Here is a 228073-nt window from a genome sequence, read left to right as displayed (position 1 = left end):
CGAGCTGCGCTTTCATTTTTGTCAGGTTTTTGCTGATTGATCCGGATGTCTTTCCGAGTGAATCTGCCACCAATCGGACGCTACGTAACTCATACATCCGTTTTAGTACCAATACGTTTTGAATGTCCAGATTAATGCTCATACATCGTCTCATTTATCTTCTGCCGAGAAATCATATCTCTGAATTTCTGAATAAAAGACAACGTTCGGTCAATTTAAGCATGCTGTCGTATCTTATGGTTTATTGAAGGCGACGGTGGACAGCAAATAGGCTTGGTCATATCAATTTAGTGGTTTGGATTTCCATTTGGTAAATGATGACTTTCCTCGTATGAACATGTTTCTGTTGTTACAGTTTTTTCATCGAAAGAAAGTAAGAACAAAAACAGAGGTGACGTATGAAAAAATTAATCGCACTTGGTTTGATGGTTTGCTCAACAAACATAGCATTAGCTGGCGATGGGTCATACACGGGCACGATTGATATGACGATGGCTACGAAAAATCAGGTCGACGTCGAGCGCGCAGATTCTCAACTGACGCTGAAAGGTCGAAATGAAACGGCTTATGGCGGGGTAATCATCCAAACGGATGCTACTACACAAAAAATTGAACTTCGTGGTCGACGTGATTAATCGAACATGTTGTTGTTAAGAAAATGCCGCGAATATCGCGGCATTTTTTATATTTTGAGATAGGTAAATCATCAAACTCAGCTTTGAACTTCAACCCCAGCTTCGATCTCGACTGGTTGCGCTTGAGTATCGCTTTCTTTCGCCGCATCAAGCATCTTGCGAATAATGAGTGACGCTGCCATTGCGATAGCGACCATCACGACAGCAAGGACAGTGAGTAATTGGAAATAATCACCATATACGTTTTGTACAATGTCTTGTGTGATGGTCTGTCCTTTCTCTAACGCGATAGAGGTTGAGAATGCAGCACCAATAATACCGCTCAATGCGATTGCCACAGAAAATAGGCTAACAGAGAAGTTTTCGATGTGCTTCGGCGCGACGGAAAGAATAAACGCTACGACCATCGAACCCACGATGACTTCTGCAATCGCCTGGAAGAAGTGAATAGCGAGAAAGATTTCTGGCATGATCACGACATCTTCACCCACGGTAGTCACGGCAAACGTCAAGATACCAAACGCTATCGCGGTCAGTACAAATGCCAAGGCGATTTTTGTCGCGGTAGAGAGGTAGATATCGCGCTTTTCCAGCAACCCAAAAAAGCCAGCTACGATAGGACCACCAACCATACACCAAAGCGGGTTCATTGCCATTGCTGCTTCTGGTTCGAGCGGAATAAAACCAAATAGAGAGCCTTTTAATGTGTTGATAGCAACCATGTTCATCGAGGTCATCATTTGTCCGTAGTAAACAAAGAAACAGGTTGTCAGCAAGGTCACAATTAAGATGGTCCCCATCTTCAAAGACTCAGCTTTGCTTGCTTTAAGCATCAGAGATATGAAGTATGCGATCGCCGCCCCTCCGATGGCGTATACGATATTTTGGCCAATATCCATGTTTGAAAACATGAAAAATACCAACGCGATCATTGCCAATGAAATCAATGCAAAAAGTACCCAGTTTTTTAAACTTACGGTTTTTTGATCAAGCTCAGAGGCTATGCCAACAAGATCTTTACGGAATACCAATAGCATGATCAATGCCGCTGCTGCCATAACAGCAGAGATGGTAAAACCGCCATTAAAGCCGATCACAAGGACAATCATTGGGAACAAATATTGACCTAAAAAGGCGCCAACATTATTCACTGAATAATTGATTGGGTATCCTTTTTCAAAATCTTCTTGTGATTTGAACGTTCGTTTATAGAGGCTAGGGTAAGAGGGTGACATCAGGCCGCGGCCATAACTGGCGAGCGCAATACCACACATTGAAAGTGGAACGTTAGAAGCAGAAGCCCCCAACACGAGTAATACGTAACCGGATGCAAAAGCGAAATATGCGATAGAAAGTGAGCGATAAGCGCCTAAAAACTTATCTGCAATAAAGCCGCCCGCGATCGCGAAAAGTGGCCCGATCGCCGAAAAAGCACCAACGATCATCATCGTATCGGCTTCGTTGTAATTTAGATCCTCTAGAAAAAATCGAGTTAGACTTACTAATACACCGTAAAATGATAAGCCAAACATCATTTGGCAGAACATCATGGATTTATTGAGTTTATTCCACATAATTTTGTACTCACATTAGCGGAGAAAGGTAGGTATTGTTATTTCTATTAAATAGTAATGAAACGAAAGATTGAGTATTGAAATAATTGTCGCATAACGTGGAAATGCTGCACTATATTTTCTAATGCTTATATGGCTAAATGCTAATGTGTTGTTCTAGATCAATTTGAATAAAGCAGTGCTTAATCCTGTTTTTGTTTAATTTTGTTGTATTTGTTACTAATTGGGACTGAAGGGGTTTTATAGGATTACGGCAAATAAAAAGAGGTCTTTCGAGAAAGGAAATTGCTGACGAAGTGCATCGCCAGCAATGATATAGCGGGCTTATTTGACTATTCGCATGGCGGTGCCATATGAATGACGGCCAAGCCACCTAAGGAAGTTTCACGGTATTTTTTGTTCATATCTTTACCAGTTTGATACATGGTTTCGATAACTTTATCTAATGAAATAAGGCATTTGCTCGTGCGCTTTAATGCCATACGAGAGGCATTAATGGCTTTCATTGCGCCCATGGCATTTCTTTCAATGCAAGGCACTTGAACCAAGCCGCCGATCGGGTCACAAGTCATTCCTAATGAATGCTCCATCGCAATTTCCGCAGCAATACAAATCTGCTCGTTACTGCCGCCTCTGAGCGCCGTTAAACCAGCGGCTGCCATGGATGAAGAAACCCCGACCTCTCCCTGACAACCCACTTCGGCGCCGGAAATTGACGCGTTAGTTTTGTATAAGATGCCGATAGCGCCAGCGACTGCAAGAAAGTCTTTCAGCTGTTTAATATCAAGCTCTTTGATGAAGCGATGGTAGTACATCAATACCGCCGGAATAACCCCTGCGGCGCCATTAGTTGGAGAAGTAACGACTTGTCCTCCAGCTGCATTTTCTTCGCTAACCGCAAAGGCAAAGAGGTTAATCCAATCCATGATCTCCATTGGATCATTCTCAACTGCAGCGTTAGCTTCGAGCTTCTTCAAAAGATTTGGTGCACGACGAGTGACATTGAGACCACCTTCTAAAATCCCTTCCGTATCGAAACCACGTTGCATGCAGAGCGACATCACTTTCCAAATTTGTTCTGCTCTTTGGCTAATTTCTTCATCTGAGCGGAATGCCAGTTCGTTTTGTAGAATCATACCTCCCAAACTAAAACCGTTAGTCTCGGCTTTTTCCAGCATCTCATCCGCTGATGTGAAAGGAAATGGTACCGCGACTTCATCTTGTTGCGTGCCGTTTTCTAGTTCGTCAGCGGTGGCGATGAATCCGCCTCCGATGGAATAATAAATTTCAAACGCCACTTGGTCTCCCGCAGCGTCTAGTGCAGTAATCGTCATTCCGTTTTCATGCAGGGGAAGGTTGTCACTATGAAAGACGATGTCATGGTCGTAGCTAAACTCAATCTGGTGCGTACCAGCGAGCAGCAGCGTGTTGTTGTCTATAGTATTTTGTAGCGCACTTTTAGCGCTACTCATTTTAATGGTATCGGGTTTATTTCCCATCAAACCAAGGACAGTGGCTCGGTCTGTGTGGTGCCCTCTCCCAGTGAGCGATAATGAGCCATAAAGGTCCACTTGCACCCGATGCACTTTCGCCATAGAGTCGCTAACTAGTTGAGTGAAATGGAATCCGGCAAGCATAGGACCATTAGTGTGGGAGCTAGAAGGCCCGACACCAATCTTAAATATATCGAAAATCGACAGCATAATTGACTTCCTTTAGCAGTGAACCTTTATAAAGGTCTCTAGAACAGTGTTGTTAACTAGATGTTAAAGCCTGTAGGCCGGGAGTGAAAGAAGATTTTTGTAACACTGCCAACTAAGCGCGAGATTTTGAAATGAAGTTAGACAATGTGGTCATCGTTTTAGGTAAACGCCTCGTCAATAGCAGATTGACCGTTGAGGGGGTAACAAGAGTCGAAGCCTTATCTAATGCGATTGCGTCATTGCCGACAGAGCGAACGGCGATTATTTTTTGTGGTGGATTAACGCAAGGCCAATGCATTTCTGAAGCAGATGCAATGTACAGTTATTTTAAATCTCTAAATGCGGCCGCTGTGCATCCGTTCCCTGAACATCAAATACTTTTAGAAAATCGATCTTTGAATACGTTCCAGAACATGCGTTACGCTTCTCGCGTTTTGTGTGATAGTGGTTTGTTCCAGTTATGGTCAGCGCGTTCGGTTGAGGTCACCTTGTTGTCGAATGACTACCACCTTGAGCGAATCATAGAAATCCAAACCTTGATGGATGAGCAGGGATTATTACGAGTACTAAAATCTGAGTGCGCATCCATGGGCGTTACTCTCAACTTACCATTGGATATCAACAAACATATCAGCGTACCATACCCACATAAAGGGCCTATGGCAGCGGCATTTTTATTACTGGATGAACTCACGACTTACCGAGTTTATTTAGAAGGGGTCAAGCAGGGAGCATTTTTACGAGACTTATCGGTTGTCCGAAAGAAGCCGCTTATGATCGCGAGACATGCCATTCAGCAATTGCTCGCTTTACCACTCGATAAAGATAGTTTGCAACAGATTGAAGATATGAAAAAGGCCATCGAAATGACGGCCTTGGATGAATCTTTAGGAGCTGCGGAACAAGCGTTAAGGATCGTTCATCCGATATTAACTGCATTGAACCGCCGCTTGGATCCTGAGTCTATTCATTAAGTTCGCGTTTTGTGCGGACTGCGCTCAATGCGATCAAACAGTAGCAAAGGAGTTCCATGCCTTCTTCTGAAATATTTTTAACATCACGGATGTAGTTCTCGTCCATCACTTGTTGCCAAAAACTGCCCATGCCATACAAGCGAGAGAAGACCAACAATAGCATCACGGCACCAATTAACAGTTTCATGTGGGGAACCGTTAAGATGGTCGCCATTTCGTTCATGGTACCTTTACCACCTTGGTAAGCTTTGGCGCAAGCCAGTGCGGTGACAGCGAGCGCAGGGAAAACCCAAGAACCATGACGAATCATGTCTGTCCAATAGTCTGTTTCACGAATAATGAGCACCGCGAAAAAGCCGGCAATCAAAATGGCCGCATGCTTTAGCTGAGGCTGTTGTTTAGATAGGCTAAAAAATGACCACGATGCAATCGCGAGCATCACAAGCTGGAGTGTTTCTGTTATGGAAAGCTCACCAAGGCTTGAACCCAACACGACATAATCAAGGCGAAGACTGAGGTTAACGAGAATACTGATAGCGACAATCATCAATGCGCTTAAACTCGATTTATAAATGATGCGCTTTGACTCTTCAGTAACAACGTTGCTTGGGGCTGACTCGGCTTCTTTTACTATTTGTGTTTTCATCTTGCTCACCTGTTCCAGAAAATGTGGAAGAAATGTGAATTAGTGTGATCTGTGTTTGGGATTTTATTGTCCAAGTGGAAAGTTATGTCAGAGGAATGTCAAGAATAGAACACTGTTCGATATAGTGTCGATATGCGGTAAAGTCAGAGGTATGTAAAAATGAAGTGAGAAAGTTTTGATAAATCAAATAAAAAAGGAGCCTAAAGGCTCCTAAGTGATAGAGGGAATCTGGCGTGTCGACAAAAAATTTTAGTAGTCGCCACTCTCACTTTCTTTATGATTGTCGCGATAGTATTCCCATTGCTCGACACGATTATCGTCAGACAGCACGCAGTAAGTCACACGTTCGCCATTTTCCGAAACGGTATCCAACTCACCACCTTGCTGAACACAGTAAACGGCTGCAGGATTTGCGACGGAGGTATACTCAGTCGAGCGAGTGGCACCTTCGTAAGTTGAACAACCAGCCAGTACCAACGTTGCAGCCATAGCCATCATTAAATTTGTCTTTTTCATTCTTTATCTCCGCATGGGGTGGGCGAGTATTGTCTTGATTATAGGCAACTTTCAGAGATTATTGTCTTATCGATGTTAAAAGTAAGAGGGACGTATAAGAATTTAGATATTCTCATCTTTTACTGGTTATCACGTCACACTTCTATTTGTTGCGGATTGTTACGAAGGTTAGAACCGTTGCGTTCAAACCAATGTCTTGAACGCATTTGGACCGACAACGATGATTTAAAGCGTGAAGTTCGGTAATATGCGCGCAAAACATGACAGTGGTATTTTCGATGAGACACTTAAAATCGACCGTTCATCCGGACATTGAGCACTTGGACGACAAAATTATTTTTCAGCGCAATGCGGCACGCGCCATCGTACTAGATGGTGAAGATGTGTTGTTGCTCTATACAGAGCGTTACCATGACTACACTTTGCCAGGTGGTGGTATTGATGATGGTGAAGATGTGATTGCTGGACTAGTTCGTGAACTAGAAGAGGAAACCGGCGCGCAGAATATCCATGGTATTAAGCCTTTCGGAATCTTTGAGGAGTTTCGTCCTTGGTACAAAGACGACGCTGACGTAATGCACATGGTGTCGTATTGCTATACATGTAAAATCGATCGTGAGTTAGGCGAAACGGCTTATGAAGACTATGAAGTTAAAAATGGAATGCGTCCAGTATGGATGAACATCCACGAAGCGATAGCGCACAATGAAAAGACCATGGCAGAAAGCCCAAAAAAAGGTATGAGCATCGAGCGCGAAACGTTTTTGCTTCAGTTGATTTCTAAAGAATTACTATAAATAACTTAGCTCGCCTCATAGTGACTTACCCACTCGTTGCTCTGTTGATAGGTCAGCTTTTAAATCGATAAAAAAAGTCCGGACTCCCCCCCGGAACCCGGACTTATTCCAGACGCGCAAGCGAAGCGTCATCTTGATATTTTAAATTTGTTTCGAACTATGAAAACAATAGCTGTTTTACATTTAGTGTGTAAATAATTATTAGGTCCAACCATTGGTTTTCATGTTTTTTGCAAACGCAATGTGACGCATATCTACCCAATTGGCAAGCGCAATTTGGGTACCTTTTAATAAACCACTACTCTTTCTTATCTTTGAGATACCTTACCTCAACTTTTTTGCACACGTTTGCATAGAGATCACGAGTTTTCAAATTGGCCGAACATGATCTTGTAATTTTACGTTTTTCTGACATTGGATTTTGTCGTGATTTTTATCACAAATTGACCAACGGAGGTAGTGGACTAAAGTCGATCAGCGGTTGCGAAACCATCGGAGCATCTGAAGCAAATAAGAGTAAAGGTTGAAATGATGAGGATTGTAACTGACCGATATCTATCAACTTTTCCAGCGCGAAGAATCGACTAACGTATTGGCGAGTCTCTTTAGGTAGTGTGAGCTTCTGAAAGTCGTTACTGCCTGCTCGCTGAATAGCGCGTGCGACACGCCCTTCGCCTGCATTGTAGGCCGCTAATGTCAGCGCCATGTTTTGATCGAATTTGTTGTATAAAAACGTCAGATACTTGAGTGCTGCAGCTGTGCTTGCTTCTGTATCAAAGCGATCGTCTTGTTTTGTATCTACAGTCAACCCGAATCGTTGAGCTGTTGCTGGTATCAGTTGCCAAAGTCCGGCGGCGTTGGCATGAGAAACGGCTTTGGGGTTGTAAGAGGATTCCAACATTGGCACTAAGGCTAGACTCTTTGGTAAAGAGTGGCTTTGCAGTTGTTTGAAAATGTGATGAATCACCGGGCTGGATGAATCGAGACGCTTGGCAATTTGTGGCTTGTATGGGGCTAAAACTTGATATTGCGTTTGAATATCAGCTGGGCTTGGTTTCGCCTGACTGGTGATTGAAAGGCAGGATAGTAAGGCGATAAAAATAAAAAGGCCTACAGTACTCAGCCGAGATGGCGACTGAATCTGTAGGCAAGACGAACATCGTTTAGAACGATTTATCTTCATAAGTGTGTTGCACAGGTTGTTTGAGTTGACTGACCAACTCATGGAACGCCGCAGAGCTGTGGCCATTGCTCTGATTGTATTGTTGGCACTGACTTACCAACGTTTCCAATAGCGCCCATTGTTTTCTAGCTTGCATACCTATTTGGGCAGGCAAAGCATTGAAAATTCGTTTTACGCTGGCGTCATTACACGCTAACCCCAGCTCTCGCATACACTGGCTTCTATCACTGGCTGAGCGACTAAGTTTATTGAGTATTGGCATTTGTTTCTGAACATTGTTGCTCAGTGCCTCACCATCAAACTTTAAGTACAACGTTTTTTGCTGTTGAAGCAAAGGGATAAGTTGTTGATAGAGCTTGATATCCTCAGGTATTGAGCGAATAAATTGTTGAATTCGCTGCGATACTGCGCTTGCCATGATCTCTTCCTAGTGTGTTATTACTCGTGACCTGTATGGAATTGCATGATCGCCTTTGATAGTGCTTTTGTATCTAGGCTAAGTTCGCCACGCGCTAATGCGTTACGTACTTGTTCTACTTTTTCCATATCAACATCAGGTAGTGATGCCATTTCAGCTTGAGCGCGATCTATCGCTACGGTATTCGCTTGAAATGCAGGCTCGTGTACCTTGCTCTGTTCGACGACGTCGACAGGCTGTTTGCTTGCTTGCTGTAATTTTGTTTGTGGGACATGACCGCCCGCGACTTTGTCGATTTTCATGCTGTGGTCCTCATCATCATGTTCTAAATTAAGTAGGCGGTTAGGATGTGATAAACATTAAATATTTTTTTTGTACTCGAAGTTCAGCGTTACTGACGAGAGCCAAAATTAAAAAATGTTACTCTGAGTCCAAAATCAAAATTGAGTATGAACTTGGTTTAACCCGGTTACGACAGCTCTAATGACCTTGCCAGAACTTAGGTTTTCTACTTCAATTTGTTGCCCTTTCGCACCATCTTCTAAGGCGACTCCTTTCGTGCTGGCGCTAAACCCATTTTTGCTCGCAATCACTATGACTTCATTGCCTTTTTCGATTAAAGGTGGAGCCGATAAATTGGATGGGTTGACCACTTGCCCTGCACGTAAACGGCGAGAGGTTTCTAAGCCTATTGCTTGTCCTGGGCGAGTATAAAAATCGTCTTGTCGCGAGATGGTGCGCGTTTCCAGTTTAACGTGCTTGGCAGTCACAACTTCATTTCGACCGACCGTGGTTGTGGCAACCAAGACAGGCAGTGTCAGAGAAGATTTTATCGTGACGTTAATTCGCCAGGGTGAAGCGATGTCATCGCAACTTACTGAGCGCTTAAGGTTTCCAACTGGCAACGCTTGATTGTCGCGACCAGTGATGACCAGAGGCGATTCACACTCAGGTAGGTGATTCGCCGAGCCTGGCACCCACATGTCGAAATCCAGTTGGTATTCTCCCCACTGGTTAGAGTGAGCATTTTGGGCCACTTCTTGTTTGAAATGCTCTGCTACAACAGATTTTATCTCCTCAACGCTTAGGGTTCTGCCAGAGGTGTTGGCGAAAGTTTGTCCTGGTATTAGAGCAAGCAGAGTTAGCATTAATGTTGAGGAAGTAAGCACTTTCCCCTTGCTTTTAATGCTTTCCGTGAGCCGGAAGTTTGGCTTCCATCCTTGTTTGTAAATCATTGATATATATAACTATTTTTTATGGCACGCATCTTGTTTGTATGTTGGCGTATTCGAGCCAACTGTAAGGAAGATGCATGGCGATCACATTTGAAAATGCTTTAGGTGTACATCCAGAGGCACTTAATTTTCGCGTTCAGCGTACCAAAGTCCTTGCCAGTAACCTAGCAAATGTTGACACCCCTGGGTATTTGGCGAAAGACCTAAGTTTCACCACCGTAATGAACCAGGTGGCTGCAGGCGGTGTGAACAAACCAGTGCCTAAGTTTCAGGTTCAGGCCCAATACTCGGTGCCTTACCAGAACAGCAAAGATGGCAACACTGTAGAACTGGGGGTTGAACAAGCGAAATTCACGCAAAACAACATGGACTTTCAAACTAGCCTGACGTTTCTCAACATGAAATTTAATGGCTTAACGAAAGCGATTGAGGGACGTTAATTATGTCATTCACTGATATTTACTCGATCACTGGATCCGCGATGACGGCACAAACTGTGCGTCTTAACACGGTCGCCAGTAACTTAGCTAACGCGGACGCGGTGTCTGCAAATCCAGATGACGCTTATAAAGCGCTGAAGCCCGTATTCGCGACTGTGTACCAAAAAGCGCAGCTGACAACGGAAAACGGGGTTTATCCCAATGCTGAAGTTCGCATTGTTGACGTTGTGAAAAATGCGGGAGAAGCCGAGAAACGCTTTGAGCCAAACAACCCGTTGGCCAATGGTGAAGGTTATGTGTATTACCCAGATATCGATGTCGTGGCTGAAATGGCAGACATGATGTCAGCGACACGTAGCTTCGAAACCAATGTTGAAGTGTTATCAAATGTGAAAAGTATGCAGCAAGGTCTGCTTAGATTAGGGCAGGGCAGTTAATGAGTCTCGCACAATATACACCTTTATCGTCTGATGCTCCGGTGAGCACTAAAGCAAAAGAGAACAATGGCATTGCACCAAATCCTAAAGATATGAACAGTGCTTCTTCATTAGAGAACGAATTCATTTCTTTGATGGTGGCGCAGATCCAAAACCAAGATCCACTTAACCCACTTGATGGCACGGAATACGTTGGTCAGTTGGCTCAATTCTCTCAAGTTCAAAGTACCGAGAATATGTCCAAGACAATGCAACAGAGCATGATTCTCCTAGACAACATGCAAGTGCTATCGACAGCGGGGCTCGTCGGACAAACTGTTTACGTCAACTCCAAAGAATTTGAGCTTGGTGAAGGCGTACAGAACGGAAAAATCGAACTCGCTCATAGCTCAAACCAAGTGACGTTAGTTGTGAAAGATGAGTTTGGTCAATCTACTAAAGTGCCATTAGGTGCTCACGGCAAAGGTGACGTCGACTTTTCAATTAATCCTGAAGAACTTGGTCTTAAACCAGGCAAATACTCAGTGGCAGTAGAAGTGCAAGAAGGGCAAGCAAGTCCAAATGTGCTCATGGCTGGCACTGTTGAGCAAGTGCGTATTCCAAATACTGGCGGCGCAGCATTAGTCAATGTCCATGGCGTTGGCAACGTTCCTTTCTATCAAATCACTCAGTTTGGTGCTTAACCAAATAGGGAAATCAGAGGTCTTTTTATGAGTTTTAACATCGCACTAAGTGGTCTGGACGCGACCAACACAGAGCTAAACACAATCAGTCACAACATTGCCAACGCATCAACGTATGGTTTTAAAGGTGGCCGCACAGAATTCTCCGCAGTATACAACGGCATGCAACCTGGTGGTGTAGAAGTCGCGTCAATTTCACAGAACTTCGACAAAGACGGCAGTATCTCAGGAACTGGCCGTGCGATGGACTTGGCGATCAACGGTGGTGGCTTCTTTGTCACTAAAGACAACATGGGTCAAACGCTATACACGCGTTCAGGTGTATTCGCGACAGATAAAGATAACTTTGTTACAGCTAACAGTGGCGCAAAACTGCAAGGTTACAGTGTGGATAGCAACAACAACCTGATGACAGGCTCTGTGGGCAATATCCAAGTATCTACGTCATCACTGAATGCAAAAGCGACAGACGGTCTTGATTTTGTTGCAAACTTTGATGCAAGTGCGTCTGCCATTGATAAAACGGTAACGCCGTTTAATCCGGACGATCCAAACTCATTCAATTCGTCTTACACCACAAAAGTCTATGACTCGCTGGGTAACTCGCACACGGTAACTCAGTACTTCACTAAGACCGCTTCTAACTCTTGGGAAGTGAATGTTCAAGTGGATGGTGGTGCAACACCAGTGACAACGGTGCCAGTAACGTTTGACAAAGACGGTTCGCTTTCTTCACCGACGGCTCCGTTTAATGTTTCATTCCCTGCGGCAGGCGCAAACGCGATGAGTGTCGACATTAACTTGAAGGGCAGCACGCAGTTCGGTGCGAAATTCGGCGTAAGTACTAACAGCCCGAACGGCTATACATCCGGTGAGCTTGCAGGTGTACGCGTTGAAGGTAATGGCATGGTTTACGCGACCTACACTAACGGCCAATCACAGCTGCAAGGTCAAGTTGTACTTGCAGACTTCGCCAACACACAAGGTTTAGCAAAAGTGAGTGGTACGGCATGGACTCAAAGCTTCAGCTCTGGTGCGCCAATCACGGGTGTCCCTGGTTCAGGTACGTTGGGTGATTTAACTCCAGGTGCGCTAGAAGGTTCTAACGTTGACCTAACCAGTGAGCTTGTGGCGCTTATGACCGCACAGCGTAACTACCAAGCAAACGCGAAAACCATCTCTACCAGCGACAAGCTAACTCAAGCTTTGTTTAACGCGGTGTAATGGGAGTTTTGCATGGATAGCTTGTTATTTACTGCAACGTCAGGTGCGAGTCGAGTTCTTAAGGCTCAGCACGTGCGTTCAAACAACTTATCAAACGCTGATACTGCTGGCTTTCGAGCGGATATGGAGCGCGTGCGCAGTGTAGAAATGCAAGGCCCAGGTTTTGATGGTCGCACTATGGTTGTGACCAACTCTGCCTCAACGCGCTTTGATTCTGGCGACATTATGAAAACGGGACGCCCGTTGGATGTCGCCATCATGGGTGAGGGTTATCTTGCTGTTGAAACTCCTGCGGGTAACGAAGCGTACACGCGAGCGGGCAATATCCAAGTCGACACTTTTGGTGCCATGACCATCAATGGTTTCCCTGTTCTTGGTGAAAATGGGCCTTTGGTTGTGCCTGATTATCAAAAGATTGAAATCAGCGAGCGTGGTCAAGTATCCGTGATTCCGCCAGGTGGTGGCGCAGAAATCGTCGCGGGAACGTTGAAGTTGGTTAAACCAGAAATGAACCAACTTCAAAAAGAGAGTGACAGCCTACTGCACAGTGTAGATGGCGTGCCATTCGCTGCCGATGAAACCGTGCAACTTTCTCCTGAGCACATCGAGGGCAGTAACGTATCTGCCATTGATGAGTTGATTAGCGTGATGTCGTTAACGCGTAACTTCGAGATGCAAGTTCGCATGATGAAAACGGCCGAGACGTTGGCACAAGCTGGTAATAAATTAATGGCGGCGAGATAAGTCTCGCCCCGCAAGGAGTAATAAAAAATGCATTCAGCATTATGGGTAAGTAAAACAGGCATGGCAGCGCAGGACACGAAGATGACTGCCATTTCTAACAACCTAGCGAACGTAAATACAGTTGGCTTTAAGCGTGACCGAGTTGTATTCGAAGACCTTTTCTACAGCATTCAGCGTCAACCTGGTGCTCAAGTAGATCAAGTTAACGAATTGCCAAGTGGTATTCAGCTAGGTAGCGGTGTTCGCGTAGTCGGCACGCAAAAAGTGTTTACGCAAGGTAACACTCAAAATACAACACAAGAGTTGGACCTTGCCGTTATGGGACAGGGTTTCTTTCAAATCGAAAACTCGGATGGACAGATCATGTACACACGTAATGGTCAGTTCCATGTCAACTCTGAAGGCTTGATGGTTAATAGCCAAGGCTTGCCGTTAGAGCCACAAATTCAGATCCCAGATAATGCCTCTTCATTCTCTGTTGGTGTTGATGGCACGGTAACAACAACGACGGCGGACGATCCAACGCCACAGCAGCTTGGTCAAATCACACTTGCAAAATTCATTAACCCAGCAGGCTTAGAGGCCGTGGGTGGTAACTTGTTCCGTGAAACGGAAGCCAGCGGCCCGGCAGATGAACTGATTGCTGGTGAAGATGGCGCAGGCCTCATCAAGCAAGGTGCATTGGAAGGTTCAAACGTACAAGTAGTGGAAGAGATGGTCGACATGATCACGACTCAACGTGCGTATGAGATGAATGCGAAAGTGGTCTCTGCTGCAGATGACATGCTGAAGTTTGTTTCGCAATCAATGTAAGTATGAAATTGGTGATGATGAAGGAAAAAGCAATGAAATGGCTTTCTAAGAGTTGGGCAGTAGCCGCCGTGTTGCTGGTGGGATGTGCCGGCCGTCAGGAATTTATTCCGCCTGAGCCAAATGCCGAGGAATACGCACCACCAACGCTCGATTACACGTTGCCGGAAACTCAGTCTGGTAGCCTTTATCGTCACCAATACACGATGACCCTGTTTCAGGATCGTCGTGCTTACCGAGTTGGCGATGTGTTAACGGTTCAACTATCAGAAGAAACCTCATCGAGCAAAAAAGCGGGTACTAAGTTTGGCAAAAGCTCAGCGGTTAACTTCGCGGCGCCGACCATAGGAACGAAAACGTTCGATGAGCTAGGGGTTAGTGTCGATGGCAGCCGCAACTTTGATGGCAGCGCTTCAAGCTCACAGGGCAACAAGCTGCAAGGTGCTATCACCGTAACGGTACACGAGGTGTTACCTAATGGTGTATTGCGTATCAGTGGCGAAAAATGGCTGCGCCTTAACCAGGGAGATGAGTTTATTCGTCTCACTGGCATTGTTCGTGTGGATGATATTAATCGCAGCAACCAAGTTTCTTCTCAACGAATTGCTGATGCACGAATTACTTACGCAGGTCGCGGAGCTCTGGCTGACAGCAACGCAGCAGGATGGCTAACTCAATTCTTCAACAGCCCATGGGTACCTTTCTAATGAAGACAATGCAATCTTTCTTTACGTCTTTCCTATTGGTGTTGACCTTGGGATTACCAACCACTTCACATGCTGAAGTGGAAATTCCGATCATGGACTTGGTCGATGTACGCGGCATTCGAGAAAACCAATTGGTCGGTTATGGTTTGGTGGTTGGCTTAGCTGGCCAGGGTGACCGAAACCAAGTGAAATTTACTTCTCAATCTATCACCAACATGCTCCGTCAGTTTGGGGTTCAAATTGATGACAGTATGAACCCTAAGCTACGAAATGTGGCTTCTGTGAGCGTGACAGCAACCGTTGATCCAATGGCAGGTCCTGGACAAACTTTGGACGTGGTCGTGTCTTCTATTGGTGACGCGAAAAGCCTCCGTGGCGGTACGCTATTGTTGACGCCTTTACGCGGTATTGATGGTGAAGTGTATGCCATTGCACAAGGAAACGTCGTGGTGGGCGGTTTATCTGCAGAAGGGCGAAGTGGCTCCAAAGTCGAAGTTAACACGCCAACGGCAGGTCGCGTCCCGAATGGCGCGACGTTAGAGAGAGAAATCAAAACTGATTTCAACCAGCGTGATGAAGTCACCTTAAACCTGCGTAAACCAAGTTTCACAACGGCAAAAAATATCGCGCGTGAAATCAACAACACTTTTGGGCCTAACGTTGCTGTCGCGATCAATAAAGCGCGCATTGATATGCGTGCGCCAAAAGATACCCAACAGCGCGTAGTGATGATGTCGATGCTTGAAGAAATGAGCGTCGTGGAAGGCCGCAAGCCGGCTCGAATTGTCTTTAACTCTCGCACGGGTACGGTCGTGATCGGTAAGAGTGTCAAAGTAAGTGAGGCAGCAGTGAGCCATGGCAACTTAACCGTGCGAATTTCTGAATCACAACAAGTCAGTCAGCCAAATGCGTTTGCAAATGGCGATACGAAAGTCGTTAACCAAACGGATCTTGATGTGAACGAAGATTTAGCTCAAATGGTGATTTGGCCTCCAGGCACGGAGCTCAACACTATTGTGACTGCGGTAAACAGCTTAGGTGCCACACCTACTGACTTAATGTCTATCCTGCAAGCACTGAGCGAAGCGGGTGCATTGAACGCTGAATTGGTCGTGATTTAAGGAGTTAAGGATGAAACTAGACAGTACCAATGAACAAACTCAACTGAATTCGATGCTGTATCACGACAACAGCGCACTTGCCAACATCAAGCAGAGTCGAGATCAGGAAGGCGCGCTTGAAGTAGTGGCGGGTCAATTTGAGGCGATGTTTTTACAAATGGTGCTGCGTCAAATGCGCAGCAGCAGCGATGTTCTAGCGGATAAAGACAGCCCGTTTGCGAGCCAACAGCAAGGTGTTTTCCGCGATATGTACGATGGGCAACTGGCAATGGAACTGGCAAAAAAGCAGAGCTCTGGCATTGCCAATATGCTCATCCAGCAACTTAGCCCCTCTATGCGCGAAGTCGCCTTTGATGCTGCGCGTAACATCTCATCTGCAAACGATGGTAAAGGTGCGAATTCTGAATCTATCTCACAGCTTGATGCTAACGAGATTGAGGGGAACTCAAGCTTATTTAATACCGCCTCTCAAGCCGTCGCCTCTGTAAAACAGGTGCTCGGTGAGGCCGGTATGACTACCGCGTTTTCTCAGCCGTTGATCAGGAAAATGGAGCTGTAAATGAACCTAGTTAATATTGCCCTTTCAGGTTTAGGCGCGAACCGCGTGGCCTTAGACGTAACGGCACAAAACGTGGCGAACGTGAATACTGTGGGCTACAGCCGTCAACAAGCGTTGATGGCATCAGTCGATGACGGAAAAGCTAACCGCTTAAGCCCTGGTTTAGGGGTAGAGGTCACCAGCATTCGCCGCGTTACAGACCAATTTCTGATTAAGCAAACGTGGTCCACTAACAGTATGGCGGCGTACGCTTCTGGCTACACCAGCAACATGAGCCAATTGGAAAATACGCTAGGGGCCGATGGCTTCAGTATTTCTGCTGGTTTGGACTCTCTAAACGCTGCGCTTAACGATGCTACGGTTAAGCCTGAGTCGATCCCTTACCGTCAACAAATCATCAACGAATCTGAAGCGTTGGCGCGCCGCTTTAATACGTTGACCGAGTCTTTGCACAACCAACATAAAGATATGAGCGACCAGCGTAATGCGGCACTCAACCACGCGAATAGCCTCATGGAAAACATCGCGAAGGTAAACAAGCAGCTGGTTGAAATGCAAGGAACAGGCGGCAACCCATCGCAACTTATGGATGAACGAGATAAATTGATCGGCGAGTTATCTCAAACCATCGAAATCAGAACAACAGAACAGCCTGACGGCAGTGTTCAGGTAACGTTGACCTCTGGTCAGCCACTTGTGATGGGCACGGACCATGGCAAACTCGCAGCCGTTCCAGATCCTAGTGACCCTTACGTAGCAGACTTACACGTAACATTCTCAAGCCAAAGTTTTGCGATTGGTGACTCTCTTGGTGGCAAATTAGGTGCGATTAACGATTATCAAACCGATGTATTAAAACCAAACCAATTGGCTTTGAATGACATGGCGAAAGCATTAGCGGATGAATACAACGCTGTGCTCGCTACTGGACAAGATTTAAATGGTAACCCAGGTAAACCATTGTTCAGCTACGACCCTGCCAACCCAGCGGCAAGTTTGGATATCACTGAGTTGACTCCAGGTGAGCTTGCGTTTTCAAGTGATGGTACGCCAGGTAATGCGGATGTATTGCAGTCGTTGATTAATTTAAGCAACAAGCCTGTTTCTGTGACTGGCTATGGCTCAGTGAGTTTGAATGACGCATTCAGTTCTATGGTGGGTCAAACCGCGATTAAAGCACGCCAAGCAGACGCCGATTACCAAGCTAAGTTAGCCATGAACAAGCAAGCACATGCGGCTCGTGACAATGTGAGTGCCGTTAACAGTGATGAAGAAGCGGCTAACTTAATGACGTTTGCTAATGCACACAATGCCAACATGAAAGTGATCAGCACAGCGAATCAGCTGTTCGATTCTGTATTGCAGTTATTCTAAAGGAAACCCAGATGCGAATCAGTGACAATCAATTTAGCCAAATGATGCTGCAAAGCCTGCAAGGTAACAATGCAGGTCTGGGGCACGTGCTACAACAAATGACGACAGGTGAGCGTCTAACTAAACTATCTGACGATCCAATGGCATCGATTAAGCTGCTTAATTTGGATCGTGAAAACAGTGCCATCGCCCAATATCAAAACAATATCGCAAACGTCAAAACCACGCTTTCGAGTCAAGAAACACATTTAGACTCAGTGAAAGAGAGCCTAATGAGCATGCGTGATATTGCATTATGGGGCGCGAATGGCTCACTGACTGATCAAGACCGTACCGGTATGATCACGGAGCTAAAGAGCTATCGTGATTCAATTGAGTCGTCTTTCAATGCTCAGGATGAAGAAGGGCACTACCTATTTTCAGGCACCAAAACTGACACCCCTGCTATAAATAGCGCAAGCGGTAGTTATGTCATCGAAGGCAACAGCGATAAACGTGTCGTGACGATTGCGAAAGGCGTAACGATGGATTCCAACATGACGGCAAAGGACATTTTGGACCTTGGTGGCGGCAAAAACGTACTGGATCAAATTAATAATCTAATTACAGAATTTGAGAACCCGAGTCCGAATTTCCAAGCTGAAGTGGACGCAAGCCTGAGTGCCATTGATGATACGTTGGCAAGCGTACTTGGCACGATGACGGAGATTGGTGGTCGACACAATAACCTAGATTTGGTTGGCGGTGCTCATGGTGAGAATAAACTGTTCGTCGATAAAGTATCAGGTGACCTCTCAGCTCTGGATTACGGTGAAGCATCGGTACGCTTGAGCAATTACATGGCGGCTTTGCAAGCAACGCAAGCGAGCTATGTAAAGATCAATGATCTATCGTTGTTTGACCGTCTATAAGGTTAGGAAGTTCTTTTATGGTAATGAGTACAGTAGAGGTTAGACCCCATAGCATACGCTTGGGTGGGCAAGAACAAGCCTCTATCATGCCGACCCGTTCTGCAGACTCAAGTACTGCAATTAAACCGCGCCCGGCGCAAGTTCAGGCTGACACTGCGTCAGCCTACTCTGTCTCTGGGATTCAACTGACCCAGGGTCAGCAGCAAGCGACGGCAGTGCAGATCGCATCGAAATCGTTGCAGGTGATTGGCAAAGAGCTGACTCAAATTAAACGTGGTTTGACGCAAGCGGTGAATCAAGGCGTGCAAAATGTACCTGGCTTGCAGGATACATTGGTTCGTTCTAAAGCCACCATTCAGAACGTTGTGGAGCATGCTCGTTTCGACGGCCAGAAAGTGCTCAACAACGAACTGCATTTAAAGCTAGATAAAGCAGACATTCGTCGCTTTTCTATTCCTGGCTTGAACGTGCATCGCTTAAGTGACAAAGCTGAGCAAATTCGTTTGGATTTCCCTCAGGGTCAAGCGGTAATGATTCAGTTCGATGGACAAGCCGATGGTGCTCGAACTGTCAAAATGCTTGATCGAAGCTTGATTGCTTTAGGGATGCGTGCCTCATTAGCTGACGATGGCAGTATTTTATTTGAAGCCAGAGACAACGCTTATCAGCAAATGCAGCAGAAAGTGATGGTCACGGGCGAAGGGCACCGTTTTCCTGCGGGCCAGCCGAACGTTCTAAATCTAAAGTCAGAGCCAGATGGTATTGCAGAACTTGGGTTTGATTTGGCGTCACGCGATGGCATGAAACAGACGATTGCCAAAGTGAACCAGCACCTAAGACAAGTGCAAACGAGCTTGCAGGAAGCGAAAGCATTTCATGGAGAGTTGAATACTCAAATGCGCTCAATTCAAAATAAAACCGCGCAGCTTTCTGTGGATGATGTGAATGCAAAACTGGATGGTTTTGTGCAGAAGTCTGGTGAGTTTACCTCGACTTTTCAAGCGTTGAATGCACAAGCAAACGTGCGTCGTCATACGGTTGTTGCGTTGCTAAAATAACGAACACTCCAATGATTCCCGGCTTTGCATCGCTATCGCCCCCCAATAACGAGAACGGTGCATTGTCGGGAATCTCTCTTTAATTCGTTTATGGTTCGAGTGCTTTTGCCACCGAGCGATTCAATTTCTGGAATAACCACCCAAGCGCGATTAAAGATGCTCCTAAACCTAAGAAGCTGATTGCTCTCCAGAACCCATCCAGAGAACTAACATCCCATAAGAATACTTTTAGTGCGACAAAAGCTAAAACCACTAGACCCACGCGCTGCATCATCAACCCTCTGTGTGTCACACCGCGCCAAGTAAGCAATCCACCTACGAGCAAACCTGCTACTGAATAACTGAACAGTTCTGCCATGCTAGTCGGTTGGTACAGCATCATGGATGTGGTTTGCCAGAATTGACGGATAGACATACCTAACCAAATAGCAGCAAGTGCAAAGCCTAGGCTAGCAACCGCAAATCGATGAACCTGTAACGTATTCCAGCCTCTAAATGTTGCGATAAGTAGGATACAAGCTGGCAGCAACCAGCCGACGCTTAGCATATTAATAACGGGAAGAGCTTGGGCTGAGACGTTGTCAGTCACCAATGGCGACTCTGCCGTATTAAGCAAAATTATCAGCAATGCGAAGGCACACCAAAGCAGGTAGCTGTAGGCTTCATAGATGCGGCTTAAGCGTTGTGCAAATTGGCTACGGTAGCTGTACACCATACCCATAACCAACGCTTGGTTAGCAAAAACGATGGCGCTTGTGAAATCAAGGTGTCCCAAATAGCCGTACTGCCCAGTTAACCAGTAGTTGGTTTGGGTGAATAGCGCCATTAAGAATACATGCAAAAATGCGCCTTCAAACCAGTTGGTCAGTTCGAGGTCCACTTGCTTTAGCGTTGCTCGAGCATAGAGCAGGATGATGAGAGACGGTAGGTAACTCACAATAACCCAAGCCCAATGTCCTGCTTCTACGGGTTGCCATTCAGGGATGAAGGGTAAAAGTGTGAGGCGGATGACCAGTATCCCCATCGCCACTTTAATCGCCCAACTTGCGGGGCGAAATAACCCTGATTGCGTCTGCAACGCCATTACCGCAACTTGTATCGAGATTGCTGTCGTCAACCAGGTATCGCTTAACCAAACAAAGGCGATGCCTACGATTAAAGCGTGCATGACGGCAGAACATTCCAATGCTAGCGAATGTAAGCGCTGACCAAGTACAACGTAATAAACGGTCACCAATGCGCAGAATGCAGTCCAGTGCCACAGGTAGCCTTGCATAAATTCGTCGACATAAAACAACGTAATCAAACTCATTGCTGGAGCCAGTACCAACAGAAGTACGCCGCTAAGTTGCGATCGGTCACTGAGTGACTGGCAATAAGTTCGACAGCAGATCAGTGCAATACTGGTGGCCAATGCGAGTAAGATACTGGCACCATGTTCTGGCATATACAAAGCGTCAAACGCGACAGTGAGGACAACAAGTGCGGTCGCAGAGACCAATATGGAAGGCAAAAATACGCGCAATGACCAACCTGTGCGAACCGCTGGGAGCCATACTGTCGCAACGAGCAGCGCATAACAGTACACCATTTGCAGTGTGTCCAATTCTGGCATTCTAGTGACAGCCGAAAAGGTCAATAACGCAATCGCGAGAGAGGTAGCGGTCGGCGGATTTGTCCACTTATTCTGGCAGTGATGAGAGCGAGGATTGAGTGTCCAACCCAGTCTTGGAACGGCGAAAATAAGATAGAGCGTAATTGAGAGATAAATAGCCAGCCAAGAAAAAAGCGTCTCAAGCGGCATGCTTTCAATGAGCAACAGCATCCAAACAACATGTGGAAGCGCGATGCTTGGAGAAATCCATGCACTACGCACTTTTTGCATTAGCAATGTTGCCGCGACCGAGATCGCGCTGATATACCCAGCTAATAAGAAGTAATTAGGCTCGCTTCCACCAATCCATAACGGTGCGGTATATCCACCAATCAGACCAAGCACCGCCATCAACGGCCCTTGCTGTAAAGATAGAGCCAAGCTACAAAATGCAGCAGCGGCTAAGATGATAAGCGAGACACTAGGCGTCAGCATTTGATAAACAACAAACGCAAAGATAACCGTGCAGTAAATACCAGTTAGCCCGGTTCCGGTAACGGCGGCAGGCACATAAGTAAAGCCTTGGGCTCGTGTTGCTCGTTGAGGATTTTGTTGTTCTTTGCGGTGGAACCATTCTCCAACAAGCACCATAAGTAACGAGAGTACAAACGCAAAGGACACACGCATAAATGGCGAAAACTCAATGTGACTACCAATAACCTGTACGAGATACCCCCCACCAATTAGCATTGCCAGCGCGCCCACCCAAACCAACCAGTTTTCTTGAATGTTGCTAAACAGGCTCTGCACTCTACTTGGCAATATAGACTCTTGTTCTTGACTAAAAACGTCCAGTTGAACTTCGCTTGCCTGGTATTGAGCTTGATGTGTCGTGTTTGGATAAGATGCTCGGTCGGTAATCGGGTCATGCTCCTTAGAGGATGAGGAGTTTGCCTCTTTTGTTACCTCTTCAACGCTGGATTGTTGACGCGTTGGTTGGTTCGAGTCCTTATTTAGACTGACTCGCAGTGATGTTACCTCTTCACGAAGTTTGGTTAGCTCTTTTTCTAAAAGTGCTGCTCGGTTGGCGGCTTTCACTCCGATGAGGATGGCGAGCAACGCCATGAACAGTGCTAGTATTACGTACAATCCATTTCTCCTTGCGTACGTCGCGTGACACACGATTCTTAACTTTGAGCACGTACGCTAAAGCTTAGTCCAAGCGCTTTGCCTTAGCTTCATATAGTGCTAGGTTCCGCGCTTTCTTTAAGAATCATTCTACATAATGAAACTCAATGCGTAATGATGAATTCGACGAAGCGACATACTTGTGTGTCACTTTAAGATCTGATGAACAGAAATGAGTCGTTAAGTCATTGGGGTTCAACTATATTCATAATTCTGATGCGATACCCAAGTGACCTCAAAAATGTGCATTTCAGAGGCGTGCTGTCGAAGAGTCGAAGGTAAGCCGTTTAGTCTGCATGCCAAGTCATGCTTATTGAACCGCACGCCCGAGGTTATTTGGGTATAGCGCATTCACGCGAAAAAAGACAAAACAGGTAAATGATTAATGCAAGTGGGTAATGAAGCGCTGGTTCTATCAGCGGTTGGGGTCATTGGTTTAGGTTGTCAGTGGTTGGCATGGCGATTGCGCTTACCAGCGATTTTATTTTTGCTGCTAGCTGGGTTGATTGTCGGGCCATTTATGCAGTGGTTAAATCCAGATGAGATTTTAGGGAATTTGCTCTTTCCGTTGGTTTCATTGGCGGTTGCGGTGATTCTTTTCGAAGGCAGCTTGACCCTAAACTTCAAAGAAATTCGCGGTGTGAGTGGCTCAGTCTGGAGTATCGTTTCCATCGGGGCCATCATTTCGTGGGCAGTAACCAGTATTGCGACGCACTATTTCCTCGGTTTTACTTGGGAGCTCGCCATGTTGTTCGGCAGTTTAACCGTGGTAACAGGTCCGACGGTGATCGTGCCACTTCTTCGGACGGTAAGGCCTAACAGTACGCTTGCTAATATTTTGCGTTGGGAGGGGATCTTGATTGATCCACTCGGTGCGCTTTTTGTTGTGATGGTTTATGAGTTCATCGTATCGCACAGCGCGATAAATAGCGTCGAAGTGTTCGGGACGCTCATTGCCGTGGGCGTCATTCTTGGTGCGGCCTCCGGCGCAGCAGTCGCAACGATTATGCGCCGTGCGTGGCTACCGGAATACTTGCAGCCATTTGCGGTTTTGATGATCGTGCTCGGCGTATTTTCCGTCTCCAACCATATTGAGTCTGAAGCCGGATTACTCACGGTTACTGTAATGGGTATGTGGCTTGCCAACGCAAAGGGCATCAATATTCAACAAATTCTGCACTTTAAAGAGCACTTGACCATATTGCTGATCACCGGCCTATTTATTTTCCTTGCTGCACGCATCAGCTTGGATGATTTTGCTGCGCTGGGTAGTGGCGCGTTATTGCTGTTTGTATTTATGCAGTTGGTGTCGCGTCCGTTGTCGATTTTCCTCTCAACCATCCGCAGTAACTTGAGACTTAAAGATAAACTGTTCCTGTCTTGGGTTGCACCGCGCGGTATTGTCGCTGCCTCTATTTCGTCTCTTTTCGCGATCAAATTGACCGAATACGGTATTGATGAAGCGATTTTACTGGTTCCTATGACCTTCATGGTGATCATCGGAACGGTTGTTTTACAAAGTGCAACGGCACGTCCTGTCGCATTGATGCTGGGCGTCGCGGAGCCAGCGCCACGCGGCTTCTTGTTGATTGGTGCTAACCGAGTAGCCAGAGAAATTGGTCAAGCGTTGGCACGCTATGACCGCCGCATATTGATGACCGATTCTAACTGGGAGTACATCAGTCAAGTTCGAATGTTGGGGCTGGATTACTACTACGGGAACCCGATTTCTAGTCACGCAGATGACAATTTGAACCTGATAGGGGTGGGACAAGTCGTTGCATTAACGCCTGACCAGCATTTCAACATTATGGCTTGCATGCAATTTGTCGACGAGTTTGGTGAAGATAAAGTTCACTGCTTGCAAAAAGTGAAAACCAACGGCAATGGTAGCGAGAAGCACTCCGTGGCTCAGGAGTACCACGGTAAATTGCTGATGGGCGGTAACGTAAGCTATACCCAGCTGGCCAGTTTATTGAGCCGCGGTGCAGAGATAAAACACACGAAATTGAGCGACAACTTTACGTATCAAGACTATTTAGCGCACCACAAAGGGAACTCGGTAGTGCCGTTGTTCCATGTTGAAGAAAAAGGGAAAATTCAATTCTGTGATGACCCTGAGCAGTTTGCTCCAACCACTACAAGCACCGTTGTGTCTCTGATTCTGTCAGAAAGCGCAAAGTAAATTAGAGAAGTATGCGGCCCATTTTTATCGTGGTGTCTCGCACGCTGATTACTTCAACTTGGTGAAACACTCGCCTGCTTGTTTAAAACAGAAGGCGAGTTTCTCTTCCTATAATGTCAGAGTAAGTCGTGATTCATTACTGGTTTCGGAAAAGTAATCTCGTGAATTCAGAAAATTCGCATTGACGTTACTGATAAGGATCGCAATACTGCGCGACTGTTTTACTTTAGGGTGACATTATGGCTCCGCAAACTAACCGAAAAGATTTACATCTAGACGCTGTTTTACATCATGACATGAGCATGAAGCATAAAACGGCGGGCTTTGAGTCTGTCGAGTTTGAACACTGCGCGCTGCCAGAATGTGACTTTCAGGCGATCGACCTATCGACAGAGTTTCTTGGCCACCGATTGGCGCTTCCGTTTTTGATTAGCTCGATGACAGGTGGAGCAAAAGACGCAGAAGTGATCAATTGTCGTTTGGCTGAAGCTGCCAGTGAATTAGGCATTGCTATGGGCGTGGGGTCGCAGCGTATTAGCATAGAAGAGCGCCAACACGCAGGTCTAGGCAAAACCATTCGTGATTTAGCCAAAGATGTGCCGCTTTATTCCAACCTTGGAGCCGCTCAATTGCGCGACAAAGGTAAACTTGATAATGCGCAGCGTGCGGTTGAATCCATTCAAGCGGATGCGTTGTTTGTACACGTAAACCCAATGCAGGAAGCGTTTCAGAAAAATGGCGACCATAATTGGATTGGCGTCTTACACGCTATCGAGCAGCTTAAATCTCGCGTGAATGTTCCGATCATTATCAAAGAAGTCGGTTTTGGTATAAGTGGTCACGTTGCGCAGCGATTGGTTGACGCCGGTGTGGATGCCATTGACGTAGCGGGCGCGGGTGGCACAAGTTGGAGCGCGGTTGAAGGCTATTGCCAAGATAATCCGAAAATGCAGCGTGCAGCCGAACTTTTCCGCGATTGGGGCATCCCAACGGCAAAATGTTTGACTCAAATACGAGCACAGCATCCTACATTACCTTTGATCGCCTCAGGTGGTGTGCATAACGGACTTGAAGCGGCGAAAGCCATACATTTGGGCGCCAATCTCGTTGGGCAAGCGGGCGCAGTCTTGAAAGCGGCTACTATAAGCACTCAAGCGGTGGTCGAGCACTTTGAGCAAATGGCGTTAGAGTTACGTTTATCATGTTTTGGCACGGGGTCTTCTAAGATCAGCGCATTAACGCAAGCGCGCAGCCTATAGGTGTTTATGGTGTCATTTACGCAGCTTGGCTCAATAATTTTTCGGTGTCTTAACACGTAGACTGATAATTTCGTTATAGTTGATATAAAAGTCACTTCAACAAGTGACTGCTTAGTTCAGACCGTTGAATGGGCATTTGTTGGAGCGATTGAGTTTTATTTTAATATTGTTTGCAACTGGAACCTTAAATTTATGAAAAAACTAGTCATGCTGATGTTGGCGGCTTCTGCTTTAACCGCTTGTAGTGATGAAGTGGGCACTGAAGGCTGGTGTAACGACATGCGCGATAAGCCAAAAACAGAATGGACAGCAGACAACGCAGTAGACTTTGCGAAGCACTGTGTTCTTCAAGATGGTGTGGGCAGCGAGCAATGGTGTGAGAACTTGAAAGATAAGCCAAAAGGTGACTGGAGTGCAAACGAAGCTACCAGCTTTACTAAGCACTGCATTTTCTAAGCACTACACTTTCTCAACACGGCGTCTCTCATTAAGAGCGATGACTGTGTTAGACAAAATATTAAGAAAACACCAAGCGTCTTGCTTGGTGTTTTTGTATCGACAATAGCTTGAGCTCTCATGTGCTGAGCACACCTATCTTTCCTCTGAATAGAGTGTTTTACATTTTCGTTTCATTTTTGAAAACCTGTATTACCTGCCTTTAATTTTTCGCATTGCAGTGGCAAGGTGTCGGTGTATTCGTCTAATTCAATTAGATTCATAACAAAAAGGGACTCAAATGGAAGTACTCAAAGGCTCATGTCTGTGTGGTAAGGTGAAATTGGAAGTGGCAGATGAATTCAAGTACATGGGAAATTGCCATTGCTCGGAATGTCGAAAATTTACTGGCTCTGACTATTCATCGGCGGGCGGTATTACTCTAGATAAGTTGCTCATTATCCAAGGAAAAGAGGATATTCAAACTTATCAGAAAAGCGAAAATACCATGTTATGTTTTTGTCGCCATTGTGGATCGAGCCTGTATTCGAAAAAGAACAATGGGATTGTCAATATTCGCCTAGGTGTCTTGGATGATGCTCCATCCCACAAGCCAAATTTCCATATTTTTGTCGCGTCCAAAGCGCCGTGGCTTGAGATATCGGATAACCTGATTCAGTTTGAGGCCGGGCCCAAATAGAGTAGTAGCGGAAGAGAATTATTTAGTAACAGAGGGCGTTGCAACAAGTCTGCAATGCCCTCTGCGCTTTTATTTTTGAAATTAGAACAGAGATGATTATTTGGCGTCTTGCAGTTCTTCTAAGCCACCTGCATTGTGTAGATTCGTGAACCCTTGTGATTGCAAATGTTGATACGCTTTACCAGAGCGGTTACCACTGCGGCAGTACAATACGATCGCTTGATCTTTATCGACGTCTTGGAAATGTTTATCAAGCTCAGATAGAGGGAAATTGACCGCATTGTCTACATGCCCCTCAGAGAACTCTTGCGGCGTGCGTACATCGACAATCATTGCGCCTTTCTCAATCAGTTGCCACCCTTGCTCAGCACGCTCAGAAGCCGCAACGCTGAAAGAAAGCAAGCCAACGCACAATGTTGCAAGAAACAGAGATACGACCTTTTTCATTGTTTGATTATCCTTTTTAAGAGTATGTAACCACTCTAGATTTGATTGAACACATTTTCCATCATAAAGAGGTTTTAAGTGGTCGTGAATGTCAAAAGTTTCGATAGAAGATTTTATTCAATTCAATAAAAAATTTTTATGAAATCCACCTCTTGAACTCCAATTTTTCGACCTTATTATTCTCATCGAAAGCGAGCGGTCGACTCGCAAATCCATCTTGATGTTTATTCTGTCTTTTATTTTTGGTTCCAAGTAGGAGGCGCTTAAAAATGAAAATTCGTCCTTTAAATGACAAGCTAATTGTTGAAAGACAAGAGGTGGAAAATAAATCTGAAGGGGGAATCGTTTTAACTTCTCAGTCGGTGAAAAAATCAAACCGCGGGAAAGTCATTGCTGTTGGTTTAGGTAAACGCCTTGAAAATGGCGAACGCGCTGCGATGGAAGTCAAAGTGGGCGACCAAATCATTTTCAATGACGGTTACGGCGTGAAAACCGAGAAAATTGACGGCGCAGAATACTTGATTCTGTCCGAATCTGATGTGTTAGCAATCGTTGAGTAATTATTTTTGTAGTAGTTTTTTGAGGAGATAATTATGGCTGCAAAAGACGTATTATTTGCTAATGACGCACGTCAAAAAATGCTGAAAGGTGTGAACTTACTGGCGGATGCAGTAAAAGTGACACTAGGCCCGAAAGGCCGGAACGTTGTGCTTGATAAATCTTACGGCGCGCCAACCATTACCAAAGATGGTGTGTCTGTAGCGAAAGAAATCGAACTGAAAGACAAGTTCGAAAACATGGGCGCGCAAATGGTGAAACAAGTGGCGTCCAAAGCGAATGATGAAGCGGGTGACGGTACAACGACGGCTACTGTACTGGCGCAATCTTTCATCAACGAAGGTCTTAAAGCGGTAGCTTCTGGCATGAACCCAATGGACCTAAAACGTGGTATCGACAAAGCCACTGAAGCGGCGGTTGAGAAACTACGTGAAATGTCTAAGCCATGCAGCGACAAAGAATCCATTACCCAAGTGGGTAGCATTTCTGCAAACAGCGATCGCGCGATCGGTGAAATCATTGCAGAAGCGATGGAAAAAGTGGGTCGCAATGGCGTGATTACGGTGGAAGAAGGCCAAGGTCTAGACAACGAATTGTCTGTGGTTGAAGGTATGCAATTCGACCGCGGTTACTTGTCGCCATACTTCATTACTAACCAAGAAAATGGCAGCGTAGAGCTAGACAACCCTTACATCCTATTGGTGGACAAAAAAGTCAGCAGCATCCGCGAGCTATTGCCAGTGCTAGAAGAAGTGGCGAAATCTTCTCGCTCGCTATTGATCATTGCTGAAGACATCGAAGGTGAAGCGCTAGCGACATTGGTTGTGAACAACATGCGCGGCATCGTGCGTGCGACTGCGGTGAAAGCACCTGGTTTTGGTGACAACCGTAAAGCGATGATGGAAGACATTGCGGTACTAACCGCAGGTACGGTCATCTCTGAAGAAATCGGCCTAGAGCTTGAAAAAGCAACGCTAGAGCAACTAGGTAGTGCGAAGAAAGTGACCATCACCAAAGACACAACAACCATCGTGGGTGGCGCAGCAGAAGCAAGCGCGATTGCTGATCGTGTGGCTTCGATTGAAAAACAAATCGAAACAACCACTTCTCAATACGACAAAGACAAGCTTCAACAACGTGTTGCGAAGCTTTCTGGCGGCGTAGCGGTGATCAAGATCGGCGCTGCAACCGAAGTTGAGATGAAAGAGAAGAAAGACCGCGTGGACGATGCGCTACACGCTACTCGCGCAGCGGTTGAAGAAGGTATTGTTGCTGGTGGTGGTGTTGCCCTAACTAAGATCGCGAAAGAATTGGCGGATCTAAAAGGTGACAACGATGACCAAAACGTGGGTATCCGAGTTGCGCTACGTGCGATGGAAGAGCCTCTCCGTCAAATCGCAACCAACGCAGGTGACGAAGCTTCAGTTGTGGCGAATGCTGTCAAAGCGGGTGATGCCGATTACGGTTACAACGCTGCAACAGGTGAATACGGCAGCATGATCGAAATGGGTATCTTGGACCCTGCGAAAGTAACACGCTCAGCGCTTCAATTCGCAGCGTCTGTTGCTGGCTTGATGATCACCACTGAAGCGATGATCACCAACCACGTTGAAGACAAAGAACTTGATATCTAACGTTACCAATCGTTAGTGATTAAGTAAGTGTTAAAACAACAATAACATTGCAAAACCTAAGCGGGCTCGCTTGAGCCCGCGAATCAGTCATTTGAGGTAAGTGTTATGACCCGTTTACCTGCGTTTTCTTTCTCAATATCTGAGCCGAGCGGTAATGAAGCTTCGTCAACGTGGCCGACGGCTATTCACTTCCCCCTCGTTCCAGCTGGGCCAGAGTTTTCGATCGAAAATGCTCTGCCTAAACGTCCGACAGTGACAATATTCACTATCGATTTGTCTCAGTTATTTAAAGGGGACGCACGGGTCATTCATTAACTGCATCGAAACAGCCAGCGTAAGTTGGCTGTTTTTTTTCATTTCTGGGTGTAGGTCAAATTATTGATAATGTGAATCGTTTTCGTTTGATTGTCGCTACTTGTTCAATGTGTTAGCTTAAATTGGGACTGTTCCCAAGTAAGGTAATAAAATAATGAATAAGAAAATACTGCTTCCCTTAATGTTAGGGATTTCCGCTACTGCCGCTGCTTCTGATAACAAGGTTGTAGAAAGTGTCTTGATTGATGACATCGCGCTAGAAGGTTACGTGAAGAAAAGCTATGAGGTCGTGATGCAAAGCGAGCCTGAGCTTTTCCCGTACGCGTTTCGTGGTAGCCGTGTGCAAATGAAGTTACTGGTTGAGTTATTCCATAATTCAAAGAACGACAAAAAAGCGGCTCGCGTGATCACTCTAGGGAATGGTTATGTACCAGGTAATCCGGGTGTAAAACACACTTACGATGCTGCGATTGTGGACCGTTTTACTCAAAACTACCCAGTCGCGTTCGACTACAGTATCTATCAAGCTGGTGGCACGCCGGTATTTAGTGAGGATTACTCACCGCAAAACGAAGCCAATGATGTTTCCGTATCGACAACCACGGTTGCTCCGTCTATCGGCTTAACCGCGACTGCAACACCGGGCTCGGCACCAAGTTTTTCTGGCTCGTTGACGACCGACCTGGGTGTGGCTTATACGTCTCGCTACTCAAGTAAGGATTACGTCACCGCAGCCAAACCAAAGGCTTCCATGGAACGCGGTATGGGTGTTAAGTGGACCACCTCTCTTAGCCAAATTTACACCAACGATTACCAGTACTACGGTAAATGGGCGGGTGTTTACCACTACACAGGTTGTTCAAATGAGAACCTATTACCAGAAGAGAACTTGCCGCGTTTGATCTACGGTTTCAAACCGAAATTCCAGTACGTATTCACACCAGAATTTGAGCGCGGAGAAGAGCCAAAAACGGAGATGATCGCACGAGCTGGCATGAAAGAAGTTGAAGAAGGTTTCTCTCGCAATGCGTGTAACTGGTACGATCAAGGCACAACGAGCCACTACACTGAGGCACAAATTCGCTTCACGATTGATTGGGATAAGCTCACCGTTATCACTCAATAAACGTTTCACTTATCAGACCTAAGGTTTGTGGATTGTAATGCGGCTCTAGTAGCCGCATTTTTTATGGTCGAAACCTGATCGCAAGCGCATTAAGTCTTTAAGCCCAGCATCGCGCCGAAAATGACCAATCCCGCCCCACATAATTGGGCGGATTGGCAGCAATCAACACGTTGTGAAACCTTCAACGGCAACACTCAGCAATCATTTGCGCATTTTTATTTTTGCATACAAGCCTCGGTGGATGGCTTAGGCGCGGCGATGGGATCGTATCCTTTTGTTATAGAAGATATTAAGCGCGGTAATTTGGTCACGCCATTTGTTTTTGTGCTATCAGGTTGCAATTATGTTTTATTGAGCCAAGATAAAAAGCGTACAGAACTCGAACATAAATTCATCACGTGGTTACAAACGCAAATGGTAGAGTGTGTACCACTACCATCGCAGCAAAATACGCAAGGCGAATAGAAGGCGTAGAGCGTGATTACGTCAGTCAGTTTGATGGATAAGGGCTTAGGAAATTGGAAATGGAAAACCTCAATATTGTTGAAATCAAATCATTTGTTCCAGCGAAAGATTACGCGCTCTCAAAACGTTTTTATGAGGCGATAGGCTTTGATATGGCATCAGACTTCGGTGATGTGGCGTACTTCTCTCAAGGCAGTTGCGCGTTTCTTTTACAGAATTTTTATGAGCCAGAACACGGCAACAACTTCATGATGCACTTGCTCGTAGAAGACGCAGAAAGCTGGCATCAGCACTTGTCCAAAGTGGGTCATGAAGAATTTGGTTCGCGTTTAACTGAGCTGGTCGAGCAACCTTGGGGTATGCGCGAATGTTGTTTGTTTGACCCTAGTGGCGTTTTATGGCGAATCGGTCAGAATATGAATACTGATTAACGCCAGTCCTCTTTTCACCACATCTATATCGCGCAGGTATTGAGATCTCGATACCTGCGCGTTTTGTTTTTTGCTTAACCTTGCCAACGTTTCTCGCGCACTCACGCCTTTTTCGAGGTGGTGTGTGATGGACTGACCCCAAAAAGCTCCTCAAGCAACATGGCTTTGAGTTCTGCTCTGACTTCTGCCCCACCGATTAACGCCAAAAGTGCGAGTCCACCTGGTATGAGAATCACCATCAATATTGGTCTTAAAATATAAGAAAAGCAGAATATGGTCGGCAAGAAAATCAATCCTTGGCCTAGTTTGTTTAATACGTACATGAGCGATTCCTTTTGTTTTTATATAAAAATTGAGCGTGCTCATTTTTTATAATTGAGCGCGCTCAATTTGTCAATGTCAGCCGCTCAAGGTATGATCCTTTCAGGCTCATTAAGCAGATACATCAATGACGAAGCGACAACAAACCAGAGATAAAATCCTAAAAGCCGCGTGGGCATCTTTTGCTCAAAATGGCTATGACATGACGACCACAAGGCAGATTGCGAGAGAAGCAGGAGTCGCCGACGGTACGGTGTTCAGCCACTTCCCGACTAAACTGTCGATTTTGCGCGAAGGGATGCTGGCGCAACTGCAACAGATCAGCCAAGAAACGCTAGTCAGTGTGGAAGGTAAGACAGATATCGACATTGGTTTGGCGCTGACGGAGAAATACTATCGCTACTATTTTGCGAACGTCGAGCTGAGCCGAGCCTTGTTGAAAGAGGTGATTTGGGATTTGGATTATTACCAGTCGTTTAACCAAGCTTTGTTTGAATCTTCAAGCGGAAGCTCTGTTCTTGAAGACAAGATGCCGTTGATTTTTGACTGCTACTTCATGACGCTAATCGCACATTTGAGCCGTGCAGAACCGGATGTTGAAGCGGCACTTGAAGACCTTCATGCTAAGTTTCAGAAAATCATTGCGACTACATAAAATAGCCCCAACGCAGAATCCGAAAGAATATACTGCCTGTCATTTTATTTGCTGGACTCCCATTTTCTCGTTTCAGTTGGCGTCTCACCAAATAGCCGCTTGTAGCTTTGACTGAACTGCCCGAGATGAAAAAAACCAAAGTCAAAAGCGATTTCTGCAATTGTTCGATTATCTTCAGGGCTTTGTAGCACTCTACGTACTTGATTCAGCCGCATTCGGTGTATGAATTGCTTTGGCGAAGTATTACAGCAATGTTCAAAGGTGTACTGCAGTGTGCGGCGACTGACGTGCACAGCGTCACACAGTTCACTGACGGTGATCGGAGTTCTGTAATCTAAGTCGTGTAGCTGTTGCTTTATGCGGCGCATCACATGCTGACGATGAGAGATTGATATCGGGTGGCTTGCGCTTGGTGAACTGATTGAGAACAGTTCGAGAACGATGTCTTTTAAAACCACCTGATGTGTGCTGTCAGACCATCGCGATTCAGTGGGACCGAGTAAAGTACCCAAGTAGAATTTAAGTTGTTGAATGTGCTTTTCTGTTAGTCCCGCTAAGTGCGGTGTGTTGCAGCCGATACCGTCTAACTCGAGCTGTTTTTCTATGATTTGAACCAGTTTTCTGTCGAGTACTATCCCATAGATAGAAAACTGTTCAGGTGTCATTAACTCAAAATCTGCACCACCTTGTCTAAGCAAAAGCTGGCTTGCATTAAACTTGCTGTGATTTAGGTGTAGCGGTTTATTTTCCGCACTCAAACCCAACCAAATACCTCCCTGTTCAACCCTGCATTGCTGTCTTAGTGAGCGGTTACTGTCTTCTCGAAATACATGGAAATTGGGAAATCGTCGTTCTCGAATTTGACCTAAAAATCGGCCATCGCTGAGTTGATCGTATTCCTGTTGCCAGTTTATTAGGCTTGCAGCTTGTTGGTTTGCATCCTTTGTGTGATGGATGCACAGCATTGGTGCAGTTTGGGGTGTTTGGTCACTCATCCTTGTGATGCTCATTCCTTTTTTGTGAGTTATGTTGGAGCAGCTTTTATGTAACTCATTGTTTATTTTTGGTTTATGAATGTTGCCAGTTTTTGATAACGCTACGGAACACATTTGGCAATACTTTCTTAAAGCTTATTGATAGTTCAGCAAAAAGCGAACCAAATAGTGAAGAGGAAGAGCAATGACGGCAACTTATCGTCGGCAACAAGGCAGTAAAGTCTATACCTTTAAGTCATTGGCTGACTTGATGGCGAAAGCGACACCGGAGCGCTCAGGCGATGCGTTAGCCGGGGTTTGTGCTCAGTCAGCGGCAGAACGTGTAGTCGCACAAATGGCGCTGTCTGAGTTACCACTTAAAACGTTTCTTAACGAGGCGGTTATTCCATACGAAAGCGACGATATCACTCGCCTAATTATCGATACGCATGACCTTGAAGCCTTTAAACCGATTGAGCACTTGACGGTCGGGGATTTTCGAAATTGGCTGCTGAGTGAAGAAGCCGATGGTGAAACGTTGGCTAAAATTCGTCAAGGTTTAACACCAGAAATGGTGGCCGCAGTCAGTAAGATTATGCGCAACCAGGATTTGATTCTCGTTGCTAAAAAATGCCAAGTTGTCACGGCTTTTCGGAATACGATTGGTTTGCCGAGTCGCTTGTCTACTCGCTTACAGCCGAATCATCCCACTGATTCTCTCAACGGTATCGCAGCGACCATTTTTGATGGTCTGATGTACGGAAATGGCGATGCGGTTATCGGTATCAATCCGGCAACAGATAATGTGCCTCAAGCTATTAAGTTAATGAACTTAATGGATGAGGTGATTCAACACTATCAAATACCGACTCAGTCTTGTGTGTTAACTCATGTCACTAACACGATCGAAGCCATTGAAATGGGTGCACCAGTCGATCTCGTTTTTCAGTCGATAGGCGGCACGCAAGGGACGAATGATACCTTCGGAATCGACTTATCGATTTTGAAAGAGGCCCATGAAGCGGCATTGTCTTTGAATCGAGGTAGCGTAGGAAACAATGTGATGTATTTTGAAACCGGACAAGGTACAGCGTTGTCTGCGAATGCATTTCATGGGGTCGATCAACAGACTTGCGAAGCTCGTGCTTATGCTGTCGCGAAACAGTTCGATCCTTTGTTGGTTAATACAGTCGTTGGGTTCATTGGCCCAGAGTACCTGTTTGATGGCAAACAGATCATTCGTGCTGGGCTTGAAGATCATTTCTGTGGGAAGTTGCTTGGTTTACCTATGGGTTGCGATATCTGTTACACCAATCATGCCTATGCCGATCAGAATGACATGGATAACTTGCTGACACTATTAGGTGTGGCCGAGTGCTCGTTCATCATGGGTATTCCAGGGTCTGATGACATCATGCTCAACTATCAAACTACCTCATTTCACGATGCCCTTTACGCAAGAAAAGTACTCGGTCTGAAGCCAGCTCCAGAGTTTGAACAATGGTTAATGGAGATGCAGATTTTCGAGAGCGTGCAAGACGTTCGGTTAAGTGAGCAAGTCTCTCGCTCGTTTTCGGGAGCAATTAACCAACTGAATAAGGGGTATTCTCATGGGTAAAGTGATCACCATTGCTCAGTCCACACAAGATGAGTCTGAAGTTGTCACACACAACCCTTGGGGCAAGTTACGCGACTTCACCTCTGCTCGGATCGCTCTGGGTCGCAGCGGGAACAGTGTACCAACCAACGAGTTACTCTCATTTCAGCTGGATCACGCCCAAGCTATGGATGCAGTGCATTGCAGTTTGAATGTTGACTCTCTTGTTGCTGGTTTATCTGACTCTTACTCGATTCTTGAAAATACCTTAGAACCTCCTGTCGTAGTGAGCAGTCAAGTGAGTGATCGGCTTATGTACTTGCAAAGGCCCGATTTAGGACGGCAGCTCGATGAATCTTCTTGGCAAACGCTCAACTCGATAGCAAATGAGCATAACACTGACATTGATCTTGCGATTGTTATTGCTGATGGACTTTCTTCCGTCGCAATTCAAAACCATGCCGTGCCTGTTGTTACTCGATTGATTTCTCTTTTAAGCGCTGATGATGAACATCAATGGAAATTCGCACCTATCACAATCGTAAAGCAAGGAAGAGTAGCTGTAGGGGATGATGTTGGTGAATGTTTTAACGCTAAGGCCGTGCTGGTTTTAATTGGAGAGAGGCCAGGTCTAACTTCTCCGGATAGCATGGGTATGTATCTCACTTGGGGGGCTAAACGAGGCTCTAAAGATTCCCAAAGAAACTGCATTTCCAATGTGCGCCCTCAGGGGCTCAATTATGACGATGCCTGTGAACGCGCATTTTACTTGCTCAAGGAGGCTCGAAAATTACAACTGTCAGGAGTGAACCTGAAAGATCGCTCCGACATCAATGAGCCAGGTGGCGCAAGCGTTGAAGATAAACACAGCGACAACTTTTTAATTTCATCAAAGTAGAAGGATTTACTATGTCTAAACATCAGGAGTACTTGGCCAAAAGGCAGCTAAAAAGAGGCACCGCAGGTTGGATTTTACTTGCTGGCTTAGGTGTCTCGTATGTTATATCAGGTGACTTTGCCGGTTGGAACTTTGGCATCGCTCAAGCAGGATGGGGAGGCTTTCTTATTGCTGCTATCGCGATGGCAGTAATGTATTTCACGCTAGTATTGTCTTTAGCTGAAATGTCTGCGGCTATTCCTGCTGCGGGTGGTGGTTACAGCTTCGCAAGACAGGCGATGGGGCCGACAGGTGGCTTTTTCACGGGCTTATCAGTTTTGATTGAATATGCGCTCGCACCTGCTGCGATAGTAATTTTTATTGGCTCAGCAGTGAATGAATTGGTTGGTATCGATGGCCCTGTTGTTTACGCACTTTTCTACGCCGTCTTTATCGCTATTCATATGGCAGGGGTTGGCGAAGCTCTCAAAGTAATGATGGTCATCAGCGGTTTGGCTGTGCTAGCTATTCTAATCACTGCTGCTGTGCTTATTGGTCACTTTGATGTTAATAACTTATTCGATATTGCTCCGGCGACGGCTCAGGCAACAGAAATCTTGCCGTTTGGGTGGTATGGCGTATGGGCTGCGTTGCCATTTGCAATGTGGTTGTTTCTTGCGGTTGAAGGTGTGCCTTTAGCGGCAGAGGAGGCAAAAAATCCGGCGAAAGATGTTCCAAAAGGCATCATTGGTGCGATGTTGTTTTTATTACTAACCGCAACTCTGGTGGTCGTTCTTTTGGCTGGTGCGGTTGGTTCAAAGGTCATAGGCGATAGCGCTGTGCCATTAGTTGACGCGCTGAAGCTTACAGGCAACTCAACGATAGCAATGGCCGTGAACTTACTCGGGTTAGCTGGTCTTATCGCTTCTTTCTTCTCTATCATTTATGGTTACAGTCGCTTGGTGTTTGCGCTTTCCCGCGCGGGTTATTTGCCGCAAACTTTGTCATTAACCAGCGACAAAAAAGTGCCTTCTCGTGCGCTTTTGGTTCCGGGCGTTTTTGGGTTCTTGGTTTCTCTTACGGGGGAGGGGGACTTAATCTTGGCGATGGCTGTTGTCGGCGCGACGGTATCGTACGCATTAATGTCCTTGAGCCATATTTTATTGCGAATTAAACAGCCGGAGTTAGCTCGCCCATATAAAACGCCTGGAGGGATAATTACGTCGAGTATTTCTCTGGTGCTTTCTTTGATCGCAATGACAGGTGTTTATGCTTTTGATCCCTCAGCCTTTTTCATGACAATGGGATTGTTTCTTATCGGTGGTGTTTATTATGGGTTGTACAGCCGCAACAAATTGGTTGCAGCAACCGCCGAGGAAGAGTTTGCCATGCTTTCTGTTGCAGAATTAGAGCTTGAATCAGATGTAGCACGATAGCCATTCAATTCTTGTTCGCCACTACATCAAGGGAGCCATAGGCTCCCTTTGTCATTTCTATCAAAAGTGCATAGCGCACAAATGCATCACTTTAACTTTATAAGTGGTTAATCATGTGAAAGTCTAGTCTGGATAACTATGGCGCAGAGCCATCACAGGTAAAGGTTAAGTTTTCAAGGAAAGATCATGATAAACAAGGTATTTAATACACTTTTGGGGACAGAGTTACCGATTATTCAAGCCCCAATGGCTGGCGTGCAAGATAGCCAAATGGCCATTGCGGTGAGTAATGTTGGCGGGCTTGGCTCGTTACCTTGTGGAATGCTGAATAAAGAAGCCATCGTTAAAGAACTCCAACTTATTAAACAGGCGACCAATCGACCATTCAACCTCAACTTCTTTTGCCATGAAATGCCGGAATACGACGCTAACAAGCACGAAGAGTGGCAAAAAACGTTGCAACCGTATTTTGCTGAAGTTGGTGCAACCGTACAGGCTCAGCCAAACGCTCCGACAAGGATGCCTTTCAATCATGATATTGCTGACGCGATTGAACCATTTGCACCGCCAGTGATCAGTTTCCACTTTGGTTTGCCTGCCGATGACTTGTTAGCGCGAATTAGAGGCTGGGGAGGGAAGATCCTTTCGACAGCGACCACAGTGGATGAAGCACTGTGGCTGGAAGCAAAAGGCGTTGACGGCATTATCGCTCAAGGCTTGGAGGCTGGTGGACACCGAGGCATGTTTTTATCGGATGATTTATCTACTCAATTAGGCTTGATCGCGTTGTTACCGCAAATCGTCAAGCGTGTGAATTTACCTGTTATTGCAGCGGGAGGAGTTGCCGATAGAAACGGTGTTGAAGCCGCACTGAAGTTAGGAGCAAGTGCCGTGCAGGTTGGCAGCGCCTATTTGTTGTGTGATGAGGCAAAAACCTCATCTTTACATCGATATGCGATTGCCAGTGAGCGCGCGCAGCATACGGCGGTGACCAATGTTTTCTCGGGCCGACCAGCACGAGGCATTGTGAATCGCGCGATGTCAGAGCTAGGTTACATCTGTGAGTCTGCGCCGAAATTCCCATATGCTTCCATTGAAATGACTCAGTTAAGAGCGCTTATGGAGAAGCAAAACCGAGATGAATTTACGCCGTTGTGGTGCGGACAAAATTCGTCGGGTTGCAAAGAAGTTTCAGCGGCAGAAATGACACTATCATTAGTGGAAGGGATTGATTGGAATTGACTTATTCGTAATAAATAGAGCCCTTTGAGGGAAAGGGCTCTTAGGGGGAGGAGCTTAAGGTTTAAGCTTTCACAAGAGTCGCTGCATTACGCATCGCTTCTTTCGTTGAACACTCAACAACGTTTGCTTTTGCAAAGCGGTGAGCGTCTTTTACTTGGATATCGTGAGCTAGAATAACCAGCTTCGCGTTTGCTACATCTAGGTCTGTGATGCGGTTCTGGATACCGTTTTGACCTTGAGTTTCTACTTTGATTTTCAGACCCGCTGCCGCACCTGCTTTCTCTAGTGCTTTCGCTGCCATGAATGTGTGTGCTACGCCAGATGGGCAACAGGTTACTGCTACGATGTCGTACTCGCCTTCGCCTGCTGCTGGAGCCGCTTGAGCTTGTGCAGGTGCTGCTTCTACGATTTCGTCTTCTGCTTCTTCTTCAGCAACTGGTTTCCAGAAGCCAACGATAACTGCTGTTGTTAGTGAGCCTAGTGCGATACCCACAACGTACATTGGGATGTTGCTTGATACAGGTGCCGTGATTAGACCGCCCCATGGTGCGTGTAGCAGTACGTCTGTTAGGAAGCCGAACACACAGCCAACGATACCACCAGCAACGATTGAAGGAAGAACGCGTACAGGGTCGTTTGCTGCGAATGGGATAGCACCTTCAGAGATACCGATAGAACCCATGATTGCTGCTGCTTTACCTGCTTCTTGCTCTTGCTTAGTGAACTTCTTCTTGAATAGGAATGTTGCTAGTGCCATACCTAGAGGAGGCGTACAGATAGCGATACCAACACCGCCCATTAGCCATGGTTGAGTGTCAACTTGAGTTTGAGCGAATAGCGTTGCTACTTTATTGATTGGACCGCCCATATCGAATGCAGTCATACCACCAAGAATCGTACCTAGAACCACTTTAGAAGCGCCAGCCATAGAAGCTAGGAATTCGTTCATAGACGCCATGAAGATCTTGATTGGTTCACCGATACCCCAAAGAACGATACCTGCAGAGATAAGCGTACCAACAAGTGGATAGATGAAGTAAGCGCCCAACGCAGTCATGTTAGCAGAAAGAGGGATCTTCTTAAGTTGTAGAACTACACCACCAGCGATAAAACCAGCGACGATACAACCTAGGAAGCCGCCGCCCATGTCAGCCATGATGCCAGAAGAGATCATCGCTGGAGCAAGTGCCGGTTTGTCTGCAATTGAGTAACCAATGAAGCCACCAAGAATAATTGGGAACAGCACCAGACCTTTAATACCGATATTAGAAATATCCGCCAATAAACCGTCCGCAGGAACCGCACCTTTACCTGATGCCATTACCGCCAGCGCCAGTAGTACACCACCCGCAACGATAAATGGAAGCATGTGAGAAGTACCGAATAAAAGGTGACCTTTCATGGTACTTAGGAGTTTTTTGAAATCGCTATTATTGCTAGCTTGAGCTGTGATTGTACTCATAATTTCACGCCTTATGAATTAATTAAAATATTTAGTATTTGGTTTTCGTCTTTTGCGTTATGAATATCTTCAATAAACTCTTCGCTAAATTTTCCGAATAATTCTTGAAGAACATAAATATGGTGGTCGGCACCGTTATCAGGTGAAGCAATCATGAAGAATACGGTTGGTTTGACTCCCTCTTCGTCGCCATACTCGATGCCTTCGCGCTTTACGCCAACAGCGATTGCAGGCTCTGTCACCGCTTTGCTTTTTGCGTGTGGGTATGCGATGCCGTCCATTGAAGTCACGCTTAATGCTTCACGTGCTTCGATGTCGGTTAAAAAAGCCTCTTTGCTGCTTATTCGATTATTTTCGAATAGCATTTGCGCTAGCTCTTCAAAGACTTCTTTTTTATTATTTGCTTGAAGGTTGCCTTTAATTAAATTGACGTTTGTTAGTTCTGTAATCATTTTGTGACTCATTGGTACTGAAGTAATGAGTCAAATTTAATTAATGAAGTGGTTTTCGGAAATAGTAAAAAAAAACCAATAACTATACTTTTGTATCACCCAAGCTTAAGTGTGATAGCCGTCATTAATAACGAGGAATATTATAAAATTTATTATGTGATTTATATTCCAGTTATTTTGAAATTAATAATGAAGCTTAAAAATAAACGAGAAGGGAATCAAATATGGTTCAATTTTGCTATAAAAAAGAGGCTTTGTGCTAAATCTCCTCCAATAACCCTTTTAATAGCTCTATTTTCTATCTCTTTGAGAAAAGACATAAAGCGAGCAGCACTCTTGTTTTGAGCGCTTGTCGGGTTCAATGGTACAGGTTGCCCGTTGGCAATAGATTTATCACCACGCTCCTTCGTCGCGGAGCGGAGTGATGGCTTAGGAGAACTGCTAGTGAACTTAGCTAGTCCCTCCCCTTGAGACACATTGGCGAATGTCAGCTCCGAATCTGAAGCCAAGGGGAGGTTAGGAGGGGTTAGTACGCTGGATTTGGCTTATCCATTAAGACGGATTTTTGTACTTATGCAGCAAATCTAACGGGATATGGCAGTAGTCGTTTGGAAAGCGCGTGAGTCGGTCTTGGTGCTCATCATCACTTGGCACGTAGTTTGTGAGTGGCAGCACTTCTACGGCGATTTTATCGGCATCCGGTCTTGCTGCGATAAACGCTTTAGCAATCGTTAGGTGTTGCTCGTTTTGGCTATAAACACCGGTACGGTACTTTTCACCTACGTCTTCACCTTGCTTGTTAACACTGTGCGGGTCGATGATCTCAAACAGATACCCCATTAAAGTTTCAACCGAAACTTGTTCAGGGTCGAATTGGGTTTTCACGCATTCTGCGTAACCATCGTATTCGGATTGAGTGTTATCCGTCGTGCCATTTGCTCGTCCTGCTTCGGTGCTAATTACGCCGGGAAGGTGACGCATAAATTCTTGAACGCCCCAAAGGCAGCCGCCTGCGAAGTAAATCTCTTCCATCATTTTATCCTGTAAAACTTTGCGCCATTATGGACATCACTTTCGCTCAAACACAACTCCAACCATAGATTTAATGACTCATCGATGAGCAGTTCGGACATAAAACAGGAACAACTCGGTGGTGATTTGCTCTCTTTTTTGTGCTGCTTTTCCTCGTTAGATTGAGCGCAGTTAAGAGCTAAGGTGAATCCCAATGAAAATTGAACATATCGCGATTTGGACAGAACGTTTGGAAGAGTTAAAAGCCTTCTATGAGAAATATTTTAACGTGATGTCTAACGATAAATACCACAACCCAACTAAGCAGTTTTCATCTTACTTTCTTTCGTTTGAAAGTGGTGCACGATTGGAGTTAATGTCGATGGAAGGCGTGACCGCTTGTGAAAAATCTCATGCGATGCAGATAACAGGATTAGCACACTTTGCCTTCGCTTTAGGATCAGAGCAGGCGGTGGATCAATTAACCAAAACCTTAGTAGATGATGGTTACCAATGGATCGACGGTCCGAGACAAACGGGTGATGGTTACTACGAAAGCTGCGTATTAGATCCGGATGGCAACCGTCTAGAGCTTACGGTGTAACGCAGCTTCGCTTATTTCTATCGTTCACAGGCTGCTTTCATATGAAAGTATTCGGGCGTATACTGCAAGCTCATTAATAAGGAGTGAGCCTGTGAACCCAAGACAAAATGAAATCCTGCAATTAGTGAATGATCGTAAACGCGTTCAAGTCACGGAGCTTTCTGACATTATCGGCGTGTCGGGCGTGACCATCAGGCAGGATTTGAATTTTCTGGAGCAACAGGGCTATCTAAAGCGCGTACACGGCGCAGCTACCGCATTGCAAAGTGATGATATTGATACCCGATTAGAAGTCCGTTTTGATATTAAACAATCACTTGCAAATAAAGCGGCAGACTTGGTCGCGCCAAGTGAGACAGTGCTGATTGAAGGTGGGAGTGCAAACGCATTACTGGCTCGCACTTTAGCTGAACGCGGCGATGTGACCATCATTACCCCATCGGCGTACATTGCCCATCTCATCCGTAACACCTCAGCCAACATTATCTTGCTTGGTGGTGTGTATCAGCATCAAGGCGAGAGCTTGGTTGGCCCGCTCACCAAACTCTGTATTGAGAACATTCACTTCAGCACGGCTTTCTTGGGTATCGACGGATTTCACCAAGACACTGGTTTTACTAGCCGAGACATGATGCGTGCCGACATCGCAGAGGCCATTCTGGCAAAGAATAGACGTAACATCGTACTGACGGACTCCAGTAAATTTGGACAGATTTATCCTTCTTCAATTGGCAATACCAACGAAATATCGGTGTTGTTAACCGACAAAGCCGCTCCGAAAAGCGACATTGAGCAAATCAAAAAGCTAGGTGTGGAAGTGGTGTTGGGGTAAGTACTAATGGCTCTCCGACCATACTGCGAATTCATTTCCACTTGGTTCGGTGAAGTGGAATCGGCAGCCGCCGGGAAATTCGAAAATAGGGCGGATAATTTTTCCACCACATTGTTCTACTTTTGCCTGCGTGGCCTGAATATCTGAGCTATAAAACACTAAAAGTGCGCCACCATTTGTGGTTTGGTTTACAAACTCAGATTTGAAGAATCCGCCATCTAACCCTTGTCCTGAAAATGCAGAGTATTCAGGACCATAATCGATAAAGGTCCAGTCAAAGGTACGCTCAAAAAATTGTTTTGTAGCGTTAATATTGGTGGAACCAAATTCAACGTAGTTTAACTTCTCGTGTTGATGCATGGTGAAATCCCTATCCATTTGTTTCTTGCCTCTAGGCGAATTTTTCTACGATGATGTCATCCGCTTTTTCGACAAATAATGCGCCTTGATCCTTGAGCTCTGTCAGCACATTTTCAATATTATCAGGCAGCACTGCGCGAGTTGAAGCAAGGTTGACCACCACATTGTAGCCAAGATCCAGTGCTTGCATGACGGATTTCTTCACACAAAAATCTAGCGCGAGACCACCGATCACTAGAGTATCAATCCCGTTGAATTTTAGAAATTCATGTGCGCCTGTCGTTTTAGTATCGGCAATATCATGGAAAAAAATACCGTAAGGGTGCGCGTCAGGATCCATGCCTTTATTAACTTGAAAATCGTAGTCCAACACGGGTGGTAAACCGTCTAGCAGTTCAGAACCTGTTGTGCCAAGCACACAATGGCGGTTCCATTTTATATCCACATTGGGTAGACCGACGGGTTCAAGCATGTTGGCTGGTGTTTCTGCATCCCATTTTGCTTTCGGTGGGTGCAAGTCACGGCTCACCAGTTTTAATCGGCCTTTGGCATGATTACTCAGAAGCTCCGGTACGATTTCCAACGCACCTGCAACGGGTAGTTCATTTGGACATAACTCACTAAAGCCTTTCTCTGGATCAACGTCGATCACTGCTGTAGTTTGATAGTTTACTCGAACAGTCATGGCAGACTCCTTGTCTGTCTGATTGCCTGCGTTTATCCACGCAAACAGTTTTGAAAAAAGGTTACTTCGTCGCTGGTCAGCGTATATACCATTGCGGGTTTTCCACCTTTGCCTTTGTTGGTAGAAGCGACTTTATTGGTGGGTTTTAGTACGCCTGAATCTATCAAGCGGCGCTTAATCGTCATTCGGCTAATATCAATACCAAACTCTTGATAAGCAGAAATGATGTCGGCAACCAAAAACTCTTTGTCTAATGCAAACAAAAGAACCGATGTGTATTCAATGGATGCACGAAGCTTCTGCCACGCTTTTTCAATGGTTTTTTGATGGTCAAACGCGAGAGTCTCTTCTCCATTGAGTATAGCCTGTAGCGAAAACCATTTAAGTTGGCACTCTGGTACACCTGCATTGTTGATTTGCTCTACATTGTTACGATCGACCAAGGCGTAGTGCGTAATGTTTAAGCTCCAGTCTTCTGGATCACGCTTGGGATCGCCGTCGATAAACGCTTCACTAAAGTGACGAGGGTAAGTATGGATTTTCTCGCGGCAAATTCGGCGACGCGCCGCCTCAAAGTTTTCATCGGCCGGGCGTCCTCCTTCACTGGTTAAGTCTTTATCAAAGACAAATCCGCCCGGTAGTGCCCAGACTCCATGGTATGGCCGATTTGGATTTGAACGTTTAATCAACAACACTTCCAATCCCTTATCGGCACAGCCTGATAGCCTGAATGGAATAATGTCGACAGATACGATCATGGTTGGGTCCTAATATTGATTTGTAAGTAATCTAGCGCATAACAAGTGGTCAATCAATGGGTAAGTAACGAGTTGTGCGAAACGTTTTCGGTAGTGCTTCATAGTACGCCTTGAGTATAAATCTACGAATAAATCTGACTTATTCACAATCTGTGTGCGAATTCTAGACAGAAAAACCTTATAAAAATGAGTGGTTAGTAACAAAAGTTGACAAACTATAGATGGGTGTTTATTGTTTACGCAAATTAGTTAGTAACAAAAAGTTATATACCCAGGAAGGGCGTGTAGAAGGGCACCTAATGACCACCAAACTATTTTCTTCCCGCATCATTCAAAGCGCTTTGGATTTTGATGTCTACAAAGTCAATATGATGAGCGCAGTAACAGCGCTTTACCCTGATGCGATGGTGTCATACAAATTTATTGTGCGTAGCGAGGAAGATCTCTCTGAACTGCTACCAGAGGTAAAAGCAGAAGTTCTTAAACTGCAAGACATTCAATTTACGCAAGAAGAAATCGAATATATTAAGCGTGTCGCTCCTTACCTGAATCCTGACTTTGTTGATGCACTGCGCCATTTCCGTTTCAACCCACAAAGCGATGTCTCTTTCCATAATAAAGCCATGGCTGATGGCTCAAGCCAGTTACGCATTACTATCAATGGTTTGTGGCGAGATACTATTTTGTACGAAACGATCATCATGAGTATCGTGTCTGAAGTTCGTAGCCGTCAGCGTTGGTCAGATATCCCTGTAGCGCAATTTACCACCGTTTTAGAAGAGAAAGTTCGGTACCTAAAATCCGAACTAAAACGTCGTAACATCACTAACTTTAAGTTTTCTGATATGTCGACGCGTCGACGTTTTTCCTTTCAAGCTCAGCGCACCATGCTGGAGTTCTTGTGCCAGGAAGTGCCGGAATGTTTGACAGGAACAAGCAACTACCACTTAGCAAAAGAACTGAATTTGACGCCTATCGGTACCGTTGCTCATGAATGGTTTATGGGCCATCAAGCTCTGGTGAATGTGCGAGATTCGCAAAAAGTGGCTTTGCAACGTTGGCAAAAAATGTTTAACGGTGCACTAGGTATTGCACTGACCGACACGATTGGTATTGATGCCTTCCTTAAAGACTTTGATGAAGAGCTAAGTAACGCGTATTTCGGTGTGCGTCACGATAGTGGTTGTCCTTATAGCTGGGGTGAAAAAATGATTGCACACTACCAGTCGCTTAATATAGACCCATTAACAAAAACACTGGTGTTTACCGACGGACTTAACTTCGAACAAGCGTTAGATATTTGCGAGTATTTCCAAGGACGTATTCAGGTGAGTTTTGGTATCGGTACTTTTCTTGCGAACGATATGGGTGATTATGTCAATAAAGAGGGTGAAGCCTACCAGCCACTTTCTATCGTGATCAAAATGGTCACGTGCAATGGTTCACCAGTCGCAAAAATCAGTGACGAACCTGAGAAAGCCATGTGTGAAGATATCTTCTTTTTGATGAACCTCAAGCGCCGCTTCGAGCAACCTCTTGATTTAAATGAGTGTCGTAAACTGATTGATCGTCTAGAAACTGAAGGTCAAAACTATCTCATCGACGCGTAGGCGTTATCCCCCTTCTTGATAAGCACCCTCTATCGTTACGACAAATTTATATAGACAAACGTAGAGGGTGATTTCGTTATAGTAATACGCAGAAGTAACCAGATACAGCGTAGGAAAGCACTCGAAAATGAGGTTGTTTTTTTGATGTGCTATGTGCCTATGATTGGTGTAAATCGATACGTTACAGCATCGTGGAAGGTGTATTTTCATCGGACACTAAACTCAGTCTAATCACGTAGTTTATTCCCATGTACCATGAGGTCACTCGGGTATAGACGTCTATCTGCTTTTATGACTTTGGGCTTCGCGTAATTGCTTGAATCAGGAGTCAAAATGAACCTAGTAGTACATTTGCAAAAGAAAGCGATCCGAAAATATGGCTATGAGATGGCAACTCGGCAGGCATGGAAATGTGGCATCAAGGCAAATCTTGTTAAGCGCGTGATTGGCCTTTTTAAAGGACAAATTGTTTGTGTGGTTGAAGGTTGCCGAGCAGAGTTTTCTTCTCCTCTTAATAACCCCCTTCACGAAGATGACAAGCAAGGGCGATATGTGTTTGTTGGCGGTGTATGCTGGGAACCAAACAACATTATTGCTCCTGGTTTTCCTGACTTTATGTTTATGCACGTGCGTAACCTGAGTCACCGTCATAAGTATTTAACGGATGACGAACTATTTTTAAGCTTGGCTTAAAAATAAGCCTCATAGGTTAATCAAGCCTAATCATAATCAGTAATGATACGGTTTTAGCTTAGTTGACATTCTGTTGAGTGTTTCTTGACGTACCTTTTATAAAACAGTGTTTCTTTACTCGTTAATGACAGAGGGTTTGTTTTCGCCTGATGTGATTTCCTAATTGCGATTTACTATACCGCTCATCAAAGCAAACCATACTGGGATGTAAATCATGAATATGAAATCTATCGCAATTGCAACGGCAGTTGTTGCTGTACTAGCAGGCTGTAAAGACAAAACGCCACCAGCTCCAGCCCAAGCAAACATTACTTTGGTTGAAGCGGTGACTGAAACTGTGAAAAATCCACACCAAGTATGTAAAGACGTGGTAGTAACGGAGCAAGTTGCTCCTACGGATGATAATAAAATAATTGGTACGGTCGGCGGCGCAGCAGCTGGCGCGGCATTGGGTAACCAAATCGGTGGTGGCTCAGGTAAAGTGATTGCAACTGCTGCTGGTACGATCGCTGGTGCATTAACGGGTCGTAAGATTCAGGAGAACGTGCAACAAGGCGATGTAGTGACAACGACGAAAAAGCAGTGCCATACAGAATACACAACATCTGAAAAAGTAGTGGGTTACGATGTCACTTATGAAGTTTCAGGTGCGCCAACGACGGTTCGCTTAGCGAGCAAGCCAGCGACAAAAACGTTCCCAATTCAAGATGGCAAAGTTGTTCTTCCGCAATAACTAGCTCCTCAACCGAAGTAATTAACAAGCCCTTTTATCTTTGAGACGAAAGGGCTTTTTCACATAAGCGGTGTTTTCATCTATTTTCCCGCGGGAATGTGCAGCCAGAATTACCAGTTAATTTCAGCGTTCGATACAATCACTTTTCTAAAAGTACGAACGGAAAAAACATGGAAGATTTTTACCTGACCGATCGCGGTTTAGCTGGTTATTTCGAAGCGCAATGGTTCGACAAGTTCATCGAAGATAAGCAGATTGAGACGATAACCAGTCGCTCAAAACAAGTCCCACTCTCTTTTTTGTCATCACCACATTGTTCCCAAGTCGCTGACTTTATTGCGCAGACGGCACTCGAGAGCGGCGTTCAGCAGTGTTCCCTACTTGAGGTTGGGGCGGCGCTGGGAAGAAACTATTATGAGTTAGTGCAACGCTTATCTAGCCTTAAAGAAGCGGCGCTGGTTGAGCCTTCAAATAGGTTAATAGATGGCTTTAAGCAGCTTTTAATAGAAGAACAACGGGTCGAGTTAACTTATCTGCACGATGTGAACACCATAAACACGTTAGAAGTAGAGAATAGAGATATCGTGCAAAAATGTGCTCATGTTGATTTGACGCTGATTAACCAACCTTTTGAGCACGATACTCTCCAGTCTAGCTTTGATTTAGTCGTATGTTTGAACGTGGTTGATCAATGTGAGTCGCTACTTAGCGTGATCAACGCTCTAAAAGAAGCCACCAAGGTTGGCGGGCTGATGGTTGTCTCTTGCACTTATCAGTGGAACGCGAAACACATCAAAAATGAAGACGAAGCGGTCGATGATATCAAAGAGTACTTTGCTGAAGGTTGGCGTTTAGTATCGGAAGCCGATCATGAATATCGCATCCGGTTTAATGATCGTTTTGCAAGGCAGTTTTTATCTCATGTGGTCGCTTACATCAGAATGGATTAGAGCTACATAAAAAAACCGAGCACTTACGACTCGGTTTTTTAGTCTTTGAGATAGAGCGCGATTTTAAGTAACGTGTGCCTCTTTTTGTTCTCGCTCTTGCTGAGCTTGCAGCTTTTTCTTGCGACGTTCTCGTTTAGAAAGCCAAACCAGCGGCACAACAATCATTATTGTTCCTATCGCCATGAATATGTCTGGCACTTCTCCAAACCAGATTAATCCCACAAACACGGCACCAATTAAGCCACTGTATTCAGCGCTGGCAATTTTGTTGCTATCAATCGAGCGGTAAGCGATCACACATGTTGCCGCATAAATCATGATGAACAAACTTGAGCCAGCAGCGACAGGGAAAGCACTCCAGTCCCAAGGTTCCGCTTCGATCAGAACAAGTAAGAAAGCCACGGGAATACCTGCCAAGTTTGTCATTAATAGCGTTTGCATCACAGACTGATTTTTTGGCAGTTTTCGAATGAGCAAGTTATTGATTGCTAAAGTAATTGCAACAACTAAAGCTGAAATCGCTGCCCAATCGATTTGGTCTGGACGAATGATGACCAATACACCGGCAAAGCCCATTATCGCAGCGGCGACCGATTGCTTAGATAACTGTTCTCCAAAAAATATCGCGGCAAGCGGCAGCATGATTAATGGCGCGGCGTAGAAGATTGCGTTCGCAGTTGCGAGCGGTAAAGATGAAATCGCCAAAACCATAAATATAGCACCAAGCAACCACACGTGAGCGCGGACAGCATGCCATTTAAATCCTTCAAGAAAATGAGTCTTTTTTGTCAGCAAGCAGACAGGCAGTAGGAAAAGCACTGCGGAAATTTGTCGGAAAAAGACAAACTGAAAAATAGGCACTTCATTTCCGACACTTTTAATTAAAGAGTCCGAAAGCACCGCAATGAGATTCCCAACAATTAATAGCAGCATAGCTGCGCCGACCGATGTAACTTTCACTTATTTCCTCTCCTCTTTCTTTGCCAAAGAGTAGGTGATGTCATAGGATGAAGTGAAGTGATATTTATTAGTTTAAGTATGAGATTTTTAGATAATGAAATTGCCACCACTCAGAGCGGTTCACTGTTTTGAATCTGTCGCTCGAAACTCTAGCTTTTCGCTTGCGGCTGAAGAGCTCAATGTGACGCAAAGTGCCGTTAGTCATCAGATACGATTATTGGAAGATTATTTGGGCGAGTCATTATTTATTCGTCAAGGAAGAAAGCTCTCTTTATCGGATACTGGTGCTCGTTATTTAGAGGATATTAGCCCGGCAATTAGCTCTATTGCGATGGCCAGCCAAAAGGTGAGAGAAGGGGACAAAGGCAGCATACGTTTAGCGATTTATAGCTCGCTTGCCGTAAAGTGGCTTATTCCGCGTTTGTCTGATTTTAAGCGGTTACATCCGGAAATCGATCTGACACTCAATATGGTTGTTGGTGATCCTGAGCAGACAGATAGCGTTGGTGATTGTTTTATCACGGTAGAGAAGCCAAAGCGCAACTATATGTCGGTGAAGTTATACGCGGAAACGCTGTATCCGGTATGCAGCCATAAAATTTGGAAAGAGTTACAAGATCAACCCATTCCAGAAGCGCTTTGGCGATATCCTATTTTGTCGACAGACTCTATTTATCGTGAGAGAGGAAAAGACTGGGCAGAGTGGTGCAGAGCAGGTGGTTACACTTTGCCAAAAGATGTCGATGTTCAACATTTTAGTCATATGTTGTTGGCAATTGAGGCTGCACGTTATGACCAAGGCATCGCATTTGCGAATGATTTTATGCTCAATGAAAGAGATAAAGCGCATGATTTGGTGTATATCCCTTCTCATGGATTAGAGACGGGGGACAGCTTTTATTTTATTCATAAAAAGAGCCGAGCCAAGCAGGCGGAAATTATCAAACTCACTAATTGGTTGAAGCAACAGTGCTTATGAAATGACTAAATTGTCATGATTAAGAAAGAAAGTGCAAGGTTGTGTTTTAAATATTTCATGTTTTATTGAGTTTTTATTCATTAACATCAACTTGGTTTTGAAACCGAGTGAAATGGATAGCATGACGTGCTTAAGGATGGGCAAAAACACAACCTCAATAATTAACAGGCAGTGAAATACAATGTTTAAAAAAAACATGGCTAATGACAGCCCTTCTAGCAACATGTTCTGTTGCAAACGCAGCTCCTTACGTTGGTGCATCGGTAGGTCAAGCATCGTTTGGTGATGTTAATGGCTCTATCAATGGTGGTGGTACCAACGCTAGCACTAAGCTTAAACTTGAAGATGACTCAAGCCTTTCAGGTAAAGTATTTGGTGGTTACAAGTTCAACGAATACATTTCTCTCGAAGCAGCCATTGGTGGCTACGACGCTTTAGACGGCAAAGTTGTTACTGTTGGTGATATGAAGTATTTATCGATTCAACCAAAAGCGACTCTACCTATTGGTGATCGTTTCAACCTTTTTGCTAAAGCTGGTCTTTCTTACTTCAATGCTGAATTCAAAATTAGCAACTCTGTGATTGACGGTAGCGCAGGCCATACCACCATTTCTGACAGCACTGTGACAGGCATGTACGGTTTAGGCGCAGAGTTCGCTATTACAGAAAACTTTGCTCTACAAGTTGAATGGGAATACATGATGCCTGAGCTAGACATTGCGAAATTTGGTAATGAAAAAGTAACGGTTGATGCTGACATCAACGTGTTCTCTGTAGGTATGAGTTACCGTTTCTAAGAATACTTATTCAAGTTACCTCTTGGCTTAGTACACGTTTTTGACTTCTGTTGGTCGAGCTGAGTCCAAGCTTTGAATATGTTTAGATATAGCACAGGAAGTTTAGTTGCTAAGCGTCCTGTGCTATTTTTGCTTTGGAATAACTCTTAGGAATCTTTGTGAACGATGTCAATCTTAGGTATCTGGATCTACTGTTAAAGCACTTTGAACCTCATCAATATCACTTCGTTACGCTGTCTGAGCTTGAAGTGGTAATTTGTACGTCAAGGCGCAATGTTTCTATTGTGATGAAAAAGCTTGCCTCTTACGGTTGGGTAGATTGGAAACCTGCAATTGGCAGAAGTAACGCCAGTCGTCTGAATATTACTATTTCCCTTCAACAAGCGATGACCGAATTTTTGGTTGAGGAGCTTGGTCGGGGAAGAATGAACTCGATAACAAAACTTATCGATTGGTTCGGCCAAAGTGCTGTCAGGGCGCTGACGATTGCCTCTGAAAAAGTGAACCAGTTGAATGAGTCAAATAACGCTATTTTGATCTCCTCTTATCCTTGGGTGTCTAAGGTCGATCCTGCGAACACTTATCGTCATACTGAACTGCATGTGGCGAAAAGTGTTTATGATGTTTTGCTGACTCAAAATTCCAATGGTGGCATTGAGCCTTCGCTAGCACATGAGTGGAAAATGGAAGGCAATGTGATGACGTTATGGTTGAGGCCTGGAATATATCGTCACGATGGCGAACTTCTCAGCATACAAGATGTTGTTTGGAGCATCGAAAGACTTAAGGAAATAAAAGGACCAGTACACGAGCTCTGGCAGTGTATTGACAGTGTGATTGCCGAAACATCGAGCTGCTTAAAAATCACATTGAAACATCCGAACATGTTTTTTCCATACATGCTAGCCACTCCTCACGCTTCTATTCTTTGTCGAGATGTTGTTTCTTTCGGTTCTGGTTATTCTTACCACATAGGCACCGGACCATTTAAAATCAGTGGTTGGAACCAAGAGAGTATGCTTCTTCAAGCACACAAAGAATATTTTTCAGCACGCGCGTTGTTGGACCAAATCACGCTGTCTCATGGTAATGTTAAGACCTTGAATATGTTGAGTTTTAACCAAACCTCTGATCACGTTGAAGTGAAAAAAAAATCAGCGCATTTTCATATTTGACCTATCGGCAGCGCGCGGACTCTAATCTCGCAAAAGAAGATTGGTATCAACTCGCCGATTACATCAATGCGCAAAAGAGAATCTATGAGGCGCAAAGTGCCGTTGACAGCATTCAGTTAGTGACTCAAGGGCAAGATTTACTAATAGCAGAGGCTATTGTGACGCCTAAGCTACAAGGTAAAGTAGCGCTAGCTGAGCCAGTCTGGACGATACCAAGTTTAATTCGTCACTCTGAGTGGTTGCACCGAGTGATTCGGGCGACGGGACTAGAGCTAGAGATCGTCATTATTGATGACATTAGTTTTCCTGAAGTCGTATCACATCGAGCGGACTTACTCCTAATTGAAGAAGTCATGGAAGCGCCGTTTGAGTATGGCGTATTTGAATGGCTATCGATAGCAACAGGTTTGCGTTTTAGTTTTGATCAAAGCCAGATGTTGATCCATCGAGAAAACCTTCGCGAAGCCATGACAAATGCTCAATCTTTACAATCTCTTTTAGGTGTAGAAAAAGCGTTACGAGAGCAGTATCTTTATTTGCCTTTATTTGTTGGCTATGAAGAGGTGACAAAAACACAGCAAGTGCGCGGTGTTCAGGTGAAAAATACGGGTTATAGCGATTTGCATCGTCTCTGGAACGCTCACTCTAACTAGCATATTTCGATACGGTGAGCATAGAGTATGAATACATAAAGCCATCGCAATGATGGCTTTATGTGGAATGTAGAGTTAGAAGTTGTACGACACACTCGCACCAACAACCCATTGATTTGCACTATCAACAATCGAGGAATCGCTGATACCGCTGCCTAGGCGAGTGTATTGTGTCATTTGGCTCACTTGCCAGTTATCGTTGATTGGCATGACTAGCTTGTAGCCTAAACCATAGCTTACTGTTGAATCACCTTTGTACGCTTTGCGGTTTGCATTTGCTTCGCGTTGTTTTACGCCAAAGTAGTAATCTACGTAGTCTTCACTTTGATAAGTTAGGTTAGCAAAAGGAACAAAATCAACACTACCGAAGTTCATAATGTGGAAGTAAGTCGCACCCGCTAAGTAACCTTTGTAAGCACCACTGATATCATGTTGAAGGTATGTTGAAATCACATTGTGTTGATCTAACGTAAAGTCAGTGTTCAAACCTAAATCGACAGCAAAGCGACGTTTATCCGTGCCTTTCAGGCTCTTTGCAATATCACCGTCACGCATGACACCACTGCCAACAAGGTAAGCACTCATGTTGATTAATTCATTGGTGTTACCGAAGAAGCGGTAGTTAATGCCACTTAGATCGGCGTTAAAGTCGTCACCATGGTAACCGCCATTTAGAATTGGAGCTGTATTGTATTTTTGATCTTTGAAAAGATCGCTGCCATGAGCCACTCCGACTTCCGCGTTCCAGCCACCTTCATTGTTGTAGATGTTACCGTTACGAATATAAGTATCACCAGCAACCGCTGAACCAGCAGCAGTCAGAGTTAGTAGTGCAATTAATGTCTTTTTCATCATTTTTCCGAGTTGTTCTGATTTGTTTTGAACACTGTACAAAATGAAGTTGTAAGCCTCTATCAGCAAAGCGTATGGAAATGTAATGAACCATCAGGATAAGAAGCGGAATGTAAGATCGGAGAAGAAAGATAAGAAAGACAACTGCCGTCGATGGAAAGAAAAAATCCGAGCTGGGGTAGCTCGGATTTAGATTATTTATCAGGTATCGATACGAACTTATTGTTGTTTCGTTAAGTTGTATAACGGTGCTAGGTCACCTGTTACTTTTTCGCCATTCATGTCTAGCTTCATAAGTACATTTTCACCAACAAAGTATTGGTTTGGTGCATCTTCGTTTGTCAACGTTACGATGCTGCCGTTTGCATCCCAAGTGAATTGGCCTTCAGACTTTGACTGACCGTCTTCTTTGTCTTGGTAGCTTTCTTCAAGTACGTAAGTGCCATCTTGATTTAGTGTGATGGTCATGTCGATACCTGAACAATCCGCACATGGAAGCGTACCTTTATATGTGCCGTTCCAGTCCAGGGCATTTTGTGCGTTATGCTCAGAGTCTACAAATGTTTCTTCAGTGATGACTTGTTCTTCTGCTACTGGCAGCGTGTCAATTGTCTCTGTAGTAACTTCTGCGCTAGTAGTGACTTCAGTTTCCGTCGCTTGAGGTACTTCAACTGCGCTTGTTTCGGCAGGTTTCTCATCTTGACAGCCTGCAAGAATGATTACCGCGCCTGTTAGTGCCAACATTGTTTTTTTCATTTTATCCCTCTTTAAATCAAGATTTTGTATGAGAGTAATAGTAGACATTTATCAGGTATTTGCGTCATCAAAAAGCAATAGAATGATCTATCTATGTCAATAAAACCGAATATGAGCGTGAAATTGTCAGGAAAATCAGAACAATGTAAATGTTGATTGGGATATCAAGCTTGAGTCTACAAATAAATATCTAGAGGGGCAGAGATAATGAAAACAGCCCACATTGCTGTGAGCTGTTTTATTAAATCAGTTAAGAGGCCTTATCGATGTTTGAACGTGAGGTGCTTCGTTTTGTGCTGTCTTCATCAGCGAATAAACCAGCAACAGTACGACGCTCTAATTCACCTTTCAAATGGCCATGCTCATCGACAACGGGCAGTGAGTATTCGCACGACATGGTTTCAGTCAATATTTGCTCAATGGCTGAATGGGGAGAGATGATAGGCACTTCTTCATAGATATCATCATCCCAGCTTGGGGTTTGAGTTAACTTCGTCGCGTCTAGTAACCCTTGTTGCGTTACCACGCCTTGATAGCCTGCATCGGTCACATGATAAGCATAATCACGTTTAACACGTTTCATCTCACTGAGCGCTTCTTCAATGGTTTTAGCGGCAATGCGATATGAAGGTGGCTGCATCACAGTCTCAACCGTCAATGCTCGCGCTCTATTGACGTCTTTTACAAAGGCTTCAACGTACTCATCGGCAGGATGCAGCAATATTTCGTCTGGTGAACCTTGTTGGACAAGCTCACCGTCTTTAAGGATCGCAATGCGATCGCCAAGGCGCAGTGCTTCATCTAAGTCGTGAGTAATAAAAACAATCGTTTTGTGTAACTGCTGTTGCAGTTCTATTAACTGATCCTGCATTTCGCTCCGAATCAGTGGGTCCAGCGCTGAAAATGCCTCGTCCATTAACAGTATTTCGGCATTGGTTGCCAACGCTCGTGCGAGGCCTACGCGTTGCTGCTGACCACCTGATAGCTGAGCGGGGTATTGGTTCTCATAACCCGTTAATCCAACGGTATCCAACCATTCGTTTGCTTTTGATAAGCGCGCTTCTTTACTTATTCCTTGAATTTCCAAACCGTAAGCGATGTTGTTGATAACAGTGCGATGAGGCAGTAAGCCAAAACGTTGAAACACCATCGACATCTTATGACGACGAAACTGCTCTAACTCTTTGTTAGAAAGTTGCATGACATCTACCCCTTCCACCAAAATCTGTCCCATGGTTGGATCGATTAGGCGATTGAAGTGGCGAATCATGGTGGACTTTCCTGAACCGGATAAACCCATGATGACGAAAATCTCGCCCTTTTTAATTTGGAGGTTGATGTCTTTTAGCCCGACCGTGTGGCCCGTTTCCGCTAACACGTGTTCTTTACTATGTCCCAACTTGACGCGCTCAATCACGCTGTCGGGTTTGGGTCCGAAGATTTTATACAGACCGCTGATTTCGATAAGTGGGCTAGTCATGCTTTAAATCTCCTAGATGGGCTTGAGTGCGTTTCGCATACGCTTGTGAAGCGCGGTCGAAAAGAATCGCTAGAGCGACAATGGCTAGACCATTTAAAAGACCAAGAGTGAAATATTGATTGGTAATCGACTTAAGAACGGGCTGGCCCAAACCTTTTACCCCAATCATCGATGCGATGACGACCATCGACAGTGCCATCATGATCGTTTGGTTGATTCCTGCCATGATGGTTGGCATTGCGAGCGGAAGTTGGACCCCCAAAAGTCGCTGTTTACTGCTGGCTCCAAATGCAGTTGCGGCTTCCAACACTTCTTTATCCACCAAACGAATACCCAAATTAGTTAAACGAATAACAGGTGGAATCGCGTAGATCACTACTGCGATGAGGCCAGGAATTTTCCCAATCCCGAGTAACATCACAACTGGAATGAGATACACAAATGCCGGCATGGTCTGCATGACGTCGAGTAATGGCGTCACAACTGACTGAATACGATTAGAGCGCGCCATAGCGATGCCGATAGGGATCCCGAGTGTGATTGCCAGCGTGGTACACACCGTGATAATACTGAGCGTGCGCATTGTGTCTTCCCACATGCCGAAGTAGCCAATCAGGATAAGTGAGCCAAAACATGCGATAGCCAGTTTCCAAGAGCGACTAGCGGCATAAACGAGGGCGGTGCAGACGCCTAAAACAACGACCCAAGGTGTTGAAATAAGCAGTTTTTCAAACCAGACAAGAAATGAAAGGAGCGGATCAAAGAGAGACTCGATAAGTTCACCATATTCACGAGAGAAATCTCGGTAGGCGCCATCGAGTGTTTTGCGAATTGCTCTAAGATCAGAGCGATCCATTTCTGGGAATTCGCTGAGCCAATTCGAGTCAGACATATTTACTTCCTTTTCTGATATATCTAGGTGCCCTCAAGAGACGTGATTCAGCAAGAATGACTGGGATCGTAGACCAAGTAATGATTGGTGGTTCGATAGGTCCTCCATCTATTGTTTTACCCTTTAGGCTCATTTCAATGCAGTCGACCTGCACTTTATAGTTACTTAGGGAGACACTCTTTTAATAAAATAATCATTAGTGTTCAAATGAATGATTTGATCGGATTATAGTTTTTCTTCTCCAATAAAATGAATACATTAGCGCGTATTTGTATGAAAAGTCTGCGCAAACTAACGTTTTTATTATCTAGATAATTAGAATTGATCTTTTTGCTCGTTTGTCACCAAATTGTAAATTTTTAGATGTCTAATTAATCCTGATGTCTTACGTATTTATCGTGTCGATTTTTGCAAACTTAGTTTATTGGCATATGCTAAAAATGTTATTGGCATATGCCAGTTTAAGGCGTAATTTGACCCTGTGTTTTCGAGGGATAATGATGGCAAGACCAAAGATAGAAAGACGAATATGCGGACGTGCTGCACACCATTGTTTCAAACCTAATGGCGTGCCATTTCATCAGTTGGAGCAAGTCGCCATATTACCAGAAGAGCTAGAAGCACTGCGTTTGGCCGATTTAGAGGGTCTTAGCCAGCAGCAAGCTGCTGAACAGATGGGCGTCTCTAGACAAACTTTTGGTAACACAGTAAAAAGTGCAAGATTGAAAGTCGCAAAAAGTTTAGTTGAAGGTCATGCATTAGTTTTTCCGGATGAGGAGTCAAACTTATGATTTATGCTATTCCTAATGATGGTGAGCGGGTGGCAAACCACTTTGTTAAAGCACCATATATTGCTATTTATTCTGATACTGACGGTATGCTAAAAAACTTAGCGAACATTGCTTCGATGCCACAAGCAGGTTGCAATGCGAAGTCTCAGTTAATTCAGTCTCTGCAAGAGTACAATGTGGATGCTGTACTTGTACGAAATATCGGTGAACGCGCACTAGCCAAATTACTTCGTAGTGGCACGCAAGTATTCAGGCTTTCTACCCGTAGCTCATTGGAAGATGTACTTGCGGTTCCAAGAGAGCCTCTCATTGAGCCGTCTCAAGGTCGTCCCTCAAACAATCATAAGAAAAATGCTCACAAGCCAAAAGGCGGTTGCGGTTCCTGTGGTTGTGGTGGCAAAAAATCCAAACCCTCCTTGCTGGCAAGACCGAAAGCCCCAACAGGGCTACTTAAAGTGACATCTCGCCCTGCTATACTTAAGCTAAAGACGATGGCTAATAAGGCAGGTTAATATGGTTTGGTTATTTACCTTTCTTGGTTTTCTCGCAATCATTTTGTTGATGTCGCTTGGCGTCATTTTCCACTACAAGCGTATTCAAGGGAGTTGTGGCGGATTGAATAATGTCGGTGTTGATAAGGTGTGCAATTGTGAAACCTCTTGTGCAGAGCCTGAAAGACGTTTGTATCAAATATCCGAACCTAATTCGTCATCTGAGCGCTAAGATCTTTTGCCCATTTCGGTAAGGTTTGTTTAAACCAGTCAATGTATTTACTGGTCTGCGGGTTCTGTCTCGAGACCAGTATATTCACCACTTCTACCGCCATCCACGTTTTAGCTATTGCAATCGTTCTTGCTAAATTACTCGCATCGCCTTGCTTTGCCGTCTTGGTATAGGTATGCGCCACACCAAGATAATCTTCGAATGTGCCCATGCCTTTGACTAGTGGCGCTAAATCTATCGCGATATGCCCTGTCGAAAAACGTTCCCAGTCGAACAGCACCAAATCGCCATTATCTCGTCGCCCCCAGTTCCCGGCATTGGTGTCTCCAGAGATCAAATTTTTGGCGTTGAAAAGCGGGCCGGATTGCTCTTGTAGCTGATAAAAGAACCGCTCTGTTTTTGCGTCTAGTTTGAGCGTGTTTAAAGCTTGGGAAGTGGCTGGTTGTGTCCACTGATGAGGATGATAAACACCGTCTGATGTCGGAGATAGTCTATGTATTTTAGCTAGTTGTTCTATCACGCGCGGCTCTTCAAGCAGGAATTCTTGATTGACAGAGTGCGGGATATACTCGATTCGTAACGTATTTTGTTGGTGATCGTAATCAATGAGCTCAGGTACAAGAATGCCAAGTTCATTGAATGGTTTAGCCTGGTGTTGATAAAAAGCGACCTCAACCTGTTCTACCTGCTGCTTTTCAATGAATGAAATGCCTTGTTTTTCTACCAGATAAACTTTGGCACTGCCCATCTGGTTAAGCTCTTGCTTTGACATAAGACATCCTGTCTTTTGATGGTGGAATCTTCACTTACCTTAAACGCGAAAGGTGTGTGTGCGCCAAGAATACTTAAAGAGAACATTGAAACAAAATAATGCAATGGTTTGAGTATGAAATTGTCGCTGGTGTCTAAATTTTGCACAGTGGCTTTTACGCATCGTTAACCACGTTCTACGCTTAATATTCGATTTAAACAAGGAGAACCAATATGGCTGTAATAAAGCAGGATATTCCAAATCGTGTAACGGTTTATCATGACAATGTCGATCAAGAACAAGAGCTGAAAAATGCGATGCTGCCAGAGAAACCGCGCTACTTTAACGGTGCTCCGACTTACAAAGCGAACAGCATCGAAGAGTTTGAAAATAAAATCAGTCAGATCGGTTTGTCTCTCGATAAATAAATTTTAATTTACCTAAAAGCGCCCTCATTTTGAGGGCGCTTTTTTATTTGATTGATTTGAATCGTAGGGAATTAACCTTGTTGAGCACTGCCTTGGCAGACTTGTTTTTGCACTGCTGGTGGCGCGGGCTCGTAATGGCTTAAAGTCATACTAAAACTGCCTTCACCACCCGTGATAGATCGCAATCGACGAGCGTAATCTTGCAACTCGTTTACTGGCGATTTGGCTTTCAACAACGTGAATTGGCTATCAATCGGTTCGGTGCCTTCTATTAATCCTCGATTACCTGACAAATCCCCAGACACGTCACCGACGTTTGTGGTTGGGACGTGTAACTCCATTTGGACAATTGGCTCCAGCACAATAGGATCAGCGTTGTTGATCGCATCTAAAAAGGCTTTCTTACCTGCGATGACAAACGCAATTTCTTTCGAATCGACGGAGTGATATTTACCGTCATAAACGGTGACTTCCACATCCTTAATTGGGTTGCCAGAAATCGCCCCTTCTTCGAGTACTTGTAAAATACCTTTTTCGACCGCGGGAATAAGCGCGGTTGGAATGGCGCCACCCACCACTTTGTTGATGAACTTAAATCCAGCGCCACGTTCGAGTGGACGAACCTTCAATTGCACTTCACCAAACTGGCCTGCACCGCCACTTTGTTTTTTGTGTCGATAATGCCCTTCGGCAGGCTTGGTGATGGTTTCAAAGTATTCTACGCTTGGTTGGCAGGTTTCGACGTCCAGTTTGTAAACGTTAGCCATCTTTTCTAATGCGACTTTGAGATGAAACTCCCCTTGGCCGCTGATGATGGTTTCGTTGGTGCGAGCGCGATGTTCGATGCGCAGCGAAGGATCTTCACTGGCGATTTTATTCAGTACATCGCCTAATTTTTGCTCATCTCCACGCTTAAGAGGCTTCAAGCACAAAGAATACATGGAGTCAGGAAGGTCCAACGTTTTGAGTTGAACACCATCTTCTTCGTGAGAGTCATGAACGATCGAATCGAATTCGAGATCATCCACTTTGGCTAAAACGCAGAAGTCGCCCGCAAGCGCACGAGGGATCTCGGTTCTATCTTTGCCCTGCAGTTGATATAAGTGCCCAACTTTAAATGCCTTATTGCTTTCGCCAATATAAAGCTGGCTGCCCGCATTGATTTCACCCTGATACACACGTAAGTAGGCAAGTTTTCCCATATATGGGTCGACGCTGACTTTGTACACGTGTGCGACGGTGTGCTCTAAAGTTTCGCAATTTACTTTGATTTTTTTGCCGTTCTTTTCCAATAGAGGAGGGTTACCTTCGTTTGGCATGGGCATGATCTCCGCCAAGGTACGAAGCAGAAGCTCGACGCCCGCGCCGGTTTGTGCTGAGACAAAACAGACCGGAATCACATGTCCAGTTCTCAGTGCTTCTTCAAATGGATCATGCAGTTGCTCTGCGGTGAGTTCGGAACCTTGTTCCAGATACAGTTCCATCAGTTCTTCATCGACTTCGATAACTTGGTCAATCAAGGTCTCATGAGCTTCATCTACCGTCGCAAGTAAGGTTTCTCGTCCCAATTCTGGTTCGAAATAGCAGTCAACTACAGATTCCCCGTCAGCCGAAGGTAAGTTGATCGGCAAGCAGTGGTCCCCAAAATGCTCAACGATGTTCTCCATCAATCTTTCTAACTGACTACCGTGGTTATCGAGCTTATTGATGATGATCATCTGACATTTTTGCTGCTCTTTAGCAAAGGTGAATAAGCGATCGGAAGTTTGGTTTAGTGGGGTTTGAGGGTCGATGACAAGGGCGGATGTTTCAACGGCAGGAAAGACGCTGATCGTACGGCCAAGTAACTCGTTTTGTCCCGGAGTGTCGATGATATTGAGCCGGTGTTTATTCCAGCGCAGTGCGACTGGCGTTGCTTCAATACTGTGTTGATATTGGATGGATTGAGGGTCGAAGTCGGTAACGGTATCGCCTTTTTCTACGCTGCCTAAATGGTGAGTGGCATCGCAGGTGAAGAGCAGTTTTTCTATCAGCGTGGTTTTACCGGTCCCGGTTTGGCCGACGAAAGCGATATTGCGTATTTTGTTTATAGGCATAGAGCCTCCTTGCAAGATGGCGTGAAAAACCTACGAATTGCTAGGAAGTGGGCTGCTATAGAAACCCACGCACTGCATTGGAGTAGGGCGGGATTACCGCCTATTCGTCTTCCATGTCATTTTCCGGATGACTCGATGCATAAGACCACCTTCTTGGACTACTGTAATCTTAGCATGCCGTAATAACCGTATAATTTATGTGATTTATTTCATGATGGGACTGATTGTTTTTTAATCGAGATCATAAACTCAGAGGTTCTGACTTTTGGATCAAAACCTCTGGATTGTTTAGGCTATTTGGAAAGAACGATTTCGCCGTCGCGATAAACCAAGCTCGGCGTTACATCTTGTCCGAGCAACACCGGGCCATCAAGATCGACAACGCTCGCCTGAGCAGCAATGGGTAACGCAGCACGCATCGCCAGCGACGTCCCCAACATACAACCGGACATGAGGCTAAAACCGAGTTTTTTTGCATCGTCGGCCAGCAATAATGCTTCACTGAGCCCGCCCGTTTTATCTAGCTTAATGTTCACCATTTCATATTTGCCAACCAACTGAGGTAATTGCTCTCTGGTGTGGCAACTTTCATCGGCGCAAAGTGGAATGGGGTGCGGAATGCTGGCGAGTACGTCATCACGGTCTTGTGGCAACGGTTGCTCGATCATGGTGATATTAAACGGTTCGAGTTGATCAAATACCGTCGCGAGGTCGAAGTTTTGCCACGCTTCATTCGCATCTAAGACAATTTGCGCGTGCGGAGCGCCATCGCGTACTGCTGCAACGCGCTCAATCACGTTTTCACCATCCAGTTTTACCTTAAGCAGTTTTGCGCCTTGGCTAAGGTAAGCTTGCGCCTGTTTTGCCATCGCTTGCGGCGTGTCGATAGAAACCGTCATCGCCGTCACAATCGCCTCAGGTAACGTAAAGAGGTCGTGAACCTGCTGCTTTTGGCTCAAAAGCGCGTGAAGATGCCAAAGCGCGCAATCCAATGCATTTCTTGCCGCTCCTGCGGGCAATAACGATTGAAGCTGGCTTTTGAGAGCCATGACATCAGCTTCGCCTTTGGCATACAAACTTTGCAGTTCATGCGCGGCGTGAGAAATCGCCTTAATTACCGATTCAACTGATTCACCATAACGAGGGTATGGCGTGCATTCTCCTTGGGCGATCATGCCTCGATGTTCAATTGTCACGCGGACTACGTGGCACTCTGTCCGACTGCCGCGAGAGATGCGAAATGGTGTCGCCATAGCAATCGTGACGGGTTCTACATGAATTTTCATCTCACTAGTTTTCCCTAAACCGCAGTTATTTTCTAAACCGTAAATGTTTCCTAAATCGTAAGGATCTTATCTGCAACCGCATCAACGCCAAAACGCACAGGGTCGGTGACGGGCACCCGATATTTTTCGCTCCAATCCTGGCATAGCTGGGCTGCATCTTCTTCGCTGATCGCCGAAGTGTTTAAGCAAATACCCACTAATTGAGCTTTTGCATTTGTGAGGCGAGCAGCGGCCAGATTCGCTTCTATCGTTTGTTCAATGGTTGGCAAACTCGCATGTGGCAAGTTGCGGATGTGCGGGCGACCAATCTCATGGCACAGTACCAGAGCGTCCGCTTGTGCGCCGTGAAGTAAGCCCAAACTTACGCCAGCAAACGAAGGGTTAAATAACGAACCTTGCCCTTCGATGATGTCCCAATCGTGATCGGTGAACTCAGGGCTGATCGCTTCTACTGCGCCGGAGATAAAATCGGCAACTACGGCATCAATTGAAATGCCACTTCCTGCGATGAGAATTCCGGTTTGACCCGTTGCTTTGAACTCTGCACGACAGTTTTTACGCTTCAATGCATGCTCAATGGCAAGGGCAGAGTACATTTTGCCAACGGAGCAATCTGTTCCTACAGTAAGTACTCGCTTGCCTGCGCGAGCTTTGCCATTGCCGACCTTGAGCGGGGCATCATAATGGCGAACATCATACAGTTTGGTTAATCCGCGTTGTTCTAGATCGGCAAGAGGAGAAAGTTCCGCCAAACGTTGGTGCATGCCCGATGCAATTTCAAATCCCATCTCTGCCGCTTCAAGTAAGGTTGCTTGCCAAGCTTCGGGAATGACGCCTCCTGGATTTGCCGTGCCGAGCACCAGCGTTTTTGCTCCTTGCTGCTGCGCTTGTTGTAGTGTCATGTCGGTTAAACCAAGCGATACGGTTTCTGGCGTCAGGCGGATTTGGCCAAGACAAATCTCAGGTCGCCATTGGTATATGCCACGCGCGGTTTTTGCTGCGAGTGGATCGGTTACATCGCCAAGAAAGAGTAGGTAAGGTTGAGCAATTTGCATGATGGTTCCCTTCGTCATCGTTATTGCTCATTAATGTAGCCAGACTGATTTAGGAAACCGAATGCTTATTTGTTAGGCAGGTATAACTTCAGGTTATACCTTTAAACCATCTGTTGTTTTAGGGCGGTGATAAATTGCTTTGTCGCAATGGATTGAGGCGTGTGCTCTGCGAATAAAATAGAGACAGAGAAGGACATATTTGGCTCCAAAGCATGCACGGAAACGGCATCATCTTGGCGATATTGTTTTGCAGTCCATGGGTCTACAATGGCGAACCCTGCTTGGTGTTTCACCAGTTCAGCCGCCGCGGAGTAGCTGCGTACGGTGATGGCATGTTGATAATGCTCGTCACGCGCCGACAAGGTTTGATGCAGCAATAAGCCCAGAGGGTCTCGGCTATCTAAACCGATAATGGGTAAATCGTGACTGATGAGTTCTTCTAAAATAACGACTTTTTCTGCGGGTATCGCTGCGCTTTTAGGAGCGATCAGTGCTAAGTTTTCTTTCAATAACACGTGCCCCATGATCGCTGGTGGTGTTTCTTCACCGAACGCGATGGCGACATCCAATTCATGTTTCAGCAACCCGGAGCACAGCTCATCGCGATTGGCCGTTAAGAGCTCAAAGGAGATGCCGTGCTCTTTCGACAACAACGCGACAGTCGGCGCTAACAAGTGCGCAGCCAAAACAGGCGGGGCACCGACTCGTAAATGTTGAGTTCCCTGTTTGACTTTGTTGGTCAGAGAGCGAAATTGTCCGAGTTGTTGATAGACCTTTTCTGCCTCTGGCAATAAGGCTTTGGCTTCTTGAGTGGGAACGAGACGTCCCTTTACACGCTCAAATAAAGCGAAGCTCAGTTGTTGTTCTGTATGGGCGAGAACTCGAGTGACATTAGGTTGGGAAACGTGCAGTAAGCGAGCAGCACCAGACACCGTTCCTGCTTGCATAATGGCGTAAAAGACTTCCAATTGTCTTAAGTTCACTGCGAATTCCTTCTGCTCATGTTGGTCGCCTCAGAATACCCAACCTTGCTGATGAGCGATAGAGGCAAAAGTGCTGGCGTAAAAAATAGTAAGACGATGTTGGTTGCCTTCCTATCTCGCTTTTTCAATTTCTCAACTTCTCAATTTCTATGTTTCACTTTGCTGCTGCATGAAGGGGCAGATCGTTAAACGGCTCAATGTCTCGGCTGAGTAATCCCATCAATACCACTGCTAATACCATGACAACAGCTGCGATTGCAAAACCGTATTGTGTTAGCTCGTAATGACTCAACATCGCGATTAATACATAACTGAGAGATTGAATGGTGGTGGAAAACATGCTGATGCCGCCATCAACACGACCACGTTGATGAACCGCTACGGTGTGATGCATCCAGTTGACTCTCGCAATGCGATTTAGCGCGTTAAACACACCAAACAGAGCTGTAAACAATAAGATGGTCAGCGGGCTTATCGCAAAACTCATTCCGATAAACGCCAGAGATACCATGACCATCGAAGCAAACATAATGTGGCTATGGGAGGCACGGCTTAGCACTTTGGTGACAATAAAGCCGGTTAGCAACGAGCCGAGGCCAAAACTGATGTTGAACCCTGCAAACCAATCGCCAGAGATGCCTTGTTCAGAAAACCAAATCGGCACCAGTTTGCTCAAATACGTCAATGCAGGATAAGAGAGGCAAGAGAGCAGAATAAAGCCATAAAATCGGGGTTCGAGACGGAATATTTGTTTGCTCTCTTTGAGTTGCGTGATGAAAGCAACGGATTTTGATGCCCTTAATTGTTGAGTATAAGGCGTCAGAATATAGAACATCGCTGCTAACGCAGAGGCGCTGGCCGCAAACAAAGCAAACTCTTTCATACCCCACATTTCAAGCAAAACAATACCCAACGCGCCAGCTCCGAGGGTCGTGGATTGCATTACAATTTCTTGCTGACCCGAAATTTTCGCATACTCATGGTGCTGATAATTTTCTTGGGTGAAGGCATTGTTGGTCGTCCATGCAAAATTACTCGAAACCCAATACACCAATTGCGCAAAAGCCAGCAACCAGTGTGACTCAAACCCTAACCAATAAGCAATGAACACCACCAAAGCCATACCCGATTGAATCCATTGATTGAGCACGAGTAGTACTTTGCGTGAATGTCGGTCAATTAAAGTGGAAAAGAAAGGCGTTGCTAGAAAAGAAATCGCGGTGCAGCTCAGAGAAACTAAAGCGACGAATGTACCCATGTTAGGTTCGGAAAGCATGACCCATGGCAGTGCCATCATGAACAAGCCAGAGGAAATGCTGTCGAATAAGCGGCCAGCTAAGTACGGCTGAGTTTTATTTTTCATTATGTTTGCCTCTAACTCCCGATGGATTTCAAAAGGTTGATGTCCAACTGTTCTGTGTTTGACAACCAAGTCGTTCGCGCTAAACACATTATCTTGAGATCGCCGGGGTTTAGCGTTAATTAAGATGGTGCAACTTTAAAACCTCAAGTAAACTTGAGGTAAAGTATTTTTTTAACAAAATTGATACACAGGGAGTCAAGGATGGAAATCAGCGTAGGAGAAGTGGCAAAACGTTCTGGAGTGAAAGTATCTGCCCTACATTTTTACGAGCAAAAAGGACTAATTTCGAGCTGGAGAAATCAAGGGAATCAGCGTCGCTATCATCGAAGTGTGTTGCGCCGTGTTGCGGTGATTAAAGCGGCACAGCAAGTGGGGTTGTCGTTAGAAGAAATCAAACATGCGCTAGATGAGCTGCCGAAACATCAAGCGCCAAACAAACAGCAATGGGAAGTCATGGCGAGCCATTGGCATGAACAGTTGGAGCAAAAAATTCAAAAGCTCAAAGCCCTGCAAAACGATTTGGGTGGATGCATTGGCTGCGGGTGTTTGTCGTTAGAAACCTGCGCGCTGCGAAACCCAGAAGATGTGTTAGGCAAAGACCACTCGGGTTCTAACTTAACGTTAGAAGAGTAGGTGTTATTCCTATTCTTTGTCGAAACTGTCCACCACGATCGCGCCCATTGACGCCGGCATTGTGATGACGATGACCCGTTTTATCGCAACCAAAGGCTCATTCATTAGTGGCAGCTTATCAAGACAGAAAAGAACTAACGCCACCACAACGGCCGCAATGAGGTACGCGATAACCACACGAAAAATAAAAATGGATACGCGATTTTTGATGTGGCTTTGGAACACGCTTTGATAGGCGAAAAAACTGAGGAAAATGACAGAAAGGCTTAACAGCATGAGCAGGTTTGCCATTGGCAAGCTTTCACCCAGTCGCCACGCCTCTTCAGAAAAAGAGATGGGTACGGCGAGGGCAAAAGCGCCAACCAACACTTGGCTGGCGTCTTCTAAGTTAAAGTGACTACTCATGCTGCTCATTCCATTATTCGTTTGCTAGGTGTAAGAGCTTTTCAAAGCGCTCGTTACCATGCAGCAATTCGAGGTCTCGCTCTTCGGCAAGCAAGTCACGAATAGATGGGCTGTATTCAATAGCGCGTTCCAAGTCTTCAATGGCTTGCTCTTCAATGCCAAGACGAGAGTATGCACAAGCGCGTTGATACAGTGCAGGACCATTGGTGTAATCGACTTCAAGTACGCGGTTACAGATGCTCAGTGCCCAGTGGTATTCGTTGATTTCCATCGCGGCGTCTGCTTTGTAAGTCAACGCTTCTAAATCACCTGGGCGAATCAGCAAGATCTCATCATAGATTTCAATACGTTGCTCTGGTGTTTGTGAGCTTTGTGCACGCAACCATAAGTTATGGATCTCGTTGATTTTCTCAATTTCTTTATTGTTTTCACTGATAATTCGAGTTTTGCGTTTTAAATCTCGCTCCAGTGCTACAAATTTCTTCTCGTATTCTTGGGCGATCTTTTCTAATCGTTTATCCGCCATCTCTTTGGTGTTGTGTTTAAACTCACGCAGAGATTGCCAGCCTACAAAGGCGATCAGCGATGCGACACCTGCGATGATGTAGAAGAAGTAGGTTACGGTCACGTTGGCATAGTTCAACGATTTATCCGCAACCGTCAGCTCGCGATCGGTGATCTCTGTGATCATTCGTTTTTCTAGGCTCTGATAGTCCTGACGCAGTGCTTTTAGCTCATCTAAAATATAGCGTTCCATTAATGGTCTATCTAACAGATCCGATTCTGAATACTTTTCGTCCGATGCCATTGTCGGCAAGGCAAGTATCAGCGAGAAAAAAATACTAATAAATAAGCGCATAAAACGTCCTTTCACGAGAAGAGTACAGATAGACCATGCAACAATAGCAAATAGCACAAACGTTTAGCAAAGTTATTACAAAAGAAATAATTGTCGTCTACGTAAAAGTCATATTCTTGTTGTTTTTCAGTTTGTTCCTTGTGGTTATTTGTCGAGATATCTTTTATTCTCCTTGCGAATTTATGATTAATGGAGTGAGCATGGACGCGCGAGCTAAGGATTACTTAGAGCAGTATCTAAAAGTATTATCACCAGAACAAAGAGCAGCCGTACCATCAGTTAGTGCTGACTATTATTGTGCCGATGAATACAACGCCAACGTATGCGCCGATTTGGTTCGAATTGGACAGAAAACCGCCTCTTGCAGTATGGAGCTTTGGTATCGAGAGCATGGCGAAAGCATGCCACAAGTGGGTCATTTACAAGTCGTCATGAATTGGAACGGGGCCCCCGTTTGTGTAATACGAATTACTGATGTCAGCACATGCAAATATGAGGATGTAACCGCAGAGTTTGCCTACGCAGAAGGCGAAGGTGATAGAACCTTAAACTGGTGGCGTGACGCGCATACTGCATTTTTTAAAGCTGAATGCGATGAGTTGAACATAGATTGGCATGAGAAACGTACGCTAGTTTTGGAACGTTTTGAAGTGGTGTATCCAGTCAATTAATCGCTGATAGCAGCACTGATTTGAAGTGCTGCTTTCTTGAGAGACCGCTTTTAGCGCTTGCGAGCGGTCACACTAAACATGTGCCAGTGTTTTGGGCTTCCGACTACTGTGGTTCCGTCTTCATCTCTTTCATTCAATGAAATGAGTTCGTAATCCGCGAATAAACTTTCCACTTCCTTTTTCGTTAATGCGGTAATGTTCGGATGCATTTCTGATGCAACCCAGGAGTCTTTTACTCCTAAGAAATCACCGCAAAAGATACCGCCAGGTTGTAAGGCACTGTCTATTTTGGTCCAAACTTGCTCAAAGCCTTCGTCCGGGCAAAAGAACAAACTGGCATTCGCGATAACCAGGCTGCATTGAGGGTAGTCAAACTCAGTAAAACAGCACTGTGAAATTGAGAAACGCTTCTGGCCTTCAAAGCGTGTTAAACAAGTTTTTACTGCATCTCCATGGCTATCAAATGCGTGAACGTTAAACCCCTGTTCGAGGAGGAAATGACTGTCTCGACCTATTCCGCAGCCAATATCAAGAGCGACTTTGCTCTCGAGTTTCAGTAGGTTTACGGCATTTTCTACGTTTGGGCGGTGAGGTTGGTTTAAAATTTTCTGATAGTACTCGTTCCATTGTGCTGACATTGAACTTCCTTGTATTTATTGTGTTTCCCCAAATCTAGTGTCCATTCTTGTATTGCTTTATCGGGGAGGTTTTGAAACATTGGCAATTGTTATAGCTGATCTTCAATTGGCAATATGCCGGAGAACCAAGCGCCCATTTTTCGCCATACTCCGGCCTCTGGTTCAGAATCATATTCTTTGCCTGTTTTTATGTCAGTCCAGACAATGTCTCCGTCGCGCAGAGTTAAGGCATAGGCGTTATTCGACAATTGATTCGGCAGTTGTTCTAGAAACATTTGCACATATTCTGGCTGTTCGATAACAACGGCCATTTCGGTATTCAAAGCGGCTGAACGTGGATCCCAGTTCATCGAGCCAACAAACAGCGTTTTGTCATCAATCGTCATTGCTTTTGCGTGTAAACTTGCTCTGCTGCTCCCCGTGAGGCTCCACTTGCTTTTGAGTTTCGCGCTCGCTTTTACTTCCCATAGCTTGACCCCAGCTTCGAGTAGGTCTGTTCGATATTTTGCGTACCAACCATGCACGGCAAACACGTCGTTAGAGGCGAGACTATTGGTCACTATCGTGATATCAACACCTCGCTTGGCCGCGTTACTCAATGCTTGAGTGCCGACTTCGGTTGGGACGAAATAGGGGGAGATAAGAACAAATGAATGTTCAACACTTTTAACCAGCTCTGTTAAATTATCAATAAGTTGGCTCTCTCGGGTCGCAACTTTATCGGGTAAGTCAAACCATACTTTTGCTTCTCCCCAGTAGAGCTTGAGATTGCCTTGTTTGAGAGCTTGGTACATATCCAGTTTAGTGAAGTCATAACGGCCGGTTGAGAACTTTTCCTCTAGCTGGAGTTTGTCGACCTGCTTTTGAATCGCCAGGTCGGTAATTTGCTGTGAGTCCGGTGTTATCCATTCCATTGGTATCGCATAGGCGCTATTCCAATAGAGGTCGAACTGATCTGCAGTTTGTTGTACCGCCTCACCATAGAGCAGTAGATCAAAATCACCAAATTCGACTTGTGATTCAAAAGAAAAGTACTCATTGCCGATATTCCTACCCCCGACAATGGCAGAAACACTGTCTGCAATCAGAGATTTATTGTGCATACGGCGATTAAGACGTTCAAAGTCACTGGCAAGTGCGAACCAGCGGGAGTCGCGATACTGATGCGGATTGAATAAGCGGATTTCGATATTAGGATGTGCATTGAGGGCTGCCATCACGTCATCGTTTCGCTTTTGCATATCGTCAAGCAACAGCCTTACTCGGACTCCACGCTTTGCCGCTTCATACAAGCGCCACGTTATTAGCTGACTCGTTTCGTCACCACGGTAAATATAGTATTGAAGATCAAGGCTTTTTTGTGCGGACTCGATTAAAGAGGTGCGAGCAAGAAGGGCATCGTGTCCTTGATTTAACGGGGAAAAGCCAGTTATTGACTTTGGGTCTTTCCCGTAAGCTTCAAAGTACTGTGCAAGCACGGAGTCACCTTGATACCCAAGTTGGAAGCTAGTGGATTTTTCACTGGGATCGTTCAATGACACGGATGAACATGCCGACAAAATTGTGAATAAAGAAGGGAAGAGTAGCTTAGCGAGTGTATGTAACAAAGTACATTTCCTTGTCTTACAGAGTGTTACTTATCGGAAATTATAGACCTAAGTTGCCGCAGCGTGCATCCAACAAGGTTGGATAACGGGCTATTAATCAATGAATTGTCATGTTCTCGGGATTAAGTTCACCTTTTTGAACGCAGATAATTATTTATTTTAATTATGATTGTGTCTGAATTGGTCATAATCACTAATATCTGGTGATTATGACCAATAGCACACTGGTTAAAATAGTTGAGTAATAATAACTACTTGAATTTTAATAAATAAATGCCTGGCACGTCCCTTGCTATTTAAAAGAAGAGTTAAGTCAGGGCAACTTGCGAAGCTAGTTAATTTTTTGTTAAATTTATTAACTTTGAATTGGCAATAACTCTGTAGTTAGCAACCGAAAAAGCAAGGTACGCGCTGCTTTGACGTCTATTCAAATGTAATTCCCTCACCATCATGCTTACAGGGAGTCAAAGATTTAATAAAAGCATGGTGATGAAAACAACAATAAAAAAGGATTTTCGATGTTAGCAAAACCCGTATTACGTTGGCTTTTACCTTTCGTTGTCGTTGGTGGATCTTATGCAGGATATGCTGCAATCGCCGCGACAGCTCCGGAAAAAGAGTCAACCAAAGATGCCATTACAGAGCCTACCGTTCAGGCCTCTTCTCTTTTTCCTACCGATCATAAAGTGGTGATAACCAGCCATGGTGAGTTAGTCCCTTTTGAAAAAACACACCTTTCCGCGCAAGTCAGTGGTGAAGTGATAAGTTGGCACCCTAATTTTGTAACGGGTGGGATCGTGAAACGAGGAGAAGTACTGTTCACGATTGAAAGTGACAACTACGAAGCGTCGGTTTTGCAAGCCGAAGCCAATTTAGCTAGCGCACGTGCGAGCTTAATTGAGGAGCAAGCCAAAGCGGAAGTGGCAAAACGCCAGGCCAAGAGACTGAGCGATAAGCAAGTGACAGACCTGTATTTACGTAAGCCTCAGGTTTTGAGCGCGCAAGCGCAAGTGAAGTCGGCTCAAGCAGCACTCAAACGAGCAAAAAGAGATTTAGAAAATTGCAAAGTCGTTGCACCTTACGATGCGCTGGTTGTTGAGCGTGACATTGGTGTTGGTCAATTTGTAACATCTGGCTCTCGAGTTGCAACGCTAAATAACATTGAAGTGGCGGAGGTGCATGTACCAATTGCCGGTTTTGATAGTGCATTTTTACCCGAATCCATTGGTGAGCTCACCGCGACAGTGACGCAGCAAGGTGTATTTTCTACCACTAGAGAAGGTCGAGTTGTTCGTGATTTAGGCATGATTGATAGCGCTACCCGAATGATTAACATGGTCATTCAAATCGCTGACCCATATGGTATTGATAATCAGCAGCCTCCAATTAAATTTGGCTCCTACGTTGAAGTGAGCTTCACAGGTAAGGAGCTAAAGCATATCTATCGCCTGCCGCAGGAATTAGTCAAAAATCGCACGGTATGGGTAGTGAATGGTGAGAATCAACTTCAACCTCGGACGGTAACGGTCTTGAGAGCAGAAGGTGAGTTTTTACTCGTGGGGGAAGGCTTAGAGCAAAGTGATAAGTTGGTACTTACCTTGCCGGAGTACCCTCAAAAAGGCATGGCGGTACAAATCGCAAAAAAGAGTGACGACTCCGAAACCGTCGTACAGTAAGTAGGAGTTTGTCATGGAAGATACTAAACAAAAGGGCTTAATTGCTTATTTTGCGAATAACCCCGTCGCTGCCAACCTTTTGATGGTGTTCATCATCATCATGGGTGTGGTGAGTTTTCTCTTTATTCAAAGGCAGATGTTTCCGAACATTGAGGTGAACTACATTGATGTTCGTGCGACTTATCCTGGCGCTTCACCTCAAGAAATTGAAGAAAGTATTCTCGTTAAGGTTGAGGAATCGATTAAAGATGTCACCGGGATTAAAAAAACGGTCTCAACGGCCTCTAGAGGTAGCGCGTATGTCTCTATCGAGGTAGACGTTAATGCTGATATCAAGCGTGTCTTGGATGATGTAAATCAACGCATTGATACTTTATCCAACTTACCTGCCGGCATGGAACCGATCAATGTCTACCAAGTTGAGTGGCGCCAAGATGTAATCGAAATGGGGTTAGTTGGGGACCGACCGCTTGAAGAGCTCAAACCCATTGCTAAGCAAGTCGAGGATGAATTACTTCAACTCAAAAATGTCATGTTGGTGTATTTGAGTGCACCAGAGGAAGAGATAGCGATTGAAGTTGATCCACTCGTTCTTCGTAAATACGACTTGACGTTGAGCGATATCAGCAGCGCGATCAGTCGTTATTCTGCCAACTTTTCTGCGGGCGAAGTCAAAACAAACTCAGGGATGATCGCAGTAAGGATTGAAAATCAGTACTACCGTGGTGATGAATTTAGGAATATTCCTGTAAAGCTTGGCGCAAATGGTGCGAAGGTTTTACTGCAAGATATCGCCACGATCAAAGATGGCTTTACGGAAGAAGAGCGCTACTTTGAATACTCAGGGCAAAATGCGATCTACATGTCTGTTGAAGCGACTCGTGATCAGAACATTATCCCTGTTGCCGAGTCTGTTCGTAATTATATCGAAGCAAAAAACAAGACATTGCCGCAGGACGTTAAGCTCAAAGTCTTAGTGGATACGACCTATTATTTAAATGGTCGTCTCGACATGATGTTGAAAAACTTGCTGCAAGGCGCAGCTTTAGTGGCGATTATGCTGACCATTTTCTTGCGCTTTCGCTTGGCAATGTGGGTAATGATTGGGCTGCCAGTGTGTTTTCTTGGCGCGGTGATGATGATGCCTGCATTAGGGATCACGGTAAACATCGTATCTCTTTTTGCCTTCATTATGGTGCTCGGTATTGTGGTCGATGACGCCATCGTGATGGGAGAGAGCGCCTACAGCGAAATTGAAGAAAAAGGCGGTGGCGTCGAAAATGTGGTTCGCGGTGTCAAACGTGTTGCCACGCCAGCTACTTTTGGCGTTTTAACCACAATTGCCGTGTTTGCCCCTTTCTTGTTGTCTAGCGGTATTGACAGTGCTTTCTTCTATGGTATTGCGGGCGTTGTGATTCTTTGTTTGATCTTCAGTTTGATTGAATCGAAGTTAATCCTTCCTGCTCACCTCGCACATACCCACTTTAAGCCAGTTAAACCTGGTGGCTGGCGTGACCGATTTAACCAACGCTTTTTTGGCTTTGTAAACGGCACTTATCGTAACTTTGTCACGACATGTACGCATTGGCGCTGGACAGTGTTTGCTGTGTTTTGCGGTTTACTGCTGATCAGTGCGGCTTTGATCAACGCGAATTATGTTCGGGTGATCCCTAACCCTAAAGTGCCTACTGACTATCCTGCGATCACTATTGAAATGAACGATACCGTTTCAAGCGAGCAGACAATCAGCGCTCTTAAGACCATCGAACGTGTGATGCAAAAAATTGAATCAGAGACCATCGCAGAACATGGTCAAGGCATGATTCGTGATGTGCTTTCGTACAACCGAAGCCGTACCGAAGGCCGTGTTTTAGTGCCATTGGTTGATGAGGAATTACGCCCGTTCAATACATTTGAGCTTGCTCGACGTTGGCGTGAAGCTATGCCAGTTATTCCTGGAATAAAGAGCATCAAAATCCGTGAGCAGAGCGCGGGTGGTGGTGACAGAGATGAGTTTGGTTACTTGCTGTTTGGTTCTAATATTAATGAATTGAACGAGGCCGGGCGTTACTTGATAGAGCGTTTACAGCAGGAAGAAGGGTTATACGATATTTCATCTTCTATTGATTCAGGAAGCAAAGAAGTTCTCCTTTCTCTTGCGCCTGTAGCGTACGATCTCGGGCTGGATCTCACCATGATCGCAGAGCAAGTGGGTGGCAGCTTCTACGGTGGTGAAGCACAGCGTCTTATTCGTGATGGTGAAGAAATCAAAGTTATGGTGCGTTACCCGCAACTGACACGTGAAGCATTTTCATCATTACGTTACGCTGTGATTACCACGCCAGCAGGTAAGAAGGTCATGCTGGGTGATGTGGTTAAGATCAACGAGCAGCCGGGCGTGAGTAGCATTCGACGTGAAGGCGGGTATCAAACCGTTTATGTCTATGGTTCGATAGACGAAGAATTGGTTGAACCTCAAGAAATCGTGAAGGTCATTGACGACAATATCTTACCGGACATGAAGCAAGTCTTCCCGAGTGTGAAAACGGAATTGGGTGGTGATATTGAAGAGCAGGCAGCACAGCGTAATGAACAGATTCTGTTCTTTATTGCAGGCATGATCATCGTCTACATCTTGTTAGCCGTACCGTTAAAAAGTTACACCCAACCGTTGATTGTAATGTCAGTCATTCCATTTAGTCTGACGGGGGCGATTTGGGGCCACTTCTGGCTAGGTTTGGATATCAGTATGATGTCGACATTTGGTTTGATCGCCGCTGCTGGCGTGGTTATCAACGACTCTCTAGTTATGACAGATTACGTAAACCAAGTGAGAGAAAAGGGTATGAACATCAAACAAGCGGTGGTTGAAGCGGGCTGTGCACGCTTTCGAGCGATCACGCTCACCTCCATAACGACGTTTGCGGGTGTATTGCCGATTATGTTTGAAACGAGCTTGCAGGCGCGTTTTGTCATACCAATGGCTGTAGCTTTGGGCTTTGCGGTGTTGTACGCAACGGTTCTGACTTTAGTGCTGGTGCCTTGTTTGTATTTAATGCTTGAAGATATTAAAAATATTTTCAGATCGATTAAGGGGTTTATTCATCGCTTTATCAATCGTTTCAGAAAGTCGCCAGTGACGTCGAGCGTTGAAGTAAATATATAGAGTTAACAAGCTTGATGTTAACGATTAGGAGCAGCCTTCGGGCTGCTTTTTTATTTCTGTATTTTGATTCAAAGCAGTTCTAGAGTGGGTTGTTACGTAATTTATTCGATGAAAGAACAGCGAGAAAATCTCCTGATAAACTATTCTTTTTATGAATACTTTTGCGTGTTTAATTCTCTTGGTTAATTTAACACTTGGTTAGCGAAATTTACCAGATGGAGATAATGATGAATATATTGCCTTGGTTAAGTTGTTGAAAAATAACAAAATAAAAGTTGGCATCGTATGTGCAGTATATAAATTGTAACTAAAACGAACTGCTAATCCTCAAGGAGCTTATTATGAAAAGCGTATTTCTATCTACTCTAAGTCTTATTGTTGTAATGTCATCACCAATCGCTGCTGCTAACACTTTAGACAAAGAGGAGTGGAGCTCAGATTTACGTCAGGACTTTTCTGAAATGAAGCATGAAGCTGTAGCAGATATTCAGCAAATGAATATGGATGCCATCCACGCACGCGATGAGCGTATCGTGAAAAACATTAAAGATGAGCAAGAACAGTTAGTAAAGGTAACGTGCCACAAAGAGAAAGCAAGCAAGTCATAACTGCCGATAAAGAGACTAACAGACGAAAATGAATCCAATACGAGTTCAGTGCTAGTTAGCAGTAAGCATTGACCTTTTTGCTCTACTTGCCAGCCTTTTAAGGCTGGCTTTTTTGTTTCTCATTTCATAGGTGGTCTCAGAGCCTCAAGCTTATTATCAATCGTTGGCGTGTTTGATGAGCTATCGCTGGAGCGGATGTAACTTTTAAAAGTGTAGATTTCAGTAAACTGGAGGCGATGTTAGATATTTTAAATTTAGAAAAGATCCGTTCTCCTTTTTGACCTTCATCATACCTTAGTATGTGCCTTACCTTTACTTGAATTAGAACTCATATTGCAGGCTCTCGTTTAAAGGTATTGATGCATATTTAAAGAACAAGAGTTAGAAATATGGGCCTTATTAAAACTTGTAAAGATGGCTTTCGAGGAAAGCCAGATTTTTCAAACTTGCTACATAATGTATTCCAGATAGATGACTTAGTATTGTCATTTGAGTGTCCGAACAATATATATGAAGGGCATGTATACCAAGATCTTGTGGAGTTAAAACAATTCGATGTTGACTCAAAAGAAGAACGGCATGAAAAGTTAATAAAATTGGCTTCTATTTATTTCTCATTTCAAAAAAAAATATTAAACCCTCTATTACCTATAAATAAACAAGGTGGTTTATATATTAGGCTAAGGATCAAGTCTGCCAATGAGGATATTAGTTCCGTCAATCAATTGTCTTCATTCATAGAAAAAGAGTATGTGGAGTTTTATCATGCTCTAGAGTCTCCTGAAGGATCTAAGAAAGGAGATCATACAGAGATGATGAATGATGCTATCGATTACGCAAATCATCGCTGGGGATTAAAGCCGATAAGCGAAGAAAAAAAGAGAGCGAAAGAAGAATTTCTCGTAGGAGAGTTTCTTCGCGGCTACCCCCCAATTAAATGCCAGGCTATTGATGTTGGAGAGAAAACGTACTCAAAATACGTAGAAGGTAACTTGGAGTATAAGAAGGACTATCGAAGAGTTTACAATTTGCATATTAAAAATGAGTTTTACTTTAGTATCGAGTTTTTATACGAAATCGAGCCTATGTTTGCTCAAAAAAAGTTTTTAGATTGGGTGAGAAGTGCTGATGAAACCTTTGAGAAAAAGGTGTTAGAGTTACTAGAATTGTCTCCGCTTGTTGATTCGTATACTACCTCCAAGGTAGAGAGATTGACCAAATAGAATTGATCCTGTGCGCTCTGACTTTCAACTTAAAGAAAAAAGCCCGCAAAGAATTTCCTCTGCGGGCGTAATAAAGGGCACCAAATTGGGTGTCTATTCATTTTGGAGGTGGTCGAACGTCCATATAAAACTGACAATAGGCTTGGTGAGAGGCTTACCACCAGCGCGACCAACGGAGCTAAAGTTAACATTGTTGCAATGATTGTTAAAATGTTAATTCTTCAATCAATGTTTTCATTATCGTTAGTCTGGATTGTGAATATGTTGTTCTATTGTTCCTGGAATGCTTGACTGTCGAATTTGAATACATCATGAGATATAGATGGCCCTTTCTTTATCCATTTTGGTTATATAAATCTTGTCATATCACACTGCTAAATCTTCATTATTTTTAATAATTCGACATGGCTTACGCCATTTTGTTACTGGTGTGTTTGTTTTTCGATGGTCTCAAATTTGAGTTCACGTATAACCAGGCAATTAAAGGAAAAGAGCAGCAGTTAGCTGCCCTTTATTGCTATAAAGACCGAAGGCTAATTCCAACGTAATAGCGTCCAATGTGATCGATTCGCGTGTTCTTTGAGGCGTGGGCATGGATTTACCAGGTAGGTGTAATCTGCGTATTCACATAAAGGCAAATCGTTGATTGAATCGGTATAGAAATGGATTTCAGAATAAGGCTCAGGCTGATTTTCTAGCCACTGTTTTAAGCGCGTGACTTTACCTTCACGATAACTAGGGACACCGTCGATTTCAGCAGTATAACGGTTGTCTTTCTCGATTAAATCGATGCCGAGTGCGGTTGGAATATTAAGACGGCGACCAACGGCTTCCACCAAAAAAGTGACGCTGGCAGAGATGATAACCATATCTATACCATCACGAGACAGTTGCTCAATCAGGGTTTTGGCTTGAGGAAACTGTTTAGCCAGAATATGGCTTTCAACACATTCTTCAACCAAGGCGTTTACTTCTTCAATCGGCATGTTTTCTAGTGGCTTCATGGAGAACGCTAGGTAATCTTCCATGTCCATTTTGCCTTCAGAGTATAAGGCCATTAGACGCTGATCTTCCTTAATAAATAAAGGATCAGTCGCGATGCCTCTCTCAACCATAAACTCGTTCCAAACCATTGCGCAGTCAGCGTTTATTAGGGTTTCATCCATATCAAAAACATACAAAGGTTTGGACATGTTTAGGCTCTCACTGGTTGAATTTCGTTTAGGTTAAAGAGTAGCTCTAGTTGGCTGCCATTCGCTAGTAAGCGTTCTGAAGAGCGGTTAAGCAAGTCCACAGTGAGCTCACACTCTTCAACGTTCACTTGATAGCGAATAACATTACCAAGAAGTTGGTGGTTGGTGATCGTACCTACTTGTGGCGCTGAGATGTGGCTTTCATATTGACGACCTTGCTCTTTTACATATATAGACTCTGGGCGAATCGCTACTTTCCATTCGGTATCAATGTTGAATAGTTGCTTGGCTTTATTGGCCTCTACAAGGTTGTAGTGTCCCATGAAACCAGCCACAAACTCGTTAGCAGGATGAGTATAAATTTCTTCAGGTGTTCCTGCTTGAACAATTTCCCCTTTACTCATTAGGAAGATACGATCAGACATAATCATCGCCTCTTCTTGGTCATGAGTTACGAAGATAGTGGTGAGATTCATCTCTTTCTGAATATCTCGGATTTGCTGACGAAGATGTTTGCGGATTTTGGCATCAAGCGCAGAAAGTGGCTCATCAAGCAATAATATGCGAGGTTTAACCACCAACGCTCGGGCGAGTGCGACACGCTGGCGCTGACCGCCAGAAAGTTGATGTGGATAGTGTTTTTCTTTACCTGCCAGATCCACCAGTTTGATGACTTTAGCTACTTCACGTCGAATATCATCATTCGCAAGCTTTTTCATTTTTAAGCCAAATACAATGTTGCCTTCAACGGTCATATTGGGAAACAGCGCATACGATTGAAAGACCATCCCAATACCACGCTCTTGCGGGACTTGATGCGTGATATCTTCTCCGTTTACCCAAATCTCGCCGCCATCGACAGGGTTAAGCCCTGCAAGGCTGCGAAGTAGCGTCGATTTACCACAACCGCTAGGGCCCAAAAGCGTAATAAATTCACCTTGCTCGATGTTAAAGTGAATGTCCTCAAATACGGTGTTATCACCAAAACGTTTAGTCAGATTTTTCGCTGTTACGTAGCTCATTGTTTGACTCCTCGGCTGAAACGACTTGCCAACCAAGTCAGGAAAAAAATAAATAGGAAGTAGGTCATCACTAAGGCAGACGTAAAGTGGCCGCTCGTCTGACGCATGTTATACAAGTAGATTTGCAGGGTTTCATAACGTGTGCCGACTAAAATATTGGCGAACACAAACTCTCCCAATAGAAATGAAAATGAAAGGAAAAGCGATGCCATCAATCCTTTTTTGAGGTTAGGTAAAATGACCATCAAAAACGCTTTGGTTGTGCTTGCCCCTAGCAAGTGTGCAGCATCCATTAAATCATTAAGGTTAATTGCTTCGAAGCTATTAGAAATCGCACGATACATGAACGGTAACGCGATGGTGAAATAAGTGCCTATTAAAATCCAAGGGGTACCGATAAGAGATATTTCACTGTCAGCATAAAGTTGAAGCAAGCCGACGGATGACACCACTGGTGGTACAGCGAATGGTAGCAAAATTAGTACGTTCATGAGCTTATCGAGCTTCGGGAAGTAGTAAAACACCACGAATATCGCTGGCAGAACCAGAAGCACACTGAGGGTTAGCGAAGCAATACAAATAAACAGCGAACGCCCAAACGCTTGCAAAAAACGTGGGTCGGTCAGCAATTTAACGTACCAATCAAAAGTGAAACCATCCGGAAGCACCGTGGCGCCCCAGCGTGATGAAAGCGAATAGACAAAGGTCGCTAAAATCGGGATGAGCATGATCCCAACAATGGAATAAACCACTGTTTTATGGAATCGAGTATTAACGTTGTGCATGACTACTTCCTACCTGCATAGCTTTTCGAAATGAGCCATTGGTTAATCACTGTGATAAAGGCAAGTAACGCCATTAGAATCACCGAAATTGCAGCGGCGAGATTAGGTTCAAGGAACAGGTCTCCCGATACCAGACTCGCAATTCGAATTGTGATGACGTTATAGTTACCGGAGGTCAACGCATAAACACTCGCATATGCGCCGATTGCGTTGGCTATTAAGATAATAAAGGTACCGAATAAGGCTGGTGAGAGCACTGGCAGAGCGATTTTCGCCCAATACTGTGATGTTTTGGCTCCCAGTAGCGCAGCGGCTGCTTGCCAATCATCACTCAGCGCGTCAAACGCAGGGTAGAGCAACAACACCGCCAGCGGGATTTGGAAGTAGATGTAAATGGCCAGCAGGCCCCATTTACCATAAAGGTCGAAATCACCGAGTAAGCCATACTGCTTGAGCAAAAGGGTAATCGCCCCATTGGTGCCCAAAATAATAATAAAAGCGAATGACAGAGGTACGCCCGCAAAGTTGCTGCTCATGTTCGTAAACGCAATCACACCGTCGCGGACTTTAGAATCGACTCTGCGTAGAGAAGAGACCAACAAAGTCGCAATGGCTAAGCCAAAAATGCTCGACCACACAGCTAACCACAAGCTGTTGCCAAACGCCTGCATCATAAAGGCGGAGTCGAGCACTTCAATGTAGTTATCTAAGGCAAACTCGCCATCGTAGATAAAGCTGTTTAACAGTACCCAAATCATCGGTGCGAGTTGAAATAGGTAGAAAAACAGCGCGAAAGGCACTAACCAAATGGCTGGCTTAAAGCGCTTTAACCAAGTATTTGCCAAATTTGAGCGTGATTCGCTAGAGCTTGGGGAGAGGACAGAACTGCTCATAGTGCTAACAATTCCTGAGTGTATGGCTTCGTGTGGTCAAGGTTTAGCAATTGACAAACGGTGCCACAAATATCAGTTTGCTTAATATGACAATCCTGATGGGTAAACTTATCGCCAATGACAAACAGAGGAACTTCTCGCTCTTCAGGTAAAATCCCACCGTGAGAAAGATCGTTGTTCATGCCATGATCGCTGGTCACAATGATTTGATACCCATCAGCAAGCCATTGTTCGATGTAGTTGGAAAGAATAATGTCTGCACCTCGCGCACAATTGCGGTATTGGCGAGAGTCTAGGCCAAACTTATGTCCTGTATCGTCGATATTCATCGGATGGATCAGTAAGAAATCAGGTTTATAGTTGCGACGTAAATACTCTGCATCCAGGAACAAGGCTTCATCAGGATAATGATCCCAATGGTAAAAGCAGCCGTGTTGGATATTCAGGGTTTCATCATGCGTGAAACGATCGCGAACAGGTTCAAATGGCGCGCGATTATAAAGCTCACTGACCCAGTGGTAGGCAGCCGCAGCGGTCACTTTGCCTTGGGCTTTTGCCAAACTGAAAATGGAATCGTGTTTGGATAGACGAACGATATTGTTGTTTACGATGCCGCTTTCTACAGGGCGAACGCCCGTTAAAATGCACTCATAAAGTGGGCGAGACATTGAGGGCAACTCACACTGCACAGGATAAAGCGTTGCGCGAGTTTCTTGTTGGGAACGACTTTGTTCTAGAAGACCATTGAGGTAGCCCATGCAATCACGGGCTACCTGATAGTTCAGTCCATCTAGAACAACAAGGATGACCTTATTGCTCATAACGACTTACTCTTATTGCTGGTGGATTAAGACACTTTCTTGCCATTGACGTGGCAGCTTACGTGCGGACTTTTCCCAAGCTGAGAAGTCAGTCACTGGGTGAACATTGCTGTATTGGTCGTTAGCAATTAGCTTGTCTTGCACTGCTTGAGGCAGTGTGATGTTGGTGCGGATTGGACGCGCATAACCTTCTGCTAAGTTGATTTGCCCTTGATCGCTGAAGATGTACTCACGAGCAAGCTTTGCTGCATTAGGGTTCTTCGCGTATTTATTGATTATGGTTGTATAACCAGAAATCACAGAGCCATCTTGAGGAATGCTCACTGTAAAGCGGTCGCGGTCAATTTTGTCGCGGTAGTTCAACGCATTGAAGTCCCACATGATCGCCACTTCCACTTCGCCTTTTTCTAGGTTGGCGATGTTCGGATCGGTAAATGAAAGACGACCTTGCTTCGCGAGTTCAGAAAAGAACTTGAGCGCAGGCTTGAGGTTGGATTCGTCCCCACCGTTGGCGAACGCTGCGGCGAGAACTGCGTTGTTTGCCTGTGCTGCTACGCCGACGTCACCTACGGTCACTTTGTAGTCGCCTTTTAATAGGTCATCCCACGTTTTTGGCGCGTCTTTTACGAGGTTATTGTTGGAGATAAAAGAAATAGTGCCAGTGTAAGCAAGTGCCCAATGACCATCTTCGTCTTTTGCCCAATCTGGAATGTCATTCCAAGTTGTTGGTTTGTATGGCTGAGTGACGCCTTTTTTAACCGCTACACGTGCGAAGGCAAAGCCTACGTCACCAATGTCTGCGGTCGCGTTTTTTTTCTCAGCTGCGAATTTTGCGATTTCTTGAGCCGAGCTCATATCCGTGTCTTGGTGCTTAAGGTTGTAATTTGACTTTAAATCAGCCCAAGTGTCTTTCCAGTTCGCCCAACTGTCGGGCATACCTACACTGTAAACCGCCCCTTCTTTTTGTGCTGCGGTAACCAATGACTCAATATCGGCTTCTTTCGCTACTGTTGGCGCAGCGAGCGTTACCGCAATGATTGCCGCTGGTGCGGTAATTGAACGACTTAGCAAAGTTTTCATTGTCTCCATCCTTCTGGACTAGGTCAGTAAGTTCGCTTTGTATGCTATGGATGGAATATGACGATTTAGAGCAAGTAATTTGACAGTTTTTATTAATTTCTATGGCACTTATATTTCATACGCTCGGTATGTGTTCTGTTGATTAATGTCATATTTTTGTTACGCACACGCCTTATGTTGTTCATCAAATTATCGTTGGACTAGATCAGAATGAGAGCGACAGGCACCAGCCAATTTGGTACCCAATTAGGAAAAATTAGAAGCAGCTTAAAGCAGCAGATTCTTTCCGGCATCATGTCGGAAGGGCAAAAGCTGCCATCAGAAAGGGAGCTCAGTGAGCTATTTTCTACGACTCGAATCACTATCAAAGATGCATTGGTGTCTTTAGAAACTGAAGGCCTGATCTACCGAGAAGAGCGTCGTGGCTGGTACGTATCTCCAGAGCGGATCTGTTACAACCCGTTGTCTCGTTCTCACTTCCATCAGATGATTCGAGAGCAGCATCGTATTGCAGAAACCAAGTTACTCAACGTGCGAAGTGAAATGGCCGCAGGTGAGTATGCAAAATCGTTAGAGGTTGAGAGAATGACCCCAATTTATGTGATTGAACGGTTACGTTTTATTGATGGGCGAGCGGTATTGTTTGTTGAAAATATACTCAAATCAGCACTGTTTGAAGGTATATTGTCCGAGAACCTCATCATGTCACTGACGGGTATTTATCGTGAGAAGTATGGCTACGAGACAAAGCGCTCTCGTTTTGATGTGATTCCAACGTCAGCACCTGCTCATGTCGCTAAAGCGTTGAACTTGGCTGAAGGACAGCCGGTTCTGAAAATTCGTCGAGTAAACTACAAACAAGATGGCAAATTAATGGACTGCGAATTCGAGTATTGGCGTCCAGATGCAGTGATGATTCGCATTGATAGCGTAGGATAAAGTGCAGAATTAAAAAGAGCCCAATGAAGGGCTCTTTTTCGCATATTGGTTAGAGAGGCGGTTTAAACTAGTCCTTGCTCTTTTGCCATTTTACTTGCGATGCCAGGCGCTTTCCAAATGCTTGGCAGCAAAATGAAAGACACAGGCACGGCGGTAATTACAATGAAAGACTGCAATGCAGAAATACCACCAGAGCCCATTGAGATAAGCGCGATAGCGACAATACCCATCATCAAGCCCCAGAATGAGCGAATCACTGCGTTTGGTTCTGTTGAGCCCGTCATCACTACACTGATTGTGTAAGTCATTGAGTCACCCGTCGTCACGATAAATGTTGTCGTTAAGATCAGGAACAGAACCGAAATGATCATTGGGTAAGGTAATTCACCAGTAATCGCTAGCAGTGCTGCAGGCAAGTTAAAGCCTTCAAACGCAGATGAAATCAAACCAGGGTTATCAAGTTCAAACGCAAGGCCACTGCCACCAACGATACTAAACCAGAAGCAAGTAATCAGCGGTGCCGCGATGCTAATAGACATGATTAATTGGCGAATTGTACGACCACGAGAGATACGAGCAATAAAGATCGCCATCATTGGGCCATAACCGATAAACCAACCCCAGAAGAATACTGTCCACCAGCTTAGCCAGCCTGTATCACCACGGTAAAGTGCCATAGGGAAGAAGTTATCCACCATACGACCAACGCCTTGCACGTAGCCATCAACGATAAAGCTTGTCGGCCCGAAGAACAGGATGTAACCAATTAACAGTACAGACAAAATGATGTTGTAACGACTGACGATTTGAATACCCTTGCTCAAACCGCTCAGTGCGGAAAGGGTATACATCAGGATCGCAGCCATAATAACCATACTTTGCGTTACGAACGTATCTGGCAGGCCAAACAATGAATTTAGCGCGTAGCTAATTTGTAAACCTAAGAAGCCGATAGGACCGATGGTTCCTGCTGCTACTGCAATGATGCTACATGCGTCAGCAACATCACCAATCCAGCCTTTAATGGCTTTATCACCAAACACAGGGTAAAGCAGAGTACGCGGCTTAAGAGGCAGGCCTTTATCGTAATGCAAGTGCATTAAGACAATGGAAGATAGACCACCAAGGATCGCCCAAGCTAAGAAGCCCCAGTGCATAAAAGACTGAGATAGGGCATTGATTGCGGCAGTTTTCGGTGAGGCTTCACCGTATAAAGGTGGGGCAGTCACAAAGTGCGCGATAGGCTCAGCAGCGGCCCAGAACACACCACCACCTGCAAGTAGGGTACAGAGTACAATTGACAACCACTTAAAGTTATCAATATCAGGTTTCGCTAGACCACCTAGACGCACATAACCAGTGCGACCAAACGCAAGAGCCAAACCAATAAGGAAATTCAGAAGAAGCAGTACTTGCCAGTAAGCTCCGAAATATTTAGTAGCAAAGCCGAAGCCGGTGTTAACCATTGCGGTTAGAGAGTCGGTATTCGTTAGGGCAAGTAAAACGAATAGAGTGAGGAAGCTACCACTTAACCAAAAGACAGGATTGGTGAGTTCGAGGCGCTTGAGCAGAGATGGGGGATGAATAGCAGAATAGTCAGCATCCTGAATAGGCGCTGTGTGGGAGGCGGCATTCGTCATATTTGACATAATTACTTCGCTTTTTAGGGCTATGAAGCCGTGCATTTCCCCTCACATCGTTTCGACGAAAAGTGTGAGGATGTTCAAAAAGCCGATGATGTTAACATGTCGAAGTTGCAAATATAACCTTAGATTTCGATTAATTTTTAACAGGTTAGCCAAGTTGCTGATTTTTGGGTAGAGATCAAAGGAAAGTGTTTTTACGTGAAGTGCACCGCATTTCGTATGTAAATAACATTTCCCTTGTTTTTGCATGGATTACTCAGGATTACATTGAGCAAACATGTTTCTTCTCCAAACTGAGGTTTACTCAATGGCTCATTTCGAACTTAATGGACAGTGGTTGCTTACCTCGCCACAGCGTCCCGATATTGAAATTCCAATGTCTATTCCGGGCGATAATATTTCGGCGCTTTTACAAGCAGAGCGCATTTCGGATCCTTATTTTGCCGATAATGAAAACAAAGTTCGTTGGATTGAAGAGTGTGAGTGGCATATCTCGCGTGAGTTTGAAGTCGACGCGTTTACGTTGTCTGCCAAGCAAGTTTGGATGACGCTAACTCGTGTCGATACCTTGGCAACCTGCTATATTAATGGTGAGTTAGCACTAACTTGCAGCAACATGTTTACTCAACAACGAGTTGATATCAAACCTTATTTAAAACAGGGCATAAATACTGTTCTTGTTCAATTCGCCAGAGTCGATATAGAAGGTGTGGAACGCGCCAAAAAATTGCCTTTCCCAATCCCTTCCGCAATGGGAAATAATCAAATTCTGCATATGAATTTGATCCGAAAAACGCAATGTCATTCAGGATGGGATTGGGGCATTTGCTTGATGGTATCGGGTATTTACGACCCCATTCAAATCGACATTGTGAATGAGCTTTGGCTCAAAGGCTTTTCGACAGAGCAGCATTGGCAAGCCGATGGGAGTGTGTTTCTTGATGTAGTAGTTGAAGTTGAAGTTGAAGTTGAAGTTGAAGTTGAAACGGACAGTCAACGCCATGAAATGATGGTTGAATTTAATGGCGAGCGTCAATGCATTCAAACAAAAGGAAGTGGTCACTATCATTGCCAGTTCCACATTTCGGAGCCTAAACGCTGGTGGCCATCGGGTTATGGCGAAGCTTATCTTTACCCCATTACCATTTCTTGCAGAGAGCAAAAGTTAACGCGCAACGTTGGTTTGCGTCAGTTAACCCTAAATAACCAAGCTGATGAACATGGCTCTGCGATGGAATTTATCGTCAATGGCGTACCAATTAATGCCAAAGGCGCCAACTGGATCCCTATTGACGCAATGCCGGGGCGAGAGTGCGAAACACGTTATCGCAACCTTTTGCAAAGTGCGGTTGACGCCAACATGAATATGATACGTGTGTGGGGCGGTGGTCAGTATGAGAGTGAAACCTTTTACAATCTGTGTGATGAGCTCGGCTTGTTAGTATGGCAAGACATGATGTTCGCATGTTCACTGTACCCATCTGATAATGACTTCTTAAAAGAGGTCGAAGGTGAGCTTCGATACCAAATATCGAGGCTTAAAGAGCACCCATCAATAGCACTTTGGTGTGGTGATAATGAAGTGATTGGAGCTATTGGTTGGTACGAAGAATCTAAGCACAACAAAGTCAAATACACGGTTAACTACGATCGCCTCAACCGCATGATTGAGCAGGTGATTACCGAACAAGATAGCGCTCGTCGTTTCTGGCCAAGTTCCCCGTGTAATGGTGAACTAGATTTCGGTGACGCGTGGCATGATGATAGTAAAGGTGATATGCACTTTTGGGACGTTTGGCATTCAGGAAAATCATTCAATGCCTACCTTGACGTGAATCCTCGTTTTTGCTCTGAGTTTGGTTTTCAATCTTGGCCATCTTTTGCAGAAGTTAAGCAGTTTGTCCCGGAGCAAGATTGGAATATCACGTCCCTAACCTTTGAACAACATCAGAAGAATCCTCGTGGTAACAGTATCATCACAGAGATGTTCACGCGTTATTTTCGTTTTCCTTCTGGATTCGAGAACATGCTGTATTTAAGCCAAGTTCAGCAGGCAATCGCGATCAAAACTGCGTGCGATCATTGGCGCTCCATTTCTCCAGTTTGTCGCGGCATGTTGTATTGGCAACTCAACGACAACTGGCCTGTCAGTTCTTGGTCTAGTTTGGAATACAGTGGTCGATGGAAGCAGTTGCACTACCATGCAAAACGCTTTTTTGCGCCGCAGTATTTGGTATTTTCCGAGCATACAGGCAAGTTGAGCCTGCATTTGCTCAATGATGCCAAAGAGCCCGCAAGCGTCAACGCACTGCTTAAGTGGGTAGATTGGCAAGGGGAAGAAAAGCAATGTTGGAGCTTAGAACAAACAGCCATAGCAGACAGCAATACGATTTTGTGGCAATTGGATGAATCGGTTGAGAAGGATGAACTTACGTCAGGCTTCCTCTATGTTGAAGCGCAAATCGGTGAAGACAGAATAAGCAACACATGGTTTAGTACTCACGAGCTAAAAACCTTGCCGATAGCGAAAGCCAATATTGATGTCTCGATTGAGGGTAGCCAAATTACATTGGTTGCGGATAAGCCTGCGTTTTTTGTTCATTTGGAAAGTGATGTTGATGGAAGGTTCAGTGACTCCAGTTTTACTCTGCTGACCAACATTCCAATGACGGTTGAGTATTTAGGTGATGATGTTTTCGGCATGCAACAATCGTTGAGGGTATACCACCTTAATGATTAAAACGGGCATAGAACATCTATATGCTGATATCTGAGAAGGGGGCCTTTGCTCCCTTTTTAGTTATCAAGTATCCGTTATTAAGCTCAGGTTGAGACAGAAGTTTATTTAAGTTTCTGATGAATACGGTAGCCAACAACAAAACCTATGTAGAATAGCGCTGCGAGAGTAAGCATTGCCGTCGCGTACGCCAGTAGGCTGTTTAACCCTAAACCAAAAGCCAGAGTGAAGGCGATACCATGAATGGCTTCCGCAGGGATTCGGTACCAAGCAGCGTGGACGGAAGATCCGAAGAGGATAAAGGTACTAAGTAAGACAATCGTGCCGCCTATAAAGCCGACCCATCTGCTGTTGTTCATGTTGTAATCTCAGGGGTTACCGAAGTAACGTAACAAAATATTTCAGAGCCGGCATTATACAACCGAGAGAGGGTATAGGTGGTAGAAATATTTGCCTCACAAACTAAGAGGCCATCTAAGTGGCCTCTTTTTAACCGATTTAACGGCATCCGTTATGATGCAAAGGTGTGAGGCTTGTAAGAAACCTAACCTTTGGCATTCGTTTCGGGTTGTGCTTCTGGTTGTAGCGTCCAATCACCACCAAGTGATTTGTAGAGCGCAATCGTAGCTTGTGCGGTTTGTAACTTTGCCGCGACTTGCTGATCTTGCATCATGCGTTGCTGACGTTGCGCATCTAAAACTGATAAGTGATCAATCAAGCCTGCTCGGTACAGTGACTTGGCTTTGTTGACGGCGTTATTGGTGGCTTTCAATGCATCATCGATTCGGCGCTGATTTTCTTGGCTGCGACCATAAGCAAACAGCGAGGATTCTGTTTCTGCCAAAGCCGCCTCTACCGTATGTTGATAAGACAATGTCGCCGAATCAAAACGCGCTTGGTTGATGGCTTCAATTGCCTCGCCACGCCCCCCATCGAACAAGTTCCAGCTTACGCCTGCCGCGCCCATCCAACCGAAAGAATCGCTACTGAAGAGATCGTCAAAGCTTGACGCCGACAACCCCGGAGCGCCCGTCAAAAAGAACTTCGGATATTGATCAGCAACGCTTGCTGCTAACTCTTCATTGAGCGCGGCCATTTCGCGCTCGGCTAAGCGAATATCGGTACGACGTTTCAACAGATCGGAAGGTAAACCGACCGGCACCATGTCTTGCATGACAGGTACACGATGCTGTTTTGACAGGCGAACTTCGACTTGCGTTAGCGGCTCGCCAAGCAGTACCGCTAAACGATGTTTGTGCGCTTGTTGTGCAATCTCTAACTGCGGAACGAGCGATTCCATCGCCGCAAGCGTGGCCTTCGCTTGGGCTAAATCGAGATCAGATCCGTAGCCGCTGCGCACGACTTTCTCGACGAGATCAAGTGTGCGTCGTTGATCTTCTAAGTTCGACTTTGCTAACTCAAGGCGCTCGCTTGCGCCTTGGTATTGCAAGTAATTGTGAATCAAATCCGCTGTGATCACCGTGTTCAAGCCGCTTTGATAGATCTGAGCTTGTTCGAGACGAATTTGCGCCGCGTTCGCTTGGCGGTCAATGCGCCCAAACAGATCAACTTCCCAAGCGATACTCGCGCCTGCAAATACGCCATCGTGTTGATTATCCATTAGGGTGACGTTACCAATTTGAGGTGGTAGACCCGGCACGGCATCACTGAGTGGATTCAATATCGGACCGAGTGAAGAGTCATTTTTACTGAACTGATAGTTCATGTAACCCGCACCGAGATTAATTGTCGGTACTTTGAATGACTCCACCATGGTTTTATAGTTGTTGGCCATTTTCACCCGCTCGGCCGCCACTTTCAGCGGAATGTTTTGGCTCTGCATGTCTTGAACTATTTGATTCAACACTGGATCGTGAAACTTAGTCCACCAAAACTCAACGTGTTGTGAATCGGTACTCAACCCTGCATTTTCGGCGTTCAAGTAGGTTTCTGCCATGCTGGTGGTCGGTGCTTGGTAGTCTGGCCCCACTGCACAGCCCGCTAAACTTAGGGCTAGAACGACAGGCGTTAGAATGAATTTTTTCACGATGACGCCTCCTCTAGCTCAGCGTTGGTTTGTATGGATGGTGCTTTTTCTTTATAAGCAAGGCGATACAGTGCCGGCATGACAAACAGTGACAATATGGTTGCGGCCGCCAAGCCTCCGATGATGGTTGCCGCCATTTGGTCAAACAGCAGATCTGACAGCAGCGGGATCATGCCGAGCGCGGTCGTTAACGCACCCATAGAAATGGCCATAGTACGGTTGACCGTGGCTTCTTTGATCGCGTCAGACAAGCTCTTGCCATTTGTGCGTTCGAGCTCAATTTGATCCATTAGTACGATGCCATTTTTGATGATCATCCCGGTTAGTGTGATAGCTCCGATCAGCGCCATAAAGCCAAATGGTTTATCGAATCCAAGCAGAGCAAACACAGCCCCTGATGCTGCCAGTGGTAGCGTTGCGAGGATGATGATTGGTTGCTTAAAGCCGTTGAACATCGCGACTAAAATGATCACCATGATCAGCATTGCTTTTGGTTGCTGCTTCATGATGTCGGTGACCGCTTTGTCTTCATCGTAATATTCGCCTCCCCATTCCATGCTGTAACCCGCCGGAAGTTGGATAGCTTCAACCTGATCTTTAATGGCATTTCTTACATTCGCTGGTGTGGAGTCTCGGCTTACACCCGCTTGAACCGTGATGGTTTTCACGCGGTCTCGTCGCCAAATCATGCTCTCTTCGGTGACCAGTTCGAATCCATCCACCACTTGACCAAGTGGAACGCTGTTAAAGCCAAGTAGCGAGCGCACAGGTAGCGTTTCTAGTGACGCCATGTTTTGCGATGTGCCACGTAACTGAATTGGAATCAGCTCATCATTCAGGTTCATTTGTCCGAGCGGCATGCCGTCTGATGCGCGTTTTAGCGCGAAAGCGACATCGGCGCGGTTAATTCCTGCTTGACGCATTTTGTCTTGGTTTAGAATCGGCTTGAGCACTTTGCTTTCTTGGCGCCAATCATCGCGAATGTATTTTGCATCAGGGTTTGAAGCAAAAATCGTTTTCGCTTCCGCCGCTAGTTGATGTAATACGGTTTCATCCGGACCAGAAAAACGCACCTCAACCGCGAACTTATCTTTGGTTGCTAGCTTCAGCGCTCGGAAGCGAGGTTCGGCATCCGGAAACGCCTCTTTCAGCCAATCATCGCCACGCGTTACCAAGTGACTGATGCTCTCGTAGTCTTTGGTGTTGATCAGAATCTGCCCGTAGGCAGGGTCGAGCGGCTCAGGCTCTACCGTTACCGAGAAGCGAGGTGCACTGGTGCCGACATAGCTAGAGATACTTTCCACTTCTGGTTGTGCGACCAACCATTCTTCAACTTTGCGCATGTCTGCCGAGGTTTGTTCAATCTTGGCACCATTGGGTAGCCAGTAATCGAGAAACACAATTGAGCGATCCGACTGAGGAATAAAGTTCACGGCCACATACGGGATTGCCACGGCGGTGACTAAAATCAACGGAACCAAAGCGGCTAATGCTTTACGCGGGTTGTCCACCGTCCAGAATACCAACTGTTTATAACGGCTCGGTTTAGTCTCTTCGTTGTTAGCTTTTGGCTTGATGAACATCCACGCCATTAATACCGTAAACGTCATCGCGACGATCCATGAAAGCAACAGTGACGATGCCACAATGTAGAACACAGAGCTCGCAAACTCGGCGGAGTCGGTTTTGGAGAACAACACTGGGCTTGCGCCCATAATCGCGATGACAGTTGCGCCTAAAAGTGGCACGGAGGTCTCTTTGACGGAATCAATCGCGGCGCGAGTTCGCTCGATACCTTTGTTGAGCTTGGCGATCATCATATCGGTGATCACAATGGCGTTATCCACCAACATGCCCAGTGCGAGAATAAACGTACCTAGCGAGACACGGTGCAAATCGATGCTGGCGATGTTCATGTATACAAGCGTGAGCAAAATCGTCAGGAGCAAGCTTGCGCCAACGATGGTCGCACTCTTAAAGCCCATGAAAACCAACAACACCACAAAAACAATCGCGACACTTTCAAGCAGGTTGCCAACAAAGTCGTCGATAGACTTTTGTACTTCTTCAGGTTGATAAGCAACGGTCGAGATGTCGACACCCAGCGGCAGCGTTGCCTGGTAGTTAGCGATGATGTCTTGAATCGTATCGCCAAGTGACACCACGTTAATGCCTTGAACTGGGCTCACAGCCAAGGTGACAGCGGGCTCTCCGTTGTAGTGGTTTTCTGCCAATGCTGGTGTTTGATAACCCATGGTGATGTCGGCGATGTCACCAAGACGAATCAACCCCGAGCCAAACTCTCCGGTGCCACCATTGATGATTAAATTGCGAATGTCTTCTAGAGACTGAAACTCACTGGTTTGCGCAATACGAATACGCTCTGTACCTGCATCGAATTTTCCCGCTTCGAACGTGCTGTTTTGTGTGCTCAGTTGGCTCCAAACTTGTGCGATCGACAAACCATATTGAGCCAGGCGCTCATCTGGCATATCGATGTGTACAACGCGAGGTTGAACGCCGTGTAGCTCGATCTTTTTGATGCCGTCGACGGCTTTGATTTGGCGTTGCAGCTCTTCGGCGTAGCGACGCAACTCTTCTGGTGCAGCATCTGTGCTGTGGATAGAGAAAAGCATGCCGTAGACTTCAGAGAACTCGTCTTGCACTACGCTGATCTGCGCGCTGGAAGGCAACTGCAGTTTTACATCGTCTACTTTGCGTCTCAATAAGTCCCATTCCTGCGGAAGTGCTTTGGAATTAAGGCTCTCTTTGAGGTCAACAAAGACCATAGACAAACCGGGACGAGACAATGAGCGCAAGCGATCCAACTCCGCCATTTCCTGCAATTTGGTTTCAACGGTATCGGTGACTTGGTGTTCGACTTCTTCGGCAGATGCACCCGGATAAAGGGTCACGACTACCGCAGTTTTTACCGTAAAGCTCGGGTCTTCTAACTTGCCTAAGTCGAAGTAAGAATAGATGCCAGCGATCACGCTCAATACGATAAAGAACAGAACGAACTTACGTTGGCGAATCGCGAATTCAGCTAAATTGATCATGGATTCGCACCTACAACGTCTTGATAGTCAGGTTTGGGGCGGCATCGCCCTCGCTCAGATAATGGCTACCGCTGATCACCACATAATCGCCTTGCTCAAAACTTCCGGTCACACACGCTTGGTATGCGTCGATAGAGTCAAGATAGACCGGCTCTGAATGAATAACCGCATCACGAACCACATTCACGTGCAGAGTTTGTTTTTCACCCAAAATTGCAGAGTAAGGAAAGCAATTGCTTGAGTGACTGGTGTTGAGCGCGGTATTAACCGTGACTGCTTTACCGTTGAATAGCGCACTGGAAATGGAATCGATGTCTAGCGTGACGGTATAGGTTTGTTTGAGCAGGTGCTTTTTCGGCGCGATTTCTGCTACGGTTGCTCGGTAGGATTGCTCCGAATCATACCAAGTCAACGATGCTGGCTGACCTAATGCGAATTGCGCAATCATATTTTCCGGCACGTCGATGTCGACTTCCCAACTGCCTTCTTGCTGAATTGACACAACACTGCCACCCGGCAAGGTTTGCTCATGTGGATCAATTGAAACGTCGGCAACAATACCAGTGAATGGTGCACGTAGAGTGGTGTAACGTAGGGCATCTTTTGCACGTTGGATGTTTTTCTCAACCACTTTGACGGCAGAGACGCTACGTTCGTAGCTGCTGATGGCTCGATCTAAGTTTACGCTGGCAATGGCATCATCAGAAGTTGCTTGTTTTACGCGCTTTAACTCGGCTTTCGCGAGTTTGTGTGCTGATTGTGCTTCTAACATGCGTGCTTGTAATTCTTCTAATGAGACTTGGTAGTCGTGCTTGTCCAGCGTGGCAATGACTTGGCCTTTTTCTACCAAGCTGCCTTTATTTACGAACACGCTTTCCACGGTGCCAGGTACACGAAAAGAGAGTGACGCGGTTTCTTTTGCTTTTACGATCCCGCTGAATGATTTGTTGAGTTCTTCATTCCTTTCGTTGACTTCAATTACTTGAACGGGTCTGGATGCGCTTGGTTCCTCAACCTGAGGTTGAGCTTGATTACAGCCGAGTAGAGAGAGCGCGATAGTGCTCAGCGCGGCGGTTTTAATTTGATGATTCATAAGATGGCTCCATAATTTCGGCGCCATCTTATAATTCACAGATGTTCAGATAATCATGCGTGTGCATGATTCAATGTCACGAATTTTATGACAATAAATGTAAACTACAAAAGTTTTGGAATTTTATTGCACAAATGTTCAATAAGTAACCGGCTAGCTTGGTTCAGCGTTTTCGGCTTAGGGTAGAGTAACCACCCCGTTTCTTCTGTGACGGCATATTGAGACAATACTTGCACCAATGCACCGGATTCGAGCTCATTTTTTACCAACAGTTTTGGGATATAACTGATGCCGCGGTCTAGCACTGTGGAGCTTTTGATAAAGCCGATGTTGTTGGAAATGAGTTTCGGTTTGAGCGCTACGTTTTGTTCCTGAAAGTGCCAAAGGTTGTCGACATTGCCATTTGGCCAACGAAAACAAATGCACTGATGATCGCTCAACTCTTCTAATGTAGCGGGCGTGCCGTGAGTTTGAAGATAGTTCGGTGAGGCAACGACACATCGGTCTAGCGTTAAGATCTTTCTGGCGACAATGTCTGAATCAAACAGCATGCCGCCGTGCAGCGCGATGTCCAACCCCTGCTGAAACATATCAATAAAGCCATTGTTGATATTGCGAATGTCGAGCTCAACCTGCGGATATTGATCCTGAAATTCAAACAAAATGGGTTGAAGAGGTTCATAGGTTTCTGGCAGAAGGCCAAGTTTGATTTTGCCTCTGACTTCGATGCTTTCGTTACTGGCTTGCTGGTTTGCCGAATCAAGCAAGGTGAGCACTTTTTGCAGATCTTGGTAGTAGGCATCGCCTTTGTTTGTCAGCGAAAGGCTGCGAGTGGTGCGGTGAAAAAGTTGCGTTCCGAGGTAACGTTCCAGTTCTCCAATGCGTCGGCTAACATTTGCTCGTGGCAAATCCAAAGCATTTGCTGCCGCTGTAAAGCTGCCAAGTTGGACGACTTTGGTGAACAGTTTTAGATCGTCAATTTTCACTCTTGAACTCCATACTCTTTGAGCGCCGTGCTAAACCCTGACACTCTAGAGTATTGATGTTTGGTATACAAAACTTATTATTAATTATCGAAATATAAATAAGGGCTTCAACATGTTGAGATTTATACAACGTCGCCGCATTAAGAAAGTGATTAAGCTAATGAGTACCAGATTGGTGGTGGGATACGGCAGTCGTGAGTACTTTTCCGTCGGTCAGGTAAAGACGAGCACCAGTGAGTTAAGCACGTGCCAACAAAAAATTGCGTTGGCGTTGTACGCGAATCCGCAAGATCTTGATTTGGAAAATCAACCAGAGTTGCAAGCCATCCGCTCTGATGTGGCGAATGACTTCTTTGCTGGTGCCGATTATACCGCTCAAGATGTGCTTAATTTATTCGGTGCTGGTGGCTGGAAAGGCGGCCGAATGGAAGATGGAATGTCTCATCATTTTGGTATGCACAGCCGATACTAGAGCGAGCTAACCTTATAAAGTCTTGTCAGTTAACTCGCTATATCACTTTGCCTTGTGAGGTGTCATTCCGATGCTTTGTTAAGCGGCACGCTTTACGAGGCAGAAGTGCTTTTTACCGCGTTGCAGTAACCAGTATTGGTCAAACAGTGGGAAGCTTAAACTCGGGTTATCAGCCGACACTTTTTCACCGTTTACACTGATGGCGTTGTTGCTGATGTGTTCGCGTGCAACACGTTTCGAGCTTGCTAAGCCCGACTCAATCAATAGCTCAACCAAATCTTGTTGTGTGCTCTCAATGCTTGGTAAACCATCTAACTCCAACTGTTTTAATTCACCCAAACTCAGTTGTTGCACATTACCGCTGAACAGTGCTTGAGTGATGCGCTCGGCACTAGATAGGCCGTCTTCGCCATGAACAAATCGCGTCATTTCTTCAGCGAGAATACGTTGTGCTTGTGGCTTGCCTTGGCTTGCTTGGTCTTGCGCTTGAATGCTGGCAATTTCTTCGCAGCTCAAGAACGTGTAGTAACGCAAGAAGTGGTAAACGTCGGCGTCTTCTGCGCCAAGCCAGAACTGGTAGAAGGCGTAAGGTGAGGTTTTGCTAGGGGCTAGCCACACTGCGCCGCCTTCGGTTTTGCCAAATTTGGTGCCATCGGATTTGGTGATCAGCGGCAGAGTTAAGCCAAATACTTGCTCACCATTTTGGCGACGAGTTAAATCGATCCCACTGACGATGTTTCCCCATTGGTCATTGCCACCGATTTGCAAACGACAATCGTATTGACGGTTTAGCTCGGCAAAATCGTACGATTGCAGCAGAGCGTAGCTAAATTCGGTGAAGGAGATGCCTTGGTCAGGTCGTTGCAGGCGTTGTTTTACCGATTCTCGGTTGATCATGGTATTGATCGAAAAGTGCTTACCTACATCACGGAAGAAGTCGATGACGTTGATCGCTTTCATCCAGTCAGCATTGTTCACCATGATCATTGGCTTGGTCAGTTGGTGATTCATCAACTGCTGAATTTGATTAGAAAGATCGTTAACCCAACCTGAGACGATTTCTGAAGAATTCAGGCTGCGCTCGGTCGCTTTAAAGCTCGGGTCGCCAATCATGCCCGTTGCACCGCCAATCAAGGCAACAGCTTGGTGTCCGGCATCTTGAAAGCGCTTAAGCATAATCAAAGGCACAAGATGGCCGATGTGCAAGCTGCCTGCTGTAGGATCGAAGCCGCAGTAAACGGTTTGTGGCTGTGAGAGAAGTGTCTGAATTTCTTCCAAATCGCTGGCCTGTGCAATCAAGCCACGATCTTGTAAATCTTGCAGTAATGGTGTCGTCATTCTTTTTGTCTGTCTTAGTGGTTGTTGTATTCAGACTAAAACGCGACACCTTTTGTCGATATATCCCTTAAGGGACAGTTTTTTATCTTGAATGGAGAATGAGGTGATTGAGGAAAAGCTGGAATAACTCACTCAATGAAGACACATTTAACTGCGAGTAAATGCGTTTTCGATGATTTTTGACCGTGCCTTGCACTAAGTGTAACCGCGCGGCAATTTCTTTGGTGTCAAACCCTTGAGCGAGAAGTGAAGCCACCTCTTGCTCGCGACGAGTGAGTGATTCTACGCCAAATGTTGCTAAAGCTTGCTCAATGGCTAATCGCATACTGCCAGAATAAGCACTCTGGGCAAAAACAGGCTCAGAAAAGGTAAACTCCGTTTGTTTCCAGTGCTGCTGACAAAGCGATTGAATTATCGGGAAGTAGGGCTTTAATTTATTGATTTGCTGTTGAGAAAAGTATTTTCCATCATTCATATACCCGAAGTACAACATGACCCAACGGCCAGGTTCGACTTCGACTAGCATGCTCAGTTCGTCTTTCCACCCTGTTTGATGATAGAACTGCTCGCAGTATGAAGTGAAGTCAACGCCTTTACGCGCCACGTCTTTGAGCGTAAATATGCCTTGTTGTTTTGTCTCGTTTAGTTTGAGAAAAAAAGGGTCATTTTGAAATGAGTCAGTAAGGTAGCGTTGAAAAAGTAACTCTCGCTCGTTCTCAATCGAGTCGTAGAGATAGATAGGATGTTTACCTTCTCGATAACCTAAAATAACCGCGCAATCAAAATGAAAAAGAGTGCGAATGACACGCATAAGCTTAGGAGTAAAGTTAGGCGTATTAAGAGCAGAAATTGCTTCTGCCAGCAGATTATTAAAGTTATTGTCAGGCATGGGATACCGAATCGCAGATGGTTTTGGGCAAGCATAACGAAAAGCCATCCAACGAGAAAGGGAAGTCACCATCTTCTGGTGACTTCCCATGAGAAAGTTGCACAAGTACTCAGTTTTGAGGAGCCATAGCTGCGTTAACTTATTGATAAGGGTGCATAACAACTGTCCTCTCTAAGCGATTAGTTGCTATGCATTAATGCGAGTTGGTGAGCTCTTCGTTAACCCAATATTTAGAGCCAGACACGTTGGCATCGATGAGCAAGCCTTTTGCATTCAACTGATAAACGGCGACGCCACTGTTAAATTGCTTTGAAAGTTGCTCAGAATCTTCGCCAGCTACAGCAGAGGCTTCACTGGTCGCTTCCCATCCTTCGTTGACGAACGTATCAAAGTCTTCTTTGCTCTCAAACAGAATCACTTGTTGGTAAAACTTGCCGCCAGCCCCAAGTGCGACGCCCAAACCAAACATATTCATATAAGTGCGTTTTTCTGTTTCCTTATTGACTGCGACACCTGACCCTGAGTTGGTGTGAAACAATAAAGACAATTTACGAGAATCAAAGACCGCGTAGCCGTAAGCGTTGTCGTAAATGGCTTTGGCCTCCGGCTTTTCATTAAACAACTTGAGCAAAGCACTATCCGCCATTAAGTCTACGGCTTGGCGAGCTTCTTCTGGCGTGTCGCCTTCCATCAGTTCATCAATTTTCTTGTCGGCTGCATCTATCCATTCTTTGCTTTTCTCGATACTAGCTTCTGTCCACTCGCCCGCGGTATTGATTGCTTCCTCGGACCAATTAGTGAAATCTTGCCACGCTTGCTTTGAAAAGGCTTTGGTATCGTCCCAAGCATCTTGCGCAGTATCAGAAACCGCTTCGCCTAGCTCAGACATTTTGTTGGAAATATCATCCCAATCTGCGTAAGCGGGAGATGCTAGGAGCATCAATGTGGTAATGAGTGCGATAGACTTTTTCATCAAATTCTCTCTGGAGTTGTCGATACATCTTCATTCTAGGTCATCAGACTTTGATAATGAAATTGACTAAATGGCGATCTTGAGAGAGGAATCACGAACTGATTGCGAAATGACGTATGAATAACAAAGCCCTCACAAGGGGAGTGTGAGGGCTTGAATTTTTAGCGCGTTACTTGCTGCTAACTTTACCGAGCTGTAACCAAGTATCGATAACGGTGTCTGGGTTTAGTGAAACAGAGCTGATGCCTTGCTCCATCAACCATTCCGCCAAATCTTCATGATCTGATGGGCCCTGACCACAAATACCCACGTACTTACCAGCTTTGGTTGCTGCGTCTATTGCCATTTTCAGCATGATTTTCACCGCCGCGTTACGCTCATCAAATAGGTGAGCAACGTCGCCAGAGTCACGGTCCAGACCAAGCGTTAGCTGAGTCATGTCGTTTGAACCAATCGAGAAGCCGTCAAAGTACTTCAAGAACTCATCGGCAAGTACCGCGTTGGATGGCAGTTCACACATCATGATGACTTTAAGACCTTGGTCGCCACGGCGCAGATCAAACTTCGCTAGCAAATCAATCACTGATGCAGCTTCGCTTGGTGTACGCACGAATGGAATCATGATTTCAACGTTCTTCAGACCCATTTCGTTACGAACGCGCTTGATAGCTTGAGTTTCTAACTCGAAGCAATCTTCAAACACTGGAGAAATGTAACGAGACGCACCACGGAAGCCGAGCATTGGGTTTTCTTCATGCGGTTCGTAGGCATTACCACCAACCAAGTTGCTGTATTCGTTCGACTTAAAGTCAGACATACGAACGATGACGCGTTTTGGCCAGAAAGCAGAAGCGATAGTCGCGATGCCTTCAGTCAGCTTGCTCACGTAGAAATCGATAGGATCTTTGTAACCACGAATGCGCTGTTTAATTTCTGCTTTTAGCTCATCGCTTTGCGCATCAAAGTTAAGTAATGCTTTCGGGTGAATACCGATCATCTTGTTGATGATGAACTCTAGACGAGCAAGACCAACACCTTCGTTTGGAATCTGAGCAAAGTCGAATGCGCGATCTGGGTTGCCCACATTCATCATCACTTTGGTCGGCAGTAGTGGCAGTTCATCAACAGAAGAGCGTTTTACATCAAACTCAAGTTCACCTTGGTAAACGTAACCCGTTTCGCCTTCTGCACAAGATACGGTTACTGTTGCGCCATCAGTCAGTTTGCTTGTCGCATCGCCACAGCCAACGATTGCAGGAATACCAAGTTCACGAGCAATGATTGCCGCGTGACAAGTACGTCCGCCACGGTTGGTAACAATAGCAGAAGCTTTCTTCATCACTGGTTCCCAGTCTGGGTCAGTCATGTCGGTAACCAGTACGTCACCTTCTTGAACCAGTGACATTTGGTCCAGAGAGTCAACCAAACGCACTGCACCTTTACCGATACGTTGACCGATTGCACGACCTTCAATCAAAACATCTGCTTTGTTCTGTAGTTCGTAGCGCTCAATCACGTTTTGTTCCGTTTGTGAACATACGGTTTCAGGACGAGCTTGAACAATGTACAGCTTGCCGTCGATGCCATCTTTTGCCCACTCAATGTCCATTGGACGCTGGTAGTGCTTCTCGATGATCATCGCTTGTTTGGCGAGCTCTTTGATCTCTTCGTCGTTCAGTGAGAACGTGTTGCGCTCTTCATCAGAAGTATCAACGATATCAACTTGTTTGCCGATCTCTTGGTTGTCAGAGTAGATCATTTTGATCAACTTAGAACCAAATGTTTTCTTAACGATCGGGTGTTCGCCCGCTTCAAGCATTGGCTTATGAACGTAGAATTCATCAGGGTTTACTGCGCCTTGAACGACCATTTCACCTAGGCCCCATGAAGAGGTGATGAAGACAACTTGGTCGAAACCAGACTCAGTATCAAGCGTAAACATTACACCCGAAGAAGCTTTGTCTGAACGCACCATACGTTGGATACCCGCCGATAGCGAGATACCACGGTGGTCGAAACCTTGGTGTACACGGTAAGAGATCGCACGGTCGTTAAATAGAGAAGCGTAAACGTGCTTAGTTGCTTCTAGTACTGCGTCGATGCCTTTCACGTTCAAAAACGTTTCTTGCTGACCAGCAAAAGAAGCATCAGGCAGGTCTTCTGCCGTAGCAGATGAACGAACTGCGACTGAAAGCTCAGGGTTGCCTTCAATCAGTTCTTGGTAGTTTTCACGGATTTCTTGTTCAAGGTCCGCAGGGAAAGGGGCCTCTAATACCCATTGACGGATGGTTGCACCTGTCTTACGCAGAGCTTCCACATCCTCAACGTCTAGTTCATCAAGTAATTGGTGAATACGCTCATCCAAACCTTCGTGGTCAAGGAATTGGTTAAACGCGTATGAGGTTGTCGCAAAACCATTTGGTACAGAAACGCCTGCGTTCGCTAGGTTAGAAACCATTTCGCCAAGTGAAGCATTCTTACCGCCGACTTTGTCGACATCATCCATGGATAGGCCATTGAACCAGAGGGTGTTCTTTTGCATGTCTTTCTCCAGAAACATTGCAGCTTAGTAGGGGGACTTAAATCGCTCTAAACAATCGCATGTTGGCTGTTATTACACGTTGACCATACATTGCTTCATTTAGATTGACATCAAAGGCAAACGATTACGTTCTGGCTAAAAAAAATTCAAAAGAATTTTTAAAGCTGTGGTGAACCTAACTGAAAGCCAAACTGATTTATTAATATTATGTTTACCATCCTACTCAAAAGATTTTGAAAAATTAAACAGAAATGCAAATAAATAACCAAAGTCGTGATGTGTTCTATGTTTCTGACGGTACGGCGATAACATGTGAGACATTAGGGCATGTTGTTCTCGGTCAATTTCCGTTCATTCCTAACGAAAAAACCTTTCCGTTCGTAGAAAGCCAGGACAAAGTTGCTGACGTTGTAAAAGAAATTGAAACTTCCTACCAACGCAATGGCGTCAAACCTCTGGTGTTTTTCTCTATCGTGGTGCCAGACGTACGTGAAATGCTGTTGGAAGCGCCTGCATACAGCTACGATGTGTTGGAAAGCATTGTACAGAAAGTGCAAGACGACATTCAGATGGCGCCAAAACCCAAGTTGCAACGTTCTCGCAGTGTAGGGAAAGATTCCGATACCTATTTCGACCGTATCGCGGCCATTGAATATACATTGGCGCATGATGATGGCATCACGCTAAAAGGGTTGGAGCAAGCCGATATCATTCTGCTGGGAGTATCGCGCAGCGGAAAAACCCCCACCAGCTTGTATATGGCGATGCAGTTTGGTTTGCGTGTCGTGAACTATCCGTTCATTGCGGAAGATGTGAAGATGATGCGTTTGTTGCCTGAGTTTGAGATCCATCGTCATAAATTATTCGGGCTTACTATCGACCCTGAACGTTTGACTGAAATCCGTGAGAATCGTTTGTCTGGAAGTGATTACGCCAGTACTGAGCAGTGTAAGTTGGAGCTAGACACCGTAGAGGCGTTGTTTAGAAGAGAGGCGATCCCATATATCAATACGTCCTCTCTCTCTGTGGAAGAGATCACCACGCGTATTCTTGAAAAAGCAGGGATGAAACGCCGTTTGTTTGGTTAATACGGGGCGCCAACATTGTCGTGTGCAAGAGGAGGCGAGTAACACCTCCTCTTGTGCATCTAAAGATGCCTTACACAGAATTAATAGTATTGGAACATCTTTTGGATGTCTTGATAGTTTTTGGTTTGAGTAAGTGACAGCATCAGTAAGATACGTGCTTTTTGTGGGTTTAGTGTGCCTGAGGCAACAAAGCCATATTGGTCGTCATCAATTTCAGCATCCAAAGTGGTTGAGCCGGTTGGTGTGCGAGAGCTTCTTACAACAACAACGCCATCTTTGCTCGCTTTTTCTAGCTCATCAAAGACCGTGTGGTACAAGTTACCATTACCCACACCAGCACTTACGATGCCGTCAAACTTCGCATCCACAAAGGCTTTGACTGGTAAGCTCGACGCATTTGCATAGTTATAAACAATGCCTACTTTAGGTAGTGTGTTGAGTTTTGATACATCGAATGGGGTTTCTGTCGTATGTTTACGCTCTGGGCTTCGTTGATATTTGGCATCGCTATTATGAATGTAACCGATAGGACCAAAGTTAGGTGACTGGAAAGTACTGACGGAAGTGGTGTTTGTTTTAGTTACGTCTCGCGCATCGAAAATAGTGTCATTCATCGCGACTAACACGCCGCGCCCTTCAGAATCTTCATCGGTGGCTGTCACGACGGCGTTGTATAAATTAACTGGGCCATCAGCACTCATTGCGGTGGAAGGACGCATTGCACCGACGATCACAACTGGCTTTTTGCTCTTGACGGTCAGATCAAGGAAGTAAGCGGTTTCTTCTAATGTATCGGTACCATGAGTAATGACGATACCGTCAACATCATCTTGAGCGAGCAGTTCGTTGACGCGTTTGGCTAATTTAAGCCATACCTCATCATTCATATCTTGTGAACCAATACTGACCACTTGCTCTCCGGAAATATCGGCAATGTTGGTCATGCTCGGAACGGCAGAAATCAATGATTCGACACCGACTTTACCTGCGGTGTAGTTTGACTCTGTCGCAGATTGACCTGCTCCAGCTATGGTGCCACCAGTGGCAAGGATTTTAATGTTCGGAAGATCGGATTGCGCGAAAGAGAACGAACTGATGCATAAACCGAGAGTTATTGTACTGAGGCGGAAAAGATTTTTCGTCATGGGAATCACCTGCTGTTAGGTTGGATGTTGGGGAACTCATCTATCCTAAAAACAGCGGGTTAGATTTTTTGAGCACTAGTTCAACAAATTGCAGATGAAGATCGTGATCAAGCAATCAGTTAAAGAACATTAATTCAAACAATTAACTTAAATAACGTGCTTCTTTAACAAGTGAGATGTACTAATAACGTGCATAATGCGTTATATGCTCTAATCTATTGATTGGGAAATAAAGAGGGAAGGGAGGCGCGATTAGGTTACTAAACACGAATTGAGAAGTGCAATTTCTTCAAAGTTTACAGTGTAAAAAAAAGCGGCTTTACCCCGGAACAGATAAAAGCCGCTTGCCAATGATGTGTTAATTCACATCTTATCGCATAATCATTTGTTCACGACCAGGACCCACAGACACCATTTTTACTGGTACGCCCATCAGTTCCTCAATGCGTAGAACGTATTTCTGTGCTGCTACTGGAAGCTCTTCAAACTTACGACAACCTGTGATGTCCTCGCTCCAGCTTTCCATCTTCTCGTAGATTGGCGCAAGAGATGCAGTTTGAGGCCAGATTGGGTTTTCGCTGTGGTCGCCTTCGTAGCCAACACAGATTTTCAGATCGTTAAGACCAGTCAAACAGTCTACTTTCGTTAGTGCAATTTCAGTTGCGGCTTGCAGTTCAACGCCATTCTTCGTAGCGACTGCGTCGAAGTAACCCATATCGCGCGGACGACCTGTAGTTGCACCGAACTCGCCTGCAAGTTCTCGGAAAGCATCTTGCTCTTCCATTGCAGTGATCAACGTACCAGTACCTACTGATGAGCTGAATGCTTTTGCAACCGCAATAACGCGTTCAGGACGAAGTGCTGGAAGACCACTGCCGATACCCGCGTACATTGATACAACGTTAGAAGATGTTGTCCAAGGGTACTCACCGTAAACAAGGTCACGACCCGCACCAAGCTGCGCTTCGAACAACAGTGTTTTGTCTTTTGTTTGTAGCTCTTTTAGAGGCAGCGTTACGTTGCAAATTGAATCGCGCCAAGGTGCAGACACCTCTAGCAACCAGTTCGCCATTTCTTCAGCGGTTTGTTCAAACTCGAATGTTGGGTAAAGCGCACGCAGTTGCGGAAGTTTCCAATCCATCATGAATTGAAGGCGTTCAACCAATACTTCTGGTTGCTTCAACCAACCAACAAGGATGCCTTTCTTCATTACGCGGTCACCGTACGCAGGTGCAATACCTTGACGAGTTGAACCGTATGCTTTGTCGCCTAAACGTTGTTCTTCTAGCGTATCTTCTAGTGCGTGTAGAGGTAGACACAGTGTTGCGCGATCAGAGATGCACATATTCACTTTTACGCCCGCTTCTTCAACTTCCGCAATCTCCTGAGACAGCAACGCAGGGCTGATAACCATACCCGGACCTAATACTGCCAAACAGTCTGGGTTGAAAACGCCACTTGGTAGCTGGTGCAGCTTGAACGTACCTAGGTCGTTAACCACGGTATGACCCGCGTTGTTACCACCTTGGAAACGAATGCTCGCAGAAGCTTGCTCTGCCAAAAAGTCAACGATGCGGCCTTTGCCTTCATCACCCCAGTTTGCACCCACAACAACGATAGACGACATAATTTAATCTCCAAAAACAGATGCAAAAATCTTAAGGTGTTCGCCATAATAAGAGAAATTAATTATACTCATTAGCTTGATAAGAATCTCATATCGGAATTGGCAATGTTAGATTTGAATTGGCTGCGAACCTTCGTAACTCTTGCAGAGGTAAAACATTTCGGCAAAACAGCGACGGAACTGCACATGACGCAGCCGAACGTAAGTTTGCATATCAAACAGTTGGAGCAGGCCACGCGCACTAAACTGATTGAGCGAAATCCTGTGCAGTTGACGCAAGCGGGAAAGCGTTTGTTAGATACGGCTCAGCGAATGCTCAATGAGCTGCAAATTTGTCAGTCGGATCTCAATGCCATCAATGATCTTACGCAGGGGACGCTTTCTATTGCGGCGAGCGATATCGTTTCACGTTTACTGCTTATCAAACCGTTCCAGCAATTCAAAAGTGAATACCCGGGTATCGACTTGGCATTGTTCAATACCACGTCTTCTCAAGCGGTGGATTTGGTGAAAAGTGCGCGTGCCGATATCGGCTTTGTTATCGCACAAAAAGAGAGTCAACCGCTGCATTTTACGCCTCTCACGCAAATTCACTGGTGTGCGTTTGGCGATAACATTTTTGAGTGGCAGGACAATCGAAAAGAGAGCCAGACGTTGATTCTGCTAGGGCACGACACGCGAACCCGTGAGCTGATAGATGCGTCTTTACCTGAGTTAAATCTGCCTAAGCATCGCGTGATGGAAGTGGGCAGTGTGGAAGCACAAATCGACTGGGCAGAAGCAGGATTTGGGACCGCCATTGTGCCGGATTTCTCTCTTGATCCGAGGCTAATGCTTTCCCGAGAAGTCACGCCTTTGCCTAGTTTTCCAAACACCGATTTCGGCTACATTGTGCGCCAAAATCAGGTGCTCTCCAAAGCCGCCAAACAGCTACTCACTTGGGTTGGAGAGAATGTGTCAGTGGTGGGAGAGTAACGGATGAAAGATGACGACATTATTGTTTCGCTGCCCTCTCTGATTCATCGCATTGGCGGTGAGAATGCTAAACGCATTAAAGTCATTGCGGCTGATTGCGGGTGTGACGTTAAGCGAGTTAGGCGCTCTCGTCATTGGCAAGTTTCTGGAGAAGCTTTGAACTTAAAAGCGTTACTTGATCAGCTAAAAGCAGGACAGTGTGAAGAGCTAAGGTTTGTGATGAATAAGTTGGAGAAAGGGTTATCCGTTCATCAGGACAAACTGGAACCGTTAGAAGAAAAACTGATTCGGTTGGTGGCGCAAAACCCAAATATCACCTTGGCGGAGTTAATGACAGAAACGCACTGTACGATTGCGCAAGCCAGAGCAGCTCGGTTTGAAGCGGAAATGCTCTAGCGTAGAATTTTTATTTACTCATTCTAGCAGCCAATGTTACGGTGCTGGCTATTACTAAAAATTAAGGCCATTTTTTATCATGGATATTTGGAAGCTCCTCCTTTTTATTCCCGCTTGCTTTGCTCTGAATATGACTCCAGGCCCAAACAACTTATTGGCAATGAATAATGCGCGTTGTTACGGTTTTCGTGCCGCGTTTGTCGCTAGTTTAGGGCGTATTACGGCATTTTCTGGCATGATCGCGTTGTCTGCCTCTGGGCTGGCAGTGATTTTGTACACATCAGAAATGCTGTTTTTAGCGTTAAAGCTGGTGGGTGCGTTGTATCTATTGTGGATTGCATTCAACCTTTGGCGTTCGGAATCGAGCCCGATCTCTGAGTTAACTAACTCACGCAACTATGCAGGGCTTGCGAAACAAGAGTTTACGCTTGCCGCCGGTAACCCGAAGGCGATTCTTATTTTTACTGCATTTTTGCCGCAGTTTGTAGACGTGAACGCCAACGTTCAAGAGCAGTTTTTTGCCCTTGGCTCCACGTTTTTGATTTTAGAAATGGTCGCCATTTCAATTTACGCGATTTTTGGTTTGTACCTTAGACATTGGTTCTCAAATCCAAAAATGGCGAAACGTTTTAATCGCGGATGTTCGCTGTTTTTAGCCGCATCTGGTGTGAATTTGCTACTAAGTAAGCAATAACGCATATCATTTCTGTAGCGTATTTTTCTATTAAAAAAGAGCCGCTGATGTTATATCAGCGGCTCTCTTCGTTGATGCATCTATTGTTTGTTGTTACCACATCAAGTCATCTGGCACGACGAAATCTGCGTATGGGTCGTCTTCTGCTGGAATGTCCGATTCTGGTTCTTTCTGTTCGATGATGACGGATTCATCACGTTGAGCAATTTTATTCGCTACTCCGCGTGGAATGACAACGTAGCTTTCACCGACAATCGCAATGGCTAGAATGCCTTTAATCAACTGTTCACGGATGAGAGCATCAACATACAGTGACTTAACCAAGGTGCCATGGGTGAAGTTGTACTTAATATCGCCATCTTTTAAGTCGATCTTGTTCATCTCAATCAATTGATTGATTTGCGCTTTGATCTCTTTATTCAAACGCTCGGCATTTTGCTGTTCGCTCAATTGTTTATCACGCTCTAACTGTTGGCGTTTATTCTCTTCAACCGCCGCTTTTACTTCGCGTGCTTGAACGCGTGATTTTTTAGAGCCTTTCTTCGCTTTCTTTAGTTTCTTTTCATTAACTAAGCCAGCTTTCAGCATTTGTTCTTGAAGGGTAAGTTTTGCCATGTTTCATCCAGTTAGTGCGCAATTTTGTGCATTTTAGCGAGTCCTTATCAGCAAGGAAAGGGCGATGATGACACGTCGGAGAAATTATCGGACTCAAGCAAACGCAATGCGTCCCAAAGCATCACTTGGTTGGAGCTTAGTACAGGAATACCAAAGCGGCTTGAGAAATAAGGCAGTAGATGCATGACTCGCATGTTCGTGCATGAAATAAATACCGCGTCCACAGTGCAATCAATCGACTCAAGCAACTGCGCTAAGGCATTTTCTACGTCTTGTCCTCCAATGGTTGGGATATGGGGATCGTAGTCGAGATTGAAATACCCAAAGGCCAGAACGTCAATGCCATGTTCGGTCATGGACTCATAAAGTGGGTGATTGACGTCATTGGTATACGGCGTCAGCATAACGATTCTTTGAGCTTGATGGTGTTCAAGCGCTCTCAGTGCGGCTTGCCAAGGGTTAGTTGTTATGGCTTCGGGTCTCTCTTGACGAATTAAATCAGTGATTTGATCGGAGCCAATGAGCACACTAGCTGACGTACAGCCAAACGCCATGACGTTGATTGGCCACATTGGCACGATGGTGCGTACACACTCGCGGATACTGTTTTGCATGTCTGTTAAGTGCAGAGGATCGACAGTACCTGTGGTGAGAAAGCGTGAAGTGTATAAGCGAACATCTGCGGGTAAATGCTCGCGCCATTCGTTTTCTAGCACATAGTCGGTCGCGAGTTGAATGAGTCCGATTGAACGTTGATAAGCGGAGACATCCGCCGAAAACTCAAACTGAGTGGTTAAAGATTGAAACGTACAGAGCTCTGGCATGTTACGGCCCTCAAAAGTGCGGTGGTTGCCCACCGCCAAAGTCACAGGGAATAAGTTACATCGTGGATTGAATGCTGGTGAGTTGTTGAGCGGTATAGTCAGCGATTGCGGTGTCTTGAACGCCAGTCCCTGTTAAATCACATACCGAAACATCGTCAACACGCCTTGAGTAGGGGTGCTTGCCGCAAATGATGTCGCCAAGTTCGACTAGGCTACGGGTCAGCGGTTTGTCTACACTACGTAATTCGCCAAGTGATTCTGACTGACTGATTCGATCAACCACCAGATGCTCAGCGTTTAGGATGACTGAGGTGGCAAGCTCACGTTTATGAGGGCTGTCTGAACCCATAGCGATCACGTGTGCTCCGGATGGGATATCTTCCCAATTCAGCAAAGGTTCTTTTGATGGTGTTGTCGTGACAATAATGTCGGCTTCTTGGCATGCTTGCTGGATAGAGGAGTGTACGGATACGGATAGATCGTATCGTTGCTCCATACGTTGTTTGTAAGCCTGCGATTTTGTGTTGTCTCTTGCCCAGATGTTCACTTGGGAGATTGGCCTAACTAATTTTATTGCAGCGACTTGGAGTTCTGCTTGAAGCCCACTGCCAATAACCGTAATTTTGGATGCTTCTGAGTTCGACAGGTATTTCGCGGAGATAGCGCCGGCGAGAGCAGTACGAATGTCGGTTAGATACCCTTCGTCAAACAATACGCTATCAACCAGCCCTGTTTTCGCGCTAAAGAGCACCATCAAACCATTTAGGCTGGGTAGTCCCAGTTTTGGGTTATCAAAAAAACCTGGGCTGATTTTTATCGCGAAGCGCTCATTGCCTTTGATATGCGCCGTTTTTACATCCACTTCGCCGTTATGTTCTTCGATTGCCATACTAAGAATCGGAGGCATGGTGACGTTGCCTTGCCCAAGTGCTTTGAAGCCATTTTCCACGGCCGCTAACGCATTAAGATCTAACTGAGTCACTTGCTCTATCTGAGATTTATTATAGATTTTCATTCGCACGACCTCGGTTATTCTTTGACTTGGCGGCCAATTTTTAATGCCGTCTCAAAAGTGTCTGAAGAGATGTTTTTTCCACTGAGCACCAAAACGACTTTCTTACCGCGTAAGTCCAGTTGATGCTGGTGAATGGCGGCAAGCCCCACTGCGGCTGCGCCTTCTACGGCAAATTTTTCTGCATCGAAAATATCTGCCATGCCTTTGGCGATGTTGTGTTCACTGACTAAAAACGCTTTATCCATGACTTCTTGCACGAGTTTGAAGGTATAGCGATTGTCTAAACCTATGCCGCCACCTAAGCTGTCAGCAAACGATTCGTGCTCTTCAACTTGTACTGGTTTTCCTGCTTTAATGCTTTCTACCATCGCAGCGCCTTTGTCCATGGAAACGCCATACACGTTCACTTTGCTGTTGTTTGATTTTGCGGCTAAGCCAATACCACCAATCAATCCGCCGCCAGATAACCCGGCGAAAATGACGTCGACATCAGGAAGATCTTCAATGATTTCTAGCCCAATGGTCCCTTGTCCGGCGATGATGTCTGGGTGTTCGAATGGTGAGAGATAGGTCATCGACTCTTCTTCTGTTAGCCTCAATGCTTCTCGCTCCGCGTCGTCTTGAGCTTGACCAACTATTCGAACTTCTGCGCCTAATGCTTTAATTGCGTCGACTTTGTTTTGTGGCACTAAATTGGACATACAAATCACGGTGCGGACTCCTAGTCGTTGCCCTGCATAAGCCACGGCACGGCCGTGGTTACCAGTAGAGCAAGTGACGACGCCATGTCGTTTTTGTTCCTCACTCAGTTTGTTCATGGCATGAGTCGCTCCACGCAATTTAAAAGCACCAATAGGTTGTAGTGTTTCCAGTTTTAACCAAATTTCACATTGATATTGTTGCGATAACAGTGGTGAGTGAAGTAATGGTGTGCGACTGACTAATCCGTTAATCGCTTTCTTTGCGGCAAAGATTGCTTGTGTTTCCATGTAGTACGTCTCTTAGGAGCGCCCCCTCTAATTTGGTCAGAGGGGGCGGTAATCATTGGTAGGTTTGTGAGTTGGTTAATTCGCGGCTATTTTGGCTGCCACTGTTTAGACGTGACGAGGTTATCCATCACTTTATTGACCGCTTGGTGCGCTTTGTCGACAATAGTGTCGATGTCATTACGGTTCGCGATAAGCGGTGGAGCAAAGCCGAGGATGTCACCATGTGGCATGGCACGAGCGATTAAGCCTTGCTCTAAACAGGCTGCCGCGATTTGCGGACCCACTTTCAAGTTTGGATCAAAGTGTGCTCGGCGGAGTTTGTCTGAAGAAAACTCCAACGCATGCAACAAGCCAACGCCACGAGTATCACCGACCAATGGATGATCGTTAAACGTCTCCGCCATGCGTTGCTGCAAGTAAGCGCCGACTTCGGCTGCGTTTTGCACCAGGCCTTCACGTTCAATGATATCGAGGTTGCAGTTCGCGGCTGCCGCTCCCATTGGGTGACCGGAGTAGGTATAACCGTGTCCGATAGCACCCCATTGGTCGGTGCCGTTTTCTAGCACACTCCAAACTCGTTCACCGACGATCACGCCAGATAGCGGTTGATACGCAGAGGTTAACCCTTTCGCTACCGTGATGAGATCCGGTTTCATGTCGTAGTGCAGCGAACCAAAATCGGAGCCGAGGCGGCCAAAGCCACAGACCACTTCATCCGCAATCAAGAGTACATCGTATTTGTCGAGTACTTTGCGAATCGCCTGCCAGTATCCTTCTGGTGGTGGCACAATACCACCAGTACCGAGCACTGGTTCTGCAATCATCGCTGCCACCGTTTCAGGGCCTTCTTCCAAGATCATCGCTTCGAGTTGATCCGCACAATATTGAGAGAATTCAAGCTCAGACATGCTCTCGTCTTCACGGCGATAGTAATACGGCGCCATGGTGTGCTTGATGCGCTCAAGCGGTAAATCAAAATGTGCGTGGAAAAGAGGCAGCCCTGTCATTGAACCCGAAGCGATACTTGAGCCATGGTAGCCGCGATCACGGGAGATAATTTTTTTCTTCTCTGGTAGACCACGAGCATTGTTGTAATACCAGACCAACTTAAGTTGAGTTTCGTTCGCATCACTGCCTGACATGCCGTAGTAGACTTTACTCATGCCTTCAGGCGCCATTTTGATGATGCGATCTGACAGTGTCACTAGTGCTTCGTTGGTATGACCGACGTAAGTATGGTAGTACGCCAGCTCTTTGGCTTGTTCATAAATGGCATCGGCCATTTCAGTCCTACCATAGCCAATGTTCACACAATACAACCCGGCAAAGCCGTCTATCAGCTCGATGCCTTCTGAATCGGTGATGCGTATTCCGCTTCCGCTCGAGATAATTCTTCCCGAAAGCTCCCCAGCCGCATACTGCTTCAGGTGGGTTGAGGCATGAAATACTCTCTGACGGTCGATCTCTAAAAGTTGTTGGGTTTTGTTGCTCATGATCCTTCTCCTCGAATAATTGGATATCCATATTTCGTGCCTTAACTGCCACTGACGGTTGGTAAAGCGCCTAAGCAGCAGTATTTGATTTCACTGTATTCTTCAAAGCCGTGGCGACTGCCTTCTCGTCCAAGTCCAGACTGTTTCACACCGCCGAATGGGATAGGGTGTCCAGTCATCTTGACGGAGTTCACGCTCACCATGCCAAATTCCAAACCACGCATGCAGCGCCAAATTTGGTGAATATCGTGGCCATAAACATAGGCAGCTAAGCCGTACTCAGTGTCGTTGCTCATTTCAATCACGGTATCTAAGTCTTGGTAAGGCAATACGCCTGCCACAGGACAAAAATTCTCTTCGCGATACACCGCCATATCGGGGGTGACATCGGCCAGTAATGTCGGCGCGAAGAAGTTTTCGCCTGGTACGGGCTGGTGGTATCCCGCTACCAATCGCGCGCCTTTGTCGAGTGCGTCACGCACCAAATCATGCGCTTTATCCACCGCAGCGCGATTGATCAGCGGCCCCATGGTGGTTTTTTCATCTAAACCATTGCCCAAAACAATGTGGTTCATTTCTTTGGCAAACGCTTCCAAAAACGCTTCGTACTTATCGTCAGGGACGAAGATACGGTTTGCGGCCAAGCAGTCTTGTCCTGCAGTTTGAAACTTGGCATCCACGGCGGCTTTGGCTGCTTGCTCGACATCCATATCTGGCAGCACGATGAAAGGGGCATTACCGCCGAGCTCCATACTGCACTTCTTCACGGTTTGTGCCGCGTCGCGCAGCAGCAACTTACCCACTCGAGTTGAACCTGTGAACGAGAGTGCTTTGACTTTATCGGAGTGACACAAGGTTTGTGACACCATCACCGCATCGCCAGTGATCACGTTAAATACACCAGGTGGAAAGCCTGCTCGGTCTGCTAATTCTGCCAAGGCCAATGCGGAGAAAGGCGTTTCACTGGCAGGTTTGATTAGCACCGGACAGCCTATCGCTAATGCTGCGGCGGCTTTACGGGTGACCATTGCATTAGGAAAATTCCATGGTGTAATCAGAGCTGCGACACCAATCGGCTCGCGTACCGTCGATAGCTGCGCATTCGGAATATGACTTGGGATGGTTTCGCCATAGCTGCGGCGAGCTTCCTCTGCAAACCAACGAACAAAGGATGCGCCGTAGTCGATTTCACCCAAAGCATCACCTAATGTTTTGCCTTGCTCCATAACCATCAAACGAGCAAGATCTTGTTTTGATTCTAAAATCAGATCGTGCCAACGCATGAGAATTTCAGCGCGTTCTTCTGCTTGCATTTTTCGCCATTGACGAAAGGCTTGGTCGGCTTCATCAATCGCTTGATAGAGTTGTTGCTGAGATAGCTTGGTAATGTAGCCGATGACCGTACCATCCGCTGGATTATCCACCGGATGAAATTGGTCACCACTTATCCATTTGCCATTTACGTACGCTAAACCTCTCACCAAACGTACGTCTTTCATTATCGCCATCATGTCGTGCGAGGCTTTTAATTCCTCAGCATGTAAGCTGTGCAGTGCTGTCATGAGTCCTTCTCCCAGCGTCGTTGTCCATAGTTAAACTGTAATGGAGAAGTGACCGAAATAATTTCTGATGCCGAGGTTTAAACCATCAAAACTTTCTTTTCCACACCGTTAGATATGGTGATTTTTCTGGTTGTCTTTTAAGCGTGTTTTCCCTTTTAGAACAAGGCGTTTTGGTTCACTTCTAATGTGCCTGCATCACGTTTGATTGTTTTCGTCACGATGTAAGTAAAGTAGCGCTCAATGCCCACTTCTGACTCTAACCAGTTGTCGATAAGCCGCTGATATTGATCAATATCTTCCGACTGAATTTTGAGTATGTAATCGACACCGCCGCCTGTGGCATAACAATCAGTGACTTCTGGTGAGTGTTGAACCAGTTGCTCGAAACGCTTGAACGCTTGGGCGCTGTGCTCTTTGAGCGTAACTTCAACCATGACCGACGTTCGTTTGAACAAAACATTGGTATTTACTTTTGCCCCGTAGCCTTCAATGATGCCTGCTTCTTCCAGTTTTTTGACACGCTCCCAGCAAGGGCTCACGGATAGGTTAATGGCCTCGGCAAGGTGAGATTTGGTAATACGGCCATTGTCATGAAGTATTTGTAGAATTTTTACGTCGTAGCGATCGAGGCGCATAATTGGTCTCCCTGTAAAATACCAATCAGTTCAGAATAGTTGATGATTGGTCAACCGCTATAAGGTGGCCCGAAGGCCACACCTTTTTCAGCTATTGATTGAACTCTTGTTCCAGTGAGCTCAGCACTGCTTTACCGCTATCGCCTGTAAGCTCGATGTATTTGTCCCGCATTGGCATAGACGCTTGTTTAAATGCTGCACGTTCGTCACTGTCGAGTTTGATCATCTGCATATCTGGTTTGGCTTGCTTAATTTGATCAAGACGTTTTTGGTTAAACTCATCCTGTTTTTCAAATATAAAGTCAGTCATACCAGCGATGACTTTATTGACCTGATCTTGGCGGTCTTGTGGAAGGGTTTCGAACCAGCTGTTGTTGGTAATGACAGTAGTAGTAAATTGTTGCTGTCCTGCCCAGATCATGTAGTCGTTCACTTCGTAGAACTTCATTTCTTCGATAGCAAAAACGGGGTTTACTTGACCATCGATCATTTTAAGTTGCAGAGCACCATAGACTTCTGAGTAGGGCAAAGGCGTAGGGTCGGCTCCAAACGATTTATAAGCCTCAACCAGCATTGGCGATGCCATCACGCGTATTTTGAAGTTATCAAAATCTTTTGGAGAACGAATCTCGCGGTTGGTCGTCCACACCATTTCACCTTCTGGATACATAGTGAGAAGTTTGAGGTTTTTCTGTTCTAGCTTTCCGCCGAGTGTGTCATAGATAGTAGGGCTTGAACTCAGCACTTTTTTATTCACATCATTGTCTTGCGAAAGGAGGTAAGGGATGGAGAACACCTGCATTTCGGGCACGAATGAACCAAAAATACCTGGCGACGCGTTGGTAAATTGGATAATACCGTTCGCAGTAAGCTCGGTAAGATCTTCTGACTGACCCAATGTACCGTATGGATAGACTTCCACTGTGACGTCGCCATCGGTTGCATTTTCGATGCGCTTTTTAAACTCTTGCGCATAAGCATCTTGCACCGAGCCTTTGACTTCTTCTAGAGCGAATTTCCACGTCTCTGCATAAACATTGCTGGTGGCAAAGCTGGCAGCGATCAGTACGGCACTCGTTAGGTAGCTGTGTTTCATCGGATTCATCCATTTCTTCCTTAATCAGTTTGTGAGTCAATTCACCAACGGCAGGTGATACACCAGACCCGATGTTGTGTCGTGTTTAGGGCGTGTTGACCTTTCGAGCTGATTTTTGCAGCGCTTTGTGGGTGGCCTACATAAAAAGCCGATAACGCAGTAGAAATGAACCACAAAGGCTGCCCGAAGGGTTCGAGCTAGGCGCCCCCGCAAAAATCGTTTTATGCTTTGTTGAAGACCATTTGCTTAGAATGACTAGGCTGCATAGTCTTCGCCGCGCCTAAAACGATTTTACCTCGAACAAAATTTAACCGCGAAAGGTCAATACGCCCTAGTAAGAGTTAGTTTAATTCGCCACAGTCTTCGGCAATTACGGCGACCGTGTCACCAATGTTGACCATGGCAGGGAAACGACGTGCAGCAAAAATTCCACTGCGCTGCGCTTTGTATTCGATTGGGTCGCTCCCTGTACGCTCGGTTGAATAGATTCTTGCCAGTACATCGTCTTGTTTGATGGTATCGCCTAGCTCAAATAAGTATTCGGTGATACCGTTGTGCTGGCTTTGCACGTAGCAACTTGCATCGGGCATATCAAGCAACCTAGTTGGCAGGGTTGGTTTTTCGTAATCACCTGATAAGTTGCCTGAAAAACGCAAGAAGTTACGAATACCACGGTCGGCATAAGCGATGGTTTCTGGAGTGCTGGTTCCGCCACCTCTGAGCTCTGTGGTGACGAAGATTTTGCCTTGAGATTCCACTGCGGTGTCGTACAGGCTAGTGGCGTCCATTTCGAGCAAGATCATGGTGTAAGGTGCGCCAAACAGTTTCGCACCTAAGATGCATGCTTCTTCTTGATCGAGGTTGTCGAGGCGATGGGCTGCGGCGAAAGGCACGATGTCTAACGTTTTACCACCTGAATGAATGTCTAACGCAAAATCGCACATGGGTACTAAGTAACGAGTAAAGTAATCCGCGATTTTTTCGGTCACTGAGCCTACAGGGTTTCCGGGAAAGCTGCGATTTAAATTCCCTTTATCGATAGACGATGTGCGCGAGGCATTTTGTACCGCAGGTAAGTTCATCATTGGCACAATAATGACGCGCCCTTGGATTTGCTCTGCTTGCAGCGAGTTTGCCAATTTAAGCAGGCTGGTAATGCCTTCGTATTCATCACCGTGATTACCGCCAGTAAGCAGCGCCGTTGGCCCGTGACCATTTTTGATCACGGTGATAGGTATCATGATGCTTCCCCAAGCGGAGTCATCATGGGAATAGGGCAGCGCTAAAAAGCCGTGCTGCACGCCTTCTCGGTCAAAGTCTACGGTGGCTGTGATCGAGCTCTTTTGCATATCGAGTCCTTTTTGTTCTTAAGCCTAGTTCAACAGAACTTACGGTTTGAAAAATTAGTGTTTAACAAATAAGTGGCGTGGAAAATCACACAGTGTTTTTGCACCATCACGGGTGATGACAATGCTTTCGGTGGTTTCTAACCCCCAGTCTTCAAACCATAGCCCCGGCATAAAGTGGAATGTCATGCCTTCTTTTAATACGGTTTTATCGGTGTCTCGCAAGCTCATGGTTCGTTCGCCCCAGTCAGGAGGGTAGCTCAGACCAATTGGGTAACCACATCGGGCGCCTTCACGTGAGAATCCTGCTTTATCGAGGACTTGGTTCAATGCGTTGGCGATGTCGGCGCAAGTATTGCCTGGTCTTGCGACTTCTAAGCCTGCTTCGAGACCTAAAGTTAATGCTTCATCTGCACGTTTGAATTTGTCGTCCGGTTCTCCAAGAAAAATAGTGCGAGAGAGTGGGCAATGGTAACGGCGATGTGCCCCAGCGATTTCGAAAAAAGTACCTTCGCCTTTTTTGAAAGGTCTGTCGTCCCACGTTAGGTGAGGTGCAGAAGCATCAGAACCAGATGGCAAAAGCGGCACGATCGCGGTGTAATCGCCAAAGTGATCTTCATGCCCAAGTACTGCTTGGCGGTTAATCTCGGCGACAAGGTGATGTTTAGGCAATCCTGGCTCGATCATATCGAACGCGACGCGATGCATATTTTCAACAATGCGAGCTGCGCGGTACATATAAGCCAGTTCTTGATCAGATTTAACGGCGCGACACCAATTGACTAGCCCGGTTGCATCGAGAAGTTGAGCATTCGGCAAGTGCGTGGTGAGTGACTCGTAAGCGGTGGCACTAAAGTAATAGTTATCTTTTTCCACCCCGATACGGCCGCGATCCCAAAGACGCGGGGCGAGTACCGCTTCTACCAGAAAATCCATTGGGTGTAATGGTGGGTTCATTACATAATGGTCTGGGTAGTAGGTGATATTTTCTGCCGACATATACGCAGTTCTGTATGCCCCATTGGCATCTTGGCAGCGCCCAAACCAAACAGGCTCGCCAGATGATCCTACAACGACACATTGTGGGACATAAAAAGACCAACCGTCATAACCTGTCAGCCATGCCATGTTAGAAGGATCGTGAATGATAAGGACATCCAACTCTCGTTCTTCCATCGACTGCCGAACTTTTGTTAATCGGTCCTGGAATTCATCCAGTGTAAAATGCAAAGCAACGCCTCTCATATTTTCTCCTTGTTAAAAATCCGACGCCTTATGGGCCTTCGGAGACGTTGAGGTATTTCTACCTTCCACCAGGTCAGCCAGACCTGCGTTTAAAAACTATTGCAACTCACCACTGCGGCTGGGTTTGGATTAAACGATGCCATTTAACATGTTTGTTGAATCTATATATCTCATGTCAATCATTACAATTGTGGCTCATTTTTGTGCATTACACCGCATTTGATGGCTAAAAACTCGCCATTTGTTAAATTGAAGTTACAATGAGCATTAAAAATGAATCAATTAAAATATTGTGTCATGACAATTTCTTTGAACCCGATCATTCGCCCAGGCACCGCTAAGTACATCTCCATTGGCAATTATCTTGTCGAATGTGTCCGCAGTGGTTACCTAAAACCCGGTACTCGACTACCCACACATCGTGAGTTTGCGGAGCAAATTGGCGTGAGCGTACAAACCGTCAGTCATGCATATGGTTATGCAGAGAAAAAAGGTGCGCTCGAGTCTTGGGTGGGAAACGGTACGTTTGTAAAATCAGGCTTTGTGGATGAAAGCACGGACACGGAGTTCATGCTGACGCAAGAGATGAAAGAAACGCCGGATGAAATTGATATGTCGATCGCTCATCCGGTAGTAACCGATCGCCACATTACGCTTTTTAATCAGGCGTTAATGGAAATTGCTGGGCAAACAAACAATCGCAGTTTGATCAGTAAAGCAAAGCCAGTAACAGGTCAGCCTCATCATATTGAGTCCGGAGCGCGATTTCTCAGTAGCCAAGGGTTAGACGTTGGTACCGATCAAATATTACTCACAAATGGTGCATGCCATGGCTTGACCTTGGCTTTAAGCACCGTTGTTGAACACGGTGATTTAGTCGCTTGTGGCCACTTAGTCGATCATGGCTTGATCTCTCGCTCGAGGATGCTTGGATTTAAGTTACAGCCGCTTGAGATGGATGAGTTTGGTATCACGCCGGATGCATTTGAATGGGCATGTAAACACAAACCAATCAAGGCGCTGTGTTGCACACCGAGCATGGCCAATCCGAATAGTGCGCATATGGACATTTCGCGCCGAGAGGCGATAGCAAATATTGCGAAACAGTATGAGATCTACGTGATTGAAGATGACGTGTATGGGGCACTAGAGCCCAATCGTGTCCCACCTCTCGCCGCACTGTTACCCGAGCAGGCTTTTTATGTCACCAGTTTAACCAAAGTCGTAGCGCCAGGTATGCGTACGGGCTATTTAACGGTCCCACGTCATTTTTTGCAGCATGCGATTGGCCGTTTAGCTGCGACGAGTTGGTCTGCGACCCCGTTACCGTTTGAAGTCGCTCATTTGTGGATCGAAAACGGTACATTAAATCGACTTGTTCGATTTCAAGTCAATGAATTTGCCAAGCGCCAGCGAATAGCAAAAGCCACCTTAGAAGGGCATGTTTATAGCTCACACCCTAATGGTCAGCACATTTGGTTGAGGTTACCCGAGCAGTGGAGCAGTGATGATCTGGTCGCTTCGGCTAAGCGTTCTGGGGTGCAGATCACGGGGTATAAACCTTTTGTTCTCGATACTAATCAGCCAATGCCTTACGTGCGAATCAGTTTGGGAGCAGAGACTAATCGAGGTTACATTAAGCATGGGTTATCTGTGATTGCAGAAATTCTCGATACAAACCCTCCAACCTCTCACTTTTTGGTCTGAGCAGTATGCTCTGACCAATTTTTTCTGCGAAAGCGCCAAGTTCAGAAAATCTTTCTTATTCACCTGATTGACTTGATTGTCATGAAAAAGATAACGTTTCATTAACATTTTTGTTGATCAGGAGCAGCGCGGATGAAAGGGATTTTTCAGTGGCTAGATAAATATATACAGAAAGCGGAGGCGGCACTGCTCATTGGCTCGGTGCTTCTTATTGCGTTGAACTCAATTGCTAACGTGTTAGGGCGCTACCTCTTTAGCCAAAGCATCTACTTTTCAGAAGAACTCAATTATTTCCTCATTATTGCCGTCACGTTTATTGGTTGCAGTTATGCTGCCCGCCAATCTCGCCATATCCGTATGACGGCATTTACCGATATGCTTCCAAAGCGTATACAAACTTTAGCCAACGGCATTATTTATTTACTCACCGCCGCATTGGTGGCGGTGCTAACTTGGTATTCGTGGCAATACATTGGCAAGGTGAGCCAAATGGGGCGTCTTTCTCCTGCAATGCAAGTACCTTTGAGTTGGGTGTACTTAATCGCACCGATTGGCCTTTTCTTTAGCACGGTTCAGTTCGCGCGTGTGGGTAGTCGCCATATCAAACGTTCCATAATGCTGACAAAGCTTTCACGCTCATCTCGACCAGATGGCATCGGCTCTGCCACTAAGCAGGAGAAAGCGCTATGACGACCGCTCTTGTAGCAACGATGATCACGTTGTTGGCTTTTGGATTTCCGATGTTGGTACCGCTATTAGCGGCGACCATGTTGGGATTTATTGTTTTTCTTGGTCTGGGGCCAGATTTTATGATCCAGCAAATGCTTGCTGGCATCAAACCCGCTGCGTTGATCGCAGTACCGATGTTTATTCTCGCGGCAGAAATTATTACCCGAGGCGTGGCAGCAACGCGCTTGCTAGATGTCGCAATGGCGTTTGTTGGGCACGTTCGTGGCGGTCTGGCGATCACCTCATCGCTTAGCTGTGCGATGTTTGGTGCGGTATCTGGGTCTACACAAGCCACCGTTGTTTCTGTTGGCTCTATTATGCGACCGAAAATGTTGGAGTATGGTTACAAAGACAGCTTTGCTCTGGCTTTGATTATTAACGCCTCTGACTTAGCGCTCCTTATTCCACCGAGTATCGGTATGATCATCTATGGTGTGGTGTCTGGAACATCGGTTGCTGAGCTGTTTATTGCTGGTATTGGACCGGCGATCGTGATTTTATTGATGTTTTCTGCCTACTGTTATTTTTATGCAGGCAAAAGCTCTGTAGAAAATGCCCCGCGAGCCAGCTGGAAAGAGCGTTGGACCACAATACGTAAAGCGGTTTTACCATTTGGCTTTCCGATCATTACTGTTGGCGGTATTTATGCTGGAGTATTTAGCCCTACCGAAGCGGCGTCGGTTTCGGTGTTGTACGCTGTGTTATTAGAAATGGTTATCTTCCGTAAAGTGAAATGGAAGGAGCTTGGCGAAATCGCGCTTTCTACGGGCATGGTTACCGCGGTGGTATTTATCTTAGTCGCAGCAGGGGCTGCTTTTTCTTGGGTAATTTCATTTGCCCAGATCCCGCAAGAATTGTTGGGTATGATCGGGATTAATGATCTTTCGCAGACCGAGTTACTGGTCGTTATTTCAATTGCGTTCTTTATTGGTTGTATGTTCGTTGATCCAATCGTAGTGATGCTGATTTTGATCCCTATCTTTGCACCTGTGATTAAGTCCTCTGGCATTGACCCAGTACTGGTCGGCACCATCGTGACATTGCAAGCAGCGATAGGTTCTGCAACGCCGCCATTCGGTTGTGATATTTTTACCGCGATTGCCGTGTTTAAACGCCCTTATGTAGAAGTGATTCGCGGCACGCCACCGTTTGTGTTCATCTTGCTTTTGGTCTCTGTGATGCTGATTTTCTTCCCTTCGATTTCACTTTTCTTACGTGATTTAGCGTTTCGATAGTATCGACTAAACGCTCAAAGCCGCTGAATATCAGCGGCTTTTTAATCTATGCTCTCAAACTGGTTCAACTTATTCTGTTCTCCAGTCTCCATTGGCTAGGCGACTTTCCTGTCCAACTGCGAAAGTGGCGGCTGAATACCGCAGTTTCTGCATAACCCAGTTGCAACGCGATATCGGTAATACTCTGAATATTCTCACTTAAACGCTGCTCGGCGAAATCCTGACGCACTTGCTGCAACAGCTCTCGATAACTCGTGCTCTGCTGCTTTAGCTTGCTTTGCAGCATTCTCGGATGCAGGTCTAATGCTCTTGCAACGCGCTCCACGCTGCATTCTCCCGTCGACAACAAACGACCAATCATATTCGCTGCTTGATCACTCAGATTGTTAGGATAGCGGGTTTGTAAATACTTGAGGTGCTGTTGAAAGTGGCGATCCAGTGCGTCTTCGTCTTGGTGGTTCTTAGCGTTAAGCAGACTCGCTTTAAGTAGGATACCGTCAAACTTATCACCGAAACGCAGTTTGTTCTGTTGGGCAAACTTGCTTTGCTCTACTTCCAAGGTTGCGTGTTGAGTCAAATGTAGCGCGAAGTGGCTTGCTTCAATATCGAGCAAACTGGCGATAAACATGGCTAAGTGTGACACACTGAGCTGCATCAACTGCGCAATACCGCGGTCACTATTCACATCAATATTGAGCGACAATCGTACCCAATCATCTTGTGGCGTCATGTTGAGAGTAACGCCTGACGAATGCAGATAGAGATAATCATTCACCCGCGCCAATGCATCACCGACCGTTTCTGCGCGAGAAACCAACATCGGCAAATCGCCCAAACTTTGCAGGTTTTGGCGCTCGGCGAGTAACGCACCAAACAGCGGTTGTTGACAACGAGCAGCCGCTTCCTCCATCAATTCAGCCAACCTAGGGTAGGCGAGATAGGTATCGGGATCGCGAAACTGCGCGGCAGACAGGCCAACAGCGGCCATTATCTCTTGCGGATTCTGACCTAATTCTGAAACCAAGCTATCAAATTTATCGGCAGCGCCACTTCGTACGATATACATGTCTCGATTTTAAAATGTTAACAGGTTGTAAATCGCAATATATCAAATTTACTTCGTAAAAGGTCAAGTGAGTGCCAGTGAGTTGATCTAAGTTACATTTCGATAACAACAACGCATGGATGAGAAGCTGTATGGAACTTATCAATAAAACTGCCATCGTGACTGGCGCTGCGGGTGGAATTGGGCAAGCTATTATTGCAAAGCTAAGAGAGCAAGGAGCCAAAGTGCTTGCTGTCGATATTTCAGAGCAATCACTGCAAATGTACGCAAGTTTTGGCTCTAAGCAGTTGGAAACCTTTGTTGCGGACGTCACCGATTACCAACAAGTCGAAGCCATGGTGAAGTACGCGGTCGAACAATTTGGCTCACTTGACATCATGGTCAACAATGCAGGCATCGGCGCACCGAAACCTCTGCTTGAACATGATCCTATCGCCGACTTTGAGCCTATCTCTAAAGTCAACCAAAACGGCGTTTACTATGGCATTCTCGCCGCTGGACGACAATTCCAAGCGCAAGGTACACCGGGCGTGATCCTCAATACCTCTTCCGTTTACGCCCAAATGGCCTCCGAGATGACGTTTACCTACAACGTCAGCAAAGCCGCAGTCGATATGATGACCAAATGCGCCGCTTTAGAGTTAGCGCCTCTGGATATTCGTGTGTGCGCGGTCGCTCCGGGACGCGTTGATACTCCGATGTTAAGGCAATACGAAGAGATTGGCTTGTGGAACCACATCCGCAAAGAACAGATGCGCCAAAACTTTACGCAACCAGAAGAGATTGCCAACGTGGTGGCGTTTCTTGTCAGCGAGAAAGCCAACTGTATCAACGGCTGCACCATTAGCGCATCTGACGGTTTCGAGAATTTTAAGTACCCGCTCATGGGATAGATGGAATAGGCGAGCACGCCAAATTACAGCAATAGTGAGGATGTAAGTTATGTCATTACCAGAAGTTATTCAGCATCAAGATTTCCTATTAACTCTTAATACTAATGAAGAGTCGATCATTAAAGACGCGCTACCGGGTGTTGATGTTTACCCGCTGTTTCTTGACCCAGAAAATGGTACGTGGGTGATTCGCGCCAAGTTCAAACCGGGTATCACTCTGCCTAAGCACTTCCATACTGGTGTGGTGCATTTCTATACCCTGAGTGGCGCTTGGCACTACATCGAGTATCCAGACCAAGTCCAAACCGCTGGCAGCTACTTATATGAACCAGGTGGTTCGATTCATACCTTCCACTGCCCTGAAAGCTCAGGCGGTGCCGACGGATTTATGGTGATCCAAGGTGCCAACATTAACTTTGACGAAGAAGGTAACTTCATCAACATCATGGATGCGGGTTGGATTGAGCAAGTTGTTATTGCAACAGCGAAAGCACAAGGCTTTACCGCGCGTTACATCAAACCGGGTGCGATTGCTGGCCTAAGCGATGAGCTAGCGGAGTAACCCCATGCAACAGATGAACAGTATCGTAATGCAAGATGGTAGTGTCCGCCTGAAGCAAGTCGAAATCCCCAAACCCGCAGCGGGACAAGTGTTGGTTCGTAGTCTCGCCTGTGGCATTTGTGGCTCCGACCTTCACATTACTCGACACGCGGATGAGGTATTTGATGTATTCCACCAGCTCGGGTTGATGCCTGATGAAGCCGGTGAGCACGCTCAAGTGATGTTGGGGCATGAGTTCTGCGCGGAAATTGTCGAATACGGATCTGACACTCAACAGACGTTGGCTGTTGGTAGCCGCGTCACCTCAGTGCCGATGTTGCTCAGTCAAAATGGCGCGGGCGTTGGTGTTACTCCGGGTACTTATGGCGCTTACTCTGAGTACTTCCTGCTTGATGAAGCGTTATTGCTACCTGTCCCAGACGGAATGCCGTCTGAGGCGGCGGCATTGACCGAACCACTGGCGGTCGGTTTGCACGCGGTCAATCGCAGTGAAATCGAAACGGAAGAAACCGCGCTGGTTGTCGGTTGCGGTCCTATAGGGCTGGCGGTGATTGCTGCACTGAAACAACGTGGTGTGAGCAATATTCTTGCGGTCGATCTTCAGGAAGAGAAGCTGCAACTTGCCAGCGAGTTTGGCGCAAATCGATTGATCAGCCCGACCAAGGAAGACGAGATCGCAGTTGGTGAGCAGTACGCGATGAACTCACGTCTGGTCATTTATGAATGTGTGGGCAAACATACTTTAATTGATGACTTCATGCGCCGTGCTCCTGCCCGATCTCGAATCGTTGTATCAGGCATTCATACGGCTCCAGCGACCATTAACTACGCGTACGCGACGGTAAAAGAGCTCGATTTGAGATTCTCTTACTACTACCAACCGCACGAGTTTGAGCAATGCCTACAAGCGATTGCCGAACATAAGTTGCCTTGGCAGAAAATGCTCACCGCCAAAGTGGGAATCGACGGTGTCGAAGACGCATTTACACAGCTAATGACACCAAATGATCACATCAAAGTGGTGATCGAACCTTGGCGCTGCGGCGCGTTAGAAGTGATTTAACTCTTAGCCAGATTAAGCTAGCTAAAACCAATTTTAGTTTGGTGACAGCCCCAACCGTAGCAGCTAGGTTGGGGCTTTTTTTGTTAGGCCTGTTCTGCGCATTCCTGTTGCAGAGCTGGGTAATCGGTGTAGCCTCGTTCGTTTCCGCCAAACAACGTTGAGCCATCGAGTTCTGCCAACGGATGGTGATGTTGCAATCGAGAGACCAAGTCTGGGTTTGCTACGAATGGTCGTCCGAATGCGACAAGATCCGCGTAGCCTTTCTCTAACACTTCGTTTGCTCGCTGAGGATTGTAGCGACCTGCAACAATGATAGCGTTGCGAAAGCGTTTTCTAAGTTCGATTCGAAACGTCTCAGGAATCGTTGGTGCATCGGCCCAATCGGCCTCGGACAAGTGCAAGTAGGCAATGTCGCGCTCCTGTAGCTGCTTTGATGCCTCTAAGATCGTTGGCACGATATCTGGGCAGTCCATATCTTTAAACGTAATGAATGGTGCCAATCTCACTCCAACTCGATGCGCACCAACAGCGGCGATAACTGCATCCACCACTTCGATAAGAAAACGGATACGATTTTCTCGTGAACCGCCGTAGTTGTCTGTCCGATGGTTTGAATTGGTTCTTAAGAACTGATCGATCAGATACCCATTCCCGCCGTGGATTTCTACACCATCAAAACCCGATTCAATGGCGCGTTTGGCTGCGTTCGCGAAATCACCGACAACTCGGTTGATGTCCGCTTGTGTCATGGCGCGTGGCTCAACACAATCGACCATATTGCCGTTGCCTTGTTCATCCGCAATCCAAACTTGCGTCTCTACCGGAGCGAGCGCAGATGGCGCGATAGGCTGTTCACCATTTTGGAATGTTGGGTGAGACACTCTGCCCACATGCCATAGCTGACAAAACATCGCTGCGCCTTGTGACTTGACCGCTTGGGTCACACCCTGCCAGCCCGCCACTTGCGCATCGGTGTAAACGCCAGGGGTGAACGAGTAGCCTTGAGAATCGTCCGAAATTTGTGTGGCTTCGGAAATGATCAGCCCGGCAGAAGCGCGCTGTTGATAATACGTTGCCATCATCTCATTCGGGATGTTGCCCGGCTGAGTGGTGCGTGCGCGAGTCATTGGTGCCATGACAATACGGTTTTGTAGTGACAACGCTTTCAGTTGAGCTGGTTCAAACAGCTTATTTGTTCTTTGTTTCATGTTGCGCTCCTCAGATAAGTACTGGCACGTTGGTCGCTTTACGAGCGGTTGCCATCCAATGAAGTACGGCTGGATCCCATTGCACTTCGGGCGCACTGAAAAAGCCGCGTAGAATGGAAAACATAATGGCTTGATCAACCAGTGACGTTTGCTTTTCTGAACTTAGGTTGAGCAAGGGTTTAGTTTGTTCTATCAAGGCGGCGACTTCTTTCGCAATCGCAGGTGTATCGTTAATCAAAGCTTCAAAATTTAACGCTTCGGTTTCTTTTTTTGCACGCCATGCTTGTTTAGCGGTTTCTGTTGCAAATTCCGGTAACGTCATGTTTGACCAACGCGGATACCCGACTTTTTGTAGCGGTAAAAACGCTTGTTTTTGCCAGTCTAAAACCGGTGTTGAGGGTTGGCTGTTTTCGCTGGAAGATGCCAATTCAAGGACGTAGTTGATGATGTCTAAGCTTTCCGCCATGGCTTCACCATCGTCTTTGATCAAAAGAGGAACTTGTTTTGCGCCGATGAGGTTTGTGGTGGTGCTCTCGTCGTCATAAGCAATGTTGATGACGTCGAGCTGAATATTCAGCATGCCTGCAACAAAACGGACGCGGGCGCTAAAGGGGCAATGTTCATAAATGTACAGTTTCATTTTTGTTTCCTATCTCTTGGCTGGGCAGGGCGTGTTGTTGTGCGTTGAACAGCGTTACGGCGTTTAACTTTGCCCTGTCACATAACGTTCTGGGTCTAAACAATGTCGATAGGGTCAGTATATGGATTCGATTTAATTTGATAATTGGGTAATATCTGAATTGATTATTCAGTTTTTTCAAATAATAAGAGCGCGAAGATGGATAAGTTTTCGGATATGACGTTGTTTGTCAGCATCGTTAAACATCAAGGTCTGGCAGCGGCGGGAAGGGAGTTAGGTTTGTCTCCGGCGACGGTAACGGCAAGGCTGCAAGCGATAGAAGAACGCTATGGCGTAAAGCTGCTCAACCGAAGCACACGCCACGTATCACTCACGGACGCAGGGGCAATGTACCATCAAGCTTGTCTGAACATCATTGATAGCGTGAAAGAGACGGAAAACTTACTGCAAACGGGTATTTCGGAAGTGCGCGGAACGTTGAAAATTTCAGCTCCACGAGATATTGGCAAACAAATTATTTCGCCGATGGTGTCGGCTTTTTCTGAGCAATATCCGGATGTGACGCCTTATCTTTATCTTAATGACAATTTATCGAACTTGGCTGAATCGGGGCTCGATTTAGTGATTCGTTACGGTGAGTTAGCGGACAGCAATCTCATTTCGCGCAAGCTGGCGTCGAGTCAACGTGTGCTGTGCGCGTCACCTGATTATTTGTCGAAGCAAGGTATCCCAAACTGCCCACAAGATCTCGCGGATCATCGCTGCTTAGCCATGGTGCGCAGCAATGAAGAATTAAAAACGTGGCACTTTAAAGATGAAGAGTCTCACCAAACGATCACGGTCACGCCAAAGCGCTTTTCTGATGATGGTGAAGTGATTCGACAATGGGCGTTGGACGGTGCGGGGATTGCGTTGAAATCGATTTTAGATATTCAGCAAGACCTCAAACAACAACGTTTAGTAACGGTTTTGGATGGGTATATGAAAAACTTCAGCGCCTTTTCGCAAGGCGCAGAAGCGGATCTGCATGTCATTTATCAAAGCCGCCAATATCAACCGAAAAGAGTTCGCCTGTTTTTGGACTTTCTAGTTGAGCAATTTAGCGCGCTGAGTGATACCAGCAACCAGATCTAGATGCGATTCCGAGGTTTCTCGGCGGTGGCGATAAATCCCGACGGTGCCAGGGTTTGGTTCGTTTTCCATGGTTAAGCATCGTAAGCCAAAGGATTCCAAATACGGTTTCAGGTGGCCGGTATAAGACATCACAGCGACGCTTTCTTTCAGTACATCAATACTGGCGAGCAGAGAATCCACTTCGTAAGTCGGTCTGTCATCCAGTTGCTGCCTTTCGCGTTCATTTTGTTTCGGGATTGGGTTATCGATGACGTGAGCGAATTTCTTAGCGTCATAAGTGACTGAAAGAGCGGGGTATTCGTGCAGCATCTCTTCGGTGACGGTTTTCCCTAGCAGTGGATGGTTTGGGGAAACAAAATAGGCATCAACCGTTTGAAATAAAGGAATAAACGTAACATCGCATTTAGACGACAAGCCGACAATCTCGTGGCCGATGAAGAATTCAATCTGTTCGTTGATCAATGAATCCATCAAGCCTAAGTGGTTGCCAAATTCGACGTGCGTAGATGCCGAAGGCTGCTTGGTCAGATGTTCATTGAGTGCTTGTTTGACGAATAGCGGCCACCACGCATCGCCAGTACCCATTTTAATTTTTCCGACTTGGTACTGTTTCCGTTCATCAATGCTTTGCATCATTTGGTTGTATTCATGCTGCATCGCGTTGCTATGGCGATAGAGGATGCGTCCGTATTCGGTCAACACCATGCCATTAGGATGGCGTTCAAACAGCGTCACGCCGAGATTCTCTTCCAGCTTCTTTAAATTGCTTGTTACTGTTGGCTGGCTTAACCCTGCCATTCTTGCCGCAGCGCTGATGCTTTGGCAGCGTGCAACCAGTAAAAATTGCTGCAGAGATTTGTCCATTTTCTTTCCCCTCTAAGAACGAGGGGTATTTTGCACAATTTCATTTATAAATCACAAATCTGTAATCTCATTTGATTGAAATTATGCGCATTTCATAGATCTACATCACTGTTGGGGTTTGACGTATAGATGTTATCTATAGCTCGCTCCTGACTTCCTATTTTCCCATCAAAAGGGTGTTCTTTAGACTGTCGCCAAAACAACAATCTAAGGGATGAACATGAAACCGAGTTTTATTGCGCTTGCTGTCGCGTCTTGTATTGGTCTTGCTGGGTGTGGGTCAGATTCCTCTGATACGCCAGTGTCAGTCGACAAACCAATTATTTCAGCCGACTTATATTTACGTGGTTTAAATGGGGATTGGGGCACGGCAGAGCATGCCAAGCTAAACTATTTGGGTAATAACGAGTACGAAACCGTACTGCGCGTCGCTCGAGGTAGCAATCAGTTCAAGATTGCTGATCCGGGTTGGCAGATCCAATACACCTATTTTGAGGAGCCCGCGGCGTTCGATAAAGCTCAAGAGTACCTGCCAAAACCAGACACGAATGAAGCGTGTATGAACGATGATTGCAACTCTGAGATCACGTTTGAAGACAAAGGGTATTACAAGTTTTCTGTGAGCTTTGCCGATGAAAGTCGCGCGACAATGACTGTGACGAAAGCAACGCAAGAAGAAGCGGAAAAATACTACTCTGATGCGATTCTCGACCCTGCAATGGTGCATGAAGGGCATCAGAGTAAAGAAGTGAAACTGTTCGCCAATTACGATGACTCGAGTGATACCGTGATTTTTTCGGTGAAAGATCCTAAAGCTGAACTGCGTGAATTTGGTATTTCAACGACGACAGAATTGCGTGATGCGCTCGACCAAGGCTTAGTGATTAATGAGCAAACAGGGCCGCGAGTGGTGTCGGGTGATGTCGCGTTTGACGCGTTGTTTGCGTTGACGATGAAAGAGCTAGACCAGCTTGCCGTTTCTGAAATCAAAGACGGCAATTACAACTACAACAACCCAATCAAAGCGGAAGTTTTTGAGACGGGCGCGAAGTGGCATTACGTGTGGACGCGTGATTTGGCGTACGCAGCAGACCTTTCGCTTGCATTGATGAATCCAACTCGCGTGCAAAATGGTTTGAATTTCAAATTGTCCGCTTTCCGCGATACGACCGATCAGCAATACGATGGCGAGCAGATTGTGCAAGATACGGGCACTGGCGGCAGCTGGCCAATCAGTACCGACCGCACGACTTGGGCGCTTGGTGCAGAACGCTTACTTTCGGCATTGGATGGAGAAGAGTACAACCAGTTTGCTGAGCGCGCATATAAAGCCATCAGTAATACACTTGAAGCCGATCGCCTGGCGGCTTTTGATGCGAAATCTGGTTTATACACTGGTGAGCAATCATTCCTCGATTGGCGTGAGCAAACGTATTCAACGTGGACGCCAAACGATGTCAATGCGATTGGTAGCAGCAAAGCGTTATCGACAAACGTGGTTCACTACCGCGCGATTCAGCTCGCGGCTAAGTTGGCAGAGAAGTACGATTCAACCAACGCGGTCAAATACACCGATTGGGCTGAGCAGTTAAAAACCGCTATCAACGAGCAGTTTTGGAATGCCGAACGCGGTATGTACGTAAGCTATTTGTTTGATAATGGCAAAGACATCGCGGTCGACAAATACGACATGTTGGGCGAAGCACTTGCGATCATCAGTGGCGTGGCAAGTGATGCGCAGGCGAAACAAATCATGGCCAATTACCCACACAGTGAGTTTGGCGTGCCAGTTTATTTCCCTCAACAACCGGATGTGCCTGTGTACCATAACCGCGCAATTTGGCCATTTGTTACCGCGTACAGCTTGCGCGCCGCGCATCAAACACAAAACGTGGCTGCGGCGAACAATGCCATTCAATCGTTGGTTCGTGGTACAGCGACCAATTTATCCAACATGGAAAACTTAGAGTGGCTTTCTGGTAAGTCATTCATCATCCATAGTGATCATGGCGAAGATCCGAGCTTGGATGGCCCAGTGATTAACTCTCAGCGTCAGCTTTGGTCTGTGGGTGGCTACTTGAACATGGTGGTAGAGACCCTATTTGGCATCCATACCGAAACAGGTAAGTTGGAAGTGAAGCCATTTATCACAAGTTGGGTGCGCAATAACTTGTTGGCTCAGTCTGAACAAATCACGTTGGAAAGCTTTGCCTTCAAAGGAAAGAACTACTCGGTAACGATTGACTTGCCTGAAGCAAGTAAAGATGAAACAGGTTACTACCCAGTTGAAAATGTCACGATGGACGAAGAGGGGCATTTCCACGTGACACTGGGCGCGCTTGTGAATGTAGATAGCAGCATTACTTTAGTTTCTGGGGTGAAACCGTATGTGAGTGAAGATAGCCGCGTTTATTCTCCGCAAGAGCCAAAACTGGTAGTAAAAAGCGTTGATAATTCGGTTTCGATTGACGTGACGAGCAAGTACAACGTGAACTTGTATCGCAATGGCGAGCTGATTCAAAAGAACGTGATTGCTCAATCTTATTCCGATACGCCAACAGGTTTTGCTTGTTATTTGGCTGAAAGCATTAACGATAAAGGCTTCCGTTCTAACCCAAGCCAGCCAGTTTGTGTCGGTGAAGAGATCCGCATCAAACTTGATGGTGAATATCAGCCACTCAAAGACAATGTCTCAGTGGTTACGGTGAGCAAAGGCAGCGGCGTCGTAAAAGGTGCAGAGTCGTTTACAGCGCCTGTAACGAGCACTTACCAGTTCGATGCTTGGTACAACAATAACCTAGGGCAACTTAATACTGGCATCACGAACACCGTGAAATTATTAGAGGTATTGGATGATGCAGGTAAGGTGGTTGGCCAAGGTTACTTGCAGATGGGCCATATTGGTGAAAACCAAGGTATGCGTTACTCAACGCCAATTGAAGTAGCGTTGGAGCAAGGAAAAACCTATCAGATCGCGCTGAAGGACCACTTCAATATGAGTTACCTCAAATCGAATGAAACCTACATCTACGCTGGTGGTATTGAGGGTGAAAAGAACGAAGCGCAAATCGCAGATATTCGAATCACACCTTTAATGTAGGCTGTTTTAACAAAGCTGTGTTTTAGAAAACTGTGTTCTAAGAAAGACAAAGCCGCTGAGATTATCAGCGGCTTTGTTGTATTTTCTATCGGGGCCGTTTACAGATTAGTTTGCAGCCTGCGGACGAGGTTTACGGCGCTGACCTGACGGTTTGTTTCCTGCAGGCTTAGCATTGTTTGGCTTGCGGTTACCTGACGGTTTACCAGCGTTGCCACTCTTACTACCGTTTGGTTTATTTCCATTCGGTTTATTGCCATTTGGCTTGTTGCCGTTAGGTTTACGGTCATCTGGTTTACTGTTTGTACGACCTTGGCCTTCACTGTTGCCTTTAGGCTTGCCCGCACCACCTTGATTGGTGCTGTTTTTGTTGCCGTTGTTACCACCGTTGAAGCGACGTTTAGGTTTGTTTGCACCATTGCCTGCTTTCTTTTCGGTTGCTGGATCGTTTTCACCCGCAGCATTTGGCGCTTTTGGTTTTTTCGGCTTCTTAGGTTTTTTTGGTTTGATTGGTCGAGTATCCAGTTTAGATTCTGGCACTACATTGGTTGGCGCAAAACCTTCCAACTCTTTACGTGGTAGCACTTCTTGAATCAAACGTTCAATCGCAAACAACTCAGATGCTTCTAGCGCACATACAAGTGAAATCGCTTTACCTACTTCGCCCGCGCGGCCAGTACGACCAATACGGTGAACGTAGTCTTCTGCCACTTTAGGTAGCTCAAAGTTCACCACTTGTGGTAATTGAGGAATATCGATACCGCGCGCAGCAATGTCCGTCGCGACCAACACACGAATTTCACCCGATTTAAAATCCGCCAGTGCTTTGGTACGCGCGCCTTGGCTCTTGTTGCCGTGGATGGCAGCAGCCGGTAGGTTTTGTTCGATCAGGAACTTCGCCAGACGGTTTGCGCCGTGTTTCGTTTTCGTAAACACCAGCACTTGCTTCCAATCGCCGTCTTTGATCAATTTAACCAACATCGGTGCTTTCTTCTTCACGTCTGCTGGGTAGATGCTTTGCTCAACCGTTCTCGCTGTCGAGTTTGCCGGGTTAACGGAAATCTCAACCGGGTTGTTCACCAAGCCTTTCGCAAGGTCGCGGATTTCATCCGAGAAAGTCGCCGAGAAAAGTAGGTTCTGACGTTGTTTTGGTAGCAGGGCTAGGATTTTGCGAATGTCGCGGATAAAGCCCATATCCAGCATGCGGTCTGCTTCGTCCAGTACTAGCACTTCCAGTTGGTCGAACTTCACTGCATTTTGGTTGTACAAATCCATCAGGCGGCCTGGTGTCGCGACCAACACATCCGCACCTTTGCGAAGACGCTGCATTTGCGGGTTGATCTTCACACCACCAAAAACAACTGCACTGCTTAGTGGAAGGTGACGGCTGTACATAAACACGTTTTCTTGCACCTGAGCCGCAAGCTCACGTGTTGGCGTCAGGATAAGTGCACGAACTTGGTTAGCACGAACGCGAGGGCCGTTCGATAAACTCTCAAGAATCGGTAGCGTAAAGCCTGCAGTTTTACCTGTACCAGTCTGCGCTGCTGCCATTACGTCTTTCCCTTCCAAAATAGCAGGAATTGCTTTTGCCTGAATTGGCGAAGGGGTGTCGTAGCCTTTTTCTTGAATAGCTTTAAGGATTGGAGCAGATAGACCTAAAGAGGTAAAACCCATATGTATGATTCTCAATTGTAGAGTTAGATAACAACGCGCCGAAAACAAATCGGTACGAAAAGTGCGACATTCTGAGGCTTTTACGCGCTGGCTTCAACTAATTCCGTCATGGATAAATATTTGAACTGGATCTCATTTCTTTTTTGAACAAAAAAGAGCATAGAAAAGTGACGTAGATTCACTCTGTAGTTTGAATGTGTTACGTGTTCTTTCGGAAAAAACAGCGAGACAAATGGTGATTATTAATCACTCAAACGGCTTAAAAATACTTGTTTGATAAATAATCATAATGATTGAATGTTATTCAGTGTTTTGCCACTCAATTTTAATGGAAATTAGTTAGTAAAGTATTACCAGGTCTCAGATTTGATACATGTCGGTGTGGTTAAATGCTGAGCAGAAAGGAATCGACTGATATAAAACAATGAGCTTGATGTGAATGCAAGGATCTCATTCAGCATCAAATCGCACTATTATCCCAGCTTGCTAACAAAAGGTTGTACTATGCGCTTTGCTATCCGATTTCTCTACTCACGGCCTCCTTCACACTTTATTCAGAGATCTTTCAGCTTTTACTGCCTGAGTTAAAGCTCTCTAAATATTTGTTCTATTGTTGTATTTAACGGTGGCAAGGCTTGTCTACCTAGAGTGCTTTGTTACTGCAAGTTCTATATTTCTGATGTTATGAATTAATTTTGTGGTTGTGAGAACTAATAAAATGTCGTCAATAAATAACAATTTCTACTGGGTTGGTGAACAGCCTGTCAGTGAGTTAGCTGAAGATATGGTTTTGGTTAATCATATTGATGAGGTGGCAACGGGACTCGGTGGCATGGTGTGTATTGCTTATCAAGATCCACACCAAATAGATACCGCGCTGAAAGCGTTTTATCAGGAGAAAGGGCGTTGGTCTTGGGCGGTTTATGTCACCGTGGAAACCCCTTATTCTCGATGCGTTACCGACGGTGTATTTGAAGTTAGAGAATCAATAAAAATTTGGCGATCCATTCAGAGCAAGCTCGATGCCATTGATGAACCGGAAGTGTTAGATCCTTTGATTGGTTGGCTTGGGGTCAATCGTCAGCGAAGAGTGACTGCTTTAAAAAGTTTAGAGTCTATGTCGGTTTATTCGTACCCAATCATCGATATGTTGTTTCCTGATATTTATTCGACTTATCGATACGTGCTCTCAGAGCAAGGTCGCGGAGTATTAGAAGCGGAAGTACTGATCGACAGAATTCGTGTTTGTTCTCAATGTAATAGCGGGCACTTGAATTATGTAGAGGTGTGCCCGGATTGCAGCAGCATCGATATCGACTCTCAAAGCTCTTTACACTGTTTCACTTGTGGCCATGTTGGTGAACAACACAGCTTCCAGCGCCGTGGAAAGCTTGAGTGCCCTAAATGTTTGACCCAGCTGCGCCATATCGGCGTTGATTATGATCGCCCGCTTGAAAACCACGTTTGTAATAGTTGCTCCAGTTTATTTGTTGAAGCGGCGACGATCAGTCAATGTTTAAGTTGTGACTCAAAGATCAAAGTCGAAGAGCTTGTTGTCCGGAAAATTTACCAATATCGACTTGGTGAAGTGGGTGAATACATTTTCCAACACGGCAAGTCCATTCAAGCTCCTGAGCTCTCGATCAAAGGCAAAGTGGAAGTCAGCTTTTTCCAAAATTTGCTTGCATGGTTAAATAAAGTCGCGCTGAGACACAAAGAACAGCACCTTCTACTTGGACTGCATTTACCGACGATCGATGAATACGGTAAGCAATATGGCGATGCAAAATTATTCTCATTGATGGATCAACTGACGCGTCGTCTTAGCGGCTTGTTTAGAGATACCGATATCTGTTGTCAGTACAAACAGGATGTGTTGCTTGTCCTAATGCCAAATACGACCAACGCGAGCCTGTCCATTTTACAGCAAAAATTATCGGATCTGGGTGAGCTTGTTGAAGACGAAGAGTTTGAGTTGGATGTCTTTGCTTGGGACTTGCCCGATCCGATCATTGAAGACGGTGTTTCTGTTTGGATGGAATCGCTGATGGGTGAGATTTATGCTGCAAGATAGTCTCGTTCTGCTCGACTATCTTCGAGGCATGCTACTTCACAATGAAGAGCTATGGCTACTGCTGTTTCCCGTCATGATCATTATCGAGCTACCTCTATATTTGCTGGTGCTAACAGGGATATTTCGTTGGTCATATGCGCAAGAAGACCCAGAATTAAAGCGGTTTCCTTCAGTGAGTTTCGTTATTACTTGCTATGGTGAAGGTGATGCGATTGGGATCACTATCGATACGTTAGTTGAGCAAGTTTACCCAGGTCATATTGAAGTACTTGCTGTGGTTGATGGGGCGGTACAAAACCAAGATACCTATCAAGCCGCGTTAAATGGTGAGAAAAGGCATGCAGGCGTTCGTAATCGTAAAGTGCGCGTGTTGCCAAAATGGCAACGAGGAGGCCGGGTTTCAACACTGAATGCTGGCTTATCAATGGCTAGTGGTGAAATCGTCATTAACGTGGATGGAGATACGTCTTTCGATAACGACATGGTCTTCACCATGATGAAACAGTTCGCGGATAAAAATGTGATTGCGAGCGGTGGTGCGTTAAGAGTTCGCAACCATAACGCCAACTTGTTGACCAAAATGCAATCCTTGGAGTACATGCTGTCGATGCAAGCCGGTAAAACGGGGATGGCGACATGGGGAGTGCTCAATAACATTTCTGGCGCCTTCGGAGCGTTTCGGAAGAACCTGCTTAAGCAAGTAGGGGGCTGGGATACGCATACCGCAGAAGATCTCGACTTAACCATGCGCTTGAAGCAATACAAACGTCGTTATCCTGATAATCAGTTGGCCTTTTCGACGCACTCCATCGGCCATACTGATGTACCAGATACGTTGAAAGGTTTGGTATTGCAGCGGTTGCGTTGGGATGGCGATTTATTGTTTTTGTTTTTGCGTAAACACAATGAAGGGTTGTCTCCACGGTTACTTGGTTGGGGAAACTTCTTATTCACTTTGGCTTATGGCGTGATTCAAAACGTTTTATTGCCGCTGCTTGTGGTGATATTTAGCCTGTACATGGTGATTGTCTATCCACTTAAATTTGTATTGGCGTTGATGCTAATGCTCTATTTTGTCTACCTCTTCTTATCTGCTCTGATTTTTGTTGTCTACATTGGGCTTGTATCAGAGAGAAAAAAAGAGGATTTGAAGTCAGCGAAATGGTTATTTCTTTACCCTGTCTACCAGTTTTTCATGCGTTTGATTACCGCTTTCTCAATGGTTAATGAAGTTGTGAGGAGAAGTCATGAAGAGTCGAGTATGGCACCTTGGTGGGTATTGAAGCGAGGTAAAAAGTTTTAGTATGAAAGTTAACTTTCACTTAGATAAGAAAAACAAACCGCAGTCTGAGAACGGGATGAAAGTCGTCTACGGACAGGCAAAGCGTGGCGGTTATCGTCTCCGTTGGTACTTGATTTTAGCGATTGTAATCAGTCCGCTTTTGTTTATGGCTTATTACTTGTTTAGAACGCAAGTGTTAGTGACGGCGCCTGCCATAATCACGTCACATCCACTTACGGTGACGGCAACTCGCTCTGCCATTGTTGGGCCAGTGCCTGTGAATGTCGGTACGGAAGTGACTCAGGATCAAGCGCTGCTGTTGTTAAAAGATAACGCGTTGAATAAAGAGATTGATTTCATTAAAGATGAGCTGGTGAAACTGTCTAAAAATCAGGTGCAAAGTACTGATGAGCTATACAAAAGTGCTATTGAAAGCTCAGCCGAAGGCTTGAAGAAGGTCCGTGATATTCAGAAAAAATACGACCTTTACAGAAAGAAAGGGCAAGTGTCTGAGGTGGATTACGCCGCTATTGTGAGTGTGAATAACTCACTGAGCAATCAGTTAAGCAGTCAGAAAATTGCTTATGTGGATGCGATGCGTAACTTGGAAGAGTTAGAGTTAGCTGGTCCAGTGACACAAGAGTATCGTTCTTTAATGCGTGAGCTGGTAGTAAAGCGTGCTCAACAAGAAGATCTCACCTTCCGTTCCCCGATGAACGGTCGTGTACTCGATATTCATGTGCATGAGGGGCAAAATGTATCGGAAAATACGCCATTGCTCACGATTGCTCGCAACGTGACACCTGAAATTACGGCTTTTCTAAATCCTAAATACCTCGAATACAGTAATATGGAAACCAAAGCAAAAGTCGTATTTCCTGATGGTCGAAAGTTTAGAGCGACGGTATCGAAGCCAGTTGAGGTTGTGAACAAATTGCCTTCAGAACTTCAAAGCCCATTTGAAGGGCAGCCAGCCTATTTAAAAGTCACACTGAGCTTTGATGAGCCGTTGGAAAAAAGTCGATGGATTGAAGGGGTCGAAGTGGAAGTTCGCTTTTAACGTTGGTTGATTGAGTAGGAAAGGAGCGAAAGCTCCTTTTCTTTTTTGGTTGTTAACGCGCCTTTAGTCGCCTTTAGCATGCATTAAAAACGCGCTAGTCAGTTGCTGAAAGAGTGAATCTATCGAGGGGCGGTCGGATATATGATTGAAGAGCGGTGTGTGGACATCACCACGAATATCATCGTTGTAACCGCAAAGTTGATTACACAATTTTACCGGTGCGACAATCTTTTCAACGTCGGCATCAATCAGAATGCATGCTTGTGATAACACCACTTGCCCACCGCCTTTTTTCAGTAAAACGCGCTGCGCGGTTCCCACAACTTTTTGACCACCAATATTGAGGTTGTACTCGCCATCACAGTAGGAATAAGGCGTAGCATGGACATCTACTTTCACGCCCAGTTGCTCAAAGAAAACTGTCAAAATCGCACACAAATCGAGATACGCTTTCTTGATGTCGTAAGGCTCACCGTCTGGCCAGTGATAGATGTGGGATAGATTAATAATACCCGGTACTTGAGGGACGGGGGCACCGCCAGTTTTACGAGAAAAGAGTTTCCAGCCAGACGCATTTAACGCATGTTCTAACTCATTAGACACTGGCCATTTCTTACCCGCGGGAAGCACGAGCGTCGGGCTTTTTACTTGCCAAAGTAATAGCACTTGCGAGAGTTGGTTGGACTGAACTTGTTTAATGAGCTCATCTTCTTTTTCAAATGCATCAGCGACTTCCGTAGCCGTATAGCGAATTAGCTTATTTTTAGAAACCAAACTCTATCCCTCATCCGTATATTATCGCTACTGTTTTATCTTAGATGCCATGTGATTACTAGCGGTATACGCTGCCTTTAGAGTTTTCTTCGCTTCCATTATTTCTATTTAAAGGGGCGATAGAAATATTTTGTTGGTCATCACATAAGCAATTCATAAAATCCGCCATCTAAATAATTTTTAGGCGATATGACTATGAAAAAGCGAGTGATGTGTCTTGCGTTAGCGGCATCATTGACGGGATGTGTGACGTTCCCGACCCAAGAATCTGAGCAAGTCCAAGTGCTTTGGGACAACGTGAATGCGATTGAAAACTGCGAGCTAATGGGAACGGTAATTGGCTCGGAAGGGCACTTTTATGATTATTGGCTGCACGCAGATAAAGACATGGTTTGGGGTACGTTAAACCAAATGCGCATCAAAGCGGCAGATTTGGGCGCAGATACATTGTATTTATATGAGCCGTTGGACTTCTCCACATCGGTTACTATGTTTGCTAATGCTTATAAGTGCAAACAGTGATAATTTTACTTTTCCGAAAGCAAAGACAGGCGAAATGTGCCTGTCTTTGATCTTGCTGTCAAACAACAAGTTTACGTCTGTGCGCGTTGTGATGAGCACTTTTCAGCTAATTTACATTCGCTGTAGCCACAGCCGTCGTGTCAGAAAACGACAGCGTGAAGTCTTGTTCGGTATTTAATACTTTGGCTGGGAACTCCAAGCTTAACTGTGCGTGTGGTGCGACTTCTGAAGCGATACTGGTGACGAATTTTCGGGTTTCACCCGGAGAGATTGACAAGTTATTTCCCCCTTGTGATGAGAGCTCTGCGATCCCCATGGTTTCAAGTGTGTTACCCGCAGTATCTGCTAAGTTCAACAAAGATTCCGATTTATACACTAGCTCTCCGCTTTCGGTGCGATAGGCATTAAACGTGTTGAAGTTTGGCTGTAATGAACCTTGTGAACCGACGTTAGTCACGGAAAACGTCACATTAGAGCCATCAAAATTCTCGACTTTCACCAACACGTTACCGTCTTGGTAACGCGCTGCTGCGGCAGCACTGGCTTGCTGTTTCTGTCTCTGTTGTTCTTTCTCAATGTTGCTTAACTGTTCCTGCTCGTTAGCAATTCTATTTTCTGCCATGGCGTAAGATTGATCCACCATTGCTAGCAAAGCGGGGATTGAATACAACGTGAGACCTTCCAAATGGTCAAAGTCGATTTTGGCATGCTGAGTAAGTTCGTGGTTCGAGAACTGGCAGTAACCATCAATCAAGCTAACAAATGCGACTTCAAAAGTACCTTGTAATCGGCTCACTACCTGTGCGGCTTTTTCCAAATCTGAGCGTACTTTTCTGATCTCTTCCAATGTCTTTTGTGGTAAACGTCCATTGGGTGACACTTCGTTGGAAACCGAGACCAGTGCTTCGGTCACAAATGGATTGTTTTTGGCTGGAATCACCGTGGTGATGCGGTTGGATTTAGTGATGTCTTCGCCCAGTAACACCATCATTTTTTGCGATACGGCAGTTGTGTTGCCCGCTAAAACATCACTACAGTTTGGAGACGTATTCGCATACGCGGCGAATGCGGTAAAAAGTGAAAAGATAACGGACCAGCCAGTGGTGACGAGTCCTGTCGTGGTTCGAGTGTTCATCCTGATAACCCCTCTGTCATTTGGTGCGATTCACTGACGTAATTGCCAATCAAAAGACTGGCTCGCGACATTCAGAATGGTTCTGGTCAATCCTTCGTAGTGGGTATGCCCGCAGATGCTTTCTAGTCGTTTACTCAATCGCTAAGCCACGACTGAGTAAAGTGTCTGAAATTGAGAACATTAATGCTGCGAAGTTGATGTCTTTTGTTTGAAAGATAGACGTAACTTTTCTAACCATCAAATACGTGATTAGGTTCTCATTTTTATATGAGTGAGAGGATCAAGAGAAAACAGGTACTTACTGTAGAGAGTTGATTTGAGAGAAAATATAAATTTTTTTTGGGAACTTTTTTGATGCTGCCTTTGAGACTTTTTCGAATCTCAAAGGCAGATTCTAACGTATGCGCTCAATTACAAAGCGTTGAGTACATCCGCAAGTCGAGTGACAGCAGTCGTCAGCTCTTCTGGTGTGGCATTGGTAAAGTTAAGACGCAGAGCGGCTTTTACCTTTGAACCTTCCGGATAAAATACCGGGCTTGGCACCACAGCAACCCAGTTTGCAAGAAGGGTCTTCGCAAGTTCGAAGGTGTCGCATTCTGGAATTTCTACCCAGACAAACATGCCACCATCGACAGGTTTGAGTACGCAACTTTCTGGCAGCTGTTTTTGCAGCTCAGCAAACATGACATCGTAACGCGATTTGTAAAGCGCACAGATGGTTGAAATGTGCGTTTCGAAGTTGTCATGTTGCAGTAGACCATGCAGCAAAGCTTGCATAGGAATACTAGAGTGCAGATCGGCACCTTGTTTGATTTTGATGAGTGGCTCAAGGTAACTGCGTTTGCCCGTTACCACACCAATACGCAAGCCTGGAGAGGCGATTTTGGAGAATGAACGCAACACGATGGAGTGCTGCGGGCAGAAATCCGAAACCAGCGGTAGTGCTTCACCAGAAAAACGCAGCTCTCGGTATGGTGCGTCTTCAATGAATGCAACGTCGTATTGGATACAAAGCTCGGCAACTTTTTGGCGAGTCTCTAGCGCCCAGCATACGCCCGTTGGGTTGTGAAAATCGGGCACGGCGTAGAACATTTTTGGTTGCTGCGTGGCAAAACATTGCTCGAGTTCTTCAAGGTTTGGGCCACACTCGGTTTGCGAAACGGTCACGATGTTGGCTTGCACTAAACCAAATACCTGCATGGCTCCAAGGTAGCTTGGTGCTTCCATCACCACTTTATTGCCCGGATTCACGTACGCACGCGCAATCAAATCTAGCCCTTGCTGAGAACCCGTTGTGATCATCGCCAAATGAGATTCTGGTAGCTGATAATAATCGGTCAAAAAGTTAAGTAGCGGTGCGTAGCCTGCTGTTGCGCCGTATTGAAACACCTCTGGCATGTTCGCGAGGTTTTCGAGCGTCGGTTTCATTAAGTCGATCGGGAAGGTTTTTTCGTCCGGTAAGCCACCCGCAAGAGAAATGACGTTCTTATCGCTCGCTGCTGCGAGGATCTCTCGAATGTAGGATGACTTAGTTTGTTGTAATGACTGTGCGATTTCCATGTGCTGTGCTTCTCGTAATTGTCTTTTTTTATGTCAGAAATAGTATAGGTAAATTGCCAAGCTTGGTGTGTCCATTTATGCTGTTAAACATGTCTATTTATGCTATTTGAGCGAAAGTTTACTCCGTGAGCCATCAACAAGTTTCCAGAATCAATGACGTGCTGTTTTACATTCATCAGGATATTAGCAGAGAGTTATCGGCTAAAGAGCTAGCAGATGTAGCAGCCTATTCTGAACAACACTTCCATCGTATTTTTAAAGATGTAGTGGGGGAGTCCATCCATCAATATATCCGCCGTACAAGAATGGAATACGCCGCCAACCAACTGATGTTTGATACCAGCTCATCGGTGTTAGATATTGCTAACAAGTGCGGCTTTAGCTCGGTATCTTCTTTTAGCCGAGCGTTTAAAGCGACGTTCGCTATGTCACCTGGTGCGTGGCGAAAGCATGATTTACAAGTCGCAGAAAAACCGTATTTGAAGGATCCGGAAGTGGCTGCGGGTTATCATCGTGTTGCTAAACGCGAGTTGCCAGAACCTAAAATTATGGAGGTTCCACAACGCTTTGCGGCGTATGTTCGACATGAGGGCTATAACCGTTCCATTCGCAATGCGTGGCTGATTTTGAAAGTGTGGGCAAGTTCTGAGAATCGGGACTTTTCGGTTCAATACGGCTTGCATCACTCCAATCCTGCTTGGGTCGAACTCGACAAGTGTCGTTATGTGGCTTGTATGGCGATTGATACGCCGCTCAAAGTGCGTGGCGTCGTGAATCAAATGACCATCCCAGGCGGTTTACATGCCGTCTTTCGCTTAACGGGCGTATATGGTGAGCTTCTTCCTCAACTGAGTATGGTACTAGAGAAGTGGTTGCCTAACTCTGGCTTTAAACAGCGTTCTACACCCGCTTATGTCCATTATCATAAAAATCACTTTCTCAGCCATGATGAGGCGTTTGAGCTGGATTTCTATCTGCCCATTAGCTTCTTCTAAGGATGAAAACGAACGTATTATCTTGTGAGTCGATTTGTAGTGAGCAAAGAGCTGACCAAGAACGCCATGAAGAAAAGGCAGAGCTTGTGCTGACTCTGCCATTTCTAGGGGATCTTAAAAGTTTGCGTCTGTATTAGTACCAACGGATACGTTAAGTCCGCTAGTTGATTGATAAATGCTGAAAGTTTCGCCTGCGACAATGCCGTCTTCAGAATCGTCATTTGCCGTACAGGTATAACCGACCGAGTAAGTACCAGGTTCTACAAAACCGAATTCGTACTCGTAATTTGCATCATCAACGTCTTGAACCACGTTCGCTGCTGCGATTGGCATTGCTTGGCCTTCTGCGCTGGCAAATGGCCCCATGTTTTCTTCGGCGATATTTCCTTCATATAAGTAGATCGCGTGTGCATATCCATTTGCACTTTGGGTATCCGTTTCGCAGCTTTGATAGGTCAATGTTGCGACATCACCCTGAATCTCCCCCGTTGTAACCGTGTTAATTAAAGTGACGGAGGTGCGTTGAATGTTGTAGCCTTCGTTTTGGCCTGTTCCGTCTTTTAAGCCACGGCGCAGATCAAATTCAACTACGAACTCATTATTGTCAGGGTTGACTGCAAAGGTATTGTTAAAGAACAGTACTCCAGAGTCAGGATCCTTTCCGACACCTTGTGGGCAAGCACCATCACCTTTGACGGTCAGTGGGATTTGATTTCCTGTCGCTTCGTCAATCACATACGATGGGTAGTTTGGATGATCGCCATCATTAGCAAACACGCAGAGTTTATAATTACCAGTTGGTATCAGTTCATCATCCACCAATTCTTGTGCGTCACTGCCTTGGAAGTTGAGTAAGTTAACACTTAGGGGCAGTGGATCTTCACCATCGGGAAGGGGGTTACCATCTTCGTCGACCAAATTGCCTTCTTCGTTTGTTTTATACACATCGAATACTTGTGGTGTGCCACCATCAAGAGGAAGAAATGCAACTTTGTTATATGTGATCACCACTTCTGATACGTCATCAATAGGGGCATCTGATACGGACAAAGTAACAGGAGTCATTGTACTGACAGAGTCACTGTCTGAATTACAGCCAATAAGTGCAACGGCTATTGATGCACTGATTAGGCCAATTTTCATGCTGTTCATTAGATGTACCTTTTTATGAGAAGTGTATTAAATGTAGCCGATTATTGACAAAGTACAGAATAACAACGAGCGGAGTTACCGGGCCGAAAACAGCGACGAACCATCATTAAGACGTTCAGTAAAAGTGTGCTCAAATCGACGATATTGTGCTTAATGAAGTGCTATGGTTAAGAATGTGTCGCTCAAAAAATGAGCGGAGATATACATCAATAACTCTAGCCAAGAGGTCTCTATGTTAGGTGAAAATCACTCATTAACTCATGAATTCCCAGAACATTTGGATACCATTACTCAGCTTGCCGAAAACGATGCATCATTTGCTGAAACCGTTAAAAACTACAATGCTTTAGATAAGGAAATCCGCGTACTAGAACTGCAAGGAAGCCCGATTGATGATCACGAAATGAACGTGTTAAAACATAATCGAGCTGAGCTCAAAGATTGGCTCCACTCGAGAATTATGGGCTCTTAGCGACGCAATGATCATCGGCTCGTAATCTACGAGCCGATTTTAGTTTCAAGGGACGATGCCAAGTATTCCAACATTAGGATTGCTGAGCAGGAGCTTGGAGTGGTAGGTGGCCTGTTTTTACCCAAATGATCGTTTCTTGCTCTACAAAAGGAAAGTGCTCACTCATATGTGGACTGCGTATCCAAGAGTAGGGAGGATAGGTTCCTAGCTCGTCTTTAAATTCCCCCGATAACACAAAAATTTCTTCACCACCAAAGTGACGATGTGGTTGAAACTTCTCGTCTTTCGGCCATTTAACCAATGCGACATGTTCATGCTCAAAATCATGCAATGGCATGACTTTCAGCCCACCAATGCCAGGTAACCAATTCGCTTCGTTCGTGTTGATGCGAACTGTTTCAAGATCATCAGACTTGAATTGATTTAGTTTAACTAAAATCACACAGCCTTCTTTGCTATAGGGCGCATGTTGACTTCCAGGAGGGTTACGCAAGTAGGTTCCAGCAGGGTAGTCACCATGTTCGTCAGAGAACACTCCTTCGAGCACTAATATTTCTTCTCCGTGAGGATGAGGATGAGTCGAAAAGTGCGAGTTTGGCTCATACTTCACTACGCTGGTGGTGTGCCCTGATTCTTTGGCTTCTCTTTCCAAAGGTTTACGCCACACGCCTTTGGAAGGGCTGGCGATCCACTCCTGTTCCCCTGTTTCTATCACGATTCTTTTCGAGAAATCCATATTCAACATACTGAAATTCCATTACTTATCTAATGATTGACTCTCAATAGTATACGTATAAAAAACATCAATTGATTCACTTGTTGATAGTCAAAATCAGGGATTGAATACGAGCTCGCTGTCGGAACCAAGTTAAATTTCTGCTTGTGTAATGATAATTGTTATATTATAACATTGCAAAATTAAATGTTATAACATAACAAAAGGAAAGAAGTAGTGAATAAGAAATTGGTTTCTCTCGCGATCGGTAGCATTTTTGCGTCCCCTGTTTTTGCCGATACATTATCGAACCCACAGATTGGTGTTGTTGTTGATGGCTACTACCAAGATGGTCAACGTCATAATTCTGAGCGCGAAGAAGGCTTTGGCCTAGGCCATACGGAATTGAACTTATCATCAAATATTGACGATAAGTTTCACGGTGCGTTGACCGCTGTTCTTGAAAGTCATGGCGATGAGACAGAATTAGAGCTTGAAGAAGCATTCATCGAAACTTTGGCATTGCCATACGGTGTAAACGTGCGCGCAGGTCGATTCCTATCTGACTTCGGTTACCTCAACAATCAACATATGCACACTGACAGTTTCGTTGAACGCCCAATTGCTTACCGTACTTTCCTTGGTTCGCATTACTATGATGACGGTGTACGCGCAAACATCGTTCTGCCAACCGATCTTTACGTGAAGTTTGGTGTAGAAGCATTAAGCGGCAACAAGATGTCTTCTGTTGAAGATGGCTCTAAAGTTGGTGTTTACACGACAACGATGAAGCTTGGTAATGATTTCTCTGAATCTTCAAGTTGGCAGTTTGGTTTAAGTTACCTGCGTAACGAAAATGGTAAAGTTAAAGAATTCGAAGATCACGACCATGGTCACGAAGAAGAACATGACCACAGCCACGCTGCGGCTGTAACGGGTGCGAACCTATACGGCGCAGATTTTGTGTGGAAGTGGGCACCAGATGGTAATTACAAATACAGCAACTTCACGCTATCTGCGGAATACATGCTGCTAGACGGTGTAGTAGACAGCAAATACAAGAACGATGCAGAGTCACCAGACAACCTAAGTGCATACTATGTTTCGGGCGTTTACCGATTCAACCCAAGCTGGTCTACAGGCCTACGTTACGGCGAAGCAGAAAGTTATGATGGCCACGCACACGGCGATCACATGCATTTCACAGCACTGAATGATAAAGAGATGGATGCGATGATCGCATGGGATTCTTCTCATTTCGGTACGATCCGTGCGCAATTCACTCGCATTGATAACCAAGACAGCGAAACAGACAACGTGTTTACTCTGCAATACGTAATGACATTTGGAGCGCACGGTGCACATGCGTTCTAAACTTGCGATAAGTAAATGCAGTTTAGTGATGATGGCGGCGGGATCTGCCATCATCTCTTCGCCTGCTTTGGCTCTCAACATTTTCGTTTGTGAGCCTGAATGGAAAGCTTTTCTTGAAAGTCATGCCCCAAACGCCACCATTTACTCAGCAACCACGGCTAAGCAAGATCCGCATTATGTTCAAGCTCGTCCGTCTTTGATTGCCAAGATGCGCCAAGCTGACATGGCGATGTGCTCTGGCGCTGAGTTGGAGGTAGGTTGGTTGCCGATGCTTCAAAATCGAAGTGGCAATAGTGCCGTTCAAAATGGTGCTCAAAGCATGATTTATGCGACCGATTTCGTGCGTATGTTGGACTCTCATGATCATGTTGACCGCAGCATGGGGGACATTCATGCGCACGGAAACCCACATGTTCAATTTGCGGCAAATGACATGATTCCGTTGTCTCGCAAAGTAACGGAGCGCTTAAAAGCGATTGATCCCGACAACGCACAAAGTTACCAAGTTAATGGTATGAAGTTTCGCGCGAAGTGGCAAAAAAAGCTCAATGAATGGAATGAGAAAGGCGCGGCTTTAAAGGGTAAGCAAGTTGTCGGTTATCACGCGACGTATCGTTATTTGTACGATTGGCTCGGAATGAAGCAGATTGCCGATCTCGAACCTAAACCGGGCATTTCACCGACCACATCTCACCTGAAATCACTTACCAAGTTAGATGCCGACAGTTTTGATGCGATTGTTTACTCCTCTCATCAGGATCAGCGTCCAGCGAACTGGTTGCAGGAGCATACTGACAAACCTGTGATTCAACTGCCATTGACCGTTTCTGAGGGTGAAAGCTTGGATGAGATGTACGATCAGGTCATTGATGATTTACTGGATGTGTTAGTGCCACCCGTTCTAGTGAAGATCTAAGTCATGGCAGATTATGCATGGCTTTTACCTGCGGTTTTGTGTGGCTTAATTGCGTTAGTTGGCAACATCGTTCTGGGGCAACAAGTTCTTAATCGTCAGATCATCTTTATAGATTTGGCGGTGGCGCAAGTTGCGGCATTGGGGGCAGCATTAAGCCACTACTGGTTGAGCCAATACGCGCTGTTCTCAGGCTCATTCTTTGGTGAAATGATTGGCCCTTGGGTTATGTCTTTGATGCTTTGCGGTTTGATTGCCTTAATGGAGAAACGATACCAGCAACATTTAGAGCCCATGATTGGCAGCTTGTTTGTGGTGTCTGCATCGCTGGCGATCCTGCTGGTGAGCAAAGACCCACACGGCGGAGACTTTATTCAAGGCATTCTTAATGGGCAACTGTTATGGGCGATTTGGGCAGACGTTTGGCCTTTGGCACTCATTACCGCTGCGATGTTGCTATTGGTTTGGTTAAAACCTGCGTTTATGTGTGGTAGTGGTTTTTATCTGATCTTTGCTATCCTGATGCCCATTACGGTCAAGTTAACCGGCATTTATTTAGAATTTGCTTTGTTGGTGATTCCAGCTTTATGTGCGGCAGCATTGAAGGGAACTCGATTCTTTGTCGCCAGTATCAGCATCGGTATTGTTGGGATTTTATCGGGTATTGCCGCATCGGCTCGCTACGACTTACCAAGTGGTGCGAGTATTGTGATCACCCTGTTTATTACTGGAATGTTGTTTAATCTTTTGCTTCAACCTTTTCTGGTGAAAATAACAAAACCAGCTTTTGTAAGAGATTAAGAGACAAGTAATATTGGTCTGATGAAGTAGTATTTGAGTCATCAGATCAATACTTTTCTATCCAAGTCCTCCAATCGTGTAACTTTGCTCCTTCCAACACACTTTCTTAAGTTGATCTTGCCATAGTCATCAAGTTGCCTTGATTAGTTCACATCCGACTCCCAGACTGTTTCTATAGTTTTTATAAGATATAAAAGACCCTGCGTATGAGAAGCGCAGCTGTAGCGCGACTAGGCATAAAAACAAAAAACGCTAGGGATACAAGCGAATTTGTACTCTCAACATTTAAGGAAGACCAAGATGAAAGACGAAAAAGTCGCCGTCGTTACAGGGGCTGCTCGCGGTATAGGGCAGGCCATTTGCGAGCAATTACTCGAAGATGGATTCCACGTCGTGGGACTAGATATCTCGCCTGTGGAGTGGAGTCAGTCGCCAAACCTTTCAAGTTATCAAGTGAATCTCTGTGAGGCCGCAGCGGTAAGTGAAGTGGTCGACCGCATCGTCGCGAAACATCAACGCATTGATGTTCTGGTCAACAACGCCGGGATAACGAGAGATGCACTGCTGCCAGACATGTTAGAGCAAGACTGGGACAGCGTTATCGACGTGAACCTAAAAGCGGTGTTTTTACTCACCCAGCGCGTTGCACCTGTCATGCTAGAGCAAGGCGCAGGCAGTATTGTCAGTATTTCGTCTATCGTGGGAACGGATGGCAATATTGGTCAAAGTAATTATGGCGCGAGTAAAGGTGGCGTGATAGCGATGAGCAAAGGCTGGGCGAAAGAGTTCGCAAGAAAAGGCGCTCAAATCCGAGTCAACTGTGTTGCTCCAGGTTTTATCGCTACCGACATGACAAAGAGCTTGCCTGAAAAAGTCATTCAAATGATGGAAAGTAAAACGCCTCTGGGACGCATGGGCTCGGCGCAAGACATTGCCAATGGCGTTGCGTTTCTAGCGTCTGATAAAAGTGCGTTTATAACCGGACAAGTGCTCAAGATTGATGGTGGGTTGGTGTTATAGCTCGCTAATCAAAATCTCAAATAACAAACGCCCTTTACTTATGTGAAGGGCGTTTTTGTTGGGTAACGCTATTCGGGCTTTTGACACGTTCACTTTATTCGTTTCGCACTGCCGGATTTGTATGATTAAGTATAGAGTTAGAACATGTAATTCATTCTGGCATCGTTCTCTGTTATTAACCTAGCAATGTAGCTAATCAAAAATATTAACTTCGAAATAGAATAACTATTGAGGTATTAAAGTATGATTTTATTGCCCATGATATTGTTTTAAATGATAATACCACTAAATAATTAACTTTGAATACTCACTATGTACTTAAAAACTGTACTGTTTAGCGCGTCAACTCTTCTTATTTTGGGCTGTAACTCCGAATCAACTAACCCATCTACTGAAGAAAGCGGATGGATAGTTGTAAGCTCTCACTCCGAGCCAAGAAAACATCAGGTAATTTACGAAAAACATAGCAGGAAAGGTCTAAGTCTTGCCACTAGCGTTCCGGATCTTGACCTGCCTTTAACTTACCAATTGGCGAACCAAATTATTGAGGTCAAAGAAGAGCTTACATTTGGTGAAAATATTGATGGGAACCGCCTAACTTGGAAAGCTATTGGCAATTCTAAACTTAGAGAAAACCAAGTCCACTACGGAGTTAATAAAGATTACTCAGCTTCTAATGAAGGTATTGCTATCGGCTATGTTAACTTTGAGTCGAGGTTTGAGGCTGAAGGAAAGCTTGGAATCGAAAAGTTATTCATTGCGATGTATGACGATGTCAAGAGTGTCAAATTTTACTCTGGATGGGATAGTTCTAAAATATCTTGTTACCAAAATACGTTTGATGAAGACTTAGCTTGTTACGGTGAAATTTTAATTAACGACGATATAGTTCATGTTTTTGATAAATATCTGCCGTATGAATATGTAAACATGGTTTACGACACCGTTATGTCCAAAGGTCGAGAAGAGATAATTGAGGCAGATTTTCAACATCAAATTAAATACTTACTAGTCGCCAAAGAGAATAACGTTGAGATGCATTAGACTACATTAGCTTGATTACTTTTTGGTAATGAGTGGCTTTTCGAAACCGATGTGACCATGAGCAAGATTATTGGATTTTACAAAACTCATTTATGTTCAAAAAATGAGTTTTGTAGATATTAAAATGCATGGAGCCAATGCTCTCACTGATTCTATGAAGTTTTTTGTGCGCTCTAACCACAAGACAATCTATAAAAGACGTTGAGCCAACGTCTCTGCCACAATGCCACCTGTTAATAAGGCTGAATTTCAATGCCTGTTTCTCATTACCATTCAAATGTGCGCTGGTTAATGATTTTTATGTAAGTAACACCATTGAACGTGATAGAAGTAACAAATTCGCTTCCTTGCGGTAACGTTCCCGAAAATTTTATATATTATCGCCCCATTGACAAAAGTGGTAGAGACGCTCTGTATCTGAGCGCTCTGAAATTCAGGCTTTAGATGGATATTTAAAGTCACCATAAGTTTGCAATTTTTCTTGGGAACGTTTGCAGATAACCTAAGTATAAATTTACGTGAGACTATGGAAATGAAACTACACACTTTGACGATGGCAGTAGCGCTTGGGCTGGTTACTGCACCTGCATTCGCAACAACAGATGTTGACGCTCTTGAAAAGCGAATTAATGAATTAGAACAGAGACTTGAACAGACAGAAAAAGTATCCACAGAAGCAAATGAGAAAGCCTCAAGCTTTGAGTTTCATGGCTACGCTCGTTCCGGGCTGCTCATTAATGATGATCTGAATGGTGCAGTGGGTACTGGTCCTTACATGACGGCAGCTGGTGCTATTGGCGCCCCAATTGGACGATTAGGGGTTGAGGATGATCATTATGTGGAAGCAAACCTTATTCACAAACGCTTTGCAGATGATGGTTCCAGCGCATTGTTCCGAATCATGCTGGCAGATAGTACGGAAACCAATAACGAATGGACGGCGAGCGAGAGTCAATTAAACGTTCGTCAGGTATATGCTGAGCTAAACAAGTTGAGCATGTTCTCTGAATCAAGTGCGTTTGCTGACGCAACTTTTTGGGCAGGTAAACGATTTGACCGTGATAACTTTGACATTCACTTCTTTGACTCGGATATCGTTTTCTTATCTGGTACTGGTGCTGGCGTGTATGACGTCCAAATGAGCGATTCGTGGCAAGCAAACTTCTCGATCTATGGTCGTGATTTTGGTGAGATTGATAGCTCGTCAACGGATGTTGAAAACTATATCGCGACAATGAACAACCGCTTTGGTAATTGGCAATTGATGCTGAGCGGCATGACGTCTGCTGATAACAATGATCGCGTAGAAGGTGCAGCGGACAAAGGTTTACATGCGATGTTTGCCTACCATGGCGATACCTTCTTTGGCATGAGTGAAGGCTTCTCTAAAACTGGTATTTTGATGGGTGATGGACTGGGTGCGGAACTTAAAGGCATTGGTTCAAACGGTGATTTGCTAGAAGACGCAAAAGCCGTACGTTTGTTCAGTTATGGTGTAACACGCATCGGCGACAACTGGCGTGTAGCACCTGCGTTGCTAGCAGAACACAGCCAAGATCGCTTTGCTAAAAATGATGAATTCACGTGGGCATCGTTCAACATCCGCTTAGCGCAAGAGTTTACGCAAAACTTTGAGATGGTTTATGAAGGCTCATACCAATACATGGACCTAGACAATGCGATTGATAAAGCAAGTGGCAGTTTTTACAAAGCGACAATTGCACCAACGCTTAAGATGTCTACCGCAGCAGGTTTCTTTGACCGTCCGGAGCTACGTTTTGCTGTTAGCTACGTTGATTGGAGCGAAGACTTGAATGGCTACTCGATTAGCCAGGATGCGGGCGCTGCAACGATGGGTGATGGTGGTGAAGTTCTGTTTGCACTGCAAATGGAAACTTGGTTCTAAAGGGATCTAACCGAGAAAGAGTAATAAGAAAAGCGCTAACTGATTTCAGTTGGCGCTTTTTCATTAACAGGACTGACGCTCAATTGTTTTGAAGGTTAGCACCATCTTACTCATTTCAAAACTTCTGTTGGCAATTCTATCTAGTAACAGTTTCGCACCATTTTCCCCTGCTTTATCAAATGCATAGTTAAATGTTGATAAGGTTGGGGTGCACACTGATGCGAGCTCATCATCACCAACTCCTAGCACTAAAACGTCTTTACCCGGTGTTAACCCGAGCTCTTGAATCGCTCTCATCGCACCGATAGCAATACGGTCTGTCGCACAGAACAAGCCATCTAGCTTAGGGTTCTTTGTTAAGTGTTGTTTTGCCAATGAATAGCCAGAATCGATTGTAAAGTCACCACGAGCATGGAAGGCGAGCTCAAAACCATGGTGTTGCAGCGCTTGAGCAAATCCTTCAGAGCGTTGCTTATCTACCGCGATATCGTCACCTTGTACGCCAATAAAGCCCATGGTTTGGCAACCTTTTGCAACCAGTCTATTTCCCGCTTCAAACCCTACTCGTGCGTCATCATGAATGATGCTTGGAATATTAAACATGGAACCATCCTGACCGACGAGCACAACTGGGACCGCTGAGTTTTGAATTGCTTTGACCAGCTTAGAATCGAGGTGGGTCGCGTAAAGAATGATCCCTTCAACCCGTTTTTGGTTAAAGATCTGAATATATTCCAGTTCTTTTTCGTGGACTTGGTGAGTGCTAGCAAGTAAGACATGTTTCCCCGCTTTTTCAAGGACCTCGGTTAATCCATCGACGCCTTGGGATGTGGCATGAGAGGAAACCCGAGGAACAATGACACCAACCAGATTGGTCTTTTGAGATTTTAGATCTTTAGCGACTTGGTTTGGCACATAGCCACACTCAGCTACTGCTTGGCGGACTTTCTGTTTTGTCGCTTCTTTTACGCCATACTCATCGTTTATAACCCGTGACACTGTTGATTTTGATACGCCAGCCAGACGGGCGACATCATGCAGACTCGCCATTGTTCCTATCCATTCTGTTTTTCGTTTTTGGGATTGTTTGCAAAGAGAAGATGAAAGGCTCTTTGATAAGTAGCGATTCTAACCTCCTATACTGCTCTTAGGGAGAGAATTTGACGATCATTCTCACATTCTCTCTGCTTTATCTTTGATCATTTGGTTTTATTGAGCAAAAATCTGTTTTGCAAACGTTCCCGAAAATTTCGCAAGCTCAGATAATAATCCAATGGGGTATGAAATGAATTATCCGGCAGTAGCAAAAGAGTTGTTAACTCTATTAGGTGGTAAAAGCAACATCACCGCACTTGCACATTGTGCGACACGCTTACGCCTTGCCGTTGCAGATGAGCAAAAAATAGATGAACAAGCGATTGATAACCTTGAAGGGGTAAAAGGGCAGTTCAAAGTTGCGGGTCAGTACCAAATCATTTTTGGATCAGGCATCGTAAACCAAGTTTATGCAGAAATGGCGAAGTTGACGGGCATGAGTGAAATGTCCACCAACGACGTTGCGTCTGCTGGCGCAGAGAAACAAAACATCGTTCAGCGCGCAGTGAAGGGGCTGTCTGATATTTTCGTCCCAATCATTCCAGCAATCGTCGCTGGCGGTTTGTTGATGGGTATTTACAACCTACTGACTGCCCAAGGCTTGTTTATTGATGGTAAATCCTTGATTGAGGCCAATCCAGGACTGACAGACTTGGCGAACATGATCAACACGTTTGCAAACGCGCCGTTTGTTTACCTGCCTATTCTGCTGGCATTTTCAGCCAGCAAGAAGTTTGGCGGCAACCCATATTTAGGGGCAGCGCTAGGTATGTTGATGGTTCACCCTGACTTGCTGAATGGTTGGGGATTCGGCGGCGCATCTGTGTCTGGCAACATTCCGGTTTGGAATATTCTTGGTTTTGAAATCCAAAAAGTGGGTTACCAAGGTTCAGTGTTACCGGTTTTGGTATCGGCATTCATTCTTGCGAAGGTTGAGCTAGGCTTACGTAAAGTCATACCTTCTGTTTTAGACAACCTTTTAACGCCATTACTGGCGATTTTCATAGCGGGTTTGCTGACGTTTACTGTCGTCGGTCCGTTCACGCGTGATATCGGTTTCCTATTGGGTGATGGTCTGAACTGGCTATACAACACAGCTGGCTTTGTTGGTGGTGCGGTATTTGGTCTTATCTATGCTCCGTTTGTTATTACCGGTATGCATCACAGCTTCATTGCGATTGAAACGCAACTTCTTGCGGATATTGCGACGACAGGCGGCACCTTTATCTTTCCTATTGCGGCGATGTCTAACGTTTCTCAAGGTGCTGCAGCGTTGGCGGTGGGCATAATGAGTAAAGATAAGAAGATGAAAGGTATTGCGATTCCATCGGGTGTCACGGGTTTGCTGGGTATTACAGAACCAGCCATGTTTGGTGTTAACTTAAAACTACGTTACCCATTTATCGCGGCAGTTTGCGCTGCGGCGTTATCAAGTGCGTTCATTACAATGTTTAATGTGAAAGCTCAGGCATTAGGGGCAGCTGGTCTTCCAGGCATCATTTCCATCACGCCAGATAAGATTGGTTACTACATCGCGGGTATGGTGATCGCGTTCTTGACCGCATTTGTTCTCACCATTGTTCTTGGTATGCGTGACCGCGCTAAAGTCGGTAAAAAAGCAGCGGCTTAATCTGAACTCCTTAAGGGTGGAGTCCCCCAAAATCCACTTCTTTTCCTAAATGTTTGGGGTGCTAGCCAAGCACTAATGGCTTGGCTAGCCTTTTTCAATTTTTACTTGGTAGTGAAGGTGTTCAACACGTTGGGCTATCAGGGCTTTAATTTTAAGGTAAGCAAGATGAATCAAGTGTGGGTAACTGGTGATGCTGTTGTCGATCTAATACCGGAATCTGAGACTTCTTTACTCAAATGTCCCGGTGGTGCACCAGCGAATGTCGCCGTAGCGATTGCTCGTCTATCTGGTAAGAGTGCGTTTTTTGGACGTGTGGGTGATGACCCATTTGGTCGCTTTATGAAATCAACTCTGGATCAAGAGGGCGTGTGCACGGAGTTTCTCGTTAAAGATCCTGAGCAAAGAACATCAACAGTGGTGGTGGATTTAGACGATCAAGGTGAGCGCAGCTTTACGTTTATGGTAAAACCGAGCGCTGATCAGTTTATGTCTGTTGAAGATATCCCAAACTTTAAGCAAGGTGACTGGCTGCATGTTTGCTCGATTTCACTGGCAAATGAGCCAAGTAGAAGCAGCACATTTGAGGCGATCAAAAGAGCAAAAGCCGCTGGTGGTTTCATTAGCTTTGACCCTAACCTGCGTGATGAAGTGTGGCAAGATCAATCAGAAATCCAAGCTGTCGTAATGAAGGCTGTAGCGATGGCTGATGTGGTTAAGTTCTCTGAAGAAGAGCTTTTGTTCTTAACTGACTCAACATCGATGGCGCAAGGTTTACAACAAATAGCCGCTTTGAATATTGCTTTGGTCTTGGTGACACAAGGTGCGAAAGGTGTTTGGCGCGTCTTTGAAAGTCAGAGTGAACTGATCACAGGTCAAGTCGTTAGTCCGATTGATACCACAGGTGCGGGTGATGCTTTTGTCGGAGGGCTACTGGCATGTCTGTCTCAGCATGACGATTGGAAAAATCATCCTGTTGTTAGCTCTGCGATTCAATGGGCAAATGCCTGTGGTGCATTAGCGACGACGCAAAAAGGCGCAATGACCGCGCTTCCGACCCAGACAGAATTGCTGCAATTTATTGGGCAATGATCTTCAGATCCAATTTCAGTTGAGAAAAATTATGAGCTTAAACAACCGTTGGACTGTAGAGCAAAGATATCGCCGACTTGAGCAAATCCCTCAGTGTGATATCGAAGAAATGACACTTTCACGTCAGCAAGATAAAGGCTTTCCTAATTTTCATATTGCCCCTAGATTTGGGCTGTTAAATGACCCAAATGGGTTGTGTTATTTCAATGGTGAGCACCACATCTTTTACCAGTGGACGCCTGTGGGACCAGTCCATGGAATGAAGTATTGGTACCACCTTTCTACTAAAGACTTCATCCATTTTACTGATCATGGTGTGGGTTTTCATCCCGACCAAGACTACGATTCACATGGTGTCTATTCGGGCGGTGCTTTGGTGGAAAACAACAAGGCTTTGCTGTTTTTTACTGGTAATAAGCGTGACCAAAACTGGAATCGAATTCCAACACAGTGCTTTGCCACCATGGATTCAGATGGCAACATTGAAAAGCATGGTGTGGTCATTGAGAACGAACATTACACGGAGCACTTTCGTGATCCAAAAGTTTGGAAGAAAGGCGACGACTATTTGATGGTGGTGGGTGCTCAAACCAAAACCGAGCATGGTTCAATGGCGCTCTATCAAAGCAAAGATTTGAAAACGTGGCAGCATAAAGGTCCTATCAAGACCAAGTTTTCTGACCTTGGGTACATGTGGGAGTGTCCTGATTTCTTTGAGATTAATGGTCAATCGGTGATGCTGTTTTCTCCACAGGGCGTGAGCAGTAATAATCCTTATGATTTCAAAAACATCTATTCTGTTGCGTATATCGTGGGTGATCAGTTGAACCTAGAGTCGATGATTTTAGAAAACCACCAAGATATTTTGCAGCCAGATTATGGGTTTGATTTCTACGCCCCACAAACCTATTTAGATGAGAATGGGCGTCGCATTCTTATTGCATGGATAGGGTTGCCAGAAATCGACACACCATCGGTCACACACCAGTGGGCAGGAATGTTGTCTCTTCCTAGAGAACTAACGTTGAAAGATGGTTTTCTTGTTCAAGCTCCGCTCCCTGAGCTGAAGAGTTTAAGAAAAGAAGAGGTGGTCTTTGCACAATCCCATACACTGGAAAGCACAAGTTGTTTGATCCAATTAGACCTTGAGGGCGATGGCTTTGAACTTGAGCTGAGTAACCTCAAAGGTGACAACATCGTCTTTAGTGCGACAGAGCACGAGTTTATGCTGGACCGTCGTCACATGTCTCATTTGTACGCAGAAGAATTTGGTGGTATTCGAAAAGCACCAAGATTGGACGCTAAGCAGACGATTGAGATGTATATCGACAATTCTGTCATCGAGATTTTCATTAATGGCGGCAAACACACGATGACCAGTCGTTTCTTTATTGATGACCTCAATACGGTAACGTTGAGAGGGTTGGAGCAAGCAAGGCTTTTCCCTTTGAAAGGTATTACAGGCTTGTTTGAGTCATCTTTATAATTGGTCATATCAAGCGGAGTGCCTTTTGATATACGAGCCTTTTGATATAACAGCTCCTCAGTAGGCATCAAAAACGCCCTTCATATCTCCATGAAGGGCGTTTTTTGTTCAAAATACCTAGGTAGATTATCTTTCACGCACGTAGGTCGTTTGAACTAAAGTATCCAAAACAACTTCACTCTTGGTGACTTTGAAGTTTAGCGGTTGTTCTAAATCCCCAAATAGAGGTGCGCCGCCGCCAAGTAGGATAGGGAAGCGCGTGATCACCATTTCATCGATAAGATCTTCTTTCAGGAAGTTCTGAATCGTCACTCCGCCGTCGATGTAAAGATCGTTAAAGCCTTTTGCGTTTAGCTCCGCAAGCACATCTTTTTGCTCGCCTTTTACTAGAAAGACTTTGTCTTCGTAGCCTTGTGGCACTTCTGTCATGGTATTGCTGAGTACAAACACAGGTTTGCTGTATGGCCAATCGCAATCAAAGCTCAGTATGACATCTAGGGTGTTGCGCCCCATTACCAAGCCATCAATACGCTCCATCAGTGAGAAGAAACCAGTATCAATGTTGTCTGGATTTGGTACTGAATGTAGCCAGTCGAGTTTGCCCTGCTTATCTGCGATGTAACCGTCCAGACTGGTTGCAATAAATACGATATTTGCCATGAGTACCTCATCAAAATGGTGATGCTTGAGCCAAGCTAAAGTATGGTTTAAAATTAATTCTACAATGTAGAATAAGTATGAGTTTATCGAGAAGATCAAATGTCTGTCAACGAAAAGAAACGCGGGAGACCAGCCGCTAAGCAGTCGCAGTTAAGCGCAGAAAGCATCCTAGATACAGCTAAGTCATTGATGAAAAAGGATAGCAAGGTACCAAGTATTCGCTCGTTAGCGACGCAATTAAATGTGGATCCTATGGCGATCTATTACTACTTCAAAAACAAGAATGCGTTGCTTGAAGCGTTGACCACATCGCTGGTGGAGGAAATTTATCAACCGAAAGTGAATGAAGATTGGCAAGGCGAACTCAAAAATTTGTGTGTTAGCTACATTGAACTGCTGCGTGAGTACAACGGGTTATTGCAAACCATGCTGAGCATGACATCGTATGGCCCTGCTCAAGTGTTTACCGAGCGCTATCAAATCATTGTTCAGCCTTTGGCACTGTCTCCGCAAGTGGAGAAAGACAGTTTGGATCTATTGGCAGATTACCTACACGGGTTCGCTTTCTCGATCAGTTGTTGCCACGGTACGAGTTTGATTCAGACGGAGATGATGGATGGGCCGTTGAATCTGATCTGTTCTTCGTTATTGGCATCTCGAACCTAGTTCACATTATCGCGACGTTTTTACTTATAGCGTGAAAGAAAATCCCATAACCAAAGGTTCTAACTAAAAGAGATTGCAGGACTTTTATTTAGCGAATTCGACCTAATATCTTGAGTATGCCTAATCGCAGTTGGCGAAGAGGTGATGTTAATAATGCTTGCTGGCGCGTAAGACCCGTCAGTTTGAAGATGCATTCAAACACAATAAGGGAAAACAATGGCTAACGAATACATTCCACCAAAAGTTTGGACAAACGATAATGAAAACGGCGGTCAGTGGGCGAGCATCAACCGTCCGGATTCTGGCGCACGTCATGAGCAAGAGCTTCCAGTTGGTGAGCACCCATTCCAACTTTACTCAATGGGTACCCCAAATGGTCAGAAAGTGACGATCATGTTTGAAGAGCTTTTGGCGGCTGGCGTAACGGTAGCAGAATACGATGCATACCTGATTAAGATTGGCGATGGCGACCAGTTTGGCTCTGGCTTTGTGGCTGTTAACCCAAACTCTAAAATTCCGGCATTGGTTGACCGTTCGGGTTCTGAGCCAGTGAACGTGTTTGAATCTGGCAACATCTTGTTTTATCTAGCAGAGAAGTTTGATCATTTCTTACCAAAAGAAGGCGCTAAGCGTGCTGAGGTAATGAACTGGTTATTCTGGCTGCAAGGTTCTGCGCCATATCTAGGCGGTGGTTTTGGTCACTTCTACGCGTACGCACCAGAGAAGTTCGAGTACCCAATCAACCGCTTTACAATGGAAGCAAAACGTCAGTTAGATGTATTAGACAAGCGTCTTGCGAACAATGAATTCCTAGGTGGCGATGAGTACAGCATCGCTGATATCGCAACATGGCCATGGTACGGCAACCTTGTGTTGGGTCGTGCTTACGATGCGGCTGAATTCTTAGACGTAGAAAGCTACAAAAACGTTGTGCGTTGGGCAAAAGTAATTGATGAGCGTGAAGCGGTAAAACGTGGTCGAATTGTGAACCGTTCATGGGGTGAAGAATGGGAGCAGTTACCTGAGCGCCACAGCGCAGAAGATATTGATAAGGTATTGAAGCTTAAACCATAAGCAAACTTGGCTCAGTCACTTCAAGTAAGTTTGTTTTCATCCGAACTCATACTCCAAAACTGATCAAATCCATAGCGCATCTTACTAGATGCGCTACTTTTATTTGAATTGTAACCCCGTTGAAGGTTATTCAATCTATAGATGGTTCTTTGCTTCTATTTGTCGTTTTCATATTCAACAAGCCCTCTGCATTTCTATTAACTATTAGCTGATGATATTCTAAAAATTTATGCTTTAGATAACCTTAAAGTTATAACTTAATTTTATATCTAGTATAAATAAACTTAATGATAATTAATCTTTGACATAACCTTTTATTTTGTGTGGAATATGCAGGTTAATCTATTTAAATCAAAATTTATAGATAAATAAAATTTAAATAATTTACTGAATTCTACATCTAGCTTTGAGCAATGTTTAATTACAACTACTTATACCATGAAAGAGGATATGTATAATGTCGTCGTTTGAGTCGTACTGGGTTGGGGTACGTGAAAGAATTGCTATACAAACTGAAGGTAACCGAAATTTAAAGTCTTTAGTGATAAAAAAGCAGAGAGTGAACTTAAATAACAGTGGCTTATCTTTTCGCGCTAAAGCCGGATGCCTTATCCCTCATTGTTACACTCAGTTTACTGATGACGATACAAACTCAAAGGCATCGAAAAAAGCCTCCCTTAGTTTTAAGAAAGGGAAATTATACTTTTCTCCTGTCTAGTAATAGATAATATTTAGGTTATATATAAATTAAATTTTTATTTTTATCTGAAATTCTGACAATAAATTATTATGTTGTTATGACCGAGATGAAGCATTGGTTAGTAAATGATTAGTTCGGATTATTAATTGAATTGTAGATTTTCTTAGTTGCCCCTAGTTAGATAGTGATAAAATTTTTAGCTATCTTTTCCCGTACAAGCTTAGTTTTAGATCTGGCTTGTACGGTTTTTTCTCTGAACACTAATTACATAGCATAACGGCATGATTTCTCGCCTCTTGTCTCATCTTTCTAGACGAAAGCTCTACCTGCCTCTCATTATTCTCGACAAACATTGAGTAAAAGTAACTAATCGTAACAAGGTGGCTGTAACTGAGCGCCGTTTCAATATACTCACTCTTTACCTAGGTAACCCTGCGCTTTGAATTCATTCGGGTACCGTTTGTAAGCCTTAAATGCTACTAAGATAAGATGTCATGATGAGAAAAAGTACTATATTAAACACAGTGTTAATTACAGGGTTCGCTGCTGTATCTTCGTTGGCTTATGCAGCACCAACCGTTGTGCCAAATGCACCGGAACTCAGTTCTCGTGGCTATGTTTTGATGGACTTTCACACTGGGAAAGTGCTGGTTGAACGTGATGCACATAAACGGCTAAATCCTGCGAGCTTAACGAAGTTAATGACGGCTTATGTGGCTGGTCAAGAAATTAACGCAGGTAATATTACTTTGGATGATGAGGTCGTCATTAGCCGAAATGCTTGGGCAAAAAACTTCCCAGATTCCTCAAAGATGTTTATTGAAGTCAATACTTCCGTTTCTTTATCTGACTTATACCGTGGCCTGGTTGTTCAATCAGGTAATGATGCTAGTGTGGCCATTGCTGAACATGTCGCAGGTAGTGAGTCAGGGTTTGTAAGCTTGATGAATAGTTGGGCTGCTAAGCTTGAATTAAATAACACGGCTTTCACCAACCCTCATGGTCTAGACAGTGACGGTTTATATTCAACACCTTATGACATTGCCAAGTTGGGTCAAGCTATTATTCGTGACTTACCTGACATCTACCCACTGTATAGCGAAACCTCGTTTACCTACAACGGCATTACGCAATATAACCGCAATGGCTTGCTTCGTGATCGCAGTATGAATGTCGATGGCATGAAAACTGGTTATACAAGCGGTGCTGGTTATAGTCTAGCGACTTCAGCGACTCAAGGTGACATGCGTTTAATTGCTGTTGTGATGGGAGCAAAAAGTGAGAATATCCGTGAATCCGAAAGCAAACAACTGCTAAGTTATGGCTTCCGCTTTTACGATACGGTAATGCCAACCGAGGCAGGAACGGAAGTTGCGAACGCTCGAATTTGGATGGGCGAACAAGATGAGCTTAAAGTAGGCGTTGCCAATGACGTTTATCTCACTTTACCAAAAGGGGATGTGAAAAAGCTACAAGCTGAAGTTGAATATAATGGCGATTTGGTAGCGCCAATTTCTGAGCAACAAGTGGTTGGTAAAGTGCTTTACAAAGTCGAAGGTAAAGTTGTGAATGAAGCCGAACTTGTAGCGTTGGAATCGGTGGAAGAAGGCAGCTTATTCAAGCGAATTTTAGACTGGTTTAAGCAATTGGTCGCGAGTTGGCTCTAAAAAACAGCTAACTTCTGCCATTATCACTCTATCTTGTTATTGTTCTATTAAATCAATTTACTAAGGCGGCCAACGTGGTCGCCTTACTTTTTTGGAATACTCGTTGCGCTAAAACATCGAACCTTCTCGTATGGGTCTATTTTCGCCTAATTAGAAGCGTTTTTGTGTTTTTGAGTGCGAGAGAAAAGAAACTAGAACAAAAATGGAGTGACACGTGCACAAGATTTTATCTTTGACATTGATTTTATCGCTCATGGGCTGCGCTATGCCTTACCAGCAGCAGGTCGATAGTGGCCAATGTGTTGGAGTAATGACCTCTCAGGATGCGTATGGTTATTTAAACCCAAACCATTACACGATGCAGGTACTCGCGCTAAAGCAAGAAAAAGATGTGAAAGATTACATTCGTTATATCGATCCTAAGCATCCGGTTTGGGTTAACTGGAAAAACAGCCGAGGCACGCGTTGGTATACGGTAACTGTTGGCGATTTTAAAACGAAACAGGATGCCTACAATGCGCTTTCTTCACTGCCGAGCCGCGTAAAGCAGTCATCCCCATTTGTGCTGACTTTTGCGGAAATGCAGCGTAAGCAACAAACGAGTGTTGTGAGAATGCGTTAGCCAACAAAAAACGGAAGCGATGGCTTCCGTTTTTGTATCTAAGGGTAAGCTTAAAGCGCCGCTAAAATCGTTTCTGCTTTGCTTGCTTCAAACTCTTTTGGTTCTTCAACGTTAAGTTTGGTCACAATGCCGTTTTCAATGATCATGGCGTAGCGTTGTGAGCGAATACCACCAAAGCCGCCGGTATCCATTTCAAGACCTAATGCTTTAGTAAAGCTTGCGTCGCCATCACCCAACATCAGGATTTCTGAAGCGTTTTGAGCTTCGCCCCAAGCTTGCATCACAAATGCATCGTTTACAGAAACACACGCAATTAAATCAACACCTTTTGCCTTCAACTCGTCGGCTAATACCACATAGCCTGGTAGGTGAGCTTCCGAGCACGTTGGGGTGAATGCGCCAGGTACAGCGAAGAGTACGACTTTCTTGTTTGCAAACAGCTCAGTCACGTCGTGGTTAACCATACCATCGGCAGTCAATTCGCTTAGAGTCGCAACTGGTAGAGCTTGGCCTTGTTGAATCATGATTTTATTCCTTTTTGTGTGCTAGTTTAGCTTTCTCAGTCTAGCGCTTATAAATGCGGTTAACCACAGAGCTTTTGTAAGGTTTTAGCACCTAAGTGTTTGACCCAAGATGTAGCACTGATGGCTTTATTGCAACGCTTCATGCTGACTTACGTATTGACTAACGAGATGGCGATACTTCGCTTTCAACTCATTATCGATGAAGCTAGCATCAATCGCATTCATTGTGAATTGAGCTAGTTCATTCTTACTCATTGGGTGTGCGTTGTTGACGGCTAAAAAGTTATCTGTCATGTAACCACCAAAGTATACCGGATCGTCCGAATTAATCGTCACAGCGACACCTTTGCGCAGTAGCTCGACAATATTGTGATCTTTCATATCGTCAAATACACACAATTTAAGGTTCGATAATGGACATACCGTCAGTGGCATTTTGCTTTCAATTAACGACTCGACTAATGCTTCATCGTCAACACAGCGAACACCATGATCCACGCGGCTGACGTGAAGCATTTCAATTGCATCGGTAATGTTTTGTGCGGGGCCTTCTTCACCTGCGTGAGCAACAGTCAGTAAGCCTGCTTCTACTGCTTGTTTAAATACTCGTTTGAACTTAGCTGGTGGATGGCCTTGTTCTGAAGAATCTAGACCGACACCAATGATCTTATCACGGTGTTTCAGAACGGCTTGCAGAGTCTCCATAGCGCTTTCTTCTGAAAGGTGACGGAGGAAACACGCAATGATTTGTGAAGTAATGCCGAGCTTCTCGTGCCCATCTTGTAGTGCGCGGGCGATCCCGTGGATAACGGTGTCAAAGTCAATACCGCGCTCTGTATGCGTTTGTGGGTCAAAAAAGATTTCGGTATGAATAACGTTATCCGCTTTACAGTGCAGTAAGTATTCCCAAGTGAGATCGTAAAAGTCTTGCTCTGTACGCAAAACATCCGCCCCTTGGTAATAAAGGTCAAGGAATGACTGTAAGTCTTCGAACTGATACGCGCTGCGTAGTTCACTCGGAGAAGAGTAAGGAATGTCGATGCCGTTTCGTTGTGCTAACTTGAAGAGAAGTTCTGGCTCAAGTGAACCTTCGATATGTAAGTGCAGCTCTACTTTTGGAAGACCTTGAATAAATGCGTTCATATTCCACCTTATGTGTATTGTGGATGCAGTTACTCTAAGAATAGGTATAGATAAGAATAAATCGAACGCTATCACAAAGAGTAAGACCCACGATGATCTCAACTCTTCGTAATCAGCACTTTGCGAGAACTGGTAGAGACCCCCAAACCATATCATTGGGGTTATACGAAGCAAACGAGGCGATTATACGCAAAATTCTCAATTTGGCTATACGCAAATAACCTAGTTGTCAGTAGTCGAAGGATTTTTCTAAGAAAAGTAACTGGCAACCGTATAAGTCACTTGGGTATAGAGGATCAAATTGGTTTTTGAGCGTGAACGAGGCTTATCGTGTTGTTGTAAGTGAGGAAAAAGAGTGAGGCTTCGTTTGAGCAAAGGTAGGTGGCGGTACCTTGCACAACGATGGAGCAGAGAGAGAATTGAGAGAGTCAAGGATAGCTTATAGATCAAATAACTTGTCAAATTCTCTTTGTTCCATAATGTCTTCTATACGGCGTCGCGTTTTTTGTTTTACCGCCGCCGCGTTTTGCTCAGACTCTTTTTTGTCTTTTTCTGCTTGCTTCTTACTTTTTCTAGCCATTGGATACCTTCCAAATTAGTTGCATCATTCATTAATGCATGAAAACTGAATTAGTTAACAGTAAAACTTCCTAACTTTGAACCTGAATCACAGAGAATAGTTCCAGATTGCGTTTTCTCACAATATTCAAAATCGATCATGTAGCTACGAGAATGAAGCTTAGGTAATACGTGCCTTCGTAAAATATCACCATTTAATTGATGTATTTTAGCGTTCCAAGAGGTGTGAGGTTGTTCTAGATTAAATTCAATTTCTAACATTTATTCTCCTGTTTCTTAGTGATTTTGTCTTTGTTAAGTAATTGATACCAATGCCTTTGACGGCCTGTTCTTTTTGAGGACATGATTTTTCCTATAAATAATAAATTAAGCAGTACTATCCTATTTATTTTAGGTAGCACAAAGCAATGCCTGATATTAGGCTGAGTGATTAAAGTGAGAATATTTTTGAAGGAGAGAGATTTGGTGCAGCATGGGCATGCTACACCAAGAAAAGCAGTCTTATAGAGGAGTTACTTCAGTCGCTTGAGGACCTTTTTTACCTTGCTCTACGTTGAAGCTTACTTTCTGACCTTCAGTCAGTGTTTTGAAACCGTCAGAAACGATAGCGTTGAAGTGTACGAATACATCTTGACCACCGTTGTCTTGAGATAGGAAGCCAAAGCCTTTAGTTTCGTTAAACCATTTTACTGAGCCGTTTACTTTAGACATAAAAATACCTTTGAATTAAACATTAAAATTTGAATTTGTTTTGTGGATCTTTTCTAAGCTATTGAATGTTCAATCAAGAGGAAGTTGTACGCAGGTGTCTGAATTGGGGGATTCAAGATTTTACTGAGAGGAAACTTAAACTAAATGTTGCATTAACAGCTCTCTTCTAAGAGCCAAGGCCTACTATACACCTTGTTTAGGAAATAGCTACACTTATTTTTAAATATATGTCGACAGCTTGGATAAGTGGGCTGTTCGAAAAATTTGAATAAGTAGCTCAAATAGCAAGGCTCATGATTATTTTTCTTCAATCTAAAATAGAACCATATCGATAGCCATGGCTGAACATGCGGTTTGCAAGCGGCCACAAAGGTAAACGAGGAGAAATAGTATGAGCACATTCAGAGAAATTCGTCAGCTTATTCAATCACAACCCACTGCTGATGGTGACGGAGTGAAAATTCGTCGAGTAGCAGGGTTTAATCATGCGAGTTTTTCTCCATTTTTGATGATGGATGAACTTAAGTCTGACGACCGTGCTGATTATGTGGGTGGCTTTCCTCCTCATCCGCATCGCGGCATCGAGACGCTTACTTATATGTTGAAAGGTCATTTCCAGCATCGTGACCACATGGATAATGTTGGTGAGCTTCGTTCTGGTGGCGCTCAATGGATGGCGGCAGGAAGAGGCGTCATTCATAGTGAGATGCCTATTATGCAGGAAGGTGAATTGCATGGTTTCCAAATTTGGATAAACCAGCCTGCGAAAAATAAGATGTCACCGGCTCAATATCATGACTTTCAACCTGAAACGATAACGGAATTCGAAACTCAAAGCTCGGGTGTTGTACGCTTGATTGCTGGTCATCTGACTATAAACAACGAACGTATTCAGGGGCCTTTAACAGAAACAGGTGTTGCTGCCACAGTAGCCGATTGGAGAGCGATGGTTGGTCACGCTTTGAATTTGACCACGGAGCAAGACCACAACATGATGATCTACGTTTATAAAGGTCGTGTTCAGTTAAAAGATCGTGAGATCAATCAAGGCGAAATGGCGATTCTATCGAAAGGTGAATGGGTTGAATTACAAGCCGAAAAGGAGAGTGGTGCTCTGATTTTTATTGGCGAACCAATCAATGAACCAGTGGTTCACTATGGCCCTTTTGTAATGAATAGCATGGAAGAAATAGAACAAGCAATCCAAGACTACAATTCAGGATTGTTTGAAACCTACTAGCGTCAACATCCTAACTCCCTTTTCTGTGAGTAGCGCAGTTATCAACAGTTTTGAGCCTGACTATTGGGCTCGACCAGAAGCAAATACGATAATCCACTGCCATCGAATTTGCGTTAGCCACGTCTAATCCACGTGGCTTTTTTCTACTTCTGATTCCATCGCATGATGGCTTCTTTTCCTGCTTCAATACCTAACTCATAAGCTTGGCGCAATGGTGCTGGCGAGCGACTCAATCGTTTTAATTTAAATGATTCAGGAGGACAAACTTGGATGATTTCGACTCCCGATGGTGGATTGTCGATCAGTGCTAACGTTTGATTGTAGCGAACTTCACGCGTCAACATCGGCTCAATTAATCCTGGCGTTTCTTTCAACATCCGTTTGGTTAGTGCGCTGAACTTTCCTTTCGGCTTTTGATAGCTAGAGGGTTGGCTGCGTAAAACCATAATCTTTTTGGCTCCTCGCTTTATTGCTTCTGCGACAGGAAGGGCATCAGAAACCCCACCATCAACGTATCGGGTGCCGTTCAGTAAGACACCATTTCGGTAAAGTACGGGAAGCGCGCTGCTGGCTTTCATTGTTTCTGCGAGCTCGTCGATATTAGGAGTATGGTACTCGGCTTGGCCATTGTCTTGACGTGTTACGCCTAAAAAGAAAGGTCTCGAATCCGCTTTTAGTACGGACTTGTCGATGCCAAGCTCTTCGAGAGTGACGTTCCACATCCAATCTAAGTTCATCATATCGCCGCCACGTAGAATCTGAGATGGTGAGATGAATTCTTTCCTTAAACTGTAATCGAGATAGATTTTTAAGTTGCGCCCGGGCATTTTAGCTAAATACGCCGCCAAGTTACTTGCGCCCGCCGATACGCCCCAAAAGCTATCAAATGGAGAGAAATCGTTAGCGAGAAAATGATCGAGTATGCCGCAAGAAAATACACCTCGCATCGCACCACCTTCGACAATCAACGCACGCTCTCCTACTTGTTCCATCACTGTGTTCCATTCTTTACCTATTGGATGAATAGAATGCAGCTTAACGCATAACGGTTTTATACCCAAGTGGTCCTAAGTGCTAGGGCATCTCCTTAAGTAAAAGAAAAGGGCATCGATGGATGCCCTTTTTATATTAAGCCTAGGGAGTTACAGGTTATTGAGCAGCTCATTTAGTGAAAGCGCACTGAATAAATATGTCACTCCCACACAGAAAGCGGCGCCTGTAATTCCGATACTGATCGTTGTTGTAATTAAAAGAAGTGTCATCTTAGACATACAAGATCAAACTCCTTTTTTATATTTAAGTGGGGCGTTGTGCGTCTGGTTATCGTTTTGAATCATGATGCAAGCGCCCTAAGTTTATTGTTCTAATAAAAGTGATGATCACTTGTCAAAAAAGCAGATAAATAGCACCCAAACTGTCGTTAATGCGAGCAGCGGAGTGAATACTTTCTGTATAGAGGCGCCATCGGTTAGGTTGTAGATTTTGATGGATTCGTTATAGAACGCCCGCTTGAACGCCTTAAAAGAAATATCATTTTTCACATGAGATTGTTCATAGTGTAGGTGTGCTGCGTCTGATAGTTGGTATTCTAAGTCTTGGAGTTCGTACTCTTTGTTAAGAAATGCCTCCCAAGCCGAAAGACGGGCTATCGTTTTTGGAGATTGATTACCCTTTAACTTCTCTAGACGTTTGGCATAAGCAGCTTGATATTTATCCACGGTGTATTCCTGTCTGAATAGACGTTGAGTTAGAACATTTGTAAAAAGAAAAACGAGCAAAAAAGGGGCTTTACGTTCTATGTCTGTGATAAATGCTAAGGAGCTCAATGGTCTATTTCTCTGATGTCGCGAATAATATTGATTGAACTTAAATGCGACAAACAAAATAATTTACTCAAGATAACAACGAATATTTGTTGCCTTTTAAAGAAAAGCGATAGTGATGCGAAGTGGTGGCTTTGATCGGGAAGAAACCCGCTTTCGTAACGGCTTGCGTTTACTGAGAAAAAGTAAACGCTGGAACTATCGCTGGATTGATGTGAGTTATTTATCGTCAAAAATCATTAATATCAACTATGCTTATAGTTCGACTTTTCGTAAATGAACTCAATTTGGAGGAGCAGAAATAATACTTATTTTTGAGCGTGGGTGAGCTTGTAGGGTTAAGCTAATCCATTGATTAATAAAAAGTAAAGTGGTACAGAGCTAGGGTGAACTTCAACTTAAAGGTGACGGTATGGATATACAATCAACCATTATTGAATATGCGATAGCGATAATAGGCTTACTTTTGACGGGAGTTGCCCTCTGAGCACGATTGCCCAGAGGATAGAAAGTATATTGGCTGTTTGTTAGCGGTTGATATTGTACCGAGCCATTGCAGCTTCTTCTGACGACACAACCGTTTTACCAATTGGTGCGAGTGAAATAACCGCAAGCTTCAGGTGTTGGAGTGCAAACGGAATACCAATGATGGTTACAAAACACGCTGCGGCGGAAAGTACGTGACCGATTGCTAACCAAAGACCTGCAAAGATAAACCAAAGGACGTTGCCGATAACGCCTAGAGGGCTCGTACCAATGTCCATTTCATTGGTCAATTCATCGCGTGAAATGGCTTCTTTTCCGAATGGGAAAAAGGAAAAATTACCCATAACGATACACGCACGCCCCCAAGGTATTCCGATGATACTAATAAAGGCTAAGATACCGAAAAACCACCATAGCAACCCCATAAATACGCCACCAAATACAAACCAAATGATGTTACCGAGTGTTCTCATTCTATTTCCTTTACTCTTGAATATGACGATGCAGGTTCCTGAGGGTATAGTAATGTAAAACTAGAACCACTCCGTTAATAAACGTGATCCGTTCCCTCATTCACTTGCTTGATAGAATAGCCGCATAAGTATTAACAGAGAATGAATGACTCCCTGAAGCTACGTTTGTTTTAGTATAGAGCGTAATACTCGATTAAGCATATAGCCAAGAATTAAGCTACCTAGAGGTAACTTTCTCGATATATTGATAAATTTGCTCTGCTAACTGATGGCTAGCAATGTTGCGTTTCACTACTTCACTAGCGATTTTTCCAGATTCAACGACGTGAAACCAGTCGAGCAACATCGCATGGAAACCTTTGCTCGTCAGCATTGGCGTCCAATCTTTCAAATTGATTTTTTGCTCTTGGTTCGCTTGCCATCGTTTCCCTTCAACGAAAGAGTCGAATTCCACTGCTTTGTTTGCATAACAAGCTTGAACGCGTTCCATAGTCATACCGAAATGACGATTCATCGAAGCGTGGAGTAAAGTATCTCCGTGTTGCCACTGAATATCTAAACGCGCCAATTGGTCACCCTCAAGTTGATGCGTTATGTAAGCCTCTTTTAAATCGGTCTTGGCTGTCACGTTAATACTATCTAATGGGTGAATAAAATCATCAAATATAAAGGTACGAATATCGCCTGGTAGTTGGTGACGGTTCTTTTCCCAGCGTAGCGATTTTAGGTCAGAAATGTTGCCTTGCTGTACCTCTGGCATGTGTTGGTTGTAAAGCGGAATATGACGTCGGTTGAAGCCCACATAAAGTGGTTGTTTTTCTTTTTCGGCAATATCGTACAGTTTTTCCACGTCATCAGCGGTGTCCGCTAATGGTTTGTCGACAAAGGTTGGGATTCCATTCTGCAAAAAGAATGCTGCGATTTGAGGATGTACGCTTGTTGCTGCATGAATCATGACAGCATCTACGCCAAAGTGCAGAAGTTGCTGGTAGTCTTGACAGGTCTCTGAGATTCGATATTGCTTAGCCAGACTCTCAAGTGCATTTGCGTTGCGGGTACAAAATACAAGTTCGATATTTGGAAGCTGAGTGATAACGGGAAGGTATGCTTTCTGAGCAATATCTCCTAAACCAATAATACCAATTTTCATCCTAGTCCTTATTTCGATGTATGGATGGCAGGTTGTAGTATAACGCTTGGCAAGCTGATGAGTTTAAATGCCTTGTTAGAAAAGAGCCTGACTCACATTTTGAGTCAGGCTTTGTTGGTCCACTTAGGAAGTCGTGCGGCAATCTTTGAATATATCCAACTTGCCGTCGTAGGCTTGGGTTTGTACATCCATAACGCCTAATAGAGAGTGGAACACGTTATCATGTGAGTACTGGCCTGCCTTTTGCGCTTCATCCGACAAACAGTCGGTGTTGATTTTTTTCGCTTGCTTAAAGCCGGAAGATAGCCACATGAGCAAAGGAACACGTTTTTGGAAGTCTGGGGCAAGGCCGTAAGGCATGCCATGTAAGAACAATCCGTTTTCGCCTAATGATTCACCATGATCCGATACGTAGATGAGAGCGGTATTATATTGAGACTCTAATGCTTTGAGTTTGTTGATGGTTTCTGCCAACACAAGATCAGTGTAGCGTATCGTATTGTCGTACGTATTCACGATTTGTTCGACGCTACAGTTTTCTATATCTGCACGTGGGCAGTCTGGTTTGAAAAACGCTTTGTCTCTAGGATAACGCTGGAAGTAGGTAGGACCATGGCTTCCTATAAGGTGCATGGCGACAACGCGATTGCCGTGCATATCCGCAACTTCTTGATCAAAGTGATCTAACAGCGCCATATCGTAACAGGTTTGACCGTTACACAGAGGACTTGCTTGCTTTCGGTTCACTTCAATTTTCTTGATCTTGTGGGCGACTTCTTTGTCTCCGCCATCATTTTCTTTCCAGATGAGGTCAACTCCAGCGCGCTGCATGATGTCGAGAGCATTATCTTGGTTATCTGCCTTGGTCCGTTCAAACTCGCTTCGCGTGAGCTGAGAAAACATGCAAGGCACAGATACTGAAGTTGCAGTGCCACAAGACGCAACCTCTTGAAATGAAATTACATCCAGCTTACTGGTGTAAGGGTTTGTCTCTCGCTTATAGCCATTGAGTTGGTAGTTCTGCGTTCGAGCGGTTTCTCCAACAACAAACACCAGTAGTGTCGGCTTGTTCTGTGCTTGCGTTACTGCGCTATCTGACTGCTTTGCATCGACTCCAATCTCGCGGTACGGCTCTGGCGTGGTGAAGTATTTCTCCTTCACATACCCGGTCGCGCTGTAAACGAATTGAGTGGGAATAATGATTTTTTTCAGATAGCTGTTATTGCGACCGACAGATGCATAGTCTTGGTAGTAAACACTGGCAATAACAGCAATTACTGCAAGAGATGACAACATCGACACCAACTTCGTGAGAGAAAAATACAGCAATTGGTGGCGCTGAGATTGCAACTTGACCTTATAGACAATCATCGCAGGGACGCCCCCCATAAGTAGCGTCCAGATTACAGAATAAGCACTCAGGTAAGAGCTTGCCTCGCTCGAATCGGTTTCAGCAATATTAGCAATCATTCCAGAATCGAAAAGCGTGCCATAGTTGTAACTTGCGTAGCTCACCATACTCGAAATTATGAGCAAAATAATAAAGAATGGCTTTCCAACCCAAGGCCAACTAAATAAGTTAAAAAGGAAATTGAGCGCGGCAAGAAAGAAAATGGGTATCGTAATAATAAAACCAATTTTGACATTATCTAGGCTTGAAAAAATACCATTCAGCTCTTTGTAAATAGGAATATTTACAACCAGCGCGAAATAGAATGCCAACAAGAAAGTAAAGGTAACGTACGAGATACCTTTTTGTTGCAAATTATGTGTCTTCATAAGTAAATGTCTTGAATCAAAATTAGAGCAAGAACGAAGCCCAAACAAAAAGGGCAAGAGTGAGCGCAACAAATACTGCAGCCGAGCCGATATCTTTGGCTCTACCACTGAGCTCGTGCCAGTCATCGCTAACACGGTCGACAACTGCTTCTACGGCGGAATTAATAAGTTCGACGATCAGGACCAATAACAGGCTACTGATCATCAGTACTCTTTCAAATGTGGTGACTGGAAGGAAAAAAGCACAGACGGAAAGCACTAAGGCTAGAATCAATTCTTGTCTGAAGGCGGCTTCGTATTTCCATGCGGCTTTCAATCCCTGAAATGAATAGCCGGTCGCATCCATGACACGGCGTAGACCTGTTTTTCCTGGCTTCAAAATATGACCTTACTACAGCTTAATAATTTAGATTGTGCATCTATCCAAACGATGAAAAGAGACTAATCGTTCTTGCGTGAAACATTTGTGAATGGCATCCATCACACAACGATATAGGGTTTGAATAAGAAAAAAGAGTTGAATTAATCAAGGTCGTAGACGGTATAGCCTTTATTCTGAAGGCATTTTCGCAGTACGAGAGATTGTGTCTTGGTGGAGTCATTGCTTCCACTCAACGCTCCGGCCCCTGCTCCTACAGCACCGCCTGCAGCGGCACCAACAGCAGCCCCACCTATCCCGCTTTCTATCACTCCAGCAGCTGTCCCAATTAGTGCACCTGTAACTGCGCCATTAGCGGCTTCAGATTTAGCAGCTTCCGCTTTGTCTACGTTGTCCGCATACCCTTGGCAATAAAGAAAATCTTGTTCATATTTAGCAGGATCAACATTGGTCATGTCGACAACAGGCTTTTGATTATAAGTACAAGCGGTAAGAGTAGAGGCAAGCGTCATAACCAGAATAAAAGGTTTGTACATGAGTATTATCCATTTGTTCTGTGAATTTATGGATTAAATGTACACTGTTTTATTGCTGAGCTCTGTCGCTGGAGTGTATTGAAGTGTCGTCTTCTGTAAAGGAGGAAAGACGTTAACTTAACTGTCTGATTTTGGAAGACGAAGTGTGAAGCAAGCACCACCAAGTGGGCTATGAGAAATCGAAACCTCACCATGTTGAAGTTCCATTATCTGCCTGACGATCGCCAAACCGAGCCCAAATCCACTCGTGTTCTTGTTTCGGGATTCATCCGCGCTATAAAATGCTTCAAAAAGGTGAGGCCAATGCTGCTCTTCTATACCTATACCATCATCATGGACATGGATTAAACAGCTTTGCTGATCACTTTTTATCTCAACCATAATTTGAGTATTTGCGTATCGCATTGCATTGCGTAGCAGATTATCCAAAGCACGTTTTAGCAGTTTTGGATCGGCAAATGCGCGCGCGTTTTCAGAGTTTGTTTCATTGACTGAGATAGATAATTTGGTCTCTTTTTGCCATCTCTGTTTTAACTCATTAACTAACTTGGCGAGTGCTACGTTTTCTGTTTGCAACGCCGTATCTGGGCGTTCCATTTTGGCGTAATAAAGCAGCTCTTCAACCATGTCTTCCATCTCGTCAATGTCCTCGACGATACTACGTACATGCTTTTTCTGTTGTTCGGTTAATGTAGAGTCCGATAACAAGTCAGCTTGCCACTGTAAACGAAAAATAGGAGTGCGTAATTCATGCGCAACTGCATTGGTCAGCATTTTATTGCTAGTGATCAGGCGAGAAACTTTGTCAGCCATCGTATTAAAGCTTTTGTTCAGTGTCCCAACGGATTTGGCGCTTGAGGTGCTTGCTCGTGCTTTGAAGTTGCCTGAAGCAAACTCGACCGTGACTCTTTCTAACTCACGAATTCGACGACTCAAAAACCAGATCAGCAGTATGCAATACAGAGCAAATCCGGCTAAAAAGAATAACCATACAATGTTGTCATCAAAGTTAATCGCCTGAATAACTGAGCTATCCGGATCATCGATCATTTTGAAAATAGGGGTGTCCGCATCTAGGCGGAACCATATATCCCTTTCTTCGTCGTAAGTAACGTTAACAGAGGTGTCACTTTCAAATGCTTTTCTGATGTCTTCTGGAAGTTCTTCGAGCGTGTGAGGAATCAACAAGCGATGGCTGGACGTGGCAAATTGCTCAAGCTGTTGTTGAGTGTATTCTAGTCCGTGCTCTTCGTAGATAGGATAGATAAGATCTTGGAAAGCTTGACCTTCTTGCTCTTGTAGCAGGTAATCGTAATCTGTGTTGATCTCATAGACTAAGAATTCGTAACCCCACAAACTCACCATAAATAGAATGATAAGACCGACAAAGCTTTCCAGATAAATCCGTCTCATTATTCATTCCATGCATCAGGCATAAATAGGTAGCCTTTGCCGCGAACCGTGATGATTTTTTGTGGAGAGCAAGAGGCATCGCCTAATTTTTTTCTCAATGTCACAATACGGTTGTCAATGGTGCGATCTGTACCGTCGTACTCAATACCACGTAGTGTTTTCGTTAACCACTCACGTGAGAGTGTTTTTTCTGCGTGTGTTGCGAGAACCCATAATAAATCGAACTCACCGTCAGTCAGCGCAATTTCTTCCTGGTTCATGACGCATGATTTACGTAATCGGTTTAAACACAGTACTCCAATTTGTAGACCGTTTTCGGACTCGGTAGAGGCTGCCTCTTTTCTTCTCAATAGCATGCGAATGCGCGCCAGCAGCACACGAGGTTTGATTGGCTTGGTAACAAAGTCATCGGCGCCAATTTCTAATGCGGCGACGTGATCGAAGTCGTCATCACTCGCTGTCAGCATCAACACTTTGCCTTTGTAGCATTCACGGATTTGACGACATACGCTCAGGCCGTCTTGTCCAGGTAGCATCAAATCTAACAAAACCACGTCTGGCTGTGTGTCAATAATCGCTTCGGGTGCGTCTGTCCCGTTGTCGATACATTTGACCTGGAAACCTTGTTCAACAAAATACTCTCCCAGCATAGCTTGTAATTTGGGATCGTCTTCCACGATGATTAAAGATGGTTTGACTTGTTGTGCGTTCATTTGAGTGATGTATACAATATTTAATATCACTGGAACTTAAACAAATTTACGAATTATTTCAAATAAAGCTTTCTCAGAATAAGGTTATCGGATGAGTTGATTCGATAAATACCCCAAGTAATGATTCAAACTTAATCATTAATCACATTATGAAGAGGCTAAAAAAGGCGCAACTGCTGCGCCTTAATATGGAATATTAGAGTGAACTTACGTTTTATTCGGTGGTGCACACGACGCTGTTGTCGCTGCCAAAAGCATTGGGAACATAAGCGTCGGCTTGAGGATCGTTTTCCCACTTTGCATCATTGAGCAAGTAGCGGAACTGAACATTCTGCTCTTTAGGTAAGCGCGTTTTAAATTTAAATTGACGGCTTTTCTTCACTAACTTCATCGGTTCTGGCTGCCAGTTGTTAAAATCCCCAGCAATATGGATGGAGTCCCACTGGTCTTTATCTAGCTCGAACGTGACTTCAACTTCATCTTTTGTCTTAAAGAATCTCTTTTTAAGCATTGATCTTTCCTTGTTCGTACAAAAACTGTTCTAACTATTACTCGTGTTTCATAACGATTTCAAGTTTTATCGAATTGTCGCTGGTATCAGGTGAAGAACTATCTAAATGATGAATAGCTTAATCGCTATGAGTTCTTGTGAGAGGGGAGCGGTATTGAGAAGCCTCAAGGGTAAGGAACCGTTAACGTACCAAGTTTTTAGGCGAGGCGGAACTCAGAGTCCGTATCTTGAAGTCAAACCGTTATCATGTATTATCTTAAATCACCATTTTTGTTGATGTAGCTATGTTGAAGTTTAACCGTACATTGTTGACCGCGATAGTTTGTTTAGCCGCTATGCTTTTGAGCAGTGTCGCTCCTATGGCGAAGGCTTCAGCCCCGGTGAAAACAATTGAAGTACGCGATATTATTGTTCAACAGGCTGCTCTGCACAAACAACTTGGCGTCAATGACGACTGCGTAGAATCACATCACGATGAGTCAACTATCAATAAGGTGCAACAGTCTCACACGAATTGTAGCTCTTCCTGCATGGTCAAAATTCCCGCCAACTTATCTCAAAACGACTTACTGCTTCTTCCTTACAGCCTTGCATTGATTGATAGGCCTTTAGTCGAAAAAGTAGTGACAGTGATCACCAAGCTTTATCGTCCTCCGATTGTTTAATTCCTCATCTCAAGCTACTTGGGGTTTCCCCCTTTTTACCAAATGAAATGATTTGGCATTTGAATGCCACAAGGAAATAAACAATGAAAAAACTACTTGCCTTATGTAGTGCACTTTTACTGACTTTTACCGCTCACGCAGCGCAATTTGAAGAAGGGAAGCACTACAAAGTTCTGGATGTTAAGAAAGCATCGAAACCTGTTGTGACGGAATTCTTTTCTTTTTATTGCCCACATTGCTACAAGTTTGAGTCGCTTATTGAGCGTTTAAAACCTGCTCTGCCAAAAGAGGCAAAGTTTGAAAAGGTACATGTGGGGTTCATGGGCGGAGATATGGCGATTCCGATGGCCAAGTCCTACGCGACGATGGTATCGCTCGGGGTTGAAGATACAATGATTCCTGCCATGTTTGCCCAAATTCATCAAAAGCGACAAGCGCCAAAAGACGAAGCTGAGCTGAAACAACTCTTCGTTGATAATGGCGTAGAAGGTAAGAAGTTTGATGCGGCGTACAACAGTTTCGCCGTAAACTCAATGCAGAAAGGTTTTGATAAGCAATTCTCTGCCAGCACGTTAAGAGGGGTTCCGGGTGTGGTTGTGAACAATAAATACATTGTTTTGGCCAACGAAATTCGTACTTACGACGAGTACAATCAATTAGTTAATTACTTATTGACGCTGTAACTGTAAATAGCATTGATGCTTAAAAATGGCGACGATAGAGTCGCCATTTTTTATGCTGATCACTTTCGCATTATCTAAGAACGCTTGTGCATGCTTGAGTCGGAACACTAGTCATAAATATGGCATGCGGATAAAACAAGCTAGCTGCAGTGATTGCGACATTACATGGCTGAGCAATCGTGGTTTTAATCACATTGGTAAGTACGGCACCTGTATTGTTTACTGTTTGAGCGGCGGCTTGTTGTGCCTGGTAAGACACGCAACCTGTCGTTGCATTGATCATCGCTGTGCTAAACAAAAGTTTGCGAAAAAACATATTCATATCCTTTGTGAATGCTTTGAAATACTTATATGTGGATTGATTCATAAATGAAACAAAACAGCGTTCAAAATATATGTGCATTCACGAAATGAACATTGTTTTATAAAAAGACGTTTTTTTGTGATCTTAGCACTGGACAGACCAGGCTATGAAACTAAAGCCAATCCGTGCATTACGATTACGCTGAAGGTCAGCTTGCTCCTCATTCCTTGATATCCCTTGGGCTCGGCGTCTTGTTCGACTTTCCTCACGAGTTTTTCTGCATACCAAACAGCAAGATACCCAATTGCTAAGAGTAGGGTAGCGACCGCGTAATGTTTGTGACCCTGCAGTAATGCGCCCCAAGCAAGTAAGACAAAAAGGTTGCTGAGAATTAATATATTTCTGCTAAGGCGGTGGTAGTAATGCTCAATGCCGTTACCCCAAAGGATGCCGGATAAAAAACTTAATATAACGGCGCTGTATGCGATGAAAAATTGCTGGCCACTTAAATTGAACAGTGAGATGTCAGTGAAAATCAGCCCTAAACTAAACACAAATGGAACCAGGCCTAAGTAACCGAGTTGTAGCATGGTTGAGCGTGTTGTCATGGTCGTCACCTTACAATTGTTGCTCTATCATATTGGTAAGCGTAGTACTTGTCGGTGATGTGGAGCTTGGAAAAGTGGCAATAACTTTGCCTTCAGAGCTAATTAGAAACTTATAGAAGTTCCATTTTGGTTTGATGCCAGCTTGGTTAGTAATCTCGCTGAATACGGGGTTTGCATCTACGCCTAATACTGAGGAGCGAGCCATCATTGGAAAGGTGACCCCGTAATCGAGATAACAGACTTTCGCTGTGTTTGTTTCGCTTCCTCTGTCCTGTCGGAAGTCATTGCTCGGGAAGCCTATAACGGTGAAGTTTTGCTCTTTGTAAGTTTGGTAGAGGGTTTCTAACTGCTCGAACTGAGGAGTGAAGCCGCACTGGCTTGCTGTATTGACGACCAGAAGCGTCTTTCCCTTAAAGCTTTCGCATAGGTCGACTTCTTCTGTTGAATTTAACAACCTTTGCTTACCTTGAAGAATATCAGGGCACTCAGATGCGAGAGCAAGCGAACTCATGGAGATAAAGCCAACGAGAGCGACGAGTTTCAGTAATCCTTTCATGGTGTTGTTCCCTTTGTTTTCAATAAGTATAACTACTCAAGTGCAAAGAGGAACGATCAAAAAAGCCGCACAAATGCGCGGCTTCTTTCAGAGCTGGGATTTAATTATGCCAGTTTTAATTCGAACTGGTTGCGGTACATCACCATGTCTTCAATAGTCAGCACTGGCATGTTGTGCAGGCGACCAAACGCAACGATCTCAGGTGCTTTTGCCATCGTGCCATCTGGGTTGGTCACTTCACATAGTACGCCAGCGGGTTGAAGCCCTGCCATTTGCATCAGGTCAATCGTACCTTCTGTGTGACCACGGCGAGTCATTACACCACCTGGACGTGCGCGCAGAGGGAATACGTGACCCGGACGAGCAAGATCTTCCGGTTTTGCGTTCGGGTTTGCCGCCGTTTTAATGGTCGTCACCCGGTCTGCTGCTGAAACCCCCGTTGTTACACCAACTTTCGCTTCAATAGAAACCGTAAATGCGGTTTGGTTTGCGCTGTTGTTGTTTACTACCATTGGAGGCAGTTCCAGTTTGTCTGCTTGAGCATCTGTTAAGCACAAACAAACGATGCCGCTACATTCGCGGATCATCAACGCCATTTGTTCGTTGGTGAGGTGCTCGACTGAATAAATGATATCGCCTTCGTTTTCGCGATCTTCATCATCAAGAAGAAGTACGCCACGGCCTTCTTTTAGAGCGATAAGTGCGTTTTCAACGCGAGTAATTGGGTCGCCGAATTCGGCAAGTAGTGATGACTGATTCATGGTTAACTCCTAAATTTCACCAGAATCAGGGCGGTATGAGAGATCGTCGTAAAATACGATCAAAAAGAAGTGCACCAGCACTCTTAGCAATCTGACTCGCTATGCTGGTGTATTCTTATTCTCTTTCATCCGGACTATAACCGTCGGCTCTGGCATCTCACCAGATCTGCTGACCTCGACGAATCGAGCGCTCGCGGGCTCACTTGAAAAAGTATACCGCCGGTGGGGAATTTCGCCCCGCCCTGAGAACAATTAAAAATGTGCCACTTCATCCAAGTTGTGAGGAAGTGGAGCTAGGATAGTACTGCGAACTGAATAGCTTGGAAAGTCGATTCCATCTGTATGATGGAAAAGTGTGCTATCGACGGAAATAATCTGTGCGAATAAAGTGATCAATCTGCTGCGGCACGAAGGTGTTGTAAATCAGGCTCGTATGCGTTTGCTTCACTTCGATATGATCTTGCATACCGTCCAGTCTTGTCTCTTCTACGGTAACGGTACCGTCCGACATGGTGTTGTCATTACGGATCAACAATGGGCGAGCGCCAATCGGCATCGTTCCTGCGATACTGCCGAGTTTTTGAGGGAAATCCCAAGCGTCATCATGTCTGTTTAATCCGTGGTGTGGCGAATTGCCTAAAATTGCACCCAATCCGAGATCTTGAATCCGACCTACTATGGACGCGCCTTTAAGAGGCGAACCGATAGCGACAACATGAGAGATTAAGCTGGTGGTTGGCTTTCTGTTGGCGAGATAGCGCTTAATCATCAAGCCTCCCAAGCTGTGCCCCACGAGCACGTTTGCGGTCAGTGGGTTAAGCGAATGGTCAATAGAATCAAACAGTGAAGACTCATTGATAGCAACAGTGTTATAGCTGAGTACTTGCGTTTCGTATCCGAGCTTTCGCAGCTTTTGGCTAAGAGGCTGCATGACCAGCCCATGCATATAAAGACCATGTAAGATGATGATTTTCATAATACCTCCTAGATTTATGACGTTGTAGATATCCTACTCTAATTAACAAAGAACTACTTGTGCTTTGTGGTGCATATTTACGTTTTGCTGAAAAGTTTGATCGGTATAGCAAGCGTATTAGCCCAGTAAATCCTGTACTTGTTGTTGCAATTGATGACGATTTAAAGAAGCTGGGCTTAACACTTCACCAATAACAACGTCCACTTTTGACCAAAAACGAGTCGGTCGTTTTGTGAGAGCATGTCCGCCTTTGTGGCTGAAAAAAGAACCCCAAAGCCCCTTTAACGCCATAGGGATGACAGGAACAGGATTACGTTCAAGGATTTTTTCCACACCAGGGCGAAACTCACCCAATTCACCGTTAGACGTTAAACGACCCTCAGGGAAGATACAGACAACCTCACCGTCGTTAAGCGCTTGTTCAATCTGCTCAAATGCTCGTCGGTAAGTATCGGCACACTTACGTGGGGAACAGATAGGGATAACACCGGCATGACGGAAAACATATTTAAGAACAGGCAGCTCGCTGATGGACTTGTCCATCACAAAACGAACCGGGCGAGTAGAGGTTCCCATCAAAATCAACGCATCGACATAGCTAACATGGTTAGCCACGATTAACGCAGCACCTTGTTCAGGAATATGTTGGCGCCCCTTTACTGACACACGATACATACAATGGCTGAGTAAATAACTGATAAAGCGTTGTGTAAATTCCGGTACTTGACGATAGACATAGATTGCCACGAAGAAGTTGCCTATTGCCATCATGGCAAACAGTTCCACAATAGAAAGCTCTAGTACGCTGAGTACAACGATCGAAACCAAAGCAGACACCACCATAAACAACGCATTCATGATGTTGTTAGCAGCAATGGCACGTGCACATTCCCCTTTGTTTGAACGCGATTGGATGAATGCATAAAGAGGAACAATAAAGATACCGCCGCTTACACCAACAAGGAACAGGTCAATCATGACGCGCAGATGTTTGGATTCGGCAACGAAGCTTTGCACATCATAAAAGTGCACCGGAAGTGATGGATAACTTGGGACTGCCCATAGCAAGTCGACGCCAAAGACGGTCAGACCAAGGATACCGAATGGCAAAATACCAAGCTCAACGTGGTTGAAAGAAAGTTTTTCACACAACCAAGAGCCTATCGCGATACCAATGGAAAATAATGCCAACAGTAAAGAAACGACAGTACTGTCTGCAAACAAATGTTCACGCGCAAAGTTAGGGAATTGAGTCAGGTAAGTCGCACCCATGAACCAGAACCAACTGATGGCTAGAATAGACATCCAAATGCCTCTCTGCTTTTTTGCCACTTTTAACGTCTTCTTTAAGCCAGAAATCGGTTCAAATTTCGCTTTGTCAGTCGATTGGCTAGGCATCGTTGGAATATTCACGCTGCTCATGAATCCAAGCAAAGACAAGGCAATCACGATACAAGAAGCAATCAAGGTACCATTAGGAATGGTTAGCAGCAGGCCTGCGCTAAGCGTACCTATAAGAATCGAAAGAAACGTGCCCATTTCAACCCAAGCATTTCCTTTAACAAGCTCATTTGGTTTGAGTGCTTGTGGTAGCAAGGCGTATTTTACGGGACCAAAGTAGGCCGATTGAGTGCCTGTCATAAACAGCAGAACCAGCATCAGCATAGCACTTTGGGTCGCAATAGCGGTTGCAGCGCAAGAGATGATAGCCAGCTCGATGAGCTTTAGACGCCGGATTAATTTGGCTTTGTCCATGCTGTCAGCGACGGCACCAGCATGCGCAGAGAATAGAAAGAAAGGTAGGATGAATAAGCCAGCCGCCAAATTAACAAATAGATTAACGGATATTGGTAGGTTATCAATTTGGCTGTAAGTCACCATCAATAACAGAACGTTTTTGTAGATGTTGTCATTGAGTGCGCCAAGACACTGCGTCACAAAGTAAGGAAAAAAGCGTTTTGAGAAAAACATGCTGGCCCCGATTAAACAAAGTCGAATGAGATGGAAGCACTTTATGCTCAATGAACGATTAAACCAGCTTTCTCTTTCAAGTGACGTTGGGTGTCACCAAAAGTAACGAAATTCGTTGCTTTCATTTCCATTTGTTTGTTGAGTTACTAATTTCGAGACTTCTGAGTAGGTTTTCTTTCCCATGGTTCAAACAGAGGGAACGTCCAACGACGCATCGCAATAATCAGAGAGGTGCCGTGCTTTTCGTCCATATCGAGAGAGCTATCACTTTGGCAAGCCTGATAAAACTCATCGATGACCTTTTGCAGTTTCTGTTGTAGCTTCTTATTGGTTGGTACGCTCATCAATCCTGTTGCCATGGAGAACTTTTCATCTTCACCGGAAAAGTAGCTTTGGAAAAAGGCGTCTTGAACTTGCTGTTGGAAGAACCGTTGAATAGGGCCGCCCATCTGCCACTTAAATGTCGGAGATATACGCAAACGAATTTTGTTATTTGTCTGCAAGTCGATGATGTTCAGACGATCCAACTGAGCAAGCTTTTGCACCAGTTCCAACTCATTGAAGGTGTATTGCTGAACGATTTGTTCAAACTGATAGCCATTTACAACACAGATCGCCACGAGTAGCAGGGCTTTATCGTCAACCAACTGCTTTTCTTGCTCTAATGTTAGCGACTCTAGACCTTTATTGTGCGCAGCCGCGAGCTTAAACAGTTCCGCCATTTCTAAGCCAATCAATTGGCAAATTCGCTCTAAGCGCTCAAGGCTAATGTGTTGACCTTCAGCGAGTAAACGTTTGACGCTTCCTTCACTTAAATCAAGGTGTTGTGCAACATCGGCATAATGCAGCCCAGCTAACTTTAGTTGGCGTTTAAGCTCTTTAATTAACGTATAGCTTTCTGACATTTATGCTGTCACCTCGTCGTGTAATTGCTCTATATACGCTTGCATAAAGGCTTTGCGTTTTTGAGCTTCGCGTCTCGCTGACTCCGTGTTCATAGTTTCAGCGATTTTGAATAACTTGGTTTGAAAGTGATCCAGAGTGAATTGTTTATCGTCGAGCTCTCGCTGTTGAGCAAAGATGTCTTTGTCATCGTAAAGTTGCGCATCAAACTCAGTGCTCACTTGTATACAGCGAGTAATGCCAATTGCGCCTAAAGCGTCCAGACGGTCGGCATCTTGAACGACTTTTGCCTCCAATGTGTTGGGTCTGATATTAGCGCTAAAGCTGTGTGCTTCTATCGCATGGGCAATGGCATCATGGTATTGCTGCGGATAATCGATACTTTCTAAAAACGCGACCGCTTTTTTGGCTGCAATGATTGAGCTCTGCTTGCGGTTTGGATGATCTTTCGGATAGGTAAAACAATCATGTAAATAGGCGGCGGGAAGCACAATAGATAAGTCGGCGCCTTCTTCCATAGCCAGTTTTTTTGCGGTGTTTACGACCCGTTGAACATGGCTTATGTCATGCGCCGCATCGACTTGCATCTCTTGCTGCATAAATTCCAAAAATTGCGATTCTATCTGGCTTAATAAGGTCATGAGTTATATCTACAACTAAAGTGAAGGCGGAAGTATGCCGAACGCAGAGAGGAATTTCCAAGTTCGATAGTGTAATTGAGATTTAGCCATCAGAACCTTATGCAACTTAGTGAGTTTCGGGTCATCTTAAATAGCATTTTTGTGCGTTCGGTTGGCTACTAAGGTGGTAAGACACAGAACAGCAGTGACGTTTGCCAATAGCAAAAGGGCCTGATGATTTCGTTAGACCCTTTTTCGTTTTAGTCGGTATTTTTACTAACCTTAGCGCTTGAACGTCACTTGCTCTGCTTGTTCAAGATGAATATGAGTCGTCGCAGGCTGTGTTTCTGCAATCACTTTACCGTGACGAACAGAGTAGCGAACCGGTACTTGGCGACGTACGGCGTCAAAACCATTTTCTGCAGGAAGAATCAGTAGGCTACCTGGTTTGCCTTCTTCAATTCCATACTTGTCTTGAATGTTCAGTGTACGTGCTGAATTGGTGCTGATCAGATCCAGTGAGTTGTTGATTTGGTCGTAACCCATCACCTGACACACGTGCAGACCCATATGCAGCACTTGCAGCATGTTTGCAGTGCCTAGTGGGTACCAAGGGTCGAATACGTCATCGTGTCCAAAGCAGACGTTGATGTTGGCATTCAGCATCTCTTTCACTCGTGTTACGCCGCGACGTTTTGGGTAATCATCAAAACGGCCTTGTAAGTGAATGTTCACCAATGGATTTGCCACGAAGTTGATACCGGACATGCGTAATAAACGGAACAGGCGAGATGCGTATGCACCGTTGTAGGAACCCATCGCTGTGGTGTGACTGGCCGTGACTTTATTCCTCATATCAAACTTGTGCGCTAATGCTGCCAGTGTTTCAACGAAGCGAGATTGTTCGTCATCGATTTCATCACAATGCACGTCGATCAGGCGGTCGTATTTTTGCGCTAACTCGAATACGTAGTGCAGTGATTCAATGCCATATTCGCGTGTGAATTCAAAGTGTGGAATCGCGCCAATAACGTCCGCCCCTAATTTGACGGCTTCTTCTAGTAGCTCTTTGCCATTTGGGTAAGAGAGAATACCTTCCTGCGGGAAGGCGACGACTTGGATATCTACCCACTCTTTCATCTCTTCACGCACTTCTACCATCGCTTTTAGGGCAATTAGGGTAGGGTCTGAAACATCTACGTGAGTTCGAACGTGTTGTACACCGTTTGCGATCTGCCATTTTAAGGTTTGTTTTGCGCGCGTTTTCACGTCTTCAATCGACAGCATTTCTTTGCGCTCAGCCCAACGTTCAATACCCTCAAACAATGTGCCAGAGATGTTCCAGCTTGGCTCGCCTGCGGTTTGCGTTGTGTCTAAGTGGATGTGCGGCTCGCAGAAAGGCGCCACCGCCATGCCGCCTTCAGCATCGATGGTGTCACCGTTATGATTAAGCTCCACATCGTTGCTTTCAATGCGCTTGAATTGACCATCTTCAATCAAAATTTGCTGCAGACCTTCTTGTCCTTTTAGCGTTACGTTTTTGATCAGTAGTGTTGTCATGATGGTTCCTTACGTTGGCTGTGTAGCCAGTGCTTTTTTGTTAAGAATAGGATTAAGAATCAGGAAGCTAATTGCGCCGCCAAGTACAGCGTTAATCGGTACTACGCCAGGAAGGAAGTGTCCAGCACCAACGCCAATCGCTACAGCGATAATGCCAGCCCAGTTTACGCTTTGGAACTGGGTGGCTTCAAAGTTTGCGTAGCGTTTACGGTTCGTGAAGAAGTCAGCGATGATCACGCCGCCAATCGGTGGAATTGCCAACGATAAGAAGGTTAGCCAGCCAACAAAGTTATTGTAGAGCCAGAGAGCGCAAAGTGTGCCAACAAGCCCGTTCGCCATCGAGATGTATTTACTTGGTAAGCCTGTGATGTTGGAAAATCCAAGACCCGATGCGTAGAGCGCGTTGTCGTTGGTCGTCCAAATGTTTAATCCAAGTACGATGATGGCGGGAATTAATAAGCCTTGCGCAATCATCACTTCAGAGATGTCTGATTGACCAGTCACCGACGCACCTGCCGCGCCAAAGATAAACATTAACGAGTTACCGATGAAAAATGCCACCATGGTGATCATCACGGCGCTGCGCGGCTTTTTGCCAAAGCGTACGAAATCCGCCGTTAATGTACCTGCACTAACAAAAGAGCCGACAACCATTGCGAGCGCTATTGAAAAATCGAGTGGCTCGGTTGGTTGAACTTGTTGTAGTTCGCTAATACCGCCAACGCTATTTACTGCCTCAATGACAGAGTAACCGCCAAGTAGCGCAATGGCAGGAACGGCGATTGCTGACAGCACCATCAGTGCGGAGATGCCAAAGTAAACGGTCGCGGTCATGAGCAAACCGGAGACGAGGATCAACGTGTTGGTATCGATGCCCGTTGCTTTATGCACCGGAATCGCAAACATCGCGACACCAACTCCAAACCACCCAACTTGAGTACCACCAAGAAGAGCAGAAGGAAGCCAAGATCCTTTAGAACCAAAAGAGAAACGAGCAAGAAGGTGAGTAGAGAGACCAGTAGAAGCGCCGATGTAACCGAGGAAAGAAGTGTAAATACCGAGGATTAGGTTACCGATGAGAACAGCGAGGAAAAAATCATTAAAGGAGAGCCCAGTACCGAGAGAACCCCCTGTCCACATACTTGCGGAGAAAAAAGTGAGTCCTAACATCACCATGGTTAGTGATGCCACGCCTTTTCTGGCCGTGTTGGGAACTGGTCCAAGACTGTAGTTATTGTCTCCAGCCATTATTACCTCCGCACATTGAAATATTAAATTATAGCACCTGGTTTTCAGGCAAACGGCGCGTATTATCGTGATGTAAATTTAATAGTCAATGATAAAATTGCAATTTAAACGTTTGCTGGATTTTTGGTGTCTATTTTTTCTTTTAATAACAATGGTTTGATTTTTAAATTATAAAAGTGAAAAGTTTATTTTTACGTATTTTCCATGACTTATAGACAGGTTTTCTATGTGAAATGAGTGTTTTGAATTGCCATTTGTTTTTATGGATTAAATTTATCTATAACTCTGGATTGTTCAGTCGATTTTTATGAAAAGAAAACGATTTCATGATGAGATTTTTGGTTTGGACGTTATTTGTTCTTTTTTGAGGTGTGTTTTCTTGGTTTTATTTCGTTTAGGTGCTTTGTTTTTGTTGAAGCTGGTATTTCTAATGGTTTAGTGGGCGAATATTTGAATTTTATAAACAGTAAACAATCTGTTGTGGGCAAGAAAAGTACAACCGAGCTCGGTCAGAGGATAAGAGAGCAATAGCCACATAAAAAAATAGCCAACCGCAAAGAGTGCGATTGGCTTATATACATGTGAACAAAATCAAGTTCACTAACAACGTCAGTTGGCTAGGTGACCCTCGGCTTAAGAAGGGTCGATTTATATAATGCAGTTACTGTGCCAACTTTAATATGCCCTAAAATACGTAGTTTCTGTGACATGCGTTGCTTAAAGTTTGAGTTTGTTTGCAATTTGCAACTGCGTTATGCAATTTGACTCTATTATGCTAATGATTGATTAATAAACAGTGGACTTTTTAGAGCATGACTAAACTCGCCGTTCCCAAAAAGGCGAAAAAACCAACCACATCTGTCACCGTCGTTAGAATAACCGAACCTGCTAAGGCTGGATCCAATTTAAACTTATCCAAAATAATGGGTATCAACACGCCAAATAAAGCAGCGGTAATAATGTTGACGATAATGGCCAGCGCGATGGTTCCACCTAAAACTGGCGATTGGAACCACAATCCGGCTAACCCGCCGATGATTAGCGCCCAAGCAATGCCGTTCAGTGAGCCAATACCCAGCTCATTTTTTAAGAATTTGAATCGGTTACCTGGGGTAATCTGATTGAGCGCCATCGCACGAACCATTAGAGTCAGCGTTTGGCTGCCTGCAATGCCACCCATCGATGCAACAATTGGCATTAGTACGGCTAAAGCCACCACTTGAGCAATCACGTCTTCAAATAGCCCGATAGTGACAGACGCTAAAATTGCAGTCAGCAAATTGATGCCCAGCCACACGCCGCGTTTTTGTGAGCTTTTTAATACTGGCGCAAACAAGTCATCGCCTTCATCCATACCAGTACCGGCCATTAAGCGCGCTTCGTAGATTTCACGTTGCGTACTCAATGCAAATTGCCAATCGACTTCACCAATCAGAGTTTGGTCTGCATCAGTCACAGGCAGAGCGGGCAGTGTGCTGTGCTCTAATGCTTCTACCGCTTCGGGAAGCATCATCTTACTGTCTAGCACCGTCACCGCTTCAATAACGAGTGTTTTCAAGCGAGTATCAGGATCACTACGTAAAATTTCGTAGTAATTGACTGTCCCTCGATACTGTTTATTACGGTTGATCAGGTAGACTTGTTGAGGCGTGTCGTAGCTATAGCGCTCCATTAACTGCTTAGCCGTTCCAATCGTAATATTAAAGGGCAGGGTGATGATTTTACGCTCAGCCCAGTGGCCGAGTTCTTCATCTTCATATTCGTTTGCCTGATCGTAAAGCTCTAACTCATCTTTTTCGATTAACGCGAGCGCTTCGTTGATGATCGACTCAGGCAACGAATCCGCCCATTCGATCAGCGATAAGTTATCAAGTTTAGCGAGGGTGAGTTTTAGCTCGACTTCAGATAATGCATTGATGATAGAAAAACGTACGTCGGCACGCATTTCCGTTAACACGTCGATATGCAGTTCTAGTGGCAAAGCTCGCCATAAGCGAACACGATCATCGATTGGAAAGGCTTCCAGAATTAGGGCGACTGCGCCAGGTTCGAGACCCGCTTCAATAGATTCATTGAGCGTTGCGACTTGATCCGCTTCTTCGGCTTGGCCAATTTGCTGGATTAGAGTGGAGAGATCTTGAAACTTGCTCACCGAGTACCCCGATAGTTAATTCGTTTTATGGAAGTATGGCATGTTATTGAGATGCACAACTATGCATCTTAACCTTGCTCAAGGTACTTGAAAGTAACAGAAAAACAATAGGCTATTCGCTGTTGATAGTGAGATATGGCTGTACCAATTGGCGAATGTTCACTTTTGCGCCAATTCTCGCTGCGAGCAAATACATTCCACCAATTTTACGATGTAAAAATAGGGCATCGGCAGGTGGGGTATGCCAGTACTCTTGTTCCATGCTCAAAATAGTGCCAGCTTCGCGAAGTTTTTGCGCTAAGCCACTGGCTTTAAAATCATATGGCTCATCAACTAACATGGGTTCACATGCCATTTTTACTAAATCGAGAATCGCTTGGCGCTGATCAGGTAAGATGGTTTGGCTGAAGAAGCCAATTTGTTCAAGCGCGTCATTCAAGCCTTGTTCGTCATTATTCATGACGGACGCAAAGGTTTGGCGATAGCCGGCACTGAATCGTTCGCTGTATTCGCGAGTTGCACCGAAATCTAACAAGCCGATTTGGCGAGTACTTTCAATGTACAAGTAATTGGCGAAGTTAGGGTCGGTTTGCACCATCTTGAATTCGAACAGCTCTCTGAACAGCAATTCGAGCAAACTGTGCATGACAAAATCTCGCGTACTTTGATCATAATGTTCGATGTGTTCAATGGGTACGCCGTCAATAAACTCCATGGCGAGAACGGAGTCTGAGCAACTTTCAGTGTGAATCTTTGGTACGACAAAGTGAGGATGCTCCTTCAAAGCATCATGGTAACGAATCGCAAATTGCGCTTCTCGGGTGTAATCGGCTTCATCATGCAGTTGCTTTTTGGCTTCTTCTAGTAGCCCTTTGTAGTCTACGGATTCTGGAATCAACCCAACCACTTTAAGCAACGTACCTACGTTGTTTACATCGCTATCGATACTTTTTCGTATGCCCGGATATTGTACTTTGACGGCTAGGTTATCGCCCGCATCGCTGTAGGCTTGGTGCACCTGTCCTATTGATGCACTGGCGATTGGTTTGAAGTTAAATGATAGAAACTCAGCTTTCCAACTCGTTCCTAGCGAACTTTCCATGACTCCGTTCAGTTGTTTTGCAGGCATTGGGTCTGCGTTGGAACGAAGACGGGAAAGAATATCGGCGAGTTCAGGTTCTAAAACATCACCAGCATCCATTGATAGCATTTGACCAAGCTTCATTGCAGCGCCACGTAGGTGAGCAAGTTGGTCTGTCAACCGTGCGATGTTTTGTGGCGTCAGCACGAGGTCTTTCGCTTTTGGTTTATTACCTTTGGCGATTTGTTTCGTGCCTTCTGCAATCACATTGCCTGCGACACGGGTAGCAAGTGAGGCGAATTTGCTGAATCTTGAGATGCGATGGGTAGGTAGGCTTCTTTCCTTTGCCGACATGAATCTTCTCCGCTATTTACTAACTAATTGTTATACGGGAAAAGGATATGTTTGGATACAAATGAAAAGAAAACCGCCAGCGTAACTGGCGGTTTATTAGGGTCTGTTGACCTTTTGCGGTTAAATTTTGTTCGAGATAAAAGCGTTTTAATCGCGGCGAGAGGTTTGTAGCCTAGTTATTCTAAGCAAAATCCTCTCAACAAAGAGTAAAGCGCTTTTAGCCGAACCCTTCGGGCAGCGTTTGTGGCTCCTTTCTACTGCGTTATCGGCTTATCAGGTAGGGCAACTACATTTCAAAGCCTCTGCCTTGTATAAAGAACCCACAAACTGCTGCAAAAATCAGCTCAAAAGGTCAACAGCCCCTAGTTTAGATAGAGTAGAAGAAGTACAGCTGAGACTTCATTCGAATGATGATCCCGCGAATCACATCTAAGAAGGCCATGAAGCCTATCGGTTTTTCACCGCTGACCCATGCGAGGCCAACAGAGCCAACAGGAATGTCGTAGCCTTCTGGCTCATCAATCTTAAGACGAACAAAGTGGTGTTTGTTCTGTAAATTCTTTCCAGTGGTGATACGTACGGAATCATCGAAACCCAGCAGATTACCTTGTGACTCACCTGTTGCTTCAACAATGCCTTCGACGGTCGCTGAGAAGATCTTACCTGGGTAAACGGACGAAGAGAATTCCGCTGGCTGACCCGGTTTGATGTTACGAATCGCCTGGTGGTTGACTCGCATCAGCACATACTTCTCGTTAGTGTACATGTTGATACGCGGCATCATCGATACACGCTGACCTTCACGCAGGATAAAGTTGGTGACAAAACCATCTGTTGGGGCATGAACTTTTGTGCTATTCAAATCCCATTGCGCTTTTGCAATTTGCTCTTCAGCTTGGCGCAGTTCGGCTTGTTTGGTTTCAACTGCGAGCTCTGCTTTATGAATCGCCAGTTTTGCACGTGAGATATCGACTTGTTTCTTCTTAATTTGAGACTCAAGGGTTAACACGTTGTGACGTGCCATATCAACCGCACTCGATTGTTTGTCGATGTCGCTTTCCGTGATGGTGTTTTGCACCACTCGGTTTTGCTCAACATAACGATCTAGCATCTTTTTCTGCAATTTGTAGTCAACGTTCGCCGCTTCCAATTGGCTCTTTGATGTTTCTAGATCTTGCACCAATGCTTGATGATTCGCTTCTTCAATCTCGATGTCGCCTTTTGCCGTAGCTAATGCGACTCGTGCAGAATCGGCGGATACGTTCGCCTGATTTAATGCGATTTCGTATTGAGTTGGGTCAAGTTCATAAATAAGCTGACCTTCTTTAACTTGTTGATTTGGCTTAATGTAAATGTGGTCAACTTTACCCTTCACATTGGTTGAATCTGGACGCAATTGGATGTGTGGTGACTGCACGACAGAACCACCGGATAAATCCATCGGGGTGAAGTTAATCAAACCTACCCATACGAACATCAGCCAACTCAAACCGCCAAGATAAGCGAACGATTTGGTTGCTTTGTTCCAAGGCATGCCAACCAAACGCAGCAGATAGATGAAGAGAGCCCATACCGCTAAACCTTCTAACATTACGCTTCCTCTTTTGGCTGTGTTTCTGTTTGCGGTTTACTTCTCCATGTATCACGCAGATTGATGATGGCTTTTTCCATATCAACGAATGCAAAGATCACAGCTAGCACCCAAACCCAGTGCCAGACAAACCCTATCCAGGTGAGCGCAGTGATGAGCCCTATCTGATGATGGTCTTTGCTGTGCGCCTTATTAATTGGCAACTCATGGATTTTCCAAAAGCCGTAACACGCGCCCGCGACACTCGCGATTAAAACGACGGCAGCGACAATATGTAACGCTGTATCTGCACCAGTTCCGACAAATGGGACACTCAGTAAACTCATTAAACACTCCTCTATCAAACGGTTGGCGTATTGTGATCTGGATTTGATTTAGGTCTTTCTTTGTGACAGATTCAATCAATAGAGGGTTAAATTTGATGTGATTGGTAATGAAGACGGTTCGATTTATTCGCGCGATGGGCATTCTAAACATGCATAACCTCGCGTTATCTAAATATAATTTGGGCTCGGATGAACTGGGGATTCCGTCGTCGGTATTTCACAACCCAATGACACTGATCCCGCTAAAAGCCGTCGCAGAATGGTATCGTTGTGTTGAACAAGCCAGCAGTGATCCAGATGTGGTTTTGAGTCTCAGCCGAGGTATTGAACTGCAAAAGCTTGGACCTGTGGGACGCTGGCTATTTTCTGGGAATGATTTAGCCAGCGCGATTCGACGCGTTAATTATGGTGCGAGTAACTTACAATCTGGGGCGTTTTTTGCTGGCGAACAGTCGGGCAAAATCATCAAATGGACTTACCACAATCCGTTTATAGAAACGTCAGTAAAGGTGCACGATAGTATCCGCGGTGCGGTATTTATGATTAAAGTGCTACGCGAATTTCTTGGTAAAGACTATCAGCCTTTGCGCGTCAAGATTTCAGGGTCGAGAAAAAATACTGAGCGATACCGGGAATATTTCGGCTGCGAGGTGGAATGGAGTCAGCCAAAAACAGAAATATGGATCCCGGGAGATGACCGATTAGCTTCCCGCCAAGTGAGCCATCGCGAGGACAGCCGTCTAGCGATGAGTTTTTCCGATTTGGATGATTTGCTTAATATGCCCGACCCAGAAGATGAGTTGAAAGTGATTTATGAAGTGGTGAACTACAGCAGTCATTATGGATTGCCAACGTTAGAGCGCGTTTCTTCTCTGCTTGATTTATCTGAACAGCAGTTTCAACGTCGTTTGCACAAATTAGGCCTCAACTTCTCGATGGTATCCGGCTATGTATTGAGTAATGTTGCGGCTGGGTTATTGAGTAAGCGCGTGAGTATTGATGACATAGCCATGCGCCTTGGTTACACCAATGTGGCGAGCTTCAATCGTATGTTTAAGAAACATCGTGGATTAACGCCCAAGCAGTATGCGGGAAGATTAGAAAAGTAATGCTTCACTTGTCTTTATGAAAACAAGCAATAAAAGCCCTCAAGGTAGAGGGCTTTGCTATTTTTGGTGTTGTTTAATGTAATGGCTATTTCTTAGGGCGCCAGCTTAGTGCACTTGCAACAGCGCCGATGGCAATCACATCCTTTTTTTGTTCACTAAGTTCTGGGAGCATTTGTACCGCAATGGTACCGTTCGTCTGTACGGCGGCAATTTCTTGTGTGCCTTCCTTAAAGCTATAACCCAATGGAATGTCTACCGCCATCATGGCGTCGGGACTAGTATGTACGGTTTCTACATTAAAGTGGGTGCTGCCAATACGCACTACGCCAGTCTCTTTTTTCTCAAAGCTGATGTCGATGAGAGCTGATTTTGGCTCCATCGCAAACTCACCGACTTTTTTACCATCTTGAGTAATGTCACAGGTGTAAGGATCATTCCCACCAAAATCGACGCCCATGTAGTTAACCGACATACCGCCTCCAGCGCAGCTCAGAAGCCAAGTTTCCCCGTTGTCGATACGAGTCACTTCTGCGCCCATCGCACCTTCTTTGAAAGAGATATGGTTAAACCAACTTGAGTTAGAAGCACTGCGTGAATAGTTGCCTTTGTACTTACCAGCAAAATCAAAATGACCATCTGCACCGAATCCCCAAAAATCTCCGTCGGTTTTGATCAGCATTTCTGGTTGTGCTTTTACGGCATCAGTACGATCCATGACGGCTAGGCCACCACAACCTGCAAGGAGTAGGGGAGCGAATAGAGTAAGTTTCTTCATGTTTTTCATCGTTTATAGCTCGGTTACATCTAAGATTTGGTCGGTGAATTGGATCTTTTGAATGTCGTACAACTCGTCAGTGCCTGTACTCGGGCACTCAACAGAAACGCTCTTTGCTTTGATAACGGTACATTCTGCCAGTTTGTGTGGCACGATATAGGTGTTGATACCACCTTCACCATAAATGCTGTTGTCTTTGCTGTTGCCTTCAAAGGTATTGTTTTGGTCATTACCGATGACATTCATTGCGTCGTCGCCAATGATCTTCACTCTTGTCAGCCACTGAGATTTGTAGGTGTATGCTTCTATCAAGCCGTCTTTGTTGGGAGCCATACGGAAGGTAGGCACTGTGCCTGGATTTGTCTTTTCTGTGTAAAGTTTGACGCCCGCAGAGTCGATGTTCGCGGTGTATTGCAAGTATCCGTGGAATAAGCCGCTGATCCAATCAACGGCTTGTGGATCTTGAGTTTGCATTTCTTCACGTGTTAACGCTTGGTAGCCATCTAAACCTTGTCCGTTTGCTTTTGCTACACCCATGTAAGCTTCAAAAGCGGCAGCAAAGTATTCGTGAGAATATGAAGGGCCCGTTTGTTTAACACTTTCAGGATCGAAGTCGTCCGATTTCCAATCGTCCCAGTCATACTGAGTTGGGCGCCACACCGTCGGTTTGCCCGCTTGAATATCGTTATAGATTTTTAACGCATGAGCTTGAATGTCATTTTGCAGTGCCGCAGTCCCCGTGTTAGGTGCAATACCTTGCGCTTGGACCAAGTGTAAAATTTCTTCAAAAGCGGCGTCTCGTTCGGCTTTTTTACCAAGATTGGCACAGTAATCGGCAAAATTACTCATGTAATGGCAATCGCCTTCAACTGTCAGTTCTCGATACATCAAAGATTGGCTATTCCTTAGCCAGTTTGGTGTTTCTTTACTATTTACTAATGTTGCCACGATAGATGTGACAAGTGTATCCATATCATCTTCGTTAAGTACCATCATGCTTACAACAAACTTTTCTAGAGAACTCGTATCAAAAGAGTGTGCTAAGCCCGAGTTTGTCACTGCATCGTTCAGTTTGTCTTGGCGAATCAGTTCGTTGATGAAGATTTTGGTTAGCATCTCATCATTCTGTTCGTCGTTTTCGGTCAGCATTAGTGTGGCATCACGCTCGGCTAATGTCTTAGCGATACGAGACTTGTCAGCACCGTACTTAGTGTCTGGTTGGTTTGTGAGAAGGTGTTGGATGATTTTGGCTGCACGAAAGATTTTTTCATTATTCGCACCGTCATCAACAGCCACAATGTGAAATGTATCATTGTTATTTGCTTCAGAAAGGGAGATTTTCACATAGTGGGTGAAGCCAGCATCAGCAGCCACTTTTAACTTGGCTGGAAGCTCTGTAGAAACGACAGTTGGGATTGTGACAGTGCTCAATGTTGGCGCTGGTGGTGTTGGAGGTGTCGTTGTTGATGGTTTCGAATTAGATTCATTGCCGCCGCAAGCAGTTAGACTTATCGCGCAAAATATGGCTAAAGGTGTTAATTGGGAATATCTCATTTCATGTTACTCGTAGACTTTATTAGAGCAAGAAACTTAGAAGCAACATAAAGTCCTGTCTATATAAGCAAACTAAGTCATATATATCGATATTGTTTTTTGGTAAGGACTATCATTCGATATATTTAAAAATATAGTAGATTTTTATTCCGAATTTTATTTTTATGTGAAGCTATATTCTGCTAATGAATAAAACATCAGGTTATTGCATGGTTTTAGGGGCGTAGAATGATTAGGATTATCGTATATGTATGGTTTGTAAGCGTATGTAAGCCTGCTTTTTATTAAAATTATCATTTAAGTGGGTTGCGCAGTATAGGACGAGCGATATACTCCCTCCATCATATTGGTGGAGTAAATGATTCATGGTGGGCAATACAATCTTACTGGTAGAAGACGACTCTGAGATTGCTCGATTAACCAAAATGTACCTCGAAGCCGAAGGCTATACAGTAACTGTTATCGATAACGGTCAAAATGCATTAGAAACGATTCACGGACTCAATCCGGACCTAGTGCTGTTAGATTTGATGTTACCGGGAAAAAATGGCGCAGAAATATGCCAAGAGGCACGTAAATTTTATCATGGGATTATCATTGTTTTGACTGCAACCGATGATGAAATGAGCGAGGTGAGCTTATTTAAGTTCGGTGCTGATGATTACCTTACCAAACCGATAAAAGGCAATATCCTTCTCGCCCGTATTGAAGCGGCGTTGCGTCGCTATCGTAGTCAAGCTGATACCGTTGAAGAAGAAAAGCTGAGCCGATATGGCATTAGCCTTTGTCTTCGTCGTTCCCAAGCATTTTATTTGCAAAAAGATATTGGTTTGACGAGTTCTGAGTTTGAAATTTTAGAGCTCCTGATGCTGAATGTCGATAAGCCAGTATCTCGTGAATCATGTTGCCGTCTTGCCAGAGGTATTGAATACTGTATTACTGATCGTTCGATTGATATGCGTATATCCTCACTAAGGAAGAAATTCTCTAAGGCTCATATCCATACCGCTACCATTAAGACCATACGTCACCACGGCTATATGCTGACAGGTAAATGACGCATGTTTTCCCTGTTTACTCGTCTATATGTGGGGTTAGTTACTGGCCTTGCGCTGACTGTTGCTTTGTTTCTCTTTATGGGGGAAGAGTACATGCGCAAAACAGAAGTCGGTGTTTTTTTGAGTGATGGTGCTTATTTTGTCGATCAATACATTGAGCAACGAGGTACACCGGATTCTCTCTACAAGAAGTTAACCGAAAACGGCAAGCAAGATTTCTTTATCTTTGATTTAACATTGGTTGAAAACTGGGACGGATCACCGCCTTGTCGAGATTGTAAGCTGCTGTACCGAATACAAGGGATACCTGTTTATCTTATTGATGGCAGTACCTATGCTGCGGTATTCCCTTTACCTAACACCTCGAAGAGTTTAGTTTTCAAAGAAAAAACGGATTTCTTTAGCCCAGATGTTGATTGGAATGAAGATTCTGAGATTGTATTTATACTGACTCTACTTTTGGTTGTTGTGTGCAGTTTAGGCATTATGGTTTACATACCTGTACGACGTCTTGACCGCCAAATTCGGCAACTAACGGCTGCACAACAACAATTTGGTTATGGTGAGTTGAATACGCGAGTCGATCTAAAGCAATTTTCGCAACCCGTGAAAGAGCTCGCCCAAGGCTTCAACTGCATGTCTGAAGAGATTGAGAGACGAGTACGCCAAACACACATCTTTACTCAAGCTATTCCTCATGAAGTGCGCACTCCGCTGAGTCGTATTCAGCTAGCGACGGATTTAGCTAGGCGCACGAGTGGTGAAATGCAGGCAGAGTTACATGACGATATTGAACGATACGTTGATGTAGTGACGGATTTAACTTCCGACATCGTCATGCTGTCTCGCTTGAGTGTGAAAAACCACTCTTGGGTCGATTCTGTTGAAACCATGGAACTGCCACTTTGGTGCAAAAGCCGTATGAATTACCTAGGCTTAGAGTCCGCCATGTTGAGAGCGGAAAATGAACTCGCGAACCAATTGATTCACTTTCAGCCTACTTTGGGTAACCTCGTCCTCGATAATTTACTGCAAAACGCCAAGCGTTACGGTGAATCCTGCGTTGAGGTGACGATTCGAATGGTAGCGGATTGCTGGAGCATCGATATTGAGGACGATGGTCCGGGCGTACCTGAAGCGATGCGAGAAGAAGTATTTATGCCATTTTCGCGTTTAGACAAAAGCCGCAACGCCGACGTGAAAGGCTTTGGTTTAGGGCTTGCCATCGCTACCAGTGCAGCGAGGCAATTAGGTTGGGAACTTTCTGTCGGCGAGAGTCACTTAGGCGGCGCACGTTTTACGGTGCTTATTCCTGCCAACGATTAGAGTAGGCATTGCGGTAGTCTGGTTCAGCGATACCTTCATACAAATCTTCACAAGCTTGCAGTGGACCTACGACAGTTCGGTAGGGTAGGACACCTGCCCAAACAGGAATGTCCATGTCTTCCGCATCGTCGTTGACGCCAAAATTGCTGATTTTCACAGATGCCTCTGTGAGTGGGATACGCAGCAGCATGGTGGCTTTGAGCTCTTTTTCATTGCTCAAACGGACTTGTTTTGTTCTCCCTGGAGCGATCTGTTCGATAAAGTGATTCAACAACCTGTCTTTCTCTTGGTTATCCTCCACCATCTCAAACTGGCCAAAGACCACGGCGCTACGATAATGCGCACTGTGGTGAAACGCACTTCGAGCCAATACCCAACCATCAAACAAAGTAAAGGTTAAGCACGTTTGCACTCCTTGTTTGAGTGAGCGTAACAGTCGACTGTTGTTGGCACCATGGATACACACGTAATCATCGACACGCCATGCCAGCATAGGGATGACCACAGGGCCTGATTCGTTGGTTATCGCAATATGAGCGATTAGGCTTTCATCTATGATGGCGTGCAGTTTGCTAACATCAGAGACTGCTTTATGTGCGCCTTTCTTAATTTCCGTTCTATTGGTGTTGGATAGCATTGTCTCTCCTTGTTTGCTCATGATTACGAGCGATTGATCCTCATTCTTTGATTGCAATGTAGCGTTTAACTGGTAGCTTAAAGAGAGCCAGTTTTAACTAATGGATGGATCCAGTTTGTCTTTGATTGATATCGGTGACCTACATTTAAAAGAAAGTGATGGAACGCGTCAGCAAGCGTTGTTTTTTGCTATTCGCAAGAAAATTGTTCAAGGATTGTGGGTGAAGAATGGGAAGTTGCCTTCTACGCGGAAGCTTTCACAGGCGCTTAATCTAAGTAGGAATACAGTGATTTCTGCCTACGAACAGTTAGTGGCGGAAGGGTACTTGAACAGCCAAAAAGGTTCTGGCTTTTATGTTGCCGTAGAACTGCCGGAGCAGTACTTGCCTGAACCTAATTCAGTTCAGAGAGACTCATCACCGAAAACTCACTTTGATATCAACCTTGCATTTGCACCAGGTGTGCCGGATTTGGACGCATTTCCGATGGCACAATGGCAAAAGTTACTTGCTCGCCACATGTCCCGCCCCTGCTTGTTGGGGAATCAAGATATTCAGGGTAGTTGGGCATTGCGCAGTGCTTTAGCTGACTACCTCGCATCAAGTCGCTCAGTGAATTGTTCCCCAGAGCGCATTATTATTACCTCTGGGGCGCAGCAAGCGTTGTCAATTGCGACGATGGTAGTGCTCAAACAAGGTGATAAGGTTCTGATGGAGCAACCAGGTTACGCGCAAATGCGGAAGTTGATTCAGTTCCAAAACTATCAATTTGAGCCTTTGTTCGTAAGAGAGAAATTAGGTTTAGATGTGGAAGCTGTGACCTCAAGCGATGCCGATGCGCTGTATATCACACCAAGTAATCAATATCCGATGGGTACCACACTCAATACCGAGCAAAGAGGGAAGATCATCAACTGGGCGGTCGAGCAATCAAGTTGGATCATCGAGGACGATTATGACAGCGAATTTCAGTTTGCTCATCGTCCCTACACCAGCTTACAGGGGCTAGCAGCTCAAATGGGTCGAGATGATCGTGTGTTGTATGTGGGTTCCTTCAGTAAAGTAATGTTTAACGGATTGCGGCTTGGCTACCTTGTGGTTCCTGAACGTTTAGTAGAGCAATGTTTGGTGGTTAAAGATGCGTTAAGTGGTGATTCACCGACGCACACTCAAGAAGCGTTGGCAGATTTTATTACCGAGGGTGGGTTGTTGCGCCATATCCGAAAAATGCGCCGACTATATAAAACCAAGCATGAACAGATGCATTTATCCATTCAACAGCATTTTGGCGACAGTGTTTGTGTCGTTAGCCAAGCGGCGGGGCTTCATATTACGTTGAAATGGCAAAACGGTATAGATGAGCTGCGTTTTACAAAACTGGCAGAGCATGAAGGGATCATCTTGCGACCTTTGAGCTATTATGAACATCCAGGTTTCCAAGCACGTCACTGGCATGGTGCCGTGCTTGGTTATGGCAATATAGCGTTAGAGAACATAGACGCTGGTATCCAACGTTTAGCCCAAATTTTTCGACATGGGAAGCGGTGACTATTCAACTGCGCGTGTTTGTCGTTTATGTCGCCACTGTTTCCAAGGCAGTAAAAGTAGAGTGAAAATGCCAAGTGCATAAAACATTGACCAGCCTAAACATATAAAAACACCGGTACAAAGCAGTAGAGAAAGTCCCGCAAGCGCTTTACCAAACCCACGGAGCAATTTATAAGCGGCTAACATCGCCAACATGTAAACCAAAACGAATACACTATTTGCTAGTTTTAGGAAAAACTCCAGATCGAGCTGCGATAGCGTTCCTATCACGCAAGATATTAGCAGTACGCCGCCAACTAATAAGGTGGCTGAGAAAGGGACACCACGACGCGAAATCTTGGCTAGTGGGCTGTAAGGACGATGTTCCCGAGCTTGAGCCCAGACCATTCGCGCTAGGCTCTGTGTGTATAAGTTAACGCTCGCGAAACAAGCGGAGAATCCGATCAAACTGATTATCCATTTGGCCCCATCGCCAAGTAGTTGAGCACTCAACCATGGAATCGATGCATTATCGAATTGAGCATTACCATATGCACCAAACTTTAAAATAACAACAGAGCAAGCCCAGTACGTAGCTCCCGCTACAAAACAACCGACAATAATGGCGATAGGGAAATCTCTTTGAGGGTTTTTGAATTCTTCCCCCATATGAGCAAAAGCCTCTATGCCAACAAAACACCAGAACATCACGCCAAGCGCTGCGGTAATAGGCCAAATTGACTCTTGTGTGATAGCTGGCATCACGAGATCGGCGCTGTTAACGTCGCCTTTCCATAAAAATGTGCCAACGAGCGCAAAGACACTCAAAGCAATAAGAGTTTGTAAATGACCTGATGACTTAGTGCCCATCAAGTTGACGAACACAAGAAGTAATACCGTTAGAATTTGTTCAAACAGATTATTGCTAATAGGCTCTGGCAATATTTGCTGTAGAAAGCCTGCGGCGAGTGCAATCGCGGCCGGAACCCCTACCGGAATGACACTAACAAATAGCCAAGCTACACTACTTTCCAGCTTGGCGTTAAATGCTTTACGCACAAAAAATGCGGTTCCGCCCGCGTTGGGATATCGCTTGCCTAGCTGGGCAAAAGTTAGCGCAATAGGACAAATGGCGATGAATAATAAAATCCAGGCCCATAGTGAAAAATGACCCGCTATGCCTGCTGCAATAGCTGGTATCATAAAAAGCCCCGTTCCCATTAATGTTGTGGATAGTTGGGCGATACCGGATGTGAGTGAAATGTCTTTTTTGAGCTGTTCCATGCTAATTGATTCATCCAATGTTGTAGGGCTTATGACGAAAACGCTTGTGGCTTCTAATTATCTCATTTATTGGAGTTTAATGAGCCCGCTAGTGCGCTGAGTGCATAAGAAGCGTATTTGATTTCAATGCGTTATCGCTCTTTTATTTGAATGGATAACGGTGCTCATCTCATGCTTACCAAATAGCATATCCAAAATCTTAATAACAAAATGATTTACTGAGCCGTCAATATGACGGTTGTTTTAAATATTTCCAACAAAATGTTGGTTTCTTATGCAGTTAGAATCGGTATAGAATGAAAAAAATAAGGAAAGCTTGGTAAGTATATGGACAAGTTTGATCACAAGATTGTGGATCTTCTCCGACACAACGCTCGGCTGTCGGTGACTGAAATTGCGGATAAAGTGAACCTTTCTCGCTCTGCGGTGACTGCTCGTATTCGTAAGCTAGAACATGACAAAGTGATTCTCGGGTATCACGCTGAAATTGCCTCTTCAGGTGGGGACTCGATTTGTGCTTATTTTGCTCTAAAGTTCGATAAAGCTACATCCACGTATTATTGCGAATCATATGCCGACGAACTATACAAAATCGATGGCGTAAAATGGTGCCATGCAATCAGTGGTGAAACGGATATGATGGTTTTTGTCGAAGTACCTACGATGACTCGTTTGAACGAAATCAGAGATCAAATTCAACGTTACCCAGAGCTAAGGCACCTCATGACTCATACCGTTTTAGCTGAGTTCTTTAATACGACTGGCAACCAGTTTGTGAAATAAGCATCATGGGTGCCATTATTTATTAAACCTTCTTGAGCCGGTATGTTAAACAACATCAATTTGAATCTACTTAGGTCCTTGCATGTACTTTTAGAAGAGTGTCATGTCAGCCGAACTGCAGAACGTTTGCACATTACTCAGTCTGCGGTTAGCCGACAGCTTGCACAATTGCGCGATCTGTGTGGTGACCCACTGCTTATTCGTCAAGGTAATCAGCTGATACCAACCCCGCGAGCAATAGCATTAAAATCAAAGCTTGATGCGTTACTGGCTGAGTTTGACCATTTACTCGATGACAAACCTTTTGAGCCGCAACTGTGGCAAGGCGAGCTGGTTATTGCCTCAAGTGATTACGTGGCACAATACGTTTTGCCCGATATTGCATCTCACTTAGGTGAACAAGCACCACAATTGGATTTGGCGTATCGACTGTGGCAACTAGATTTTATCGATAAGCTTCACGAGTTAGGAATCCATCTTGCTTCTTCTATGTATCCCACTCAGCCTGAAGGTGTATCTAGCATCAATATTGGTTCTGATAAGTCAGTTTGTTTGATGAAGGCGTCTCACCCTTTAGCTGGTAAGGCTTCGATTTCTATAGAGGACCTCATCAGTCATTCGCATATTCAAGTGACGGGTGGGGGAGACAAAGACTCAAGTACTGATATGGCACTAAAAGACAGGGGGCTGATGCGTCATGTTACCTTTAAAGTGCCTTTTTTCTCTGCGGCGGTAAATCGTTTGGTCTCAAGTGACCACTTGATGGTAGTTCCGGAGCACATTGCAAATAATTTGGCCAAGCACTGGCCTTTGGTTCATAAAGCGCTTCCTTTTGAGACTCCTACCCATGAATATTGGCTGATGTGGCATCCTAAATACGACAATGATCCAGCTCATCAGTGGGTGCGAGAGCAAATCCACGCGGTGATGAAAATATCGGAATACTCCATTCATTAGGTTATGATTTTAAATCATGACTTTTATGCGAAACTTTGATTTCAAATTATAGCTCTTCAATTGATAGATTGAGTTCAAATGGAGAGAGGTTATTTATGACACTAACAGTTTGGTTATCACTTTTTACCGTGTGTTTACTCGGCGCTATGTCACCTGGGCCTAGCCTAGCAATTGTGGCAAAACATGCTTTGGCTGGTGGACGCATCAATGGTTTGGCAACGGCTTGGGCACACGCTTTTGGAATTGGCGTTTATGCCTTTATCACGCTGATTGGCCTCGCTGTTGTTTTGCAGCAAAGCCCGATGTTGTTCAAGACGATCAGCCTTGCAGGCGCGGCATATCTTGCATATTTAGGGTTCAATGCGCTGCGTTCGAAAGGCGGTGTGGCGGCGAAGTTGGAGTCAGGCGAGGAAACAACGGTAAGCCAGTCTGCTCGAGAAGGTTTTTTTATCTCGATTTTAAGTCCTAAAATTGCTTTGTTTTTTATCGCATTATTCAGTCAGTTTGTAGCGCTAGGTAATGATTTGAGCAATCAAATGATCATTGTTGCTACACCATTTGTTGTGGACGGGCTTTGGTATACCTTTATCACCCTAGTGTTATCAAGCTCTAAAGTGGTGGACAGAATTCGTTCTAAAGCAGTGTTAATTGATCGTTTGTCAGGGATTGTTCTCATGCTATTGGCACTTCGAGTGGTCGTAACCGTATAAGTTTGCAAAGAGAACAAAATATTAAAGGCAGCCCGGACGGCTGCCTTTTTCTGCTCTCAGTAAACCCTCATATAATTTACGTAATCTTGACGCTAAATGCAGCTAAAGTTAATACTATCAATAGTGTTACTTTGGTTCACATTATCATTTGTAGTAAGCGCAGCTTTCCAACGCACTGTTATAATTAGAACGAGAGCCACTTAACGTTAATACTAACAGTGTCGCATATTAAGTCGAGAATGCTTTATTGGGTAAAACGGACTTTCCTCTTACTTATCCTATGAAAGGGGTAGAGACTTCATGACCGTTTAGAAGGTGAGAGAGCAATATGCAAAGAATAGTAAATCTAGCTCTAGTAGTAATTTTGACCAGTGTTTGCAGCGTTGCTTGGATATTCCTTTCAACAAAGAGCATATGGGTGTTTTTTGAACTGTTTGTATTCACGATGCTTGGTTTTGGGCTTTTGTACGCGCTACTACAAAAGGTTGATCCTCAGCACTTTGACTTCGTTTTAAATCACATAGAAGAAATAAAGAGAGAAGGCAGAGAAGCTTGCCAAAATGGGACCCCGAAAGAATCTAACCCATACTCTGGTGTTGATGGTGATTTGTGGGAGGCTGGCTACACAGCCTCTCACAACACAAAGATAAAACAATAAGCCGCTAGTTGCTTATTTGACGTTGTGCTTTTCAAAAAAAGCACCCTGCCATTGTAAAGACAGGGTGAAAGCAAGAAGTTTATCAGGAGCAGTCGGGGGGAGAGAAACTTATATAAATTCTATTTACTTATCGGCGAACCTCTTCGAACTCACCTTCAATAGCATTGACTTTACCAGTATTGAATTCATACTCTTCATGCATTTCTTTCTGCATTTTCTTCACGCGCTTCTCAATACGCTTGCCTGTAATTAACGCTGCGATGGTCAACGGAATCGCAATGATCAAGCTAAAGACTAATGTAAAAAAGCCCGTAATCAGTGCTAGTGCGGTAACAATAATCCGATTCATAATCATGACCTCTCTGTAATTCATGTGTTCAGATTAATGCTGTGAACATGAACAAAACATGAATGATAGTCTTCACTTTGTCCGGAGAGTGTCAAATGAGCGAAATGAAAAAACGCCTGAGGGTGATCAGGCGTATAAACGGGGAAAAATATTAGTAATGCGCTTCGCGCTTATTATTTAGAACAAATATGAGATATTGTCCGTTACGCTATGTGGTTAACGTTGTGGAGCAAAGTTCACCTATCGAGGGAATGTTTGGTAACGAACACCCATCATTTGTTCCATACAGTGCACAACTTGGCAGCTGTAACCGAATTCGTTGTCGTACCAGATGTAAAGTACGCAACGTTTGTCTTGTGCGATAGTCGCTTGACCATCCACGACGCCTGCATGGCGAGAACCAACTAAGTCAGTTGATACAATTTCTGTTGAATCGGTGTAGTCAATCTGTGCCGAAAGCTCAGAGTTCAATGCCATTTCACGCAAGTAATCGTTCAGTGAATCACGGTCTACGTCTTCACCTAAGTTTAGGTTAGCGACTGCCATCGAAACGTTTGGTGTCGGTACGCGAATTGCGTTGCCTGTTAGCTTACCAGCTAGCTCTGGCAGTGCTTTTGCTACTGCTTTAGCTGCGCCAGTTGAAGTTAGAACCATGTTCAGAGAAGCACTACGTCCACGGCGGTCACCAGAGTGGAAATTGTCGATCAAGTTTTGGTCGTTTGTGTATGAGTGCACGGTTTCGATGTGACCAGAAAGGACACCATATTTATCATTCAGCGCTTTAAGAACCGGCGTGATTGCGTTTGTGGTACAGCTCGCTGCAGAGATGATGGTGTCATCTTCTTGAATAACTGATTCATTTACACCGAATACAACGTTTTTGATGTCACCTTTACCTGGTGCCGTTAGCAGCACTTTCTCTGCACCTTGACACGCTAAGTGTTGGCTTAGACCTTCAGAATCACGCCAAACACCTGTGTTATCAACAACAAGCGCGTTGTTAATACCGTAAGCAGAGTAGTCCACTTCACTTGGATTGTTTGCGTAGATGATTTGGATGTAGTTACCGTTAACGATCAGAGCTTTACGTTCCTCATCGATCACGATGCTACCGTTGAACTGACCGTGGACTGAGTCACGACGCAGTAAGCTAGCACGCTTCTCTAAATCGCCTTTTTTACCGCCACGAACCACAATCGCTCGTAGTCGTAGTGGGTAACCTGGGCCACTTTTCTCGATCAGAAGGCGAGTTAGTAGTCGACCAATGCGACCAAAACCATAAAGAACTACATCACGCGCTTTCAATGAAGAGTCTGCATCGCGTGCGCCATCGAGTGCAGTGATAAGGAAATCATTAAGAGATGCAGTATCGTCATGCTCATTCCAGTACTTAGTTGCCAATTGGCCAACATCGACACGACACGAAGAAATGCTCATTTCACATAGCGCTTGAATGATAGGCATCGTGTGCTCAAGTGAGAGTGGGCTGCCTGTATAACGTCTTGCAACGCGATGAGTTTTGAGAATGTCTATAGTAGTAGCATTGATAAGCGTTTTACCAAACAGAACCACTTCGATTCCTTTTTGACGATATAGCTTACCAATTAGAGGGGAAATAGATTCAGCAATCGTTTGGCTAGTTTGCCAGTCTTGGAGATATTTCTCTGGACTCATTGTTGTATTAGACCTTTCACGTTTTGGGGGCTAACCATACTCCCTGCTGTTGCCTCTTCGGCAGCGTGCAAGAGTGTGGTGGGTTATGTAATCGGGTTGTAATAGTTATGTTTGCGGATTCTAAGGTCGGAGCCCTTATTCTGCTAGGAAAATTAAATCCAGTGTAAAACACTAGTTAAGGTCGTGTTAGTGGTGAATTAATGTGACTAAAGCGGTGGTTTTCACGTATTGACATTTAAAAAGTCATCCACTTTTTTCGCGATGATAATGTGTGTTTTCAAATTAGTTTTGTTGTCACTGTGAATTCGTTTGCATTTTTGTGTGATTCGTCTCGATAAGGCAACGAAATAGGTGAACATATGGTTTGGAATTTTATGAAAAGTGATGTGCATCTTAGGTATGAGTGAAACTTCACTGTTTATACTCAGCTTGAAGATCGAAAAGTATGATTCGAGTCACAATTACCATTTCATTGACCGATGGCGAAATAAGCGGAATGACCATGGTTTTGGTAGGTGAATGTTGTTTTAAAGTAACCATGTCGTATATGCCCTTCAATGCTTGAAACTAGTCTAGTATTAAATAATCGGATGAGATCAACCATTGGGCTGGTGGATGTTGAGATTATCAATAAAAACACGCTTAGCACTCCTCGCACTATTACCCACGGTGGTGATAGTGGTTTTTGCAGTTCAGCAGTTTTCTGACAATGCGTTGCGCGTAAGCCGTCTCAATCAAACGGTAATCAATATCCAAGGTTTCCAGTTGATATCCCAAGCCTCTCATTTTATTTACTCCATAGAGAAAGCACGCCGCCAGCCTACGCTTCAAGCATCAGCCGCACTTAATATAGAAGAACAAGACGGTGTTATTTCTTCCATGCATCAAAAATTCGTCAGTAACCCCAATACCGCTGAATATGCTGATGAGCTGAAAGAGGCCATGCTAGGGGTATTATCAGGTAGGTTGGACGAGATGGATGACCTTGGTGATTGGGCATTTCAACTGCTTCAAAATATGTCGCGCTCTTTGCTACAAAATCATCAGTGGTATGGCAGTGAGGACGGCATTCGAATGCAGAATTTTATTGCTTACCTTGCTCAGTTGTCTTTTTGGACACAGAAAGAAGCCTGGTTGACGCATCGCCTAGTTCAAGATCCTAAGAGTCGGTTGAGTCAGAGTCTGTTTTTTCAGGCTATTGATCGACAACAGCAAAATTTGGATGCGTTTTTAAATTTAGGAGGGTCATACGATCAAGTTGATAAACTGCTAGGCTTGTTTACGTCGCCCAGATATCAGAGAAATTTAGCATCTCGTGGGCGATTAATGTCAGGGGACATGTCACGTAGTGACTATGAAGCGTATTTGAGAGAACTCGATTTCCGTGTGCAACGCTTGCAAGTACTCATTGATGGGTTCACGAAACAAACAGAGCAGTCGCTCCTAACACAAGTTCATGAACAAAAGACCAATATTGCGATGATTACCTCTGGCGTTATTTTGGTTATCGTCATGCTTTGTTGGCTTGGCTTTGGCACTTGGTTTCGGGTTAATAGCAAACTAGATGCGATTATTCATACCTTAACGGCGCTGATCAACGATGAAGAGAAACAGACGAAAGTCAAAGTCGATGGCAGTGATGAACTGACTATTTTCGCTCAGCAAGTGAATCGAGTGGTTGAAGAAAAGCAGAGACAAACAGACGAAATACTCCATGCTAAAGAGTCAGCAGTGTCTGCTAATCGCGCTAAATCAGTATTTCTTGCCAACATGTCGCATGAAATACGTACCCCCCTAAACGGTATTATGGGCATGACGGAGATACTCTCTCAAAGCGAGTTATCTTCCCATCAACAAGAAGTCGTTGATGACATTGACTCTTCATCTCAAACATTACTTACCTTGCTTAACGATATTTTGGATCTTTCTAAAATCGAATCTGGTCGACTGGAGTTGTCGTTAGTCGAGGCCGATATCCGAGAGGTGGTGTACCAGTCGATGGTTTTATTTCAATCCAAAGCCACATCTAAACAGCTAGAGCTGGGGATTAACTTAGCTGAAAACATTCCAACTCGAGTGATGGTTGATGATCATCGAATCAAGCAGGTCATCACGAATCTGGTATCGAATGCGGTCAAGTTTACCGAAAGCGGTCATATACATGTTGATGTCAGTTATGACGAGTTACCGGAGAACGAGCGCGGAACGCTGATGTTTAAAGTCGAAGATACCGGGATAGGCATTGAACAAGATAAGTTAACGACGATTTTTGAACCCTTTACTCAGGAAGATGAAGGGGTGTCGAGGCAGTTCGGCGGAACGGGACTGGGATTGGCAATTTGTCGTCAACTGGTATCCATGATGGGAGGGCAGCTTATAGCGACATCCACAAAAGGAGTGGGCACATGCTTTGAATTCTCTATTGAGGTTGATGTTATTCCGGTGTTTGGCTGGCGCTCGGACGTGATAAATAAAGGGCTCTTGATCTGCACAAATTACGATTACGCTGATCAACTTTTGAAAGAGTGTCGATTAGCGAAAATCAATCTCTTTGGTGCGAATAATGTTAATGAAGTAAAAGCAATAAACGATGACTTTGATGTCATATTTCTGTGCCATAGTGACGACTCCAATACGGATGAAGTCTTAGATGAATTGTCACTCAAATATGATCTTCGTCGTGTGATTATTTGTCAGCATCATCTATCCACTCCCTACGACAATGCAGAAAGAGTACATGCTGTGCTCACATTGCCTTTTCTTGGCAATCGATTTAAGCATGTCATTGACGACTTAGCGAAGGTAGAAAAAACCATTTCAAGTGACGCTGTCACCAATGGTATTCCAAAGTCTGAATATCGAACGTCGCGCTCTCACAGGAGGATCTTAATCGCGGAGGATAACTTGATGAATCAGAAAATAGCGAGTTTCTTTCTGGATAAAGCAGGATATGACTATTTGATAACAAGCAATGGACAAGAAGCGTTGGAAGCCATCACAAAGGGAGAAGAATTCGATGCAATTTTAATGGATTGTATGATGCCGGTGATGGATGGACTGACCGCGACGAAAGAAATTCGTCGTTGGGAAAAGAAAGCCGGGCGTGAGAAAACGACCATTATTGCGCTCACCGCGAGTGTTTTGGAAGAAGACATTCACAACTGTTTTGCTGCAGGTATGGATGCTTATTTACCTAAGCCTTATAAATCGAATCAGCTATTTGAGCTCTTCAATGAATTAAAACTCGCCTAAATCGATAACATTTCAAGACGATAAAGCCCCAATCAAAGGGGCTTTATTTTAACCATGTATTGTTATGCGTTTGCTTGAGCGCCAGCGAGTTTACGTATGGTTTGTCGATAGGTTAGGTAAGCGGAAATGCCCGCCAGAATGTTGCCGATACAAGCTCCTAACAGTAGACCTCGGATTCCCCCCATTTGAGCGCCAACCCATAAGCAAGGAAGGAAAAAGACAAACAAGCGTAGCGCTGAAATGGTGAGCGCGGTGTAAGACTTACCTAATGCATTGCAAAGAGAAACCATCAACATACATACACCTAGTGAACCTAAGCTGATAGGAACAATCAGCAAATGCATTTCTAATACTTGCTCTACTTGAACATCACTGGTCATCAGTAGTGCAAGTGGGTTTGCGACGACAAACGTAATGGCTGCGATCAAAAGTTGAAAGCCCAGAATGAATTTTACGGCAATACTGACTAGCGATTGGATATCTTGGTAGTTCTTTGCGCCAAGTAAGCGCCCGACCATTGGGGGCATAGACATTGTCAGCGCTAACACCGAAACGATAGCAAAGAATTCGTAGCGTGAACCGAGCGCCCAAGCGGCGACTGCTGCGGTCCCGAAGCTTGCCAACAACTTTGTTGCTAACATGGACGACAACGGAGGCAGCAGTTGGCTGATCATCGCAGGTCCCATGATGTTACCGATAGACGCAACACTTTTAGCTACGTTGAGGTCTTGCCACTGCGTTGTTGCCCAGTGATTCTTCTTTACGCGAGGCGCGACGACTAAAATACCAAACCCAAAAGCAACGATGGTTGCTATTGCTGCTCCGTTAATACCTAAGTCAAACGTGAAAATAAATAGTGGATCGAGCACAAGGTTCACGCCGCTGGTCACCATCATCATTGTGCCAGGCAACATGGTGTTGCCGTTAGCTCGGCAAATACTGTAGTAAAAATATAAAACCGCGCCAGTCCATGAACTTAGCAGCCACCAAGGCCAGTAGCTGTCGATAATCGGCATCACAGACTCTGGAGCACTTAATAGAGATAAAATGGGGTAGCGCAAAAGCCAAATTAGCCCTCCAAAAACGGCTACACCGATTGAGCCAATCATCAAAACTAAGCCACCGAGCTGTTTGGCATAACGACTTTCATTCGCACCAAGCGCTTTAGAAATGACAGCAGTCGTGGCGATACCTAAACCGACTTGAATGCCGATAATGACCATTTGCAACGGAAGAGTAAAACCTTGAGCGGCCAAAGGTAAAATGCCGAGCTGACCGATAAACGCACTATCTACAAGCTGAAAGCTCATTAAAGATAGAACGCCAAATAGCATTGGCCAAGTCATCGTAAATAATTGTTTTGCAAGTGTTGGTTGTGTACTTGTCGTAGTTGAGGACATAGAAAGCTGAATGCGTTAGGAATAAGAGTTGGATTGATTGTACACGGCGCTTAGTTTAGAGACAAAAATAAACCCCGAGTAAGGTAGCCTTACTCGGGGTTGGAAAATCTAGCTTACGTGTTTACTTTTTGCCGCTAGTTTGCTTGTCTTCTTCAGTCAGTTCGCGAATACGACGGCTGATGTCACGACGTGCTTTAGAGATTTCTGCACTTTTGATGATGTGGTCATCAACACGATCTTCGTAGTCTGCTTTCATATTTTTGATGATTGCGACGATTTCATCGTGAGTCATTTCTGGTTTGATGTAATCTAGAAGGTTTTCTAGAAGGTCAACACGTTTGCGGTTATCACGAACTTTCTTTTCGTTATCAAGCAGCTCACGTTTTAGTTTGTTTTTACGACGAGCTTGGTTAACGATTTCAAATACGCTACTCATAGTTCTCTTTCCTAATTTTATGAATATCTTCCTCGATTAAAGCACAACATCCAGTGGCATAACAGTCTTTAGATCAATCACAATGCAGAGTTGAACATTTCTCAACCAATTGCGATGTGTCCACATAATCACGCTTCTCTAATCGAGTTTTGGGCAACATCGTAGAATCCATCGATTCATTGTCATAACGTGGCCTTCACTATATTATCAACACCATTGAATGCAAAATGATGAACTTGATATGGACTCTGGGAACACTGCGGAGCAAGTAAGTAGTCAAGATAATGAGCAAGCCACTCGCTCTGTGGCTGAAAAGTTAAAAACAGCGTATATCAACGCTCGCGAGCAACTCGAAATCATCGATGTTGAGCTGAATCGTTCAAAAATAATGATGGTTGATCAAGATGGCAATTTGACGAAAGTGCCAATTCTCTCGGAGCATTGATACCTGACCCGATTCGCAAAGGGTGCCAGGTCTTGCGCTATGCTTTAGCCTGACACCGACACCTGAATCGCTAACGCTTCTTGCATCTCTTTGCCAATGTATGATGCATGATATCGAAGCGATTTAGGTACCAAGTCAAATGCAAAAATAATAAGGAAATGCATTATGAAAGTTGAGCTAACGGCAATTGAAGCACGAGTCATTGGTTGCTTGATCGAAAAAGAAGTCACCACCCCAGATCTTTACCCCCTCAGCCTAAACGCATTAACCAACGCGTGTAATCAAAAAAGCAACCGTGATCCCGTAATGTCGCTCTCTGAGTCAGACGTTCTCGATGCCGTTGATGCTCTAATTGAACGTAGGCTCGTCAGTGACGAAAGTGCGTTTAACAGCCGTGTTAGCAAGTATCAGCACCGTTTCTGTAATACGGAGTTTGGTGATTTAAAACTGACAGAACAAGAGAAGGGAATCGTATGTTGTATGCTTTTGCGTGGTGCTCAAACGCCTGGGGAAATTCGCACTCGTACCAATCGTCTCGCGACATTTCATGATGTAAAAGAAGTTGAAACGGTTTTGGAGCACTTAGCAAGCGAAGAAAAAGGACCATTAGTGGTCAAGTTACCGCGTGAAGCCGGGAAGCGAGAATCACGCTATATGCATTTGTTCTGTGGCGACGTTGACGTCTCTGAGCTAGCAGTGCCAGTGTCAGCGGCTGGCTCTAATTCTGATCGAGTCAGCCAGCTAGAGCTCGAAGTTGCTCAGCTTAAAGAAGAGCTCGATGAACTTAAAGCTAAGGTCGAGTCACTACTTTCATGATTGAAAATACAGCGCAGCGTTGGAGTGTCTATTTGATACGAAATAACCGCAATGCGCTGTATTGCGGTGTCACAAACAATGTTGAGCGAAGATTCAATCAGCACCAAACGGGCAAAGGAGCGAAAGCTTTAAAGGGAAAAGGTCCCTTGATATTGGAGTGGTCTTCGGATTTTGATTCAAAGACACTTGCCATGCGGGCTGAGTATTATATTAAGCAACTAACAAAAGCTAAGAAAGAGCTGCTTGTTACGTCAAAAGCAAGTATTGTCGTTGATGAAAATCAGCAGATGATGTTAGAAATGGCTTTATCGAAATAAGCGTTCGCGATATGCCGAATAACAAAGAAACCGTCCACTGAGGCGGTTTCTTTTTAGTTTTGGAGTACCATGTAAGAACAAACTGACGCATAATGGGTTGGTGTTCTGTTTAAACACTCAGAGTATGAAAAGGAGAAATGATATTTTGTGACCTTGTAATTAGGTACACAATAAACGTTTATTCGTTCCAACTCAGACTAAAAACCAATTTATTATTGAAACAGGCACTCAGAGGAAGGTAGATTACAAGAGTAAAGGATGACTCGGCTAGGTAACGAATAGAGCTGAATTAGGCTCATAAAAAGCTAAAAGAGCAGTAGATGAAAAAAGCGTTAGTATTCTCCCTGATGTCAATGGCCACTGTCGCGCCGATAGCGCAAGCCACTCAAGTCCTCAATGGGTATTGGGCATATCAAGAATTTTTAGACCAGTTTCCAGAACAGAAGCAGTTAACGAATGCGTTGGCTGACGCCGTGCGAGAGACTCCTGTTCCGGTTGAAAGAGACAAAAAGCGTCCGTTAAAAATTTCTGTGGTTTATCCAGGCCAACAGATTTCGGATTATTGGATTCGAAATATAGACGCATTTGAACAGCGTTTAGATAAACTCGATATCGACTATCAACTTAATCAAGTATTTACCCGTCCCAATGCAGATATAAAGCAACAAAGTTTGTCTTTAATGGAAGCGCTGAAGAGCAACTCCGATTATCTGATTTTCACTCTCGATACCACTAGGCATCGTAAGTTTGTTGAACACGTCTTAGACTCAAAGAAAACCAAGTTGATCTTACAAAATATCACTACACCGGTAAGAGATTGGGAGGATCACCAACCGTTCCTTTATGTTGGTTTTGATCATGCTGAAGGCAGTCGTGAGCTTGCAGTGGAGTTTGGTAAGCGTTTTCCAAAACAGAGCCATTATAGTGTGCTCTACTTTTCAGAAGGGTATATCAGCGATATCAGAGGCAATACCTTTATCAATCAAGTCAACCGTGATAACAACTTTGAACTACAATCTGCTTACTATACCAAAGCGACAAAGCAGTCTGGGTATGAAGCAGCAAAAGCGAGTTTGGAAAAATACCCTGACGTCGATTTTATTTATGCGTGTTCTACAGATGTGGCGCTAGGGGCTGTTGATGCGCTGAAAGAATTAGGGCGTGAAGATGTCATGATCAACGGCTGGGGTGGCGGCTCTGCAGAATTAGAAGCGCTTTCGAAAGGGGAGTTAGACGTTACTGTTATGCGTATGAACGATGATACTGGCATTGCAATGGCAGAAGCGATTAAGTGGGATCTTGAAGGGAAACCCGTTCCAACCGTTTATTCTGGTGATTTTGAAGTCGTCACGAAATCTGATTCTCCAGAAAGAATTGAAGCATTAAGAAAACGCGCATTTAGATACTCAGACAATTGATGACAACTACATCAAAAACAAGAAAGCGTCGCTCATTGTCGACGCTTATTACGAAAATAATCATTCTCGTACTTGCTCCGATCATTTTAGGCATCTTCGTTCAGAGTTATTACTTCTCGAAGCAAATTATTTGGCAAGAAGTGGATAGAACTAAGCAACAGACGTCAGCGCTGATTCTTAATATTTTTGATAGCCATTTTGCTGCGATTCAGATTCATCACAACAGTAACTCGAAGAGTGATGTTGTTTTAGATTTTTATACAGAACGGGATGAAGAAGCTCTCAATTACTTTTTCATGAGTATTGACCAGAGTGATCCTTCCCATACGCCAGAATTTCGCTTTCTCACCGATCATCAAGGCATTATTTGGGACGATGGGAATGCGCATTTCTATGGCATCAATAACTTGATTCTCAATGGCCTCGCGAGCCAAGTGACTTTTAGCAACAATTGGTATTACCTCCCCTCACATACCCCAATGGGAACTCGCCATCTGTTACTGCGTCGTGTGCCGGTTTTACAACCTAAAACCGGTGAAGTGATGGGGTATTCTTACAATGTTGTTGTTCTAGATAACAACTTCGGGTTGATGGAAAGACTAAAAAACGAAGGGAACGTTGATAATGTTGTTTTGGTGGCCAACGATACGCCACTAGCCAGCTCACTAGTCGGAGATGAAGCGTACAAGATATTTGATGTTCTGAAGCGGCGAGAGTCTCAGCAAAAGCTCGACCAGTTGTTGATCATTAAAACCCCTATCGAAGTCAATGCTGCTACGACGGATTTGTGTTTACTAACCGTGCAGGACAATCAGAGTGTTGTGACACTGCAAATCCAGCACCTTTTAGCGATGTTGGCTTCAGTTATCGGGATGGTGATGATTGCGTTGATGACCAAAGAGTGGATTGAGAATCGAGTCGTCGAAGAGCTTGGCTCGTTGATGGCATATACTCGTTCGGCTCGTGAAGAAAAAGGGTTCGAACGGTTTGGCGGGTCGGATATCGAGGAGTTCGATCATATCGGTTCGACACTAGAAAACACCTTTGAAGAGCTGGAAGCGCAAAAGCGTTCATTCCGCGATCTGTTTAACTTTGCGTTATCGCCGATTATGGTGTGGTCAGAGTCTGGCGTACTCATCCAAATTAATCCGGCAGCCCGCAAAGAATTGGTCATGGAAAACGACATTGAAACCATGCACCCAGTGTTTAAAGGCTTCAAAGAAAAGTTGATGCCGCACCTGCGAATGGCAGCTCAAGGAGCCACGTTAACTGGCGTCAATGTACCAATTGGAGACAAGGTATATCGCTGGAACTTATCGCCGATTCGAGTTGACGGTGATATCAGCGGTATCATTGTTCAAGGTCAGGATATTACGACGCTTATTGAAGCGGAAAAACAAAGTAACTTGGCACGTAAAGAGGCAGAAAAATCCGCCCAAGCACGTGCCGATTTTCTGGCTAAAATGAGCCATGAAATCCGAACGCCAATCAATGGCATTCTAGGAGTTGCTCAATTATTAAAAGACTCGGTCGAAACGGAAGAGCAGAATAACCAAATTGACGTACTCCGACATAGTGGTGAGCACTTACTTGCTGTTTTGAATGATATTTTGGATTTTTCGAAGATTGAGCAGGGTAAGTTTAATATTCAAAAGCACCCGTTTTCTTTCACTGACACGATTCGAACGTTAGAAAACATTTATCGTCCAATTTGCGAAAATAAAGGCGTTAACCTTGTCATTGAAAACAAGATTGATCCCAATGTTGAAATCTTTACTGACCAAGTTCGTCTGAACCAAATTTTATTCAACTTAGTCAGTAACTCAGTTAAGTTTACCCCCTCGGGCAGCGTACGCTTGCATGCTGAACTGGAGCAGTTCTACGGCGCCGAAAATAGTGTGTTGGTAGTGGAAATTACGGATACGGGCATCGGCATAGAGCCTGATAAGCTAGACCAAATGTTCGAACCTTTCGTTCAAGAGGAAGCAACGACCACTCGAGAATACGGTGGCAGTGGCTTGGGACTGACCATTGTGAAAAGCCTCGTCGATATGCTGGAAGGTGACGTTCAAGTACGTAGTCAAAAAGGTTTGGGTACGACCTTTGTTATTACAATGCCAGTGAAAGATCGTGAGCGAGTGCTCACCCCTCTTGATTCAAGCTTGAGAGTTAAACCTGGTGAGTTATTCGCAGAGAGTCTAAAAGTACTGTTGGTAGAAGATAACCATACTAATGCCTTCATTCTCAAAGCATTTTGTAACAAGTACAAAATGCAGGTTGATTGGGCAAAAGATGGATTGGAAGCGATGGAGTTCTTAAAAGATCATACTTACGATTTGATTTTGATGGACAACCAACTGCCGCATCTTGGAGGAATTGAAACAACCAAAGAGATCCGACAGAAGCTGAAGTTAGGCACGCCAATTTATGCTTGTACTGCCGATACGGCGAAAGAAACCAGTGATGCTTTTATGGAGGCGGGCGCGAATTACGTATTGCTCAAACCGATTAAAGAAAATGCGCTGCATGAAGCCTTTGTTGACTTCAAGCAGCGATTCTTAATTGAACGAACGTGATGAACTCATTCGCTATGAGCCTTAATTGATAATTCAATCGCTCACTAAACCGAAAAGCACAACGCCATCACTTAGGGTTGTGCTTTTTTGTATCTCAATGCTTCACTTGTTGATAAGCCTGGAGTGCTGATATCACCTTCAGTGTCGTATATCACTACTATTCAACCCAAGTACTACGTTGCGTTACGCAAACTTGTTCCCCAATGGCATATTCTATGTGATTTAAATCACAAAAACTTATTTACTTAGCGTGCTAACTATTTTATATTACTTAGCAAGCTAAGTAATTGAGTAGATCTTATGATTCAAGACATCAACAGTTTGCGCGACCTTTCTCTGGCTGAAAAGTTATCTCGTGTTGCCCGTTTGTGGAAAATGGTTGCAGATCGCGAGTTGGAGCCTTTAAACCTGACGTACCCGCGTTGGACTGCGTTATGGAAACTTTATCGAATGGGCGACAACGTTAGTCAGAAGCATTTGGCTGAAGCGCTTGAGATTGAGTTAGCATCGCTGATGCGCACATTAAAGCTATTAGAAGAGCAATCTCTGATCACTCGCCATTGCAGTGAGCATGACAAGCGAGCACGCATTGTTAGCCTTACAGAAGAAGGTAAAACCCTACTCAAGCAAATGGAGACTCGAATTCTTCAAGTACGGAGCAAGCTACTGACGGAAATCAATGACCAAGAGCTTCAAAAGCTTTCATTGATCCTAGATCAGATTGCTCACAATGCACTTGATTCACTTAGCGAATAAGTCAGAAACCCGAATTAAAAGAGAAGTAAACGCCTATGACTCCAGATCAAAAATTCGCACGTTGGATCAAGTATTCTTGCGTCGCGTTTGTCCTTGTCTTTGCCTATTTTCTAGTCGCAGATCTCGCCATGCCATTGACGCCTCAGGCAATGGCAACGCGAGTGGTAACTAAAGTAGCTCCCCGTGTGAGCGGACAGATTACGCATCTTTATGTTGCCAACAACCAAGAAATAAGCCAAGGCGATCTACTATTCCAGATTGATCCACAGCCTTATCAGCTCGCCGTAGAAAAGGCTCAACTTAACCTTGAGCGTGTGATTCAAAATAATGAACAGCTTGATGCCTCTATTGCAGCAGCAAAAGCGGACGTTGAAGCAAGCAAAATTGTCGCCGAGCAAAAAGTTCGCGAAGCCAAACGTCTTGATACATTGTTTCATCGCAATGGCACCTCGCAACAACAGCGTGATGACGCACAAAGTAGTGCAACGGCAGCCAGAGCAAACTTACTGGCCGCGCGCGCTCGTTTAAAAGAGTTGGAAGTAAACCGAGGCGATTTAGGTGCAACGAATGTAAATATCCGCGTGGCACAAAACCAGCTAAAACAAGCGGAACTTAATCTGTCTTACACTCAAGTAGTGGCCGAACATGATGGCGTTGTCGCTAACTTGCAGCTGGAAACGGGTGCCTATGCGGCAGCTGGTACGCCTCTTGTGGCTTTAGTCTCGGATGACGTGGATATTATTGCCGACTTTCGTGAAAAGAGTCTGCGGCACTTCAATCAGAACAGTCGGGCGTTAGTGGCCTTTGATAGCTTGCCAGGTGACGTATTTGAAGCTCGTATTACGAGTGTGGATGCAGGGGTAAGCTCAGGCCAGTTTGATGCGGATGGCCGTTTAGCGACACCGACAGACTCAAACCGCTGGGTGAGAGACGCGCAGCGTTTACGTTTACATTTAGCTATCGATGAACCTCAACAGCGCGCATTTCCGGCCGGGGCACGTGCGACTGTGCAACTGTTGCCAGAAAACTCGTTATCTGGCTGGTTAGCGAGATGTCAGATCCGATTTTTGAGTCTTCTTCATTACATTTATTAACGGGGAGGCGATATGAAGTTATGGGATCATCCCATGTCGGAAAACGACTTCCGTCAGTGTTTGCGCATTGCAACTGGCGCGACCATTGGCTTCACCTTATGTAAGGTCTTTGGCTGGAATTATGGCGTATTTTTTACCGTAACACCGATGTTGTTACTTGGAATGGTACCAGTCATGAGCCTGCATGCTGCACGACAGCTGATTTTTTCAGCGGTCGTATGCGGATTGGAGGTCGGTATTCTTGGTGGGCTATTTGGTGGACATCCTGGCATGATGACGATCATCGCCTTCGGGTTGTTTTTGTATAAGTTCGCCTGTATGTCAAAAGGGAGCTTATTCCTCTTTGGGGCAAATAGCGTGCTGAGCTTAAGCATCATGCTGCATTTTGCGAGTTATCCAACAACCGACTTAAATGATCTGATATTCAGCAACCTACAAGCGAATGTTATTTCAGTGATCGTGGCCTACGTCGTGACATTTTTGATCCCTGATGCAGAGCCTCGTCAGCCACCGGCAAAACCATCTCAGCCTAAACAGAGTCACCGCATGCGTCATGAAGCCCTTATGGGGGCGAGTATCGCTACAATGTCTTTCCTTGTATTCCAGCTATTTGACCTCAGTGATTCTATGTCCGCTCAGGCGACAACCTTGCTTTTATTGTTTCCTATGCACTGGAACGGTGCTTTAGGGTATGCGCGCAAAAGAGCAATGGGGACCTTGATGGGGGTAACCTTTGGTATTGCTGGGCAGCTCGTACTATACGATTGGTCGGATACCTTGCTGTTTATCGTCCCATTGCTGTGGATTGGCGCGATGATGTTCAGCTATATGCATGTAAAAGAGTCTAGTGGGTCAGGAGCTGGGTTTGGCGGATTAACTACATTAGGTATTTTATTTGGCCAATACCTTACTCCGGATGGCGATTTAATGTTCAGCGCGCTGTATCGCGTGAGTAGTATTTTGTTTGCTATTGTTGTCACTCTGCTCGTGACCTATGCGGTGCACAGAGTGCTCAACAGCTTTGAGGCGACGCGCTTTAGCCAGCAGTAAGTTCAGACGTTACTGGTTAGAAAGGACTGCTCCAGTAACTCTGTTTTTAGCTCGTGACTCATCGCTATTGGGCTTTCAAACTTAATTCCTATTACCCAGCCTTTCACCAACTTCTTAATGTTGGCAATGACACACCGATTTTCTTCTCCGATATAGTGACTTAGAGAAGAGTCGATAGTGACACTTTCACCAACGTTGAATTCAGGCTCTATAAAGGTTGAGATACCAATACCTGCCAGTGAGAAGTCGATAAGGCTACCGTCGTAAACATTCCCCGCATGAACAATCTTACAATCCATTTGCAGCTTATATCGTTCGTGTTCCCGGACTGGTTTGGTTGCAAATGTTCCTGGAATTCGAATAAATAAAAGGGGCGAAGGACGAACCGCAGTTGTTAGCACACTGGATTTAAATGCAATGACATGGCCTAACTCCGTATCTGATACACCGCGCACGATGACATCGGCGTTTGGGAGTTTTCTCATCACTTGCTCTTCAAGCAAACGCATCGGTATATCAAGAATCAAATACGCGTTCTCTTTCATCCCAAGATAGGTGGTGGAATACGTATACTGGTCCTTAGGCCCAAACTCGAAATTAGTCGAAAGTTTCATTCCCGGTTTGAGGAATCTATGCAGTTCATCTTTAGTATGAGTGGCAGGCATTACATTGGCGTTTTAATTATTGGTTAAATCGAGGCTATCAAAACGCCATTTTGTTATTCAAGATAGTAGGACAAAAGTTTTTGTAAAATTATCGCTATCTGTGAAGTGGTGGGCGATAAGTTTGGCTCATTCCATCTTTCATAAAGATTTGGCTTGCCACAATACTGCCGCAGGTTACCAGCATCAGCGCTAACCAAGTAAGTGAATCTGGTTGTTCACCAAAGATTGGAACGGCAAGAAGTGTCGCGACGACTGGAGTTAATGACCCAAAAGCAGCACTGGCTTCGGCGCCAATAATTCGGATTGCATAGATAAAGGTAAAAGAGGCGATTAAGCCTGCGCCGACACCTTGCAACATCGCGTGGCCAAATAATTCTTCCCACGGCCACTGACTGATCGGCGTTATCGCTAGGTAACTATCTACCCATCCGAAGCCAACCGCAATGATGAGCAGTGCCAAAGACGCGATTGCAACGAATCCAGCACAGACATGCGCATTAAGGTTAGCAACACGAGCACTGATGGTGAAAACAGCCCACATAATGCTACCGGTTAGAAACAGGATGTGGCCTTGTAATTGAGACCAGTTGTACTCTGCACCGCTATTAGAAAGAAGAAATACGAAAATCCCTAACAGCACCGTAGAAAGCCCGATTAAGCGGTGAGCACTCAGCGACTGTTGATAGCACAACACCGCGATAGCAGAAACAAATAATGGCAAAGTACCAGGTACTAATGCACTGCCGTGCGCCACGGGAGCGAAGTGCATAGCTGTGCCGACGACCAGCAGGTAGGGCAGGCCACTCCCTACCACAACACCAGTTAGGTAGCGTTTAGGCACGACGCGAAGCGCCTGCTTATGCTTAATCACAAATGGTAATAAAATTAAACTTGGGATGAGAAAGCGAACTAGCGCGATATCGGCTGGCTGCAAGTTAGAAATTGCGCCCCCTTTTAAAGAAATAAAGAAACCAGACCAAAGCAGTAAGGTTGTTAATATAGCTGCGTACCCCAAGATCATTGTCGGCATGTCCATTTGTAAATGATGTGTTAATTGTTGAATAAAACTCGTGCCAAAGGGAGGCAAAGTTTGACGTAATTAAGCTTGATGTTGGTGATAAAGCGCGTATAAATGTTAATTGTTAGTGATTATTGGCACGGAAGGATAAATGGACAAAATTGACAGGCAACTAATCAACTTGATGCAGAAGGACGCAACCCTGACTACGGCAGAGCTCGCTGACAAAGTAGGATTATCGGCATCACCTTGTGCAAGACGCATTAAGCGTTTAGAGCAGGAGGGCGTAATTAGCGGTTATCGAGCCATTGTGTCCAGAGACACGGTGGGTATTGCGATGACTGTATTTGTTGAAGTCAGTTTGAACAACCACCAAGCTTCTTCGATTGATGAATTTGAACATGCTGTTGTTGAAATGGACGAGGTGATCTCGTGCCATGTTGTATCAGGGGCTTATGATTATTTGTTAGAAGTGGTCAGCAAAGATCTCGCTGGCTATGAAACATTCACTAGAAAGCTACAACGATTAGAAAACGTAAAAGATATCCATACGCACTTGGCTATTAGACAAGTGAAAGGAAATGGAAGCTTGCCGATTTATGCATAAGAAAGATGAAATTTCTCGATAGACTTAAGATTGCTCACTATCACCGAAAGCGATACCGACAGTTCGGTACAGACAGAGCGCGAACGCTGGGATGGAGAGATAAGTACAGCCAAATCAGTCGATTTGAAGCCTTGTGCCGTGGGTTAACGTTAGACGGTTCAAGTCTTTTAGATATTGGGTGCGGCTACGGAGACTTATTAGCGTTTATTGAGTTCAATAATCTGCGCCCCCAAAGTTATATTGGCATTGACCAGCAAAAACAGTTTATCTCTGAGGCCAGAAAGCGGGACTTTCGTACTCAAAGTGAGTTCGTATGCGGTGACTTTTCAACGTTGGTATTGCCCCGTAGTGATTATGTCTTTGCTTCTGGATCATTGAATTATCAATCCGCGAATCCAAATCATACCATTGAGATGATTGAGAAAATGTACCGGACCGCAGAGAAAGGGTGCGTGTTTAACTTATTGGATGAAGAAAAGCTGCCGAGCATGAGAATGCTCGCATCGCATAATAAAGTTGGAGTGTTACGCTATTGCCGATGGCTATGTCCAGACGCACAATTGATTGAGGGTTATTCCGATCACGACTTTACGATTGCGATGATCAAAAAAGCGGAATCAGTTTCCTGACTCCGCCTTATAAATTCTTAAGCCTTATTGGTGCTTGTATTGTGAGATTTCACAGTTACCTGTGTATCTATCAACCTTGAATGAGAACGCAGCTGAATGGTATTCCCTCCCATCACTCCAAATTGTTTCTCCGAAGATTTTACAAAGGTCCAAATCGCTGATTGAACCAAACTCTTTTACGTGCCTAACTACTGACAAAAACTTGGCTTTGGTAGCATTAGGACAGTCCCTGTTACTTAATCGATTGATAACCATGGTTGTAGCATCATCTCCAGCCAAATGTGACTTTTTATTAAATTTTATTAATGGGTAAATTAACCAAAAATTGGCCATAAGTAAAGCATTATTGTGACGTATGTCTCTATAAGTTGCCTCTCTTGGTCATGGTTTAGTCAAGTTTGTAAAAGGGAACAGTCCCATTTTTTACATATAACGTTGGGATCACTAAAAGAGGGAATTAAAGCACGAATAACGTCCAATATTGGAGTGAAAACCCGACATCGTCTTTTCAAAACGGGCTCGATTTTTACCTCGAAACATCTTGAGCGTATTGAAGCGATCTCGCTTCTTTATCATAGAGTTGCGCTAGTGCTTGGTACTGTGAAGAAAGGTGTTTGTAATCCTCGGTAAGTTGCAAAGCGTTGGTGTTATACCACTCCGCAGTGATTTGATTGGCAGTTTCGTTTGACTCACGGCACTTTTGGGCAAGTTTCTTCCATCCATTTGCTGACCATTGAGATTGTGTGCTCAATTTAATCAACTCATTAGCTTTAGTCGTGAGTTCTTCTTTATATTGAATGGAGGCTTTTAATTGAGTTTTGAACGCATTTTGGTTCGAGCGGGCGCGCCAAAGTAATACGAGTTCATGTAGGGAAAAGGTTTGGGACAATAACTGACGCTGCTTATGTTCGGCTAAAAGTGCATTGAATACCTCAACATGCTTATTGTAATTGGACTCTAAACGATTGAATTGGGTAAGATTGTCATTCCACGACGATGGGTTACATTGAATATTGGCGTGCCCCATAATGGGGAACAGAAGAAACAACAGTATCCAATTGAGTTTGTTGATCATTATTGCTCGCGTTAGTTGACCGACCCTTTTGAGTATATACCCAAATTTCCGCGACATGCGTGTTGCCGGTGAGATAAGAACAAAGAATGAAAAGGAAAAGTACATGAAGAAAATTCTCATCGCATTGATTGTCATACTGTTGCTCGGTGGGGCGGGTGCTGGATACTATTTCTTCTTTATGCAAAAAGATGAACCTGAAGCGCCAAAAGCTGCGCAAGTGGAGCAAGCGCCAGTGGAAGAAGAAATATCCAAACCGATTCTGGATTTAGAAACCGCCCCCCCTGAAGTGACCGAATACTATGTCATTGAGCGTCGAATCAATGTTTACAATAAGCCAAATGTTAATGCTTTGGTTGTCGATACGCTCTATAAGGGAGAAAAAGTATCGGTGTTAGAAAAAGTGGATGGTTGGTATCGAATCTCTGGTTACCTTGTTTATGAAGAGGGCGGTGAAGAAAAAGCTGAGTGGTTGAATGCCGAAGGATTATCTGATGCAGAGCCAGTTATTAAAGAACAAGAGCGTTTGGAAATACTGGATGGATATTTGCAGAAGTCGGATGATTTAAAAGTCCACTTGGACATCTTCCGCAAGAAAACCCAGCAATTGTTAGACGATGAAACCTGTGATCCGAGTGATTTTGAAGAGCTCGGTGGCTGGGTTCGTTCGGTTACTTATGACAAGCGCAATGTGTACTTCATTTATTGTGGTGGTTTGGAGCAAGAGAACAAAATCTATTTAGATGTCGATAAAGGCGATATCTTTTACCGTTAACAGAGCGCCTTTAGTTTAAAGCCTCTAGAGATTTATAACTTTTTAGTTGTGAACCATAATTA

Annotated in this window: 218 protein-coding genes, 2 pseudogenes and 2 riboswitches (1 of these 222 only partly in view); of the genes and pseudogenes, 106 read left to right on the top strand and 114 right to left on the bottom strand. The window is 44.9% G+C overall.

Annotated features, from left to right (window positions below):
• Nucleotides 1-142: the 5' portion of a LysR family transcriptional regulator gene (locus ACHFJ9_RS03975; protein WP_047008005.1), read on the bottom strand. The gene continues 734 nt to the left of window position 1, outside the view; 142 of the gene's 876 nt are visible here — the first part of the coding sequence; its start codon is at nucleotides 140-142; the stop codon falls past the left edge of the window.
• Nucleotides 143-398: 256 nt separating this feature from the next.
• Here ACHFJ9_RS03975 and ACHFJ9_RS03970 point away from each other — a divergent pair, with 256 nt between their 5' ends.
• Entirely contained in the window at nucleotides 399-635 is a 237-nt protein-coding gene (locus tag ACHFJ9_RS03970) for a hypothetical protein (protein WP_256951466.1), read from the top strand.
• Between the two features lie 77 nt (nucleotides 636-712).
• Here the strand turns inward: ACHFJ9_RS03970 and ACHFJ9_RS03965 are convergent, their stop codons facing one another.
• Together ACHFJ9_RS03965 and ACHFJ9_RS03960 are read right to left on the bottom strand one after the other, a co-directional pair.
• On the bottom strand, nucleotides 713-2209 hold the full coding sequence (locus ACHFJ9_RS03965) for a peptide MFS transporter (RefSeq protein WP_395355327.1): 1497 nt from the start codon (nucleotides 2207-2209) through the stop codon (nucleotides 713-715).
• A gap of 332 nt (nucleotides 2210-2541) precedes the next feature.
• Entirely contained in the window at nucleotides 2542-3912 is a 1371-nt protein-coding gene (locus tag ACHFJ9_RS03960; protein WP_005395319.1) for an L-serine ammonia-lyase, read from the bottom strand.
• A 131-nt stretch (nucleotides 3913-4043) separates the two neighbouring features.
• Between ACHFJ9_RS03960 and ACHFJ9_RS03955 the strand changes: the two genes are divergently transcribed.
• The gene (locus ACHFJ9_RS03955) at nucleotides 4044-4886 is read left to right on the top strand and encodes a YdcF family protein (RefSeq protein WP_395355325.1); all 843 of its coding nucleotides are present in this window, start codon (nucleotides 4044-4046) and stop codon (nucleotides 4884-4886) included.
• Here the strand turns inward: ACHFJ9_RS03955 and ACHFJ9_RS03950 are convergent.
• Both ACHFJ9_RS03950 and ACHFJ9_RS03945 read right to left on the bottom strand, forming a co-directional pair.
• A complete protein-coding gene (locus ACHFJ9_RS03950) occupies nucleotides 4876-5532 on the bottom strand; it encodes a hypothetical protein (RefSeq protein ID WP_048624711.1) in 657 nt (218 codons plus the stop codon). The two genes, ACHFJ9_RS03955 and ACHFJ9_RS03950, sit on opposite strands and share 11 nt — an antisense overlap.
• 249 nt (nucleotides 5533-5781) lie before the next feature.
• Nucleotides 5782-6048, bottom strand: coding sequence for a DUF333 domain-containing protein (locus ACHFJ9_RS03945; RefSeq protein WP_005395313.1), 267 nt, complete (start codon nucleotides 6046-6048; stop codon nucleotides 5782-5784).
• Between the two features lie 278 nt (nucleotides 6049-6326).
• Between ACHFJ9_RS03945 and ACHFJ9_RS03940 the strand changes: the two genes are divergently transcribed.
• Nucleotides 6327-6845, top strand: a complete 519-nt coding sequence (locus ACHFJ9_RS03940) for an NUDIX hydrolase (protein ID WP_005395311.1) — start codon at nucleotides 6327-6329, stop codon at nucleotides 6843-6845.
• 436 nt (nucleotides 6846-7281) lie between these two features.
• Here the strand turns inward: ACHFJ9_RS03940 and ACHFJ9_RS03935 are convergent, their stop codons facing one another.
• The 4 genes from ACHFJ9_RS03935 to flgA form a co-directional block, all read right to left on the bottom strand.
• Nucleotides 7282-8028 (bottom strand): lytic transglycosylase domain-containing protein, encoded by a 747-nt coding sequence (locus tag ACHFJ9_RS03935; RefSeq protein ID WP_253644572.1) that lies wholly within the window; start codon nucleotides 8026-8028, stop codon nucleotides 7282-7284.
• The gene (flgN, locus tag ACHFJ9_RS03930; protein WP_006741304.1) at nucleotides 8009-8446 is read right to left on the bottom strand and encodes a flagellar export chaperone FlgN; all 438 of its coding nucleotides are present in this window, start codon (nucleotides 8444-8446) and stop codon (nucleotides 8009-8011) included. The genes ACHFJ9_RS03935 and flgN overlap by 20 nt, the downstream gene beginning before the upstream one ends.
• Before the next feature lie 20 nt (nucleotides 8447-8466).
• On the bottom strand, nucleotides 8467-8748 hold the full coding sequence (gene flgM, locus ACHFJ9_RS03925; protein WP_006741305.1) for a flagellar biosynthesis anti-sigma factor FlgM: 282 nt from the start codon (nucleotides 8746-8748) through the stop codon (nucleotides 8467-8469).
• A gap of 135 nt (nucleotides 8749-8883) precedes the next feature.
• A complete protein-coding gene (gene flgA / locus ACHFJ9_RS03920) occupies nucleotides 8884-9681 on the bottom strand; it encodes a flagellar basal body P-ring formation chaperone FlgA (RefSeq protein ID WP_006741306.1) in 798 nt (265 codons plus the stop codon).
• A 77-nt stretch (nucleotides 9682-9758) separates the two neighbouring features.
• Between flgA and flgB the strand changes: the two genes are divergently transcribed.
• Genes flgB through ACHFJ9_RS03860 form a run of 12 tightly spaced genes read left to right on the top strand, consistent with a single transcriptional unit; the run spans nucleotide 9759 to nucleotide 19749 of the window.
• The gene (flgB, locus tag ACHFJ9_RS03915; protein WP_005395306.1) at nucleotides 9759-10121 is read left to right on the top strand and encodes a flagellar basal body rod protein FlgB; all 363 of its coding nucleotides are present in this window, start codon (nucleotides 9759-9761) and stop codon (nucleotides 10119-10121) included.
• A 2-nt stretch (nucleotides 10122-10123) separates the two neighbouring features.
• The gene (gene flgC / locus ACHFJ9_RS03910; protein ID WP_005395305.1) at nucleotides 10124-10558 is read left to right on the top strand and encodes a flagellar basal body rod protein FlgC; all 435 of its coding nucleotides are present in this window, start codon (nucleotides 10124-10126) and stop codon (nucleotides 10556-10558) included.
• Nucleotides 10558-11241 carry a flagellar hook assembly protein FlgD gene (gene flgD / locus ACHFJ9_RS03905; RefSeq protein WP_005395303.1) on the top strand — a complete coding sequence of 228 codons (684 nt, stop codon included), beginning with the start codon at nucleotides 10558-10560 and terminating at the stop codon, nucleotides 11239-11241. The genes flgC and flgD overlap by 1 nt, the downstream gene beginning before the upstream one ends.
• 27 nt (nucleotides 11242-11268) lie before the next feature.
• Entirely contained in the window at nucleotides 11269-12465 is a 1197-nt protein-coding gene (gene flgE, locus ACHFJ9_RS03900) for a flagellar hook protein FlgE (protein ID WP_005395301.1), read from the top strand.
• A 12-nt stretch (nucleotides 12466-12477) separates the two neighbouring features.
• Nucleotides 12478-13209: a flagellar basal-body rod protein FlgF gene (flgF, locus tag ACHFJ9_RS03895; RefSeq protein WP_006741308.1), complete on the top strand. Its 732-nt coding sequence runs from the start codon at nucleotides 12478-12480 to the stop codon at nucleotides 13207-13209.
• Nucleotides 13210-13236: 27 nt separating this feature from the next.
• Complete coding sequence (flgG, locus tag ACHFJ9_RS03890; RefSeq protein WP_005395297.1) at nucleotides 13237-14022, top strand: flagellar basal-body rod protein FlgG; 786 nt, start codon at nucleotides 13237-13239, stop codon at nucleotides 14020-14022.
• Between the two features lie 32 nt (nucleotides 14023-14054).
• Complete coding sequence (flgH, locus tag ACHFJ9_RS03885; protein ID WP_005395295.1) at nucleotides 14055-14726, top strand: flagellar basal body L-ring protein FlgH; 672 nt, start codon at nucleotides 14055-14057, stop codon at nucleotides 14724-14726.
• Entirely contained in the window at nucleotides 14726-15847 is a 1122-nt protein-coding gene (locus ACHFJ9_RS03880) for a flagellar basal body P-ring protein FlgI (RefSeq protein WP_031780462.1), read from the top strand. The genes flgH and ACHFJ9_RS03880 overlap by 1 nt, the downstream gene beginning before the upstream one ends.
• 10 nt (nucleotides 15848-15857) lie before the next feature.
• Nucleotides 15858-16406, top strand: a complete 549-nt coding sequence (locus ACHFJ9_RS03875) for a rod-binding protein (RefSeq protein WP_005395292.1) — start codon at nucleotides 15858-15860, stop codon at nucleotides 16404-16406.
• On the top strand, nucleotides 16407-17780 hold the full coding sequence (flgK, locus tag ACHFJ9_RS03870; protein WP_005395291.1) for a flagellar hook-associated protein FlgK: 1374 nt from the start codon (nucleotides 16407-16409) through the stop codon (nucleotides 17778-17780).
• 11 nt (nucleotides 17781-17791) lie between these two features.
• Nucleotides 17792-18691: a flagellar hook-associated protein FlgL gene (flgL, locus tag ACHFJ9_RS03865; RefSeq protein ID WP_005395290.1), complete on the top strand. Its 900-nt coding sequence runs from the start codon at nucleotides 17792-17794 to the stop codon at nucleotides 18689-18691.
• 17 nt (nucleotides 18692-18708) lie between these two features.
• Entirely contained in the window at nucleotides 18709-19749 is a 1041-nt protein-coding gene (locus ACHFJ9_RS03860; protein ID WP_012842382.1) for a hypothetical protein, read from the top strand.
• 88 nt (nucleotides 19750-19837) lie between these two features.
• Here the strand turns inward: ACHFJ9_RS03860 and ACHFJ9_RS03855 are convergent, their stop codons facing one another.
• On the bottom strand, nucleotides 19838-22468 hold the full coding sequence (locus ACHFJ9_RS03855) for a DUF2339 domain-containing protein (RefSeq protein WP_395355336.1): 2631 nt from the start codon (nucleotides 22466-22468) through the stop codon (nucleotides 19838-19840).
• 448 nt (nucleotides 22469-22916) lie between these two features.
• On the opposite strand from ACHFJ9_RS03855, the gene ACHFJ9_RS03850 reads away from it, so the two are divergent.
• The 4 genes from ACHFJ9_RS03850 (at nucleotide 22917) to ACHFJ9_RS03835 (ending at nucleotide 27110) form a co-directional block, all read left to right on the top strand.
• Nucleotides 22917-24716, top strand: a complete 1800-nt coding sequence (locus tag ACHFJ9_RS03850) for a cation:proton antiporter (protein ID WP_104970251.1) — start codon at nucleotides 22917-22919, stop codon at nucleotides 24714-24716.
• Between the two features lie 239 nt (nucleotides 24717-24955).
• Nucleotides 24956-25975: a type 2 isopentenyl-diphosphate Delta-isomerase gene (gene fni, locus ACHFJ9_RS03845; protein WP_395355316.1), complete on the top strand. Its 1020-nt coding sequence runs from the start codon at nucleotides 24956-24958 to the stop codon at nucleotides 25973-25975.
• A 192-nt stretch (nucleotides 25976-26167) separates the two neighbouring features.
• Entirely contained in the window at nucleotides 26168-26431 is a 264-nt protein-coding gene (locus tag ACHFJ9_RS03840; protein WP_005395285.1) for a DUF3012 domain-containing protein, read from the top strand.
• Nucleotides 26432-26711: 280 nt separating this feature from the next.
• A complete protein-coding gene (locus tag ACHFJ9_RS03835; RefSeq protein WP_317411110.1) occupies nucleotides 26712-27110 on the top strand; it encodes a GFA family protein in 399 nt (132 codons plus the stop codon).
• A gap of 96 nt (nucleotides 27111-27206) precedes the next feature.
• Here the strand turns inward: ACHFJ9_RS03835 and ACHFJ9_RS03830 are convergent, their stop codons facing one another.
• A complete protein-coding gene (locus ACHFJ9_RS03830; protein WP_343429425.1) occupies nucleotides 27207-27557 on the bottom strand; it encodes a rhodanese-like domain-containing protein in 351 nt (116 codons plus the stop codon).
• A gap of 269 nt (nucleotides 27558-27826) precedes the next feature.
• Between ACHFJ9_RS03830 and ACHFJ9_RS03825 the strand changes: the two genes are divergently transcribed.
• The 6 genes and pseudogenes from ACHFJ9_RS03825 to ACHFJ9_RS03800 all read left to right on the top strand — a co-directional run bounded on the left by ACHFJ9_RS03825 (nucleotide 27827) and on the right by ACHFJ9_RS03800 (nucleotide 32086).
• A complete protein-coding gene (locus ACHFJ9_RS03825; protein WP_005373989.1) occupies nucleotides 27827-28117 on the top strand; it encodes a co-chaperone GroES in 291 nt (96 codons plus the stop codon).
• 33 nt (nucleotides 28118-28150) lie between these two features.
• The gene (gene groL, locus ACHFJ9_RS03820; protein ID WP_005395280.1) at nucleotides 28151-29749 is read left to right on the top strand and encodes a chaperonin GroEL; all 1599 of its coding nucleotides are present in this window, start codon (nucleotides 28151-28153) and stop codon (nucleotides 29747-29749) included.
• A gap of 105 nt (nucleotides 29750-29854) precedes the next feature.
• Nucleotides 29855-30064: a hypothetical protein gene (locus ACHFJ9_RS03815; protein WP_005395278.1), complete on the top strand. Its 210-nt coding sequence runs from the start codon at nucleotides 29855-29857 to the stop codon at nucleotides 30062-30064.
• Between the two features lie 154 nt (nucleotides 30065-30218).
• A complete protein-coding gene (locus ACHFJ9_RS03810; RefSeq protein ID WP_104970249.1) occupies nucleotides 30219-31190 on the top strand; it encodes a leukocidin family pore-forming toxin in 972 nt (323 codons plus the stop codon).
• A 135-nt stretch (nucleotides 31191-31325) separates the two neighbouring features.
• A pseudogene (locus ACHFJ9_RS03805) lies at nucleotides 31326-31655 on the top strand (LysR family transcriptional regulator); the annotation flags it as partial.
• 59 nt (nucleotides 31656-31714) lie between these two features.
• Nucleotides 31715-32086: a VOC family protein gene (locus tag ACHFJ9_RS03800; protein WP_005395273.1), complete on the top strand. Its 372-nt coding sequence runs from the start codon at nucleotides 31715-31717 to the stop codon at nucleotides 32084-32086.
• A gap of 101 nt (nucleotides 32087-32187) precedes the next feature.
• Here ACHFJ9_RS03800 and ACHFJ9_RS03795 read toward each other — a convergent pair whose 3' ends face one another.
• A complete protein-coding gene (locus ACHFJ9_RS03795) occupies nucleotides 32188-32409 on the bottom strand; it encodes a hypothetical protein (RefSeq protein ID WP_005481464.1) in 222 nt (73 codons plus the stop codon).
• A gap of 125 nt (nucleotides 32410-32534) precedes the next feature.
• Here ACHFJ9_RS03795 and ACHFJ9_RS03790 point away from each other — a divergent pair, with 125 nt between their 5' ends.
• Complete coding sequence (locus ACHFJ9_RS03790) at nucleotides 32535-33062, top strand: TetR/AcrR family transcriptional regulator (protein WP_256936723.1); 528 nt, start codon at nucleotides 32535-32537, stop codon at nucleotides 33060-33062.
• 44 nt (nucleotides 33063-33106) lie between these two features.
• On the opposite strand, the gene ACHFJ9_RS03785 is transcribed toward ACHFJ9_RS03790, so the two are convergent.
• Entirely contained in the window at nucleotides 33107-34057 is a 951-nt protein-coding gene (locus ACHFJ9_RS03785; RefSeq protein WP_237309371.1) for a helix-turn-helix domain-containing protein, read from the bottom strand.
• A 184-nt stretch (nucleotides 34058-34241) separates the two neighbouring features.
• Between ACHFJ9_RS03785 and ACHFJ9_RS03780 the strand changes: the two genes are divergently transcribed.
• The 4 genes from ACHFJ9_RS03780 (at nucleotide 34242) to ACHFJ9_RS03765 (ending at nucleotide 39188) form a co-directional block, all read left to right on the top strand.
• Nucleotides 34242-35654 (top strand): ethanolamine ammonia-lyase subunit EutB, encoded by a 1413-nt coding sequence (locus ACHFJ9_RS03780; RefSeq protein WP_139060796.1) that lies wholly within the window; start codon nucleotides 34242-34244, stop codon nucleotides 35652-35654.
• The gene (gene eutC / locus ACHFJ9_RS03775) at nucleotides 35647-36531 is read left to right on the top strand and encodes an ethanolamine ammonia-lyase subunit EutC (RefSeq protein ID WP_104972275.1); all 885 of its coding nucleotides are present in this window, start codon (nucleotides 35647-35649) and stop codon (nucleotides 36529-36531) included. The genes ACHFJ9_RS03780 and eutC overlap by 8 nt, the downstream gene beginning before the upstream one ends.
• Nucleotides 36532-36542: 11 nt before the next feature.
• Nucleotides 36543-37946 carry an ethanolamine permease gene (gene eat, locus ACHFJ9_RS03770; RefSeq protein WP_005398344.1) on the top strand — a complete coding sequence of 468 codons (1404 nt, stop codon included), beginning with the start codon at nucleotides 36543-36545 and terminating at the stop codon, nucleotides 37944-37946.
• Between the two features lie 186 nt (nucleotides 37947-38132).
• The gene (locus tag ACHFJ9_RS03765) at nucleotides 38133-39188 is read left to right on the top strand and encodes an NAD(P)H-dependent flavin oxidoreductase (protein WP_395355309.1); all 1056 of its coding nucleotides are present in this window, start codon (nucleotides 38133-38135) and stop codon (nucleotides 39186-39188) included.
• 61 nt (nucleotides 39189-39249) lie between these two features.
• Here the strand turns inward: ACHFJ9_RS03765 and ACHFJ9_RS03760 are convergent, their stop codons facing one another.
• From ACHFJ9_RS03760 to ACHFJ9_RS03750, 3 genes are all read right to left on the bottom strand, one after another.
• A complete protein-coding gene (locus ACHFJ9_RS03760) occupies nucleotides 39250-40650 on the bottom strand; it encodes a fructose-specific PTS transporter subunit EIIC (RefSeq protein ID WP_152813424.1) in 1401 nt (466 codons plus the stop codon).
• Between the two features lie 11 nt (nucleotides 40651-40661).
• Nucleotides 40662-41102, bottom strand: coding sequence for a PTS sugar transporter subunit IIA (locus ACHFJ9_RS03755; RefSeq protein ID WP_005436338.1), 441 nt, complete (start codon nucleotides 41100-41102; stop codon nucleotides 40662-40664).
• Nucleotides 41103-41654: 552 nt separating this feature from the next.
• The gene (locus ACHFJ9_RS03750; RefSeq protein ID WP_104041278.1) at nucleotides 41655-42134 is read right to left on the bottom strand and encodes a peptide-methionine (S)-S-oxide reductase; all 480 of its coding nucleotides are present in this window, start codon (nucleotides 42132-42134) and stop codon (nucleotides 41655-41657) included.
• 193 nt (nucleotides 42135-42327) lie between these two features.
• Here ACHFJ9_RS03750 and ACHFJ9_RS03745 point away from each other — a divergent pair, with 193 nt between their 5' ends.
• On the top strand, nucleotides 42328-42717 hold the full coding sequence (locus ACHFJ9_RS03745; protein WP_104973416.1) for a VOC family protein: 390 nt from the start codon (nucleotides 42328-42330) through the stop codon (nucleotides 42715-42717).
• A 91-nt stretch (nucleotides 42718-42808) separates the two neighbouring features.
• Entirely contained in the window at nucleotides 42809-43549 is a 741-nt protein-coding gene (locus tag ACHFJ9_RS03740) for a DNA-binding transcriptional regulator YciT (RefSeq protein WP_282174870.1), read from the top strand.
• A gap of 3 nt (nucleotides 43550-43552) precedes the next feature.
• On the opposite strand, the gene ACHFJ9_RS03735 is transcribed toward ACHFJ9_RS03740, so the two are convergent.
• The 3 genes from ACHFJ9_RS03735 to ACHFJ9_RS03725 are packed head-to-tail and all read right to left on the bottom strand — an operon-like array spanning nucleotide 43553 to nucleotide 45352.
• Nucleotides 43553-43909, bottom strand: coding sequence for a VOC family protein (locus ACHFJ9_RS03735; protein WP_006741338.1), 357 nt, complete (start codon nucleotides 43907-43909; stop codon nucleotides 43553-43555).
• 31 nt (nucleotides 43910-43940) lie between these two features.
• Complete coding sequence (locus tag ACHFJ9_RS03730; RefSeq protein WP_053808096.1) at nucleotides 43941-44594, bottom strand: isochorismatase family protein; 654 nt, start codon at nucleotides 44592-44594, stop codon at nucleotides 43941-43943.
• A 32-nt stretch (nucleotides 44595-44626) separates the two neighbouring features.
• A complete protein-coding gene (locus ACHFJ9_RS03725; RefSeq protein WP_005373953.1) occupies nucleotides 44627-45352 on the bottom strand; it encodes an NUDIX domain-containing protein in 726 nt (241 codons plus the stop codon).
• Nucleotides 45353-45651: 299 nt separating this feature from the next.
• Here ACHFJ9_RS03725 and pncB point away from each other — a divergent pair, with 299 nt between their 5' ends.
• From pncB to ACHFJ9_RS03705, 4 genes are all read left to right on the top strand, one after another.
• On the top strand, nucleotides 45652-46962 hold the full coding sequence (pncB, locus tag ACHFJ9_RS03720; RefSeq protein WP_074190011.1) for a nicotinate phosphoribosyltransferase: 1311 nt from the start codon (nucleotides 45652-45654) through the stop codon (nucleotides 46960-46962).
• Between the two features lie 333 nt (nucleotides 46963-47295).
• Entirely contained in the window at nucleotides 47296-47655 is a 360-nt protein-coding gene (locus tag ACHFJ9_RS03715; RefSeq protein ID WP_005373947.1) for a hypothetical protein, read from the top strand.
• A gap of 214 nt (nucleotides 47656-47869) precedes the next feature.
• Nucleotides 47870-48388 carry a glycine zipper 2TM domain-containing protein gene (locus ACHFJ9_RS03710; protein WP_395355303.1) on the top strand — a complete coding sequence of 173 codons (519 nt, stop codon included), beginning with the start codon at nucleotides 47870-47872 and terminating at the stop codon, nucleotides 48386-48388.
• A 170-nt stretch (nucleotides 48389-48558) separates the two neighbouring features.
• Nucleotides 48559-49338 (top strand): SAM-dependent methyltransferase, encoded by a 780-nt coding sequence (locus tag ACHFJ9_RS03705; protein WP_395355300.1) that lies wholly within the window; start codon nucleotides 48559-48561, stop codon nucleotides 49336-49338.
• A gap of 63 nt (nucleotides 49339-49401) precedes the next feature.
• On the opposite strand, the gene ACHFJ9_RS03700 is transcribed toward ACHFJ9_RS03705, so the two are convergent.
• Complete coding sequence (locus tag ACHFJ9_RS03700; RefSeq protein ID WP_046873824.1) at nucleotides 49402-50298, bottom strand: DMT family transporter; 897 nt, start codon at nucleotides 50296-50298, stop codon at nucleotides 49402-49404.
• A gap of 94 nt (nucleotides 50299-50392) precedes the next feature.
• Between ACHFJ9_RS03700 and ACHFJ9_RS03695 the strand changes: the two genes are divergently transcribed.
• From ACHFJ9_RS03695 to ACHFJ9_RS03685, 3 genes and pseudogenes are all read left to right on the top strand, one after another.
• A complete protein-coding gene (locus ACHFJ9_RS03695; protein ID WP_005392662.1) occupies nucleotides 50393-51277 on the top strand; it encodes a LysR family transcriptional regulator in 885 nt (294 codons plus the stop codon).
• A gap of 203 nt (nucleotides 51278-51480) precedes the next feature.
• Nucleotides 51481-52074: an outer membrane beta-barrel protein gene (locus tag ACHFJ9_RS03690; protein WP_005387221.1), complete on the top strand. Its 594-nt coding sequence runs from the start codon at nucleotides 51481-51483 to the stop codon at nucleotides 52072-52074.
• Between the two features lie 158 nt (nucleotides 52075-52232).
• Nucleotides 52233-53902: pseudogene (locus ACHFJ9_RS03685) on the top strand (ABC transporter substrate-binding protein).
• Nucleotides 53903-53977: 75 nt separating this feature from the next.
• Here the strand turns inward: ACHFJ9_RS03685 and ompV are convergent.
• The 4 genes from ompV to ACHFJ9_RS03665 all read right to left on the bottom strand — a co-directional run bounded on the left by ompV (nucleotide 53978) and on the right by ACHFJ9_RS03665 (nucleotide 57882).
• Nucleotides 53978-54754, bottom strand: a complete 777-nt coding sequence (ompV, locus tag ACHFJ9_RS03680; protein WP_005392665.1) for an outer membrane protein OmpV — start codon at nucleotides 54752-54754, stop codon at nucleotides 53978-53980.
• A 219-nt stretch (nucleotides 54755-54973) separates the two neighbouring features.
• Nucleotides 54974-55510 carry a copper resistance protein NlpE gene (locus tag ACHFJ9_RS03675; protein ID WP_046873821.1) on the bottom strand — a complete coding sequence of 179 codons (537 nt, stop codon included), beginning with the start codon at nucleotides 55508-55510 and terminating at the stop codon, nucleotides 54974-54976.
• 250 nt (nucleotides 55511-55760) lie between these two features.
• Entirely contained in the window at nucleotides 55761-56990 is a 1230-nt protein-coding gene (locus ACHFJ9_RS03670) for a glycine betaine/L-proline ABC transporter ATP-binding protein (RefSeq protein WP_395355296.1), read from the bottom strand.
• Nucleotides 56983-57882, bottom strand: coding sequence for an ABC transporter permease (locus ACHFJ9_RS03665; RefSeq protein WP_395355294.1), 900 nt, complete (start codon nucleotides 57880-57882; stop codon nucleotides 56983-56985). Before ACHFJ9_RS03665 ends, ACHFJ9_RS03670 begins: the two co-directional genes overlap by 8 nt.
• Before the next feature lie 500 nt (nucleotides 57883-58382).
• On the opposite strand from ACHFJ9_RS03665, the gene ACHFJ9_RS03660 reads away from it, so the two are divergent.
• Genes ACHFJ9_RS03660 through nqrM form a run of 3 tightly spaced genes read left to right on the top strand, consistent with a single transcriptional unit; the run spans nucleotide 58383 to nucleotide 59396 of the window.
• Nucleotides 58383-58673 (top strand): DUF134 domain-containing protein, encoded by a 291-nt coding sequence (locus tag ACHFJ9_RS03660; protein ID WP_005392669.1) that lies wholly within the window; start codon nucleotides 58383-58385, stop codon nucleotides 58671-58673.
• Nucleotides 58670-59185 carry a NifB/NifX family molybdenum-iron cluster-binding protein gene (locus ACHFJ9_RS03655; protein ID WP_395355292.1) on the top strand — a complete coding sequence of 172 codons (516 nt, stop codon included), beginning with the start codon at nucleotides 58670-58672 and terminating at the stop codon, nucleotides 59183-59185. The genes ACHFJ9_RS03660 and ACHFJ9_RS03655 overlap by 4 nt, the downstream gene beginning before the upstream one ends.
• Before the next feature lies 1 nt (nucleotide 59186).
• The gene (nqrM, locus tag ACHFJ9_RS03650) at nucleotides 59187-59396 is read left to right on the top strand and encodes a (Na+)-NQR maturation NqrM (protein WP_395355291.1); all 210 of its coding nucleotides are present in this window, start codon (nucleotides 59187-59189) and stop codon (nucleotides 59394-59396) included.
• Here the strand turns inward: nqrM and ACHFJ9_RS03645 are convergent.
• Nucleotides 59374-60168, bottom strand: coding sequence for a phosphotransferase (locus ACHFJ9_RS03645; protein WP_395355289.1), 795 nt, complete (start codon nucleotides 60166-60168; stop codon nucleotides 59374-59376). The genes nqrM and ACHFJ9_RS03645 overlap by 23 nt on opposite strands.
• Before the next feature lie 212 nt (nucleotides 60169-60380).
• Between ACHFJ9_RS03645 and ACHFJ9_RS03640 the strand changes: the two genes are divergently transcribed.
• Nucleotides 60381-60575 (top strand): hypothetical protein, encoded by a 195-nt coding sequence (locus ACHFJ9_RS03640; RefSeq protein ID WP_005392673.1) that lies wholly within the window; start codon nucleotides 60381-60383, stop codon nucleotides 60573-60575.
• A 71-nt stretch (nucleotides 60576-60646) separates the two neighbouring features.
• Here the strand turns inward: ACHFJ9_RS03640 and fusA are convergent, their stop codons facing one another.
• The 5 genes from fusA to ACHFJ9_RS03615 form a co-directional block, all read right to left on the bottom strand.
• The gene (gene fusA / locus ACHFJ9_RS03635) at nucleotides 60647-62671 is read right to left on the bottom strand and encodes an elongation factor G (protein WP_258689583.1); all 2025 of its coding nucleotides are present in this window, start codon (nucleotides 62669-62671) and stop codon (nucleotides 60647-60649) included.
• 293 nt (nucleotides 62672-62964) lie between these two features.
• Nucleotides 62965-63957, bottom strand: coding sequence for an N-acetyl-D-Glu racemase DgcA (gene dgcA / locus ACHFJ9_RS03630; RefSeq protein ID WP_395355286.1), 993 nt, complete (start codon nucleotides 63955-63957; stop codon nucleotides 62965-62967).
• A 50-nt stretch (nucleotides 63958-64007) separates the two neighbouring features.
• Nucleotides 64008-65012, bottom strand: coding sequence for an N-acetyltransferase DgcN (dgcN, locus tag ACHFJ9_RS03625; RefSeq protein ID WP_395355333.1), 1005 nt, complete (start codon nucleotides 65010-65012; stop codon nucleotides 64008-64010).
• A 101-nt stretch (nucleotides 65013-65113) separates the two neighbouring features.
• Nucleotides 65114-65995, bottom strand: a complete 882-nt coding sequence (locus ACHFJ9_RS03620; RefSeq protein ID WP_085343285.1) for a LysR family transcriptional regulator — start codon at nucleotides 65993-65995, stop codon at nucleotides 65114-65116.
• Nucleotides 65996-66149: 154 nt separating this feature from the next.
• Nucleotides 66150-67358, bottom strand: a complete 1209-nt coding sequence (locus ACHFJ9_RS03615; RefSeq protein WP_395355283.1) for an MFS transporter — start codon at nucleotides 67356-67358, stop codon at nucleotides 66150-66152.
• 201 nt (nucleotides 67359-67559) lie between these two features.
• On the opposite strand from ACHFJ9_RS03615, the gene soxR reads away from it, so the two are divergent.
• A complete protein-coding gene (gene soxR / locus ACHFJ9_RS03610) occupies nucleotides 67560-67991 on the top strand; it encodes a redox-sensitive transcriptional activator SoxR (protein WP_005392679.1) in 432 nt (143 codons plus the stop codon).
• A gap of 9 nt (nucleotides 67992-68000) precedes the next feature.
• Here the strand turns inward: soxR and ACHFJ9_RS03605 are convergent, their stop codons facing one another.
• Both ACHFJ9_RS03605 and ACHFJ9_RS03600 read right to left on the bottom strand, forming a co-directional pair.
• The gene (locus ACHFJ9_RS03605) at nucleotides 68001-68396 is read right to left on the bottom strand and encodes a DUF2391 family protein (protein ID WP_005373896.1); all 396 of its coding nucleotides are present in this window, start codon (nucleotides 68394-68396) and stop codon (nucleotides 68001-68003) included.
• A gap of 13 nt (nucleotides 68397-68409) precedes the next feature.
• Complete coding sequence (locus ACHFJ9_RS03600; RefSeq protein WP_172605937.1) at nucleotides 68410-69255, bottom strand: tetratricopeptide repeat protein; 846 nt, start codon at nucleotides 69253-69255, stop codon at nucleotides 68410-68412.
• Between the two features lie 200 nt (nucleotides 69256-69455).
• Between ACHFJ9_RS03600 and ACHFJ9_RS03595 the strand changes: the two genes are divergently transcribed.
• Nucleotides 69456-69926 carry an ASCH domain-containing protein gene (locus tag ACHFJ9_RS03595; RefSeq protein ID WP_395355280.1) on the top strand — a complete coding sequence of 157 codons (471 nt, stop codon included), beginning with the start codon at nucleotides 69456-69458 and terminating at the stop codon, nucleotides 69924-69926.
• A 50-nt stretch (nucleotides 69927-69976) separates the two neighbouring features.
• On the opposite strand, the gene ACHFJ9_RS03590 is transcribed toward ACHFJ9_RS03595, so the two are convergent.
• The gene (locus ACHFJ9_RS03590; protein WP_237310749.1) at nucleotides 69977-70564 is read right to left on the bottom strand and encodes a bifunctional 2-polyprenyl-6-hydroxyphenol methylase/3-demethylubiquinol 3-O-methyltransferase UbiG; all 588 of its coding nucleotides are present in this window, start codon (nucleotides 70562-70564) and stop codon (nucleotides 69977-69979) included.
• Nucleotides 70565-70653: 89 nt separating this feature from the next.
• Nucleotides 70654-72171 carry a phospholipase D family protein gene (locus ACHFJ9_RS03585; protein WP_046873810.1) on the bottom strand — a complete coding sequence of 506 codons (1518 nt, stop codon included), beginning with the start codon at nucleotides 72169-72171 and terminating at the stop codon, nucleotides 70654-70656.
• 518 nt (nucleotides 72172-72689) lie between these two features.
• On the opposite strand from ACHFJ9_RS03585, the gene ACHFJ9_RS03580 reads away from it, so the two are divergent.
• The 4 genes from ACHFJ9_RS03580 (at nucleotide 72690) to ACHFJ9_RS03565 (ending at nucleotide 78844) form a co-directional block, all read left to right on the top strand.
• On the top strand, nucleotides 72690-73847 hold the full coding sequence (locus ACHFJ9_RS03580; protein WP_047008042.1) for an efflux RND transporter periplasmic adaptor subunit: 1158 nt from the start codon (nucleotides 72690-72692) through the stop codon (nucleotides 73845-73847).
• 13 nt (nucleotides 73848-73860) lie between these two features.
• A complete protein-coding gene (locus ACHFJ9_RS03575; protein WP_395355277.1) occupies nucleotides 73861-77013 on the top strand; it encodes an efflux RND transporter permease subunit in 3153 nt (1050 codons plus the stop codon).
• Nucleotides 77014-77354: 341 nt separating this feature from the next.
• Nucleotides 77355-77621 (top strand): hypothetical protein, encoded by a 267-nt coding sequence (locus tag ACHFJ9_RS03570; protein ID WP_046873807.1) that lies wholly within the window; start codon nucleotides 77355-77357, stop codon nucleotides 77619-77621.
• A 389-nt stretch (nucleotides 77622-78010) separates the two neighbouring features.
• Nucleotides 78011-78844 (top strand): hypothetical protein, encoded by an 834-nt coding sequence (locus ACHFJ9_RS03565; protein WP_053808077.1) that lies wholly within the window; start codon nucleotides 78011-78013, stop codon nucleotides 78842-78844.
• Between the two features lie 533 nt (nucleotides 78845-79377).
• Here the strand turns inward: ACHFJ9_RS03565 and ACHFJ9_RS03560 are convergent.
• The 6 genes from ACHFJ9_RS03560 to ACHFJ9_RS03535 are packed head-to-tail and all read right to left on the bottom strand — an operon-like array spanning nucleotide 79378 to nucleotide 84638.
• Entirely contained in the window at nucleotides 79378-80037 is a 660-nt protein-coding gene (locus ACHFJ9_RS03560) for an HAD family hydrolase (RefSeq protein WP_395355275.1), read from the bottom strand.
• Nucleotides 80038-80039: 2 nt separating this feature from the next.
• On the bottom strand, nucleotides 80040-81059 hold the full coding sequence (locus ACHFJ9_RS03555; protein WP_395355273.1) for an ABC transporter ATP-binding protein: 1020 nt from the start codon (nucleotides 81057-81059) through the stop codon (nucleotides 80040-80042).
• Entirely contained in the window at nucleotides 81056-81844 is a 789-nt protein-coding gene (locus ACHFJ9_RS03550; protein WP_074189833.1) for an ABC transporter permease, read from the bottom strand. Before ACHFJ9_RS03550 ends, ACHFJ9_RS03555 begins: the two co-directional genes overlap by 4 nt.
• Before the next feature lie 2 nt (nucleotides 81845-81846).
• Nucleotides 81847-82737 carry an ABC transporter permease gene (locus ACHFJ9_RS03545; RefSeq protein ID WP_006741369.1) on the bottom strand — a complete coding sequence of 297 codons (891 nt, stop codon included), beginning with the start codon at nucleotides 82735-82737 and terminating at the stop codon, nucleotides 81847-81849.
• The gene (locus ACHFJ9_RS03540) at nucleotides 82734-83558 is read right to left on the bottom strand and encodes an alkaline phosphatase family protein (RefSeq protein ID WP_031817525.1); all 825 of its coding nucleotides are present in this window, start codon (nucleotides 83556-83558) and stop codon (nucleotides 82734-82736) included. Before ACHFJ9_RS03540 ends, ACHFJ9_RS03545 begins: the two co-directional genes overlap by 4 nt.
• Nucleotides 83559-83570: 12 nt before the next feature.
• Nucleotides 83571-84638: an ABC transporter substrate-binding protein gene (locus ACHFJ9_RS03535; RefSeq protein WP_226420382.1), complete on the bottom strand. Its 1068-nt coding sequence runs from the start codon at nucleotides 84636-84638 to the stop codon at nucleotides 83571-83573.
• Between the two features lie 210 nt (nucleotides 84639-84848).
• On the opposite strand from ACHFJ9_RS03535, the gene ACHFJ9_RS03530 reads away from it, so the two are divergent.
• The gene (locus tag ACHFJ9_RS03530) at nucleotides 84849-85577 is read left to right on the top strand and encodes a UTRA domain-containing protein (protein WP_225460893.1); all 729 of its coding nucleotides are present in this window, start codon (nucleotides 84849-84851) and stop codon (nucleotides 85575-85577) included.
• A gap of 62 nt (nucleotides 85578-85639) precedes the next feature.
• Here ACHFJ9_RS03530 and ACHFJ9_RS03525 read toward each other — a convergent pair whose 3' ends face one another.
• Complete coding sequence (locus tag ACHFJ9_RS03525) at nucleotides 85640-87226, bottom strand: BCCT family transporter (RefSeq protein ID WP_005392697.1); 1587 nt, start codon at nucleotides 87224-87226, stop codon at nucleotides 85640-85642.
• A gap of 304 nt (nucleotides 87227-87530) precedes the next feature.
• Here ACHFJ9_RS03525 and ACHFJ9_RS03520 point away from each other — a divergent pair, with 304 nt between their 5' ends.
• Entirely contained in the window at nucleotides 87531-89963 is a 2433-nt protein-coding gene (locus ACHFJ9_RS03520; RefSeq protein WP_395355269.1) for a glycosyl hydrolase 2 galactose-binding domain-containing protein, read from the top strand.
• A 101-nt stretch (nucleotides 89964-90064) separates the two neighbouring features.
• Here the strand turns inward: ACHFJ9_RS03520 and ACHFJ9_RS03515 are convergent, their stop codons facing one another.
• The 5 genes from ACHFJ9_RS03515 to ACHFJ9_RS03495 form a co-directional block, all read right to left on the bottom strand.
• A complete protein-coding gene (locus ACHFJ9_RS03515) occupies nucleotides 90065-90319 on the bottom strand; it encodes a hypothetical protein (RefSeq protein ID WP_046875806.1) in 255 nt (84 codons plus the stop codon).
• A 185-nt stretch (nucleotides 90320-90504) separates the two neighbouring features.
• Entirely contained in the window at nucleotides 90505-92007 is a 1503-nt protein-coding gene (locus ACHFJ9_RS03510) for an efflux transporter outer membrane subunit (protein ID WP_395355267.1), read from the bottom strand.
• Nucleotides 92004-95066 carry an efflux RND transporter permease subunit gene (locus tag ACHFJ9_RS03505; RefSeq protein WP_395355264.1) on the bottom strand — a complete coding sequence of 1021 codons (3063 nt, stop codon included), beginning with the start codon at nucleotides 95064-95066 and terminating at the stop codon, nucleotides 92004-92006. The genes ACHFJ9_RS03510 and ACHFJ9_RS03505 overlap by 4 nt, the downstream gene beginning before the upstream one ends.
• 10 nt (nucleotides 95067-95076) lie before the next feature.
• Complete coding sequence (locus tag ACHFJ9_RS03500; RefSeq protein WP_395355262.1) at nucleotides 95077-96159, bottom strand: efflux RND transporter periplasmic adaptor subunit; 1083 nt, start codon at nucleotides 96157-96159, stop codon at nucleotides 95077-95079.
• 104 nt (nucleotides 96160-96263) lie between these two features.
• Complete coding sequence (locus ACHFJ9_RS03495; protein WP_005392703.1) at nucleotides 96264-97145, bottom strand: LysR family transcriptional regulator; 882 nt, start codon at nucleotides 97143-97145, stop codon at nucleotides 96264-96266.
• Nucleotides 97146-97257: 112 nt separating this feature from the next.
• On the opposite strand from ACHFJ9_RS03495, the gene ACHFJ9_RS03490 reads away from it, so the two are divergent.
• Complete coding sequence (locus ACHFJ9_RS03490; protein WP_047008049.1) at nucleotides 97258-97617, top strand: DUF6559 family protein; 360 nt, start codon at nucleotides 97258-97260, stop codon at nucleotides 97615-97617.
• A gap of 78 nt (nucleotides 97618-97695) precedes the next feature.
• On the opposite strand, the gene tyrS is transcribed toward ACHFJ9_RS03490, so the two are convergent.
• From tyrS to ppsA, 4 genes are all read right to left on the bottom strand, one after another.
• On the bottom strand, nucleotides 97696-98955 hold the full coding sequence (tyrS, locus tag ACHFJ9_RS03485; protein ID WP_395355259.1) for a tyrosine--tRNA ligase: 1260 nt from the start codon (nucleotides 98953-98955) through the stop codon (nucleotides 97696-97698).
• An 82-nt stretch (nucleotides 98956-99037) separates the two neighbouring features.
• Nucleotides 99038-99844, bottom strand: a complete 807-nt coding sequence (locus tag ACHFJ9_RS03480) for a response regulator transcription factor (RefSeq protein ID WP_041853148.1) — start codon at nucleotides 99842-99844, stop codon at nucleotides 99038-99040.
• Nucleotides 99845-100037: 193 nt separating this feature from the next.
• Nucleotides 100038-100817 (bottom strand): hypothetical protein, encoded by a 780-nt coding sequence (locus ACHFJ9_RS03475; RefSeq protein WP_395355257.1) that lies wholly within the window; start codon nucleotides 100815-100817, stop codon nucleotides 100038-100040.
• A 169-nt stretch (nucleotides 100818-100986) separates the two neighbouring features.
• Complete coding sequence (gene ppsA, locus ACHFJ9_RS03470) at nucleotides 100987-103359, bottom strand: phosphoenolpyruvate synthase (RefSeq protein ID WP_085343270.1); 2373 nt, start codon at nucleotides 103357-103359, stop codon at nucleotides 100987-100989.
• Between the two features lie 251 nt (nucleotides 103360-103610).
• Between ppsA and ACHFJ9_RS03465 the strand changes: the two genes are divergently transcribed.
• Nucleotides 103611-104447: a pyruvate, water dikinase regulatory protein gene (locus ACHFJ9_RS03465; RefSeq protein ID WP_005392709.1), complete on the top strand. Its 837-nt coding sequence runs from the start codon at nucleotides 103611-103613 to the stop codon at nucleotides 104445-104447.
• An 80-nt stretch (nucleotides 104448-104527) separates the two neighbouring features.
• On the opposite strand, the gene ansB is transcribed toward ACHFJ9_RS03465, so the two are convergent.
• Both ansB and ACHFJ9_RS03455 read right to left on the bottom strand, forming a co-directional pair.
• The gene (gene ansB / locus ACHFJ9_RS03460) at nucleotides 104528-105592 is read right to left on the bottom strand and encodes an L-asparaginase 2 (RefSeq protein ID WP_317395409.1); all 1065 of its coding nucleotides are present in this window, start codon (nucleotides 105590-105592) and stop codon (nucleotides 104528-104530) included.
• Between the two features lie 370 nt (nucleotides 105593-105962).
• Complete coding sequence (locus ACHFJ9_RS03455) at nucleotides 105963-107219, bottom strand: adenylosuccinate synthase (RefSeq protein WP_053808067.1); 1257 nt, start codon at nucleotides 107217-107219, stop codon at nucleotides 105963-105965.
• Nucleotides 107220-107324: 105 nt separating this feature from the next.
• Here ACHFJ9_RS03455 and ACHFJ9_RS03450 point away from each other — a divergent pair, with 105 nt between their 5' ends.
• The 3 genes from ACHFJ9_RS03450 (at nucleotide 107325) to ACHFJ9_RS03440 (ending at nucleotide 109284) form a co-directional block, all read left to right on the top strand.
• Complete coding sequence (locus ACHFJ9_RS03450) at nucleotides 107325-108194, top strand: LysR family transcriptional regulator (protein ID WP_006741384.1); 870 nt, start codon at nucleotides 107325-107327, stop codon at nucleotides 108192-108194.
• 3 nt (nucleotides 108195-108197) lie between these two features.
• On the top strand, nucleotides 108198-108590 hold the full coding sequence (locus ACHFJ9_RS03445; protein WP_258623516.1) for a ribosome recycling factor family protein: 393 nt from the start codon (nucleotides 108198-108200) through the stop codon (nucleotides 108588-108590).
• Between the two features lie 79 nt (nucleotides 108591-108669).
• Entirely contained in the window at nucleotides 108670-109284 is a 615-nt protein-coding gene (locus ACHFJ9_RS03440) for a LysE family translocator (RefSeq protein WP_006741386.1), read from the top strand.
• Between the two features lie 93 nt (nucleotides 109285-109377).
• On the opposite strand, the gene ACHFJ9_RS03435 is transcribed toward ACHFJ9_RS03440, so the two are convergent.
• The 10 genes from ACHFJ9_RS03435 to doeA all read right to left on the bottom strand — a co-directional run bounded on the left by ACHFJ9_RS03435 (nucleotide 109378) and on the right by doeA (nucleotide 120104).
• Nucleotides 109378-109899 carry a DUF2058 domain-containing protein gene (locus tag ACHFJ9_RS03435; RefSeq protein WP_006741387.1) on the bottom strand — a complete coding sequence of 174 codons (522 nt, stop codon included), beginning with the start codon at nucleotides 109897-109899 and terminating at the stop codon, nucleotides 109378-109380.
• A 47-nt stretch (nucleotides 109900-109946) separates the two neighbouring features.
• Nucleotides 109947-110723 (bottom strand): Asp/Glu racemase, encoded by a 777-nt coding sequence (locus tag ACHFJ9_RS03430; protein ID WP_114323418.1) that lies wholly within the window; start codon nucleotides 110721-110723, stop codon nucleotides 109947-109949.
• Nucleotides 110724-110778: 55 nt separating this feature from the next.
• Nucleotides 110779-111738: a cyclodeaminase gene (locus ACHFJ9_RS03425; protein WP_046875814.1), complete on the bottom strand. Its 960-nt coding sequence runs from the start codon at nucleotides 111736-111738 to the stop codon at nucleotides 110779-110781.
• A 14-nt stretch (nucleotides 111739-111752) separates the two neighbouring features.
• Complete coding sequence (gene eutB, locus ACHFJ9_RS03420; protein WP_395355252.1) at nucleotides 111753-112727, bottom strand: hydroxyectoine utilization dehydratase EutB; 975 nt, start codon at nucleotides 112725-112727, stop codon at nucleotides 111753-111755.
• Between the two features lie 86 nt (nucleotides 112728-112813).
• Nucleotides 112814-114220 carry an aspartate aminotransferase family protein gene (locus ACHFJ9_RS03415; RefSeq protein WP_053808062.1) on the bottom strand — a complete coding sequence of 469 codons (1407 nt, stop codon included), beginning with the start codon at nucleotides 114218-114220 and terminating at the stop codon, nucleotides 112814-112816.
• 41 nt (nucleotides 114221-114261) lie between these two features.
• Nucleotides 114262-115782, bottom strand: coding sequence for an NAD-dependent succinate-semialdehyde dehydrogenase (locus ACHFJ9_RS03410; protein WP_124007666.1), 1521 nt, complete (start codon nucleotides 115780-115782; stop codon nucleotides 114262-114264).
• Between the two features lie 155 nt (nucleotides 115783-115937).
• The gene (locus tag ACHFJ9_RS03405) at nucleotides 115938-116417 is read right to left on the bottom strand and encodes an Lrp/AsnC family transcriptional regulator (RefSeq protein WP_395355249.1); all 480 of its coding nucleotides are present in this window, start codon (nucleotides 116415-116417) and stop codon (nucleotides 115938-115940) included.
• 91 nt (nucleotides 116418-116508) lie between these two features.
• A complete protein-coding gene (dctP, locus tag ACHFJ9_RS03400) occupies nucleotides 116509-117522 on the bottom strand; it encodes a TRAP transporter substrate-binding protein DctP (protein ID WP_053084244.1) in 1014 nt (337 codons plus the stop codon).
• 332 nt (nucleotides 117523-117854) lie between these two features.
• On the bottom strand, nucleotides 117855-118862 hold the full coding sequence (gene doeB / locus ACHFJ9_RS03395) for a N(2)-acetyl-L-2,4-diaminobutanoate deacetylase DoeB (RefSeq protein ID WP_006741395.1): 1008 nt from the start codon (nucleotides 118860-118862) through the stop codon (nucleotides 117855-117857).
• A 54-nt stretch (nucleotides 118863-118916) separates the two neighbouring features.
• Nucleotides 118917-120104, bottom strand: a complete 1188-nt coding sequence (gene doeA / locus ACHFJ9_RS03390) for an ectoine hydrolase DoeA (protein ID WP_005392731.1) — start codon at nucleotides 120102-120104, stop codon at nucleotides 118917-118919.
• Between the two features lie 273 nt (nucleotides 120105-120377).
• Between doeA and ACHFJ9_RS03385 the strand changes: the two genes are divergently transcribed.
• The 3 genes from ACHFJ9_RS03385 (at nucleotide 120378) to ACHFJ9_RS03375 (ending at nucleotide 123775) form a co-directional block, all read left to right on the top strand.
• Nucleotides 120378-121811 (top strand): PLP-dependent aminotransferase family protein, encoded by a 1434-nt coding sequence (locus ACHFJ9_RS03385; RefSeq protein ID WP_080936811.1) that lies wholly within the window; start codon nucleotides 120378-120380, stop codon nucleotides 121809-121811.
• A gap of 132 nt (nucleotides 121812-121943) precedes the next feature.
• Nucleotides 121944-122501: a TRAP transporter small permease gene (locus ACHFJ9_RS03380; protein WP_395355246.1), complete on the top strand. Its 558-nt coding sequence runs from the start codon at nucleotides 121944-121946 to the stop codon at nucleotides 122499-122501.
• The gene (locus ACHFJ9_RS03375) at nucleotides 122498-123775 is read left to right on the top strand and encodes a TRAP transporter large permease (protein ID WP_005392736.1); all 1278 of its coding nucleotides are present in this window, start codon (nucleotides 122498-122500) and stop codon (nucleotides 123773-123775) included. Before ACHFJ9_RS03380 ends, ACHFJ9_RS03375 begins: the two co-directional genes overlap by 4 nt.
• A gap of 64 nt (nucleotides 123776-123839) precedes the next feature.
• Here the strand turns inward: ACHFJ9_RS03375 and ACHFJ9_RS03370 are convergent, their stop codons facing one another.
• Entirely contained in the window at nucleotides 123840-124841 is a 1002-nt protein-coding gene (locus ACHFJ9_RS03370) for an AraC family transcriptional regulator ligand-binding domain-containing protein (RefSeq protein WP_395355243.1), read from the bottom strand.
• A 131-nt stretch (nucleotides 124842-124972) separates the two neighbouring features.
• Between ACHFJ9_RS03370 and ACHFJ9_RS03365 the strand changes: the two genes are divergently transcribed.
• Genes ACHFJ9_RS03365 through ACHFJ9_RS03355 form a run of 3 tightly spaced genes read left to right on the top strand, consistent with a single transcriptional unit; the run spans nucleotide 124973 to nucleotide 127359 of the window.
• Nucleotides 124973-125734 (top strand): SDR family NAD(P)-dependent oxidoreductase, encoded by a 762-nt coding sequence (locus tag ACHFJ9_RS03365; protein ID WP_005392740.1) that lies wholly within the window; start codon nucleotides 124973-124975, stop codon nucleotides 125732-125734.
• Between the two features lie 49 nt (nucleotides 125735-125783).
• Entirely contained in the window at nucleotides 125784-126296 is a 513-nt protein-coding gene (locus ACHFJ9_RS03360; protein WP_025576588.1) for a 2,4'-dihydroxyacetophenone dioxygenase family protein, read from the top strand.
• A gap of 4 nt (nucleotides 126297-126300) precedes the next feature.
• The gene (locus ACHFJ9_RS03355) at nucleotides 126301-127359 is read left to right on the top strand and encodes a zinc-binding dehydrogenase (protein ID WP_140244311.1); all 1059 of its coding nucleotides are present in this window, start codon (nucleotides 126301-126303) and stop codon (nucleotides 127357-127359) included.
• Between the two features lie 83 nt (nucleotides 127360-127442).
• On the opposite strand, the gene ACHFJ9_RS03350 is transcribed toward ACHFJ9_RS03355, so the two are convergent.
• Nucleotides 127443-128567 carry an alkene reductase gene (locus ACHFJ9_RS03350; RefSeq protein WP_005498138.1) on the bottom strand — a complete coding sequence of 375 codons (1125 nt, stop codon included), beginning with the start codon at nucleotides 128565-128567 and terminating at the stop codon, nucleotides 127443-127445.
• 10 nt (nucleotides 128568-128577) lie between these two features.
• Nucleotides 128578-129207 (bottom strand): glutaredoxin 2, encoded by a 630-nt coding sequence (gene grxB / locus ACHFJ9_RS03345; protein WP_140244310.1) that lies wholly within the window; start codon nucleotides 129205-129207, stop codon nucleotides 128578-128580.
• Between the two features lie 198 nt (nucleotides 129208-129405).
• Here grxB and ACHFJ9_RS03340 point away from each other — a divergent pair, with 198 nt between their 5' ends.
• On the top strand, nucleotides 129406-130341 hold the full coding sequence (locus ACHFJ9_RS03340) for a LysR family transcriptional regulator (RefSeq protein WP_025791489.1): 936 nt from the start codon (nucleotides 129406-129408) through the stop codon (nucleotides 130339-130341).
• Here ACHFJ9_RS03340 and ACHFJ9_RS03335 read toward each other — a convergent pair.
• The gene (locus ACHFJ9_RS03335) at nucleotides 130294-131205 is read right to left on the bottom strand and encodes a LysR family transcriptional regulator (protein ID WP_100088689.1); all 912 of its coding nucleotides are present in this window, start codon (nucleotides 131203-131205) and stop codon (nucleotides 130294-130296) included. The two genes, ACHFJ9_RS03340 and ACHFJ9_RS03335, sit on opposite strands and share 48 nt — an antisense overlap.
• Nucleotides 131206-131425: 220 nt before the next feature.
• Between ACHFJ9_RS03335 and ACHFJ9_RS03330 the strand changes: the two genes are divergently transcribed.
• Nucleotides 131426-134305 carry an MGH1-like glycoside hydrolase domain-containing protein gene (locus ACHFJ9_RS03330; protein WP_395355238.1) on the top strand — a complete coding sequence of 960 codons (2880 nt, stop codon included), beginning with the start codon at nucleotides 131426-131428 and terminating at the stop codon, nucleotides 134303-134305.
• Between the two features lie 105 nt (nucleotides 134306-134410).
• On the opposite strand, the gene ACHFJ9_RS03325 is transcribed toward ACHFJ9_RS03330, so the two are convergent.
• The gene (locus ACHFJ9_RS03325) at nucleotides 134411-135979 is read right to left on the bottom strand and encodes a DEAD/DEAH box helicase (RefSeq protein ID WP_395355236.1); all 1569 of its coding nucleotides are present in this window, start codon (nucleotides 135977-135979) and stop codon (nucleotides 134411-134413) included.
• 718 nt (nucleotides 135980-136697) lie between these two features.
• Between ACHFJ9_RS03325 and ACHFJ9_RS03320 the strand changes: the two genes are divergently transcribed.
• Genes ACHFJ9_RS03320 through ACHFJ9_RS03310 form a run of 3 tightly spaced genes read left to right on the top strand, consistent with a single transcriptional unit; the run spans nucleotide 136698 to nucleotide 140395 of the window.
• On the top strand, nucleotides 136698-138053 hold the full coding sequence (locus ACHFJ9_RS03320) for a diguanylate cyclase domain-containing protein (RefSeq protein ID WP_258642728.1): 1356 nt from the start codon (nucleotides 136698-136700) through the stop codon (nucleotides 138051-138053).
• Nucleotides 138040-139356 carry a glycosyltransferase gene (locus ACHFJ9_RS03315; RefSeq protein WP_395355234.1) on the top strand — a complete coding sequence of 439 codons (1317 nt, stop codon included), beginning with the start codon at nucleotides 138040-138042 and terminating at the stop codon, nucleotides 139354-139356. Before ACHFJ9_RS03320 ends, ACHFJ9_RS03315 begins: the two co-directional genes overlap by 14 nt.
• Nucleotide 139357: 1 nt before the next feature.
• Nucleotides 139358-140395, top strand: coding sequence for an HlyD family secretion protein (locus tag ACHFJ9_RS03310; protein WP_048624783.1), 1038 nt, complete (start codon nucleotides 139358-139360; stop codon nucleotides 140393-140395).
• Nucleotides 140396-140458: 63 nt separating this feature from the next.
• On the opposite strand, the gene ACHFJ9_RS03305 is transcribed toward ACHFJ9_RS03310, so the two are convergent.
• On the bottom strand, nucleotides 140459-141169 hold the full coding sequence (locus ACHFJ9_RS03305; protein WP_048624784.1) for a lipoyl protein ligase domain-containing protein: 711 nt from the start codon (nucleotides 141167-141169) through the stop codon (nucleotides 140459-140461).
• Nucleotides 141170-141364: 195 nt separating this feature from the next.
• Between ACHFJ9_RS03305 and ACHFJ9_RS03300 the strand changes: the two genes are divergently transcribed.
• The gene (locus ACHFJ9_RS03300; protein WP_025592803.1) at nucleotides 141365-141691 is read left to right on the top strand and encodes a DUF4156 domain-containing protein; all 327 of its coding nucleotides are present in this window, start codon (nucleotides 141365-141367) and stop codon (nucleotides 141689-141691) included.
• Between the two features lie 106 nt (nucleotides 141692-141797).
• Here ACHFJ9_RS03300 and ACHFJ9_RS03295 read toward each other — a convergent pair whose 3' ends face one another.
• Together ACHFJ9_RS03295 and ACHFJ9_RS03290 are read right to left on the bottom strand one after the other, a co-directional pair.
• Nucleotides 141798-142826 carry a hypothetical protein gene (locus tag ACHFJ9_RS03295; RefSeq protein WP_395355231.1) on the bottom strand — a complete coding sequence of 343 codons (1029 nt, stop codon included), beginning with the start codon at nucleotides 142824-142826 and terminating at the stop codon, nucleotides 141798-141800.
• 411 nt (nucleotides 142827-143237) lie between these two features.
• Nucleotides 143238-144386, bottom strand: coding sequence for a PLP-dependent aminotransferase family protein (locus tag ACHFJ9_RS03290; RefSeq protein ID WP_395355229.1), 1149 nt, complete (start codon nucleotides 144384-144386; stop codon nucleotides 143238-143240).
• 125 nt (nucleotides 144387-144511) lie between these two features.
• Here ACHFJ9_RS03290 and ACHFJ9_RS03285 point away from each other — a divergent pair, with 125 nt between their 5' ends.
• Nucleotides 144512-145381 carry a GyrI-like domain-containing protein gene (locus tag ACHFJ9_RS03285; protein ID WP_395355227.1) on the top strand — a complete coding sequence of 290 codons (870 nt, stop codon included), beginning with the start codon at nucleotides 144512-144514 and terminating at the stop codon, nucleotides 145379-145381.
• Nucleotides 145382-145495: 114 nt separating this feature from the next.
• Here ACHFJ9_RS03285 and ACHFJ9_RS03280 read toward each other — a convergent pair whose 3' ends face one another.
• Complete coding sequence (locus ACHFJ9_RS03280) at nucleotides 145496-146533, bottom strand: DUF4382 domain-containing protein (RefSeq protein WP_395355225.1); 1038 nt, start codon at nucleotides 146531-146533, stop codon at nucleotides 145496-145498.
• A gap of 232 nt (nucleotides 146534-146765) precedes the next feature.
• On the opposite strand from ACHFJ9_RS03280, the gene ACHFJ9_RS03275 reads away from it, so the two are divergent.
• On the top strand, nucleotides 146766-147005 hold the full coding sequence (locus tag ACHFJ9_RS03275) for a YdcH family protein (protein ID WP_005392770.1): 240 nt from the start codon (nucleotides 146766-146768) through the stop codon (nucleotides 147003-147005).
• Nucleotides 147006-147078: 73 nt separating this feature from the next.
• Here the strand turns inward: ACHFJ9_RS03275 and ACHFJ9_RS03270 are convergent, their stop codons facing one another.
• Nucleotides 147079-147750: a cupin domain-containing protein gene (locus tag ACHFJ9_RS03270; protein WP_317387282.1), complete on the bottom strand. Its 672-nt coding sequence runs from the start codon at nucleotides 147748-147750 to the stop codon at nucleotides 147079-147081.
• A 207-nt stretch (nucleotides 147751-147957) separates the two neighbouring features.
• Here ACHFJ9_RS03270 and ACHFJ9_RS03265 point away from each other — a divergent pair, with 207 nt between their 5' ends.
• The 6 genes from ACHFJ9_RS03265 to ACHFJ9_RS03240 all read left to right on the top strand — a co-directional run bounded on the left by ACHFJ9_RS03265 (nucleotide 147958) and on the right by ACHFJ9_RS03240 (nucleotide 154778).
• Entirely contained in the window at nucleotides 147958-149094 is a 1137-nt protein-coding gene (locus tag ACHFJ9_RS03265; protein WP_145534518.1) for a hypothetical protein, read from the top strand.
• Entirely contained in the window at nucleotides 149084-150010 is a 927-nt protein-coding gene (locus ACHFJ9_RS03260) for a metal ABC transporter solute-binding protein, Zn/Mn family (RefSeq protein WP_395355222.1), read from the top strand. Before ACHFJ9_RS03265 ends, ACHFJ9_RS03260 begins: the two co-directional genes overlap by 11 nt.
• 3 nt (nucleotides 150011-150013) lie before the next feature.
• Entirely contained in the window at nucleotides 150014-150808 is a 795-nt protein-coding gene (locus tag ACHFJ9_RS03255) for a metal ABC transporter permease (protein ID WP_395355220.1), read from the top strand.
• Between the two features lie 300 nt (nucleotides 150809-151108).
• Nucleotides 151109-151828 carry a beta-ketoacyl-ACP reductase gene (locus ACHFJ9_RS03250; protein WP_005392780.1) on the top strand — a complete coding sequence of 240 codons (720 nt, stop codon included), beginning with the start codon at nucleotides 151109-151111 and terminating at the stop codon, nucleotides 151826-151828.
• Between the two features lie 312 nt (nucleotides 151829-152140).
• Nucleotides 152141-152872 carry a hypothetical protein gene (locus tag ACHFJ9_RS03245; RefSeq protein ID WP_203347616.1) on the top strand — a complete coding sequence of 244 codons (732 nt, stop codon included), beginning with the start codon at nucleotides 152141-152143 and terminating at the stop codon, nucleotides 152870-152872.
• 532 nt (nucleotides 152873-153404) lie between these two features.
• A complete protein-coding gene (locus tag ACHFJ9_RS03240; protein ID WP_167427859.1) occupies nucleotides 153405-154778 on the top strand; it encodes a carbohydrate porin in 1374 nt (457 codons plus the stop codon).
• Nucleotides 154779-154841: 63 nt separating this feature from the next.
• Here the strand turns inward: ACHFJ9_RS03240 and ACHFJ9_RS03235 are convergent, their stop codons facing one another.
• Nucleotides 154842-155828, bottom strand: coding sequence for a LacI family DNA-binding transcriptional regulator (locus tag ACHFJ9_RS03235; protein ID WP_395355218.1), 987 nt, complete (start codon nucleotides 155826-155828; stop codon nucleotides 154842-154844).
• A 235-nt stretch (nucleotides 155829-156063) separates the two neighbouring features.
• Here ACHFJ9_RS03235 and ACHFJ9_RS03230 point away from each other — a divergent pair, with 235 nt between their 5' ends.
• From ACHFJ9_RS03230 to ACHFJ9_RS03220, 3 genes are all read left to right on the top strand, one after another.
• Nucleotides 156064-157503: a sucrose-specific PTS transporter subunit IIBC gene (locus ACHFJ9_RS03230; protein WP_006741425.1), complete on the top strand. Its 1440-nt coding sequence runs from the start codon at nucleotides 156064-156066 to the stop codon at nucleotides 157501-157503.
• 165 nt (nucleotides 157504-157668) lie between these two features.
• Nucleotides 157669-158592, top strand: a complete 924-nt coding sequence (locus ACHFJ9_RS03225) for an aminoimidazole riboside kinase (RefSeq protein WP_395355216.1) — start codon at nucleotides 157669-157671, stop codon at nucleotides 158590-158592.
• A gap of 31 nt (nucleotides 158593-158623) precedes the next feature.
• Nucleotides 158624-160078: a sucrose-6-phosphate hydrolase gene (locus ACHFJ9_RS03220; protein WP_395355214.1), complete on the top strand. Its 1455-nt coding sequence runs from the start codon at nucleotides 158624-158626 to the stop codon at nucleotides 160076-160078.
• Nucleotides 160079-160204: 126 nt separating this feature from the next.
• On the opposite strand, the gene ACHFJ9_RS03215 is transcribed toward ACHFJ9_RS03220, so the two are convergent.
• Nucleotides 160205-160738 (bottom strand): dihydrofolate reductase family protein, encoded by a 534-nt coding sequence (locus tag ACHFJ9_RS03215; RefSeq protein WP_395355212.1) that lies wholly within the window; start codon nucleotides 160736-160738, stop codon nucleotides 160205-160207.
• 99 nt (nucleotides 160739-160837) lie between these two features.
• On the opposite strand from ACHFJ9_RS03215, the gene ACHFJ9_RS03210 reads away from it, so the two are divergent.
• The 4 genes from ACHFJ9_RS03210 to ACHFJ9_RS03195 all read left to right on the top strand — a co-directional run bounded on the left by ACHFJ9_RS03210 (nucleotide 160838) and on the right by ACHFJ9_RS03195 (nucleotide 165467).
• Nucleotides 160838-161404, top strand: coding sequence for a TetR/AcrR family transcriptional regulator (locus ACHFJ9_RS03210; protein ID WP_395355210.1), 567 nt, complete (start codon nucleotides 160838-160840; stop codon nucleotides 161402-161404).
• A 216-nt stretch (nucleotides 161405-161620) separates the two neighbouring features.
• A complete protein-coding gene (yghU, locus tag ACHFJ9_RS03205) occupies nucleotides 161621-162478 on the top strand; it encodes a glutathione-dependent disulfide-bond oxidoreductase (RefSeq protein WP_395355208.1) in 858 nt (285 codons plus the stop codon).
• Between the two features lie 1197 nt (nucleotides 162479-163675).
• Complete coding sequence (locus ACHFJ9_RS03200) at nucleotides 163676-164845, top strand: D-alanyl-D-alanine carboxypeptidase family protein (RefSeq protein ID WP_167427860.1); 1170 nt, start codon at nucleotides 163676-163678, stop codon at nucleotides 164843-164845.
• Nucleotides 164846-165059: 214 nt separating this feature from the next.
• Nucleotides 165060-165467 (top strand): SPOR domain-containing protein, encoded by a 408-nt coding sequence (locus ACHFJ9_RS03195; protein WP_006741205.1) that lies wholly within the window; start codon nucleotides 165060-165062, stop codon nucleotides 165465-165467.
• A gap of 50 nt (nucleotides 165468-165517) precedes the next feature.
• On the opposite strand, the gene ACHFJ9_RS03190 is transcribed toward ACHFJ9_RS03195, so the two are convergent.
• From ACHFJ9_RS03190 to ACHFJ9_RS03170, 5 genes are all read right to left on the bottom strand, one after another.
• Nucleotides 165518-165991 (bottom strand): peroxiredoxin, encoded by a 474-nt coding sequence (locus tag ACHFJ9_RS03190; RefSeq protein ID WP_005396331.1) that lies wholly within the window; start codon nucleotides 165989-165991, stop codon nucleotides 165518-165520.
• Between the two features lie 126 nt (nucleotides 165992-166117).
• Nucleotides 166118-167134: an adenosine deaminase gene (locus ACHFJ9_RS03185; protein WP_256936424.1), complete on the bottom strand. Its 1017-nt coding sequence runs from the start codon at nucleotides 167132-167134 to the stop codon at nucleotides 166118-166120.
• 89 nt (nucleotides 167135-167223) lie between these two features.
• Nucleotides 167224-167323, bottom strand: a riboswitch (purine riboswitch).
• 250 nt (nucleotides 167324-167573) lie between these two features.
• On the bottom strand, nucleotides 167574-167714 hold the full coding sequence (locus ACHFJ9_RS03180) for a PA3496 family putative envelope integrity protein (protein WP_005396335.1): 141 nt from the start codon (nucleotides 167712-167714) through the stop codon (nucleotides 167574-167576).
• 50 nt (nucleotides 167715-167764) lie between these two features.
• Entirely contained in the window at nucleotides 167765-167974 is a 210-nt protein-coding gene (locus tag ACHFJ9_RS03175; protein ID WP_395355205.1) for a hypothetical protein, read from the bottom strand.
• 240 nt (nucleotides 167975-168214) lie between these two features.
• Nucleotides 168215-168424: a cold-shock protein gene (locus tag ACHFJ9_RS03170; RefSeq protein ID WP_005396336.1), complete on the bottom strand. Its 210-nt coding sequence runs from the start codon at nucleotides 168422-168424 to the stop codon at nucleotides 168215-168217.
• 391 nt (nucleotides 168425-168815) lie between these two features.
• On the opposite strand from ACHFJ9_RS03170, the gene ACHFJ9_RS03165 reads away from it, so the two are divergent.
• Nucleotides 168816-169664, top strand: a complete 849-nt coding sequence (locus ACHFJ9_RS03165) for a pirin family protein (protein WP_134645472.1) — start codon at nucleotides 168816-168818, stop codon at nucleotides 169662-169664.
• A 143-nt stretch (nucleotides 169665-169807) separates the two neighbouring features.
• Here the strand turns inward: ACHFJ9_RS03165 and ACHFJ9_RS03160 are convergent, their stop codons facing one another.
• The 10 genes from ACHFJ9_RS03160 to ACHFJ9_RS03115 all read right to left on the bottom strand — a co-directional run bounded on the left by ACHFJ9_RS03160 (nucleotide 169808) and on the right by ACHFJ9_RS03115 (nucleotide 178927).
• Nucleotides 169808-170656, bottom strand: a complete 849-nt coding sequence (locus tag ACHFJ9_RS03160) for a patatin family protein (RefSeq protein WP_395355202.1) — start codon at nucleotides 170654-170656, stop codon at nucleotides 169808-169810.
• A gap of 387 nt (nucleotides 170657-171043) precedes the next feature.
• Nucleotides 171044-171382: a hypothetical protein gene (locus ACHFJ9_RS03155; protein WP_006741201.1), complete on the bottom strand. Its 339-nt coding sequence runs from the start codon at nucleotides 171380-171382 to the stop codon at nucleotides 171044-171046.
• Nucleotides 171383-172014: 632 nt separating this feature from the next.
• On the bottom strand, nucleotides 172015-172446 hold the full coding sequence (locus ACHFJ9_RS03150; RefSeq protein ID WP_256954822.1) for a YccF domain-containing protein: 432 nt from the start codon (nucleotides 172444-172446) through the stop codon (nucleotides 172015-172017).
• A gap of 217 nt (nucleotides 172447-172663) precedes the next feature.
• Nucleotides 172664-173596 carry a Gfo/Idh/MocA family protein gene (locus tag ACHFJ9_RS03145; protein ID WP_395355199.1) on the bottom strand — a complete coding sequence of 311 codons (933 nt, stop codon included), beginning with the start codon at nucleotides 173594-173596 and terminating at the stop codon, nucleotides 172664-172666.
• A gap of 123 nt (nucleotides 173597-173719) precedes the next feature.
• Nucleotides 173720-175375: a phosphoethanolamine transferase gene (locus ACHFJ9_RS03140; protein WP_395355197.1), complete on the bottom strand. Its 1656-nt coding sequence runs from the start codon at nucleotides 175373-175375 to the stop codon at nucleotides 173720-173722.
• 22 nt (nucleotides 175376-175397) lie between these two features.
• The gene (locus tag ACHFJ9_RS03135; protein ID WP_012842368.1) at nucleotides 175398-175754 is read right to left on the bottom strand and encodes a diacylglycerol kinase; all 357 of its coding nucleotides are present in this window, start codon (nucleotides 175752-175754) and stop codon (nucleotides 175398-175400) included.
• A 143-nt stretch (nucleotides 175755-175897) separates the two neighbouring features.
• Entirely contained in the window at nucleotides 175898-176290 is a 393-nt protein-coding gene (locus ACHFJ9_RS03130; RefSeq protein ID WP_395355194.1) for a glycine zipper family protein, read from the bottom strand.
• A gap of 117 nt (nucleotides 176291-176407) precedes the next feature.
• A complete protein-coding gene (locus ACHFJ9_RS03125; protein WP_395355192.1) occupies nucleotides 176408-177703 on the bottom strand; it encodes an ATP-binding protein in 1296 nt (431 codons plus the stop codon).
• Nucleotides 177703-178416 carry a response regulator gene (locus ACHFJ9_RS03120; RefSeq protein WP_005396348.1) on the bottom strand — a complete coding sequence of 238 codons (714 nt, stop codon included), beginning with the start codon at nucleotides 178414-178416 and terminating at the stop codon, nucleotides 177703-177705. Before ACHFJ9_RS03120 ends, ACHFJ9_RS03125 begins: the two co-directional genes overlap by 1 nt.
• Before the next feature lie 214 nt (nucleotides 178417-178630).
• A complete protein-coding gene (locus ACHFJ9_RS03115; RefSeq protein WP_005396349.1) occupies nucleotides 178631-178927 on the bottom strand; it encodes an isoamylase early set domain-containing protein in 297 nt (98 codons plus the stop codon).
• A gap of 284 nt (nucleotides 178928-179211) precedes the next feature.
• Here ACHFJ9_RS03115 and ACHFJ9_RS03110 point away from each other — a divergent pair, with 284 nt between their 5' ends.
• Both ACHFJ9_RS03110 and ACHFJ9_RS03105 read left to right on the top strand, forming a co-directional pair.
• Nucleotides 179212-179592 (top strand): hypothetical protein, encoded by a 381-nt coding sequence (locus tag ACHFJ9_RS03110; RefSeq protein WP_258634951.1) that lies wholly within the window; start codon nucleotides 179212-179214, stop codon nucleotides 179590-179592.
• A gap of 83 nt (nucleotides 179593-179675) precedes the next feature.
• Nucleotides 179676-180275 (top strand): thiol:disulfide interchange protein DsbA/DsbL, encoded by a 600-nt coding sequence (locus tag ACHFJ9_RS03105; RefSeq protein WP_005373667.1) that lies wholly within the window; start codon nucleotides 179676-179678, stop codon nucleotides 180273-180275.
• A gap of 70 nt (nucleotides 180276-180345) precedes the next feature.
• On the opposite strand, the gene ACHFJ9_RS03100 is transcribed toward ACHFJ9_RS03105, so the two are convergent.
• From ACHFJ9_RS03100 to ACHFJ9_RS03035, 14 genes are all read right to left on the bottom strand, one after another.
• Nucleotides 180346-180591: a hypothetical protein gene (locus ACHFJ9_RS03100; RefSeq protein WP_005373664.1), complete on the bottom strand. Its 246-nt coding sequence runs from the start codon at nucleotides 180589-180591 to the stop codon at nucleotides 180346-180348.
• A gap of 152 nt (nucleotides 180592-180743) precedes the next feature.
• Nucleotides 180744-181187 carry a DUF3429 domain-containing protein gene (locus ACHFJ9_RS03095; RefSeq protein ID WP_069548892.1) on the bottom strand — a complete coding sequence of 148 codons (444 nt, stop codon included), beginning with the start codon at nucleotides 181185-181187 and terminating at the stop codon, nucleotides 180744-180746.
• A 10-nt stretch (nucleotides 181188-181197) separates the two neighbouring features.
• Nucleotides 181198-181743 (bottom strand): glutathione peroxidase, encoded by a 546-nt coding sequence (locus ACHFJ9_RS03090; protein WP_005396353.1) that lies wholly within the window; start codon nucleotides 181741-181743, stop codon nucleotides 181198-181200.
• A 104-nt stretch (nucleotides 181744-181847) separates the two neighbouring features.
• Complete coding sequence (ribB, locus tag ACHFJ9_RS03085; RefSeq protein ID WP_069548891.1) at nucleotides 181848-182504, bottom strand: 3,4-dihydroxy-2-butanone-4-phosphate synthase; 657 nt, start codon at nucleotides 182502-182504, stop codon at nucleotides 181848-181850.
• 113 nt (nucleotides 182505-182617) lie between these two features.
• Nucleotides 182618-182758: riboswitch (FMN riboswitch) on the bottom strand.
• A gap of 104 nt (nucleotides 182759-182862) precedes the next feature.
• Nucleotides 182863-183480 carry a triacylglycerol lipase gene (locus ACHFJ9_RS03080; protein WP_395355188.1) on the bottom strand — a complete coding sequence of 206 codons (618 nt, stop codon included), beginning with the start codon at nucleotides 183478-183480 and terminating at the stop codon, nucleotides 182863-182865.
• Nucleotides 183481-183597: 117 nt separating this feature from the next.
• Entirely contained in the window at nucleotides 183598-185451 is a 1854-nt protein-coding gene (locus tag ACHFJ9_RS03075) for an MFS transporter (RefSeq protein ID WP_395355186.1), read from the bottom strand.
• A gap of 146 nt (nucleotides 185452-185597) precedes the next feature.
• The gene (locus ACHFJ9_RS03070) at nucleotides 185598-186356 is read right to left on the bottom strand and encodes a helix-turn-helix domain-containing protein (RefSeq protein ID WP_256965617.1); all 759 of its coding nucleotides are present in this window, start codon (nucleotides 186354-186356) and stop codon (nucleotides 185598-185600) included.
• Nucleotides 186357-186995, bottom strand: coding sequence for an HD domain-containing protein (locus ACHFJ9_RS03065; protein ID WP_226420430.1), 639 nt, complete (start codon nucleotides 186993-186995; stop codon nucleotides 186357-186359). It lies immediately after the preceding gene.
• 261 nt (nucleotides 186996-187256) lie between these two features.
• Nucleotides 187257-188534 (bottom strand): cytosine deaminase, encoded by a 1278-nt coding sequence (locus ACHFJ9_RS03060; protein ID WP_395355183.1) that lies wholly within the window; start codon nucleotides 188532-188534, stop codon nucleotides 187257-187259.
• A gap of 9 nt (nucleotides 188535-188543) precedes the next feature.
• Nucleotides 188544-189782, bottom strand: a complete 1239-nt coding sequence (codB, locus tag ACHFJ9_RS03055) for a cytosine permease (RefSeq protein ID WP_395355181.1) — start codon at nucleotides 189780-189782, stop codon at nucleotides 188544-188546.
• Nucleotides 189783-190587: 805 nt separating this feature from the next.
• Entirely contained in the window at nucleotides 190588-191934 is a 1347-nt protein-coding gene (locus tag ACHFJ9_RS03050) for a magnesium transporter (protein ID WP_005396363.1), read from the bottom strand.
• 112 nt (nucleotides 191935-192046) lie between these two features.
• On the bottom strand, nucleotides 192047-193369 hold the full coding sequence (locus tag ACHFJ9_RS03045) for an ABC1 kinase family protein (protein ID WP_395355179.1): 1323 nt from the start codon (nucleotides 193367-193369) through the stop codon (nucleotides 192047-192049).
• Nucleotides 193370-193736: 367 nt separating this feature from the next.
• Complete coding sequence (locus tag ACHFJ9_RS03040; RefSeq protein WP_145472752.1) at nucleotides 193737-194960, bottom strand: HlyD family secretion protein; 1224 nt, start codon at nucleotides 194958-194960, stop codon at nucleotides 193737-193739.
• Entirely contained in the window at nucleotides 194960-195286 is a 327-nt protein-coding gene (locus tag ACHFJ9_RS03035) for an MFS transporter (RefSeq protein WP_053807931.1), read from the bottom strand. Before ACHFJ9_RS03035 ends, ACHFJ9_RS03040 begins: the two co-directional genes overlap by 1 nt.
• Nucleotides 195287-195393: 107 nt before the next feature.
• Here ACHFJ9_RS03035 and ACHFJ9_RS03030 point away from each other — a divergent pair, with 107 nt between their 5' ends.
• On the top strand, nucleotides 195394-196395 hold the full coding sequence (locus ACHFJ9_RS03030; protein WP_048624820.1) for an AraC family transcriptional regulator: 1002 nt from the start codon (nucleotides 195394-195396) through the stop codon (nucleotides 196393-196395).
• Between the two features lie 85 nt (nucleotides 196396-196480).
• Here the strand turns inward: ACHFJ9_RS03030 and ACHFJ9_RS03025 are convergent, their stop codons facing one another.
• Both ACHFJ9_RS03025 and ACHFJ9_RS03020 read right to left on the bottom strand, forming a co-directional pair.
• Complete coding sequence (locus ACHFJ9_RS03025; protein ID WP_395355176.1) at nucleotides 196481-197170, bottom strand: hypothetical protein; 690 nt, start codon at nucleotides 197168-197170, stop codon at nucleotides 196481-196483.
• A gap of 12 nt (nucleotides 197171-197182) precedes the next feature.
• Nucleotides 197183-198724, bottom strand: a complete 1542-nt coding sequence (locus ACHFJ9_RS03020; protein WP_395355174.1) for a hypothetical protein — start codon at nucleotides 198722-198724, stop codon at nucleotides 197183-197185.
• Between the two features lie 365 nt (nucleotides 198725-199089).
• Here ACHFJ9_RS03020 and ACHFJ9_RS03015 point away from each other — a divergent pair, with 365 nt between their 5' ends.
• Nucleotides 199090-199782, top strand: coding sequence for a response regulator transcription factor (locus tag ACHFJ9_RS03015; protein ID WP_264912426.1), 693 nt, complete (start codon nucleotides 199090-199092; stop codon nucleotides 199780-199782).
• Between the two features lie 3 nt (nucleotides 199783-199785).
• Nucleotides 199786-201108, top strand: coding sequence for an ATP-binding protein (locus ACHFJ9_RS03010; RefSeq protein ID WP_264912424.1), 1323 nt, complete (start codon nucleotides 199786-199788; stop codon nucleotides 201106-201108).
• Here ACHFJ9_RS03010 and ACHFJ9_RS03005 read toward each other — a convergent pair.
• The gene (locus ACHFJ9_RS03005; protein WP_395355170.1) at nucleotides 201089-201745 is read right to left on the bottom strand and encodes a pyridoxamine 5'-phosphate oxidase family protein; all 657 of its coding nucleotides are present in this window, start codon (nucleotides 201743-201745) and stop codon (nucleotides 201089-201091) included. The genes ACHFJ9_RS03010 and ACHFJ9_RS03005 overlap by 20 nt on opposite strands.
• Nucleotides 201746-201845: 100 nt before the next feature.
• Between ACHFJ9_RS03005 and ACHFJ9_RS03000 the strand changes: the two genes are divergently transcribed.
• Nucleotides 201846-203291 carry a PLP-dependent aminotransferase family protein gene (locus tag ACHFJ9_RS03000; protein ID WP_395355168.1) on the top strand — a complete coding sequence of 482 codons (1446 nt, stop codon included), beginning with the start codon at nucleotides 201846-201848 and terminating at the stop codon, nucleotides 203289-203291.
• On the opposite strand, the gene yjeH is transcribed toward ACHFJ9_RS03000, so the two are convergent.
• The gene (gene yjeH / locus ACHFJ9_RS02995; RefSeq protein ID WP_395355166.1) at nucleotides 203292-204554 is read right to left on the bottom strand and encodes an L-methionine/branched-chain amino acid transporter; all 1263 of its coding nucleotides are present in this window, start codon (nucleotides 204552-204554) and stop codon (nucleotides 203292-203294) included. It abuts the gene before it with no gap.
• A 327-nt stretch (nucleotides 204555-204881) separates the two neighbouring features.
• On the opposite strand from yjeH, the gene ACHFJ9_RS02990 reads away from it, so the two are divergent.
• The 4 genes from ACHFJ9_RS02990 to ACHFJ9_RS02975 all read left to right on the top strand — a co-directional run bounded on the left by ACHFJ9_RS02990 (nucleotide 204882) and on the right by ACHFJ9_RS02975 (nucleotide 207662).
• Complete coding sequence (locus ACHFJ9_RS02990; RefSeq protein ID WP_257888287.1) at nucleotides 204882-205337, top strand: Lrp/AsnC family transcriptional regulator; 456 nt, start codon at nucleotides 204882-204884, stop codon at nucleotides 205335-205337.
• Between the two features lie 42 nt (nucleotides 205338-205379).
• Entirely contained in the window at nucleotides 205380-206294 is a 915-nt protein-coding gene (locus ACHFJ9_RS02985; protein WP_104972357.1) for a LysR family transcriptional regulator, read from the top strand.
• 95 nt (nucleotides 206295-206389) lie between these two features.
• Nucleotides 206390-207004 (top strand): LysE family translocator, encoded by a 615-nt coding sequence (locus tag ACHFJ9_RS02980; protein WP_048624827.1) that lies wholly within the window; start codon nucleotides 206390-206392, stop codon nucleotides 207002-207004.
• 418 nt (nucleotides 207005-207422) lie between these two features.
• Nucleotides 207423-207662: a hypothetical protein gene (locus ACHFJ9_RS02975; RefSeq protein WP_237308774.1), complete on the top strand. Its 240-nt coding sequence runs from the start codon at nucleotides 207423-207425 to the stop codon at nucleotides 207660-207662.
• A 127-nt stretch (nucleotides 207663-207789) separates the two neighbouring features.
• Here ACHFJ9_RS02975 and ACHFJ9_RS02970 read toward each other — a convergent pair whose 3' ends face one another.
• Together ACHFJ9_RS02970 and ACHFJ9_RS02965 are read right to left on the bottom strand one after the other, a co-directional pair.
• Nucleotides 207790-208011: a hypothetical protein gene (locus ACHFJ9_RS02970; RefSeq protein WP_256898795.1), complete on the bottom strand. Its 222-nt coding sequence runs from the start codon at nucleotides 208009-208011 to the stop codon at nucleotides 207790-207792.
• Between the two features lie 240 nt (nucleotides 208012-208251).
• Nucleotides 208252-209685, bottom strand: coding sequence for a glyceraldehyde-3-phosphate dehydrogenase (locus ACHFJ9_RS02965; protein WP_006741169.1), 1434 nt, complete (start codon nucleotides 209683-209685; stop codon nucleotides 208252-208254).
• Nucleotides 209686-210300: 615 nt separating this feature from the next.
• Between ACHFJ9_RS02965 and ACHFJ9_RS02960 the strand changes: the two genes are divergently transcribed.
• Nucleotides 210301-212937 carry an ATP-binding protein gene (locus ACHFJ9_RS02960; protein WP_395355162.1) on the top strand — a complete coding sequence of 879 codons (2637 nt, stop codon included), beginning with the start codon at nucleotides 210301-210303 and terminating at the stop codon, nucleotides 212935-212937.
• A gap of 62 nt (nucleotides 212938-212999) precedes the next feature.
• Here ACHFJ9_RS02960 and ACHFJ9_RS02955 read toward each other — a convergent pair whose 3' ends face one another.
• Nucleotides 213000-214337: an MATE family efflux transporter gene (locus ACHFJ9_RS02955; RefSeq protein WP_395355160.1), complete on the bottom strand. Its 1338-nt coding sequence runs from the start codon at nucleotides 214335-214337 to the stop codon at nucleotides 213000-213002.
• Between the two features lie 121 nt (nucleotides 214338-214458).
• Nucleotides 214459-214773, bottom strand: coding sequence for a DUF496 family protein (locus tag ACHFJ9_RS02950; protein ID WP_005373603.1), 315 nt, complete (start codon nucleotides 214771-214773; stop codon nucleotides 214459-214461).
• Between the two features lie 241 nt (nucleotides 214774-215014).
• On the opposite strand from ACHFJ9_RS02950, the gene ACHFJ9_RS02945 reads away from it, so the two are divergent.
• The 8 genes from ACHFJ9_RS02945 to ACHFJ9_RS02910 all read left to right on the top strand — a co-directional run bounded on the left by ACHFJ9_RS02945 (nucleotide 215015) and on the right by ACHFJ9_RS02910 (nucleotide 223245).
• Entirely contained in the window at nucleotides 215015-215218 is a 204-nt protein-coding gene (locus tag ACHFJ9_RS02945) for a hypothetical protein (RefSeq protein WP_395355158.1), read from the top strand.
• Between the two features lie 165 nt (nucleotides 215219-215383).
• Nucleotides 215384-216034 (top strand): YceH family protein, encoded by a 651-nt coding sequence (locus ACHFJ9_RS02940; RefSeq protein ID WP_152815489.1) that lies wholly within the window; start codon nucleotides 215384-215386, stop codon nucleotides 216032-216034.
• Nucleotides 216031-216351 (top strand): GIY-YIG nuclease family protein, encoded by a 321-nt coding sequence (locus ACHFJ9_RS02935; RefSeq protein ID WP_258459530.1) that lies wholly within the window; start codon nucleotides 216031-216033, stop codon nucleotides 216349-216351. Before ACHFJ9_RS02940 ends, ACHFJ9_RS02935 begins: the two co-directional genes overlap by 4 nt.
• A 320-nt stretch (nucleotides 216352-216671) precedes the next feature.
• Entirely contained in the window at nucleotides 216672-217769 is a 1098-nt protein-coding gene (locus ACHFJ9_RS02930) for an autoinducer 2-binding periplasmic protein LuxP (protein ID WP_005397733.1), read from the top strand.
• Nucleotides 217769-220345 (top strand): quorum-sensing autoinducer 2 sensor kinase/phosphatase LuxQ, encoded by a 2577-nt coding sequence (gene luxQ, locus ACHFJ9_RS02925; RefSeq protein ID WP_048624830.1) that lies wholly within the window; start codon nucleotides 217769-217771, stop codon nucleotides 220343-220345. The genes ACHFJ9_RS02930 and luxQ overlap by 1 nt, the downstream gene beginning before the upstream one ends.
• Nucleotides 220346-220645: 300 nt before the next feature.
• A complete protein-coding gene (locus tag ACHFJ9_RS02920; RefSeq protein WP_005397727.1) occupies nucleotides 220646-221101 on the top strand; it encodes a MarR family transcriptional regulator in 456 nt (151 codons plus the stop codon).
• A 35-nt stretch (nucleotides 221102-221136) separates the two neighbouring features.
• Nucleotides 221137-222195, top strand: a complete 1059-nt coding sequence (locus ACHFJ9_RS02915) for an HlyD family secretion protein (protein ID WP_104972361.1) — start codon at nucleotides 221137-221139, stop codon at nucleotides 222193-222195.
• 12 nt (nucleotides 222196-222207) lie between these two features.
• On the top strand, nucleotides 222208-223245 hold the full coding sequence (locus tag ACHFJ9_RS02910) for a DUF2955 domain-containing protein (RefSeq protein WP_046875880.1): 1038 nt from the start codon (nucleotides 222208-222210) through the stop codon (nucleotides 223243-223245).
• Nucleotides 223246-223247: 2 nt separating this feature from the next.
• On the opposite strand, the gene ACHFJ9_RS02905 is transcribed toward ACHFJ9_RS02910, so the two are convergent.
• Nucleotides 223248-223910 (bottom strand): flagellar brake protein, encoded by a 663-nt coding sequence (locus tag ACHFJ9_RS02905; protein ID WP_065646235.1) that lies wholly within the window; start codon nucleotides 223908-223910, stop codon nucleotides 223248-223250.
• Between the two features lie 94 nt (nucleotides 223911-224004).
• Nucleotides 224005-224931, bottom strand: a complete 927-nt coding sequence (locus tag ACHFJ9_RS02900; protein WP_047008123.1) for a DMT family transporter — start codon at nucleotides 224929-224931, stop codon at nucleotides 224005-224007.
• 148 nt (nucleotides 224932-225079) lie between these two features.
• On the opposite strand from ACHFJ9_RS02900, the gene ACHFJ9_RS02895 reads away from it, so the two are divergent.
• Together ACHFJ9_RS02895 and ACHFJ9_RS02890 are read left to right on the top strand one after the other, a co-directional pair.
• A complete protein-coding gene (locus ACHFJ9_RS02895; protein ID WP_031780652.1) occupies nucleotides 225080-225535 on the top strand; it encodes an Lrp/AsnC family transcriptional regulator in 456 nt (151 codons plus the stop codon).
• Nucleotides 225536-225540: 5 nt separating this feature from the next.
• Entirely contained in the window at nucleotides 225541-226164 is a 624-nt protein-coding gene (locus ACHFJ9_RS02890; protein WP_053807919.1) for a class I SAM-dependent methyltransferase, read from the top strand.
• Nucleotides 226165-226690: 526 nt separating this feature from the next.
• Here ACHFJ9_RS02890 and ACHFJ9_RS02885 read toward each other — a convergent pair.
• The gene (locus tag ACHFJ9_RS02885) at nucleotides 226691-227239 is read right to left on the bottom strand and encodes an ATPase (protein ID WP_395355153.1); all 549 of its coding nucleotides are present in this window, start codon (nucleotides 227237-227239) and stop codon (nucleotides 226691-226693) included.
• 103 nt (nucleotides 227240-227342) lie between these two features.
• On the opposite strand from ACHFJ9_RS02885, the gene ACHFJ9_RS02880 reads away from it, so the two are divergent.
• Nucleotides 227343-228011 (top strand): SH3 domain-containing protein, encoded by a 669-nt coding sequence (locus tag ACHFJ9_RS02880; RefSeq protein WP_161442808.1) that lies wholly within the window; start codon nucleotides 227343-227345, stop codon nucleotides 228009-228011.
• Nucleotides 228012-228073 lie beyond the last annotated feature (62 nt).

Origin of the sequence: Vibrio sp. D3 (genome assembly GCF_043995865.1) — a bacterium.
Taxonomy (GTDB): Bacteria; Pseudomonadota; Gammaproteobacteria; order Enterobacterales; family Vibrionaceae; genus Vibrio; species Vibrio diabolicus.
Note: the sequence above shows the minus strand (reverse complement) of the source record. Positions and strands in the feature narration are given on the sequence as shown.

What these genes read in the sequence shown, in the direction of transcription:
- groL (WP_005395280.1), top strand. Translation starts at nt 28,151, where the DNA reads ATGGCTGCAAAAGACGTATTATTTGCTAATGACGCACGTCAAAAAATG.
- ACHFJ9_RS03745 (WP_104973416.1), top strand. Translation starts at nt 42,328, where the DNA reads ATGAAAATTGAACATATCGCGATTTGGACAGAACGTTTGGAAGAGTTA.
- ACHFJ9_RS02915 (WP_104972361.1), top strand. Translation starts at nt 221,137, where the DNA reads ATGACTCCAGATCAAAAATTCGCACGTTGGATCAAGTATTCTTGCGTC.
- ACHFJ9_RS03730 (WP_053808096.1), bottom strand. Translation starts at nt 44,594, where the DNA reads ATGACTGTTCGAGTAAACTATCAAACTACAGCAGTGATCGACGTTGAT.
- fusA (WP_258689583.1), bottom strand. Translation starts at nt 62,671, where the DNA reads ATGCCTATAAACAAAATACGCAATATCGCTTTCGTCGGCCAAACCGGG.
- ACHFJ9_RS03425 (WP_046875814.1), bottom strand. Translation starts at nt 111,738, where the DNA reads ATGAAAATCTATAATAAATCTCAGATAGAGCAAGTGACTCAGTTAGAT.
- luxQ (WP_048624830.1), top strand. Translation starts at nt 217,769, where the DNA reads ATGACAACTACATCAAAAACAAGAAAGCGTCGCTCATTGTCGACGCTT.
- ACHFJ9_RS03755 (WP_005436338.1), bottom strand. Translation starts at nt 41,102, where the DNA reads ATGATTACAGAACTAACAAACGTCAATTTAATTAAAGGCAACCTTCAA.
- ribB (WP_069548891.1), bottom strand. Translation starts at nt 182,504, where the DNA reads ATGAATCAGTCATCACTACTTGCCGAATTCGGCGACCCAATTACTCGC.
- ompV (WP_005392665.1), bottom strand. Translation starts at nt 54,754, where the DNA reads ATGAAAAAGACATTAATTGCACTACTAACTCTGACTGCTGCTGGTTCA.
- ACHFJ9_RS03165 (WP_134645472.1), top strand. Translation starts at nt 168,816, where the DNA reads ATGAGCACATTCAGAGAAATTCGTCAGCTTATTCAATCACAACCCACT.
- ACHFJ9_RS03790 (WP_256936723.1), top strand. Translation starts at nt 32,535, where the DNA reads ATGACGAAGCGACAACAAACCAGAGATAAAATCCTAAAAGCCGCGTGG.
- ACHFJ9_RS03835 (WP_317411110.1), top strand. Translation starts at nt 26,712, where the DNA reads ATGGAAGTACTCAAAGGCTCATGTCTGTGTGGTAAGGTGAAATTGGAA.
- nqrM (WP_395355291.1), top strand. Translation starts at nt 59,187, where the DNA reads ATGGTTTGGTTATTTACCTTTCTTGGTTTTCTCGCAATCATTTTGTTG.
- ACHFJ9_RS02890 (WP_053807919.1), top strand. Translation starts at nt 225,541, where the DNA reads ATGAAATTTCTCGATAGACTTAAGATTGCTCACTATCACCGAAAGCGA.
- ACHFJ9_RS03445 (WP_258623516.1), top strand. Translation starts at nt 108,198, where the DNA reads ATGAAAGATGACGACATTATTGTTTCGCTGCCCTCTCTGATTCATCGC.
- ACHFJ9_RS03450 (WP_006741384.1), top strand. Translation starts at nt 107,325, where the DNA reads ATGTTAGATTTGAATTGGCTGCGAACCTTCGTAACTCTTGCAGAGGTA.
- ACHFJ9_RS03815 (WP_005395278.1), top strand. Translation starts at nt 29,855, where the DNA reads ATGACCCGTTTACCTGCGTTTTCTTTCTCAATATCTGAGCCGAGCGGT.
- ACHFJ9_RS03715 (WP_005373947.1), top strand. Translation starts at nt 47,296, where the DNA reads ATGAACCTAGTAGTACATTTGCAAAAGAAAGCGATCCGAAAATATGGC.
- ACHFJ9_RS03535 (WP_226420382.1), bottom strand. Translation starts at nt 84,638, where the DNA reads ATGAAAACTTTGCTAAGTCGTTCAATTACCGCACCAGCGGCAATCATT.
- ACHFJ9_RS03575 (WP_395355277.1), top strand. Translation starts at nt 73,861, where the DNA reads ATGGAAGATACTAAACAAAAGGGCTTAATTGCTTATTTTGCGAATAAC.
- ACHFJ9_RS03480 (WP_041853148.1), bottom strand. Translation starts at nt 99,844, where the DNA reads ATGCCTGACAATAACTTTAATAATCTGCTGGCAGAAGCAATTTCTGCT.
- ACHFJ9_RS03125 (WP_395355192.1), bottom strand. Translation starts at nt 177,703, where the DNA reads ATGAGACGGATTTATCTGGAAAGCTTTGTCGGTCTTATCATTCTATTT.
- ACHFJ9_RS03240 (WP_167427859.1), top strand. Translation starts at nt 153,405, where the DNA reads ATGAAACTACACACTTTGACGATGGCAGTAGCGCTTGGGCTGGTTACT.
- ACHFJ9_RS03260 (WP_395355222.1), top strand. Translation starts at nt 149,084, where the DNA reads ATGCGTTCTAAACTTGCGATAAGTAAATGCAGTTTAGTGATGATGGCG.
- ACHFJ9_RS03500 (WP_395355262.1), bottom strand. Translation starts at nt 96,159, where the DNA reads ATGAATCATCAAATTAAAACCGCCGCGCTGAGCACTATCGCGCTCTCT.
- ACHFJ9_RS03245 (WP_203347616.1), top strand. Translation starts at nt 152,141, where the DNA reads ATGTACTTAAAAACTGTACTGTTTAGCGCGTCAACTCTTCTTATTTTG.
- ACHFJ9_RS03810 (WP_104970249.1), top strand. Translation starts at nt 30,219, where the DNA reads ATGAATAAGAAAATACTGCTTCCCTTAATGTTAGGGATTTCCGCTACT.
- ACHFJ9_RS03000 (WP_395355168.1), top strand. Translation starts at nt 201,846, where the DNA reads ATGGATGGATCCAGTTTGTCTTTGATTGATATCGGTGACCTACATTTA.
- fni (WP_395355316.1), top strand. Translation starts at nt 24,956, where the DNA reads ATGGCTCCGCAAACTAACCGAAAAGATTTACATCTAGACGCTGTTTTA.
- ACHFJ9_RS03275 (WP_005392770.1), top strand. Translation starts at nt 146,766, where the DNA reads ATGTTAGGTGAAAATCACTCATTAACTCATGAATTCCCAGAACATTTG.
- ACHFJ9_RS02895 (WP_031780652.1), top strand. Translation starts at nt 225,080, where the DNA reads ATGGACAAAATTGACAGGCAACTAATCAACTTGATGCAGAAGGACGCA.
- ACHFJ9_RS03860 (WP_012842382.1), top strand. Translation starts at nt 18,709, where the DNA reads ATGGTAATGAGTACAGTAGAGGTTAGACCCCATAGCATACGCTTGGGT.
- ACHFJ9_RS03020 (WP_395355174.1), bottom strand. Translation starts at nt 198,724, where the DNA reads ATGAGATATTCCCAATTAACACCTTTAGCCATATTTTGCGCGATAAGT.
- ACHFJ9_RS03695 (WP_005392662.1), top strand. Translation starts at nt 50,393, where the DNA reads ATGAAATTGCCACCACTCAGAGCGGTTCACTGTTTTGAATCTGTCGCT.
- ACHFJ9_RS02945 (WP_395355158.1), top strand. Translation starts at nt 215,015, where the DNA reads ATGGACTCTGGGAACACTGCGGAGCAAGTAAGTAGTCAAGATAATGAG.
- yghU (WP_395355208.1), top strand. Translation starts at nt 161,621, where the DNA reads ATGGCTAACGAATACATTCCACCAAAAGTTTGGACAAACGATAATGAA.
- ACHFJ9_RS03660 (WP_005392669.1), top strand. Translation starts at nt 58,383, where the DNA reads ATGGCAAGACCAAAGATAGAAAGACGAATATGCGGACGTGCTGCACAC.
- ACHFJ9_RS03945 (WP_005395313.1), bottom strand. Translation starts at nt 6,048, where the DNA reads ATGAAAAAGACAAATTTAATGATGGCTATGGCTGCAACGTTGGTACTG.
- ACHFJ9_RS03670 (WP_395355296.1), bottom strand. Translation starts at nt 56,990, where the DNA reads ATGACTAGCCCACTTATCGAAATCAGCGGTCTGTATAAAATCTTCGGA.
- doeA (WP_005392731.1), bottom strand. Translation starts at nt 120,104, where the DNA reads ATGAGAGGCGTTGCTTTGCATTTTACACTGGATGAATTCCAGGACCGA.
- ACHFJ9_RS03595 (WP_395355280.1), top strand. Translation starts at nt 69,456, where the DNA reads ATGGACGCGCGAGCTAAGGATTACTTAGAGCAGTATCTAAAAGTATTA.
- ACHFJ9_RS02905 (WP_065646235.1), bottom strand. Translation starts at nt 223,910, where the DNA reads ATGCCTGCCACTCATACTAAAGATGAACTGCATAGATTCCTCAAACCG.
- ACHFJ9_RS03505 (WP_395355264.1), bottom strand. Translation starts at nt 95,066, where the DNA reads ATGATCAATTTAGCTGAATTCGCGATTCGCCAACGTAAGTTCGTTCTG.
- ACHFJ9_RS03045 (WP_395355179.1), bottom strand. Translation starts at nt 193,369, where the DNA reads ATGTCGGCAAAGGAAAGAAGCCTACCTACCCATCGCATCTCAAGATTC.
- ACHFJ9_RS03970 (WP_256951466.1), top strand. Translation starts at nt 399, where the DNA reads ATGAAAAAATTAATCGCACTTGGTTTGATGGTTTGCTCAACAAACATA.
- ACHFJ9_RS03350 (WP_005498138.1), bottom strand. Translation starts at nt 128,567, where the DNA reads ATGAAACAAAGAACAAATAAGCTGTTTGAACCAGCTCAACTGAAAGCG.
- ACHFJ9_RS03795 (WP_005481464.1), bottom strand. Translation starts at nt 32,409, where the DNA reads ATGTACGTATTAAACAAACTAGGCCAAGGATTGATTTTCTTGCCGACC.
- ACHFJ9_RS03530 (WP_225460893.1), top strand. Translation starts at nt 84,849, where the DNA reads ATGAGAGCGACAGGCACCAGCCAATTTGGTACCCAATTAGGAAAAATT.
- ACHFJ9_RS03250 (WP_005392780.1), top strand. Translation starts at nt 151,109, where the DNA reads ATGAAAGACGAAAAAGTCGCCGTCGTTACAGGGGCTGCTCGCGGTATA.
- ACHFJ9_RS03090 (WP_005396353.1), bottom strand. Translation starts at nt 181,743, where the DNA reads ATGAAAGGATTACTGAAACTCGTCGCTCTCGTTGGCTTTATCTCCATG.
- ACHFJ9_RS03070 (WP_256965617.1), bottom strand. Translation starts at nt 186,356, where the DNA reads ATGTCAGAAAGCTATACGTTAATTAAAGAGCTTAAACGCCAACTAAAG.
- ACHFJ9_RS03320 (WP_258642728.1), top strand. Translation starts at nt 136,698, where the DNA reads ATGTCGTCAATAAATAACAATTTCTACTGGGTTGGTGAACAGCCTGTC.
- ACHFJ9_RS03430 (WP_114323418.1), bottom strand. Translation starts at nt 110,723, where the DNA reads ATGCCAGAGCTCTGTACGTTTCAATCTTTAACCACTCAGTTTGAGTTT.
- ACHFJ9_RS02965 (WP_006741169.1), bottom strand. Translation starts at nt 209,685, where the DNA reads ATGAGTCCAGAGAAATATCTCCAAGACTGGCAAACTAGCCAAACGATT.
- ACHFJ9_RS03565 (WP_053808077.1), top strand. Translation starts at nt 78,011, where the DNA reads ATGGGCCTTATTAAAACTTGTAAAGATGGCTTTCGAGGAAAGCCAGAT.
- ACHFJ9_RS03590 (WP_237310749.1), bottom strand. Translation starts at nt 70,564, where the DNA reads ATGTCAGCACAATGGAACGAGTACTATCAGAAAATTTTAAACCAACCT.
- flgH (WP_005395295.1), top strand. Translation starts at nt 14,055, where the DNA reads ATGAAATGGCTTTCTAAGAGTTGGGCAGTAGCCGCCGTGTTGCTGGTG.
- ACHFJ9_RS03335 (WP_100088689.1), bottom strand. Translation starts at nt 131,205, where the DNA reads ATGGACAAATCTCTGCAGCAATTTTTACTGGTTGCACGCTGCCAAAGC.
- flgL (WP_005395290.1), top strand. Translation starts at nt 17,792, where the DNA reads ATGCGAATCAGTGACAATCAATTTAGCCAAATGATGCTGCAAAGCCTG.
- flgF (WP_006741308.1), top strand. Translation starts at nt 12,478, where the DNA reads ATGGATAGCTTGTTATTTACTGCAACGTCAGGTGCGAGTCGAGTTCTT.
- ACHFJ9_RS03675 (WP_046873821.1), bottom strand. Translation starts at nt 55,510, where the DNA reads ATGAAAAAAACAATGTTGGCACTAACAGGCGCGGTAATCATTCTTGCA.
- ACHFJ9_RS03525 (WP_005392697.1), bottom strand. Translation starts at nt 87,226, where the DNA reads ATGTCAAATATGACGAATGCCGCCTCCCACACAGCGCCTATTCAGGAT.
- ACHFJ9_RS02980 (WP_048624827.1), top strand. Translation starts at nt 206,390, where the DNA reads ATGACACTAACAGTTTGGTTATCACTTTTTACCGTGTGTTTACTCGGC.
- yjeH (WP_395355166.1), bottom strand. Translation starts at nt 204,554, where the DNA reads ATGGAACAGCTCAAAAAAGACATTTCACTCACATCCGGTATCGCCCAA.
- ACHFJ9_RS03060 (WP_395355183.1), bottom strand. Translation starts at nt 188,534, where the DNA reads ATGACAACACTACTGATCAAAAACGTAACGCTAAAAGGACAAGAAGGT.
- ACHFJ9_RS03040 (WP_145472752.1), bottom strand. Translation starts at nt 194,960, where the DNA reads ATGTTAGAAGGTTTAGCGGTATGGGCTCTCTTCATCTATCTGCTGCGT.
- ACHFJ9_RS02920 (WP_005397727.1), top strand. Translation starts at nt 220,646, where the DNA reads ATGATTCAAGACATCAACAGTTTGCGCGACCTTTCTCTGGCTGAAAAG.
- ACHFJ9_RS03130 (WP_395355194.1), bottom strand. Translation starts at nt 176,290, where the DNA reads ATGTACAAACCTTTTATTCTGGTTATGACGCTTGCCTCTACTCTTACC.
- ACHFJ9_RS03290 (WP_395355229.1), bottom strand. Translation starts at nt 144,386, where the DNA reads ATGGAAATCGCACAGTCATTACAACAAACTAAGTCATCCTACATTCGA.
- ACHFJ9_RS03640 (WP_005392673.1), top strand. Translation starts at nt 60,381, where the DNA reads ATGGCTGTAATAAAGCAGGATATTCCAAATCGTGTAACGGTTTATCAT.
- eat (WP_005398344.1), top strand. Translation starts at nt 36,543, where the DNA reads ATGTCTAAACATCAGGAGTACTTGGCCAAAAGGCAGCTAAAAAGAGGC.
- ACHFJ9_RS03270 (WP_317387282.1), bottom strand. Translation starts at nt 147,750, where the DNA reads ATGTTGAATATGGATTTCTCGAAAAGAATCGTGATAGAAACAGGGGAA.
- ACHFJ9_RS03435 (WP_006741387.1), bottom strand. Translation starts at nt 109,899, where the DNA reads ATGGCAAAACTTACCCTTCAAGAACAAATGCTGAAAGCTGGCTTAGTT.
- ACHFJ9_RS03370 (WP_395355243.1), bottom strand. Translation starts at nt 124,841, where the DNA reads ATGTATATCGTACGAAGTGGCGCTGCCGATAAATTTGATAGCTTGGTT.
- ACHFJ9_RS03705 (WP_395355300.1), top strand. Translation starts at nt 48,559, where the DNA reads ATGGAAGATTTTTACCTGACCGATCGCGGTTTAGCTGGTTATTTCGAA.
- ACHFJ9_RS03725 (WP_005373953.1), bottom strand. Translation starts at nt 45,352, where the DNA reads ATGATCGTATCTGTCGACATTATTCCATTCAGGCTATCAGGCTGTGCC.
- ACHFJ9_RS03765 (WP_395355309.1), top strand. Translation starts at nt 38,133, where the DNA reads ATGATAAACAAGGTATTTAATACACTTTTGGGGACAGAGTTACCGATT.
- ACHFJ9_RS02990 (WP_257888287.1), top strand. Translation starts at nt 204,882, where the DNA reads ATGGACAAGTTTGATCACAAGATTGTGGATCTTCTCCGACACAACGCT.
- flgE (WP_005395301.1), top strand. Translation starts at nt 11,269, where the DNA reads ATGAGTTTTAACATCGCACTAAGTGGTCTGGACGCGACCAACACAGAG.
- ACHFJ9_RS03355 (WP_140244311.1), top strand. Translation starts at nt 126,301, where the DNA reads ATGCAACAGATGAACAGTATCGTAATGCAAGATGGTAGTGTCCGCCTG.
- ACHFJ9_RS03010 (WP_264912424.1), top strand. Translation starts at nt 199,786, where the DNA reads ATGTTTTCCCTGTTTACTCGTCTATATGTGGGGTTAGTTACTGGCCTT.
- ACHFJ9_RS03415 (WP_053808062.1), bottom strand. Translation starts at nt 114,220, where the DNA reads ATGAGCAACAAAACCCAACAACTTTTAGAGATCGACCGTCAGAGAGTA.
- ACHFJ9_RS03360 (WP_025576588.1), top strand. Translation starts at nt 125,784, where the DNA reads ATGTCATTACCAGAAGTTATTCAGCATCAAGATTTCCTATTAACTCTT.
- ACHFJ9_RS03075 (WP_395355186.1), bottom strand. Translation starts at nt 185,451, where the DNA reads ATGTTTTTCTCAAAACGCTTTTTTCCTTACTTTGTGACGCAGTGTCTT.
- ACHFJ9_RS03190 (WP_005396331.1), bottom strand. Translation starts at nt 165,991, where the DNA reads ATGATTCAACAAGGCCAAGCTCTACCAGTTGCGACTCTAAGCGAATTG.
- ACHFJ9_RS03570 (WP_046873807.1), top strand. Translation starts at nt 77,355, where the DNA reads ATGAAAAGCGTATTTCTATCTACTCTAAGTCTTATTGTTGTAATGTCA.
- ACHFJ9_RS02880 (WP_161442808.1), top strand. Translation starts at nt 227,343, where the DNA reads ATGAAGAAAATTCTCATCGCATTGATTGTCATACTGTTGCTCGGTGGG.
- ACHFJ9_RS03475 (WP_395355257.1), bottom strand. Translation starts at nt 100,817, where the DNA reads ATGAAAAAGTCTATCGCACTCATTACCACATTGATGCTCCTAGCATCT.
- ACHFJ9_RS03035 (WP_053807931.1), bottom strand. Translation starts at nt 195,286, where the DNA reads ATGAGTTTACTGAGTGTCCCATTTGTCGGAACTGGTGCAGATACAGCG.
- ACHFJ9_RS03405 (WP_395355249.1), bottom strand. Translation starts at nt 116,417, where the DNA reads ATGCGCCTCGATCGCTACGACGTAAAAATTCTACAAATACTTCATGAC.
- ACHFJ9_RS03955 (WP_395355325.1), top strand. Translation starts at nt 4,044, where the DNA reads ATGAAGTTAGACAATGTGGTCATCGTTTTAGGTAAACGCCTCGTCAAT.
- ACHFJ9_RS03310 (WP_048624783.1), top strand. Translation starts at nt 139,358, where the DNA reads ATGAAAGTTAACTTTCACTTAGATAAGAAAAACAAACCGCAGTCTGAG.
- ACHFJ9_RS03855 (WP_395355336.1), bottom strand. Translation starts at nt 22,468, where the DNA reads ATGGCGTTGCTCGCCATCCTCATCGGAGTGAAAGCCGCCAACCGAGCA.
- ACHFJ9_RS03600 (WP_172605937.1), bottom strand. Translation starts at nt 69,255, where the DNA reads ATGCGCTTATTTATTAGTATTTTTTTCTCGCTGATACTTGCCTTGCCG.
- ACHFJ9_RS03935 (WP_253644572.1), bottom strand. Translation starts at nt 8,028, where the DNA reads ATGAAGATAAATCGTTCTAAACGATGTTCGTCTTGCCTACAGATTCAG.
- ACHFJ9_RS03850 (WP_104970251.1), top strand. Translation starts at nt 22,917, where the DNA reads ATGCAAGTGGGTAATGAAGCGCTGGTTCTATCAGCGGTTGGGGTCATT.
- ACHFJ9_RS03760 (WP_152813424.1), bottom strand. Translation starts at nt 40,650, where the DNA reads ATGAGTACAATCACAGCTCAAGCTAGCAATAATAGCGATTTCAAAAAA.
- ACHFJ9_RS03185 (WP_256936424.1), bottom strand. Translation starts at nt 167,134, where the DNA reads ATGAACGCATTTATTCAAGGTCTTCCAAAAGTAGAGCTGCACTTACAT.
- ACHFJ9_RS03605 (WP_005373896.1), bottom strand. Translation starts at nt 68,396, where the DNA reads ATGAGTAGTCACTTTAACTTAGAAGACGCCAGCCAAGTGTTGGTTGGC.
- ACHFJ9_RS03375 (WP_005392736.1), top strand. Translation starts at nt 122,498, where the DNA reads ATGACGACCGCTCTTGTAGCAACGATGATCACGTTGTTGGCTTTTGGA.
- ACHFJ9_RS03150 (WP_256954822.1), bottom strand. Translation starts at nt 172,446, where the DNA reads ATGAGAACACTCGGTAACATCATTTGGTTTGTATTTGGTGGCGTATTT.
- ACHFJ9_RS03095 (WP_069548892.1), bottom strand. Translation starts at nt 181,187, where the DNA reads ATGACAACACGCTCAACCATGCTACAACTCGGTTACTTAGGCCTGGTT.
- ACHFJ9_RS03025 (WP_395355176.1), bottom strand. Translation starts at nt 197,170, where the DNA reads ATGAAGAAACTTACTCTATTCGCTCCCCTACTCCTTGCAGGTTGTGGT.
- grxB (WP_140244310.1), bottom strand. Translation starts at nt 129,207, where the DNA reads ATGAAACTGTACATTTATGAACATTGCCCCTTTAGCGCCCGCGTCCGT.
- ACHFJ9_RS03710 (WP_395355303.1), top strand. Translation starts at nt 47,870, where the DNA reads ATGAATATGAAATCTATCGCAATTGCAACGGCAGTTGTTGCTGTACTA.
- ACHFJ9_RS02960 (WP_395355162.1), top strand. Translation starts at nt 210,301, where the DNA reads ATGTTGAGATTATCAATAAAAACACGCTTAGCACTCCTCGCACTATTA.
- ACHFJ9_RS03960 (WP_005395319.1), bottom strand. Translation starts at nt 3,912, where the DNA reads ATGCTGTCGATTTTCGATATATTTAAGATTGGTGTCGGGCCTTCTAGC.
- ACHFJ9_RS03180 (WP_005396335.1), bottom strand. Translation starts at nt 167,714, where the DNA reads ATGGCTAGAAAAAGTAAGAAGCAAGCAGAAAAAGACAAAAAAGAGTCT.
- dctP (WP_053084244.1), bottom strand. Translation starts at nt 117,522, where the DNA reads ATGAATCCGATGAAACACAGCTACCTAACGAGTGCCGTACTGATCGCT.
- codB (WP_395355181.1), bottom strand. Translation starts at nt 189,782, where the DNA reads ATGGCTGGAGACAATAACTACAGTCTTGGACCAGTTCCCAACACGGCC.
- ACHFJ9_RS03115 (WP_005396349.1), bottom strand. Translation starts at nt 178,927, where the DNA reads ATGCTTAAAAAGAGATTCTTTAAGACAAAAGATGAAGTTGAAGTCACG.
- ACHFJ9_RS03550 (WP_074189833.1), bottom strand. Translation starts at nt 81,844, where the DNA reads ATGCACAACGTTAATACTCGATTCCATAAAACAGTGGTTTATTCCATT.
- ACHFJ9_RS03825 (WP_005373989.1), top strand. Translation starts at nt 27,827, where the DNA reads ATGAAAATTCGTCCTTTAAATGACAAGCTAATTGTTGAAAGACAAGAG.
- ACHFJ9_RS03380 (WP_395355246.1), top strand. Translation starts at nt 121,944, where the DNA reads ATGAAAGGGATTTTTCAGTGGCTAGATAAATATATACAGAAAGCGGAG.
- flgA (WP_006741306.1), bottom strand. Translation starts at nt 9,681, where the DNA reads ATGATTTACAAACAAGGATGGAAGCCAAACTTCCGGCTCACGGAAAGC.
- ACHFJ9_RS03785 (WP_237309371.1), bottom strand. Translation starts at nt 34,057, where the DNA reads ATGAGTGACCAAACACCCCAAACTGCACCAATGCTGTGCATCCATCAC.
- ACHFJ9_RS02940 (WP_152815489.1), top strand. Translation starts at nt 215,384, where the DNA reads ATGAAAGTTGAGCTAACGGCAATTGAAGCACGAGTCATTGGTTGCTTG.
- ACHFJ9_RS03330 (WP_395355238.1), top strand. Translation starts at nt 131,426, where the DNA reads ATGAAACCGAGTTTTATTGCGCTTGCTGTCGCGTCTTGTATTGGTCTT.
- ACHFJ9_RS03325 (WP_395355236.1), bottom strand. Translation starts at nt 135,979, where the DNA reads ATGGGTTTTACCTCTTTAGGTCTATCTGCTCCAATCCTTAAAGCTATT.
- ACHFJ9_RS03615 (WP_395355283.1), bottom strand. Translation starts at nt 67,358, where the DNA reads ATGAAAAATAAAACTCAGCCGTACTTAGCTGGCCGCTTATTCGACAGC.
- ACHFJ9_RS03015 (WP_264912426.1), top strand. Translation starts at nt 199,090, where the DNA reads ATGGTGGGCAATACAATCTTACTGGTAGAAGACGACTCTGAGATTGCT.
- ACHFJ9_RS03220 (WP_395355214.1), top strand. Translation starts at nt 158,624, where the DNA reads ATGAGCTTAAACAACCGTTGGACTGTAGAGCAAAGATATCGCCGACTT.
- ACHFJ9_RS03065 (WP_226420430.1), bottom strand. Translation starts at nt 186,995, where the DNA reads ATGACCTTATTAAGCCAGATAGAATCGCAATTTTTGGAATTTATGCAG.
- ACHFJ9_RS02970 (WP_256898795.1), bottom strand. Translation starts at nt 208,011, where the DNA reads ATGAATCGGATTATTGTTACCGCACTAGCACTGATTACGGGCTTTTTT.
- ACHFJ9_RS03200 (WP_167427860.1), top strand. Translation starts at nt 163,676, where the DNA reads ATGAGAAAAAGTACTATATTAAACACAGTGTTAATTACAGGGTTCGCT.
- flgD (WP_005395303.1), top strand. Translation starts at nt 10,558, where the DNA reads ATGAGTCTCGCACAATATACACCTTTATCGTCTGATGCTCCGGTGAGC.
- tyrS (WP_395355259.1), bottom strand. Translation starts at nt 98,955, where the DNA reads ATGACGACACCATTACTGCAAGATTTACAAGATCGTGGCTTGATTGCA.
- ACHFJ9_RS03225 (WP_395355216.1), top strand. Translation starts at nt 157,669, where the DNA reads ATGAATCAAGTGTGGGTAACTGGTGATGCTGTTGTCGATCTAATACCG.
- ACHFJ9_RS02930 (WP_005397733.1), top strand. Translation starts at nt 216,672, where the DNA reads ATGAAAAAAGCGTTAGTATTCTCCCTGATGTCAATGGCCACTGTCGCG.
- ACHFJ9_RS03080 (WP_395355188.1), bottom strand. Translation starts at nt 183,480, where the DNA reads ATGAAAATCATCATCTTACATGGTCTTTATATGCATGGGCTGGTCATG.
- ACHFJ9_RS03515 (WP_046875806.1), bottom strand. Translation starts at nt 90,319, where the DNA reads ATGAACAACAGCAGATGGGTCGGCTTTATAGGCGGCACGATTGTCTTA.
- doeB (WP_006741395.1), bottom strand. Translation starts at nt 118,862, where the DNA reads ATGCAAAAGAGCTCGATCACAGCCACCGTAGACTTTGACCGAGAAGGC.
- ACHFJ9_RS03280 (WP_395355225.1), bottom strand. Translation starts at nt 146,533, where the DNA reads ATGAACAGCATGAAAATTGGCCTAATCAGTGCATCAATAGCCGTTGCA.
- ACHFJ9_RS03540 (WP_031817525.1), bottom strand. Translation starts at nt 83,558, where the DNA reads ATGAGCAATAAGGTCATCCTTGTTGTTCTAGATGGACTGAACTATCAG.
- ACHFJ9_RS03235 (WP_395355218.1), bottom strand. Translation starts at nt 155,828, where the DNA reads ATGGCGAGTCTGCATGATGTCGCCCGTCTGGCTGGCGTATCAAAATCA.
- ACHFJ9_RS03465 (WP_005392709.1), top strand. Translation starts at nt 103,611, where the DNA reads ATGCAAATAAATAACCAAAGTCGTGATGTGTTCTATGTTTCTGACGGT.
- ACHFJ9_RS03300 (WP_025592803.1), top strand. Translation starts at nt 141,365, where the DNA reads ATGAAAAAGCGAGTGATGTGTCTTGCGTTAGCGGCATCATTGACGGGA.
- ACHFJ9_RS03665 (WP_395355294.1), bottom strand. Translation starts at nt 57,882, where the DNA reads ATGTCTGACTCGAATTGGCTCAGCGAATTCCCAGAAATGGATCGCTCT.
- ACHFJ9_RS03490 (WP_047008049.1), top strand. Translation starts at nt 97,258, where the DNA reads ATGTTGAGATTTATACAACGTCGCCGCATTAAGAAAGTGATTAAGCTA.
- ACHFJ9_RS03520 (WP_395355269.1), top strand. Translation starts at nt 87,531, where the DNA reads ATGGCTCATTTCGAACTTAATGGACAGTGGTTGCTTACCTCGCCACAG.
- ACHFJ9_RS03560 (WP_395355275.1), bottom strand. Translation starts at nt 80,037, where the DNA reads ATGTCCAAACCTTTGTATGTTTTTGATATGGATGAAACCCTAATAAAC.
- ACHFJ9_RS03800 (WP_005395273.1), top strand. Translation starts at nt 31,715, where the DNA reads ATGGAAAACCTCAATATTGTTGAAATCAAATCATTTGTTCCAGCGAAA.
- ACHFJ9_RS02955 (WP_395355160.1), bottom strand. Translation starts at nt 214,337, where the DNA reads ATGTCCTCAACTACGACAAGTACACAACCAACACTTGCAAAACAATTA.
- flgC (WP_005395305.1), top strand. Translation starts at nt 10,124, where the DNA reads ATGTCATTCACTGATATTTACTCGATCACTGGATCCGCGATGACGGCA.
- ACHFJ9_RS02900 (WP_047008123.1), bottom strand. Translation starts at nt 224,931, where the DNA reads ATGATCTTGGGGTACGCAGCTATATTAACAACCTTACTGCTTTGGTCT.
- flgG (WP_005395297.1), top strand. Translation starts at nt 13,237, where the DNA reads ATGCATTCAGCATTATGGGTAAGTAAAACAGGCATGGCAGCGCAGGAC.
- ACHFJ9_RS02910 (WP_046875880.1), top strand. Translation starts at nt 222,208, where the DNA reads ATGAAGTTATGGGATCATCCCATGTCGGAAAACGACTTCCGTCAGTGT.
- ACHFJ9_RS03580 (WP_047008042.1), top strand. Translation starts at nt 72,690, where the DNA reads ATGTTAGCAAAACCCGTATTACGTTGGCTTTTACCTTTCGTTGTCGTT.
- ACHFJ9_RS02950 (WP_005373603.1), bottom strand. Translation starts at nt 214,773, where the DNA reads ATGAGTAGCGTATTTGAAATCGTTAACCAAGCTCGTCGTAAAAACAAA.
- ACHFJ9_RS03940 (WP_005395311.1), top strand. Translation starts at nt 6,327, where the DNA reads ATGAGACACTTAAAATCGACCGTTCATCCGGACATTGAGCACTTGGAC.
- ansB (WP_317395409.1), bottom strand. Translation starts at nt 105,592, where the DNA reads ATGACGAAAAATCTTTTCCGCCTCAGTACAATAACTCTCGGTTTATGC.
- ACHFJ9_RS03215 (WP_395355212.1), bottom strand. Translation starts at nt 160,738, where the DNA reads ATGGCAAATATCGTATTTATTGCAACCAGTCTGGACGGTTACATCGCA.
- ACHFJ9_RS03780 (WP_139060796.1), top strand. Translation starts at nt 34,242, where the DNA reads ATGACGGCAACTTATCGTCGGCAACAAGGCAGTAAAGTCTATACCTTT.
- ACHFJ9_RS03645 (WP_395355289.1), bottom strand. Translation starts at nt 60,168, where the DNA reads ATGTCAAAGCAAGAGCTTAACCAGATGGGCAGTGCCAAAGTTTATCTG.
- ACHFJ9_RS03105 (WP_005373667.1), top strand. Translation starts at nt 179,676, where the DNA reads ATGAAAAAACTACTTGCCTTATGTAGTGCACTTTTACTGACTTTTACC.
- flgB (WP_005395306.1), top strand. Translation starts at nt 9,759, where the DNA reads ATGGCGATCACATTTGAAAATGCTTTAGGTGTACATCCAGAGGCACTT.
- ACHFJ9_RS03830 (WP_343429425.1), bottom strand. Translation starts at nt 27,557, where the DNA reads ATGAAAAAGGTCGTATCTCTGTTTCTTGCAACATTGTGCGTTGGCTTG.
- ACHFJ9_RS03140 (WP_395355197.1), bottom strand. Translation starts at nt 175,375, where the DNA reads ATGAAGACACATAATTTGCAACAAAAAGGTATCTCGTACGTTACCTTT.
- ACHFJ9_RS03340 (WP_025791489.1), top strand. Translation starts at nt 129,406, where the DNA reads ATGGATAAGTTTTCGGATATGACGTTGTTTGTCAGCATCGTTAAACAT.
- ACHFJ9_RS03840 (WP_005395285.1), top strand. Translation starts at nt 26,168, where the DNA reads ATGAAAAAACTAGTCATGCTGATGTTGGCGGCTTCTGCTTTAACCGCT.
- ACHFJ9_RS03965 (WP_395355327.1), bottom strand. Translation starts at nt 2,209, where the DNA reads ATGTGGAATAAACTCAATAAATCCATGATGTTCTGCCAAATGATGTTT.
- ACHFJ9_RS02885 (WP_395355153.1), bottom strand. Translation starts at nt 227,239, where the DNA reads ATGATCAACAAACTCAATTGGATACTGTTGTTTCTTCTGTTCCCCATT.
- dgcN (WP_395355333.1), bottom strand. Translation starts at nt 65,012, where the DNA reads ATGCAAATTGCTCAACCTTACCTACTCTTTCTTGGCGATGTAACCGAT.
- flgM (WP_006741305.1), bottom strand. Translation starts at nt 8,748, where the DNA reads ATGAAAATCGACAAAGTCGCGGGCGGTCATGTCCCACAAACAAAATTA.
- ACHFJ9_RS03145 (WP_395355199.1), bottom strand. Translation starts at nt 173,596, where the DNA reads ATGAAAATTGGTATTATTGGTTTAGGAGATATTGCTCAGAAAGCATAC.
- ACHFJ9_RS03170 (WP_005396336.1), bottom strand. Translation starts at nt 168,424, where the DNA reads ATGTCTAAAGTAAACGGCTCAGTAAAATGGTTTAACGAAACTAAAGGC.
- ACHFJ9_RS03750 (WP_104041278.1), bottom strand. Translation starts at nt 42,134, where the DNA reads ATGGAAGAGATTTACTTCGCAGGCGGCTGCCTTTGGGGCGTTCAAGAA.
- ACHFJ9_RS02935 (WP_258459530.1), top strand. Translation starts at nt 216,031, where the DNA reads ATGATTGAAAATACAGCGCAGCGTTGGAGTGTCTATTTGATACGAAAT.
- ACHFJ9_RS03385 (WP_080936811.1), top strand. Translation starts at nt 120,378, where the DNA reads ATGAATCAATTAAAATATTGTGTCATGACAATTTCTTTGAACCCGATC.
- flgK (WP_005395291.1), top strand. Translation starts at nt 16,407, where the DNA reads ATGAACCTAGTTAATATTGCCCTTTCAGGTTTAGGCGCGAACCGCGTG.
- ACHFJ9_RS03880 (WP_031780462.1), top strand. Translation starts at nt 14,726, where the DNA reads ATGAAGACAATGCAATCTTTCTTTACGTCTTTCCTATTGGTGTTGACC.
- ACHFJ9_RS03175 (WP_395355205.1), bottom strand. Translation starts at nt 167,974, where the DNA reads ATGTTAGAAATTGAATTTAATCTAGAACAACCTCACACCTCTTGGAAC.
- ACHFJ9_RS03110 (WP_258634951.1), top strand. Translation starts at nt 179,212, where the DNA reads ATGTTGAAGTTTAACCGTACATTGTTGACCGCGATAGTTTGTTTAGCC.
- ACHFJ9_RS03950 (WP_048624711.1), bottom strand. Translation starts at nt 5,532, where the DNA reads ATGAAAACACAAATAGTAAAAGAAGCCGAGTCAGCCCCAAGCAACGTT.
- soxR (WP_005392679.1), top strand. Translation starts at nt 67,560, where the DNA reads ATGGAAATCAGCGTAGGAGAAGTGGCAAAACGTTCTGGAGTGAAAGTA.
- ppsA (WP_085343270.1), bottom strand. Translation starts at nt 103,359, where the DNA reads ATGCAAAAGAACACCCTCTGGTTCAATGGCCTATCCATGGATGATGTC.
- eutB (WP_395355252.1), bottom strand. Translation starts at nt 112,727, where the DNA reads ATGGAAACACAAGCAATCTTTGCCGCAAAGAAAGCGATTAACGGATTA.
- ACHFJ9_RS03120 (WP_005396348.1), bottom strand. Translation starts at nt 178,416, where the DNA reads ATGAACGCACAACAAGTCAAACCATCTTTAATCATCGTGGAAGACGAT.
- ACHFJ9_RS03545 (WP_006741369.1), bottom strand. Translation starts at nt 82,737, where the DNA reads ATGAGCAGTTCTGTCCTCTCCCCAAGCTCTAGCGAATCACGCTCAAAT.
- flgN (WP_006741304.1), bottom strand. Translation starts at nt 8,446, where the DNA reads ATGGCAAGCGCAGTATCGCAGCGAATTCAACAATTTATTCGCTCAATA.
- ACHFJ9_RS03555 (WP_395355273.1), bottom strand. Translation starts at nt 81,059, where the DNA reads ATGAGCTACGTAACAGCGAAAAATCTGACTAAACGTTTTGGTGATAAC.
- ACHFJ9_RS02985 (WP_104972357.1), top strand. Translation starts at nt 205,380, where the DNA reads ATGTTAAACAACATCAATTTGAATCTACTTAGGTCCTTGCATGTACTT.
- ACHFJ9_RS03100 (WP_005373664.1), bottom strand. Translation starts at nt 180,591, where the DNA reads ATGTTTTTTCGCAAACTTTTGTTTAGCACAGCGATGATCAATGCAACG.
- ACHFJ9_RS03735 (WP_006741338.1), bottom strand. Translation starts at nt 43,909, where the DNA reads ATGCATCAACACGAGAAGTTAAACTACGTTGAATTTGGTTCCACCAAT.
- ACHFJ9_RS03440 (WP_006741386.1), top strand. Translation starts at nt 108,670, where the DNA reads ATGGATATTTGGAAGCTCCTCCTTTTTATTCCCGCTTGCTTTGCTCTG.
- ACHFJ9_RS03160 (WP_395355202.1), bottom strand. Translation starts at nt 170,656, where the DNA reads ATGGAACAAGTAGGAGAGCGTGCGTTGATTGTCGAAGGTGGTGCGATG.
- ACHFJ9_RS03005 (WP_395355170.1), bottom strand. Translation starts at nt 201,745, where the DNA reads ATGCTATCCAACACCAATAGAACGGAAATTAAGAAAGGCGCACATAAA.
- ACHFJ9_RS03655 (WP_395355292.1), top strand. Translation starts at nt 58,670, where the DNA reads ATGATTTATGCTATTCCTAATGATGGTGAGCGGGTGGCAAACCACTTT.
- ACHFJ9_RS03410 (WP_124007666.1), bottom strand. Translation starts at nt 115,782, where the DNA reads ATGACAGCACTGCACAGCTTACATGCTGAGGAATTAAAAGCCTCGCAC.
- ACHFJ9_RS03455 (WP_053808067.1), bottom strand. Translation starts at nt 107,219, where the DNA reads ATGTCGTCTATCGTTGTTGTGGGTGCAAACTGGGGTGATGAAGGCAAA.
- ACHFJ9_RS03030 (WP_048624820.1), top strand. Translation starts at nt 195,394, where the DNA reads ATGAAGACGGTTCGATTTATTCGCGCGATGGGCATTCTAAACATGCAT.
- ACHFJ9_RS03875 (WP_005395292.1), top strand. Translation starts at nt 15,858, where the DNA reads ATGAAACTAGACAGTACCAATGAACAAACTCAACTGAATTCGATGCTG.
- ACHFJ9_RS03690 (WP_005387221.1), top strand. Translation starts at nt 51,481, where the DNA reads ATGACAGCCCTTCTAGCAACATGTTCTGTTGCAAACGCAGCTCCTTAC.
- ACHFJ9_RS03365 (WP_005392740.1), top strand. Translation starts at nt 124,973, where the DNA reads ATGGAACTTATCAATAAAACTGCCATCGTGACTGGCGCTGCGGGTGGA.
- ACHFJ9_RS03315 (WP_395355234.1), top strand. Translation starts at nt 138,040, where the DNA reads ATGCTGCAAGATAGTCTCGTTCTGCTCGACTATCTTCGAGGCATGCTA.
- ACHFJ9_RS03230 (WP_006741425.1), top strand. Translation starts at nt 156,064, where the DNA reads ATGAATTATCCGGCAGTAGCAAAAGAGTTGTTAACTCTATTAGGTGGT.
- eutC (WP_104972275.1), top strand. Translation starts at nt 35,647, where the DNA reads ATGGGTAAAGTGATCACCATTGCTCAGTCCACACAAGATGAGTCTGAA.
- ACHFJ9_RS03255 (WP_395355220.1), top strand. Translation starts at nt 150,014, where the DNA reads ATGGCAGATTATGCATGGCTTTTACCTGCGGTTTTGTGTGGCTTAATT.
- ACHFJ9_RS03295 (WP_395355231.1), bottom strand. Translation starts at nt 142,826, where the DNA reads ATGAACACTCGAACCACGACAGGACTCGTCACCACTGGCTGGTCCGTT.
- ACHFJ9_RS03210 (WP_395355210.1), top strand. Translation starts at nt 160,838, where the DNA reads ATGTCTGTCAACGAAAAGAAACGCGGGAGACCAGCCGCTAAGCAGTCG.
- pncB (WP_074190011.1), top strand. Translation starts at nt 45,652, where the DNA reads ATGACCACCAAACTATTTTCTTCCCGCATCATTCAAAGCGCTTTGGAT.
- dgcA (WP_395355286.1), bottom strand. Translation starts at nt 63,957, where the DNA reads ATGAAAATTCATGTAGAACCCGTCACGATTGCTATGGCGACACCATTT.